210 protein-coding genes, 2 pseudogenes and 1 riboswitch (2 of these 213 running past the window's edge) are annotated in these 230,686 nt (G+C 66.2%); of the genes and pseudogenes, 118 read left to right on the forward strand and 94 right to left on the reverse strand.

Annotated elements, in window-relative coordinates; translation table 11 throughout:
- From eccCb to adhP, 7 genes are all read left to right on the forward strand, one after another.
- Positions 1 to 3,190, forward strand: partial view of a type VII secretion protein EccCb gene (gene eccCb, locus G6N38_RS17020; protein WP_163749277.1) — the 3' portion only. 362 nt of this gene lie to the left of the window's left edge; the window shows 3,190 of its 3,552 coding nt (coding positions 363-3,552); its start codon lies off the left edge, out of view; it ends in the stop codon at positions 3,188 to 3,190.
- The gene (locus tag G6N38_RS17025; protein WP_163749278.1) at positions 3,178 to 4,338 is read left to right on the forward strand and encodes a type VII secretion-associated protein; all 1,161 of its coding nucleotides are present in this window, start codon (positions 3,178 to 3,180) and stop codon (positions 4,336 to 4,338) included. Before eccCb ends, G6N38_RS17025 begins: the two co-directional genes overlap by 13 nt.
- A 33-nt stretch (positions 4,339 to 4,371) precedes the next feature.
- On the forward strand, positions 4,372 to 4,695 hold the full coding sequence (locus tag G6N38_RS17030; protein WP_163749279.1) for a WXG100 family type VII secretion target: 324 nt from the start codon (positions 4,372 to 4,374) through the stop codon (positions 4,693 to 4,695).
- A gap of 15 nt (positions 4,696 to 4,710) precedes the next feature.
- Positions 4,711 to 5,004: a WXG100 family type VII secretion target gene (locus tag G6N38_RS17035; RefSeq protein WP_163749280.1), complete on the forward strand. Its 294-nt coding sequence runs from the start codon at positions 4,711 to 4,713 to the stop codon at positions 5,002 to 5,004.
- Positions 5,005 to 5,264: 260 nt separating this feature from the next.
- Positions 5,265 to 6,560 (forward strand): GAF domain-containing protein, encoded by a 1,296-nt coding sequence (locus G6N38_RS17040; RefSeq protein WP_163749281.1) that lies wholly within the window; start codon positions 5,265 to 5,267, stop codon positions 6,558 to 6,560.
- A gap of 98 nt (positions 6,561 to 6,658) precedes the next feature.
- Positions 6,659 to 8,182 carry an aldehyde dehydrogenase gene (gene adh, locus G6N38_RS17045; RefSeq protein ID WP_163749282.1) on the forward strand — a complete coding sequence of 508 codons (1,524 nt, stop codon included), beginning with the start codon at positions 6,659 to 6,661 and terminating at the stop codon, positions 8,180 to 8,182.
- 97 nt (positions 8,183 to 8,279) lie between these two features.
- The gene (adhP, locus tag G6N38_RS17050) at positions 8,280 to 9,341 is read left to right on the forward strand and encodes an alcohol dehydrogenase AdhP (RefSeq protein WP_163749283.1); all 1,062 of its coding nucleotides are present in this window, start codon (positions 8,280 to 8,282) and stop codon (positions 9,339 to 9,341) included.
- On the opposite strand, the gene G6N38_RS30745 is transcribed toward adhP, so the two are convergent.
- Together G6N38_RS30745 and G6N38_RS30750 are read right to left on the reverse strand one after the other, a co-directional pair.
- The gene (locus G6N38_RS30745) at positions 9,332 to 9,658 is read right to left on the reverse strand and encodes a GNAT family N-acetyltransferase (RefSeq protein WP_246227266.1); all 327 of its coding nucleotides are present in this window, start codon (positions 9,656 to 9,658) and stop codon (positions 9,332 to 9,334) included. The genes adhP and G6N38_RS30745 overlap by 10 nt on opposite strands.
- On the reverse strand, positions 9,655 to 9,906 hold the full coding sequence (locus G6N38_RS30750; protein ID WP_246227268.1) for a hypothetical protein: 252 nt from the start codon (positions 9,904 to 9,906) through the stop codon (positions 9,655 to 9,657). Before G6N38_RS30750 ends, G6N38_RS30745 begins: the two co-directional genes overlap by 4 nt.
- A 92-nt stretch (positions 9,907 to 9,998) precedes the next feature.
- Here G6N38_RS30750 and G6N38_RS17060 point away from each other — a divergent pair, with 92 nt between their 5' ends.
- The 7 genes from G6N38_RS17060 (at position 9,999) to G6N38_RS17090 (ending at position 15,973) form a co-directional block, all read left to right on the forward strand.
- Positions 9,999 to 10,913 (forward strand): PaaI family thioesterase, encoded by a 915-nt coding sequence (locus G6N38_RS17060; RefSeq protein ID WP_246227270.1) that lies wholly within the window; start codon positions 9,999 to 10,001, stop codon positions 10,911 to 10,913.
- A gap of 182 nt (positions 10,914 to 11,095) precedes the next feature.
- The gene (gene rplM, locus G6N38_RS17065; protein WP_163749284.1) at positions 11,096 to 11,539 is read left to right on the forward strand and encodes a 50S ribosomal protein L13; all 444 of its coding nucleotides are present in this window, start codon (positions 11,096 to 11,098) and stop codon (positions 11,537 to 11,539) included.
- 53 nt (positions 11,540 to 11,592) lie between these two features.
- Positions 11,593 to 12,057 (forward strand): 30S ribosomal protein S9, encoded by a 465-nt coding sequence (gene rpsI, locus G6N38_RS17070; protein WP_163752071.1) that lies wholly within the window; start codon positions 11,593 to 11,595, stop codon positions 12,055 to 12,057.
- Between the two features lie 328 nt (positions 12,058 to 12,385).
- The gene (locus tag G6N38_RS17075) at positions 12,386 to 12,850 is read left to right on the forward strand and encodes a hypothetical protein (RefSeq protein ID WP_163749285.1); all 465 of its coding nucleotides are present in this window, start codon (positions 12,386 to 12,388) and stop codon (positions 12,848 to 12,850) included.
- 150 nt (positions 12,851 to 13,000) lie between these two features.
- A complete protein-coding gene (gene glmM / locus G6N38_RS17080) occupies positions 13,001 to 14,338 on the forward strand; it encodes a phosphoglucosamine mutase (RefSeq protein ID WP_163749286.1) in 1,338 nt (445 codons plus the stop codon).
- Positions 14,339 to 14,387: 49 nt separating this feature from the next.
- Complete coding sequence (locus G6N38_RS17085) at positions 14,388 to 14,666, forward strand: DUF7162 family protein (protein WP_163749287.1); 279 nt, start codon at positions 14,388 to 14,390, stop codon at positions 14,664 to 14,666.
- Positions 14,663 to 15,973, forward strand: coding sequence for a hypothetical protein (locus G6N38_RS17090; RefSeq protein WP_163749288.1), 1,311 nt, complete (start codon positions 14,663 to 14,665; stop codon positions 15,971 to 15,973). The genes G6N38_RS17085 and G6N38_RS17090 overlap by 4 nt, the downstream gene beginning before the upstream one ends.
- A gap of 90 nt (positions 15,974 to 16,063) precedes the next feature.
- Here G6N38_RS17090 and G6N38_RS17095 read toward each other — a convergent pair whose 3' ends face one another.
- Together G6N38_RS17095 and G6N38_RS17100 are read right to left on the reverse strand one after the other, a co-directional pair.
- On the reverse strand, positions 16,064 to 17,104 hold the full coding sequence (locus G6N38_RS17095) for an LLM class F420-dependent oxidoreductase (RefSeq protein ID WP_163749289.1): 1,041 nt from the start codon (positions 17,102 to 17,104) through the stop codon (positions 16,064 to 16,066).
- A 43-nt stretch (positions 17,105 to 17,147) separates the two neighbouring features.
- Positions 17,148 to 17,999, reverse strand: a complete 852-nt coding sequence (locus tag G6N38_RS17100; protein ID WP_163749290.1) for a dienelactone hydrolase family protein — start codon at positions 17,997 to 17,999, stop codon at positions 17,148 to 17,150.
- Between the two features lie 54 nt (positions 18,000 to 18,053).
- Between G6N38_RS17100 and glmS the strand changes: the two genes are divergently transcribed.
- From glmS to G6N38_RS17120, 4 genes are all read left to right on the forward strand, one after another.
- Complete coding sequence (gene glmS / locus G6N38_RS17105; RefSeq protein WP_163749291.1) at positions 18,054 to 19,922, forward strand: glutamine--fructose-6-phosphate transaminase (isomerizing); 1,869 nt, start codon at positions 18,054 to 18,056, stop codon at positions 19,920 to 19,922.
- Between the two features lie 64 nt (positions 19,923 to 19,986).
- The gene (locus tag G6N38_RS17110) at positions 19,987 to 21,438 is read left to right on the forward strand and encodes an NAD(P)H-hydrate dehydratase (RefSeq protein ID WP_163749292.1); all 1,452 of its coding nucleotides are present in this window, start codon (positions 19,987 to 19,989) and stop codon (positions 21,436 to 21,438) included.
- Between the two features lie 12 nt (positions 21,439 to 21,450).
- The gene (locus G6N38_RS17115; RefSeq protein WP_163749293.1) at positions 21,451 to 22,830 is read left to right on the forward strand and encodes a glutamate decarboxylase; all 1,380 of its coding nucleotides are present in this window, start codon (positions 21,451 to 21,453) and stop codon (positions 22,828 to 22,830) included.
- Positions 22,830 to 23,327 (forward strand): nitroreductase/quinone reductase family protein, encoded by a 498-nt coding sequence (locus tag G6N38_RS17120; RefSeq protein ID WP_163749294.1) that lies wholly within the window; start codon positions 22,830 to 22,832, stop codon positions 23,325 to 23,327. The genes G6N38_RS17115 and G6N38_RS17120 overlap by 1 nt, the downstream gene beginning before the upstream one ends.
- 21 nt (positions 23,328 to 23,348) lie before the next feature.
- On the opposite strand, the gene G6N38_RS17125 is transcribed toward G6N38_RS17120, so the two are convergent.
- Positions 23,349 to 25,805 (reverse strand): GcvT family protein, encoded by a 2,457-nt coding sequence (locus tag G6N38_RS17125; protein WP_163749295.1) that lies wholly within the window; start codon positions 25,803 to 25,805, stop codon positions 23,349 to 23,351.
- A 16-nt stretch (positions 25,806 to 25,821) separates the two neighbouring features.
- The gene (locus G6N38_RS17130; protein WP_163749296.1) at positions 25,822 to 26,742 is read right to left on the reverse strand and encodes a phosphotransferase; all 921 of its coding nucleotides are present in this window, start codon (positions 26,740 to 26,742) and stop codon (positions 25,822 to 25,824) included.
- Between the two features lie 69 nt (positions 26,743 to 26,811).
- Here G6N38_RS17130 and G6N38_RS17135 point away from each other — a divergent pair, with 69 nt between their 5' ends.
- Complete coding sequence (locus G6N38_RS17135; protein WP_163749297.1) at positions 26,812 to 27,570, forward strand: HAD family hydrolase; 759 nt, start codon at positions 26,812 to 26,814, stop codon at positions 27,568 to 27,570.
- Here G6N38_RS17135 and G6N38_RS17140 read toward each other — a convergent pair.
- Positions 27,567 to 28,382 carry a GntR family transcriptional regulator gene (locus G6N38_RS17140; RefSeq protein ID WP_163749298.1) on the reverse strand — a complete coding sequence of 272 codons (816 nt, stop codon included), beginning with the start codon at positions 28,380 to 28,382 and terminating at the stop codon, positions 27,567 to 27,569. The genes G6N38_RS17135 and G6N38_RS17140 overlap by 4 nt on opposite strands.
- A gap of 96 nt (positions 28,383 to 28,478) precedes the next feature.
- Here G6N38_RS17140 and alr point away from each other — a divergent pair, with 96 nt between their 5' ends.
- From alr to groL, 9 genes are all read left to right on the forward strand, one after another.
- Positions 28,479 to 29,666 (forward strand): alanine racemase, encoded by a 1,188-nt coding sequence (gene alr / locus G6N38_RS17145; RefSeq protein WP_163749299.1) that lies wholly within the window; start codon positions 28,479 to 28,481, stop codon positions 29,664 to 29,666.
- 133 nt (positions 29,667 to 29,799) lie between these two features.
- A complete protein-coding gene (locus tag G6N38_RS17150; protein WP_163752072.1) occupies positions 29,800 to 30,852 on the forward strand; it encodes an alpha/beta fold hydrolase in 1,053 nt (350 codons plus the stop codon).
- Positions 30,845 to 31,318, forward strand: coding sequence for a tRNA (adenosine(37)-N6)-threonylcarbamoyltransferase complex ATPase subunit type 1 TsaE (gene tsaE, locus G6N38_RS17155; RefSeq protein WP_179968404.1), 474 nt, complete (start codon positions 30,845 to 30,847; stop codon positions 31,316 to 31,318). Before G6N38_RS17150 ends, tsaE begins: the two co-directional genes overlap by 8 nt.
- The gene (gene tsaB / locus G6N38_RS17160) at positions 31,315 to 31,953 is read left to right on the forward strand and encodes a tRNA (adenosine(37)-N6)-threonylcarbamoyltransferase complex dimerization subunit type 1 TsaB (protein WP_163749300.1); all 639 of its coding nucleotides are present in this window, start codon (positions 31,315 to 31,317) and stop codon (positions 31,951 to 31,953) included. The genes tsaE and tsaB overlap by 4 nt, the downstream gene beginning before the upstream one ends.
- A complete protein-coding gene (rimI, locus tag G6N38_RS17165) occupies positions 31,950 to 32,411 on the forward strand; it encodes a ribosomal protein S18-alanine N-acetyltransferase (RefSeq protein WP_163749301.1) in 462 nt (153 codons plus the stop codon). Before tsaB ends, rimI begins: the two co-directional genes overlap by 4 nt.
- Positions 32,404 to 33,480 (forward strand): tRNA (adenosine(37)-N6)-threonylcarbamoyltransferase complex transferase subunit TsaD, encoded by a 1,077-nt coding sequence (tsaD, locus tag G6N38_RS17170; RefSeq protein ID WP_163749302.1) that lies wholly within the window; start codon positions 32,404 to 32,406, stop codon positions 33,478 to 33,480. The genes rimI and tsaD overlap by 8 nt, the downstream gene beginning before the upstream one ends.
- Positions 33,480 to 34,472, forward strand: coding sequence for an alpha/beta fold hydrolase (locus G6N38_RS17175; protein ID WP_163749303.1), 993 nt, complete (start codon positions 33,480 to 33,482; stop codon positions 34,470 to 34,472). The genes tsaD and G6N38_RS17175 overlap by 1 nt, the downstream gene beginning before the upstream one ends.
- Before the next feature lie 211 nt (positions 34,473 to 34,683).
- Entirely contained in the window at positions 34,684 to 34,986 is a 303-nt protein-coding gene (groES, locus tag G6N38_RS17180; RefSeq protein ID WP_036346100.1) for a co-chaperone GroES, read from the forward strand.
- An 85-nt stretch (positions 34,987 to 35,071) separates the two neighbouring features.
- Entirely contained in the window at positions 35,072 to 36,697 is a 1,626-nt protein-coding gene (groL, locus tag G6N38_RS17185) for a chaperonin GroEL (protein WP_163749304.1), read from the forward strand.
- A 59-nt stretch (positions 36,698 to 36,756) separates the two neighbouring features.
- Here the strand turns inward: groL and G6N38_RS17190 are convergent, their stop codons facing one another.
- Positions 36,757 to 37,107 carry a hypothetical protein gene (locus tag G6N38_RS17190; protein ID WP_163749305.1) on the reverse strand — a complete coding sequence of 117 codons (351 nt, stop codon included), beginning with the start codon at positions 37,105 to 37,107 and terminating at the stop codon, positions 36,757 to 36,759.
- 411 nt (positions 37,108 to 37,518) lie between these two features.
- Between G6N38_RS17190 and G6N38_RS17195 the strand changes: the two genes are divergently transcribed.
- Entirely contained in the window at positions 37,519 to 37,896 is a 378-nt protein-coding gene (locus G6N38_RS17195) for a hypothetical protein (RefSeq protein WP_163749306.1), read from the forward strand.
- Positions 37,897 to 38,120: 224 nt separating this feature from the next.
- Here G6N38_RS17195 and G6N38_RS31240 read toward each other — a convergent pair whose 3' ends face one another.
- From G6N38_RS31240 to G6N38_RS31105, 3 genes and pseudogenes are all read right to left on the reverse strand, one after another.
- A complete protein-coding gene (locus tag G6N38_RS31240) occupies positions 38,121 to 38,231 on the reverse strand; it encodes an OsmC family protein (protein WP_407663038.1) in 111 nt (36 codons plus the stop codon).
- A gap of 61 nt (positions 38,232 to 38,292) precedes the next feature.
- A pseudogene (locus G6N38_RS31100) lies at positions 38,293 to 38,382 on the reverse strand (OsmC family protein); the annotation flags it as partial.
- Between the two features lie 30 nt (positions 38,383 to 38,412).
- Entirely contained in the window at positions 38,413 to 38,577 is a 165-nt protein-coding gene (locus G6N38_RS31105) for a hypothetical protein (RefSeq protein ID WP_322790533.1), read from the reverse strand.
- Between the two features lie 221 nt (positions 38,578 to 38,798).
- Here G6N38_RS31105 and G6N38_RS17205 point away from each other — a divergent pair, with 221 nt between their 5' ends.
- On the forward strand, positions 38,799 to 41,138 hold the full coding sequence (locus tag G6N38_RS17205; RefSeq protein WP_197748093.1) for an FAD-dependent oxidoreductase: 2,340 nt from the start codon (positions 38,799 to 38,801) through the stop codon (positions 41,136 to 41,138).
- Between the two features lie 71 nt (positions 41,139 to 41,209).
- Here G6N38_RS17205 and G6N38_RS17210 read toward each other — a convergent pair whose 3' ends face one another.
- The gene (locus G6N38_RS17210) at positions 41,210 to 41,704 is read right to left on the reverse strand and encodes a hypothetical protein (RefSeq protein ID WP_163749308.1); all 495 of its coding nucleotides are present in this window, start codon (positions 41,702 to 41,704) and stop codon (positions 41,210 to 41,212) included.
- A gap of 14 nt (positions 41,705 to 41,718) precedes the next feature.
- On the reverse strand, positions 41,719 to 42,639 hold the full coding sequence (locus G6N38_RS30755) for a transcriptional regulator (RefSeq protein WP_407662993.1): 921 nt from the start codon (positions 42,637 to 42,639) through the stop codon (positions 41,719 to 41,721).
- Here G6N38_RS30755 and G6N38_RS31245 point away from each other — a divergent pair.
- The 4 genes from G6N38_RS31245 (at position 42,575) to G6N38_RS17235 (ending at position 45,724) form a co-directional block, all read left to right on the forward strand.
- Positions 42,575 to 42,742 carry a hypothetical protein gene (locus G6N38_RS31245; protein WP_345229399.1) on the forward strand — a complete coding sequence of 56 codons (168 nt, stop codon included), beginning with the start codon at positions 42,575 to 42,577 and terminating at the stop codon, positions 42,740 to 42,742. The genes G6N38_RS30755 and G6N38_RS31245 overlap by 65 nt on opposite strands.
- A gap of 14 nt (positions 42,743 to 42,756) precedes the next feature.
- Entirely contained in the window at positions 42,757 to 43,953 is a 1,197-nt protein-coding gene (locus G6N38_RS17225; RefSeq protein ID WP_163749310.1) for a CaiB/BaiF CoA transferase family protein, read from the forward strand.
- Between the two features lie 254 nt (positions 43,954 to 44,207).
- Positions 44,208 to 44,798, forward strand: a complete 591-nt coding sequence (locus G6N38_RS17230; RefSeq protein WP_407662994.1) for a VldE C-terminal domain-containing protein — start codon at positions 44,208 to 44,210, stop codon at positions 44,796 to 44,798.
- A 14-nt stretch (positions 44,799 to 44,812) separates the two neighbouring features.
- Complete coding sequence (locus G6N38_RS17235) at positions 44,813 to 45,724, forward strand: DUF4349 domain-containing protein (RefSeq protein ID WP_407662758.1); 912 nt, start codon at positions 44,813 to 44,815, stop codon at positions 45,722 to 45,724.
- Positions 45,725 to 45,782: 58 nt separating this feature from the next.
- Here the strand turns inward: G6N38_RS17235 and G6N38_RS17240 are convergent, their stop codons facing one another.
- The 3 genes from G6N38_RS17240 to G6N38_RS17250 form a co-directional block, all read right to left on the reverse strand.
- Positions 45,783 to 46,262 (reverse strand): GreA/GreB family elongation factor, encoded by a 480-nt coding sequence (locus tag G6N38_RS17240; RefSeq protein WP_163749313.1) that lies wholly within the window; start codon positions 46,260 to 46,262, stop codon positions 45,783 to 45,785.
- 161 nt (positions 46,263 to 46,423) lie between these two features.
- Complete coding sequence (locus G6N38_RS17245; protein WP_163749314.1) at positions 46,424 to 47,689, reverse strand: NAD(P)/FAD-dependent oxidoreductase; 1,266 nt, start codon at positions 47,687 to 47,689, stop codon at positions 46,424 to 46,426.
- Between the two features lie 150 nt (positions 47,690 to 47,839).
- The gene (locus tag G6N38_RS17250) at positions 47,840 to 49,393 is read right to left on the reverse strand and encodes a PucR family transcriptional regulator (RefSeq protein ID WP_163749315.1); all 1,554 of its coding nucleotides are present in this window, start codon (positions 49,391 to 49,393) and stop codon (positions 47,840 to 47,842) included.
- Between the two features lie 149 nt (positions 49,394 to 49,542).
- Between G6N38_RS17250 and G6N38_RS17255 the strand changes: the two genes are divergently transcribed.
- Positions 49,543 to 51,189 (forward strand): CocE/NonD family hydrolase, encoded by a 1,647-nt coding sequence (locus G6N38_RS17255; protein ID WP_407662995.1) that lies wholly within the window; start codon positions 49,543 to 49,545, stop codon positions 51,187 to 51,189.
- A 260-nt stretch (positions 51,190 to 51,449) separates the two neighbouring features.
- Here G6N38_RS17255 and G6N38_RS17265 read toward each other — a convergent pair whose 3' ends face one another.
- The gene (locus tag G6N38_RS17265; RefSeq protein WP_163749317.1) at positions 51,450 to 51,740 is read right to left on the reverse strand and encodes a WhiB family transcriptional regulator; all 291 of its coding nucleotides are present in this window, start codon (positions 51,738 to 51,740) and stop codon (positions 51,450 to 51,452) included.
- A 378-nt stretch (positions 51,741 to 52,118) separates the two neighbouring features.
- Between G6N38_RS17265 and G6N38_RS17270 the strand changes: the two genes are divergently transcribed.
- From G6N38_RS17270 to G6N38_RS30390, 3 genes are all read left to right on the forward strand, one after another.
- The gene (locus tag G6N38_RS17270; RefSeq protein ID WP_163749318.1) at positions 52,119 to 52,934 is read left to right on the forward strand and encodes a hypothetical protein; all 816 of its coding nucleotides are present in this window, start codon (positions 52,119 to 52,121) and stop codon (positions 52,932 to 52,934) included.
- Positions 52,935 to 53,021: 87 nt separating this feature from the next.
- Positions 53,022 to 53,600, forward strand: coding sequence for a sigma-70 family RNA polymerase sigma factor (locus G6N38_RS17275; RefSeq protein ID WP_163752074.1), 579 nt, complete (start codon positions 53,022 to 53,024; stop codon positions 53,598 to 53,600).
- Entirely contained in the window at positions 53,593 to 54,873 is a 1,281-nt protein-coding gene (locus G6N38_RS30390; protein WP_163749319.1) for an anti-sigma-D factor RsdA, read from the forward strand. The genes G6N38_RS17275 and G6N38_RS30390 overlap by 8 nt, the downstream gene beginning before the upstream one ends.
- A 2-nt stretch (positions 54,874 to 54,875) precedes the next feature.
- On the opposite strand, the gene G6N38_RS17285 is transcribed toward G6N38_RS30390, so the two are convergent.
- Entirely contained in the window at positions 54,876 to 55,280 is a 405-nt protein-coding gene (locus G6N38_RS17285; RefSeq protein ID WP_163749320.1) for a DUF5319 domain-containing protein, read from the reverse strand.
- A 99-nt stretch (positions 55,281 to 55,379) separates the two neighbouring features.
- Here G6N38_RS17285 and guaB point away from each other — a divergent pair, with 99 nt between their 5' ends.
- Both guaB and G6N38_RS17295 read left to right on the forward strand, forming a co-directional pair.
- On the forward strand, positions 55,380 to 56,957 hold the full coding sequence (guaB, locus tag G6N38_RS17290; protein WP_179968405.1) for an IMP dehydrogenase: 1,578 nt from the start codon (positions 55,380 to 55,382) through the stop codon (positions 56,955 to 56,957).
- A gap of 19 nt (positions 56,958 to 56,976) precedes the next feature.
- Positions 56,977 to 58,104 carry a GuaB3 family IMP dehydrogenase-related protein gene (locus tag G6N38_RS17295; protein ID WP_179968571.1) on the forward strand — a complete coding sequence of 376 codons (1,128 nt, stop codon included), beginning with the start codon at positions 56,977 to 56,979 and terminating at the stop codon, positions 58,102 to 58,104.
- Here G6N38_RS17295 and G6N38_RS17300 read toward each other — a convergent pair.
- Positions 58,088 to 60,337: an MMPL family transporter gene (locus G6N38_RS17300; protein ID WP_163749322.1), complete on the reverse strand. Its 2,250-nt coding sequence runs from the start codon at positions 60,335 to 60,337 to the stop codon at positions 58,088 to 58,090. The two genes, G6N38_RS17295 and G6N38_RS17300, sit on opposite strands and share 17 nt — an antisense overlap.
- Positions 60,338 to 60,591: 254 nt before the next feature.
- Here G6N38_RS17300 and fni point away from each other — a divergent pair, with 254 nt between their 5' ends.
- Positions 60,592 to 61,626, forward strand: a complete 1,035-nt coding sequence (gene fni, locus G6N38_RS17305; protein WP_163749323.1) for a type 2 isopentenyl-diphosphate Delta-isomerase — start codon at positions 60,592 to 60,594, stop codon at positions 61,624 to 61,626.
- A gap of 8 nt (positions 61,627 to 61,634) precedes the next feature.
- Positions 61,635 to 62,933, forward strand: a complete 1,299-nt coding sequence (locus tag G6N38_RS17310; protein WP_163749324.1) for a glycosyltransferase — start codon at positions 61,635 to 61,637, stop codon at positions 62,931 to 62,933.
- On the opposite strand, the gene G6N38_RS17315 is transcribed toward G6N38_RS17310, so the two are convergent.
- The 6 genes from G6N38_RS17315 to G6N38_RS17340 form a co-directional block, all read right to left on the reverse strand.
- Positions 62,856 to 63,395 carry a MarR family winged helix-turn-helix transcriptional regulator gene (locus G6N38_RS17315; protein WP_163752076.1) on the reverse strand — a complete coding sequence of 180 codons (540 nt, stop codon included), beginning with the start codon at positions 63,393 to 63,395 and terminating at the stop codon, positions 62,856 to 62,858. The two genes, G6N38_RS17310 and G6N38_RS17315, sit on opposite strands and share 78 nt — an antisense overlap.
- Before the next feature lie 65 nt (positions 63,396 to 63,460).
- A complete protein-coding gene (locus G6N38_RS17320) occupies positions 63,461 to 63,892 on the reverse strand; it encodes a DUF2784 domain-containing protein (RefSeq protein ID WP_163749325.1) in 432 nt (143 codons plus the stop codon).
- Positions 63,893 to 63,980: 88 nt separating this feature from the next.
- Positions 63,981 to 64,910, reverse strand: coding sequence for a phytoene/squalene synthase family protein (locus G6N38_RS17325; RefSeq protein WP_163749326.1), 930 nt, complete (start codon positions 64,908 to 64,910; stop codon positions 63,981 to 63,983).
- Complete coding sequence (crtI, locus tag G6N38_RS17330) at positions 64,907 to 66,436, reverse strand: phytoene desaturase family protein (protein WP_163749327.1); 1,530 nt, start codon at positions 66,434 to 66,436, stop codon at positions 64,907 to 64,909. The genes G6N38_RS17325 and crtI overlap by 4 nt, the downstream gene beginning before the upstream one ends.
- 19 nt (positions 66,437 to 66,455) lie before the next feature.
- A complete protein-coding gene (locus G6N38_RS17335; RefSeq protein ID WP_407662996.1) occupies positions 66,456 to 67,565 on the reverse strand; it encodes a polyprenyl synthetase family protein in 1,110 nt (369 codons plus the stop codon).
- Between the two features lie 376 nt (positions 67,566 to 67,941).
- A complete protein-coding gene (locus G6N38_RS17340) occupies positions 67,942 to 68,661 on the reverse strand; it encodes a GAP family protein (protein WP_163749328.1) in 720 nt (239 codons plus the stop codon).
- Positions 68,662 to 69,256: 595 nt separating this feature from the next.
- On the opposite strand from G6N38_RS17340, the gene G6N38_RS17345 reads away from it, so the two are divergent.
- The 3 genes from G6N38_RS17345 to G6N38_RS17355 all read left to right on the forward strand — a co-directional run bounded on the left by G6N38_RS17345 (position 69,257) and on the right by G6N38_RS17355 (position 73,090).
- Complete coding sequence (locus G6N38_RS17345) at positions 69,257 to 70,045, forward strand: glycosyltransferase family 2 protein (RefSeq protein WP_246227275.1); 789 nt, start codon at positions 69,257 to 69,259, stop codon at positions 70,043 to 70,045.
- A 152-nt stretch (positions 70,046 to 70,197) separates the two neighbouring features.
- Positions 70,198 to 71,238, forward strand: coding sequence for a polysaccharide pyruvyl transferase family protein (locus G6N38_RS17350; protein WP_163749330.1), 1,041 nt, complete (start codon positions 70,198 to 70,200; stop codon positions 71,236 to 71,238).
- A gap of 115 nt (positions 71,239 to 71,353) precedes the next feature.
- On the forward strand, positions 71,354 to 73,090 hold the full coding sequence (locus tag G6N38_RS17355) for an FAD-dependent oxidoreductase (protein ID WP_163749331.1): 1,737 nt from the start codon (positions 71,354 to 71,356) through the stop codon (positions 73,088 to 73,090).
- On the opposite strand, the gene G6N38_RS17360 is transcribed toward G6N38_RS17355, so the two are convergent.
- The 3 genes from G6N38_RS17360 to G6N38_RS17370 all read right to left on the reverse strand — a co-directional run bounded on the left by G6N38_RS17360 (position 73,087) and on the right by G6N38_RS17370 (position 76,493).
- Entirely contained in the window at positions 73,087 to 75,450 is a 2,364-nt protein-coding gene (locus tag G6N38_RS17360; RefSeq protein ID WP_163749332.1) for a glycoside hydrolase family 65 protein, read from the reverse strand. The genes G6N38_RS17355 and G6N38_RS17360 overlap by 4 nt on opposite strands.
- Positions 75,447 to 76,226 (reverse strand): beta-phosphoglucomutase family hydrolase, encoded by a 780-nt coding sequence (locus G6N38_RS17365; protein ID WP_163749333.1) that lies wholly within the window; start codon positions 76,224 to 76,226, stop codon positions 75,447 to 75,449. The genes G6N38_RS17360 and G6N38_RS17365 overlap by 4 nt, the downstream gene beginning before the upstream one ends.
- A gap of 123 nt (positions 76,227 to 76,349) precedes the next feature.
- Positions 76,350 to 76,493 (reverse strand): hypothetical protein, encoded by a 144-nt coding sequence (locus tag G6N38_RS17370; RefSeq protein WP_163749334.1) that lies wholly within the window; start codon positions 76,491 to 76,493, stop codon positions 76,350 to 76,352.
- Positions 76,494 to 76,556: 63 nt separating this feature from the next.
- Here G6N38_RS17370 and guaA point away from each other — a divergent pair, with 63 nt between their 5' ends.
- A complete protein-coding gene (gene guaA, locus G6N38_RS17375; RefSeq protein WP_163749335.1) occupies positions 76,557 to 78,125 on the forward strand; it encodes a glutamine-hydrolyzing GMP synthase in 1,569 nt (522 codons plus the stop codon).
- Positions 78,126 to 78,130: 5 nt separating this feature from the next.
- Here the strand turns inward: guaA and G6N38_RS17380 are convergent, their stop codons facing one another.
- On the reverse strand, positions 78,131 to 79,015 hold the full coding sequence (locus tag G6N38_RS17380; RefSeq protein WP_163749336.1) for a fructose bisphosphate aldolase: 885 nt from the start codon (positions 79,013 to 79,015) through the stop codon (positions 78,131 to 78,133).
- A 141-nt stretch (positions 79,016 to 79,156) separates the two neighbouring features.
- Between G6N38_RS17380 and G6N38_RS17385 the strand changes: the two genes are divergently transcribed.
- Positions 79,157 to 79,843 (forward strand): DnaE2-dependent mutagenesis accessory factor ImuA', encoded by a 687-nt coding sequence (locus G6N38_RS17385; protein ID WP_163749337.1) that lies wholly within the window; start codon positions 79,157 to 79,159, stop codon positions 79,841 to 79,843.
- 31 nt (positions 79,844 to 79,874) lie between these two features.
- Positions 79,875 to 81,431 (forward strand): DNA polymerase Y family protein, encoded by a 1,557-nt coding sequence (locus G6N38_RS17390; protein WP_163752078.1) that lies wholly within the window; start codon positions 79,875 to 79,877, stop codon positions 81,429 to 81,431.
- On the opposite strand, the gene G6N38_RS17395 is transcribed toward G6N38_RS17390, so the two are convergent.
- The 4 genes from G6N38_RS17395 to G6N38_RS17410 all read right to left on the reverse strand — a co-directional run bounded on the left by G6N38_RS17395 (position 81,422) and on the right by G6N38_RS17410 (position 86,442).
- A complete protein-coding gene (locus tag G6N38_RS17395) occupies positions 81,422 to 82,423 on the reverse strand; it encodes a nucleoside hydrolase (RefSeq protein WP_246228040.1) in 1,002 nt (333 codons plus the stop codon). The two genes, G6N38_RS17390 and G6N38_RS17395, sit on opposite strands and share 10 nt — an antisense overlap.
- A gap of 97 nt (positions 82,424 to 82,520) precedes the next feature.
- Entirely contained in the window at positions 82,521 to 85,133 is a 2,613-nt protein-coding gene (locus G6N38_RS17400) for a LuxR C-terminal-related transcriptional regulator (protein ID WP_163749338.1), read from the reverse strand.
- A gap of 192 nt (positions 85,134 to 85,325) precedes the next feature.
- On the reverse strand, positions 85,326 to 85,712 hold the full coding sequence (locus G6N38_RS17405; RefSeq protein ID WP_163749339.1) for an acyl-CoA thioesterase: 387 nt from the start codon (positions 85,710 to 85,712) through the stop codon (positions 85,326 to 85,328).
- Between the two features lie 22 nt (positions 85,713 to 85,734).
- Positions 85,735 to 86,442, reverse strand: coding sequence for a histidine phosphatase family protein (locus tag G6N38_RS17410; protein ID WP_163749340.1), 708 nt, complete (start codon positions 86,440 to 86,442; stop codon positions 85,735 to 85,737).
- 92 nt (positions 86,443 to 86,534) lie between these two features.
- On the opposite strand from G6N38_RS17410, the gene G6N38_RS17415 reads away from it, so the two are divergent.
- Positions 86,535 to 87,401, forward strand: coding sequence for a MaoC family dehydratase (locus G6N38_RS17415; protein WP_163749341.1), 867 nt, complete (start codon positions 86,535 to 86,537; stop codon positions 87,399 to 87,401).
- On the opposite strand, the gene G6N38_RS17420 is transcribed toward G6N38_RS17415, so the two are convergent.
- The 4 genes from G6N38_RS17420 to helR all read right to left on the reverse strand — a co-directional run bounded on the left by G6N38_RS17420 (position 87,398) and on the right by helR (position 92,095).
- A complete protein-coding gene (locus G6N38_RS17420) occupies positions 87,398 to 88,123 on the reverse strand; it encodes a VIT1/CCC1 transporter family protein (protein WP_179968407.1) in 726 nt (241 codons plus the stop codon). The two genes, G6N38_RS17415 and G6N38_RS17420, sit on opposite strands and share 4 nt — an antisense overlap.
- On the reverse strand, positions 88,120 to 88,815 hold the full coding sequence (locus G6N38_RS17425) for a DUF899 domain-containing protein (protein WP_163749343.1): 696 nt from the start codon (positions 88,813 to 88,815) through the stop codon (positions 88,120 to 88,122). Before G6N38_RS17425 ends, G6N38_RS17420 begins: the two co-directional genes overlap by 4 nt.
- Before the next feature lie 67 nt (positions 88,816 to 88,882).
- Positions 88,883 to 89,722, reverse strand: coding sequence for a hypothetical protein (locus tag G6N38_RS17430; protein WP_163749344.1), 840 nt, complete (start codon positions 89,720 to 89,722; stop codon positions 88,883 to 88,885).
- A gap of 168 nt (positions 89,723 to 89,890) precedes the next feature.
- Positions 89,891 to 92,095, reverse strand: a complete 2,205-nt coding sequence (gene helR / locus G6N38_RS17435) for an RNA polymerase recycling motor ATPase HelR (RefSeq protein ID WP_179968408.1) — start codon at positions 92,093 to 92,095, stop codon at positions 89,891 to 89,893.
- Positions 92,096 to 92,262: 167 nt separating this feature from the next.
- On the opposite strand from helR, the gene G6N38_RS17440 reads away from it, so the two are divergent.
- The gene (locus G6N38_RS17440) at positions 92,263 to 95,580 is read left to right on the forward strand and encodes an error-prone DNA polymerase (protein ID WP_163749345.1); all 3,318 of its coding nucleotides are present in this window, start codon (positions 92,263 to 92,265) and stop codon (positions 95,578 to 95,580) included.
- 45 nt (positions 95,581 to 95,625) lie between these two features.
- Here G6N38_RS17440 and G6N38_RS17445 read toward each other — a convergent pair whose 3' ends face one another.
- Complete coding sequence (locus tag G6N38_RS17445) at positions 95,626 to 96,036, reverse strand: TIGR03667 family PPOX class F420-dependent oxidoreductase (RefSeq protein ID WP_163749346.1); 411 nt, start codon at positions 96,034 to 96,036, stop codon at positions 95,626 to 95,628.
- Positions 96,037 to 96,059: 23 nt separating this feature from the next.
- Between G6N38_RS17445 and G6N38_RS17450 the strand changes: the two genes are divergently transcribed.
- Positions 96,060 to 96,701 (forward strand): nitroreductase family protein, encoded by a 642-nt coding sequence (locus G6N38_RS17450; RefSeq protein ID WP_163749347.1) that lies wholly within the window; start codon positions 96,060 to 96,062, stop codon positions 96,699 to 96,701.
- 10 nt (positions 96,702 to 96,711) lie between these two features.
- Here G6N38_RS17450 and G6N38_RS17455 read toward each other — a convergent pair whose 3' ends face one another.
- Entirely contained in the window at positions 96,712 to 97,176 is a 465-nt protein-coding gene (locus G6N38_RS17455) for a tRNA (cytidine(34)-2'-O)-methyltransferase (protein WP_163749348.1), read from the reverse strand.
- A 44-nt stretch (positions 97,177 to 97,220) separates the two neighbouring features.
- On the opposite strand from G6N38_RS17455, the gene G6N38_RS17460 reads away from it, so the two are divergent.
- The 6 genes from G6N38_RS17460 (at position 97,221) to G6N38_RS17485 (ending at position 102,511) form a co-directional block, all read left to right on the forward strand.
- A complete protein-coding gene (locus G6N38_RS17460; RefSeq protein WP_163749349.1) occupies positions 97,221 to 97,826 on the forward strand; it encodes a class I SAM-dependent methyltransferase in 606 nt (201 codons plus the stop codon).
- 232 nt (positions 97,827 to 98,058) lie between these two features.
- Positions 98,059 to 100,629, forward strand: coding sequence for an ATP-binding protein (locus G6N38_RS17465; protein WP_163749350.1), 2,571 nt, complete (start codon positions 98,059 to 98,061; stop codon positions 100,627 to 100,629).
- On the forward strand, positions 100,626 to 101,039 hold the full coding sequence (locus G6N38_RS17470; RefSeq protein WP_163749351.1) for a roadblock/LC7 domain-containing protein: 414 nt from the start codon (positions 100,626 to 100,628) through the stop codon (positions 101,037 to 101,039). The genes G6N38_RS17465 and G6N38_RS17470 overlap by 4 nt, the downstream gene beginning before the upstream one ends.
- On the forward strand, positions 101,036 to 101,392 hold the full coding sequence (locus G6N38_RS17475) for a DUF742 domain-containing protein (protein ID WP_163749352.1): 357 nt from the start codon (positions 101,036 to 101,038) through the stop codon (positions 101,390 to 101,392). Before G6N38_RS17470 ends, G6N38_RS17475 begins: the two co-directional genes overlap by 4 nt.
- The gene (locus tag G6N38_RS17480; protein ID WP_163749353.1) at positions 101,373 to 101,954 is read left to right on the forward strand and encodes a GTP-binding protein; all 582 of its coding nucleotides are present in this window, start codon (positions 101,373 to 101,375) and stop codon (positions 101,952 to 101,954) included. Before G6N38_RS17475 ends, G6N38_RS17480 begins: the two co-directional genes overlap by 20 nt.
- 8 nt (positions 101,955 to 101,962) lie before the next feature.
- A complete protein-coding gene (locus G6N38_RS17485; protein WP_163749354.1) occupies positions 101,963 to 102,511 on the forward strand; it encodes a pentapeptide repeat-containing protein in 549 nt (182 codons plus the stop codon).
- A gap of 118 nt (positions 102,512 to 102,629) precedes the next feature.
- On the opposite strand, the gene G6N38_RS17490 is transcribed toward G6N38_RS17485, so the two are convergent.
- On the reverse strand, positions 102,630 to 103,796 hold the full coding sequence (locus G6N38_RS17490) for a hypothetical protein (RefSeq protein WP_163749355.1): 1,167 nt from the start codon (positions 103,794 to 103,796) through the stop codon (positions 102,630 to 102,632).
- A gap of 719 nt (positions 103,797 to 104,515) precedes the next feature.
- Positions 104,516 to 105,238: a TetR/AcrR family transcriptional regulator gene (locus G6N38_RS17495; protein ID WP_407662760.1), complete on the reverse strand. Its 723-nt coding sequence runs from the start codon at positions 105,236 to 105,238 to the stop codon at positions 104,516 to 104,518.
- A gap of 201 nt (positions 105,239 to 105,439) precedes the next feature.
- Between G6N38_RS17495 and G6N38_RS17500 the strand changes: the two genes are divergently transcribed.
- From G6N38_RS17500 to G6N38_RS17515, 4 genes are read left to right on the forward strand one after another with little or no spacing between them, the layout of a single operon-like run.
- Positions 105,440 to 105,865, forward strand: a complete 426-nt coding sequence (locus tag G6N38_RS17500) for an MmpS family transport accessory protein (protein ID WP_163749357.1) — start codon at positions 105,440 to 105,442, stop codon at positions 105,863 to 105,865.
- Positions 105,862 to 108,768: an MMPL/RND family transporter gene (locus G6N38_RS17505; RefSeq protein ID WP_163749358.1), complete on the forward strand. Its 2,907-nt coding sequence runs from the start codon at positions 105,862 to 105,864 to the stop codon at positions 108,766 to 108,768. Before G6N38_RS17500 ends, G6N38_RS17505 begins: the two co-directional genes overlap by 4 nt.
- Complete coding sequence (locus G6N38_RS17510; protein WP_163749359.1) at positions 108,765 to 109,139, forward strand: DUF732 domain-containing protein; 375 nt, start codon at positions 108,765 to 108,767, stop codon at positions 109,137 to 109,139. Before G6N38_RS17505 ends, G6N38_RS17510 begins: the two co-directional genes overlap by 4 nt.
- A gap of 8 nt (positions 109,140 to 109,147) precedes the next feature.
- Complete coding sequence (locus G6N38_RS17515) at positions 109,148 to 109,630, forward strand: DUF5078 domain-containing protein (protein ID WP_163749360.1); 483 nt, start codon at positions 109,148 to 109,150, stop codon at positions 109,628 to 109,630.
- A gap of 15 nt (positions 109,631 to 109,645) precedes the next feature.
- Here the strand turns inward: G6N38_RS17515 and G6N38_RS17520 are convergent, their stop codons facing one another.
- On the reverse strand, positions 109,646 to 110,104 hold the full coding sequence (locus G6N38_RS17520; RefSeq protein ID WP_163749361.1) for an MPT63 family protein: 459 nt from the start codon (positions 110,102 to 110,104) through the stop codon (positions 109,646 to 109,648).
- Positions 110,105 to 110,314: 210 nt separating this feature from the next.
- Between G6N38_RS17520 and G6N38_RS17525 the strand changes: the two genes are divergently transcribed.
- The 3 genes from G6N38_RS17525 (at position 110,315) to G6N38_RS17540 (ending at position 114,398) form a co-directional block, all read left to right on the forward strand.
- Positions 110,315 to 111,064, forward strand: a complete 750-nt coding sequence (locus G6N38_RS17525; RefSeq protein WP_163749362.1) for a response regulator transcription factor — start codon at positions 110,315 to 110,317, stop codon at positions 111,062 to 111,064.
- A 136-nt stretch (positions 111,065 to 111,200) separates the two neighbouring features.
- Positions 111,201 to 112,790: a sensor histidine kinase gene (locus tag G6N38_RS17530; RefSeq protein ID WP_163749363.1), complete on the forward strand. Its 1,590-nt coding sequence runs from the start codon at positions 111,201 to 111,203 to the stop codon at positions 112,788 to 112,790.
- Positions 112,791 to 114,077: 1,287 nt separating this feature from the next.
- A complete protein-coding gene (locus G6N38_RS17540) occupies positions 114,078 to 114,398 on the forward strand; it encodes a hypothetical protein (protein WP_163749365.1) in 321 nt (106 codons plus the stop codon).
- Here the strand turns inward: G6N38_RS17540 and G6N38_RS17545 are convergent.
- Together G6N38_RS17545 and G6N38_RS17550 are read right to left on the reverse strand one after the other, a co-directional pair.
- Positions 114,395 to 116,980, reverse strand: a complete 2,586-nt coding sequence (locus G6N38_RS17545) for an FHA domain-containing protein (RefSeq protein WP_163749366.1) — start codon at positions 116,978 to 116,980, stop codon at positions 114,395 to 114,397. The genes G6N38_RS17540 and G6N38_RS17545 overlap by 4 nt on opposite strands.
- Positions 116,981 to 117,011: 31 nt before the next feature.
- The gene (locus G6N38_RS17550; RefSeq protein WP_163749367.1) at positions 117,012 to 118,211 is read right to left on the reverse strand and encodes an NADH:flavin oxidoreductase; all 1,200 of its coding nucleotides are present in this window, start codon (positions 118,209 to 118,211) and stop codon (positions 117,012 to 117,014) included.
- A gap of 70 nt (positions 118,212 to 118,281) precedes the next feature.
- Here G6N38_RS17550 and G6N38_RS17555 point away from each other — a divergent pair, with 70 nt between their 5' ends.
- The 4 genes from G6N38_RS17555 to G6N38_RS17570 all read left to right on the forward strand — a co-directional run bounded on the left by G6N38_RS17555 (position 118,282) and on the right by G6N38_RS17570 (position 121,656).
- Positions 118,282 to 119,130 carry a bifunctional methylenetetrahydrofolate dehydrogenase/methenyltetrahydrofolate cyclohydrolase gene (locus G6N38_RS17555; protein WP_163749368.1) on the forward strand — a complete coding sequence of 283 codons (849 nt, stop codon included), beginning with the start codon at positions 118,282 to 118,284 and terminating at the stop codon, positions 119,128 to 119,130.
- Between the two features lie 41 nt (positions 119,131 to 119,171).
- On the forward strand, positions 119,172 to 119,456 hold the full coding sequence (locus G6N38_RS17560) for a DUF3017 domain-containing protein (protein WP_163752081.1): 285 nt from the start codon (positions 119,172 to 119,174) through the stop codon (positions 119,454 to 119,456).
- A gap of 63 nt (positions 119,457 to 119,519) precedes the next feature.
- Positions 119,520 to 120,152, forward strand: coding sequence for a TetR/AcrR family transcriptional regulator (locus G6N38_RS17565; RefSeq protein ID WP_163749369.1), 633 nt, complete (start codon positions 119,520 to 119,522; stop codon positions 120,150 to 120,152).
- 40 nt (positions 120,153 to 120,192) lie between these two features.
- Complete coding sequence (locus tag G6N38_RS17570) at positions 120,193 to 121,656, forward strand: FAD-dependent monooxygenase (RefSeq protein WP_246228042.1); 1,464 nt, start codon at positions 120,193 to 120,195, stop codon at positions 121,654 to 121,656.
- 2 nt (positions 121,657 to 121,658) lie between these two features.
- Here G6N38_RS17570 and G6N38_RS17575 read toward each other — a convergent pair whose 3' ends face one another.
- The 5 genes from G6N38_RS17575 to G6N38_RS17595 are packed head-to-tail and all read right to left on the reverse strand — an operon-like array spanning position 121,659 to position 127,310.
- Complete coding sequence (locus G6N38_RS17575) at positions 121,659 to 122,819, reverse strand: GGDEF domain-containing protein (RefSeq protein ID WP_163749371.1); 1,161 nt, start codon at positions 122,817 to 122,819, stop codon at positions 121,659 to 121,661.
- A gap of 51 nt (positions 122,820 to 122,870) precedes the next feature.
- Complete coding sequence (locus G6N38_RS17580) at positions 122,871 to 124,049, reverse strand: sensor domain-containing diguanylate cyclase (RefSeq protein ID WP_163749372.1); 1,179 nt, start codon at positions 124,047 to 124,049, stop codon at positions 122,871 to 122,873.
- 11 nt (positions 124,050 to 124,060) lie between these two features.
- Positions 124,061 to 124,795, reverse strand: a complete 735-nt coding sequence (locus G6N38_RS17585) for a class I SAM-dependent methyltransferase (protein ID WP_163749373.1) — start codon at positions 124,793 to 124,795, stop codon at positions 124,061 to 124,063.
- A complete protein-coding gene (metX, locus tag G6N38_RS17590) occupies positions 124,792 to 125,946 on the reverse strand; it encodes a homoserine O-acetyltransferase MetX (RefSeq protein ID WP_163749374.1) in 1,155 nt (384 codons plus the stop codon). The genes G6N38_RS17585 and metX overlap by 4 nt, the downstream gene beginning before the upstream one ends.
- An 11-nt stretch (positions 125,947 to 125,957) precedes the next feature.
- Positions 125,958 to 127,310: a bifunctional o-acetylhomoserine/o-acetylserine sulfhydrylase gene (locus G6N38_RS17595; RefSeq protein WP_163749375.1), complete on the reverse strand. Its 1,353-nt coding sequence runs from the start codon at positions 127,308 to 127,310 to the stop codon at positions 125,958 to 125,960.
- A gap of 43 nt (positions 127,311 to 127,353) precedes the next feature.
- Positions 127,354 to 127,473: riboswitch (SAM riboswitch) on the reverse strand.
- A gap of 180 nt (positions 127,474 to 127,653) precedes the next feature.
- Between G6N38_RS17595 and G6N38_RS17600 the strand changes: the two genes are divergently transcribed.
- A complete protein-coding gene (locus G6N38_RS17600) occupies positions 127,654 to 129,879 on the forward strand; it encodes an NADP-dependent isocitrate dehydrogenase (RefSeq protein ID WP_163749376.1) in 2,226 nt (741 codons plus the stop codon).
- Between the two features lie 6 nt (positions 129,880 to 129,885).
- Here the strand turns inward: G6N38_RS17600 and G6N38_RS17605 are convergent.
- A pseudogene (locus G6N38_RS17605) lies at positions 129,886 to 130,769 on the reverse strand (alpha/beta fold hydrolase).
- Between the two features lie 15 nt (positions 130,770 to 130,784).
- Between G6N38_RS17605 and G6N38_RS17610 the strand changes: the two are divergent.
- Together G6N38_RS17610 and G6N38_RS17615 are read left to right on the forward strand one after the other, a co-directional pair.
- The gene (locus G6N38_RS17610) at positions 130,785 to 131,591 is read left to right on the forward strand and encodes an exodeoxyribonuclease III (protein ID WP_163749378.1); all 807 of its coding nucleotides are present in this window, start codon (positions 130,785 to 130,787) and stop codon (positions 131,589 to 131,591) included.
- A complete protein-coding gene (locus G6N38_RS17615; protein WP_163749379.1) occupies positions 131,588 to 132,856 on the forward strand; it encodes a metal-dependent hydrolase family protein in 1,269 nt (422 codons plus the stop codon). Before G6N38_RS17610 ends, G6N38_RS17615 begins: the two co-directional genes overlap by 4 nt.
- Here G6N38_RS17615 and G6N38_RS17620 read toward each other — a convergent pair.
- Positions 132,850 to 133,161: a hypothetical protein gene (locus tag G6N38_RS17620; protein ID WP_220101368.1), complete on the reverse strand. Its 312-nt coding sequence runs from the start codon at positions 133,159 to 133,161 to the stop codon at positions 132,850 to 132,852. The two genes, G6N38_RS17615 and G6N38_RS17620, sit on opposite strands and share 7 nt — an antisense overlap.
- A 16-nt stretch (positions 133,162 to 133,177) precedes the next feature.
- Positions 133,178 to 134,242 carry a PGAP1-like alpha/beta domain-containing protein gene (locus G6N38_RS17625; RefSeq protein ID WP_322790534.1) on the reverse strand — a complete coding sequence of 355 codons (1,065 nt, stop codon included), beginning with the start codon at positions 134,240 to 134,242 and terminating at the stop codon, positions 133,178 to 133,180.
- A gap of 48 nt (positions 134,243 to 134,290) precedes the next feature.
- On the opposite strand from G6N38_RS17625, the gene trpS reads away from it, so the two are divergent.
- Both trpS and yhjD read left to right on the forward strand, forming a co-directional pair.
- Positions 134,291 to 135,307, forward strand: coding sequence for a tryptophan--tRNA ligase (gene trpS, locus G6N38_RS17630; RefSeq protein WP_163749381.1), 1,017 nt, complete (start codon positions 134,291 to 134,293; stop codon positions 135,305 to 135,307).
- Between the two features lie 20 nt (positions 135,308 to 135,327).
- Positions 135,328 to 136,362 carry an inner membrane protein YhjD gene (gene yhjD / locus G6N38_RS17635; protein WP_163749382.1) on the forward strand — a complete coding sequence of 345 codons (1,035 nt, stop codon included), beginning with the start codon at positions 135,328 to 135,330 and terminating at the stop codon, positions 136,360 to 136,362.
- Here yhjD and G6N38_RS17640 read toward each other — a convergent pair whose 3' ends face one another.
- From G6N38_RS17640 to G6N38_RS17655, 4 genes are all read right to left on the reverse strand, one after another.
- Complete coding sequence (locus tag G6N38_RS17640; protein ID WP_163749383.1) at positions 136,363 to 137,610, reverse strand: D-alanyl-D-alanine carboxypeptidase family protein; 1,248 nt, start codon at positions 137,608 to 137,610, stop codon at positions 136,363 to 136,365.
- Positions 137,611 to 137,677: 67 nt separating this feature from the next.
- On the reverse strand, positions 137,678 to 138,637 hold the full coding sequence (locus tag G6N38_RS17645; protein WP_163749384.1) for an SMP-30/gluconolactonase/LRE family protein: 960 nt from the start codon (positions 138,635 to 138,637) through the stop codon (positions 137,678 to 137,680).
- Positions 138,638 to 138,653: 16 nt separating this feature from the next.
- Complete coding sequence (locus G6N38_RS17650; protein ID WP_163749385.1) at positions 138,654 to 140,060, reverse strand: aspartate aminotransferase family protein; 1,407 nt, start codon at positions 140,058 to 140,060, stop codon at positions 138,654 to 138,656.
- A complete protein-coding gene (locus G6N38_RS17655) occupies positions 140,057 to 140,572 on the reverse strand; it encodes an Lrp/AsnC family transcriptional regulator (protein ID WP_407662761.1) in 516 nt (171 codons plus the stop codon). Before G6N38_RS17655 ends, G6N38_RS17650 begins: the two co-directional genes overlap by 4 nt.
- A gap of 155 nt (positions 140,573 to 140,727) precedes the next feature.
- Here G6N38_RS17655 and G6N38_RS17660 point away from each other — a divergent pair, with 155 nt between their 5' ends.
- Together G6N38_RS17660 and G6N38_RS17665 are read left to right on the forward strand one after the other, a co-directional pair.
- Positions 140,728 to 142,197, forward strand: coding sequence for a gamma-aminobutyraldehyde dehydrogenase (locus tag G6N38_RS17660; protein ID WP_163752084.1), 1,470 nt, complete (start codon positions 140,728 to 140,730; stop codon positions 142,195 to 142,197).
- Complete coding sequence (locus tag G6N38_RS17665; RefSeq protein WP_163749386.1) at positions 142,198 to 143,754, forward strand: gamma-glutamyltransferase family protein; 1,557 nt, start codon at positions 142,198 to 142,200, stop codon at positions 143,752 to 143,754. It abuts the gene before it with no gap.
- A gap of 13 nt (positions 143,755 to 143,767) precedes the next feature.
- On the opposite strand, the gene G6N38_RS17670 is transcribed toward G6N38_RS17665, so the two are convergent.
- On the reverse strand, positions 143,768 to 145,510 hold the full coding sequence (locus G6N38_RS17670; protein WP_163749387.1) for an APC family permease: 1,743 nt from the start codon (positions 145,508 to 145,510) through the stop codon (positions 143,768 to 143,770).
- A 241-nt stretch (positions 145,511 to 145,751) separates the two neighbouring features.
- On the opposite strand from G6N38_RS17670, the gene G6N38_RS17675 reads away from it, so the two are divergent.
- From G6N38_RS17675 to fadD1, 7 genes are read left to right on the forward strand one after another with little or no spacing between them, the layout of a single operon-like run.
- Positions 145,752 to 146,930: an acyl-CoA dehydrogenase family protein gene (locus G6N38_RS17675; protein ID WP_163749388.1), complete on the forward strand. Its 1,179-nt coding sequence runs from the start codon at positions 145,752 to 145,754 to the stop codon at positions 146,928 to 146,930.
- Between the two features lies 1 nt (position 146,931).
- Positions 146,932 to 148,038, forward strand: a complete 1,107-nt coding sequence (locus tag G6N38_RS17680; protein ID WP_163749389.1) for an acyl-CoA dehydrogenase family protein — start codon at positions 146,932 to 146,934, stop codon at positions 148,036 to 148,038.
- Entirely contained in the window at positions 148,035 to 148,532 is a 498-nt protein-coding gene (locus tag G6N38_RS17685; protein ID WP_163749390.1) for a MaoC family dehydratase, read from the forward strand. The genes G6N38_RS17680 and G6N38_RS17685 overlap by 4 nt, the downstream gene beginning before the upstream one ends.
- Positions 148,529 to 148,966 (forward strand): MaoC family dehydratase, encoded by a 438-nt coding sequence (locus tag G6N38_RS17690; RefSeq protein WP_163749391.1) that lies wholly within the window; start codon positions 148,529 to 148,531, stop codon positions 148,964 to 148,966. The genes G6N38_RS17685 and G6N38_RS17690 overlap by 4 nt, the downstream gene beginning before the upstream one ends.
- Positions 148,963 to 150,165 (forward strand): thiolase family protein, encoded by a 1,203-nt coding sequence (locus G6N38_RS17695; RefSeq protein ID WP_407662997.1) that lies wholly within the window; start codon positions 148,963 to 148,965, stop codon positions 150,163 to 150,165. The genes G6N38_RS17690 and G6N38_RS17695 overlap by 4 nt, the downstream gene beginning before the upstream one ends.
- Positions 150,165 to 150,578, forward strand: coding sequence for a Zn-ribbon domain-containing OB-fold protein (locus G6N38_RS17700; RefSeq protein WP_163749393.1), 414 nt, complete (start codon positions 150,165 to 150,167; stop codon positions 150,576 to 150,578). The genes G6N38_RS17695 and G6N38_RS17700 overlap by 1 nt, the downstream gene beginning before the upstream one ends.
- Complete coding sequence (fadD1, locus tag G6N38_RS17705) at positions 150,575 to 152,167, forward strand: fatty-acid--CoA ligase FadD1 (RefSeq protein WP_163749394.1); 1,593 nt, start codon at positions 150,575 to 150,577, stop codon at positions 152,165 to 152,167. Before G6N38_RS17700 ends, fadD1 begins: the two co-directional genes overlap by 4 nt.
- Here fadD1 and G6N38_RS17710 read toward each other — a convergent pair.
- From G6N38_RS17710 to sdhC, 4 genes are read right to left on the reverse strand one after another with little or no spacing between them, the layout of a single operon-like run.
- The gene (locus G6N38_RS17710) at positions 152,139 to 152,909 is read right to left on the reverse strand and encodes a succinate dehydrogenase iron-sulfur subunit (RefSeq protein WP_163749395.1); all 771 of its coding nucleotides are present in this window, start codon (positions 152,907 to 152,909) and stop codon (positions 152,139 to 152,141) included. The genes fadD1 and G6N38_RS17710 overlap by 29 nt on opposite strands.
- A complete protein-coding gene (gene sdhA, locus G6N38_RS17715; RefSeq protein WP_163749396.1) occupies positions 152,909 to 154,663 on the reverse strand; it encodes a succinate dehydrogenase flavoprotein subunit in 1,755 nt (584 codons plus the stop codon). Before sdhA ends, G6N38_RS17710 begins: the two co-directional genes overlap by 1 nt.
- Before the next feature lie 37 nt (positions 154,664 to 154,700).
- Positions 154,701 to 155,162, reverse strand: a complete 462-nt coding sequence (locus G6N38_RS17720; RefSeq protein ID WP_163749397.1) for a succinate dehydrogenase hydrophobic membrane anchor subunit — start codon at positions 155,160 to 155,162, stop codon at positions 154,701 to 154,703.
- Entirely contained in the window at positions 155,159 to 155,581 is a 423-nt protein-coding gene (sdhC, locus tag G6N38_RS17725; RefSeq protein WP_163749398.1) for a succinate dehydrogenase, cytochrome b556 subunit, read from the reverse strand. The genes G6N38_RS17720 and sdhC overlap by 4 nt, the downstream gene beginning before the upstream one ends.
- Positions 155,582 to 155,761: 180 nt before the next feature.
- Between sdhC and G6N38_RS17730 the strand changes: the two genes are divergently transcribed.
- The 4 genes from G6N38_RS17730 to G6N38_RS17745 all read left to right on the forward strand — a co-directional run bounded on the left by G6N38_RS17730 (position 155,762) and on the right by G6N38_RS17745 (position 161,900).
- Complete coding sequence (locus G6N38_RS17730) at positions 155,762 to 156,175, forward strand: cytidine deaminase (RefSeq protein ID WP_163749399.1); 414 nt, start codon at positions 155,762 to 155,764, stop codon at positions 156,173 to 156,175.
- Entirely contained in the window at positions 156,172 to 157,470 is a 1,299-nt protein-coding gene (locus G6N38_RS17735) for a thymidine phosphorylase (RefSeq protein ID WP_163749400.1), read from the forward strand. Before G6N38_RS17730 ends, G6N38_RS17735 begins: the two co-directional genes overlap by 4 nt.
- On the forward strand, positions 157,470 to 158,558 hold the full coding sequence (locus G6N38_RS17740) for an adenosine deaminase (protein ID WP_163749401.1): 1,089 nt from the start codon (positions 157,470 to 157,472) through the stop codon (positions 158,556 to 158,558). Before G6N38_RS17735 ends, G6N38_RS17740 begins: the two co-directional genes overlap by 1 nt.
- Before the next feature lie 183 nt (positions 158,559 to 158,741).
- Complete coding sequence (locus G6N38_RS17745; RefSeq protein ID WP_163749402.1) at positions 158,742 to 161,900, forward strand: MMPL/RND family transporter; 3,159 nt, start codon at positions 158,742 to 158,744, stop codon at positions 161,898 to 161,900.
- Here G6N38_RS17745 and G6N38_RS17750 read toward each other — a convergent pair.
- The 3 genes from G6N38_RS17750 to G6N38_RS17760 form a co-directional block, all read right to left on the reverse strand.
- Positions 161,872 to 162,930: a Gfo/Idh/MocA family oxidoreductase gene (locus tag G6N38_RS17750; RefSeq protein WP_163749403.1), complete on the reverse strand. Its 1,059-nt coding sequence runs from the start codon at positions 162,928 to 162,930 to the stop codon at positions 161,872 to 161,874. The two genes, G6N38_RS17745 and G6N38_RS17750, sit on opposite strands and share 29 nt — an antisense overlap.
- Positions 162,927 to 163,772, reverse strand: coding sequence for a phytanoyl-CoA dioxygenase family protein (locus tag G6N38_RS17755; RefSeq protein WP_163749404.1), 846 nt, complete (start codon positions 163,770 to 163,772; stop codon positions 162,927 to 162,929). Before G6N38_RS17755 ends, G6N38_RS17750 begins: the two co-directional genes overlap by 4 nt.
- Before the next feature lie 144 nt (positions 163,773 to 163,916).
- A complete protein-coding gene (locus tag G6N38_RS17760; protein ID WP_163749405.1) occupies positions 163,917 to 164,516 on the reverse strand; it encodes a class I SAM-dependent methyltransferase in 600 nt (199 codons plus the stop codon).
- Between the two features lie 303 nt (positions 164,517 to 164,819).
- Between G6N38_RS17760 and G6N38_RS17765 the strand changes: the two genes are divergently transcribed.
- Positions 164,820 to 166,352: a PE-PPE domain-containing protein gene (locus tag G6N38_RS17765; RefSeq protein ID WP_163749406.1), complete on the forward strand. Its 1,533-nt coding sequence runs from the start codon at positions 164,820 to 164,822 to the stop codon at positions 166,350 to 166,352.
- A gap of 16 nt (positions 166,353 to 166,368) precedes the next feature.
- Here G6N38_RS17765 and satS read toward each other — a convergent pair whose 3' ends face one another.
- The gene (satS, locus tag G6N38_RS17770) at positions 166,369 to 167,646 is read right to left on the reverse strand and encodes a protein export chaperone SatS (RefSeq protein WP_163749407.1); all 1,278 of its coding nucleotides are present in this window, start codon (positions 167,644 to 167,646) and stop codon (positions 166,369 to 166,371) included.
- Between the two features lie 44 nt (positions 167,647 to 167,690).
- On the opposite strand from satS, the gene G6N38_RS17775 reads away from it, so the two are divergent.
- Both G6N38_RS17775 and upp read left to right on the forward strand, forming a co-directional pair.
- A complete protein-coding gene (locus G6N38_RS17775; protein ID WP_163749408.1) occupies positions 167,691 to 168,266 on the forward strand; it encodes a YdcF family protein in 576 nt (191 codons plus the stop codon).
- A 19-nt stretch (positions 168,267 to 168,285) separates the two neighbouring features.
- Positions 168,286 to 168,909 (forward strand): uracil phosphoribosyltransferase, encoded by a 624-nt coding sequence (gene upp / locus G6N38_RS17780; RefSeq protein WP_163749409.1) that lies wholly within the window; start codon positions 168,286 to 168,288, stop codon positions 168,907 to 168,909.
- On the opposite strand, the gene G6N38_RS17785 is transcribed toward upp, so the two are convergent.
- Together G6N38_RS17785 and G6N38_RS17790 are read right to left on the reverse strand one after the other, a co-directional pair.
- Positions 168,910 to 170,502, reverse strand: a complete 1,593-nt coding sequence (locus G6N38_RS17785) for a phospho-sugar mutase (protein WP_163749410.1) — start codon at positions 170,500 to 170,502, stop codon at positions 168,910 to 168,912.
- Positions 170,499 to 170,957, reverse strand: a complete 459-nt coding sequence (locus G6N38_RS17790) for a MarR family transcriptional regulator (RefSeq protein WP_163749411.1) — start codon at positions 170,955 to 170,957, stop codon at positions 170,499 to 170,501. The genes G6N38_RS17785 and G6N38_RS17790 overlap by 4 nt, the downstream gene beginning before the upstream one ends.
- An 86-nt stretch (positions 170,958 to 171,043) precedes the next feature.
- Here G6N38_RS17790 and G6N38_RS17795 point away from each other — a divergent pair, with 86 nt between their 5' ends.
- On the forward strand, positions 171,044 to 172,159 hold the full coding sequence (locus G6N38_RS17795; protein WP_163749412.1) for an AbrB family protein: 1,116 nt from the start codon (positions 171,044 to 171,046) through the stop codon (positions 172,157 to 172,159).
- Here the strand turns inward: G6N38_RS17795 and G6N38_RS17800 are convergent.
- Positions 172,078 to 172,863: a purine-nucleoside phosphorylase gene (locus tag G6N38_RS17800; RefSeq protein WP_163749413.1), complete on the reverse strand. Its 786-nt coding sequence runs from the start codon at positions 172,861 to 172,863 to the stop codon at positions 172,078 to 172,080. The genes G6N38_RS17795 and G6N38_RS17800 overlap by 82 nt on opposite strands.
- Before the next feature lie 37 nt (positions 172,864 to 172,900).
- On the opposite strand from G6N38_RS17800, the gene G6N38_RS17805 reads away from it, so the two are divergent.
- The 3 genes from G6N38_RS17805 to galE are packed head-to-tail and all read left to right on the forward strand — an operon-like array spanning position 172,901 to position 176,213.
- Positions 172,901 to 174,091, forward strand: a complete 1,191-nt coding sequence (locus G6N38_RS17805; protein ID WP_163749414.1) for a M20 family metallopeptidase — start codon at positions 172,901 to 172,903, stop codon at positions 174,089 to 174,091.
- The gene (locus G6N38_RS17810; protein WP_163749415.1) at positions 174,088 to 175,257 is read left to right on the forward strand and encodes an amidohydrolase; all 1,170 of its coding nucleotides are present in this window, start codon (positions 174,088 to 174,090) and stop codon (positions 175,255 to 175,257) included. Before G6N38_RS17805 ends, G6N38_RS17810 begins: the two co-directional genes overlap by 4 nt.
- Positions 175,257 to 176,213, forward strand: a complete 957-nt coding sequence (galE, locus tag G6N38_RS17815) for a UDP-glucose 4-epimerase GalE (protein ID WP_163749416.1) — start codon at positions 175,257 to 175,259, stop codon at positions 176,211 to 176,213. The genes G6N38_RS17810 and galE overlap by 1 nt, the downstream gene beginning before the upstream one ends.
- A gap of 6 nt (positions 176,214 to 176,219) precedes the next feature.
- Here the strand turns inward: galE and G6N38_RS17820 are convergent, their stop codons facing one another.
- Positions 176,220 to 176,702, reverse strand: coding sequence for a gamma-glutamylcyclotransferase family protein (locus G6N38_RS17820; RefSeq protein ID WP_163749417.1), 483 nt, complete (start codon positions 176,700 to 176,702; stop codon positions 176,220 to 176,222).
- Between the two features lie 64 nt (positions 176,703 to 176,766).
- Here G6N38_RS17820 and G6N38_RS17825 point away from each other — a divergent pair, with 64 nt between their 5' ends.
- The 4 genes from G6N38_RS17825 to G6N38_RS17840 are packed head-to-tail and all read left to right on the forward strand — an operon-like array spanning position 176,767 to position 181,374.
- Entirely contained in the window at positions 176,767 to 178,170 is a 1,404-nt protein-coding gene (locus G6N38_RS17825; protein WP_163749418.1) for an NAD(P)H-quinone dehydrogenase, read from the forward strand.
- A gap of 11 nt (positions 178,171 to 178,181) precedes the next feature.
- Positions 178,182 to 179,927 (forward strand): glycerol-3-phosphate dehydrogenase/oxidase, encoded by a 1,746-nt coding sequence (locus G6N38_RS17830; protein ID WP_163749419.1) that lies wholly within the window; start codon positions 178,182 to 178,184, stop codon positions 179,925 to 179,927.
- A complete protein-coding gene (locus tag G6N38_RS17835; protein ID WP_163749420.1) occupies positions 179,924 to 180,796 on the forward strand; it encodes a pseudouridine synthase in 873 nt (290 codons plus the stop codon). The genes G6N38_RS17830 and G6N38_RS17835 overlap by 4 nt, the downstream gene beginning before the upstream one ends.
- A 32-nt stretch (positions 180,797 to 180,828) precedes the next feature.
- Entirely contained in the window at positions 180,829 to 181,374 is a 546-nt protein-coding gene (locus G6N38_RS17840; RefSeq protein WP_163749421.1) for a DUF1269 domain-containing protein, read from the forward strand.
- Here the strand turns inward: G6N38_RS17840 and nei2 are convergent.
- The 3 genes from nei2 to G6N38_RS17855 form a co-directional block, all read right to left on the reverse strand.
- Positions 181,343 to 182,110 (reverse strand): endonuclease VIII Nei2, encoded by a 768-nt coding sequence (nei2, locus tag G6N38_RS17845; protein WP_163749422.1) that lies wholly within the window; start codon positions 182,108 to 182,110, stop codon positions 181,343 to 181,345. The two genes, G6N38_RS17840 and nei2, sit on opposite strands and share 32 nt — an antisense overlap.
- Before the next feature lie 9 nt (positions 182,111 to 182,119).
- Entirely contained in the window at positions 182,120 to 183,526 is a 1,407-nt protein-coding gene (locus G6N38_RS17850; protein ID WP_163749423.1) for an HNH endonuclease signature motif containing protein, read from the reverse strand.
- A gap of 169 nt (positions 183,527 to 183,695) precedes the next feature.
- Positions 183,696 to 188,228 (reverse strand): ATP-dependent helicase, encoded by a 4,533-nt coding sequence (locus G6N38_RS17855; protein ID WP_163749424.1) that lies wholly within the window; start codon positions 188,226 to 188,228, stop codon positions 183,696 to 183,698.
- Between the two features lie 141 nt (positions 188,229 to 188,369).
- On the opposite strand from G6N38_RS17855, the gene G6N38_RS17860 reads away from it, so the two are divergent.
- Complete coding sequence (locus G6N38_RS17860) at positions 188,370 to 191,531, forward strand: adenylate/guanylate cyclase domain-containing protein (protein WP_163752085.1); 3,162 nt, start codon at positions 188,370 to 188,372, stop codon at positions 191,529 to 191,531.
- 107 nt (positions 191,532 to 191,638) lie between these two features.
- On the opposite strand, the gene G6N38_RS17865 is transcribed toward G6N38_RS17860, so the two are convergent.
- The 5 genes from G6N38_RS17865 to G6N38_RS17885 form a co-directional block, all read right to left on the reverse strand.
- Positions 191,639 to 194,263 (reverse strand): helix-turn-helix transcriptional regulator, encoded by a 2,625-nt coding sequence (locus tag G6N38_RS17865; protein ID WP_163749425.1) that lies wholly within the window; start codon positions 194,261 to 194,263, stop codon positions 191,639 to 191,641.
- 20 nt (positions 194,264 to 194,283) lie between these two features.
- Entirely contained in the window at positions 194,284 to 195,558 is a 1,275-nt protein-coding gene (locus G6N38_RS17870; protein ID WP_179968409.1) for a cytochrome P450, read from the reverse strand.
- A 9-nt stretch (positions 195,559 to 195,567) separates the two neighbouring features.
- Positions 195,568 to 196,980: an NAD(P)/FAD-dependent oxidoreductase gene (locus G6N38_RS17875; RefSeq protein ID WP_163749427.1), complete on the reverse strand. Its 1,413-nt coding sequence runs from the start codon at positions 196,978 to 196,980 to the stop codon at positions 195,568 to 195,570.
- A complete protein-coding gene (locus G6N38_RS17880; RefSeq protein WP_163749428.1) occupies positions 196,977 to 197,192 on the reverse strand; it encodes a ferredoxin in 216 nt (71 codons plus the stop codon). The genes G6N38_RS17875 and G6N38_RS17880 overlap by 4 nt, the downstream gene beginning before the upstream one ends.
- A gap of 61 nt (positions 197,193 to 197,253) precedes the next feature.
- Entirely contained in the window at positions 197,254 to 197,622 is a 369-nt protein-coding gene (locus tag G6N38_RS17885) for a heme-binding protein (protein WP_163749429.1), read from the reverse strand.
- Positions 197,623 to 197,731: 109 nt separating this feature from the next.
- Between G6N38_RS17885 and G6N38_RS17890 the strand changes: the two genes are divergently transcribed.
- Both G6N38_RS17890 and G6N38_RS17895 read left to right on the forward strand, forming a co-directional pair.
- Positions 197,732 to 197,995: a hypothetical protein gene (locus G6N38_RS17890; protein WP_163749430.1), complete on the forward strand. Its 264-nt coding sequence runs from the start codon at positions 197,732 to 197,734 to the stop codon at positions 197,993 to 197,995.
- 5 nt (positions 197,996 to 198,000) lie between these two features.
- Entirely contained in the window at positions 198,001 to 199,092 is a 1,092-nt protein-coding gene (locus G6N38_RS17895; protein ID WP_407662998.1) for an epoxide hydrolase family protein, read from the forward strand.
- A 4-nt stretch (positions 199,093 to 199,096) separates the two neighbouring features.
- On the opposite strand, the gene G6N38_RS17900 is transcribed toward G6N38_RS17895, so the two are convergent.
- Genes G6N38_RS17900 through hglS form a run of 4 tightly spaced genes read right to left on the reverse strand, consistent with a single transcriptional unit; the run spans position 199,097 to position 202,825 of the window.
- The gene (locus G6N38_RS17900; protein ID WP_163749432.1) at positions 199,097 to 199,351 is read right to left on the reverse strand and encodes a hypothetical protein; all 255 of its coding nucleotides are present in this window, start codon (positions 199,349 to 199,351) and stop codon (positions 199,097 to 199,099) included.
- Positions 199,348 to 199,995, reverse strand: coding sequence for a TetR/AcrR family transcriptional regulator (locus G6N38_RS17905; protein WP_163749433.1), 648 nt, complete (start codon positions 199,993 to 199,995; stop codon positions 199,348 to 199,350). Before G6N38_RS17905 ends, G6N38_RS17900 begins: the two co-directional genes overlap by 4 nt.
- 41 nt (positions 199,996 to 200,036) lie before the next feature.
- Positions 200,037 to 201,584: an L-piperidine-6-carboxylate dehydrogenase gene (gene amaB / locus G6N38_RS17910; RefSeq protein WP_163749434.1), complete on the reverse strand. Its 1,548-nt coding sequence runs from the start codon at positions 201,582 to 201,584 to the stop codon at positions 200,037 to 200,039.
- Positions 201,581 to 202,825 (reverse strand): 2-oxoadipate dioxygenase/decarboxylase, encoded by a 1,245-nt coding sequence (hglS, locus tag G6N38_RS17915; protein ID WP_163749435.1) that lies wholly within the window; start codon positions 202,823 to 202,825, stop codon positions 201,581 to 201,583. Before hglS ends, amaB begins: the two co-directional genes overlap by 4 nt.
- A gap of 27 nt (positions 202,826 to 202,852) precedes the next feature.
- Between hglS and G6N38_RS17920 the strand changes: the two genes are divergently transcribed.
- From G6N38_RS17920 to G6N38_RS17930, 3 genes are read left to right on the forward strand one after another with little or no spacing between them, the layout of a single operon-like run.
- Positions 202,853 to 203,326: an Lrp/AsnC family transcriptional regulator gene (locus G6N38_RS17920; RefSeq protein ID WP_163749436.1), complete on the forward strand. Its 474-nt coding sequence runs from the start codon at positions 202,853 to 202,855 to the stop codon at positions 203,324 to 203,326.
- Between the two features lie 48 nt (positions 203,327 to 203,374).
- Positions 203,375 to 204,736, forward strand: a complete 1,362-nt coding sequence (lat, locus tag G6N38_RS17925) for an L-lysine 6-transaminase (protein WP_163749437.1) — start codon at positions 203,375 to 203,377, stop codon at positions 204,734 to 204,736.
- Between the two features lie 10 nt (positions 204,737 to 204,746).
- A complete protein-coding gene (locus tag G6N38_RS17930; RefSeq protein ID WP_163749438.1) occupies positions 204,747 to 205,430 on the forward strand; it encodes a sensor domain-containing protein in 684 nt (227 codons plus the stop codon).
- A gap of 67 nt (positions 205,431 to 205,497) precedes the next feature.
- Here the strand turns inward: G6N38_RS17930 and G6N38_RS31250 are convergent, their stop codons facing one another.
- Both G6N38_RS31250 and G6N38_RS17940 read right to left on the reverse strand, forming a co-directional pair.
- Positions 205,498 to 205,680, reverse strand: coding sequence for a Rho termination factor N-terminal domain-containing protein (locus G6N38_RS31250; RefSeq protein WP_108059995.1), 183 nt, complete (start codon positions 205,678 to 205,680; stop codon positions 205,498 to 205,500).
- 64 nt (positions 205,681 to 205,744) lie between these two features.
- Positions 205,745 to 205,882: a hypothetical protein gene (locus G6N38_RS17940; protein WP_163749439.1), complete on the reverse strand. Its 138-nt coding sequence runs from the start codon at positions 205,880 to 205,882 to the stop codon at positions 205,745 to 205,747.
- Between the two features lie 561 nt (positions 205,883 to 206,443).
- On the opposite strand from G6N38_RS17940, the gene G6N38_RS17945 reads away from it, so the two are divergent.
- Both G6N38_RS17945 and G6N38_RS17950 read left to right on the forward strand, forming a co-directional pair.
- Positions 206,444 to 206,881, forward strand: a complete 438-nt coding sequence (locus G6N38_RS17945; protein ID WP_163749440.1) for an ATP-binding protein — start codon at positions 206,444 to 206,446, stop codon at positions 206,879 to 206,881.
- Positions 206,878 to 207,669, forward strand: a complete 792-nt coding sequence (locus tag G6N38_RS17950) for an RNA polymerase sigma factor SigF (RefSeq protein WP_163749441.1) — start codon at positions 206,878 to 206,880, stop codon at positions 207,667 to 207,669. Before G6N38_RS17945 ends, G6N38_RS17950 begins: the two co-directional genes overlap by 4 nt.
- Here the strand turns inward: G6N38_RS17950 and G6N38_RS17955 are convergent.
- The gene (locus tag G6N38_RS17955) at positions 207,640 to 208,035 is read right to left on the reverse strand and encodes an STAS domain-containing protein (protein WP_163749442.1); all 396 of its coding nucleotides are present in this window, start codon (positions 208,033 to 208,035) and stop codon (positions 207,640 to 207,642) included. The two genes, G6N38_RS17950 and G6N38_RS17955, sit on opposite strands and share 30 nt — an antisense overlap.
- Before the next feature lie 234 nt (positions 208,036 to 208,269).
- On the opposite strand from G6N38_RS17955, the gene G6N38_RS17960 reads away from it, so the two are divergent.
- Positions 208,270 to 208,827 carry a nucleotidyltransferase family protein gene (locus tag G6N38_RS17960; RefSeq protein ID WP_163749443.1) on the forward strand — a complete coding sequence of 186 codons (558 nt, stop codon included), beginning with the start codon at positions 208,270 to 208,272 and terminating at the stop codon, positions 208,825 to 208,827.
- On the opposite strand, the gene G6N38_RS17965 is transcribed toward G6N38_RS17960, so the two are convergent.
- Positions 208,811 to 209,137, reverse strand: a complete 327-nt coding sequence (locus G6N38_RS17965) for a hypothetical protein (RefSeq protein WP_163749444.1) — start codon at positions 209,135 to 209,137, stop codon at positions 208,811 to 208,813. The two genes, G6N38_RS17960 and G6N38_RS17965, sit on opposite strands and share 17 nt — an antisense overlap.
- Positions 209,138 to 209,226: 89 nt before the next feature.
- On the opposite strand from G6N38_RS17965, the gene G6N38_RS17970 reads away from it, so the two are divergent.
- Entirely contained in the window at positions 209,227 to 209,949 is a 723-nt protein-coding gene (locus G6N38_RS17970; RefSeq protein WP_163749445.1) for an SDR family oxidoreductase, read from the forward strand.
- Here G6N38_RS17970 and G6N38_RS17975 read toward each other — a convergent pair.
- The 7 genes from G6N38_RS17975 to G6N38_RS18005 form a co-directional block, all read right to left on the reverse strand.
- Positions 209,942 to 211,741 (reverse strand): acetyl/propionyl/methylcrotonyl-CoA carboxylase subunit alpha, encoded by a 1,800-nt coding sequence (locus G6N38_RS17975; RefSeq protein ID WP_163749446.1) that lies wholly within the window; start codon positions 211,739 to 211,741, stop codon positions 209,942 to 209,944. The genes G6N38_RS17970 and G6N38_RS17975 overlap by 8 nt on opposite strands.
- Before the next feature lie 120 nt (positions 211,742 to 211,861).
- Positions 211,862 to 213,046, reverse strand: a complete 1,185-nt coding sequence (locus G6N38_RS17980; RefSeq protein ID WP_163749447.1) for a hypothetical protein — start codon at positions 213,044 to 213,046, stop codon at positions 211,862 to 211,864.
- Between the two features lie 50 nt (positions 213,047 to 213,096).
- The gene (locus tag G6N38_RS17985) at positions 213,097 to 213,516 is read right to left on the reverse strand and encodes a SufE family protein (RefSeq protein ID WP_163749448.1); all 420 of its coding nucleotides are present in this window, start codon (positions 213,514 to 213,516) and stop codon (positions 213,097 to 213,099) included.
- On the reverse strand, positions 213,513 to 214,409 hold the full coding sequence (locus tag G6N38_RS17990) for a sulfurtransferase (RefSeq protein ID WP_163749449.1): 897 nt from the start codon (positions 214,407 to 214,409) through the stop codon (positions 213,513 to 213,515). The genes G6N38_RS17985 and G6N38_RS17990 overlap by 4 nt, the downstream gene beginning before the upstream one ends.
- Positions 214,410 to 214,429: 20 nt before the next feature.
- On the reverse strand, positions 214,430 to 215,071 hold the full coding sequence (locus G6N38_RS17995; protein ID WP_163749450.1) for a Maf family protein: 642 nt from the start codon (positions 215,069 to 215,071) through the stop codon (positions 214,430 to 214,432).
- 59 nt (positions 215,072 to 215,130) lie between these two features.
- Entirely contained in the window at positions 215,131 to 215,409 is a 279-nt protein-coding gene (locus G6N38_RS18000) for an acyl-CoA carboxylase epsilon subunit (RefSeq protein ID WP_163749451.1), read from the reverse strand.
- Positions 215,410 to 215,425: 16 nt separating this feature from the next.
- Positions 215,426 to 217,054, reverse strand: a complete 1,629-nt coding sequence (locus G6N38_RS18005; RefSeq protein WP_163749452.1) for an acyl-CoA carboxylase subunit beta — start codon at positions 217,052 to 217,054, stop codon at positions 215,426 to 215,428.
- 527 nt (positions 217,055 to 217,581) lie between these two features.
- Here G6N38_RS18005 and G6N38_RS18010 point away from each other — a divergent pair.
- The 4 genes from G6N38_RS18010 to G6N38_RS18025 are packed head-to-tail and all read left to right on the forward strand — an operon-like array spanning position 217,582 to position 221,301.
- A complete protein-coding gene (locus tag G6N38_RS18010; RefSeq protein WP_163749453.1) occupies positions 217,582 to 218,838 on the forward strand; it encodes a class I SAM-dependent methyltransferase in 1,257 nt (418 codons plus the stop codon).
- A complete protein-coding gene (locus G6N38_RS18015; protein WP_163749454.1) occupies positions 218,835 to 219,617 on the forward strand; it encodes a glycosyltransferase family protein in 783 nt (260 codons plus the stop codon). The genes G6N38_RS18010 and G6N38_RS18015 overlap by 4 nt, the downstream gene beginning before the upstream one ends.
- Positions 219,610 to 220,260, forward strand: a complete 651-nt coding sequence (locus tag G6N38_RS18020) for a PIG-L deacetylase family protein (protein WP_163749455.1) — start codon at positions 219,610 to 219,612, stop codon at positions 220,258 to 220,260. Before G6N38_RS18015 ends, G6N38_RS18020 begins: the two co-directional genes overlap by 8 nt.
- Positions 220,261 to 221,301, forward strand: a complete 1,041-nt coding sequence (locus G6N38_RS18025) for an NAD-dependent epimerase/dehydratase family protein (protein WP_163749456.1) — start codon at positions 220,261 to 220,263, stop codon at positions 221,299 to 221,301.
- On the opposite strand, the gene G6N38_RS18030 is transcribed toward G6N38_RS18025, so the two are convergent.
- Positions 221,219 to 221,839 (reverse strand): dTDP-4-dehydrorhamnose 3,5-epimerase family protein, encoded by a 621-nt coding sequence (locus tag G6N38_RS18030; RefSeq protein ID WP_163749457.1) that lies wholly within the window; start codon positions 221,837 to 221,839, stop codon positions 221,219 to 221,221. The genes G6N38_RS18025 and G6N38_RS18030 overlap by 83 nt on opposite strands.
- Positions 221,840 to 221,853: 14 nt before the next feature.
- Here G6N38_RS18030 and G6N38_RS18035 point away from each other — a divergent pair, with 14 nt between their 5' ends.
- From G6N38_RS18035 to G6N38_RS18060, 6 genes are all read left to right on the forward strand, one after another.
- Positions 221,854 to 222,984 (forward strand): class I SAM-dependent methyltransferase, encoded by a 1,131-nt coding sequence (locus tag G6N38_RS18035; protein WP_163749458.1) that lies wholly within the window; start codon positions 221,854 to 221,856, stop codon positions 222,982 to 222,984.
- A 258-nt stretch (positions 222,985 to 223,242) separates the two neighbouring features.
- Positions 223,243 to 224,112 (forward strand): glycosyltransferase family 2 protein, encoded by an 870-nt coding sequence (locus G6N38_RS18040; RefSeq protein ID WP_163749459.1) that lies wholly within the window; start codon positions 223,243 to 223,245, stop codon positions 224,110 to 224,112.
- 19 nt (positions 224,113 to 224,131) lie between these two features.
- Entirely contained in the window at positions 224,132 to 225,034 is a 903-nt protein-coding gene (locus tag G6N38_RS18045) for a glycosyltransferase (protein ID WP_246227278.1), read from the forward strand.
- A 1-nt stretch (position 225,035) separates the two neighbouring features.
- Positions 225,036 to 226,025: a glycosyltransferase family 2 protein gene (locus G6N38_RS18050; RefSeq protein WP_163749460.1), complete on the forward strand. Its 990-nt coding sequence runs from the start codon at positions 225,036 to 225,038 to the stop codon at positions 226,023 to 226,025.
- Positions 226,022 to 227,341: a glycosyltransferase family 2 protein gene (locus G6N38_RS18055; protein ID WP_163749461.1), complete on the forward strand. Its 1,320-nt coding sequence runs from the start codon at positions 226,022 to 226,024 to the stop codon at positions 227,339 to 227,341. The genes G6N38_RS18050 and G6N38_RS18055 overlap by 4 nt, the downstream gene beginning before the upstream one ends.
- Positions 227,338 to 228,642: a lipopolysaccharide biosynthesis protein gene (locus tag G6N38_RS18060; protein ID WP_246227280.1), complete on the forward strand. Its 1,305-nt coding sequence runs from the start codon at positions 227,338 to 227,340 to the stop codon at positions 228,640 to 228,642. Before G6N38_RS18055 ends, G6N38_RS18060 begins: the two co-directional genes overlap by 4 nt.
- On the opposite strand, the gene G6N38_RS18065 is transcribed toward G6N38_RS18060, so the two are convergent.
- Positions 228,639 to 229,370, reverse strand: coding sequence for a glycoside hydrolase family 16 protein (locus G6N38_RS18065; protein WP_246227282.1), 732 nt, complete (start codon positions 229,368 to 229,370; stop codon positions 228,639 to 228,641). The genes G6N38_RS18060 and G6N38_RS18065 overlap by 4 nt on opposite strands.
- Before the next feature lie 637 nt (positions 229,371 to 230,007).
- Between G6N38_RS18065 and G6N38_RS18070 the strand changes: the two genes are divergently transcribed.
- Positions 230,008 to 230,686, forward strand: the 5' portion of a protein-coding gene (locus G6N38_RS18070; RefSeq protein WP_163749463.1) for a carbohydrate-binding domain-containing protein. The gene runs 548 nt beyond the window's last position; 679 of the gene's 1,227 nt are visible here — the first part of the coding sequence; the start codon lies at positions 230,008 to 230,010; its stop codon lies off the right edge, out of view.

The raw sequence follows: 230,686 nt of genomic DNA on the forward strand, positions 1-230,686 counted from the left end.
TCCGGCGCCATCGACGTTGTGGACGCTGATCGGCGGGCCGCGCATGTGGGAGCGCGGGCAGGCGGACTCGGACTTCTGCCACGTCCGCATCGGGCTCGGCCGGCAGAAGCTGGCACGCCGCATCGTGGTTCCACCCGTCGGACCAGTCGACGAGCTGGACCCGGTTACCGCTGATGCCTTGCGGCGCTTCGTCCACTGCCACGCCATCATCGACGATGCACCCATAGCCGTCGCCCTCGGCGAGATGCGGGTGCTTCACATCGGCGGCGACGCGCAGAGCGTCCGCGCTCTCGCCCGGGCGATGCTCTGCCAACTGGCTGTGCTGCACAGTCCCGATACCCTCATGATCGCGGCGGTGGTCGGACCGGGCCGCCGGCAGTACTGGGATTGGTTGAAATGGTTGCCGCACAACGTGTGTCCGTATCGGGGCGGACCCATGGTGTACGAATCCGTGGCCAGTGTCCAGCCCCAGCGGCGCCACGTCGTGCTGATCGTGGACGGTGCCGACCACCGAAGCCTCGTCAGGACCGGAGTGATCGTCGTCGTCCTCGGGAACGACACCGATGACGCCAACGCACTGCGGCTGCACGTCGACGGTGGCCAGCTCGCCGTGCGCACCGGTGAGCACATCGAGGAGTTCGCCTCCGCCGACGGTGTGACGATGGTGCAAACGCAGATCTGCGCCCGCCGCCTGGCCCGGCATCGGACCACCGGCACTGGGCCCGACGAACTCCAGCGCTGGGTCAGCGCACTGGCTGTGAAGGATCTCGCCCCGTTGCGGATTGCACTCGGTACCTCGGCGGACGGTGATCTCGTCCACCTCGACATCAAGGAGGCGGCCGACGGTGGGCACGGTCCGCACGGGCTGTGCATCGGCGCGACCGGGTCGGGGAAGTCCGAACTGCTGCGCACCATCGTCGTTGGGATGATCGCCCGCCATTCACCCGACGATCTCAACCTGGTGCTCATCGACTTCAAAGGTGGTGCGACGTTCCTTGGCCTGGAGGGCCTGCCGCATGTAGCCGCCGTCATCACCAATCTCGCGGACGAGGCGCACTTGGTGTCGCGGGCGAAGGAGGCGCTCGGCGGCGAGATCCAGCGTCGTCAAACGCTGTTGCGGCGTGCGGGCAATGTCGTCAATCTCGGCTCCTATCAACGCCATCGGCGGGCCGATCCTACACTTCCGGCCCTGTCGACACTGTTCATCGTCGTCGATGAGTTCGCTGAACTGCTCACTCACCAGCCGGATTTCGCCGAGTTGTTCACCATGATCGGGCGCGTTGGCCGGTCACTCGGCGTGCATCTCCTTCTGGCCAGCCAGCGACTGGATGAGGGACGCCTGCGCGGCCTGGAGTCCCACCTGTCCTACCGTGTCTGTCTGAAGATCGCGACAGCCGCGGAATCCCGAGCCGTGCTGGGCGTCGCGGACGCCGCCGAGCTCCCCGCCACCCCAGGGGCCGCCATCCTTCGCACCGGCGACGGCCGCCTGATCCGGTTCCAGGCCACCTATCTTGGCGCCCCGTTGCGTGACCACGCCACAACCATGCCCTCGAACCCGGCCGTGCGACTGTTCACCTCGGTGCCCGCCGCGCCACCGGAGATCGGTCACAGCATCAGCCGGACCGCGCTGGACGTAATCATCGACCGGTTCCGTGTCCAGGGCAGTCGGGCGCATCAAGTGTGGTTGCCGCCGCTGACGCGGTCCCCGCACCTCTCGGAACTGGACGGTGCCGGCGGGGGAGAGCTCAGCGCGGTGATCGGTCTGGTTGACCAGCCGTTCGAGCAGCGGCGGGCGCCGCTGGCCGTCGAGCTCGACGGCGCCGGCGGCAACGTCGCGGTTGTGGGTGCACCGCAGAGCGGGAAGTCCAATGCGGTGCAAACCGTGATCACCGCGCTGGCCGCGCGCCTTGATCCACAGCGGATCCAGTTCTACGGCCTGGACTTCGGCGGCGGCACACTCGAGGGGCTGCGACGTCTACCTCACGTGGGATCGGTCGCGACCCGTCGGGAGAAGGAATTGGTGCAGCGAATCGTCAGCCATGTCGGCGCGATCTTGTCTGCTCGTGAAGCCCGCTGTGACGCCGACACATATGGTGATGTCTTTCTGGTGGTGGACGGCTGGTCGACCGTTCGGGAGGAGTTTCCTGATCTCGAGGCGACGATCACTGGGCTCGCTGCCCGCGGCTTGTCGTTCGGTATCCATGTCATCCTCACCGCGGGACGGTGGGCCGACATCCGGCCGGCGCTGAAGGATCAGATCGGCACCAGAATCGAACTGCGGCTGGGTGATCCGATCGACTCCGATGTGGACCGCAAACAGGCTTCGGCGGTCCCGATCGGCAGGCCAGGGCGGGGCATCACTCGCGACGGTCAGCACTTCCTGATTGCGAAACCGGATGATGTCGAAGTGGCTCATGCAGGATCGCGGTGTGCCCCGCCCGTTCGGTTGCTGCCCGCACTGGTTGAGCATTCCGCTGTCGTCGACGAAGCCGGCGACGACACGCAGCGGGTACTGCTGGGCCTTGGCGAAGACCGGCTCGAACCGGTTGCTCTCGACTTCGGCCGACAGCAGCACCTGCTGATCCTCGGCGACCCCGACTGCGGGAAGACCGCGACGGTGCGGGCGCTGTGCGGCGAGATCGTGCGCGTCGCGACGGCCCGGCCGGCATCGTTGTTCGTCGTTGACTATCGTCGTGGTTTGCTCGGACTTGCCGAATCGCAGCAGATGCTCGGCTACGCATTCTCTCCCAGCAGCCTCGCTGATCGATTGCCCGAGCTGATTGCGTTGTTGCAGAGCAGATTACCGGCCGGAGCCACCTCGATCGAGCAACTCAAGACCAGGTCATGGTGGGCCGGGCCGGAGATCTTCGTCGTGGTCGACGACTACGACGTCGTCTCGGCGACATCGCCGGACGCACTGGGTCCGCTGCTCGCGTTGCTGCCGCATGCCACGGATATCGGACTGCACCTCATCGTGGCGCGTCGGTGCGCTGGATCCGCGCGGGCGATGTTCGAACCACTTCTTGCTCACCTTCGCGACAGTGGTTGCGCCGGGCTACTGATGAGCGGAAGCGCCGAGGAGGGCGGGCTGATCGGCCACCACCGCGCGGTGGCGCGGCCGCCGGGGCGCGGGATGCTGGTGACCCGCTCGGCGGCGCAACTGGTACAGGTGGGCTGGTGCGCACCGTGATCAGCACGGTGCTGGAGATCGGCCCAGCGGCAGTGATCCCTCTTCGCGGGTCGATCGCAGCGGAGCTGGTAGCCGCGGCACTGGCCGGCATCGACGATACGACGGTGTTGTGGCAGGAGCGGCCGGTCGGCGTCGCTGATCTGTGGCGGCAAGTCATCGCAGCGAGCGTCGAAATGGGCTGTGAATCACTAACCGTCGTGCATCCCTCATGGTGGCCGCAACATCGGGTGGAACGTATCGTTGCCGCGGCGGCGACAGTCGTCACGGATGTCCGCGCGCTGTCGCGATCGGCGGTGATCGCGGGCAGCGACCTTGCTACCGTGGTCGAGATCGCCGACGACGTCGTCGCGATCACCACCCTGGCCGAGTCGCCAGTGATAACGGCCCGTACCGACGACCCGGGCGATATCGCTCAGTCAATCGAGACCGATTCTGGCGCAAGGGTGCTCATCGACGCACCACCAGGAGTAGCCGGCGCGGCCGAGTACGCCGGTGCGGTGAGCGCAGCGCTGCGTCGGCGCGGCGTGGTCGCCCAACTGGCCGGCATCGGTGATGTGCCGCCGCCGGCGTCCGCGGTCGAGCCCGTGGCGCCGGCGACGGCTCCGCGCCGCTGGCGGGTTCCGGTACTCGCGGCGGCTTCGGCGACCTTGACACTCTGTGCAATTGGTGCCAGCGCGGCCCGGGGCCAGGCCCCGGCGCCGGACGCCGTCGATATCATCGAAGGCCGTGTCACTCTGCGGATCCCTCCGCAGTGGCCGCTCACTCGGATCACCGCGGGGCCGGGATCGCGGCGCATCCAGGCCAGCTCGCCTACTGAACCGAATGTCGCTCTGCATGTCGCTCAATCCTATGCTCCCGGTGAGACATTGGATCGGACAGCGGATGTGTTGCGGCAGGCGGTCGACGAGCAGCCTGACGGCGTGTTCGTCGATTTCAATCCCGCCGACCGCCGTGGTGGGCGCCCCGCGGTCACCTACCGGGAGGTCCGGATCGGCCGGGACATCCGGTGGGCGGTGGTGCTCGACGGCTCGACGCGGATCAGTGTTGGATGCCAGAGCGCTGCGGGCCGAGAGGACAGCATCGCCCAGGTGTGCGAGCGGGCTATTGAGTCGGCTCGCGAATCGGTGGGAACCAATGGGGGCAGCTGAACGTCGAATCTATTGTCAGCGTGTACAACTCAAATGGAAGGACGGACCGTGACGACTCTGAGTGCCGACTTTGATCTCATGCGCACCGCCGCCGCGGCTGCCGATACGCGCAACGACGAGATCCGAGTGTTGTTGCAGGGCTTCATCACCCGAATGGAGTCGGTGCCGCCGACAGTGTGGGGTGGGCTGGCGGCGGCGCGGTTCAAGACCGTGGTCGCGCACTGGAACAACGAGTCCACCAGGTTATCCAATGCCCTGGCCGCGATCGCCGACACGATCCGGAACAACGAACACGAACTGCGTGAGGCGGCGCAGCTACATGCGCGGCGCATCGCCGATGTGACCGCAGATCTCTAGCGAAGGAGCGCGACTGTGGACCCTGTCCTTTCCTACAATTTTGCCGAGATCGACGCGGCGGTACTTGCCGATATCCAGGGCACGTCAACCCGCCTCGGTGCTGCACTCGATGATCTCAGCCGGCAGATCGCACCGCTGCGGGAGGTGTGGACGGCCGATGCCGCGGCCGCCTACCAAGCCGAGCAGGCGAGTTGGCAGCAAGCCGCTTCCGCGTTGCACGACATCCTGGTGCGCCTGGGTACCGCGGTGCGCGACGGAGCGGCCGACGTCGCCGATGCCGATCGTCGCGCCGCCGGCATGTGGGGCTGATCGCCCACCCGAACTCTGTGCGGCCTCGGCGGAGGAGAGCCGTTGGGGCCGCACAGTCACTACCGCGCAGTGCCCAACTGTGCGCACGCGCCGTCCCGGCATCATGGCAACCCCCACCATGATGTCGGGGCGGTCGCGTCGGCCCTCCACGGTGGTGCAGGCCTCGGTGTTCTGCATCGGGCGCATCACCACGCCCAATGTGGCGTACCGTGACCGCACACGCGCCGGTCGGGACGACCGCGTGAGGAGTGTGATCGCCGATGGGCATATCCAGAACACCGCGGACCGGAGCCGGTGGGCCGCGGCCGTCGGCGCTATTGCGTGCGGTCCACGAGCTGTTCGTCGCCGGTGAGGTCGACGCCTCGTACCTGGAATCCAGCTCATTGCGCCCAATCGTGGCCAAGAGCTGGCAGCGCAGCCTGGCCAAGGGCGTCGACCCCGACGCTGCGGCGCAAGCCTCGCCGGTGGGGGAGGAACTGGCCCGGCTGCGTGAGGCGCATCCGCTGGCCCCGGCACTACCGGTCATCCGTCGACTGCTCGTCGATGACGCTGCCGGTTCCGGGGTAGTGGTCGCGGTGACCGGCGCCGACGGCACCCTGCTGTGGGTGGAGGGCGACCGCAACGCCCGCCGCCGCGCCGAGGCGATGAACTTCATGCCCGGCGCGGACTGGAGTGAACGCGGCGCGGGCACCAACGCGCCAGGAACCGCCCTGGCAGTCGATGCTGAGCTGCAGATTCACGGCTCCGAACACTTCTCCCGGATGGTGCAGCCGTGGAGTTGCACGGCGGTGCCCGTCCACGACCCGACCACCGGCGCACTGCTCGGCGCCCTCGACCTGACCGGCGGATCGCGGGTCGCCACCCCGCAGGCGCTGGCCCTGGTCCGCGCCACCGTCGTCGCCGTCGAAAGCCACTTGGCTCTGCTTCGGCTGACCGGAGCGGCGGTCGAGGTGGCGCCGCGGCGTCCACGGCTGGCGGTGCTCGGTTCCGAGCGGCCGCGGTGGCTGGTCACCGACGAGTTCGGGCACCTGCGTGCGACTCAGCTGACCGGCCGGCACGCCGACATCCTGGTGCTGCTCAGCCGGCACCCCGAGGGGTTGAGCGCTGATCACTTGGCGATGCTGCTCGACGACAAGGACCTCGACGTGGTGACAGTGCGCGCCGAGATGTCACGCCTGCGAAAGGTCGTCGGCGCGGAGGTCATCGACTCACGGCCCTATCGGCTGCTGGTTCCGATCACCACCGACATCGGTGAGGTGGACGAGGCGCTCGACGCCGGCGACGTGACCGCCGCCCTCGATCGCTATCCGGGACCGCTTCTGCCGCAATCGATCTCACCGGCGGTCGGCCGACTCCGTACCGAGCTGACGATGACGCTGCGCGCCGCCGTGCTGGCCACCGGGGACCCGGCGGTGCTGCGCCGCTGGCTGAACAGTCCCGACGGGCGGGACGATCGGGACGGCTGGCGAGCGCTGCATGACGGCACGCTGCCCGGCTCGGTGCAGCAGGCGCAGGCCCACGGGAAGCTCGCCGGACTGGACATCGACCTGGCCTGAAGGTTGCACGACTGCGTGCAACCGTGCTGCAACCCCGTACTGCCTAGTTTCAGTGACGACCGACACACTTCGTCGTCTTGAACAGGCAGGAGAATGCCATGACTGTATATGCGAGGCCCGGGGCGGAAGGCTCCGTGATGTCGTTCGCGGCCCGCTACGACAACTTCATCGGCGGCGACTGGGTCGCGCCGGTGGGGGGTTTGTATTTCGAGAATCGGACGCCGGTGACCGGCGAGGTGTTTTGTGAGGTGGCCCGGTCCACTGAGGCTGATGTCGAGTTGGCCCTGGATGCCGCGCACGCCGCCGCACCGGCCTGGGGCAAGACCTCGGCCGCCGAACGCGCGCTGATCCTCAACAAGATCGCCGATCGTATCGAAGCCAATCTGGAGAAGATCGCTGTCGCCGAATCCTGGGATAACGGTAAGCCGGTTCGGGAAACGCTGAATGCCGATATTCCGTTGGCGGTGGACCACTTTCGCTACTTTGCCGGGGCGATCCGCGCCCAAGAAGGTGCGTTGAGTCAGATCGATGAGGACACGGTGGCGTATCACTTCCATGAGCCGTTGGGGGTGGTGGGGCAGATCATCCCGTGGAATTTCCCGATCCTGATGGCGGTGTGGAAGTTGGCGCCGGCGTTGGCGGCCGGTAATGCGGTGGTGCTCAAGCCTGCCGAGCAGACTCCGGCGTCGGTGCTGTATTTGATGTCGTTGATCGCTGATCTGTTGCCCGCTGGTGTTCTCAACGTGGTCAATGGGTTTGGTGTGGAGGCCGGTAAGCCGTTGGCGTCCTCGAACCGGATCGCCAAGATCGCGTTCACCGGGGAGACCACCACCGGGCGGTTGATCATGCAGTACGCCTCCCAGAATCTGATCCCGGTCACGTTGGAGTTGGGTGGTAAGAGTCCCAACATCTTCTTCTCCGACGTGATGGCTGCCAACGACGACTATCAGGACAAGGCGTTGGAAGGCTTCACGATGTTCGCCCTCAACCAGGGCGAAGTGTGCACCTGCCCGTCGCGCAGCTTGATTCAAGCCGATATTTATGACGAGTTCCTGGCGATGGCCGCCATCCGCACCAAGGCCGTACGCCAGGGTGATCCGTTGGACACCGAAACGATGATCGGGGCGCAGGCCTCTAATGATCAGCTGGAAAAGATCCTGTCGTATATCGAGATCGGCAAAAGCGAAGGCGCCAAGGTGATGACCGGCGGTGAGCGCGCCGAGCTTGGTGGTGATCTCAGTGGCGGTTACTACGTGCAGCCGACGATCTTCACCGGCAACAACGCCATGCGGATCTTCCAGGAAGAGATCTTCGGCCCCGTCGTGGCGGTCACCGCGTTCACGGACTACGACGACGCCATCGGCATCGCCAACGACACCCTCTACGGGCTGGGTGCGGGGGTGTGGAGCCGCGACGGCAACACCGCCTACCGCGCCGGCCGCGATATCAAGGCCGGCCGGGTGTGGACCAACTGCTACCACCAGTACCCCGCGCACGCGGCCTTCGGTGGTTACAAGCAGTCCGGCATCGGCCGGGAGAACCACCTGATGATGCTGGATCACTACCAACAGACCAAGAACCTGCTCGTCTCCTACTCCAACAAGGCCCAAGGCTTCTTCTGATGAATGACTTCGGCGCACATCCCGCGGCTCAGCAACCGGAACCGCACCGAAATCACAAGGCACTCCACCACAACCACGTTCACGAAGGACAACAATCATGACTCAGACACTTGGCACCCCCGCCACATCAACGACCACCGACACCATGCGCGCTGCCGTCGTCACCGAATTCGGCGCGCCTCTCCAGGTCGTCGATGTCGACCTGCCCACCCCCGGCCACGGCGAAGCCTTGGTCAAGCTGGAGACCTCGGGGGTGTGCCACACCGATCTCCATGCGGCCCATGGTGATTGGCCCGTCAAGCCGGCGCCGCCGTTCATCCCGGGCCACGAGGGCTATGGCACCGTCATCGCGCTTGGCGAAGGCGTCACCGACCTGGAACTCGGCGACAAGGTCGGCAATGCGTGGCTGTGGTCGGCGTGCGGCAGCTGCGAGTACTGCCGCACCGGCTGGGAAACCCTGTGCGAGAGGCAGCAGAACGGCGGCTACAGCGTCAACGGCAGCTTCGGCACCTACATGCTGGTGAATGCGGCCTACGCCGCGCGGATTCCCGACGGTGTCGACCCGCTTGAGGTGGCACCGATCCTGTGTGCCGGCGTCACCGTGTACAAGGGTCTGAAGGTCACCGACACCCGACCTGGCCAGTGGGTGGCGATCTCCGGCATCGGCGGCCTGGGACACATCGCTGTGCAATACGCCCGTGCCATGGGCCTGCGTGTGGTGGCCGTCGACATCGACGATGCGAAGCTCGCCCTTGCCGCGCGGCTCGGCGCGGAGGTCACCGTGAACGCCAAGACCTCCGACGTTGTTGCGGAAGTCCAGAAGGCCACCGGCGGCGTGCACGGCGTGCTCGTCACCGCCGTGCATCCGCAGGCGTTCGGGCAGGCGATCGGCCTGACCCGGCGTGGTGGAACCATCGTCTTCAACGGCCTCCCGCCCGGCGATTTCCCGGCACCGATCTTCGATATCGTGTTGAAGGGCTTGACGATTCGCGGCTCGATCGTCGGCACTCGTCAGGACATGGCCGAAGCGCTGGACTTCTACGCCCGCGGCCTGATCCATCCCACCGTGGAGGCGGCCAGCCTCGACGACATCAATGAGGTGTTCGGTCGGATGGAACGCGGCCAGATCGATGGCCGCGTGGTCATCGACTATCGCTGATTCCCCAGCACCTCGCGCACGGCTTCGATACCGACCAGGCCGATATCGTCACGTCGGATCGTCGCCCACCGCCCCGGCGTCATGGCAAACCCCACCATGGTGTCGGGGCGGCCGCGTCGGTCCTCCACCGTGGTGCCGGTCTCGGCATACGGCAGCGAGCGGGTCACCCCCAAGGAGGCGGCATTGTCATGCCAGGCGCGGGTGACGGCCAGGTCGGCGTCAAAGCCGGCGAAGATCAAGTGCAGTGCGGCCTGGCGGAGCTCCTTGCCGAAGCCCTGCCCCTGATGCGCGAGACCCAGCCACGAGCCGGTGGTCAAACTCCGGTTCTGCGGAAAGTGTTCTGCGTCGTCTCGGCCCGGTTGCGCCAGTAGTACTGCAGGCTGTTGCGTTCCAATTGCGGTGACGGCACGTCGGTCCACGGTTCGCTGAACGGCATGGTCGCCGGATCGTGAATCCCGTTGGCCGCCAGGGTGGCCAGCTGCACGCCCAGCTCGTCGCTGACAGAGCGCAGCGTGACCCGCGGTGTCACCACCTGCAGATCGAATAGTGGCCAGATGTGCGCCATGCCTGCCATCGGACCACAGTTCAAACGGGTCTCGAAAGCGATTTTCGCTGCTCGCGGCGGTTGCCGGGGCTGGCCATCTGCGAAGATGCCAGATGATGAGCACACCTAACGGACCCCAGTCGGTCTTCAGCGTCGGCAACACCGGAGTCAGCGAGGCCGGCATCTCGCTGGACCAACAGGTGCACCAGACGCTGGTCGACCACCGCGGCGTGGTGGAGATGCCGGCCTACGCGGTGATGGCCGAATCGGTCACCAGCGGCGCGTACTGGTACACGTTTGCCGAGCCCGTCGCCACCGTGCAGTCCTGGCTCGCACTCACCGCCGGCGCCCGGCCCAAGGTGGGGGATCGGCTGCATGCCGTGTCGGCGATGGCCCACCGAGATGACGCCCATGGCACCGCCACCGTGACCATCACCACCGGAAACCACGACGTCGTCTGCTCGGGAGTGGCCCGCGCCGTGCGGGTCGGCCGCAGCACCGAAGCGCTGCGGGCGCTGGACAAGGACGCCATCGCGACACCGGTCGAGACACTGCCCGCACCGCCCGACGTCGACACCACCGTCTCGACCATCGACCCGGACTGGGATGGCCGGCGCATCCTGGCCGCGATCAGCAGCGGCGATATCGCTCGCGGGCCGCTGTGCGAACTGCTGGACATGACCGTCGCGATCGAGGACGAGCCGGTCATGACGGTCACGCCGCAAGCGTGGATGGCCAACCCGCTGGGCGCCATTCAGGGCGGCGTCATCGCGTCGCTGATCGGTCAGGCCTGTTCCCTGGCGGGCCAGGCCCACACCAGCCCCGGCGACCGCTACACCCTGGCTGACCTGTCCGTTTTCTACTTCCGGTCGCCTCCGGTCGACGGGCGGCCTCTCACGCTGGCCACCACCACCGAGCGCGTCGGCCGCCGGATGGGGACGGTGGCGGCGACCATGACCGACGCCGTCGGCACCCGTTATGTCCGGGCTGTCGCCAACATCGCCTACGAGCGGGCAACGGCGTTTTGACCTGCCCGGATCGTCGCAGGTAAGCTGCCACGTTGGCGTGCGGTACGCCGCGGTTTCGCACCGTGGCGTAAGCCGGGTTCTCGGGTCAGTGTTGGTCGCCGAGAAGTAACCCCCCACCGTCGCGTACCGACCGGCACCCGGGTCATACCGGGACCAACCCGAGAAGAAAAGAAGGTAGCGCTGTGTCTACGTACACGCCGAAGGCGGGTGACACCACGCGTTCGTGGTACGTCATCGACGCCACCGACGTGGTGCTCGGCCGGCTCGCCGTTGAAGCAGCTAAGTTGCTGCGCGGCAAGCACAAGCCGACATTCACGCCGAATGTCGACGGTGGCGATTTCGTCATCGTCATCAACGCCGACAAGATCGCCGTCAGCGGCGACAAGCTCCAGACCAAGATGACCTACCGTCACTCGGGTTACCCGGGTGGTCTGCGCTCCCGCACCCTTGGGGACGAGATGGTCAAGCACGCCGACCGTGTGGTCGAGAACGCCATCGTCGGGATGCTGCCGCACAACAAGCTGAGCCGTCAGGTGCAGAAGAAGCTCAAGGTTTACGCCGGCCCGGATCATCCGCATGCCGCGCAGCAGCCGATTCCGTTCGAGATCAAGCAGGTGGCGCAGTGAGCGAGACGACAGAAGACACGACTGAGGTCGAGGTGACTGAGGTCGTCGAGGTGATCGAGACCCCCGAGGACACTGAGGTCGTCGAAGTGGAGTTCGCCGCCGAGGCCACCCCGCGTGCCCCGATCATCATCGACCGTCCCATCCAGACCGTCGGCCGCCGCAAGGAGGCTGTGGTTCGGGTTCGGCTGGTGCCGGGCACTGGCCAGTTCAACCTGGACGGCCGCACCCTGGAGGCCTACTTCCCGAACAAGGTGCACCAGCAGCTGATCAAGGCCCCGCTGGTGACCGTCGACCGGGTCGACAGCTTCGACATCTACGCCCACCTCGACGGTGGCGGCCCCTCCGGTCAGGCCGGTGCGCTTCGCCTCGCGATCGCCCGTGCGCTGATCCTGGTGCAGCCCGAGGACCGGCCGGCACTGAAGAAGGCTGGCTTCCTCACGCGTGACCCGCGTGCCATCGAGCGCAAGAAGTACGGCCTCAAGAAGGCCCGCAAGGCGCCGCAGTACAGCAAGCGCTGATCTGCCGCGTATCCCTACGCAACGGCTCGCCGGGTGTCGTCCAGTTTCCACTGGAGGCGCCCGGCGATTCGTTTGTGGGCTGTGTCACAGCCCAAACGCCCAGCTCAGGGTGCCTGTGAAAGATCGATTGTTACGTTTCGGTTTGAGTACTTGGCGCTTCGGCAACGCTCCTTGAAGCCGGCGGCAACGTCGGCTGCCCCAGGTAGGAGTGACCTCTAGGGGTCGGTGTCCACCTTCGGGGCTGTGTGGTGATAGGTCCCGCAGCTCTGATTCCCTGCTCACCGCAGGAAGAAACTCCCTGCCAATCACAGGAAGAAATGGAGCGAACATGAACATCATGACGAAGATGGCCGCAGGTGCAGTTCTCGGCGGATCGCTGCTCGTCGTGGGTGGTTTTGGACTCGCGAACGCGGCTCCGGAAGCCCCCGGGATGCCCGAGGCGCCGCAGCCGGCTGCCGGCGAACTGCTCAACATCGGACTCACCGTCAACGGCGAGCAGGTCGGCACCATCGAGAACGTCTCGCTGAATAATGCGCAGACTCTGGCCTCGAGTGTGTGCCCGAGTGACGACCTGTCGTCCAAGCTGCCGCAGCTCGCCACCAACCAGATCCAGACCGTTCCGGTGTGCGCGAGCAGCACCGCGGGTGTGAGCTACACGTTCACCACCAGCGGACCGGGTAGCTCGGACGTCGCTCCCGCCCAGAGCGGCCATGGCATGTCGGGCATCGGCGCGACCGCCACGTCCCCGGCGCCGGCGGCTCCGTCCGCTCCGTCGATGGCGCAGGGCCAGTAACCCCAGTTGGCTCACGCTGCCCGCACCTAGACCTGGTGCGGGCAGCGTTTTGCTATGCCGGCGTCTCGGTGCAATGTCGGTTTGGCGGCGACATGGCGGTTAACCTCATCGGTTGTGTCTTGAGCCGGGAGTTATGAGAGGTTTGTCCGCATGGGTCGACTGTTCGGGACCGATGGGGTCCGAGGCGTCGCCAACCGGGAACTGACCCCTGAGCTGGGTCTGGCGCTGGGGGCGGCCGCGGCGCGGCGGCTCGCTGCGACGAGAAGCTCGGGGCGAAGGGTGGCGGTCATCGGTCGCGATCCGCGTGCCAGCGGGGAGATGCTCGAGGCGGCGGTGATCGCGGGCGTCACCAGTGAGGGCGTGGACGCGCTGCGCGTCGGAGTCTTGCCCACCCCGGCGGTGGCGCACCTGACGGGTGCCTACGGTGCCGACTTTGGTGTGATGATCTCCGCCTCGCACAACCCCATGCCCGACAACGGCATCAAGATCTTCGGCCCCGGCGGTCACAAGCTCGACGACGACACCGAGGACCGCATCGAGGAACTCGTCGCGCAGGGTCCGGGTTTGCGCCCGGTCGGCGCCGAGATCGGCCGCGTCGTCGACGCGAATGACGCGCTGGAGCGCTACCTGCATCACGTCCGCGCCGCCGCACCGATTCGGCTCGACGGGCTGACGGTCGTCGTCGACTGCGCTCACGGTGCCGCATTCCAAGCCGCGCCGCGGGCCTACCACGCCGCGGGTGCACGGGTTATTGCGATCAACGCCGAACCCGACGGTCTGAACATCAATGACGGCTGCGGGTCGACACACCTGGAGCAGCTGCAGGCGGCGGTGGTGGCTCACCGGGCCGATATCGGGCTGGCCCATGACGGCGACGCCGACCGCTGCCTGGCGGTGGATGCGACCGGCCGGGTCGTGGACGGCGACGCCATCATGGTGATCTTGGCCGTTGCCATGCGTGATGCCGGTGAGTTGGCCTCGGAGACGCTGGTGGCCACCGTGATGAGCAACCTCGGTCTGCACCTCGCCATGCGCGAGGCCGGTATCGCCGTGCGCACCACTGGCGTTGGAGACCGCTACGTCCTTGAGGAATTGCGGGCCGGCGAGTTCACGTTGGGCGGTGAACAGTCGGGCCACATCGTGATGCCCGCGCTGGGCACCACCGGCGACGGGATCGCCACCGGTCTGCGGCTGATGGCCCGCATGGCGCAGACCCGCTGGCCGCTGGCCGAGCTGGCCGCGCCGATGCGCACCATGCCGCAGGTCCTCATCAACGTCGAGGTCGCGGACAAGACTACGGTCGCCGAGGCGCCCGCGGTGCAGAGCGCGGTGCGCCAGGCCGAGGCCGAACTTGGACATACCGGGCGAATTCTGTTGCGGCCGTCGGGAACCGAGCAGATGGTTCGCGTCATGGTGGAAGCCGCCGACGAGGACACCGCCCGGCAGCTGGCGATCCGCATCGCCGAATCGGTCAGCGCCGAAGGCTGATTTCACAAGCCCTGGAACCAATCACCGCGTCCGTGCGTCATAGACGGACATGGGTAACACACGCGTGGACACTGCGGCGGTGCGCGCTGCCGCCCAACGCTTCGATGCCGCCGCCGACCTGCTCGGTGGCGCGTCACGGAACCGATTGCAGTTCGACGGGAGCGTGGCGGGGCGAACGCACGCCGCTCACGGTGATGCGGTGCGATCGGCATTGGACCGGCTGGTCGCCGGGGTGGCACAGTGGTCACGCGCCGCTGAGGAGGTCGCCGCCGCATTGCGAGTCACCGCTGACCGCTACGGTGATGCCGAGCTGAGGGCGGCCCGATGACAGTGAACGTCGCGGCCCAGTTGGCGACTGGGCGAGCATCGGTGTCCAACACCCAGGCCTATGTGTCGGCCTGTCATGCCGTGGGCTACCAGCATCCGGATCTGACCGCATACGCGGCGCAGATCCTCGAATGGTACGGCGGTGAGGACGGTTTGGATCTGCGTACGCTGGATGCTGACTGCGCTGTGTTGCGAGCCGCGTCGGCTGCGGCCGATGAGGCGCTACGGGTTGCGCGTGACGGCGGCGCCACGATATCGGCGGCGTGGCAGGGTGAGTCTGGTTCGGTGGCAGACGATTTCATCGAGCGGCACAACGCTGCTGGGACAGCCGTGACCCAGGCGTTGCACGCCGCGGCAGGAGCCTGCGAGGTACTACGGGACAACCTCGGTCGTCTGGTCGACGAAAAGGTCAGTGCGGCCGTGTCGATCGACGACCGGCGTGCCGGTGAGCGGCCGGTTTGGCTGGCCGCGGCGGCCGCCGTGACGGGTGGGGGAGCGGGACGTGAGGAGGCGGTCAAAGTTGTCACTCAGCAGATCACGCCCTACGTTGATGCCGATATCCGCACCGAATGGCTCTCCGCGATGCGCTCGGCAACGGCATCGGCGGCAGCAGCCTACGAAGACGCGTTGCGACAGCTGAATGGCGCTCCAACAGCATATTTCGAGGTCCCCGGACAGTTCGGTGCGCCGCGCGTCTCGCCGCAGTCGCCGCAGTCGCCGCCGTCAGCCGCTGCGGCGACCGTGCCCGCCGCGGAAGTGCCGCCGCCAGCGGCCGAATCTGTACCAGTGCCGCCACCGTCAATACCGGATGATCCAGCCGCGCAATCCCTTCCACCGGCTCCGCTGGCCGAGCAGTCGGCCCCGCCCAGCCTCGGTGGTGGGATGCCCGCGGGAGCGCCAGCCATTCCAGACGTCGCCGGCGGGCTGTCGGGTCTGGTGGGCCAGATCGCCGATGCTCTGGGCGGGTTGTTCGACGGCATACCAGACAGTGCTGCGATCGATGATCCACCTGAACTCGACGACTCCATCGAGCAGGACGAGGACGAGGACGATCCCGTCGGCGACGTCGGCGAACCGGATGCCGAAGAGACTGTGCCCGAGGATGTTCCGGTTGTTCAGGAGACCGCTGAGGACGAATCGCTGCCCGCGGATGCGCCCGAGATCACCGACGCTCAACCCGCCGACGCGGTGCCGGAGCCGGAGCCGGCCCAAGTCGACCCAGTGGACCCGCCGGACCCACCCGGGCAGCTTGATGAGCAGACGCCGTGTGAGATCGCCGCCGACGAGCTGGCGCAGGTCGGTCAGTGACCGCTGACCGGGACCGGCCCGCCATGCCCTCATCGCAACGTCGGTTATTGCGCCCGGTTGATGAGCAGCGCGCCGCGCGCCCCCCGGTGATCAGGGCAGCAGCTGCTGTAATTCCTCCACCCAGCTGAGGTATTCGCCCGTGTCGGTGGTGGCCGGTGTGGCCAACAGCGTGGTGACCCCCGCTTCGGCGAAGGCGGCGATCCGTTCCTTGACGAAGCCGCGCGGGCCGATCAGGTTCACCTGGCGCACCAACTCGTCGGGCACCGCGGCGATCGCCTCGGCTTTGCGGCCGGACAGGAACAGATCCTGGATGTGGTCGGCCACCTCGCCGTAGCCATACCGGGTGGCCAGCTTGTGGTAGAAGTTCTGGCCCTTGGCGCCCATGCCGCCGATATAGAGTGCCAGATGCGGCTTGGCCCAGTTCAGCCGCTCCTCGACGTCATCGCCGATCGCCAGCGACACGCCGACCATCACGTCGAGTTCACCGAGTTGGCTGTCGCGCTTGGCTTTTCCGGCCCGCAGTGCCTCACCCCAGACGGCGTCGGCCTTCTCCGGGTAGAAGAACACCGGCTGCCAACCCTCGGCGATCTCGGCGGTCAGTTCGACGTTCTTGGGGCCCAACGCGGCGATGGTGATCGGAATACGTTCGCGCACAGGGTGATTGATGATCTGAAGTGGTTTGCCCAAGCCGGTGCCCTGGCCGGCCGGTAGCGGGATCTGGTAGCTGCGGCCCTGGTGCTGCACACGTTCGCGACGCCAGACCTGGCGGCAGATGTCGACGACTTCCCGGGTGCGGCCCAGCGGGGCGTCGAACGGGACCCCGTGAAAACCCTCCACCACCTGCGGGCCGGACGTACCGATGCCGAGCCGGAAGCGGCCGTCGGACACGAAGTCCAGGCCGGCGGCCGTCATCGCGAGCAGCGACGGCGTCCTGGTGTAGATGGGGAAGACGCCGGAGCCCAACTCGATGGTCGAGGTCTTGGCGGCCAGATAGCCGAGCTGACTGACGGCGTCGTAGGAGTAGGCCTCGGCTACCAGGGCGATGTCCACCCCAGCCTTCTCCAACACCACGATGTGCTCGACGGCCTCGCGGAAGCCGCCCGAATAGTCCAGAAAAATCCCGGTGCGCATCAGCAGGTTATATCACCAACCAGCTGGTTGGTTGGTTGTTGGGCTACCTGAGCAGCGCGACGATCTGGTCCTCCGGCGTGACCGGCGGCGCCTCGGGGTCGAGCAGCTCGGTCTTGGGCAGCAGTGCCTCGGGGTCGGCGAACTCCCGGTAGTCCTTGTCTCCGGTCAGGTGATAGAGCAGGAAGCCGGTCAATAGCGCGCGCGCCGTCTTCTGGGTGCGCCGATCCGAACCTGGCAGTCCCAACACCCCCGCGAAGCGGCGCTTCTCGGCCAGCCCGGCGGATTCTGCCTTGCTGACGATGTGCAGCACCGATCCCTTCCAGGCGCCGGCCAGGTCCAGGGCATCGCTCCGCAGCGACTGCGGATCGTCGGGTGCACTGAGCACCAGGCCGGGCACCTTCAACGCTGCTGCGGGCTGCTGGGCGGGAGGTTTGGTGACCGACGGGAACAGTGCCGCGACCGCCTTGGGCGCGCCTGAGCCCGCCCCGGACAGGCCCGCGGCCGCGAACACCGCAGCTGAACCGCCGAAGCCATGCCCGGCCAAGCCCAGTTTGGTGGGGTGCACGCTGATCTGGCCGGGGCCCAGTCGCACACCGGTGATGATGTCGAGGGTGGTGCCCAGGTCGAACGCCAGGTTCAGCACCGACGGGGCCAGGCCACGCTCGGTGCTCGGAGCAGCGGCGACGATGCCCCATGAAGCGAGGTGTTCCAGCGTTTTCAGGTAGTGATCAGCATCTGTGAGCCAATCGTGGCCAAAGGCCACTCCGGGCAGATTGAAGCCCGACGCCGGGGTGTAAACAATGCCGGGGAGCCCGGCAAAGGCCAGGTCACCGCGTAGAACCTGATGCCGACCGCGGCGAGTCAGTGCCGCGAAGAGCTTGCGAGTCCGGGCCACCCCACGAACTTAGTCCACCAGGTCGAGCCCCCTGCTGCACTACCCTGGATCAACATGTGCGGAATCGTGGCTTATGTCGGCCATCGTCGCGCCCAGGGCGTCGTCGTGGACGCACTGCGGCGGATGGAGTACCGCGGCTACGACTCCTCCGGTATTGCCCTACTCGATGGCCACGGGGGCCTGACTGTGCGCCGCCGCGCGGGCCGACTGACCAATCTCGAGGAAGCGCTGGCCGAAACGGAACCGGCCGCGCTGACCGGCGTCGCGGGCATGGGCCACACCCGGTGGGCTACGCACGGCCGTCCCACCGACCGCAACGCCCACCCGCATCGCGACGCGGCGGGCAAGTTCGCCGTCGTCCACAACGGCATCATCGAGAACTTCGCGACGCTGCGCCAGGAGTTGGAAGCCGACGGTGTCGAGTTCGCCAGCGACACCGACTCCGAGGTGGCCGTCCACCTGGTCGCCCACGCCTACACCCACGGTCCGACTGCCGGTGACTTCGAAGGCTCGGTGCTGGCGGTCCTGCGCCGGCTGGAGGGGCACTTCACGTTGGTGTTCGCTCACGCCGATGACCCCGGCACCATCATCGCCGCCCGTCGGTCCACCCCGTTGGTGGTCGGCATCGGCGATGGCGAGATGTTCCTCGGTTCCGACGTCGCGGCCTTCATCGAGTTCACCAGGGATGCCGTCGAGCTGGGTCAGGACGAGGCGGTCGTCATCACCGCCGACGGTTACCGAATCACCGACTTCAACGGTGCCGACGACACCGCGAATGCTCGCGAGTTTCATATCGACTGGGACCTGTCGGCCGCCGAAAAGGGCGGCTACGAGTACTTCATGCTCAAGGAGATCGCCGAGCAGCCGGCCGCTGTCGCTGACACCCTGCTCGGCCACTTCGTCGACGGCCGCATCGTGCTCGACGAACAGCGCCTGTCCGACCAGGAGCTGCGTGAGATCGACAAGGTTTTCATCGTGGCCTGCGGCACCGCTTTCCATTCCGGGCTGCTGGCCAAGTATGCGATCGAGCACTGGACCCGGCTCCCGGTAGAGGTCGAGCTGGCCAGCGAGTTCCGCTATCGCGACCCGGTGCTGGACCGCGGCACCCTGGTGATTGCGATCTCCCAATCCGGCGAGACCGCCGACACGTTGGAAGCCGTCCGGCACGCCAAGAGTCAGAAGGCCAAGGTGCTGGCGATCTGCAACACCAACGGCAGCCAGATCCCGCGCGAAGCCGACGCGGTGCTCTACACCCGCGCCGGTCCCGAGATCGGGGTGGCCGCCACCAAGACATTCCTGGCCCAGATCGCCGCCAACTACCTCGTGGGCCTCGCGCTGGCTCAGGCCCGAGGCACCAAGTACCCCGATGAGGTCGAGCGGGAGTACCACGAGCTGGAGTCGATGCCCGACCTGGTGGCCGGGATGCTCGACCGCCTGGGACCCATCACCGAGTTGGCGCAGCAATTCGCGTCGTCGCCAACGGTGCTGTTTCTGGGTCGCCACGTCGGCTACCCGGTGGCCCTAGAGGGTGCGCTCAAGCTCAAGGAACTGGCTTACATGCACGCCGAGGGCTTCGCCGCCGGCGAGCTCAAGCACGGTCCGATCGCGTTGATCGAAGAAGGCCTGCCCGTCATCGTGGTGATGCCGTCGCCGAAGAACGCCGCGATCCTGCACGCCAAGCTGCTGAGCAACATCCGCGAGATTCAGGCGCGCGGGGCGATCACCATCGTGATCGCCGAGGAGGGTGACGACACGGTGCGCCCGTACGCCGATCACATCTTCGAAATACCAGCGGTGTCAACGCTTTTCCAGCCGCTGCTGTCGACGGTCCCGCTGCAGGTGTTCGCCGCCGCGGTGGCCCGGGCCCGCGGCTACGACGTCGACAAGCCGCGCAACCTGGCGAAATCCGTCACGGTCGAGTGACGATCGTTGGCAGAGTCGCCCAACGCCTGCCGGCTCACGCATCCACCACGTAACCTTGGTGCCGATGCGGCACTACTACACCGCCGACGCGATTCGCGCCGCCGAGGCGCCTTTGCTGGCCAGCCTGCCCGATGGTGTGTTGATGCGTCGTGCCGCCTATGGATTGGCCACCGCGATCACCGCTGAGCTGCGGGCCCGCGCCGGTGCGCTCGCCGGCCGGGGTGTGTGTGCGGTGGTCGGATCGGGCGACAACGGCGGTGACGCGCTGTGGGCGGCGACTCTTCTGCGCCGCCGAGGTGTCGCGGCGACCGCGGTACTGCTGAACCCCGAACACACCCATGTCAAGGCGCTGGCGGCGTTTCGTAGCGCCGGAGGACGGGTGGTGCCCACCGTGCCGCCGTCGGCGGATGTGGTGATCGACGGGGTCGTCGGCATCTCGGGCAAGGGCCCCTTGCGCAAGGAGGCCGCCGCGGTGTTCGCCGCGGTCGAGGCCGCCGAGATTCCGGTGGTGGCTGTCGACATTCCCAGCGGCGTCGACGTGCAGACCGGCGCGATCAGCGGCCCAGCCGTTCGCGCCGACGTCACCGTGACTTTCGGTGGGCTCAAACCCGTTCATGCCCTGGCTGACTGCGGTCGAGTCGAACTCGTCGACATCGGGCTGGACCTGCCGTCCACCGAGCTGCTGAGCTTTGAGGCGGCCGACGTCAAGGCCCGCTGGCCGGTGCCCGGCGTGCACGACGACAAGTACACCCAGGGGGTCACCGGCATCATGGCTGGTTCCTCCACGTATCCCGGTGCGGCGATCCTCTGCACCGGGGCCGCGGTGGCCGCGACGTCGGGGATGAAGCGCTACGCCGGCTCGGCTGCTGCCGAGGTCGTGTCGCATTGGCCCGAGGTGGTGGCCGCCCCGAACCCGCACGCCGCAGGCCGGGTGCAGGCCTGGGTCGTCGGGCCAGGGCTCGGCACCGACGAAAAAGCTTTTGGTGCTTTGACTTTCGCGCTGGGCACCGCGCTTCCGGTGGTCGTCGACGCCGACGCGCTGACTCTGCTGGCTGCTCAACCCGACCTGGTGACGGGTCGCCAGGCCCCGACGGTGCTGACTCCACACGCCGGTGAGTTCGCCCGACTGGCGCGCGGCGCCGGATGGCCGGCGACATCGGACCCAAGCCCGCCGGGAGAGGACCGAGTGGCGGCCACCCGCAGGCTGGCCGAGGCGTTCGGTGCCACGGTGCTGCTCAAGGGCAACGTCACCGTCGTCGCTGAGCCGTCCGGCAAGACCTACCTGAATCCCGCTGGGGGGTCATGGGCGGCGACCGCCGGATCCGGCGATGTGCTGTCCGGCATGATCGGGGCGCTGCTGGCCTCGGGTCTGCCAGCGATCGAGGCGGCTGCTGCTGCGGCGTTCGTGCATGCTCGCGCTGCCAATGCTTCGGCCGCCGACCCCGGTCCGACCCCGGTGCCCACATCGGCGTCGCGCATCCTTGCCCACATTCGTCAAGCCATCGCAGAACTCTAAGAAAGGACCCTTGTGCCCCACGTCAAGTACCGTTCCCCGTCGATCGCACCGGCCTACACCGGGCGACTGTCCACCGATCCCATCCCGTCGTTGCGGCTGCCCGACGAGGCCATGGAACCCTCTGCGGCATACCGGTTCATCCACGACGAGCTGATGCTCGACGGCAGCTCCCGGCTCAACCTCGCGACATTCGTTACGACGTGGATGGATCCCGAGGCCGAGAAGCTGATGGCCGAGACGTTCGACAAGAACATGATCGACAAGGACGAGTACCCGGCCACCGCCGCCATCGAGTCCCGTTGCGTGGCAATGGTTGCCGACCTCTTCCATGCCGAGAATCTGCGTGACGATGACGCCGCGACCGCGGTCGGGGTCTCCACGATCGGTTCGTCTGAGGCGGTGATGCTCGGCGGCCTGGCGTTGAAGTGGCGGTGGAAGAATCGTGTCGGCGATCAGTGGAAGACGCGCACCCCGAACCTGGTCATGGGCTCCAACGTGCAGGTGGTGTGGGAGAAGTTCTGCCGCTACTTCGAGGTCGAGCCGCGCTACTTGCCGATGGCCGAGGACCGCTACGTCATCACCCCCGAACAGGTCCTCGAGCACGTCGACGAGGACACCATCGGGGTGGTGGCGATCCTGGGCACCACCTACACCGGTGAGCTGGAGCCGGTCGCCGAGATCTGCGCGGCCCTGGACAAACTCGCACGGGACACGGGACTCGATATCCCCGTGCACGTCGACGCGGCCAGTGGCGGTTTTGTGGTGCCGTTCCTGCACCCGGACATCAAGTGGGATTTCCGGTTGCCGCGAGTGGCGTCGATCAATGTCAGCGGCCACAAGTACGGGCTGACCTATCCGGGTATCGGATTCGTGGTGTGGCGCAACGCCGATCAGTTGCCCGAGGAGCTGGTGTTCCGTGTCAACTATCTCGGCGGTGACATGCCGACCTTCACGCTGAACTTCTCCCGGCCCGGCAATCAGGTGGTCGGCCAGTACTACAACTTCCTGCGCCTGGGCCGCGCCGGCTACACCCACGTGATGCAATGCCTGTCGGGTACGGCGCGCTGGCTGTCCGACCAGCTGGAGGGTTGCGAGCACTTCGAGGTGATCTCCGATGGGTCGGCGATTCCCGTGGTGGCGTTCCGGCTGAAGGGTGATTTCGGCTACAACGAATTCGACGTGTCGACGGCGCTGCGATCCTACGGCTGGCAGGTGCCCGCCTATACGATGCCCGAAGGCGCCGAGGATATTTCGGTGCTGCGGGTTGTGGTGCGGGAGGGCTTCTCCGCCGACTTGGCCCGCTCGCTGTGGGAGGACCTCAAAGCGGTGCTCACCCATATGGACGCGATCAAGCCCGACGGGTACTTCACCCAGGAACACTTCGCGCACTGATGGCGGACGCCGACGCTGCCGCAATCCGTGCTAGCGGTGCTGATTGGACGGCTCAGCACCTCGCGACGTATCTCGAGAGTGGGGGCGCGCGGGGACACATCGTCGATATCAGCAATGTCGGTGGTCGCGAGTTCACCACCCACTGCCTGATTCGCTACACCGGCCGCAAGTCGGGGCGGCGCTTCATCAAGCCGCTGATCTACGGGAACGTGGGCGGTGAGATCGTGATTGTCGCTTCGAAGGGGGGAGCCGACAACCATCCGGAGTGGTACCTGAATATCCAGGCCTGCGAAACGCTCGACGTGCAGATCGCGACGCAGGCGTTCGAGGCCACTTGGCGCGAACCGCAGGGCGATGAACGGCATCACGTGTGGGAGTACATGTGCCACCTGTACCCGCCGTATATCGCGTATCAGCAGTCCACGAGTCGACGCATTCCGATCGTGATGTTGCATCCGTTGCGCCCCACCGCGACGTTCACCGAAGGGTCGAGCTGAGGCGCCTATGGTGCGAGTCGGCTAACGCACACGCTCATTGGCCGGGTCGTAGATCGCCTTGAGCGACACGGTGATCGGGTAGATTTCGCCGCCGACGTTGACGGCGTAGGAACCGGCGTGTACCCACTCGGGTGTGACAACCGTGTCATCGGCGGAGCGGACGTAGCCCAGCCCGACGCAGGCCCCGGTGGTGGCACCCCACGCCGCCGAACTGACCTGCCCGGCAACGGCGCCGTCCCGCAGGATCAGCTCACCGCCCCACAGCATCGGCTGTGCCGAGTTGACGGCGAAGCTGACCAACCGCCGCCGCGGACCCTCGGCCTTGGCTTTCTCCACCGCCGAACGGCCGAGAAAGTCGATGTCGGATTTGAGCTTGCAGGCGAACAACAGACCTGCCTCGACGGGATTGTCGCTGGGCGTCAGCTCCCGGCCGAACGCCCGGTAACCCTTCTCCAGTCGCATCGACTCGATGGCGTAGTAGCCACCCCGGGCGATGCCGAACCGCTCACCGGCGGCCAACAGATCCTCGTAGACGCCGACCGCGAACTCGGCGGGAACGTAAAGCTCCCAACCGAGTTCGCCGACGTAGGTGATTCGGGTGGCGCGCACCGTCGCATAGCCGAGCGAGATCACCTGGCTGGAGGCGAACGGGAATGCGGCGTCGGATAGATCCGCGTCGGTCAGGGTGCCCAGCAGCTCGCGTGACTTCGGTCCCATCACACCGAACACCGCCATCGAGGACGTGACGTCCACCAGCTCGGCGTGCGCCCCGGCGGGCAGATTCTTGCGGATGTGGTCCTTGTCCCGTTCGGTGGTGGCCGCGCTGCTGACGATCAGGAATTCCTGCGCACCGGTGCGAGTGACGGTGACGTCGGACTCGTAGGTGCCGCGCTCATTGAGCAGGCCGGTGTATACCGATTTACCCACCGGCACGGCAACATCGGCGGTGCACAGCCACTGCAGGGCCGCCTCTGCTCCCGGCCCGGCCAGCACATATTTGGAGAACGAGGTCTGGTCGAAGACGGTGACTGCGGTGCGGGTGTTCACCTGTTCGGCCGCCGACCAAGGCAGCCAGTTCTGCTTGCCCCACGAGTATTCGATGACCGGCTCACTGCCTGGCGGGGCGAAGAAGTTGGCCCGCTCCCAGCCCATCCGGCTGCCGAAGTTGGCGTTAGCGGCGACCAGCAGATGGTGCACCGGCGAGCGGCGGAACGGCCGCGCGGTCGCCAGTTCACGGTTGGGCCAGGGGATCTCGTAGTGCACGCCGAGGATCTCGGCTACCCGATCGTGCAGCCAGGCCACGTTGCCGTTGAACGGCGCGAAGCGGCGGATGTCGACACCGGTGAGATCGGTGGTGGGGGAGCCGTTGACGATCCACTCGGCCAGCGCGCGCCCAGCCCCGCCCGCCGACGCGATACCCACCGAATTGAAGCCCGCGCCAACGAAGAAGTTGGCACACTCGGGTGCTTCGCCAAGGATGAATTGGTTGTCCGGGGTGAAACTCTCCGGCCCGTTGTAGAGCTTTTTCAGCCCGGTGTGCTCGAGGGCGGGAATCCGCAACAGCGCGTTTTCCATCAGAATTTCGAAGTGCTCCCAATCCTCCTCGAGGAGCTGGAATTCGAACGGGTAAGGGATCTTGTCGGGCGCCACCCACGGCTTGGCCTCCGGCTCGAAGCCCCCGATGACCAGGCCGCCGACTTCCTCTTTGAAGTAGGTATAGCCGTCGGGATCGCGCAGGATCGGCAGGTCGGGGTGCACGCCGGCGATGGTCTCGGTGACGACGTAGAAGTGTTCGGCGGAGTACAGCGGCACGTTGACCCCGGCCATCGCACCGATCGCCTTGGCCCATTGCCCGGCGCAGTTGACCACGATCTCGGCTTCGATGTCGCCGGCGTCGGTCCGCACGCCGGTTACCCGACCGTCGTCGGTGAGCACATCGAGCACCCGGACGTGTTCGACGACCTTGCCGCCGCGCTGCCGGGCACCCTTGGCCAACGCCATCGTCAGATCGGTCGGATTGGCCTTGCCATCGGCAGGCAGCCAGATGGCGCCGACCAGATCGTCCACCCGCATCACCGGATAGCGCGCGTAAGCCTCATCGGGACTGAGCAGTTCGCAGTCGAGCTGATAGGCGGCGGCGTTGGCGGCGGTGCGCCGCAGCTGCGTCATCCGATCTTCGGTGCGGGCCACCGTCACACCGCCGCACTGCTTGTAGCCGGCGCTCAGCCCGGTCTCGGCCTCCAGTTCGGCATACAGCTGGGTTGAGTACTGCACCAGCCGGGTGCCGCTCTCGGAGGCGCGCAGCTGCCCGACCAGACCCGCTGCGTGCCAGGTTGTTCCACACGACAGCTGACCCTGCTCGAGCAGCACGACGTCGGTGTGGCCGAGTTTGGTGAGGTGGTAGGCGACGCTGGTGCCGATGACGCCGCCCCCGATGATGACGATCTGGGCGCGGTCAGGCAGGTCGTGGGTTGGCATGGGTTCCTATCGGTCGTCAGTCGGATGCTTGTGCGTCGGTGAGCAGGCGGGGAAAGTCTGGTCCGCGGAATTCGGCGACGGCAGACTCGTAGCGTTCCATCGCCCATTCCCAGAAATCGAAATCCAAAGAACTGGAACCATTCTGGATACAGCCCCAGAGCGTCCAGCCGTACTTGCCGACGATGCCCTGCAGGCGCGCCCTGGCCGTCTTGTGCCGCAGCCGGCGGCCGTAGTACTGCGTGACCAATTCGTCGAGCTGATCGGTGGAGAGCCCGCATTCGGCCCAGATATTGCCCAGCTCAAAACACGGGTCGTTGTTGCCGGAGTACTCGTAGTCGATCAGCCAGACCTTCTGTCCGTTGTCGACGAAGTTGCCCGCCAGCAGATCGTTGTTGCACGGAACGGTGGCGTGCTCGGCAGGTCCGAGAATCCTGCGCACCGCGTGGAATTCGCGGGTGTAGTACAGGTAGTCAGTTGGTATCCGGAAGCCCCGCTCTTGGGCCACCTTCAGATAGGCGGGCTGACGCTCGAACATGTCGAACCGGTCCCGGAATCGCGGTCCGGCGTGCAGGGCCCGACAGCCCGCGGCGACCCGCGCCAGCACGTCGGGACGCTGTAGGTCGGCGTTGGTCAGTGTGTTGCCCTCGAGGAAGCCCACCAGCAGGATGCCCAGATCGGGCCGGTAGTCGATCACCGGTGCACCGACACCGGCCTGCTCGGCGGCCTTGCTGTTGTAGTACTCGTTGTCGCGATCGATGCCGAGGAGGTTCGTCCGATTGACGCTGCACCGCGCGACGTACGTCGCGGCCGGCGTGGTGATCTTGATGTTGCGATTGGTCAGACCGCCGGAGAGTTCCTCGAGTTGGCGTGGTTGGTCGGCCAGTGCCGGCAGTTGGTCCAGCAGCGTATCCAGTTCCGGGTCAGACAGGAACGGCATACAAACATCCTCGCGCCGGGAGGGACCTCGCGTCTAAAAGACTAGACCATTGACTTGCGACGGCACCAAATGTTTGACTCGGCCGTGCCGTCGAACCCCGATGCCCGTCCGGCCCATGAGGTGATATCGGACTGGGGCACCACCCAGCGACCGGCGGTGATCTTCGATTTCAACGGGACGCTGTCCGATGACGAGCCGATCCTGTTCCGCATCTTCACTGAGCTGTTCGACGAGCACCTGGGCTGGGCAATGACCCAGCACGACTACGACAGCCAGCTGCTGGGCCACAGCGACCGTGAGATCGTCGAGAAGGCCCTTCAGATCGCCGGTGCCCAGCAGATCACTGGCGTCCACGGCCGCGACGTCGACTCGCTCCTGGCATTGCGCAAGAACCGCTACCGCGAATTGGTGGCCGACGACAACCCGATCCAGCCCGACACCGTGCGTCTGGTGCAACTGCTGGCCGAGCACGGCGTGCCGCTGGCCATCGTCACCGGCGCCCAGCGCGACGATGTCCGGGCCGTCCTGGCAAACAGTCCGGTCGGCGAGCTGTTCGGCGTCGTCGTCGCCGAAGAGGATGTCACCCGCGGCAAGCCGGACCCGGAAGGATTCCTTGCCGGAGCCGCTCAACTCGGTTGTGCACCAACCGATATCGTGGTCTTCGAAGACTCGGTGCCCGGGCTGCGAGGCGCGCTCGCGGCGGGCATGCGGTGCATCGCGGTGAGCGCCGCGCCCAGCGACGAACTGGCGGCGGTAGCCCCGGCACTGATCCCGCGGCTATCGGCAGACGTCGTCGAGCACGTGCTGCCGTCATTGCGCAGACGCTAGGACGCCGGCGAAGCCTCCACTTCGGCGTCGGGTCCGCGGTCCACTCCGGAGCGCACCCGGATGCGGGTGCGGTCGGAGCGGAAGTAGTCATGGGAGAACTCCACCGGAATGCCACCGCGGTCGTAGGCGGTTCGCGTCACCACCAGCAAGGGGTCTCCGACGGCCACCCCGAGCAACTCGGCCGACGACTCCGAGGCCGGCGTGGCCTCGATGTGCTCGTCGGCCGAGAACAACGGGGTGTCGAAATCGTCGGCCATCAGCGTGTAGACCGAGCCAGTGAGATCGGCGGACAGCAGGCCGGGGAATCGGGCTGCCGGCAGATAGGTCTCCTCCAGCAGCACCGGTGTGTTGTTGGCCGATCGAATGCGGATGATCTGATGCACGAGAACGCCGCGTTTGAGCTGCAAGGCGTGCCGGACATCGGCCGCCGGCTGCCGGGTCGCGGCGCGGATCACTCGCGCCCCGGCGGACATGTCCAGCCGGCGCAGTTGCTCGGTGAAGCCCGGCAACCCAATGTGGTCGAACTCCAGGCGCGGCGTCTCGACGAAATTCCCCCCGAACCGTCCCCGCCTGCGCCGAATCAGCCCCTTGGCTTCAATGGCCGCCAGCGCCTGTCGCAGCGTCATCCTGCTCACGCCCAGCGCACCAGCGATCTCGACCTCGGAGGGCAGCTTGTCGCCCGGCGTCAACCGGCCGCTGACGATCAGCTTCTCCAACCAGGCGGAAATCCTGGAGTGGGCCGGCTGCTCGGACGGGGCACCGAGGTCCGGCCGCTGGGCCAGCACGGCGTCGTCCATCGACAGCACCTGCATTCCGACGACTCTACCGTCCCCAACAGCCACGAAATGAGAGGTCAGCGCCCTATGCGAGCTTCTGCGCCGGCTTCTGGGACAATTGGCGGCGGTGACATGAACATGCACACGACTTCGTTGACCCCGTCGACGCAAACCCAGGTTTCCGGTCCAGGCGCCGAAGCGCTCGTCGATCTCGGAGCGATAGCCCACAACGTGCGCGTTCTGCGTGAGCACGCGGGATCCGCCCAGGTGATGGCGGTCGTCAAGGCCAACGCCTACGGCCACGGCGCAGTGCCGGCCGGCCGGGCCGCGGTCGCCGCCGGCGCGGCCGCACTCGGCGTCGCGACCATCGATGAGGCGGTGGCGCTACGTGACGGCGGCATCACCGCCCCCGTGCTGGCGTGGCTGCATCCGCCCGGCACCGACTTCGCCCCAGCCCTGGCGGCCGATGTCCAGGTCGCGGTGTCGTCGGCACGCCAGATTGCCGAGCTGCTCGACGCGGTCGCGCGCACCGGACGCACGGCCGAAGTCACCATCAAGGTCGACACCGGGCTCAACCGCAACGGCGTCAGCCTCGCCGACTACCCCGCGCTGCTGACCGAATTGCAGCGCGCCGTCGCCGCCGACGCGATCCGGCTGCGCGGCATCATGTCGCACCTGATCAACGGTGATGTCCCTGACGATCCGCTCAACGATCTTCAGGCGCAACGCTTTACCGGTGTGATCGCCGAAGCGCGCAGGCGGGGAATCGAATTCGAGGTTGCCCATCTGTCGAACTCGCCATCGGCGATGACACGACCAGACCTGGGTTTCGACATGGTTCGCCCCGGCATCGCGGTCTATGGGCTGAGCCCCATCCCTGAGCGCGGTGACATGGGACTGCGGCCGGCGATGACACTCAAATGTGCCGTGACAATGGTGAAGCCGGTCAAGGCCGGCGACGGGGTGTCCTACGGGCACACCTGGATCGCTCAGCGGGACACCAACCTGGCGCTGCTGCCCATCGGCTATGCAGACGGGCTCCACCGCCCACTCGGCGGCCGGATCGACGTCCTCATCAACGGCCGTCTGCGCCGCAGCGTCGGACGGGTCTGCATGGACCAGTTCGTGGTCGACCTCGGCCCCGGCGCCCCCGACGTCGTCGAGGGCGACGAGGCAATCCTTTTCGGCCCGGGAACATCCGGCGAGCCGACGGCCCAGGACTGGGCCGATCTACTTGGCACCATTCACTACGAGGTGGTCACCAGCCCGCGGGGGCGGGTGGTGCGCACGTACCGGGAGGCCGACACTGGTGGGCAGTGACGACGAGACCAACTCCAAGCGGGGGATCGACGAGCGGTTGGCGCGCCGTGCCGCCAAGAGTGCAGAACGGTTGGCGCGTAAGACCGACCATCCCGGTCTCGGTGTGGGCAAGAAGGCCGGGCTGCTGGCCGGGATGGCAGGCCTGAGCGCGGTCGGCACTGTCGCCGGGGTATCGGCGGCCCGCGCGTTCGGGCACCGGTCCCATGTCGAAGATCTGTACCAGCGTGAGGATTTCGGGCTCCTCGATGCCGACCGCGGGTGCGTGGTCACCACGCCGGACGGTATTCCGCTGGTGGTGCGCGAAGTCGGCCCGACCACCGCGCCGCTGACGGTGGTGTTCGCCCACGGGTTCTGCCTGCGGATGGGATCGTTTCACTTCCAGCGCGCGGCCCTGGCCGCGCGCTGGGGCGATCAGGTCCGGATGGTGTTCTACGACCAGCGCGGGCACGGCCAGTCCAGCCCAGCCCCGGTTGACACCTACACCGTGCCCCAGCTGGGTAAGGACCTGGAAACCATTCTGCAAGTGATGGTTCCGCGCGGACCGGTCGTGCTCGTCGGCCATTCGATGGGTGGTATGACGGTGCTGTCGCATGCCCGGCAGTTCCCCAAGCAGTACGGCAGCCGCATCGTCGGTGCGGCGTTGATCTCCTCGGCGGCCGAAGGGCTGTCCCGCTCACCGCTGGGTGAGATCTTGCAGAACCCCGCGCTGGAGGCCGTGCGGTTCGCCGCGCGTTACGCGCCCAAGCTCGTGCACCGCACCCGTGGCGCGGCCCGGTCGGTGATTCGCCCGATCCTGCGGGCCGCCTCCTACGGCGACGATCACATGAGCCCGCGCGTTGTGGCGTTCTCCGAAGAGATGATTCACGACACCCCGATCGCCACCCTGGTCGAGTTCCTGCACGCTCTGGAAGTTCACGACGAGAGCGCGGCGTTGCCGGTGCTGGCCAGAATCCCGACGTTGATCGCCTGCGGCGACCACGATGTGCTGACCCCGATCGTGCACTCCGAGGAGATGGCCGCGGTGCTGCCGAACTGCGAACTGCTGATCGTCGGCGGCGCTGGCCATCTGGTGCAGCTCGAGCAGCCCGAGCTCATCAACGACGCACTCGTGCACCTGGTCGAGCGGGCGACTCCGTCGAAGTTGGTGGCCTTCACCCGCCGGCTCAAGGACCGCGCTCGTGGATAGGACGCAGGTGCGCAGCGGCACGGCCGAGCTGCCCACCGTCGAGGACACCATCGCACTGGGCGAGCAGCTGGGCCGCCAACTGAGGGCCGGCGACGTCGTCGTCCTCTCCGGACCCCTGGGGGCCGGAAAGACCGCTTTCACCAAGGGAATCGCACTCGGCATGGATGTCGAGGGGCCAGTGACGTCGCCGACTTTCGTGCTGGCCCGGGTGCATCGGGCACGGCGGGCCGGGCAGCCGGAACTGGTTCATGTCGACGTCTATCGCTTGCTTGAGCACACCGGCGCCGATCTGCTGGCCGAACTGGATTCGCTGGACCTCGACGCCGATCTCGACGACGCCGTCGTGGTGGTCGAATGGGGAGAGGGTCTGGCCGAGCGGCTCTCCGAGAACCACCTCGACATCACGCTGGCGCGCAGCGCCGATAGCGACGTGCGCAAGGTGACATGGCGGTGGAACAACGAATGACGCGCACCATTCTGGTTATCGACACCGCCACACCGGCCGTCACCGCCGCGGTGGTGGTCCGCGACGGCGGCATCGCCGTGGCCGGGGAGCGGATCACCCTCGATGCGCGCGCCCACGCCGAGACGTTGACCCCCAACGCGGTGGCCGCCGTCGCGGAGGCCGGCCTGACGATGGCCGATCTCGATGCTGTTGTCGTTGGTTGCGGCCCAGGACCTTTCACCGGTCTGCGGGTCGGGATGGCCACCGCAGCGGCCTACGGGCACGCCCTGAACCTGCCCGTGTACGGCGTGTGCAGCCTAGACGGCATCGGGGTGCTCACCACCGGCGAGGTTCTGGTGGTCACCGATGCCCGCCGTCGCGAGGTGTACTGGGCTCGCTACCGCGACGGGCAGCGGATCGACGGCCCGGACGTTGCCGCGCCCGCCGACGTACCTGTCGACGGAGCCGAAGCGGTAGCCGGATCGCCCGAGCATGCCGCCCTCTTCGCGCTTCCCGTCGTAGGCCCCGCCTACCCAACGGCTGCGGGTCTGGTTGCCGCCGTTACCGATTGGGTCGGCGAGCCCGCCCCGCTGGTGCCGCTGTACCTGCGCCGCCCCGATGCCAAGACGCTGGCCGAGCGAGGTGTGTTGCGATGAACGTCCGGTACGGCCCGTTGGTCAAGGGTGACGCCGCCCGTTGCGCTGAACTCGAGAACATGCTGTTCGAGGGTGACGACCCATGGCCGGACTTCGCGTTCATCCGTGAGCTGGCCGCCCCGCACAACCGCTATGTAGCCGCCCGGGTCGACGACAAGCTGGTCGGCTATGCCGGCATCTCCCGGCTGGGCCGAGCCGAGCCATTCGAATACGAAATCCACACCGTCGGTGTCGATCCCGCGTATCAGGGGCACGGTATCGGCCGGCAGATGATGATCGATCTGCTCGGTGCGGTCGGCCCCGAGTCGGTGGTGTACCTGGAGGTGCGTACCGACAACGAACCGGCGATCGCGCTGTACACCAGCCTGGGCTTCACCCGAGTCGGGGTGCGCAAGCGCTACTACCGGGTCAGCGGCGCCGACGCCTACACGATGCGACGGGATCCAGTCCATGTCTAACCCCGAGTCGCTTCGCTCCTGCCCGCCGAGCATCATCCTCGCCATCGAAAGTTCTTGTGACGAAACCGGAGTCGGCATCGCCCGGCTGGACGCCGACGGCACGGTCACGCTGCTGGCCGACGAGGTGGCCTCCAGCGTCGACGAACACGCCCGGTTCGGCGGAGTGGTTCCCGAGATCGCGTCGCGGGCACACCTGGAGGCCCTCGGGCCGACCATGCGCCGTGCGCTGCAGACCGCAGGCATCGACAAGCCCGATGTCGTCGCAGCTACCATCGGACCCGGACTGGCTGGCGCGCTGCTGGTCGGGGTAGCCGCAGCCAAGGCCTATGCCGCCGCGTGGGGGGTGCCGTTCTACGCCGTCAACCACCTCGGCGGGCACTTGGCTGCCGACGTCTACGACCACGGCCCGCTGCCCGAATGCGTTGGCCTGCTGGTGTCCGGCGGACACACCCACCTGTTGCACGTGCGCTCGCTGGGTGAGCCGATCATCGAACTCGGCAGCACCGTCGACGACGCCGCGGGGGAGGCCTACGACAAGGTGGCTCGGCTGCTGGGCCTCGGCTATCCCGGTGGGCGGCCGCTCGACGAGCTCGCCCGCACCGGTGATCGCGACGCGATTGTCTTCCCACGCGGCATGAGCGGCCCGCGCGACGAACCGTTCGCCTTCTCGTTCTCCGGCCTCAAGACCGCCGTCGCCCGCTATGTCGAGAATCATCCCGACGCACCGACCGCCGACGTCGCCGCCGGATTCCAGGAAGCGGTAGCCGACGTGCTCACCGCCAAGGCGGTGCGGGCGGCCGGCGAACTCGGAGTGTCGACGCTGCTGATCGCCGGCGGGGTGGCGGCCAACTCGCGGCTGCGTGAGTTGGCCGAAGAGCGTTGTGCGGCAGCCGGTTTGACGCTACGGATTCCGCGACCGCGGTTGTGCACCGACAATGGGGCGATGATCGCCTCGTTTGCCGCGCACCTCATCGCCGCCGGAGCGGCGCCGTCGGCCCTGGATGTGCCCAGCGACCCCGGCCTACCGGTCATCGCCGGCCAGGTCGTCACCAGCCGATCCAGCCGTTGATGCACTACGACGTTGCGCTGCGTCCCGCGCAGCCGGCCACCCCGGCCCCGGACGCCTTCGCCGTCCACCGCGCTGAGGTGCCGGCCAGTCCCGGTCGCGACGGGCTGGCGCTGGCTTACCTCCACGAGGGGATCGGCGGGTATCCGCTGCTCCTGCTGCACGGCTACCCCGAGACCAAGCGGATCTGGTGGCGCAATATCGCCGCGTTGGTCGACGCCGGCTACGAAGTGATCGCCCCGGATCTGCGCGGGCACGGCGACTCCGACCTGTCGCCGGCCGGCGTCTACGACATCGCGGCCTACAGCCGGGACGTCTACCTGTTGGTCCACGACGTCCTGGGCCATGAACACTGCGGGGTGATCGGCGGCGACGTCGGTGGGGTGGTCGCGGTGGACCTGCTGCACCGGTATCCGGGTTTCGTCGACAAGCTGGTGTTCTTCGATACCGTCCCGCCGCTGGTCTTCGACGACTACGTCGCCGCCGGGATCGACCCGGCCACGATCCTGAGCGACGGACCGACTGGCGACTACCGCCACCGGCAGGGCGAAACCCCCGACGAACTCGCTGCCGAGTTGGACACGGTCGACAAACGGCGGCGCTACATCGGTGAGATGTACGGGCACCGGCTGTGGGCGTCGCCGGGCACGTTCGCCAAGGCCGACGTCGACTTCATGACCGAACCCTTCGGGACCGAGGAGCGACTGCGGGCCGGGTGGGCCGTCTACCAGTTGGCTTACGGCAGGCCGTCGAGCGAGCCGCCGATCATGGACCGCAAGGTCGACGTGCCGACTCTGATCCTCTACGGCATGGACGACCACGTCGTCGGCCCGGAGTTTGTGCACCTGTGCGAAGTGGCCTTCACCAATCGGACCGGGCCCGTCGTTCTGCCCGGCGCCGGGCACTTTCTGCAGTGGGAACGCGCGGATTTGTTCAATGCCCTGGTCATCGCGTTCTTCGGCGACCTGCGGGTGCTTCACGAGCTGCCCGTCTGAGCAGCGGCGTCCGCTCTGGGCGAATACGCAGCACGCCACCCTTGAGTGCTAGCACTCGCATGTATAGAGTGCTAGGTGGCTTGCGGACAACCCCTGCGCCGGCACCCGCGACGACGACGCGAGGGCATGGACGTATGCCGAACACCTGGTAATTCCGACTGGTCCGGGCGCACTTGCCCCCGGCCCGCAAGTTAACTAAGTGGAGGACTCCATCGTGGCCGTGAACATCAAGCCACTCGAGGACAAGATCCTCGTACAGGCCAATGAGGCCGAGACGACCACCGCGTCGGGTCTGGTCATCCCGGACACCGCCAAGGAGAAGCCGCAGGAAGGCACCGTCGTCGCAGTTGGCCCCGGCCGCTGGGACGAGGATGGCGAGAAGCGGATTCCCCTGGACGTGGCCGAGGGTGACACCGTCATCTACAGCAAGTACGGCGGCACCGAGATCAAGTACAACGGCGAGGAGTACTTGATCCTGTCGGCACGCGACGTGCTGGCGGTCGTCAACAAGTAGCAACCGTGAACCGCCCCGGAGATCCCTGTATTCGTACGGGTGGTTTCCGGGGCGGATCGCGCTTAAGCCAAGTCAGGACTGACATATGAGCAAGCAGATTGAGTTCAACGAGACTGCGCGCCGGGCCATGGAGATCGGCGTCGACAAGCTCGCCGACGCCGTGAAGGTGACGCTGGGTCCGCGTGGCCGCCACGTGGTACTCGCCAAGGCGTTCGGCGGCCCGACGGTCACCAACGACGGCGTGACCATCGCCCGCGAAATCGAGCTCGAGGATCCGTTCGAGAACCTCGGCGCTCAGCTGGTGAAGTCGGTGGCCACCAAGACCAACGACGTCGCCGGTGACGGCACCACCACGGCCACCGTGCTGGCACAGGCCATCATCAAGAACGGCCTGCGGAACGTCGCCGCGGGCGCCAACCCGATCGCACTCGGTTCGGGCATCAGCCGGGCGGCTGACGCCGTATCCGAGGCGCTGCTGGCCGCGGCCACGCCGGTGGCCGGCAAGACCGGTATCGCCCAGATTGCCACCGTCTCCTCGCGTGACGAGGAAGTCGGCGAATTGGTCGGCGAGGCGATGACCAAGGTCGGCACCGACGGTGTGGTCAGCGTCGAGGAGTCCTCGACGATGAACACCGAGCTGGAGATCACCGACGGTGTCGGCTTCGACAAGGGCTTCATCTCGGCCTACTTCGTCACCGATTTCGATTTGCAGGAGGCCGTCCTCGAGGACGCGCTGGTACTGCTGCACCGCGACAAGATCAGCTCGCTGCCCGACCTGCTGCCGCTGCTGGAGAAGGTGGCCCAGGCTGGTAAGCCGCTGCTGATCGTCGCCGAGGACGTCGAGGGTGAGGCGCTGTCGACGCTGGTCGTCAACGCCATCCGTAAGACGCTCAAGGCCGTTGCGGTCAAGGCCCCGTTCTTCGGTGACCGTCGCAAGGCGTTCCTCGATGATCTGGCGGTGGTGACCGGTGGTCAGGTAGTCAACCCCGATGTCGGCCTGCTGCTGCGGGACGTCGGCCTCGAGGTGCTGGGCTCCGCGCGTCGCGTGGTGGTCAGCAAGGATTCCACCGTGCTCGTCGATGGCGGCGGTTCGCAGGACGACATCGCGGGCCGCGTCAAGCAGCTCAAGAGCGAGATCGAGGCGAGCGAATCCGACTGGGACCGCGAGAAGCTGCAGGAGCGACTGGCCAAGCTGGCCGGCGGCGTTGCGGTGATCAAGGTCGGTGCGGCCACCGAGACCGCCCTCAAGGAGCGCAAGCACCGGGTCGAGGACGCCGTGTCGGCGGCCAAGGCCGCGGTCGAGGAGGGCATCGTCGCCGGCGGCGGCAGCGCCCTGGTGCAGGCCGGTAAGGCGCTCGATTCGCTGCGAGCATCGGTGTCCGGCGACGAGGCACTCGGCGTCGAGGTGTTCGCCTCGTCGTTGTCGGCCCCGCTGTTCTGGATCGCCACCAACGCCGGTTTCGACGGGGCTGTCGTGGTCAACAAGGTCAGCGAACTGCCTGCGGGCCACGGCTTCAACGCCGCGACGCTGACCTACGGCGACCTGATCGCCGACGGTGTGATCGATCCGGTCAAGGTAACCCGGTCCGCGGTGCTCAACGCCGCGTCGGTGGCACGCATGGTGCTCACCACCGAGACCGCGATCGTGGAGAAGCCGGTCGATGCTGTCGACGACGGTCATGGCCACGGTCACCACGGGCACGCGCACTAAGTAGTTCGTACGAAGCACCCCCGGTCCTGTTGGGCCGGGGGTGTTTTCGTTGTTGCGGGCTACAGGCAGCGGAACGGGTGCAAGATATCGCGGATCGGCCCACCGCAGGGGTTCCAGCCCACCGGGGGTCCCCAGCCGGAAGGATTGTTCCAGTCGGGCGGCGCCTCCCAGCCCTGCGGGGGAATCCAGCCCGCCGCCGGATACCCGTTGTTCCATCCGGGCCACTCGGGGTGGTACCAATCGGCAGGTCCGCGCCAGCCCGGAGGAGGAGGCGGCGGGCCGTATGGACCATAGGCTGGCACTGGCGCGAAGCCAGGCGCGGCGCTGGCGATACCGGTGCCAACGCCTATAGCGCCGGCGACCAGAGCGCCGGTAATCCCCACTGCGGCAACGATCTTTGTTGACTTCATTCCGATCAACCTTTCCCGGTCCCGACGCCATGGGATCCGCGGTTGCAGTGCTTTGCTTCACTGACGATCCGACGCCGATCGAGTTCCATCGGCGGTGGCGTCTGCTGGTTAACCTAACTAGGCAAGCTAAGAATGGGCTATGCCCACGCTCGCAGTGTGGTGTCCGAACCCTGTTAAGCCGGAGGTGTTTTCGCTTCCTTCGCCGGTCACGCCAGTCGGCATCGGCACGAGTTCCGCACGGTGGGCAACGATCGCCTGTGGGTTACCTGTGCGGGCCTGCTGCGGGGCGTGGGCTCGGGTAGCGTTTCGTTGGGGAGCGGTGGGACTGGGGGCACTATGCATGTCTCGGCCTTTGTGCCAGTAGTGAGTGCGATTGACAGTGGCTCAGGCATAAATGCCATTGGATTTCCGATGTCAACGTTCTCTGTCAACGAGTTCCCGATCGGGGTTCAGATTCCGATCGTTCTGTCGGTGTGGACCGAAAGTGGCTCCGATCATGACCCGCACTTGTACGCAGTGGCCCATGATCCGGACGGAGTGCGGCGCGGCACCATCGACATCTTCTGGCATTGGCCTGACGTCGAGGGCCAGTCGTGCAAAGTCGGGGTGCGGGTTCTGCAGTTAGCCTTCGTCGCTACGAAGCCGGGGGCGTATCGGGTGGGCCTCTACGGCGATCCGGACTCCACGGAAACCGGGCACTCATTCCCGTTGCTGGTGACGTTAGCGGTACCCAGCGAGGTTAGCAAACAGGGCTCAAAAATCTTGGTAACGAACCCTATTCGCCGTTGATCGTACCGGGTCAGCCCGCGGTCGAGTGCGCCTTGGCCGGCTTGCGTGAGTAGCTCGTACGTGGCGCCCTGGCCCTGTTGGGTCGGGGATGTTCTGTTATGTGGTCGACCACCTTCGACTGGATCGCTGCAGGGGGATGTCCTTTGTACTCGTTGCTGACCGTCTTGATGCCAGGATTGACACCGTTGAACTGTGGACGCGAGTTCCGAACGACCGAGGTCGGTTCACGTCAGCGACGTGGCGATGTCGACCTCTGATGTCAGCGCCTGGTGCACAGGGCACCGCTCGGCGATTTCCAGAAGCCGCTGCGGTTGGGCGGCGTCGAGGTCGCCCAACCAATGTGATTGTTCGATCGATATGGCTAATCTGGCCCTTGGTGGTTTCACACTCGGCGCAGTCCTCTGCGTGAACACGGCTGTGCCGCAGGGTCACCTCGACCCGCTCCAGTGGCCAGCCTTTCTTATTGGCGTATGGGCGCACCGTCATCGAGGTGCATGCGCCAAGGCCGGCCAGCAACTAGTCGTAGGGCGTCGGTCCCGCATCATCGCCGATCGGCCGTGGCTCGTCCGCGAAGAGTTGGTGCCGACCTGCCGTGATCTGCTGGGTGTTGGTCCCCGTGCCCGTCTCGGTCACGGCGACAGTGCCTTCGGATGTTTTTTCAGTGGTGTCGTGTGCAGTCATGGCCGTAATCCAATACCACCGAGACGCGGTGGTCGATAACTTCGATACCCGTGTCCGGGACCGATTGCCATGGTCGTCATCGGCGGGCGGATAGCCAAAATATAAGTCGGGTGATGATTCGCATTTACGATTCTGCCGAGCAGGACCGCGACTATCGTCTCGGCCAACCAGCCAGGTACTACCTGGGAAAACGCTGTCAGAATTTGGACCGAGGACGACTCGTGAGCGAAAAATCGATTCCAGACCAATCGCCGGCAGTGTCGAAACCCGGAGCGGGCCATTCGAATACGAAAGAAGAAAGGATCGCGATTATTGGGGGCGGCATCGCGGGCCTTTTATGTGCCTACGTGCTAAGAAAATTCGGCCATACGGTGGTGCTGTTCGAGTCGTCGGATGTCCTCGGCGGACGAATTCGATCGTTCAGGTTCAACCCCAAGATGTTGAACGAGATCGAACGTGACGACGATGTGGTCCGCGAGCCAGTAAAAAGCCAAGCGATTCTCAAAAATGCGCTCTTGCCCCGCTCACTCTCCCCATCGGGGCAGCTTCCGCTGAGGCTTGAGGACAGTGATGATGCGCCGCCTGACTTCCAAGGCGGAACGTACTCTGCGGAGGATTACGACCTGCGTGCGTGGGACCACCTTGAGTTCAACGCCGAGTTTGGGCCGATGCGAATCGAACTCGAGGTTCAGAGGATGCTCGGTTTCCTGATTGATCATCTCGGCATTAAGGGTCCGTATGAAGACCCGCCCACGATAGTCGCAGTGCCTCATGATCTCGTCCGAATGCAGGGCTTCCCGCCGTTCTCGTCGCCAGCGTCCAAAGGTGATCCGGTCTACTATCTCAGGCCTGAAGAAGAAGGCAAGACACCTCTCGATCTGCTGAAACTCGGTCTGTGCCGCGCTGTAGCGGACCTGAACTTCGGTCCCATGAAAACTGCAGCAATTGAGGTGGAGGACGCGGCCAACGTCAAGATCCCGGAGTCGATTGGAAGCCAGGATGTGAAGAGATACCTGGACTTTCAGGCCTCGCACGCCGATCTGCTCGCCAAACTCGGCAAGGCGACCGCCACCCAGCGCTCGGCGGCCCCGGTCTTCGAATCCTGGGTACGCCACCAGCTGCATGAAGACGACTACTGGATCATCCAGCGGTATGGGCGAATCCCCGTTCTCTACGGCGCCGAAGAGTACATCGATCTGCACACGATGGGGTTTTGGAACCTGATGGCGGCCTACCTTAGCCATAACGCGTTAGCCAAGGTTCGCGAACTAGGCTCGTTCTACCACTTGATCCCTGAGAACCCCAACGCAGCAGAATGGCTGACATGGTGGCTGCGCCAAATCTCCATCAGCGGCCAACTACAAGGCGTGTTCGGCGGCATGCAGTCCATTACCGAGATGCTCGTGGCGAAGATGGGCATCAACGTGGAATCGCATGACGCTGACCGACAATTATCCGAGGACGACCCACTCACCGCTGACGATGACAAACTCAAGATCTACCGCAACGCGACAGTGACTATTCTGCACAACGACAGCAAGACGATCGCTGTCGCCGTGAAGAACCGCGATGTGGCCGAAGAGTCGTTCGACCGCGTCATCATGGCGCTACCAACAGTTCCTGCAGAAAAACTGGTCCAACGATCAAACCTGTGGTCCCAGAGTGCCAAACCCGAAAAGGTCGAAGAGAAGTTCGCCGCGTATCTGCACTCGGCACTGCCATTCCCACTGCTGAAGGTGTTCTTCGTTGTTAGGGATCGATGGTGGGAAGAACCGGTGAGAGCCAACCCCGACGTCAGCCGCTATCCGACGCGCGAGGTTTATTTCTGGAAGTCTCGCTTCAAAGACAGCCGTCGGGGTCTGGTCATGCTGTACACCGACCGCCCGGCGTCCTCGTTCTGGGCCAACTACGTTCCGAACCCAACCCAAGAAGATATCGACGAACTCTGTCGCAGCTCCTCTACCGACCCCGATGCGGATGCTGTCAAAATCCTTCGTGCCAGACTTAAGAGCCGATTCGTAGAGTACGTCAACGAAGCCGAAGGCGAAGCCACCATCACCACAGATGACATCATCTGGTGCGGCATCATGGACTGGGGCCGCGAACCTTACGGCGCCGCATCTCACGCGTGGCGACCCAACCGCGAATATTGGAATACCCTTGCAGGCCTGTCTGACTGGGCACTGGGTCCTGATGGTTCGGGTCCTCACCTGCACGTATGCGGAGAGGCGTACTCCGACTACCACGCCTTCATCGAAGGTGCGCTGCGTTCAGCCGTCCACGTACTCACCCAAATCCCCAACCCGCGAGAACCCTCGGAAGAGCGAGAGCCCTCGGAAGAGAAAGAAGCTGCACTCACTTTCATCCTGAAGGGTGTGCTCGGAGTTGACGTCGACATGTCAGCTGTCCTCAAGACCGGAGACGCAACGTCCTCGGCCTTGAGGGGCGATGCCGATCCGAAGTCCGAAGACAAGCAGAAGAAAATTAAGTACATCAAAGACTTCTTCGACTGGTCATTAAACCTCGACCAAATGAAGAGTCGTGCGCAATCGGTGGACTAACCACATCTGACATGAAAGAACTGTCATGAGGATCCGTACCGTTGGGCACTTGCTCGCTTCAGCCCGCCGGTTCACCGCGCTGTCGGCTGAATCGACACCAGCCGGAACGTTCCCGGCGAGGCGTCATCGGACGTGAACCGGACCACCAACATATCCGGGGGAAACTGCGTCGCAAGGTCATTGAGCGTCCTGGGCATGAACACCCGCGACTTCGCATTGCCGTACCAACCGGGATCCGACGGGTCAACGCTGAGATTGCGCACGCTGTCGATGCTGGCGTCCCAGCGCTGAACAGGATCAGGCAAAGCATCGCCGAATCCTGCTGACCTCTGGTACGCATCCAGTTGTCCCGCAAGGGTTACCGCCGTCCCGCCACCGACAGGGGTGCCAGTGATCGTCCCGTTGATGACGTCGGCGGTCACTGACGTCAGGCGCGCCGTGCATACGTTGTCGACGACGGCAGACGGCGCGCAGAACTGAGGGAGCGGGTCAGCGTGGGCCGGGGCAACGTTGAGTGTCACCGGCAGCGCAATGCCAGCGATGGCGGCCCATGCACGCTTTCGCACAGGTATGTCCTCCCTTAGGTATCTGAAAGGTATTCGGCCCCAGGGACCCAGGAGTTACACGTCGTGCTCAACGCGACGCTCAGCCGGCGGGTCACAGCAGCAAGTTGCTCACCCGCCCGAGTGACATCGGCGCCGCTCATCGGCTCCGCGCTGGGCACCAAGCTGAGCATCAGCGAGATGCGGGAGTCCGGGCCGAGTATGGGGGAGTGGATGTGGCTCACCGTGTAGGTCTCCTTCGGCGCGAGGCTGACTGGGAACCACTCCTCCTGATGGATCAGTTCATCGGTCAACGCCTGCGCCAACTGACTCAGCCGGGTCGAGCGCACCTCGGCGCTGCGCACCACCAGCGCCAGTTCCTGCAACCGCAGATCCGGCAGGATGTGCAGGCCCACCGCATAGCCACGCTGATTGGCATTGGTGATGGCCTCGCGGTAGCGCTCGCGCACGTCCTCGGGCAGCGCGCCCAGCCAGCGCTCCCGCACATCCGGCCCCCGCCACGCGACGGTCGACGCCCCATACGGTGGCCGGTGCGGAATTTGGGTACCGATCGGCATCGGATGACCACCGCCGTGACCGCTGCGGACCTGACTGACACCGTCAATGATCACGTTGATGGCAGAGGCGTGGGATGAGATCGACACCAACCCTGATATCCGCGCCGCCATACTCACCGGGGAGGGCTCGTCGTACTGCGTCGGCGGCGACTTGGCCGACGGCTGGATGGTTCGCACATCGTCAGACAAAGGCCCCGAGCCGCAACCAGAACGGAAGACTGCCGGCAACGTCATCACCGATGGGCTGCTGCTGACCCGCTCACTAACCAAGGCCCGGGAGATCGCAGCGAAGGTCTGCGCCAATGGTCCACTGGCAGTGCGCAATGCGAAGGCATCTATCGTGGCTAGCGGGTGGCTCGATGAGGGCGACGCTCGCCAGATCGAGCAGAGGTTCGTTGCCGAGGTGATGCGTTCCGACGACGCCAAGGAGGGCCTCGCGGCCTTCCGCGACAAACGTGCGCCGCGCTTTACCGGGCGGCGCTGACCGGGAGGATGCTGATGGAACACACGGGGCCGCTGAGCGGTATTCGCGTTCTGGAATTGTCGCTTGCGCTCACCGGTCCGTATATCGGTGCCCTGTTCGCCGACCAAGGTGCTGACGTTGTGAAGATAGAGCGCCCGGATATCGGCGACATCCTGCGGTGGATTGGCCCGAGCGTCAACGGGTTAAGTGCCGTTTTCCGGGTCTGCAATCGCGGCAAGCAGTCGATCGCCGTGGACATCCGGACCGACGCAGGTCGGGACATCGCACTCGAACTGGCCGCGCAGGCCGACGTCGTCATCCAGAACTTCCGTCCCGGGGTGGCGGAGCGACTTGGCCTTGGCTATGACAACGTTGTCGCAATCAACCCCGGGGTCGTCTATCTGTCGCTGAGCGGATTCGGCGAGGTTGGGCCCTACCGTGAGCGCAGCGCTTATGACACCGTGATTCAGGCCTACGGCGGTGTCGCGTCGAGCCAGGCCGATCCGGGAGTTGGGGAACCGATATTCCTGCAGCAAGTGCTCGCCGATAAAGTCACCGCGCTTTATGCCAGTCAAGCCGTCACCGCCGCTTTGCTCGCGCGTGCGAACGGCCGCGGCGGACAGCATGTGCACGTCTCGATGGTCGACGCAGTCGTGTCGTTTCTGTGGACCGACGCGACCGGCAATGAGGTGCTGCTCGACGCCGACGGCTCGCAGCCGTCGAGTTTCACCTCCGGCTTCAAGCCATTCCACTTCGTCGACGGGTGGGGCGTGGTGACACCGATCTCGGACTCCGACTTCACCGGAATGTGCCGCGCGTTGGACGTGCCCGGTGCGGATGATCCACGACTTGCGACCGCTGACCTCCGTAACCAGCATCGTCCGTTGATGGCGCAGGTGCTGGAGTCCTGTTATGCGGGCGCAGAAAAGCTCACGGTGGAAGAGGCGACAGCGCGCTTCGAGGCCGAGGACGTGCCCTACGCGATGATCGTCCCGCCTGACGAATTGCCCAACGATCCGCACGCCATCGAGATGGGGCTGTTCGTAGAAGCCGACGATCCGGTGGTGGGGCGCACCCGTATCCCGAGGCATCCGGCTCTGTTCGATGGCACGCCCGCTCAACTGGCCGGTGCTGCACCGGCTTTGGGTGAACACACCACCGACGTGCTGGTGCGGCTGGGTCGTTGCGATCAGGAGAGCGAGCTCCGGCAATCGGGCATCATCGCGGGGTGAGCGCCGCGCCGCGCTAATTGTGCCTACCGTCATCGACTCGTCGAATGCGTTCTAGTGGTCCACTGGTGTGTGCATCTGCGGCAGCGACCCGTGGCCGTACCAGTCGATGCCGTAGAGGGCCGGGCCGGTCGCGCTGGCGAAGGTTGCCACATCGGATCGGTGACCGCAGTAAAGTGCTGCTCGTGGTCAGAGTCTTCGCCGGCGCCCGCGGTCGCTGGCTTGCGGTGGGGGCGTCGGTCGCCATCGCAACGGCGATGTTCTACGCCCAGAGCCACGAAGAGCGGTGTTGTGTTGCCGTGCCTGCTGTTTCACCCGCGGGACAGGCATTGGCATCATCCGACGCCCCTCGTGTCGCCCAGCCCACCGAAGCGGAATTGCTGGCCGCGAGCGCACCCGTCGCCGGCGCGGACTTCCAGCTCGCGTTGCCGCGCGGCCTCGCGCCCGAGGAGGGTTTGCAGGTCCATACCATCTGGGTGGCTCGCGCCATCAGCGTGATGTTCCTCGAAATCAAGACAATCGGCGGTTATCGGCAAGACCCGTTGCCGTGGCATCCGAACGGGTTGGCGATCGACGTGATGATCCCGAACTACCACTCGCAGGAGGGGATCGAGCTCGGCAACCAGATCGCTGGGTTCGCCCTGGCCAATGCGAAGCGGTGGGGAGTGCTGCATGTGATCTGGCGGCAGGGCTTCTACCCGGGCATCGGCGCGCCGAGTTGGACGGCGGACTACGGCAACGAAACCGCCAACCACTACGACCATGTGCACATCGCCACCGACGGTGGCGGCTACCCGACCGGACGCGAAACGTACTTCCTCGGGTCTATGCGCTCGGAACCGGCCTGACGACGATGAAGCACGTGCTGCGGACTTCGTGTGCTCGCTTGGCGGTGCCGTTGGTGGTGGGCGTTGCTGCGTTGACGGCCTGCGCCGGACCCGACCCGCGCCCCGCGACCGCTCCGGCGCCGTCCGTCACCTCGGTGGAGGCCGCCGGAGCGCCCATGCCCCAGGATGCGCCGGGCCAGCCCCCGTTGGTCAAACGCGACGTGGTGAAGACCGCAGCCATGACGATCTCGGTGACGGAACCCGCCGCGGCCGCGGATAAGGCCGCTGCCCTTGTCGCGACCGCGGACGGCCGCGTCGACAACCGTTCCGAGGATGCGGGATCGGGCACGGACAGGGCGCGATCGACGGTGGTCTTGCGGGTCCCCGTCGCCAAGCTCGACGACGTGTTAGGGCAACTCAAGGCATTGGGCACCGTCGAACACGTCGAAATCACCTCCGACGACGTCACCGCGCAGCGCGTCGACCTCGATGCCCGGATCAAGGCACTGCAAACGTCGGTCGACCGGCTGCTGGGGATCATGCGGGACGCCAGAGACCCCGACGCCCTGATCAAGGCCGAGGGCGCGCTCTCCGAGCGCCAGGCGGAGTTGGACAGTCTCCGGGCGCAACGGGAGGCGCTCGGCGACCGCATCGACTACAGCACCGTCAACGTCACCTTCGTCGCCCAGACCATCGGTGGCCCCGCGCTAACTGAATACCGGGGCTTCTTCGGTCAAATCGAACGAGGTTGGGACGGTTTGGTTTCCGCCGTCGGCAACCTGGTGCTGTTTTTCGGGCTGCTGCTTCCCTGGTTGGCTGTGCTCGCGGCCGTCGGTGGGATCGCGTACGGGGCGGTACGGCTGGTGCGGGGGCGGCGGCCCAAGCCGACACCCCCTGCGACCACCGCGGTGGATACTCCGGCCGAGGACCACGCCAACGGGGCATGAATCCTCGATGGGGCCCCGCCATCGGATTCCCAGCGCTGCAAGGAGATGGACTCCTCGACTACCGACATGGCTCTTCTGTCCGTGCGGTGTGCATGCCATACGGCACGGCCTTGAGCACAGTGACGGACAGTGCAGCGCCGCTGGGCAATGTGTAGGCGAGTTGCTGACCCGGGCGCGCACCCGCGATGGCCGAGCCCAGCGGTGATTGGACGGAGTAGACCTCCATGTCACCGTATTCAGCGCCACGAACCCCCAGGAGGAAGGTCTCGGTGTCGCCGGTGTCGTCGTAGCGGATGGTCACCACCATGCCAGGCTCGGCGATGCCGTCGTCGGGCGGATCCTCGCCAACGACTGCGGTCACGAGCAAGTCGTGAATCTGCTGGATTCGGCTTTGCCATCCGCGCTGGATGGCGGCTGCGTTCTCGTCGTTGTCAGCGTTGTCCACTCCGCCGGCTGACAACTGGCGCAGCGTTGCCAATTCCTGTTGCAATCGGTCGAAGGCCTGTGGTGATATCCAGACGCGCTGGGCGGTGGTCATATTTTCTGTCCTTTCGGGCTAGCGAGGCGTGTGCGAAGGTGCATCACGCGTTGATCTTTCGTGCCTTTCGAGGTTGCCGTCAGGGGCGGGCGGTACATCAGCTCCGCCCCTGACGACTCGCGAGCCCGGGTCGGGGCGTGGTTGTGATCGCGTTGCCGGGGCTAGCGGCCGACTCGGCGCAGCGGGTCGAACTCGCGCAACGCGTCGGGCTGTTTGCCGGTGGTGATGTATTCGGCCAGCAGCCGGCCGGTTACCGGGCCGTGTGCCAGTCCCCACATGCCGTGGCCGCCGGCGACGTAAACCCGTGGCGACGTCTCCCCAATCAGGGGCCGCCCGTCAGTCGTGATCGGTCGAGCGCCCACCCAGACATCGCTGCGTTCGTTCCATCGCACCCCGCTGAGTAACGAGCCGGCTGACTCGACGATCGCGGCCACGCGCTCTGGCCGCAGCGGTTCGTGCGGATCGCGAAACTCCATGGTGCCCGCCACACGTAGTGCACCGTTGTAGGGCGTGCACGCCACCCGCGCGTGCGGCAGGTAGATCGGGCCCGGAATGGGGCGGTCCACCGGCACGGTGAACGAATACCCGCGACCTGCTCGCACCGGAATCCTTACTTGACGGCCAGCGAGCCGTGACAGCCATGCTCCGGTCGCGATGACCGCGGTGTCTGCGCGCACCCGGGCACCGTTGCGCGGGTACACCGAGACACCGTCGCTGAAGCTGATCACGTCGCTGATCTCCATGGTGCGCATCGTGGCACCGCGCTGGACGACCGCGCGGCCGAGGCTGTGTACGAATCGCCCTGGGTCGACGAACCGCTGCCCGTTGATGTTGAGCCCGGCGCCGATGAGAGGCGATGCCAGCGGCACCTGCTCGCGCAGCGCCGCGCCGGTCAATTCGGTGACGAGTACTGGGTGTCCGGCCTTTTCGAACTGGCGAAGCTCGCGCACCATCGCGTCGGCCTCATCGGTGCTCTGGAACAACGCGGTGATGGGGGCGTCGGTGACCGGCGCGTCCACACCGTTGGCGACCAGCACGTCGAAAGCTTCGATGCACTCCTCGTTGAGGGGGGCGTTGGCTCGCGCCACCCGATTCCAGGACGAGCGCCGGCAGTTCGCCGCGAACCTGAGCAGGAATAGCGCCAGCGACGGATCAGCCCGCAGCGGGATGTGCAGCGGACTCGTGGGGTCGCCTAACGAACTCAGTCCGTAACGCAACACGGACGGCGAGTTCAGCGGCAGAGTCAGTCCGGGCGAGATCCAGCCGGCGTTGCCCCAGGACGCGCCGGCGGCCACGCCGGCGCGGTCCACCACCGTGACCTCGACCCCGCGCTCCTGCAGGAACCATGCCGTCGACAACCCGACGATTCCCGCACCGACAACAACCGCTGATCGCGGCCCGCCATCGATGCGCTGTACGCCGCCCACCACACACCTCCACACTCGATACCTGCTGTTAGCTCCACAGTGGCCCGTCGGTGGGGGATCCGATTGTCATGATTCGACAATCCAGCGGTCGGGTTCTGTTCGCCCGCGACAAACCATCGCGGGCGGCGGGGCTGCTGCCGCCGGACGAGGTCACGGCGGATTTTCGACAGCCAGCGGCTGGGCAGGGTCGGTGGCGGCGAGCTCGATCATCATGGCCAGCCGTTTCTTGGCGTCCCCGAGTGGCAGCGTGGTGGTCTCGTTCATCTTGCGCATCCGATAGCGCACGGTGTTCTCGTGCACCCCCAACAATCGGCCCGCCTCGGCCGGGTCACCCTGGGCTGCCAGCCACGCCCGCAGGGTCGCCACGTAGTCGCTGGCATGACTTTGGTCGTGCCTGCGGAGCTCGGCCACCGGACCACGGTCGGGCGAGCGGCCCGTTGCGGCCGCGGTGCGCAGGCGTTGCAACAGGATGTCGTCCCAGGACTCGTCGTAGGCCGGCGGCGGAATGCGTGGTGCGCCGATCTCGTTCAGCGCCAGACATTCGTCGGCTTCGTGCCGTGCGGCCACCAGGTCCGCCACCGCGGCCACCGCACTGATCCCGGCCAACATTGTCACCTGCTCGGGCAGCGCAGCGGCCAAATCCGACACCCAGCGCCGCGACGTCGTCAACTGCTCGCCGGGCAACACCGTGTAGACGGTGTTGCCGGCCAACGCGCTACGGCCCGGCCGCGACCAACCGAACCCCGTTGTGGCGCGTTCGAACGCCAACAACAGCCCAGCATCGCGTTGATCGCCGATGTATGCCTGTACCGCGATCACTCGCAACTGATTCTGCGGCAGTCCCAGCCGGCTGGCTATCGTCGCGGCGTCCGCGCTGCCCTCGAGTAATCGGATCACCAGGTCCGATTCCACCTGACGCTCGAGGTCCGCACTGGCACGGGAGCGCAGCAGATGCATTGCGACGGTGCGCGCCCCATCTGCCAACGCGATCAGCGCCGCGCCGACCAGCGGCGCCGTACACGCCACCCACACCGATCCCATGAACTCTCGGCCCGAGCGCACCGCCACCACCATGCGCCCCGTCATGCCATGGCCGGACTCCGGGGCCACGAACATCGGTTCGTCGGAAGCGGCCAGATGCGCGAACACGCCGCGGTCCTCAAAGAAACCGCGCAACTGCTCCGGTGTGCGACGGTCCATGATGGTCTGCACCCGCGCGGGGTCGGCGTGCAGTTGCCGCCTGGAATATGCCAGAACCCGGGAGAGTCGATCCTCGATCGTCACTGCCCCGCCGGTCTCCTCGGCCAAGCTGTCGGCAAGCGCAAACAGATCCGTTGGGCCCCGCCCGGACTCGGTTTCGCGACCTTCCAACACCAACCCGTAGACGACGGCGGCGAGGTCACTCCACGGCATCGACTCGTCGACCACCAGCACCGCGACCCCCTCGGACACACCTTCGAAGGTGGTGGTCCCGGCGTCCCCACGGGTGAGTACGACCAACGCGCGCGCCGCGGCCGCCCAGCGCACCGCTTCGGTCACCGATCGCGCGCCGAGGCCGAGTAGCACGTCGCCGATGACAGTGCGATCCTCGGTGTGCTCGGGCATGACGACACTGCGCAGTTGGGTCGACCGCGATATCGGACAAAACCGCAGCCGCACCCCATAGCTGCCCAGCACATTGACCAGGCGGTCCAGCGTGACCACGAGCTTCTCCCCATGCTGAGCCGATCAGTCAGCCTAGCCAGTCGCGCTCCTCACGCCGAAGCCGAGGTGCTGCGATGATCGTGGATGTCAACCTCAGTCAGATCGAGGATGCGTTCGCACTCGGCGCGCCTGAGCGCACTGGAGGTCACGTGGCGACTCGATACGACCGGCCGTGGCGGCGACCCGGCGCGGCCGCGTACGCGCGGCAACGGATCCGGGCCTTCCTGCATCCGCCGGTGACGGTGGTTCCCGTGCCGGCCGACCTGATCAAGAACGGCGACGTCGCGGTACGGATGCGCGACGGTGTTACGTTGCGCGCCAACGTCTATCGCCCACCGGGCGAGGGCCCTTTTCCGGTGATCCTGTCTGCGCACCCCTACGGCAAGGACGTGCTGCCGCGGGGCACGCGTCGAGGCTGGCGGTTGAGTTTCCAGTTCCGAATCATGAATCAGCCCCAGCCCTATCGTATTTCGAGTGAAACCGGCTGGGAGGCACCGGATCCGGTGGCATGGGTCGCGCGGGGCTACATCGTGATCAACGCCGACACGCGCGGTGCGGGGACCTCCGACGGTGTCGGCTCGCTGCTGTCCGACGACGAGGCCCGTGACGTCTACGATCTGATCGAATGGGCTGGAACGCAATCGTGGTCCAACGGCCGGGTCGGGATGCTCGGTGTGTCGTATTTGGCTCTCTCGCAATACAAAGCGGCAGCATTGCGCCCGCCGCACCTCGCGGCGATCTGCCCCTGGGAAGGGTTCACCGACGCCTATCGCGACTTCATGACGCCGGGCGGCGTCCCCGAGCGGGGCTTCTCGCTGATCTGGCAGACCATGACCCGGCGTGTCGCCCGGCTCTCCGCCGACCTCGGGGCACAGCGGCGGCAGCATCCGCTGCTTGACGCCTGGTGGCAATCGATCACCCCCGACCTCGCCCGCATCGAGGTGCCAATTCTGGCCTGCGCCAGCTTCTCTGACCACAACCTGCACAGCCAGGGCTCCTGGCGGCTGGTCGAGCGGGCGGGGTCAGCCGAGTGCAGCGCCTACACCCACCGCGGCGGCAAATGGGCTGTTTTCTACGGCGACGAGGCGCAGCAGGCGCAGACCGCCTTCTTCGATCACCATCTGCGCGGCATCGACGTGCCGGCACCCCCGCGGGTCCGCCTGGAGGTGCGTGAACGTCGCGATGTCGTGGTCGCCGTGCGCGACGAGCGGGAATGGCCGCTGGCACGCACCCGGTGGACCGCGCTGCACCTCGGTGATGACGGAACGCTCGGCGAAGGCGAGCCGACCGCGGCGGGCTCCGCCGCATTCCGGTTGCGCCGCCATGCGGTGGCGTTCTCGCACCGTTTCGCCCGCGACACCGAACTCACCGGTCCGATGAGCCTGCGGCTGCGCATCTCACTCGACGGCGCCGACGACGCTCATCTGTTCGTCGGCGTGGAGAAGTGGAGTGCCGGGCGATACGTGCCGTTCGAGGGGTCCTACGGCTATGGCCGCGACCGGATCGCCGACGGCCGGCTGCGGCTGGCACTACGGGACTCGCTGGAGGTCCTGCGCCCCTTGCGGCCGGGGGAGATCGCGGATGCCGCCATCGAGCTCAGCGCCTCGTCGACGCTGTTTCGCGCGGGCGACGAGCTTCGGCTGATCATCGCCGGCCGCTATCTCGAACCGTTCAACCCGCTGTTCGGGCACCTTCCTGCGCGCTACGCGCCGAGCCGCCGCGGTCGGGCCGTCGTGCACTGGGGGCCGGGCGCCTCGACGCTCACGGTCCCGGTGATCCCCGAACGACACCCGTGAGTATTTCGCAACAACGACGACAAACCTCCTCGAAACTGAGCAACGGCCCGGCGCAGCCATGCCCTCCTCGGTCGCTCGATCACCCTGGTGCCGACCTGGTCGGGTCCGTTAGGGCAGGAGTTGGCGGGCAATGTGTTGCTTCCTGGCGACGGCGCGCGGATCGCCCCGACGACGTTCGAACAGTGGCTGGCGGCGGGCGCTCAGTGAGAAAGAGGCCCATCCCGCGACGGGATGGGCCTCTTTAGGTATTTGCTCTCACTTCAGGCGGTGCGGCGAATTCCACGCTTGAGCAACAACTCGCGCTCGGCTTCGCTCAATCCACCCCAGATGCCGTAAGGCTCACCGACGGCCAAAGCATGCGACCGGCATTGAGTGATCACCGGGCAACTCCGGCACATTTCCTTGGCGCGCATCTCGCGCTGTGCGCGGGCGCGGCCACGCTCCCCATCGGGATGGAAGAACACTGACGAATCGACCCCTCGGCAAAGGCCTTGCATCTGCCAATCCCAGATGTCGGCGTTCGGGCCGGGTAGCTGCTGCGGCTGTGGCATTGGAAAACCCCTCTCTCCGCACATATTTCACGTGCGTGAGTTGTGGAACCGATCCGAGCACTGTCGCCGATGACTACTCGTGCCCCCAAAATTAGGGGTGCTTTGCAAAGCGCGTCAATACCCATGCCATGTGCGCAATCACATAATCGCAGCTCGAGAATTTACATCACGTTCATCATTGCGACCCACGGTCGCTGGGCGAGGTGCTAACCAGCGCGCACCGATCGTGATGATTTCGTGATTTGCGCAGGATGGCCCGTCCGGCGCCGGCGCTCGATTTCCTAGCGCTCAGTAGGTAGTAAACATGGCCGTAACATCACGACCATGAACTGTTAACTGACCTGATTCGCTCAGCTGGTTGATAGCGTGCCAGGTCAGATGAACTCCACCGCACTGGCCGCCGTCGCCTTCGGCGACACCCCGGGCTGTTGGCCGCTGCCCGCCGCGAACACGCCCGCACAACTGTGGCTGCGCGCCGTCGCCGCCGCCGGCCAGGGCCACTACAGCTGCGCCCGTGCCGACCTTGCTGATCTGCGTCGCCGCCAACCCGCCGGTGCTGTGGCGTCGCTGGCGTTCAGTACCGAAGCGTCGCTGCTGCGTCAGCTCGGTGGTCATCGCGAGGCCGCCGGCTGGGATGGCCGCGGCCTGGCGCTGGCGCCAAGCACCGGCGATGACCCGTTGGCGCTGGAGGCGCGCGTCGATGCCGTCGTCGGACTGGCGGCCGACGCCCTTGGCGTGGGCCGGCTCGCGATGTCGGCGCAACTGCTCGAGCGGGCCGAGGAGACGATGCGCCGCGCCGAGTCGCCGCCGACTCGGCTGGCCATCCGGCTGGCGTGGGTCAGCGCCGAATTGGCGATGGCCGGTGGCCGCGGTGCGGATGCCGTGATTCATGCGCGCCGCGGGGTGGAGATTGCCGAGGAGGCGCTGCCGGCGTTGCGGCGCCATCGCGTCAAAAGCAGCGTGGTGCTGGCAGCGGCGCTGTGCTGCGCGGGGTCGATGGAGAGCGCGCGGGAGGTCGCCGACGGCGCGCTGCACGACACGCAGACCCATGGCTTGGTTCCGCTGCGGTGGGCGCTGGCGTGTCTGCTGGCCGATATCAATAGCGCAACACTTACGTCACAGCAGGTCTCGGCCATCCGGGACGACTGTGCTGGCGTTATTGCACGGCGCGGCGGGCGGTGGACCCGCCGCTAACACCCGATCGGCTGTTCGGGCCGATATTGTCTAGCCCAGTGCCTGCCGGGAAGCGTCCCGTTCGTAACGTTGGAGATATCGCCGTCGATGACAATTCCAGGAGATCGTCTCGACGCGGCCGTTGCTGAAGCGCTGGCCGGCAGTCGCGATGCCCTCCGTGAAGTTGTAGAGACCATCCGCCCCATTGTGGTCCGTTATGTCCGGGCTCGCCTGGGGTCCACGGAGCGGGTTGGCCTCTCTGCCGACGACGTCGCTCAGGAGGTTTGCTTGGCCGCCATCCAGGCGCTGCCGCGCTACCAGGATCAGGGTCGCCCCTTCCTGGCCTTCGTGTACGGCATCGCTGCTCACAAGGTTGCCGACGCGCATCGCGCCGCTGGCCGTAACCGGTCCGACCCCACCGATGTGGTGCCGGAGCGGTACTCGCTGGAAGCGGGCCCCGAGCAGATGGCAGTGAATTCCGATTCCGCCGCTCGGATGAGCAAATTGTTGGAGGTTCTGCCCGAAAAGCAGCGCGAGATCCTCATGTTGCGCATCGTCGTCGGCTTGTCCGCCGAGGAGACCGCCGAGGCGGTTGGCAGCACGCCCGGAGCGGTGCGCGTCGCGCAACACCGGGCGCTGGCCAAGCTCAAAACGGAGATCACGGCGGGAGGTCATGGCTATGCCTGACTTCGGACGCAACTCCCGCAGCGAGGATCCGTCGCTGGATGCCGTCATCAACAGCGACCGCTTCATCGACGCCCTGGCCGCCGGCCGACCGGTCGCCCCGCAGGACCAGGCCGACGCCATGCTGGCCGAACTACTTGGCGGTTGGCGCGACGAAATGCGCTGGCCGCCGGCGACCGGACTGATCACCGAGCGTGACGCTGTCAACGCGTTGCGGTCCGGTCTGGCCGAGAAGCAGCGCGGTGGGCGCAGCCGGCGCGGTCTGAGCATCGTCGGCGCCGCGGCGGCCGGTGTGCTGGTGTTCGGCGGCTTCGGTGCTGTTGTGTACGGTGCCGGCCCCGGCGACGCCCTCTATGGGCTGCGAACCATGCTGTTCGGCACGCCCAAGCAGGTCCGCGATGACCAGGTCACGCTGGCAGCCGCCAAGCAGCAGCTCGAGCAGGTTCAGCAGTTGGTCGCCCAGGGCGACTGGCAGCAGGCGCAGGACAAGCTGGTCGCCGTCAGCACCCAGGTCAATAGCCTGGGTGACCAGACGCAGAAGCAGCAGCTGCTCGACCAGTGGAACCAGCTGTCGGCGAAGGTCGTGCAGAAGGACCCCGAAGCCACGGTGCCGCCGGGGATCACCTACACGGTGCCGGCCTCGGTGAGCGAGCTCGTCCCTGCCGTGATCACCCCCACCAACGGGCCGGAGGTGCCGCCCACCAGCATTCCGGGCCTGCCGTCGATCACGATCTCCACGACGCCGGATGGCACGGGCACGTTCGGCCCGTCGCCGTCGGACACCCCGACCTCTCCGGTCGAGCAGACCGAACCGCCCGCCACGACGACTATTGAGCCGGCCACGACGACGGTTGAGCCGACCACGACCACGACGGTCGCGCCGACGACCACCACGTCAGTGCTGCCGACGACCACCACGACGACGCTGCCGACCACGACCGCCGCCACATCGACAGCGACCACCACGACCACCACGGGTGCGCCGACGACCACCACGACGACGACCTCCCTGGCCGGGGCTACCACCACGAGTGCGTCTGCGCCGGCCCAGGCGCCTGCGGCAGCAACCACCACGGGCCCGGCTGCGGCCGAGTCGCCGGGGGCAGCGGCCACGTCGACGGTTGTGCAGCAGTCGTCGGCGCCCACGGCCGCGTCAATACCGTCGTCGGTCGTTCAGGCGCCGAAAACACAGTCGCCGGCTGCTGTGATCACCACCACTACGATGATGCCGATGCCGCAGCTACCGAAGCTGCCGAGTCTCGGCGGCGGTCACTGAGTTCAGCGGAAGCCGTCGTAATCCGACGTCGCTTCGTTGAGCGAGGCGTCGGCATATCCGCGGCAGTAGTCCCACGTGACGTAGGCGTCCGGCTCAGGGTCGTATGCGGGCTCGTGCGGACGGACCGTGCCGTCGACTAAAAGCTGAAGTAGGTTGGCGCGCAACATATCCCAGTCGTGATAGTGGTCCTGCTGACATTCGTCGCAGCACACCACCAGTCCGCGGATCCCGCGATGCGCCAGCAGCGCTTCGTACACGGCCAGATCAGCCAGATCGGCTTCCACCGCGGCGCGTTCCTGAGGATCCAACGGTTGTCCCGGCTCGATCGCATCCAACGCAGCCGACGGGTCGGCGGGGTCGTCGGCGAACGGATCTGGTGGCAGGCCTGGTGGAAGGTGGTCGCGCACGACACCACATTACGCAGCGCGGCGGGTATCGCGCCAGGGAACCTCACCGCGAGCCGATAGGATGGTGTCCACTTTCCACCAGCTGATGGGGGCCTCCCGATGACCATTGCCGAAGGCAGCGCCGGCCGCATCGACGGTCTGACCGCGCACCTGAACGGCCTGCTGGGGGATTGGGTTCCCACCGGCGGTGACGACCCGAACAAGATCGCGATGCTGGGCCTGACATTCGACGACGTACTGCTGCTTCCCGCGGCGTCCGATGTGGTGCCCGCCGTCGCTGACACATCCAGCCAGCTGACCAAGAAGATCCGGCTCAAGGTGCCGCTGGTGAGCTCCGCGATGGACACGGTGACCGAGGCCAGGATGGCCATCGCGATGGCCCGCCAGGGTGGCATGGGAGTGCTGCACCGGAACCTGTCGATCGCCGAGCAGGCCGGCCAGGTGGAGATGGTCAAGCGTTCGGAGGCCGGTATGGTCACCGACCCGGTGACGTGCTCACCGGAGAACACCCTGGCCGAGGTCGACGCGATGTGCGCCCGGTTCCATATCTCGGGTCTTCCGGTGGTCGACGCGCAGGGCTCGCTCGTCGGGATCATCACCAATCGGGACATGCGCTTCGAAGTCGACATGAACAAGCCGGTAGCTGAGGTGATGACCAAGGCGCCGCTGATCACCGCGCAAGAGGGTGTGACGGCCGATGCCGCGCTGGGCCTGTTGCGGCGCAACAAGATCGAAAAGCTGCCGATCGTCGACGGGCACGGCCGGCTGACCGGTCTGATCACCGTCAAGGATTTCGTCAAGACCGAGCAGCATCCGCTGGCCACCAAGGACAGCGACGGACGGTTGCTCGTCGGTGCGGCGGTCGGCGTCGGAGACGACGCCTGGGATCGCGCGATGGCGCTGGCCGATGCCGGCGTGGACGTGCTGATCGTCGACACCGCGCACGCCCACAATCGGCGGGTGCTCGACACCGTCGGCAAGCTCAAGGCCGAGGTCGGCCATCGGGTCGAGATCGTCGGCGGAAACGTCGCCACTCGTAGTGCGGCCGCCGCGCTCGTCGAGGCCGGCGCTGACGCCGTGAAGGTCGGGGTTGGACCCGGTTCCATCTGCACGACCCGCGTGGTCGCCGGCGTTGGCGCACCTCAGATCACCGCGATCCTGGAAGCCACCGCGGTGTGCGCGCCGGCCGGTGTGCCAGTGATCGCCGACGGCGGGTTGCAGTACTCCGGTGACATCGCCAAGGCGCTGGCCGCGGGCGCGTCGACGGCGATGCTGGGCTCACTGCTGGCCGGCACCGCCGAGGCACCCGGCGACCTGATCTTCGTCAACGGCAAGCAGTTCAAGAGCTACCGCGGCATGGGGTCCCTGGGCGCCATGCAGGGACGTGGGACGGCGAAGTCCTACTCCAAGGACCGCTATTTCCAGGACGATGTGCTGTCCGAAGACAAGCTGGTGCCGGAAGGCATCGAGGGCCGGGTGCCGTTCCGCGGCCCGCTGTCCACCGTGATCCACCAGCTCACCGGTGGTCTTCGCGCAGCGATGGGATATACCGGCGCGCCGACTATCGAGATGCTGCAGCACGCCCAGTTCGTGCGTATCACCGCCTCGGGGCTCAAGGAAAGCCACCCGCACGACATCACCATGACTGTCGAAGCCCCCAACTACTACGCCCGCTAGGGGTCCCGCCGTGCGTGACATGGTTGAAATCGGCATGGGCAGAACTGCCCGCCGCACTTACGAACTCGACGACATCAACATCGTTCCCTCGAGGCGCACCCGCTCGTCGCAGGACGTGTCGACCGCCTGGCAGCTCGATGCCTACCGGTTCGAAATCCCGGTCGTCGCTCACCCGACCGACGCCCTGGTCTCCCCGGAGTTCGCCATCGAACTGGGTCGCCTCGGCGGGCTCGGGGTGCTCAACGGCGAGGGTCTGATCGGCCGGCACGCCGACGTCGAGGCCAAGGTCCGCGAGGTCATCGAGGCCGCGGACAAGGAGCCCGAGCCGACGGCCGCGATCCGGCTGCTGCAGCAACTGCATGCCGCGCCGCTGAACCCCGAGCTACTAGGTGCCGCGGTCGCCCGCATCCGCGATGCCGGGGTCACCACCGCGGTTCGGGTGAGCCCCCAGAACGCTGCGGCGCTGACGCCGGCTTTGGTGGCGGCGGGTATCGACCTGCTGGTCATCCAGGGCACCATCATCTCCGCCGAGCGGGTGGACTCGCACGGCGAGCCGCTCAACCTCAAGACGTTCATCTCCGAGCTCGACATCCCGGTGGTGGCCGGTGGGGTTCTTGATCACCGCACCGCGCTGCACCTGATGCGTACCGGCGCGGCCGGCGTGATCGTCGGCTACGGCTCGACGCTCGGGGTGACGACCAGCGACGAGGTGCTGGGCATCAGTGTGCCGATGGCAACCGCGATCGCCGACGCCGCGGCGGCGCGGCGCGAGTACCTGGACGAGACCGGTGGGCGCTACGTGCACGTGCTGGCCGACGGTGACATCCACACCTCCGGTGACCTTGCCAAGGCCATCGCCTGCGGCGCCGACGCGGTGGTGCTGGGCACCCCGCTGGCCGAATCCGCTGAAGCGCTCGGTGACGGCTGGTTCTGGCCGGTAGCCGCAGCGCATCCGTCGCTGCCGCGTGGTGCGCTGCTGCAGATCGCGGCGGGGGAGCGTCCGTCCCTGGATCGGGTGCTCAACGGGCCTTCCGACGACCCGTTCGGCTCGCTCAACCTGGTCGGCGGCCTGCGCCGGTCGATGGCCAAGGCTGGGTACTGCGATCTGAAGGAGTTCCAGAAGGTCGGCCTCACCGTCGGCCGCTGAGGTCCCCCTTCGGGGCGCGATGGGCGCCTGGGCTGGATGAGAACATGTGGGCGTGCCAACGTGCCAACGGCGCGGGTGCCCACCAGTTCAGCGGCCCAAGTACATGCATGAATGCCGGTAGCAGAAGCATGCGCACCACCGTGGCATCGGCCAGGACCGCGATCGTGAGTCCGACGGCGAACATGCGCATGAACGACACGCCGGCGAACATCAGTGCGGCAAAAGTGATCGTCATCAGCAGTGCGGCGGCCGTGACAACCCGGCCGGTGCGCTCGATGCCAAGCGCAATGCTCTCGTCGTTATCCGAACTCGTTCGGGTCGAGGCGAGCCAATACTCCCGGATTCGTGATAGCAGAAAGATCTCGTAGTCCATCGATAATCCGAAAGCGATGCAGAACATGAGCACCGGGATGTTGACGACCAGCGTGCCTGTCGGCGTTGTGCCGGCCGCCCACAGGTTCCCTTCCTGAAATATCCACACCAGCGCGCCGAAGGCGGCCGTCAGGGACAGGATGTTGAGCAACACCGCCTTGATGGGCAACACGACGCTGCCGGTGAGCAGGAAGAGTAATACCAACATGACGGCGGCAATGAAGCCGAATACGACCGGAAGGCGCGACGTAATGCCCTGCACGCTATCGCGGTTCGTCTGCGCAGTCCCGGTGAACTGTGCGGAAACGTCGCGCGGCGTTGCCACCGCATGCAATCGGTCCAGCTGGGTTTCCGAGGCCCGCGTGTATGGCGATGTGGCGCTCTCGACGGTCAGAAAGGCGCTGTTGCCGTTCATGCCGGCCGGCGCAGATGGGGGCCCGTTGCGCTCACCACCGACGAACGTGCCGGTTGGCGCCGACACGGCGGTCACCTCGGGTACCCGGGAGAGCGCGGCGGCGTAGCTCGCCAGATCAGCTGGCGTCAGCGCGGTGGTGTCGGCCACGACGATCTTCACCGCGTTGTTGGAATTCAATGCGAAGTCGGTCCGGATGCGGTCGTTGACCTCGCGCGCCGACGAGGTGGCAGGCAACACCCGGTCGTCTGGATATCCCCAGCTGACCCGAAGAAACGGTGCGCCGAGCACCAGCAACACTGCAGTGAGCGTCAAACCGATTGGAATTGCATGGCGCATAACGAATTTCGCCATCCGATACCAGGCGGTGTGGCCTGCGGCCGAATCCGGTGGCTCGGCGCGGCCACGGAGGCGTCGCAGCAGTCGCCGGATGTTGAGCGCGTCGAGTCGATCGCCGGCCAGCGCGATCGCGGCCGGGGTCACGGTCACCGCCGCGAAGGCGGCGAACGCCACCACGGCCACCCCGGCGTAGGCGAAGGACTTCAGAAAATACATCGGGAAGATCGCCATCCCAACCATCGCCAGGGCCACCGTCATCGCGGAGAACAGAACAGTCCGGCCAGCTGTGGTCATGGTGCGCACCAGGGCTTGCTCGCGGGAACCGCCGTCGGCCAGTTCGTCGCGGTATCTGCTGATGATCAACAGGGTGTAGTCGATCGCCAATGCGAATCCCAAGGCCGCCGCGACATTGAGCGCGAAGATCGACACATCGGTGAACATCGCTATCGCTCGTAGTGCTGCAAGTGACCCTAGTATTGCGAATCCGCCGACAGCCACCGGCAGGGCGGCGGCTAGAAGTCCGCCGAAGACCCAGAGCAACGCGAAGAAGCTCAGGGGTATCGCGATGGCTTCCATTCGGATCAAGTCTTTTTCGGTTTGTCGGTTGATCTCCGAATACACCAGCGCAGACCCGCCGGTGTGAACATCCACCCCACCGGTGCTGCGGGGGAGTCGATCGGCGAGTGTCTGTGCCCGTGGCGGGGCGGTGTTCTCGTCGCCTTGGATCGCGGCGATGATCATTGCCGATCTTCCGTTGGCGGTGAGTGTTCCTGGTGGCGGTTGGCCGCTCCACGGGGAGATGACCTGCGATACGAACGGTGACGACGTGAGTTGTCGGGTGATATCGGTGCCCACGGCATGCGCGGTGTCCACGACTGGCCCGCTTTGCGAATCCACCACGACCACGAGGTCCATGTCACCCTGGTGAAAGGTGTTGGCAAGCATCAGCGACGCGCGCGCGGACTCGGAATCAGGATCGAGGAACCCGCCGGCGGACAGGGTTGATGCCGCCGGAATTCCGAAGACTGCGGTGCCGATCAGCAGGACCAGGGCGGCCGCGATGATCCGTCGCGGCGCCGCGATCGCGAACTTGGCCATCCAGGCGAGCATCTACGTTCCTATCGGCTGGTACGTAGCCTGGCCAATCCGCCTGGCGGCCACTCCCTTAACGAAGGTATATTCATTTGTTTAACTATTCAATACCTGAACGATATAGCGATTGGACGGTACGGTGGAACCGATCGGCATTGTTTCGACGGTCGCAGACGCGTATCAACCGCCTTGGGGTGCCGGTGTTCCGACCGATCGGAACACCGATGGTCAGATCGGGATCCAGCCCTCGGTGAGACAAGGCGGTGAGTGATATGACGTTGCTCGAACACCGCAAACGCAGGCATATCGAGGTCTGCCTGGACGGCGACGTCGGCTATCGCGGCGTGACAACCGGTCTGGAACGCTACCGGTTGCCGTACAACGCGCTCACCCAGACGCGTCTGGACGACGTCGACTTGGCCACCGAGTTCCTTGGTGCCCGATTGCGTGCGCCGGTGCTGGTGGGCGCCATGACGGGGGGAGTCGAACTCTCTGGCGTGATCAACCGGAATCTGGCGATCGCCGCCCAGCGACTCGGCATCGGGATGATGCTCGGCTCGCAGCGCGTGATGTTCAACAGCGTAGTGGGCGAACGTGCCGCGGCGAGCTTCACTGTGCGCGATGTGGCGCCGGATGTGCTCCTGGTAGGCAACATCGGGCTGGCGCAGCTGACCAGAGAGTCGGTGCCGGACATCGTCTCCGCGCTTGACAGGGTCGCAGCGAACGCACTTGCAGTGCATACGAATCCGCTGCAGGAGGCGATGCAGGCCAATGGCGACACCGACTGTGCCGGCTCGCTCGATCGTTTGCATGAGGTGGTGCCCATGCTGGATTACCCGGTACTCCTCAAGGAAGTGGGCCACGGAATCGGTCGAAGTGCCGTCGCTGAACTGCTGCGACGCAATGGCGAGTCACCGGTGGATGCGATTGATGTCGCTGGAGCTGGCGGCACATCATGGTCGCGTGTCGAGCAGTTGGTCCGCTACGGCGAACTGCGGTACCCGGATCTGGCCGATTGGGGGATCCCTACCGCCCAAGCGCTTGTGGAGGTACGTGCCGCCCTACCCCGCATCCCCCTAGTGGCCTCTGGCGGAATTCGAACCGGATCGGATGCGGCCAAAGCTCTGGCGTTGGGGGCCGACGTGGTAGCGCTCGCCCGCCCGCTGCTATCTGCGGCAATCGAGTCCGCCGGGGCGGTGGTGGACTGGCTGCAGCGGTTCGTCGATGAGCTTAGGGTGTGCCTACATGGTTGCGGCGCAACCGATCTGGCCGCGTTGCGCGGCCTTGGCGTGGTACCCGTCGGCTAGGCGGAGCGATGGCAGTGATCTTGGCGTACAGCTCGCCGGCCCTGGGGCATGTCTACCCGTTGGCGGCGCTGCTGGTGGAGCTGGCGCGACGTGGTCACCAGGTCCATGTGCGCACCATGGCCGGCCAAGTCGGTGCCATGCGGGCGGCAGGCCTGCACGCGGCTGCGGTCGATGCGCGAATTGAGGCGATCGACGGGCAAGATTGGTTGGCGCGCAATGCGTTGAGCGTTCTCAAGAGGTCCACGGACGTGCTCTGCCGCCGCGCCGAGATTGAAGTGGGGGACTATCGCGGAGCGGTCGAGCAGGTACAGCCCGACGCGGTCATCGTCGATGCGAACTGCTGGGGTGCTATCTCGGCTGCTGACGTGGGAGGCGTCCCCTGGTCGGTGTTTTCACCGTTCACGCCCTATCTGCATTCCCGGCACGCGCCGCCGTTCGGGCCAGGGTTACGGCCGCTACCCGGAATCCTCGGCGGCATCCGCGATATGACGATGCGCCCGATTGTCGGACACCTTTTCGATCGCCCAATCCGTCCACGAATCAACGAAATCCGGACGCGCCTGCACGCGCCCCCGGTCGACTCTGCGGACGGGCTAATGCGGAGAGCACCGCTGCTGCTGGCTGTGGGTGGCGAGCCCTTCGAGTACCCGCATCCCGATTGGCCGGACACGGTGCATTTCATCGGTGCCTGTGTCTTCGAGCAGAATCGCCCCGCCATGCCGCAGTGGCTGGCGGACGTCGACCGGCCGATCGTGTTGGTCGGCACATCGTCGATCGCCCAGGCTGATGGGCGGCTCGGACACATTGCGCTGCAGGCATTGGCCGATCAGCCTGTGCACGTCGTCGCCACATTCCCGGCCGGCATACCGGCGGGGCTGCCCCGCACAGCCAACTCGACAGTGTGTCGGTTCGTCTCGCATGACTCGGTGCTCGAACGTGCGATATGTGTCGTCACTCACGGGGGGATGGGAACGACCGTCAAGGCGCTCGACCGCGGCGTGCCGGTGTGCGTCGTCCCGTTCGGCCGAGATCAAGCCGAAGTGGCCCGCAGGGTCCAAATGTCCGGCTGCGGCACCCGGTTGCCTCCGAAACGGCTCACGCCGCGGCGGCTTCGCGGTGCGGTGCAGCGGGCAACGACGATGGTCGAGGGCGCTCAGCGGGTGGCGGAAGGATTCGCTGCGACCGGGGGTCTGGAGCGCGGGGCAGACCTGATCGAGGAACGACTGCTCTCAATCCGTGCCCGCGGCGGAACGGGCCTTTCCCCGGGCGCGCCGGGTAGTTGCGGTGCCTCGCCGGAGGTTCGCTGACGTTCGAGAATCGCCGGCTCCGAGCTCGTCCTCGAACATGGCCATCGCAGAGATCATCGCCGTGAAAACCTTGTGAGCGGCCGCCAGATCGCTATCGGTGATATCGGCGAGCGCCGCGCTGATCCGAGATCCGAGGGGTCTGAAGAAGTCGTGCGCCAACGCCATCCCACGATCCTCATAACGCAGTAGCCACTTACGCCGGTCGCCCGGGTCCGGCTCGCGCCGAATGTGGCCCGACTGGATCATCCGGTCGACGAGGTAGGTGATCGCAGGGGGCGAGAGGTCCATGCGCTGTCGCAGCTGTGCCGGTGTGAGCGGTGTCCCGGCGGTCTCCGCCACCATGATGTGCAGTAGGGCGTGAAAGTCGGTGTTGTTGACGTCATTCGACCGAGCGAAGTACCGGCCCACGCGGTCGGACCGGGCGGTCATTGCTCGAACGTCAGCCGAAAGCTGGCGTTCCATCTCAGCGCGACCGGGCGAGGGATCACCTGCGCGGCGTTTGCTACTCACCTACCCGGATCTCTTCATCAGGTCTTCAAGGGTACGGTGTGCCGGGCTGGAATGTCCGCAACGGATCCGCCTCGACGCGAACTTCGCGGTTGACGCCGGCTTTGAATCGCCAGCGCGATCCAGGACACCAGTGCGGCCAGGAACGCGAGCTTCTGGGCGACCCCGGTGCGGTTCGCCGGGAACAGCACACCCGCGACATAGCGGCCGACGAATCCGGATTGTGGCAGCGGGTGCATGCCGGCCAACGACCGCTCCCGCTGCTCGATCGCTGTGAGGGGACAAGGCACGTCCAGCGTCGCCACGCAGATTCCCCAGCCCACGGTCGGTAGGTGCACCCAGAACGTCCATCGCCAGCGCAACGCCAAAAAGCCACCACTCGGCAGGTAGATCAGGTAGGCGAAATGTGCCACCACGGTGGCGGCGACAGTCGCGAAATGGACTTTCTTCATGGCGAACTCAGGTTATCCCGATTCGACTTCGCAGCCGGTAGCGGCACTGGCGCACCAGCCGCACAGGATCAGAGATGGCCGCGGCGCATCAAGCGGCACCCCGACGAGCACGCCACGACTGGAACAGTGCGCCGCCCGCGACCTGAAGCCGTCGCGCAGTTCCGACGGTGGCGCGGTGGCTGAAAACCTCGAAGTTGGATTCTTCGATCCGATCCAGGATCTCTGAGTAGAGGGTCAACGCGGTCGAGACGCAGGGTCGAGAGCGAGGGGCGAGTAGCGCGACTCCTGGGCCGGCGAATCGGTAGATTTCCCGGGTGATTTCGTGCTGAGCTGCCAGGGCGTTGCGCACGCGACGGTCAGTGCGTCGGCGTTTGTGACACCACTGCAGCAGGTCTCTGTCCACACCGTGCACGGCGAGTTCGTCGGCCGGCAGGTAGACGCGGTTGCGCATCAGATCCTCGTCGACGTCACGCAGAAAATTGGTCAGCTGGAACGCCCGCCCCAACGCGGCCGCGCGCTGCTCAGCCTCCTGGCTGTCGCCGACCACTCCCAGCACCGGAAGCATTTGCAAGCCAATCACTTCCGCCGAGCCACGCATATATCGGTTGAGTGCGGCCCGATTCGGATAGTCGGTCACGGTGAGGTCCATGCGCATCGAGGCGAGAAAGTCCTCGAACAGGCCGTCGGGAATCCGGTACTGGGCCACCGTGTGAGCCACCGCCGCAAGGACCGGGTCATCGAGGCAATCCCCGTCACCGAAGAAACGCTCAGACAACCGTTGTAGCCGCTCGCCGCGCGCGGTGACGTCCAGTTCCTGGTTGAACTCGTCGAGGATGTCGTCGGCGAGGCGCGCGAAGGCATACAGGGCGTGCACGGCCGGACGCTGATCCGGGGCCAGCAGGCGGGTGGCCAAGAAATACGTGCGGCCATTCTCGGCTGCGATGCGTCGGCAGTGGCGGTATGCCTCACGCAACCGCGGGTCGTCGATTCCGGCGGCGGTCAATTCAGCCCTGATCATGGCGACCCGGCTTTCAGATCGAGGTTGATCGCCGACCGGGAGGGAACGCCGGTGATCCGGTCTGCGGCCAGTCGCCCGGAGATGAGGGTGGTCGGCACCCCTACGCCGGGTGTGGTCGACGATCCGGCCAGCACCGCGTTGGCGATGCCGCGGATCAGATTGGCTGGTCGGAACGGGCCGGTTTGGGCAAATGTGTGCGCGAGCGCGAACGGGGTGCCGGCGACCATGCCCTGACCGGCCCAGTCGGCCGGGGTGTCGACGTGCAGCAGCTCGACGTCGTCACCCAGGTCTGATTGCAGCCGCTCGGCCACGATGTCGAGCATGGATTGTGCGTACGGTGCCGACGTGCTGGACCAGTCGACGTGACCGCGAGTCAGGTTCGGTGCGGGCGCAAGCACGTAGAGCAGGTCATGACCGTGCGGCGCCAGGCTGGCGTCGCTGGCCGTGGGACGGGTCACCAGCAGCGAGGGATCCTGCATGAGCCGGCCGTCGCGGATGATGTCGGTGAAGGTTTCTTCCCACGCGCTGCCGAACAGGATGGTGTGGTGCGCCGAGGGCGGGGTGGTAGGCGCGGCCGCGCGGCAGCCCGCGTGCAACACCACCGCCGAGGGCGCCGCACGCAGCGGCAGCAGCCGCCGCGGCCGACGGCCGAGCAGCTGGTAAGTGCCGGGTAGCTCGGTGGTCAACACCACCGCGTCGCAGGGGATGTGGTCGCCCGCGTCCGTGGTCACGGCGGTGATCCGATCCGAAGTGCGCTCGAGCCCGGTGACCGTCGACCCATAGCGGAAGTCGACCCCGGCCTCCTGCGCCGCCGCGGCGAGCGCGTCGGGCAGCGCGCGCACCCCACCGCGCGGGAAGAACACTCCGGAGATCGTGTCCATGTAGGCGATCACCGCGTAGACCGCGAGGGCGTCTTGGGGCGCCACCCCGGCGTAGAGGGATTGGAAGGTGAAGACCCGCCGCAACCGAGGATCGCTGATATGCCGCTTGACCATGGTCTCCCACTTGCGGAACCCACCGAGGCCCGCCAGTCGCGCCAATTGGGGCGTCAGCATCGAGATCGGGGAGTCGAAGTTCGCCGCGATGAAGCCCTCGAATTCCGTCCGATACAACTTGTCCAGCCACGCCCTCAGCGAGCGGTATCCCGCGGCCTCCTTCGGACCTGCGAACTCGCGGATCGCGGTGGCCATCTCGTCGGAGTCGCTGTGGATGTCGATGCTGGCGTCGTCGGCGAACATTGCCCGATACGCCGGCTCGACGGGCATCAGTTCCAGTCGTCCGTCACGGCTTTTCCCGACGGCATTGAAAGCCTCGTCGATGAGCTCGGGCATCGTGATCACCGTTGGACCGGTATCGATCCGGTATCCGCCGATATCGCGTCGGCCTGCCCGCCCTCCTGGCCACGGCTCGCGCTCCACGACGATGACCTCCCGGCCACGGCCGGCCAGGTGCAGCGCCGCAGACAGCCCGGCAAAGCCCGCTCCAACGACGACCACCCGGTGGGTCGGCCCCGGCACCGTTCGCATCAGTCCAACACCTCGGTGCTCATGCGGCGCGGCGGGTGCAGATGGTTGCCATATCGGCCAGCGCGGCCGCGATCAATGGATCAATCGTGCTGGTCTCCAGCGCTTTCTGTGCGGTCTGGACACGGTCATCAATGAGCTCTTCGATCCTGTGTACCGCGCCGGTGGCCACGATGAGGCTTCGCCAGCGGTCCAAATCGGCGTTGTCGAGGTGGGTGCTGGCGATCAGTTCGTGGAACTGCCGGCGCGCCGGGGGATCGGCCATCTCCTGTGCCGCGACCAGGACGCTGGTGGCCTTGCGCTCGATGAGGTCGCAGCCGTTGGGCTTGCCGGTCGTCTCGGGTGATCCGAAGATGCCCAGAATGTCGTCGCGCAGCTGGAAAGCCTCGCCGAGTGCGGCGCCGTACTCGCCCAGCTGTTTGAGCATGAGCTCATCGCAGCCGGCCATTGCGGCGCCGATCTCCAAGGGCCGGCGCACCGTGTAATTGCCGGATTTCATCCGCGCCACATTCAGGACAGCCTTGAGGCTGGGCGAAGTACGGATGTCCAGCGCCAGGTCCGCGAACTGACCCGCTGCCAACTCGGTGCGCATGGCGTCATAGCGTGGCCAGGCCCGTTCCAGCTGGTCGGGACGCAGACCGCTGTCTCGCATCAGCTGTTCGGCCCAGATCAGACACAAATCTGCCAACAGCACGGCCGCGGACTCGCCGAACCGGCGTGACACCCCGGACAGGCCACGCTGCGCGTGCCATCCGGCCAGCTGAATGTGTGCTGACGGGCGTCCACGCCGTGACGGCGAATCGTCCATGACGTCGTCCTGTAGCAAAGCGAAGGCATGTAATAACTCCAGGCTGGCGGTTGCCGACAGAGCCGCATCGTCGGGAGGGGCTCCCGATAGCCAGCCCAGGTACATGAACGTCGACCGCAAGCACTTACCGCCGTTGACGAATTCCAGGAGGATCTCGCCGGCCGGCTCGACGCCGCATTCGCCTAGCGTGTCAGCGCAGCGGGCAGTGACGAAGTCGGTGACACGGCTGAGCACGGTTCGCCGCAGATCCGTTCGCCACGCGCCGAATTGGTCGACTTCCGGCAGGGCCGGCACGCGTGCGCGCGCCGGCTCGGCCACAGTGATTCGTGGAAATTCACGCACAGTCCCCACCAACACTCCCTCGCGATGACGGCTCGGCTGCGACTTGCAATGGCCCTAACTCACCCTTCGCCAAGAGTCGAGCCGCGAGCGCGGCGCGGCGGCAGTCGAGCCGCGACCCATTCTCATTCACATATTTAATCATTAACTTAATGAAAGATGGAGCGGTTCGCCAGTCCTGCCGGTCGTGAAGCCGTGTTCATGCTGATGGCGCCCTACGGACCACCCGGTTGTGATGCACACCTTCTGATGGCAACCCTCGCCAACAATTCACCGTTTCGGCACGGCGGCAGCGGACGGGTTGGCCGGGGCAGTGCAATTCTGGATCGGTGACTGGTCTTCTGGTCGGGCTGTGGGTAGCTCAGCCGGTGGCGAGCAGGAAGATCCCCAGCGCCCCGGCGCCAACAACGAAGATGTGGCGGCGGTAAGTCTGCAACCAGTGGTAGGTAGCAGTCACGAGCGATTGCGTCTTCGTGGGCTTTACCAGATAGCTGATGAGCAGCATTTCAACAATCGCCAGCATCGCGACGGTGAAGGCTATCGAAGCGCCAAGCTGGGCGCTGATCGAGGCTCCCGAGGCGTGGATGACGGAGATCGCCGCGAGGTACTCGACAGGCGCGGGGCCCTGGGAGAGGCCAGCGACAAACGAAACCCAAGGATTGCCGCTTTGCAGCATTCGGCGAGCGCGGAACGCCAAACCTGACATCGCAGTCGATTTAGCCGGCGACTCCGCCCAATCCGATGGATTGCCAACGCTTTTGGGCACCAACGCCGGTTGGCGTATCAGGCGCACAGCGCCCACTCCGGCGACCACAAGGGCGATGATTCCAATGACGATCTTGGTGTTGCCGTTGGTCAGATCCCCGATTGCGGCGACGATCCTGTTGATGAGTTGGGGCACGACGTCTTTCAGCAAGACGAAGGTGCCGATGGCAAAAGCAAGTCCCGCTGCCATGGCGCCGGCCCAAAACGCGACAAGATTGAGGACGGGCCGTGGCCGCGAAGTAAGTATCACCGTGATGCCGATGCGAAGTGGGTCCGCTGCCACAGAGAGGCCCAACAGCAGCACGATGCCCCACATATGGGTAAACGGTACCCAACGGGCTGCGGCACCGTCAACGGCCAGTTAACCCGCCGAAAGCGGATTCCGTCCGGCGCCGGCTCTGCTTGGGTGATGGTGGCTGGGGGGTTGGCTCGTTTGCCAGCGTGCTCGCGCCGATTGCCGCTCACTGTGCTACCGTGCCCCGGAGAACGCGATGCGCCGGACGTGATAACCATCGTCGACCGGCGCCGATGTTGGGGGTCTGCGGAGGTCTCATGGGGAGGGTGCGTGGCAATTTGGCCAGCGAGATTCTCACAGCTCGCGAGGTTTGCTCCGTCGACTCGAGCCGCAGGGCTCATCCGGCAGATTGCCGTGAATGTTTGACAGCGTTGAGCTAAGTCCGAATCGGCGTTGGCTAACGATCATGGGTCCGGCAATCGCCTTGTTTGGTGTCGGGCGCACCCCCTATACCGCTTAGCTGTTGTGGAGTAAAGCAAACGGCCTCCGATTAGGAAGAGGTACCCCAACATGGCCACAGCAAACTGTCCCTCCATCAGGTTGGCGGGGGCGGAGAGGCTTGGTTCTGTCCATGTCTAGAAGACCGCCGGTCGTTGCAGCTCTTCCGAACTACAACATGGGCGAACATCTGCGCAGACTTCTCCCGCAGGTATTGGCACAGAATTACGATGCCGTGTTTGTACTGGACGATGCTTCGACTGACCACACTGTCGATGTGGTGCGCGGCTTCGGCGACGAAGTGCGATTGGTTCGCAGCCGCGAAAACCAGGGCGCTGGAGCCAACCGAAATCAGATAATTGACCACGTGGCGGACGACGTGATCATCCATTTCGTTGACGCTGATATGGACTTGGAGACTCCCGAGACACCGCTGGTCGCCAGGGCACTCGTCGACCGTTACCGGGAGCGAGGAGTTGGCGCGATTGGCGGGCTGGTCAGCCGAAAAGACGGCACTCAGGAGCCCTTCAATTACGGCCCGGTGTTCTCGCTGTGGGGAAACACTGTTGCGGCGTCGTTGCCGGTGACGATCGATCGCTTAAGGGAGAAGCCGCGGCTCGCGGCCGCCATTGCGCGGGTAGGCGCACCAATGATGCGAGGTTGTCCCAACGTGCTCGAGCCACCCGCCGCGGAGCCGGCGTACTGGCTGCATGAAGGAAATATGCTCGTCCAGGCCAACTTCTTCAGGTTGGTGGGCGGTTATAACCCTATTCTGCGGTCACATGAAGCTCAGGATTTGGCAATACGTCTGGACAAAATTGGCGTCAAGCGACAGTTCGATCCGAGTATCAGGGTGATTCACCATCATATTGATGTTCGAGGCCGCAACCGCTCAAAATGGGAGTGGGCGGCGTTGCGCTACCTGATACGCGAGCACGGCGTATATCGCTTTCTGACCGACCACTAGCCACGCGGCGGTTCGGCACAATCCCGGCTGGTTTCAGTTTGAGCGCAACGTCTCTCGATGAGAGATCGTGTGCAACGGAGTACACGGAGAGATTGCTTGAGTCTGAACACACTAGGCCGCGATGGGATTGGCTGAACCTATATCATGTTGTCATGGTGGGAGCTGCGGAGCCTTTGGTCGGCTACCTGGGGTGGCACGGACGCGGCAACCTCGGCGATGACGCAATTTACGACGCCGTACGCGCTCAGGTTCCTGCAGCGAGATTCCTGGATGTACCGCGTTTCCCAATTGAGGTGATTGCATCGGTAGCAACGGGTTTGGATCGGACTCTGCGGCGAAGCGCACTCGTTGTGGGCGGTGGCACGCTCGTCGGAAGGCGTCCTTGGCGGAAGTGGGTCAGTCGAGCTATGGCGCTCAACCGCAATAGCGGAAGCTACGCGATTGGCGTCGGCGTTGAGGACCCGGGCTTTGTCGGACACAAGAGCGGCTCGGACAAGGACGAATTGAAGCGATGGCTACCAATACTTTCCGAGTTCAGTACCGTATCGGTGCGGGGACCCCGCAGCGCTGAACTCTTGTCTGATATCGGACTGAGCGTAGAAGTGTCCGGAGACCCGGCACTTCTCCTTCCGCGGCCCGATGTGGTTGCCGAAGATGGCCTGATCGGCGTGAATATCGGCTTCGGTGACGATCTTTGGGGCCACGATCCAGCAATGGTGGTCGAAGAGATGTCGAGGGCGGTCAGCCAACTCTCGGCACAGGGCTATCGGTTTGTTGGGATCCTCATGAATCGTGACGACAGGCGATGGACCGAAAGAGCGCTGAGGAACGTTCCGGCAGAAATTGTGCACCCGGCCGACGCGAGTGCCGCGGCGTCGGAGTTGGCTCGCTGTTCTGTGGTCATCGCGAGTCGGCTTCACGCAGGTATTTTGGCGGCGCTCTCAGAAACGCCGACCATCGTGCTGGAGTATCAACCGAAGTGTAGAGACTTTGCGCTGTCCATCGATGATGAGCGGTCGCTTATCCGCACCGACGAGGTCAACAGTGCCACCGTGGTCGACCGTGTCGGTAGCGCACTCGCGGATTCGGTGGCTATCAGAACCAAGACGCGTGCCATCGTCGCTCGGCTGCAACAACGGTTGAAAGCCGAATATGCGACCCTTGCGCGCGAGTTGGATGGGGACCGGGCCTGACCATCATGGGCCGCGTTATCCGAACCACGGGCACTCGGAAGTGGATTTCCAGGTTATTTCATGCTGCGGGGCCACCGCGCTTCCCAGGCATGGCCGGTGAGTCCATACTGTCCTGATGGAGCCGAATTTCGACGTTCTCATCATCGGTTCGGGTTTTGGCGGCAGCGTCAGCGCGCTGCGGCTCACCGAAAAGGGCTACCGAGTCGGCGTTCTGGAGGCCGGCCGCCGCTACGCCGACCACGAGTTCGCCAAGACCTCTTGGCGGTTGCGCGAGTTCCTGTGGGCGCCGCGGTTGGGGTGCTACGGCATCCAGCGGATCCACCTGTTGCGCAATGTGATGATCCTGGCCGGCGCGGGGGTGGGTGGCGGGTCGCTGAATTACGCCAACACCCTCTACGTGCCGCCCGACCCGTTCTTCAACGACAACCAGTGGAAGCACATCACCGACTGGCGCGCCGAGCTGATGCCGCACTACGACCAGGCGCAGCGGATGCTGGGTGTCGTCAAGAACCCAACCTTCACCGACGCTGACCGCATCATGAAAGAGGTTGCCGACGAGATGGGCGTTGGCGATACCTTCACGCCCACGCCGGTGGGGGTGTTCTTCGGCGTCGACGGCGAGAAGACTCCGGGCAAGACGGTGCCCGACCCGTACTTCGGCGGCGTGGGGCCGGCACGCACTGGGTGTATCGAGTGTGGCGAGTGCATGACGGGCTGTCGGCACGGCGCCAAGAACACGCTCGTCAAGAATTATCTCGGATTGGCGGAACGGGCTGGGGCACAGGTCATTCCGATGACCACCGTCACGGGTTTCGCGCAGCGTCCCGACGGAGTCTGGGAGATCCGCACGGCGCGCACCGGCCGCTGGGCCCGCAAGGATCGCCGGACGTTCACCGCGGGCCAGGTCGTACTGGCGGCGGGCACCTGGGGCACCCAACAGCTGTTGTTCAAGATGCGCGACACCGGCACCTTGCCCAAGCTGTCTGACAAGCTCGGGGTGCTGACCCGTACCAACTCGGAATCCATCGTGGGCGCCGGCCGCTTGGAAGCTCGCCCCGATCTCGACCTCACCCACGGTGTGGCGATCACGTCATCCATTCATCCCACGCCGGACACCCATGTCGAACCCTGCCGCTACGGTAAGGGATCCAACGCGATGGGACTGCTGCAGACCTTGATGACCGACGGCCCCGGCCCTGAGGGCAGCGATGTGCCGCGCTGGAAGCAGTTGTTCACCAACGCTTCGGAAGATCCGCGGGCCATGCTGCGGCTGCTGAGCCCGCGCCGCTGGAGCGAGCGCACCATGATCTCGTTGGTCATGCAGCATCTGGACAACTCGATCACCACCTACACCAAGCGTGGTGTGTTCGGGATGCGCCGGATGACCAGTAAGCAGGGTCACGGTCTGCCGAACCCGACCTGGATTCCGGCCGGTAACAAGGTGACTCGCCGCATTGCCGAGAAGATCGACGGCGTTGCCGGCGGAACCTGGGGGGAGCTGTTCAACATTCCGCTGACGGCGCACTTCCTCGGCGGCGCGGCGATCGGCGACAATCCCGAACATGGCGTCATCGACCCTTATCAGCGGGTGTACGGCTACCCGACGCTGCATGTGATGGACGGCGCGGCGGTCTCGGCCAACCTTGGCGTCAACCCGTCGCTGTCGATTACCGCCCAGGCTGAGCGGGCAACATCATTGTGGCCCAACAAAGATGAGGACGACCAACGGCCTGCTCAGGGGCAGCCCTACCGGCGGCTGGCGCCGATCGAACCGAAGAACCCGGTGGTTCCCACCGATGCACCCGGCGGGTTGCGTCGCCTGCCGATCGAACCGATCAACACCGGAGGCTAAGTCTCCGCGCGTTCGGTGCGCTGGCGTGGGGCGCGTCCGGGTGGCTGCTCAGGGCTGGGGAGCAGTGCCTTGCGGGTCCGCAGCGCAACCGTGGTGGATTCACGGGTGGTCAACTCGAGCTCGTCACCCGCATGTCGGATGGTGAGTTGGCCATTGGGCCCATCGCGCAGCGTATACGTCACGTCGCGGTGGTCTACCTCAGCGGCGAGTCGGTAGTTTCGCCAGTGCACTCCGAATTTGAGTCGTGAGATCCCTTCGGGCAGTTGCGGATCCAGCGACAGAATGTGCTCATCGTCGCGGAGGCCGCCGAAGCCGGCGACCAGCGCCGTCCACGTTCCGGCCAGCGACGCCATGTGCAGTCCGTCGCGGGTGTTGTGATGCAGGTCCCGCAGGTCGATCAGTGCCGCCTCCTGGGTGTAGGCATGAGCCAGCTCGAGGTGGCCGACCTCGGCGCACATGACGGCCTGGGTGCAGGCCGACAGCGACGAGTCGCGCACCGTGCGCCGCTCGTAATAGTCGACGTTGCGGGCCTTCTCGTCGTCGGTGAACTCGTGGCTGTGCCACTGCATCGCCAACACCAGGTCGGGCTGCTTGATCACCTGGGCGGGGTAGAGCCGGACGTAGGGCTGGTGCAGTAGCAACGGGTAGGTGGTGTCGGCGGTGAAGTCCCACTCCCGCAACCTGGTGAAACCCTCGCATTGCTGGTGCACACCCAGCTCCTGGTCGTAGGGGATGTGCACGCTGTCGGCCGCATCGCGCCAGGCGGTGGTCTCCTCGGTGCTGACGCCCATCGCGCAGGCGGCCTCCGCGTTGCGGTTACACGCGTCGACGGCCGTGCGAAGGTTGTGTGCGGCCATCAGATTGGTGAACACATTGTCGCGGACCACCGCGGTGTACTCGTCGGGTCCGGTGACGCCGTCGAGGTGCCAGACGCCGTCGCGGTCGTGGTGGCCCAGTGAGATCCACAGCCGCGCGGTTTCGACGAGAACCGCCAGCCCGCAATCATTTTCCAGCGAGTGGTCGCCGGTGACGGTCCGGTATCGTTCGAACGCCATCGCGATGTCGGCGTTGACATGCCAGGCCGCGGTGCCCGCGGGCCAGTAGGCCGAACACTCCTCGCCACGAATCGTCCGCCACGGGAAGGCGGCACCCTGCAGCTCCAGCTGCTCGGCCCGCTTCTTGGCGAGACCGAGGATCGAAGCGCGCCAACGCAGCGCGTCGGCGGCTGCCTCGGGCTTGGTGTAGGTCAGCACCGGCAGCACGAAACCTTCGGTGTCCCAGAATGCGTGGCCGTCATAACCGGGTCCGGTCAAGCCTTTGCCGGGGATCGCTCGTCGTTCGGCGCGAGCACTGGCCTGCAATACGTGGAACAGGCCGAATCGCACTGCCTGCTGACAGCCAGGGTCACCGTCGACCTCGACATCGGCACAATCCCAGTAATCGTCGAGATAGTCGCGCTGTGTCCGCAGCAGCCCCTCCCAGCCGGTGTAGCGGGCCCCGGCCAGGGCGCCGGCCACTTGGTCGTGCAGCGCGGGCCGCGACCGCAGGCTCGACCAGCCGTAGGACAGGAACTTCACGATGCGCAACTGCTGAGAAGGCCGCAGCCCGCAGATGACGGTGGTGCGGGCGAGGTTTTCGGTGGCCATGGCGTCGACTTCCACCCGGCCGGGTACCTCGACCAGATGATCCATCGCGGCGGCCATCATCAGCTTGCTCGCGCGGGTGCGGTGCACCAGCAGCGAACCGTCCTCGGTCGACTCGTGGTGGATCGGCTCCAGCGGGTGTTTCAACACGGCCGACACCCGAGGGTCATTGGACTGCTCGGGCTGATCCTCGTTGGCGACTAGTTCGGATTGCACAGTGACACGGGCGAATTCATCGACTGCCTCGACGATGTATTCGATGGCCACCACCGACCGCTGTACCAGCGATACCAACCGGGTCGAGACCAGGCTGATCTGCTTGCCCGCCGGCGAACGCCACCGCACCCGCCGGGCCAGTGTTCCTGCGCGCAGATCGAGAATCCGCTCGTGCTCGTCCAGGTCGCCGTAGCGCACGTCGAAAGGCTCGTCGTCGACCAGTAGCCGCAGAAGTTTGCCGTTGGTCACGTCGACGATCGTCTGGCCGTCTTCGGGATAGCCGAAGCCGGACTCGGCGTAGGGCAGTGGCCGGGTTTCGTAGAAGGAGTTCAGGTAGGTGCCGGGGATGCCGAAGGGTTCGCCCTCATCAAGGTTTCCGCGTAATCCGATGTGGCCGTTGGACAATGCGAACAGCGACTCCGACTGGGCCAACTGGTCGAGGTTCAGGTGGGTTTCCCGGACCTGCCACGGCTCGATCGGGAACGCGTCGCCGCTGATCATTGCTTCGCCAGTAATTGGGCGAGATCGGTGACAACGACGTCGGCGCCGTTGCGCCGCAACGCATCCGCCTGACCGAGGCGATCGAGTCCGACGACGAACCCGAAATTCCCGGCCCGGCCGGCAGCCACGCCCGCCAGGGCGTCCTCGAACACCGCCGCGTGCGCCGGCTCGACATCGAGCAACTCCGCGCCGCGCAGGTACGCGTCGGGTGCCGGCTTGCCGCGCAGGTGCTCGTCGCGGATCGTGATGCCGTCAACTCGCTGCTGTACCAGCTTGTCCAGCCCGGTGGTCTCGAGGATCTGGCGGGTATTCGCACTGGAGGACACCACCGCAGCGGGTATGCCCGCGGTGTGCACGGCCTCGAGGTAGCGCCGAGATCCCTCGAACACATCGACACCGTTCTTCTCCAAGAGCTGCTGGAACAGGGCGTTCTTGCGGTTACCCAATCCGTACACGGTTTCGGCGGTGTTCGGGTCGGACGGGTCGCCCTCGGGAAGCGCGATATCGCGGCTGGCCAGAAATGAGCGGACGCCGTCTTCGCGCGTCTTGCCGTCGATATAGGTGCGATAGTCAGCCACCCGGTCGAACGGCACGAAAGCGGTATGCGCCCGTTGCGCTCGCCACTCGAGATAGGCGTCGAACGTCCCTTTCCAGGCCCGGGTGTGCACCCGGGCGGTGTCGGTGAGCACACCGTCGAGGTCGAACAGGCAGGCCTTCACCCCGTCAGGCAGTCCCAGCACACGCCACCTCCTGTCGCTTCGTTCCTCGCTGTCCATTCCCGTTCTCGGCAGAGAACATGCCTCGGGCAGGAAGCTCTTATAGGTGGCTGCGCAGGTGATCTATCAGACCCCGGCGGGCGAGCGTTGCGGCACCCCTGATCTCCGACTGCGGGGAGCCCATCACCATGGCGCCACCGTGGATATAGCGCAGCGCAGTGCGGCGGGCACGGCGGCCAGCGCCTCGCGGGCGGACAGATAGCGGCGCAACGCCGATGCGGCCGCCGCGACGGCCGCGACTCCTGCGGCCGCTGGCAGGGCTTCCATCAGCAAAAGGCTACCTGCGGCTGCTGAGCGGGCCGGGCGATCCGGCGCACTAGACTGTGGCGCGTGACATCCCCATCGCCTCGTCCTGTATTGGTGGTCGACTTCGGCGCCCAGTACGCCCAGCTGATCGCCCGGCGAGTCCGGGAAGCCCGGGTTTTCTCCGAGGTCATCCCGCATACGGCGACCGTCGAGGAGATCAAGGCCAAAGATCCGCAGGCGATCGTGCTCTCCGGCGGCCCGTCCAGCGTGTACGCCGAAGGCGCCCCGCAGCTGGATCCGGCCGTGTTCGACCTCGACGTGCCGGTATTCGGCATCTGCTATGGCTTTCAGGCCATGGCCCAGGCGCTCGGTGGGACCGTCGCACATACGGGCACCAGCGAATACGGCCGCACCGAACTGGAACTCCTTGGCGGCGAACTGCATTCGGGCCTGCCCGGCACACAGCCGGTGTGGATGAGCCACGGTGATGCGGTGACCTCCGCGCCGGCGGGCTTCGAGGTGGTGGCCGTCAGTGCCGGCGCCCCGGTCGCCGCGTTTGAGAACCGGGCCCGTCGTCTGGCCGGGGTGCAGTATCACCCCGAGGTCATGCACACCCCGCACGGACAGCAGATCCTCAGCCGGTTCCTGCACGACTTTGCCGGGATCGGGGCCAGCTGGACGCCGGCCAACATCGCCGAGAGCCTGATCGGGCAGGTTCGCGAGCAGATCGGCGACGGCAAGGCGATCTGCGGGCTATCCGGCGGCGTGGATTCCGCGGTGGCTGCCGCGCTGGTGCAACGGGCCATCGGCGATCGCCTGACGTGTGTGTTCGTCGATCATGGACTGCTGCGTGCTGGTGAACGCGCACAGGTGCAACGAGATTTCGTGGCCGCCACCGGTGCCCGGCTGGTGACGGTGGATGCCGAGGGGCGCTTCTTGGAGGCCTTGTCCGGCGTGCACGACCCGGAAGGCAAGCGCAAGATCATCGGCCGCGAGTTCATTCGCGCCTTCGAGGGTTCGGTGCGAGACCTGTTGGCCGACGGTGACTCTGATGGTCACGCAGTGGAATTCCTGGTGCAGGGCACGCTGTATCCCGACGTTGTCGAGTCTGGGGGCGGAACCGGGACGGCAAACATCAAGAGCCACCACAATGTTGGCGGTCTGCCCGCGGATCTGAAGTTCAAGCTCGTCGAGCCGCTGCGGTCGCTGTTCAAAGATGAGGTGCGCGCAGTGGGCCGGGAGCTGGGCCTGCCGGAGGACATCGTTGCCCGCCAACCCTTCCCGGGGCCCGGGCTGGGTATCCGGATCGTCGGCGAGGTGACGGCGTCCCGGCTGGACACGCTGCGCCGTGCCGACCAGATCGCCCGCGAGGAGTTGACCTCAGCCGGTTTGGACAACCAGATCTGGCAGTGCCCGGTGGTGCTGTTGGCCGACGTCCGGTCGGTTGGTGTGCAGGGCGACGGGCGCACCTATGGCCATCCGATCGTGTTGCGGCCGGTGTCCAGTGAGGACGCGATGACCGCCGACTGGACGCGGGTGCCCTACGAGGTGCTGGAGCGCATCTCCACGCGCATCACCAACGAGGTGCCCGAGGTGAACCGGGTGGTGCTCGACATCACGAGCAAGCCACCCGGCACCATCGAGTGGGAGTGACGGCTTTAAGTCCTTGAGGCGGCGGCGATTTCGGTAATCGCCTCGTCCAGGGTCTTGTTGAATTCGTCGTCGCTCTGCTGGGCGGTCAGGCCCTCGGTCAGCGCCCGGGAGAAGCTGGCGATGACGCCGTGGTTGCGCGCCAGCCGCTCACAGGCGTCGGTGCGGTCGTAGCCGCCGGATAGCGCGACCACCCGCATCACCTTGGGATGCTCGACCAGCTCGCGGTACAGGTTGTCGGTGTCGGGCAGAGTGAGCTTGAGCATCACCTGCTGATCGTCGAGGGTATCCAGGTGGCGGAGGATCGCGGCCTTGAGCTGCTCCTCGGCCGCACCCTTTTCGGGGGAGTGGATGTCGACCTCGGGCTCGATGATCGGCACCAGTCCGGCGCCCAGGATCTGGCGGGCGACCTCGAACTGTTGGTCGACGACGGCCTCCAGACCACCGCCGGGCAGCTTGATGACCGAGCGCATCTTGGTGCCGAAGATGCCCTTGGCGACCGCACGGGACAGCAACTCGTCCAGGCCGTCGATGGGCTTCATCACCGCAGCGCCGTCCTCTTCAGCGGCTAGGCCCTTGTCGACCTTGAGGATCGGTACGACCTTCTTGACGTTCCACAGGTAGTCGGCGGTCGGACGGCCCTCGATCTCGCGGTCCATGGTCATCTCGAACAGGATCGCGGCGACGATCCGGTCGCCATCGAAACTCGGGCTGGTGATGATCCGGGTGCGCATCTGGTGCACCAGGTCGAACATCTGCTCGTCACCGGAGTACTCGTCCTCGGCGATGCCGTAGAGCTTCAGCGCCTTGGGGGTACTGCCGCCGCTCTGGTCCAGCGCGGCAATGAACCCTGCTCCGTGGGCGACCTTCTCAGCCTGTTCGGTGTTCGTCATGGCATGCATCGTGCCAGGTGCGTTTTCGGCCACATTCGGGGGAGCAACTCCCGCTTGACGGTGTCGGGGGGCAGGTGTTTACTCGTCGTGTCGAACATATATTCGAACATGGTGAACGGTGATCGCAGCTGGAGGTGGGCTATGACGGCGGCGATTGCCCTGGAAAAACGGCAGCTTGACCGCGCTGAACAGCTACAACAGCTCCGGCGCCAGATGGCTGCGGTGGCGGGGAAGGTTGGCGTAACCCGGCCTGTTACGGGTGTGTCGAATGAGGTTTTGCCGGCCTCGGAAAGTTTGCTACCGATCCCCGAATCGCTGGCCGGCCCGCTGCCGATGGGGTTGCCGCGGGGTGCGGTCGCGGTGGTGTCCGGGGCCCGCTCGCTACCGGTGAGCATGGCCGCGGCGGTGACGGCGGGCGGCGGGCATGTGGCCGTCGTCGGGCTGCCGGATTTCGGCCTGTTGGCCGCTGCGGAGATGGGCGCGGACCTGAGCCGGCTGGCGGTCATCCCTGACCCTGGCACCGATCCCGTCGAGGTGGCCGCGGTGCTGATGGATGGGATGGATCTGGTGGTGCTCGGCCTGGCCGGCCGGACGGTGACGGCTACCCGGGCGCGGGCAGTGGTGGCCAGGGCCCGGCAGAAAGGCTGCACCCTGCTGGTTGCGCGGGGGGACTGGCAGGGCGCGACGATGCGCCTGGACGCGCGGGTGAGCGGTTATGAGACCACCGCCGGTCACGGTGGCGCCCCGGTACCGGGTTCCGGGCGCCTCAGCCGGGTGCAGTTGTCCGTCCGGGTGCACGGTCGCGCGGCGCGGTCCAGGGTGAGCTGATGTGACCGGCCGGGTGCTGGCGATCTGGTGCATGGACTGGCCTGCCGTTGCCGCGGCTACGGCGGCCGGACTGCCAGCGACGGCACCGGTCGCGGTCACCCTGGCCAACCGGGTGATCGCCTGTTCGGCGGCTGCCCGGGCAGCCGGGGTGCGTCGTACGCTGCGCCGGCGCGAGGCGCAGGCCCGTTGTCCGCAGTTGCATGTGGTGACCGCTGACCCGGCTCGCGATGCCCGCTACTTCGAGGGGGTGACGGCGGCCGTCGACGAAGTGGTGCCCCGCGCCGAGGTGCTGCGGCCGGGGCTGCTGGTGTTGTCGGTCCGCGGCGCGGCCCGCTACTTCGGTTCCGAGCCTGCCGCCGCCGAGCGGTTGGTCGACGCCGTCGCCGCTGTGGGTGCCGAATGTCAGGTGGGGATTGCCGACCAGCTGCCGACGGCCGTCTTCGCCGCTCGTGCCGGCCGGATGATCGAGCCGGGTGGGGACGCCGCGTTTCTGTCGGGATTGTCCATCCGCCAGCTGTGTGGTGAACCCAGCTTGTCCGGTCCTGGCCGGGAGGAATTGGCTGATCTGTTGTGGCGCATGGGGATCCGCAACCTCGGCCAGTTCGCGGCGCTGTCCCGCAGTGATGTGACTTCCCGGTTCGGGGCTGACGCGACAGCCGCGCACCGCTTCGCTCGCGGCGAGCCGGTGCGCGGCCCGTCCGGCCGCGAGCCGGCGGCCGACCTTGATGCGGTACTGCACTGCGACCCGCCGGTCGACCGGGTCGACGCGGCCGCGTTCGCGGGCCGGACGCTGGCCAGCGCCCTGCACCGCAGCTTGGAGGCCGCAGGTGTGGGATGCACTCGACTGGCCATCCACGCCCTCACCGCGGGAGACAGTGAGCTGACCCGGGTATGGCGGTGCGCCGAGCCGCTGACCGAGGATGCCACCGCCGACCGGGTTCGCTGGCAGCTCGACGGCTGGCTCAATCGGCGCAACCCGGACGACCGGCCGAACTCGCCGGTGACGATGCTTCGGCTGCAGCCGGTGGAAGTTGTTTCCGCAGAAGCGCTTCAGCTGCCGTTGTGGGGTGGCATAGGGGAGGAGGGCCGATTGCGGGCCCGCCGTGCGCTGGTCCGGGTGCAGGGTCTACTGGGTCAGGAAGCCGTCCAGCTGCCGGTGTTGTCCGGCGGGCGCGGTCCCGCCGAACGCATCACCTTGACCCCACTTGGCGACGAGCTGGTGCCCAGGGCCGCCCCGGACCGGCCCTGGCCCGGTCAGCTGCCTGAGCCCGCCCCGGCGGTGATCCTTGATGACCCGGTGGAACTGCTTGACGCTCAGGGTAATCCGGTTCGGGTGACTGGGCGGGGGATGTTCACGGCCGAGCCGGCGCGGTTGGATGGTGCGGGTCACCACTACCGGGGTGCGTTGCGCTGGTGGGCGGGGCCGTGGTCGGTGGACGAGCGGTGGTGGGATTCCGGCGAGCAGTCCAGGGCCGGTCGGACGGCACGCGCCCAGGTGCTGGTGGACAACCAGCCCGGTGAGCTGGGATCTGCTCTGCTGCTGTGTTATCGGCAGCGGCGGTGGTACCTGGAAGGCGTCTACGAATGAGCCAGCGCGCGTGCGAACGGTCCGACCCGTTCGATGAACCGATCGAAGAACACCGCCGGGTCGACCCCGACGCCGACGTGCGCGTTGGATTCCCGGCCCCACCGCCGGCTCCAGTCGGCGATGGTCATGCCGCGGGTCAGCGTCCCGGTGAGCTCGACGCCGACCGTGGTCGCCCGGGTCTGGACCAGGCTGGGATCCAGGGCGACCGCCGCCGCCAGTGGGTCGTGCAGATGCGCCAGGAAACCCTCGCCCTGATCGAAATGGAACTCGAAGTAGAACCGCATCGCGTCCTCGAGCGCACGGATCAAGGAGTTGTCGGCGGTGGATCGCGTGCCCCGGGAATCGAGCACACTCATGGCGGTCGTGGTCGTCTCCGCCGCGCTTGCCAGGCGGCTGAGGATCGTCGGTGTCAGCATGATGTTCTCGGTCAGGTTCAGTCCACACACGATGGGAAGTTGATGTGACTGAATCACTTTGGCATCCGCGGCCCGTCCCCATGCGTCGAAGACTTCGGCCGCGGCCTCCGGGTCGACGCTGATGTTCCACTCGGCCACCGGGGTGGTGTTGCCGCGGTAGTCGAAGGAACCACCCATGATGACCAACCGTCGCAACAGCGACGGCAGGTTCGGTTCGTCGCGCACGGCCAGTGCGAGGTTGGTCAGCGGTCCGGTGACCAGCCCGATCAACTGACCGGGCTGGGCGTGGGCGGCGCGCACCCACGCCTCGGCCGAGTCGTATTCGGTGAGTTCTCGTTGGTGTGCCGGCAGTTCGGCATAACCGAGCCCGGCGGGACCGTGGGTGTCCTCCGCGGTGCGCAGTGCGGTGCTCAGCGGTTGATCGGCGCCCCGGGACACCGGAATGGGGCCGGCCTGGCACAGCTCGAGCAGCCCGAGGTTGTTGTGGCACACCTGATCCACCGCGACATTGCCACCGGTGGATGCGATTCCGACGAGGTCCGCGTCGGCGCTGGCCAACAGATACACCAGCGCCATCGCGTCGTCGACGCCGGTGTCCACATCGGCGAAAACGGGCAGCGCAATGGCTTGGTCTTCCCCGACGCTCACCGCGGTAACGATACCTGCCCCGGCATCACGATCCGCCAGGGCGCGGACCGCCCTCGCGGATGATGACGGCCAGCCCATCGCGATCAGAGACACCAAGTTTCAGGCACGCCCGGTACACGTGGCCCTCCACGGTGCGCACTGAAACGGACAGCTGCACGGCGATCTCCCGATTCGACAAGCCGGCGGCGACCAGCTCGGCGACCTCGAGTTCACGCGCGGTCACCGGCAGTGGTCGCGCGGCAGCCCGGATGGCGGGGGAGGAGGCGCCCCCGCACAATGACGCCAGACGCATTGCGCGGGTGACCGATTCGATCTCCTTACGGCGGGCATCGCGTTGCTCGTGGAATCCGGCGGCCTGCGCAGCGGCATCAGCGGCCGACAGCAGCATCCCGGCTTGTTCGAAATCGATGCTGACCGCGTCCAGCGCATCGCCGTCGGAGTCCGCCAGAGCGGTGGCGTGACGGGCGTACAGCTGCGGGAGCGGACCGTCGATACACACCGCCAGCGACTGCAGCCGGTGACTCAGCTTGCGATCGCCGAACCGGACCGCGTCGTGCAATGCCTCGGCTTCGACCGCGAATTGGCTGCTACGGTGCGCGGCGTCAGCGGCCGCGCGGGACAGCTCGACGGCCCGGCGTCCTCCGCCGCGGGCCGCGGCGATCCACGCCTTGACGACCAGCACCTGTGGGTCGAACAACGCCACAGTGGGACCGGCGTGTTCGGCGGCTTCGGCCAGCACCCGGTCGGCCTCATCGGGCTGGCCCGAGCCGGCGTAGGCGCGGGCTAGCAGGAGCCGGCCGGGTAGCCGCCATGGCAACGAGTTCTCCGCATTGAGCGCGGCCAGCGCCTGTTCGATCGTCGGGACCGCCTCGGCGAATCTGCCCCGACAAATCGCCACGACGGCCGTCATCATCTTGGCGACCGCCCACCCGAGAAACTCCCCGGACGACGAGAACTCGCCGTAGGCGACCGCCCGCTTTTCGGCCTTATCCAGCTCACCGATGGACACCAGGGCCAGCACCTCGCCGTAGCGGGCGAGCATCCGGATCAGGCCATCGGTGGATCGCTGTGTGTCGAAACAACGTTCGGCGATAGCCACGAAGTCGGCGCCACGGCCGGCCAAGGGCATGGCCATCCCGGCCGCGAATGCCGCCGCCTCCACCGCCTGTACCGGCGCCCCGGGGTTGGCCAGCACCGCCTCGGCCATCGCCAAACCCTCGGGCAGTTTGTTCTCGAAGATCGTGAAGGCAGCGTCGGCGGCGTCGACCATCGGCCGCATAATCGGGTTGCCGACTCGAGTCCGAAGCAACTGCATCACCTCATGGGCACGCTCCGCGTCGCCGAGTGACCAGAACACGATCGACGCCCGCGGGATACCCCACAGCACCAGTTGGCCCTCGTCGAGGTCGTCGGGGTCGAACCGGGCCAGGATCTCGTCGGCCTCATCGGGCCGGCCCTGCCACATCAGCGCCCTGGACAGCAGATGCGCTGCCCGCATGCCGTACTCACGCTCGAATGCGGTGCGCGCCAACCGTTCACCCAGGGGCGCATTAGCCAGTGACACAGCATCTTTGGCTGCCGCGACCAAAAGGCCCGTTTCGGCGGTCTGATCACTGTCCAGATAGAGCTCGGCCAGCCGGATCCGGCCGGCGGCCGACGTCGGCTTGTGCCGGTTGAGCACCGTGACGATCTGACCGCGCAGCATCCGCGCCGATGCGGTCCCGATCTGCCGCATCACCACATCGCCGTACAGCGGATGGCTGATCCGGGCGGCCAGCGCCGGTCCGTCGCGGTCGATCCGGATCAGCTGCGCCTTCTCCGCGGCATCGATGGCCTGTTCCCCGGCGAGTTCCACCAGCGCGTCGATGTCCAGCGGCTCGCACAGCGCCAGCAGCCGCAGCACCGTGACGGCTTCGGGGTCGGCATTTTCGAAGCGGTTTTCCAGCAGTGTGGCCAATCCCGGCGACACCGTTGTTGCCCCACGTAACTGCCAGACGCCGTTGACCTCGCCAAGGGTGCCGGCTTCCAGCGCCGCCTCGACCATGTGCCGAAGGAACAGCGGGTTGCCTCCGGACTGGGACCAAATGACGTTGGCGCTGAGCTCTTCCAGGGTGCCGTCGAGGACCGACTCGACCAGGGCGGTGCATTCTTTCTTGCTGAACGGCTCCAGATCGATGCGGCGCAGATAGCCGTCTTTCCACAGCGTCTTCACTGAGTCGGGCACCGGTTCGCCGCTGCGCACTGTCGCGACGATCGACCCGGTGCGTTCCACCGCGATCTGGTGCAGCAGTGTGGCGGATAGCTGGTCGAGCAGATGAGCGTCGTCGACGCCGATTACCGCGGGTCCGTCGGCCAGCAGGGATTGCCGTGCCGAGACCAGCAGCTCGATCGGATCGCGGGCGTCGGTGGGTTTGACCCACTGGGCGAACGCGCCGAGCGGGATGCTGCTCGACGACGTCGTGCACGCGGCCCACTTGGCGCGCCCGGGAAGGGATGCGGTCACCGCGCGGGCCAGGGTGGTCTTGCCGACCCCCGCAGGGCCGGTGATCACCACGCCTGACGTTTCGCTATCGGACAGCGCGGACGTGATGACCTCGTGCTTGGCCGGCCGCTCCAGTAGCTGCCAACCCGATGTCATGCGAGCAAGCCTAAGTGGCGACCTCGTCCACCGCTGACTCTCGCGCCGATCCGGCTCAGTCAACCGGTACACGCCAGGCACCAGCCGTACCACTCGGCTTGACCGGTCCTGGCGCGCGCAACCGCGGCATCGGCAAACGCGGGCCCGTGGACGAGGGGCACCGGACCTCTTTGATCGGCGATCGTGCCGCGGTCAACCAGTTGGGCCCAGCCGGTCCCGAAACCACTCCGGCCACGGCTGCTTGTCGAACGTCACCGCGTCGACGCAGACGTGGATCATCGCTGCCTCGGCGATCAGGTCCTCGCCGCGGCGGATCTGGTAGGTGCTGCGCAACGACGTGCGGCCCAGCGGGTCGAATGCCACCCCGACCATGAGATCGTCATCGAAATGCGCGGGCTGGCGGAACTGCAGTTCGGCCGCGGCCACCACGAGATCGATACCCGCCTCAGTCAGCGTCTGGTAGTCGCCGAAGATCTCGCGCACCGCCTCATTGAGCGCCATGTCGACCCACGTCAGGTAGTGGCCGTTGAAAACCCGGCCCTGCATATCGCATTCGACATACCGCACTCTCACCGGCATGCCGAACCGTTCGGAGCCCATCTCAGAACGCGGTGATGCCGTCCCAATCCACGAGAGTCCACCCGATCACCGGGTTGCCGGTCACCACCACTCGGCCGGTATTGGGCAGCGGGTGGTCGGTGGCCAGGCTGTTCTTGGCGTTGCGGGCGTTCATCAGGGTCCACATCATGATCGAGGCGGCGCTGGAGAAGGCGACCGGTTTGTTGTTGCCGCTTTGGTAGATGCGCTGCACCGCCTCGGTGAACTTGCCGTTGAAGTCGGTGCCACTGACCGACCCCGGGATGCTGAAGCTAGTGTCCCCGCGCAGCCAGTCAGCCGGAGCGACCATGTAGGTGATCGCGGCCTTGTCCTCTTTGCCGCCGTTGAACCAGCCCGCCGAGATCTCGTTGAGCCCGGGCAACACGGCAACCTGTTCGCCGAGCGCCTTGGCCATCGGGGCGGCGGTCTGCTGGGTGCGAACCATCTCCGAGGCGTAGATGCCGTCGTACTTGTTGCTCTGCAACCGGTTAGCCACCGCAGTGGCCTGCTGCTGCCCCGTGGGTGTCAGTGACGGCCCGGGCACCGACGTGTCGATGATGCCGTTGGCGTTGGCTTCGGACTCCCCGTGCCGGATGAAGGTCAGCGTGATCGTGCGCTCGCTCGGTGTGGAGGAACTGCACGAGGCGAGCAGAACGGCCGCCAACAGCGCAGCGAGGATCGCGACGAGGGTCCGGGTGCGGGAAACAGGCATGCTCCTAGCCTGCACTGTCCACCGCTGTGGTGGGTGAGATTTCCGCAGTGCAACTATGGAGTTTCTCCATCCACGACCCCAGGAGTGCGGCAATGCCCATCGACCCCACGGCAATCGGAGCGGTCACCGAAGCTCAGTCCTACCAGTGGACCGATCGCGACACGATGCTCTACGCGCTCGGCGTGGGCGCGGGCACCGACGACCTGCCCTTCACCACCGATAACAGCCACGACATCGCCCAACAGGTCCTGCCGACCTTCGCCGTCATCTGCTGCCCGGCATTCGGCGCCGCCACCAAGGTCGGTTCGTTCAACTGGGGCATGCTGCTGCATGGATCCCAGGAGATTCGGCTGCACGCGCCGTTGCCCCCCTCCGGTGAACTGTCGGTGGTCTCCGAGGTCGCCGACATCCAGGACAAGGGTGAGGGCAAGAACGCGATCATCGTGATGCGTGGGAAAGGCACCGATCCGGCCACCGGCGAGTTGATCGCCGAGACACTGTCGACCGCCGTCATCCGCGGTGAAGGCGGCTTCGGTGGGCAGCCCGGTCAGCGACCCGCCGCCCCGGAATTCCCCGACCGCGAGCCGGATGCACGCGTCGCCATGGAGACCCGCGGCGACCAGGCGTTGATCTACCGGCTCTCCGGTGATCGCAATCCGCTGCACAGTGATCCGTGGTTCGCCCGCGAGCTGGCCGGTTTCGACAGGCCGATCCTGCATGGGCTGTGCACCTACGGATTTGCCGGCCGCGCACTGCTTTCCGAGCTGGCCGGCAACGACGCCGCGAAGCTCACGGCGGTCAGTGCGCGGTTCTCGGCGCCGGTGTTCCCGGGTGAGACCTTGACGACCTCGATCTGGCGTACGGAGCCCGGGCGTGCGGTCTTTTCCACCGAGGCCAGCGGGCCCGACGGTTCGAACGCGCGGATCGTGCTCGACGACGGCTCGGCCGAATACAGCTAACCCACTGCGCCGCCGACAAGGTGGCCGATGCCGAACGTGATCGCCATGGCCAGTGCGCCGCCGACGAGCACCCGCACCATTGCGCGTCTGGCGTCGGCGCCACCGAGGCGGGCGCTGATCCAGCCGGTGACCGCCAGGGCGATCAGAACCGCGGCGACGGTGATCGGAATGCGCAGCGCCGGCGGCGGCAACAGGATCGCCAGCAGCGGCAGCAACGCCCCCACGGTAAACGCGATCGCCGAGGAGATCGCGGCTTGCCACGGGTTGGTCAGTTCCTCAGGATCGATGCCCAGCTCGATGTCGATGTGCGCGGCGAACGCGTCGTGGTCGGTGAGTTCCTCGGCGACGGTGCGTGCCGTTGCCGGCGACAGCCCCTTGGCTTCATAGAGCGCGGCGAGTTCGTCGAGTTCGGCCGCGGGCTGGGTGTCCAGCTCGGTGCGTTCCTTGCTCAACAGCGCCTTCTCGGTGTCGCGCTGGGTGCTGACCGATACGTACTCCCCGAGCGCCATCGACAGCGCCCCGGCCGCCAGTCCCGCCGTGCCGGCGGTGAAGATCGGCGCGCGGTCCAGGGTGGCGGCGGCCACACCGACGACGATTCCGGCGACGGAGACGATCCCATCGTTGGCTCCGAGCACCCCGGCGCGTAACCAGTTTAGTTTGCTGCCGATCGCCCCGGTGTGCGGTTCGGCGGGGTGCGCGGACGGGTCTGGAGTCGATGTCACGTGAGCAGCGTAGGGCTTTCGCCGTACGCGCGCGCAATGTCGGGCGAGCCCGCCCACCCCGAATATGTCGGCCGTTGCGGCCATCCGTCGGGGGAGTCCTGCCATTCCTCCTGGCGACCCCACGGAAGCACGTCGATGAGGGCGAATGAGTGGCTAAGTTGCTCTGTGCCACGGCCATTGGTGTGCCACGTTCGGTACACATTGCCGTCGCCGTCCCGCAAGAAAACGTTCACCCCGAATCCCTCGCCTGGGCCGGCATCAACCTCGGCGCCGAAAGTGCTGTCCGATGACGAGTACCAGTCCATCGTGTTGCCCACTTTGGCCTTGTATGCCAAGGCTTCTGCGATTGGCCCGTTGGTGACGATGACGAAGCGGGCGTCGTAGTTGTCGAGAAAATTCAACCGAGTGAACTGTGAGGTGAACCCGGTGCATCCCGGGCACTGCCACTCCTGGCCGTCGGTCCACATGTGGTTGTAGACGATCAGCTGGGAACGCCCGTCGAACATCTCGGCCAGGCTGACAGGTCCGCTGGGGCCGGTGAGGACGTACCTCGGCATCTCGACCATCGGCAGACGCCGGCGCTGCGCCGCGATTGCGTCGAGTTCACGGGTGGCGGCTTTCTCCCGCTTGCGTAGTTCGTCGAGCTGGGTGCGCCAGGTCTGCTGGTCAACTACTGGGGGCAGGGCGGACATGTCAGGCTCCTTGTCGTCGGGTTCCGTCACAAGGATTGACTCGCCCCGCCCCCGATAGTCATCGGATTTAGCCGCGCTTGCTGTGTCCGGAGCCGGCGCTGCTGTTACCCGCTTTCGCGGATGAGGTCGTGCGCTTGCCGTTGGTCGCCGGTGCATTGGGCTTCGAGCGGGCCGAGGAGGCCGCGGATGACGGTGCGCTTGCCGTCAACGCGGCGGCCGTCGGCTTCGGTGTTGACGCCGCGGCGGCAGCTTTTTTCAGCGGCAGCACGATGGTGGGCGGCGCGGCTGCGATCGCCGTGGCGAACAGATTTCGCGCGATGACCGGAAGCGCGAGCGGGCCGTTGTACCCGATGAGTCCGTATTGGCTGTTGAGGGCGACGTTGAGGAACAGCGCGGGCGCTTCGAGCAGCGCGACCAGCTTGTTGGTGGCGGTGGTGATGGAGTTGATCGCCAGCTGGGCGGCGACAAATGGGTTCTCAATCTGTTGGAGGACGATCGGCGGCACTTCGCTGACAACGAGGTCGGCGAATTTAGCGATATTCGACAGGTGGTCGGCGATCTCGGTGGGGATCTGGGCGCCCTGGCCGGTGACCAGCTGCGCGGCGTAGACCAGAGGGTTGATGACGAGCTGCGCGGCGATCGGTGCGAAGAAGATGGGATTCGGCAGGGGGTAGGTGCTATTCGATCCGATGTACGTGCCCGCGAGTTCGACAACGCTCGTGACGGTATTGGAGACCAGGTCAGACCAGGCGTCGGTGAGTTGAATTGCTTCGGTCGAGATCCGGGCCGCAGCGATGCTCGGCGCGTGCAGTTCGGGCGGTGTGATCGCAAGGGGTGTCAGGGCCAACGCCCCTGCGGTGGTCAGCGTGGCGACGGCGAGCATCGGACGACGGGCGGCGTGGTCCATAAGAGACTTTCTCCCTTGGTTAGGGCGGTGTCGACGGGGCTTCGTCGGCTTCAATTCCGCGGCTGGGAACCCGCCAAGCAATCAGCTTTACAGCAGTGCCAGCTTACCCACAAATATTTGCCATATTTGCACCTTTCTGCCGAAGTGCGACAACCGTCGAGCCGGTATTTATCTGTCGTATTCGGCCAGCCCGGTCAGCGCCGGGGGCAGTGGGTGCTGATGGACCACGCCCAACCGTTGGGTGGCGCGGGTGAGGGCGACGTAGAGTTCGGCCGCGCCGCGCGGCCCGTCCGCGAGGATGCGGTCCGGGTCCACGACCAGCACGGCGTCGAACTCCAGGCCCTTGGTGTCCGACGGCGCGACCGCGCCTGGCACGCCAGGTGGTCCGATCACGATGCTGGTGCCCTCGCGGCTGGCTTCGGCCGCCACGAACTCCGCGATGGCTGCCGGCAGCTGGTCCGCCGGGATGCGCCGCGACCAGGGCCGCACGCCGCTTGCGCGCACCGACTCTGGTGGCCGCACGTCGGGTGCGAACTCGGCGAGGAGCGCGGCGGCGACGGACATGATTTCGGTGGGGGTGCGGTAGTTCACCGATAGCGACCGGTACACCCACCGGCCGGGCACGTAGGGCTCCAGCGTCTGCGCCCACGACGTCGCCCCGGCCATCGAGCGGCGTTGCGCGAGATCGCCGACCACCGTGAAGGACCGGCTCGGGCAGCGGCGCATCAGCACCCGCCAGTCCATCTCGGAAAGCTCCTGGGCTTCGTCGACCACGACATGCCGGTAGGTCCACTCCCGGTCGGCGGCGGCGCGTTCGGCGAGATCTCGGGTGTCACGCTCGCTGAAGCGCTCGGCGAGGTCTTCGGCGCCAATCAAGTCCTGCGCCAGCAGATGATCCTCGTCGTCCATCAGGTCCTCGCGGGCCACCATGTTCTCTAACACGCCTGCGGCATAATCGGTTTCGGCGATTCGTTCCCGCTCGGCGGCAGCGTCGGAGGCCTTGTCTCGGCCCAGTAGGTCGACCAGTTCGTCAAGCAGCGGTACGTCCGACACCGTCCAGGCGGTGCCGTCTTCCCGCCACAGCGCCGGCTCGGCGCCTGCGGCGCGCAGCCGCTCGGCCGAGGTGTACAGCGTGGCCAACACGTCGTCGGGTGTCAGCACAGGCCAGAGTTCGTCAAGGGCGGCCAGGAACTGCTCGTGGTCGTCAAGCTCGTCGAGCAGGTCGGTCCGAACCTTCTCCCAGGCGTCACGATCCTCGCGAGTCAGCCAGCCGCGCCCGATCCGGGCGATCGCGCGTTCGGTCAGCACGTAGGTGATGATCTCGCGGAACACCGCGCGCGCGGCGTTGTGCGGCAGCCCGCTCGCCCGGGCCTCCTCGACGGCCCACTGGGCCGTGTCGGCGTCGATTCGCATGGTGACGTCGGCCAACTGGATCCCCAGCGGCTCTTCCGGTATCCGCTGGCGGTCGGTGATCGCGGCCGCCAGCACTTGCAGCATTGCGCGGGAGCCCTTGATGCGGGCGACGTCCGGGGTGTCCTCGGCGGTGACATGCAGTCCGGGGACCAGGTCGCCGACTGTCATGAACACCACCTCCGACTCGCCCAGCGACGGCAGCACCCGGCTGATGTGGTCCATGAATGCTTGGTTGGGTCCCACGACCAGCACTCCGTGGCGCTCGATCCGTTCCCGCTGGGTGTAGAGCAGGTAGGCGACGCGATGCAGCGCCACCACGGTCTTGCCGGTCCCTGGTCCGCCCTCGATGACCACCACGCCCGGATGATCGAGCCGGATGATCTCGTCCTGCTCGGCCTGGATGGTTGCCACGATGTCGCGCATGCCCGCGCCGCGGGGTGCGTTGACCGCCGCGAGCAGAGCCGCATCGCTGCTGAAGGGGCTCTCGTCGCCGGCGTCGGGGTCGGGGCGGCCGAAGACCTCGTCGGTGAAATCGAGCAGTCGTCGCCCGAGGGAGTGGAACTGGCGACGCCGACGCATGCCCTCCGGGCTGGCGGCGGTGGCTACGTAAAACGCACGCGCTGCCGGTGCCCGCCAGTCGAGCAGCAGCGGCTCGTGGTCGCCGCGCTCGTCGAAGATGCCGATGCGGCCGACGTAGAGCCGTTCGCCCGAGACGGCGTCCAGCCGTCCGAAACACAGACCTTGGTCGGCGACGTCCAACCGCGCCATCGATCGGGCCAGGGCCCGAACGTCGGCGTCCCGTGCCACCAGTGTTCCGCCGTCCTGCAGGTCGATCGGGCTCTGTAGCGCGGCGCGGTATTGGTCCTTGACGTGCGAACGCTTGGTGTCGAGTCGGGTGTAGAGCTCGGCCAGGTAGGCCTGCTCGGACTCCAGTTCGTGATCATGCGCCTGCGTCGTCATACCCCTCATTTCTTTGGCTCGAGCAGCGAGTTTGCATCAGCACCCCGGCCTTGCCGCAAGCCCCCCGATGCGCTATAGCTTGAAAAGGGCAGACGTTTCCCACACCATCCTCGTCTACTTTGCTCCGCAGCCCGGCCATAGAACATATGTTCGATTAAGCTGGGTGGGTGCGCTGGTTCAATGGGCCGCCCAGTTGGGGCGAGATGGAGCGGGTGCTGGGCGGCAAGCCCCGCCGGTCAGGCTTGTCGCTCGGGGAGTCGCACGCCGACGGCGGGGACAGCCCGGCCTGGTCGCGCCATCGGGAACCTTACGAGCCGCCTCGCGGGCGTCCGCTGCGCTCGGCCGTGCCCTATGCCGAGCTGCATGCGCATTCTGCCTACAGCTTCCTCGACGGAGCCAGCACTCCGGAAGAACTGGTCGAGGAGGCATCGCGGCTGGACCTGCGCGCCATCGCGCTGACCGATCACGACGGCCTCTACGGCGTGGTGCGATTCGCCGAGGCGGCCAAGGAACTCGACATGCGCACCGTCTTCGGCGCCGAACTGTCGCTGAGCAATACCGCCCGCACCGAGCTGCCCGACCCGCCCGGTCCGCACCTGCTGGTGCTGGCCCGCGGCCCGGAGGGCTACCGCCGGCTGTCTCGCCAGCTGTCCGCCGCGCATCTGGCCGGTGGCGAGAAGGGTAAGCCGCGCTACGACTACGACGCGCTCAGCGAGGCCGCGAGCGGGCATTGGCACATCCTCACGGGGTGCCGGAAAGGTCATGTCCGGCAGGCTCTTTCGCAAGGCGGTCCGCAGGCGGCGGAAGCGGCGCTGGCTGATCTGGTTGACCGCTTCGGGCGCGACCGGGTCAGCATCGAACTCACCTGTCATGGTGATCCGCTCGACGACGAGCGCAACGCCGCACTGGCCGCACTGGCGCCGAGGTTCGGGGTTGGTGTCGTCGCCACCACTGGCGCCCACTTCGCCGAGCCGGGTCGTGGCCGGCTGGCCATGGCGATGGGAGCGATCCGGGCACGCCAGTCGCTGGACGAAGCGGCCGGCTGGCTGGCCCCGCTGGGCGGCTCACATCTGCGCTCCGGTGACGAAATGGCCCAGCTGCTCGCGCGGCACCCCGAAGCCGTCAGCGCCGCAGCCGATCTGGGGGAACAGTGTGCCTTCGGGCTGGCGCTGATCGCACCGCAGCTGCCACCGTTCGACGTGCCCGACGGGCATACCGAGGACAGCTGGCTGCGGGAGCTGGTGATGGTCGGAGCCGCCCGGCGCTACGGGCCGCGCGCCAGCGCACCGGAGGCATACGCCCAGATCGAGCGGGAGCTCGACGTCATTGCCGCGCTGAAGTTCCCGGGGTATTTCCTGGTGGTCCACGACATCACCAGGTTCTGCCGGGAAAGCGACATTCTCTGTCAGGGAAGAGGATCGGCGGCCAACTCCGCGGTCTGCTACGCACTCGGTATCACCGCCGTCGACCCGGTCGCCAATGAACTGCTCTTCGAAAGGTTCCTATCCCCGGCCCGCGACGGGCCGCCCGACATCGACATCGACATCGAATCGGACCTTCGGGAAAAGGCCATCCAGTACGTCTATGACCGCTATGGCCGCGACTATGCCGCGCAGGTCGCCAACGTCATCACCTACCGGGGCAAAAGTGCGGTGCGCGATATGGCTCGTGCGCTCGGCTTCTCCCAAGGGCAGCAGGACGCCTGGAGTAAGCAGATCAGCCACTGGCGCACGCTGCGAGAGCAGCAATCGGACGGAGTGGCCGATCAACCTGATCTCGAGGGCATCCCTGCACCGGTGGTCGACTTGGCGACCCAGATCAAGAACCTGCCGCGGCACATGGGCATCCACTCCGGCGGCATGGTGATTTGCGATCGCCCGATCGCTGACGTATGCCCGGTGGAATGGGCGCGCATGGAGAACCGAAGCGTACTGCAGTGGGACAAAGATGATTGCGCAGCAATCGGTTTGGTCAAATTCGATATGCTCGGCCTCGGTATGCTCTCGGCGTTGCACTACGTCATCGACCTGGTATCCGAGCACAAGGGCATCAAGGTCGACCTGGCTCGGCTGGATCTCGCCGAACCGGCGGTCTACGAGATGCTGCAGAAGGCCGATTCCATCGGGGTGTTCCAGGTGGAGTCGCGCGCCCAGATGGCCACCCTGCCGCGGCTGAAGCCGCGGGTGTTCTACGACCTGGTGGTGGAGGTCGCGCTGATCCGCCCTGGGCCCATCCAGGGTGGCTCGGTGCATCCCTACATCAAGCGGCGCAACGGACTCGAACCCGTCACCTATGACCATCCGTCGATGGAACCTGCGCTGCGAAAGACGTTGGGGGTGCCGCTGTTCCAGGAGCAGCTCATGCAGCTGGCGGTGGACTGTGCGGGCTTTTCGGCCGCCGAGGCCGACCAGCTGCGACGAGCCATGGGGTCCAAGCGCTCCACCGAGAAGATGCGGGGGCTGCGAGACCGGTTCTACGCCGGGATGGCGCAGCGGCACGGCATCACCGGCGAGGTTGCCGAACGGATCTACGAGAAACTGGAAGCATTCGCCAATTTCGGTTTTCCAGAGAGTCATTCGCTGAGCTTCGCCTCACTGGTGTACTACTCCTCGTGGTTCAAACTGCACCACCCGGCGGCGTTCTGCGCCGCGCTGCTGCGCGCCCAGCCGATGGGTTTCTACTCACCGCAGTCGCTGGTTGCCGACGCCCGCAGACACGGGGTCGACGTGCGCGGGCCAGATATCAATGCCAGCTTGGCGTATCCCACGCTGGAGAATTCCGGGCTGGATGTGCGGCTGGGACTGGGCGCCGTGCGTCACATCGGAGACGAGCTGGCTCAGTGCATCGTCGATGAGCGTGACGCGAAAGGCCCGTACACATCGCTGCTGGATTTGACTGGACGGGTGCAGCTTTCGGTACCGCAGACCGAAGCGTTGGCCACCGCCGGGGCGCTGGGCTGCTTTTCGATCACTCGCCGCGAAGGGCTGTGGGCGGCCGGCGCGGCGGCCACTGCGCGCCCTGACCGGCTGCCCGGTGTCGGCTCGTCGTCGCACGTACCGGCGTTGCCCGGCATGACGGAGGTGGAATTGGCCGCCGCCGACGTGTGGGCCACCGGTGTCTCACCGGACAGCTATCCGACCCAGTTCCTGCGGGAAGACCTCGACGCGATGGGCGTGATCCCGGCCGACCGGCTGCTGGAGGTGCCCGACGGCAGCCGGGTGCTGATCGCCGGTGCGGTGACGCATCGGCAGCGCCCTGCCACCGCGCAAGGCGTGACGTTCATGAACATCGAGGACGAGACCGGCATGGTCAACGTGCTGTGCACGCCGGGGGTGTGGACCCGGCATCGCAAATTGGCTCAGACGGCCTCGGCGCTGCTGATCCGCGGGCAGGTGCAAAACGCCACGGGGGCGGTGACGGTGGTGGCCGAACGGATGGGCCGCATCACCTTGAAGGTGGGCTCCCGCTCGCGGGACTTCCGGTGAGCGAAGCGAGGCGGAAAATCGGGCTTGTGTCGGTGAGGAAGCAAACTACTCGGTCGGCGTGGTCCACACCTTGTCGATGCTGATCCGCAGCCGCAGATTATATCCGGCCATCGCCTCGGTCAGGCCGAATTGTGCTGCAGCATCGGCGTATTTCGCCCAGTACGGCGCATCGTCGCGCGGATCGGCATCCTCACTGTCGACGGTGGCCGGACCGCCGATGACGATGATGCCCTGCCCGTTGCCGTCGGAGTCCAGGTTCAGGCTGACGCGCGGATGCGACCTGATGTGACGCACCTTGGCCGAGTTCGGCTCTGTGTAGACGACGATGTCGTTGCCGTCGTAGAAGAACCACACCAACTTGGGCACCGGCTGCCCGGATTTGGCCACCGTGGTCAGCCAGCCGTAGTCATCACCGGTGAGCCGTTCGACCACCTCTTGACTCAGTTCAATTGCCATGCACCCGAATGTAGTCTCAGCTCATGACACTGCCACTGAGCGTTGATGAACTCCTGACCTCCACCCGATCGGTGCGCAAGCGGCTCGACTTCGACCGGCCGGTGCCGCGCGAGGTGTTGATGGAGTGTCTGGATCTCGCACTGCAGGCGCCCACCGGATCCAATGCCCAAGGCTGGCAGTGGGTGTTCGTCGAGGACCCCGCCAAGAAGAAGGCACTGGCCGACATCTACCGGGCCAACGCTACGCCGTACCTGGACCTGCCGAAGCCGGTGCGCGGTGACATCCGCGACGGCCAGATGGATGCCGTGATGGACTCGGCCAAGTACCTCAACACGAACCTCGAGAAGGCGCCGGTGTTCCTGATCCCGGTCCTGGAGGGCCGCCCGGACGGCGCCCCCGCCGGCATGCAGGCGTCGTACTGGGGCTCCCTGATTCCCGCCGTCTGGAGTTTCATGCTCGCCCTGCGCTCGCGCGGGCTGGGCTCGGCGTACACCACCCTGCACCTGATCGGCGACGGGGAGAAGCAAGCCGCCGAGATCCTCGGTATCCCCTTCGATCAGTACGCCCAAGGCGGGCTGTGGCCGATCGCCTACACCAAGGGCACCGACTTCAAGCCCGCCAAGCGGCTGCCTGCCGAGGAGCTGACTCACTGGGACACCTGGTAGTGCCGTCGAACTAGACCGCCCCGGAGAACCCCTGCTGCCGCCACGCTTCGTAGGCGGCCACCGCCGCGGCGTTGGACAGATTCAGTGACCGTCGCCCCGGCAGCATCGGAATACGCACCTGTTCGGTGATACGCGGATCGGCCAGCGTCGCGTCGTCCAAACCCGTCGGCTCCGGACCGAACAGCAACACATCACCCGGCCGGTAGGCGATATCGGCGTAAGAGCGCTGTGCATGCGCGGTGAACGCGAACACCCGCGCGCCGGGCATCCCTGCCCATGCCTCTGCCAAGCTGGCGTGCACCGTCACCGAGGCCAGGTCGTGATAGTCGAGCCCGGCGCGGCGCAGCTTCGGTTCGGAGAGGTCGAAACCCAGCGGCTCGACCAGATGCAATTCACATCCGGTTGCCGCCACCATCCGGATGGCATTGCCGGTGTTGGGTGCGATACGCGGCGAGTAGAACATCACTGCGAACACAACGCCCCACCCTCGGTGTGCGCAGGGGAGAGGATAATGACGCCATGGTCGAGACGAGTATCTGGATGCAGAAGGTCGCGGCCGATCCCGGGCATTCGCAGTGGTATATCGAGCGTTTCCGCGCGATGGCGCGCGGGGGTGACGACCTGGCCGGCGAGGCTCGCTTCGTGGACGCGATGGCTGCGCGCGGTGCCCGCATTCTCGATGCCGGCTGTGGCCCCGGCCGGGTGGGCGGTTACTTGGCTGCGGCCGGTCACCAGGTCGTCGGTGTCGATGTCGATCCCGCGCTCATCGAGGCTGCCGAACAGGACCATCCCGGACCCCAGTGGCTCGTCGGCGACCTCGCCGAGCTTGACTTGCCGGCGCGGGGCATCACCGAAGCGTTCGACATCATCATCTCGGCCGGCAATGTGATGACGTTCCTCGCCCCGAGCACCCGAGTCCGGGTGCTGTCCCGGTTGCGTTCCCATCTCACGAGCACGGGGCGAGCGGTAATCGGCTTCGGCGCGGGGCGCGACTACGAGTACCGCCAGTTTTTCGCCGACGTCGCCGACGCCGGACTCACCCCCGATCTGCTGCTGTCCACCTGGGATCTGCGGCCGTTCACCGATGACTCTGAGTTCCTCGTCGCGATCCTTCGGCCGGCGTAGTTCATTGGCTGAATAGAACATCATCCGGAACATCGGTTGATGATCTCAGTTGCGCCGCAGCGAAATTTGCTCGACACCCCATTGGGCCAAATGGCTAGGTCCCACCGGTATCTCTCTGTTCAGTAACGACTCTGGAGATGCTGGGCAATGGCTGTCATACTCGATGAATTGCCAGGGGTTATGCGCAGCTCCGTTGTCGCCAACACGGGCAGCGATGACCAGGAAAGTCCGGATGAATCAGACCCAACACCCAACAAGCGTGCCGCCGAAGCGGCCGTCGCGTTGGTCGCTGCGCAATTGGCCGGTGCGGGGCAAAGTGTTTGCGATCGTGGCCGTACCGCTGGCGCTGGCGCTGATCTTCGCCGGCGCCCGGATCTGGGACGAGGTTGATTCGGCGCGCGATCTGCAGGTGGCCGCCGATCGCGTCGAGATGATCCCGGTGATCGAAAACTATGTCGCCGCGGTGGAAGGCGTCCTGCTGGCCTACTCCTCCGGCGGGGACACCCAGGGGAAAGTAAACACATTCGACAAAGCCAAGGCCACCCTGCAGAACAAGCTCAATTCGACCGACGTCGCCCCCGATGTCCGCACCGGGGTAACCAACCTGCTCTCCGGTGGTCAGCAGCTCGTCGGCGCGTTATCGGCGAACACCATCGGACTGCGTGAGCGGATCACCACCTACGCGCCCATCTTGTTGACCGCCGAAGATGCGATCAACGGTTCGGTGCGTCTCGATGACGAGAAGCTTCGCGCCCAGACCCAGGGACTGAGCCGCGCCGTCGGTGCCCGCGGCCAGATGATGATCCAGCAGCTATTGGCCAAGCAGGGCGGCGACTTGGCCGAACCGGAGCTCCGCACGTCGATGATCACGCTGGCCGGAACCGAGCCGTCGACATTGTTCGGCATGAGTCAGGTGCTCGGCGTCGGCTCGCAGGACGCCAAGGCGCTGCAGAGCGAAATGGTCCGTCGGATGGACATCATCTCCAACCCGGACGCCGCGCTGGTCGGCAACTCTGACCTGCTTCAGTCGCTGCAGGCCACTGACGCCATCGCCGGTCAGCTCGTCAAGAACACCACCGCGCAGGTCACCACGGCCGTCGCGCAGCAGGCCGCCGACCGGCGCCAGGCGGTCATCCGCGATGCGCTGCTGGTGTCGGCGGCGTTCATCGTCGCGCTGGTGGTGGTGTTCCTGGTGGCGCGGTCGCTGGTCAGGCCGCTACGCATCCTGCGTGACGGTGCCTTACGGGTCGCGCATACCGATCTCGAGCAGGGAATCGCCCGGGTCCGGGCCGGCGACGAACGTGAGCCTGAGCCGCTGGCCGTCTACACCACCGAGGAGATCGGCCAGGTCGCACACGCGATCGACGAACTGCACACCCAGGCGCTGCTGTTGGCCGGTGACGAGGCGCGGCTGCGGCTGGTGATCAACGAGATGTTCGAGACGATGTCGCGGCGCAACCGCTCGCTGGTCGACCAGCAGCTCGCGCTCATCGATCGCCTGGAAAAGAGTGAGGACGATCCCGAACGGCTCGACAACCTCTTCCGGCTCGATCACCTCGCCACCCGGATGCGCCGCATCGGCGCCAACCTGCTGGTACTTGCGGGCGCGCAGGTGTCCCGCGACCACCGCGAGTCGCTGCCGTTGGCCAGTGCGGTCAACGCCGCCGTCTCCGAGGTCGAGGACTACAAGCGGGTGGAGGTCGGCGAAGTGGCGGACTCGGCGCTGGTCGGCCGGGTGTCCGCCGACGCCGTGCACATGCTGGCCGAACTGATCGACAACGCACTGCGCTATTCGCCGCCCATCTCACCGGTGCGAGTCAGTGCCGAACAGACCAGCAACGCCGGGCTGCTCATCGAGGTCCACGACGACGGCATCGGGATGACCGAGAGTGACCTGCGCATCGCCAACATGCGACTGCACGCCGGTGGTGAGGTCAGCCAGGACAACACCCGGCACATGGGGCTGTTCGTGGTCGGCCGGCTCGCACACATGCACGGGATGGCCGTGCGGCTGCGCAACGCCGTGGCGGGCGAGCCGTCCTCGGGGACCACTGCCGAGCTCTACGTCCCCCCGAAACTGCTCGAGCACGGCACGCCGATCGGTGTCGACGCGCGGCGCTACGACGCTCCTTCGGCGGCACCAGGCGAGGGCGACGTCTACGCCGCGCCGTTCGCGGCAGTGGTCGAGTCCGGCCCGGTCGAGGGCAGTGGCCTGCCGCGGCGCTCGCCGGGTTCCAGCGGCATCGCTGGGCGTGAACCCGAGCCGCAAGCGCAGCCATCGCAATGGTTCACCCCCGCTCGCCAGGCTGGCCCTGCGCGCGAGCACCCGTCGGACACGGCGCCGTTCTTCTCCTCCCGTGCCCGTGCCGGGGAGGCACGCCAGGAGAACATCGACATCAGCGACATGGATGTGCTTGCCGCTGGCTTGTCAGCGCCCGAACCCGAAGACACCGACACCGACTACATCTATCAAAAGATGCTGAACGAGATCATGGTCGACCCGCACACCCTGGTGGTGCCACAGGACTGGAAGTCTGTGTGGGACAACGGTTGGGAGACCGCGGCCGAGGTGGAGAACGTCCCGGTGCAGACCCATACCGAACACGGCCTGCCGGTGCGCGATCCCGGTGCTCGGCTGGTCCCCGGCGCCGCCGACGTCGGCGAGGCCGCGCCGGCCCCCGAGCTTCCGCGACGTGACCCCGACGCGGTCCGAGCCTCCTTCACCAGCCACTTCGGCGGCGTGCGGGCCGCGCGTTCAGATATCGAGACCGGATCGGTAGAGAACGGACGAGAACACCAATGACCAATCCGTCACGCCCGCCGAACAATTCGCTGGACTGGTTGATGTCCAACTTCGCCCGCGATGTGCCCGGTGTCTCCCATGCGGTGCTGGTGTCGGTCGACGGCCTGCTCATCGCGTCCAGTGAAGAACTGCCACGCGAGCGTGCCGAGCAGCTGGCGGCGGTAACCTCCGGGCTGGCCAGCCTGGCCGCCGGAGCTGCCCAGCTCTTCGAGGCGGGTCAGGTGCTGCAATCGGTGGTGGAGATGGCCGGGGGCTACCTGTTGGTGATGCGGGTCGGCGACGGCTCGCACCTGGCCACGCTGGCCGCGCCTAACTGCGACATCGGTCAAATCGGTTACGAGATGGCAGTTTTGGTTGAGCGAGTGGGCAACGTCGTCTCCTCGTCGCGGCGCGCCCCACAACCTTCGTGACCGGCGACGCGGAGGCGAACCTGGTTCGCCCATACACGCTCACCGCGGGGCGCACCGACACCACCATCGAACTCCCGGTGGAAGCCCCGATCGAGATATTGCCGTCGGCGGCGCACCACCATTGGCCATCGGGCGACGTTCGCGGGCGGATCTGCCGGCTGTGTTGCGATAGGCCGTCGGTGGCCGAGATCTCCGCGCTGTTGGATCTTCCGCTCGGAGTCGCGCGCGTCCTTGTCGGCGACCTGGTGACGGCGGGCTATCTTCGGGTACAGACGACGTTGACCGACCGCTCGACACCTGACGAGCGCCGCGACTTGATAGGAAGGACCCTTCGTGGCCTACGAGCCCTCTGAGGGGCGGGCGTCCGCCTCGACGAAGATCGTCGTCGCGGGTGGGTTCGGCGCCGGCAAAACCACGTTCGTCGGGGCGGTGTCCGAAATCATGCCGCTGCGCACCGAAGCGATGGTCACCGACGCGTCCACCGCGGTGGACGCCCTGGAAGCCACCCCGGGCAAGACCACGACGACAGTGGCGATGGACTTCGGCCGGATCACTCTCGACCGCGACTTGGTGCTTTACCTGTTCGGCACCCCGGGGCAGCGCCGGTTCTGGTTCATGTGGGACGACCTGGTGCGCGGTGCGATCGGTGCGATCATCCTGGTTGACGTGCGCCGCCTGCAGGACAGCTTTGCCGCGGTCGACTTCTTCGAGCACCGCAAGATGCCGTTCTTGATCGCGGTCAACGAATTCGACGGCGCACCAAGGTATCCCACCGACGAGGTGCGTCGCGCACTGACCTTGCCCGAGACGACACCGGTGATCGCCCTGGATGCCAGGGACCGCAAGTCGGCCACCGATGCGCTGATCGCGATCAGCGAGTACGCGCTGGCGAGCCTGGCGCCCAACCAGCCCTAGAGGAGCACGTGCAGCACTGGACCGACCGCGAATTCACTGGCCATGACTTTCGCGACGAGGATCTCTCCGGCCTGCGGACCGAGCGGGTGGTGTTCACCGAATGTGACTTTGGTGGCGCCAACCTGTCGGAGTCGATACATCTGGGGTCGGCTTTTCGCAATTGCCGGTTTGTGCGGACCACGCTGTGGCACAGCACGTTCCGTAACTGCAGCATGCTCGGCTCGAGCTTCGAGAACTGCGGGCTGCGGCCGATCGTCTGCGACGAGGTCGATTTCACCCTTGCCGTCCTGGGTGGCGCAGACCTGCGCGGGGTGGACATGTCGGGGTCTCGGCTGCGCGAAACCAGCCTGGTTCAGGCCGACTTGCGCAAGGCGGTGCTGCGGGGGGCTGACCTGACCGGAGCGCGCACCAACGGGTTGCGACTCGAGCAGGCCGACCTGCGCGGCGCACGCATCGACGCCACCTTGTGGACCACGGCGGCCTGCCGGGGCGCGCGCATTGACATCGCGCAGGCCTTGGCGTTCGCCGCCGCACACGGCCTCGACGTCAGCGGCTAACTAGTGGGTGAGGTCGGCGCCACGAGGCGCTCATGAGACATCGGACGCGAAAAGCAAGTGCCCCTCCTTTTCGGAAAAAGGAGGGGCACCCGTCAGTGCTGGATTTACTGCGCGGGATTTAGTCGCCTGAAGACTTCGCGGCCGACCTCTTAGAACCGGCAACACCGTGGCTCGCTCCGGACTTGGCCGAGCTGCTCGTGGTGTGGCGGGTGGTGGATTTCCCGTTGGTCGAAGAGACCTTGCCGCCAACGGAACTTCCGTTGCTGGCACCGCTCTCCACGGCGGCTGCCGGCTCCGGCACCGAAGCGGCGCGCAGCGCCGATGCCGCCGTGGCCGGCGGCGGAACGGGCGGTGTCGATCCGGTCTGCGACAGTGCGTTGGCAATACCGTGAACGACGGCCTGGATTTCGCCGCGGATGCTCGGAATGATCGACGTGGGTGTGACCTGGACGCCGGCACCGACAGTCAGGTTGAGGATCGTTCCCGGGATGCCCTTAGGTCCGAAGAATCCGTCCACCGCGGCGTTCCAGACCTGCTCGGCACTTCCGTGGGAGATGCCGGCGACCACGTTCTGGGCGACGGTGATGAACGCGTCGGCCAGAGTGGAAGCCTGTCCGAGAGTGCCCTTGACCACAAGGTCTACGAGGGCCGGAATCGCCTGGGACAGAGCGTTACTGCGAGCGAGCGTGTCACTAACCAGGTATTTGACGTTGGCGAGCGCCACTTGGCCGGCTTCGACGAACGGAGTCACGATCGCGCTCTGTAACGTGGCGACAGCCCCGGAAATATCGCCGGCCACTGCCTGCTGCGCTGCCGTGACGAACGCCCCCGGCAGGTTCCATACGGCCTCGCTGCCGATCAACGCGATGGTCGTCACGGCGTTCATCGTGCTCTCCAGAGTCAGCGCCCCGTTCAGACCGAGCATCGTCAGGAACGGCGCGTGGTCGTTGACCACCTGGGGAATCAGACCGACCGAGTTGAAGTTCAAGACGGTCTTCGCGAGGTCGACACCGGCTGCGTCAGTGAGGCCACCGAGGGCGGTATAGCCGGCGGTCGTGTTGTCCGCACTGAATATCCACTGATTGAAGCTGTTGAACGTGCCGATGAGCTCCGACAGCGGGCTGTCGAAGCCAGCCAATGCGACCTGTGCGACCTGCGCGGCCGAGGGCAACTGCACAGCAGGCAGGGCCTGATGGGCCTGCGTTACCGGCGTCATTGCGATGGCACCGGCGCCAACGACGGCGGCAGTCCCTGCAATGAGGTGTGAACGTACGGAAATTTGCATCTCAATCTCTCCCCGGAGTGGGCTGAACACTGACAGCGCAGGAAGATACCTGAGACAAACCTGAGTGAACATGAATATTGACGGGTTTGCGCAAAATTCATGTCGACGTCGTCGTAAATGTTCTCTAGAGTGAACCTCTAGTAAATCCAAACAGCTCGTTTTACATGCGAAAAATATCCGCTTGGGACCATTCTGGCTAATTTTGGCGTGTTCGCCATCGACACAAGTTTCGATGGCAGTGGCGCGTTGCCAGCGTGGAGCAAACACCCGCCTTTCTCAGATAAATCGACCGGCATTCTCAGGCGGAGCCTCAAGCCATGGGCTTTTAGCTGGGGTAGCGGCCGATCCGCCGACCCAACTCGGTGGCTGACAGGTTTCCAATGCAAATAATTAGCCTAACTCAGCAAACAAAAAACAAGTCTGCAGCCAATAACTCGCTAACCGCGTCGACTATCAACAGCAACCTTCGGTTCCGGGGTCGTGCGCGGATCGAGGGTGGGGGGATTGGCATTTCGGGTAGCGGTTGGGCGCATTTTGGGTAGCGGTAGTGCGCCATTGTCATTCCCGCGATTCCGGGCTGATGACTGATGCCGATTCCGCGAACTGCATTAGTGCCCCGCAGCGATTAGGCATTTGTTGGCGGCCGGGTGATGGGCCCCGCGGTACGGGTGCAGCGGTATTGTCGATGCCGGCGTTCGCGGCCGCGCACGGCCTCGACGTCAGCGGTGAGTAGCTGCCGATGAATCCCGGCTCGCGGGTGTGCCCGCCGGCTCCCATGTTTGCATCGCCATATCGAGGTCGACGTCGCTGAGCGCCTCGACCGGAAGGTGGGCCTGGCCCTCGCGACGACGGAGCCCCTCGGTGAATAGCGCCACGTAGCGGCGCCACAGATCTGCATTGACATTGCCGGCGAATTCGCTCACCGTTCCGGCAAGCAGGCTGATGATGGGCATGTCCGGGGCGGCGATTTCTGGACGTAGATAGCCGTCCGCCTGGGCTCGCTCGACGAGTCTTGTCAGCTTGGGAACGAGGCGCTCCTGCGCGGCGTTCACCCGGGTGCCCGCATAACACTTGCTGAATGCGATCTCCCGGAGCCCCCGGTCGGTCGCGGTGATCTGGCACATCTGTTCGACGAACCACACAAACCCGTCCCATGAATCGTCCTGCTGCAGTGCTCGTTCCGCGAGGCGCGTCAGCTGGTCCAGGCCGTCCTCGAAAATCGCCTCCAGCAGCTCTTCTTTAGTGCTGAAGCGCCGGTACACGGTGCCGACGCCCACACCGGCGTGGTGCGCGACCTCGTTGAGGTTGGGCTCCAAACCTTTGTGCGCGAACAGGTCACGGGCTGCGTCGATGATCCGTTGCCGGTTGCGCTGCGCATCCTTGCGCAGCGGTCGGTCCGTCGCAGAGTGGGGTCTCACCTGAGTGAGTGTAACGACCGCCACAAATAAGTGGATTGACGTTATCCACTTTCGTGGTTAACTTATCCATCGGTACTGATCAGTACTCCGGCGGCCACTGACGCTGCGGTCGTCGTCCACGCTGAAAGGGCTTCACGCCATGAAACCAGTTCGCGGCACCCCGCTCGCGACAGCCGTTGCCGCCCGACGTCAACGATCAGTCGTGGTGCCCGCGGAGGCTCTGCGATGACGCGGATACTGGGCCGGCTGTGGATCCCGGTGCTCGTAGTGGTCGTCGTCGCAGTGGGAGTGGTCGCGGTAACTAACGCCCGCACGGTCTTCGGTTCCGACCCGGTGATCGTGACGCAGAAAACCTCGGACAGCGCAGAGAAATTCGATCCCAAGGTGGTGACCTACGAGGTCTTCGGTTCGGGCGGAACGGCAGTGGTCAACTACGTCGACCTCGACGGCCGGCCCCAGCGGACCGGGAGCGTGACGCTGCCCTGGTCGGTGACGCTGACCACCACAAACCCCTCGGCGTCGCCGAATGTCCTGGTTCAGGGCGACGGGGATTCCATCGGATGCCGGATCACCGTCGATGACGTGGTCAAAGAGGAGAGGACCGCAACGGGCATGAATGCCGCGACCTACTGTCTGGTGAAGTCAGCATGAGCCTTGACGTCGACGACGCGCCGACCGACGCTATCCCCGCGGCCCGCCATCGCGCGCACCCGCGCATTCCACGGTTCATCCGCACGTTCGCAGTGCCGATCATCCTGGGCTGGATTGCACTGATCGTGGTGCTGAGCACCGTAGTGCCCTCGCTCGAAGACGTCGGAAAGCTGCGCTCGGTGTCGATGAGTCCCAACGACGCGCCGTCGCTGATCGCGACCAAACGGGTCGGCCAGGTGTTCAAGGAGTACAACACCAGCAGTTCGGTGATGGTGGTCCTCGAAGGCGATCAACCGCTCGGTGCCGATGCACACGCGTTCTACGACAAGATCGTTCAACAGCTGCGTGCCGACCCCACACACGTCCAGCACGTCCAGGACTTCTGGGGGGATTCGTTCACCGCGGCCGGCGCGCAGAGCGCCGACAACAAGGCTGCTTACGTTCAGGTGTACATCGGCGGCGATCAGGGTGAAACACTTGCCAACGAGTCGGTGGGGGCAGTCCGCAAGGTCATCGCGGACACCCCGGCCCCGCCTGGGGTGAAGGCCTATGTCACCGGACCCGCTGCCACCACCACAGACCAGAACGCGGTCGGCGACAAGAGCATGCAGGTGATCGAGCTCGTCACGTTCGCCGTCATTGCCGTCATGCTGTTGATCGTCTATCGATCGATCGTCACGACGCTCATCGTGATGGTGATGATGGGACTCGGACTGTCCGGCGCTCGGGGGGTGGTCGCATTCCTCGGCTACCACAACGTTTTCGGGCTGACGACATTCGCGACCAACATGGTCGTCACGTTGGCTATCGCTGCGGCGACGGACTACGCGATCTTCCTGATCGGCCGATATCAGGAGGCGCGCCGCGCCGGCAAAGACCGAGAGTTGGCCTACTACGACATGTTCCACGGCACCGCCCACGTGGTGCTGGCATCGGGTTTGACCATCGCCGGTGCCACCTTCTGCCTGCACTTCACCCGACTGCCGTATTTCCAGACCATGGGAGTCCCACTGGCGTCCGGCATGGTGGTCGTGGTCGCCCTGTCGCTCACTCTGGGTCCGGCGCTGATCTCGGTAGCGAGCCGCTTCGGCCGTGTCTTGGAGCCCAAAGGCGTTGGGAAGCAGAAACTGTGGCACGCAGTAGGGACTGCGACCGTCCGGTGGCCCGGCGCCATTCTGGTCTGCGCTGTGGCGGTGTCACTGGTGGGCCTTCTCACCCTGCCTGGCTACCACACCACCTACAACGACCGAATCTACTTGCCCAGCAGTGTGCCGGCCAATGTCGGTTACGAGGCGGCGGAACGGCACTTCTCCCGAGCCAAGATGAACCCCGACCTACTCATGGTGGAAGCCGACCACGATCTGCGCAATCCGGCCGACTTCCTGGTGATCGACAAGATCGCCAAGGCCCTGGCCCGGGTGCACGGGATCGCCCAGGTCCAGACCATCACCCGGCCGGATGGCAAGCCGATCGAGCACTCCACGATTCCATACTCGTTGAGCCAGAACGGCACTGGCCAGCTGATGAACAATGACTACCAGCAGACCATCATCGCCAACACGCTCAAGCAGGCCGACGACATGCAGGCCAGCATCGACTCGATGACCAAGATGGAGGGCATCACCCAGCAGCTCTCCGAGGTCACCCGGAGCATGTCCGACAAGATGACCGTGACCTCGGATGACATCGCGACGGTGCGCGACCACCTCGCCGACTTCGACGACCAATTCCGGCCGATACGCAACTATTTCTATTGGGAGCCACACTGCTTCGACATCCCGATGTGCCATTCGCTGCGCTCGGTATTCGATTCTCTGGACGGCATCGCGACGATGTCGGACGATTTCCAGCAGCTGTTGCCTGATCTGCGGCGCATGTCTGACCTGACCGGTCAGATGACGGCGGTGATGCCGGGGATGATCGCCTCGATGAAGGATCAGAAGCAGTTGATGCTCAACCAATATCAGGCGCAGAAGGCGCAGCAAGACCAGGCTATGGCCTCTATCAAAGACAACACGGCGATGGGCGAGGCCTTCGATCAAGCCAGGAACGACGATTCGTTCTACCTGCCGCCGGAAGCCTTCGACAATGACGATTTCAAGCGCGGCATCAAGCTGTTCCTGTCACCAGACGGGCACGCCGTCCGCTTCACCATCATCCACCAGGGCGATCCGCTGACCGAGGAAGGTACCTCCCGGATCGAGCCGCTCAAGATCGCTGCCGCGGACGCGATCAAAGGAACGCCGCTGGAAGGGGCCAGCATCTATCTGGGTGGCAGTGCTGCCATGTACGCCGACATGCAGCAGGGCGCCAATTGGGATCTGATCATCGCCGCGATCGCAGCGCTGATATTGATCTTCATCATCATGGTGATCCTCACCAGAGCCCTGGCCGCCGCTGCAGTCATCGTTGGCACCGTGGTGCTCAGTCTGGCTGCATCGTTTGGCCTGTCGGTTCTGCTCTGGCAACACCTCATCGGCCTGCCGTTGCACTGGATGGTGATGCCGATGTCGGTGATCGTCCTGCTGGCCGTCGGCGCGGACTACAACCTTCTGCTGGTGTCGCGCATGAAGGAAGAAATTCAGGCCGGTGTGAACACCGGGATCATCCGGGCAATGGTGGGGACCGGCTCCGTGGTCACCGCTGCGGGCTTGGTCTTCGCCTTCACCATGGCCTCGATGGCGGTGAGCAAGATGGTCGTTATCGGACAGGTGGGAACAACCATTGGGCTCGGTCTGCTCTTCGACACCCTGGTGGTCCGGTCCCTGATGACACCGTCGATCGCCGCATTGCTGGGGCGCTGGTTCTGGTGGCCGCAGCATGTCCGCCAACGCCCCCGTCCCCAGCCATGGCCTAAGCGGGAGATCGCTTCTCAGCCCGAGTCCGAGGAGGCCCTGACATGAGGATCGATGCCCTGCAGCGAAGGGGATCGGCCGCGATCACGAGCATCGCGGGAGCCGTCTTCGCCACGCTGATGCTCGCGTCAGCGGCCGTCGCCCATGCCGACCCCGACACCGATTTCGCGAATCAGCTGCATACGGTTGGTGTCTACGGGCCGAAGGACTACAACGCCTGGATCGCGAAGATCTCGTGTGAGCGGCTCGACCGCGGCGTCGATCACAACGCCTATGACTCCGCGCAGTTCGTGTCGAGGCAGCTATCGAAAAATGCGACAACAGCGCAGGCTTGGCAGTTCGTTGCCCTGGCCTATCCGCTGTACTGCCCCGACAAGCAGGACCTGTTGCAGCAGGTCGCCGACACCAGCGAACAGTGAGATACGCCATGCGTGAACGACTTCGGGGTCTGACGTGGACGGGTGCGATCGTCGTTGCCATGGTCTTGGGTGTGGCAGGGATCCCAGGAAAGGCCGTGGCAGATGCCACTGATGACTACCCGATTCCCAAGCGGATCATCGATACAGCCTGCACTGTCGATCAATACATGGCCGCGGCACGCGATACGTCGCCGATCTACTACCAGCGGTACATGATCGACTACAACAACCGCCCCGCTGACGTTGAGGACGCGGCACGCGATCGCATCTACTGGTTCTTCTCCCTTGATGCCGCCGGTCGCCGACAGTATTCCGAAGACACTGCGACCAACGTTTACTACGAGCAGATGGCCACTCACTGGGGCAATTGGGCGAAGTTGTTCTTCAACAACAAGGGCGTCGTCGCAAAGGCTACCGATGTCTGTCCGCGCTACCCGCAGGTTGACCCGACTGTGTGGAACTGGGGGCCCAACGCGCAGGCAGAGGGCTGATCTTTCGTTTGTCGGTTACTTCCAGACCAGTAGGTCCGTGACCCCGTTGTTGTAGACCACTTGGGTGGGCGCCTGGCCGGTCACGTCGAAGTAGAGCTTGCCCGAGGACGTGTCGCCCTGCTGGAGTGTCGCGCCACTGATGCCCGCCGGTGTGGCGGCCTGCCACAGCACCGGGTAGTTGGCGCCGCCCGCGGCGCGGGCGTTGAAGTCCGGGATGATCGGCGTCACGGAGCCTTTGGCGGCGCGCACCTTGGCGGTGGCCTCCCACAGCTTGCCCGCCAGCGGATAGCCTCCGATGGCGTCGGTGCTGGGCTTGAGATCACTGATCTTCCAGATCGTGATCACCTGGCCACCGTTGTCGACAAGGTGGTTCCAGCCGCCAAACTCGTCCACGCTTGGATCGGCTGCCGCGGTCGGGGCCAACACGATCGACAGGCTCAACGCTGCGGCCAGTGCCGCCGCTTTCATCCTCATGCGCCGCACGCTATGGACGCTGGATGAACGGAAGTCAAACGCGATGAGAATTCCAGTTGCGCTGCTCCTCAACGGGAGCTGGCCTGGGAACGTGCCCGTCAGCGGGAAAAGTCGGCGCACTCATATATTCACGACAGCCTATCCACAGTTCGAGCACACATCTGCCCGCCAGACTCACGCCGTGGCACCAGTTCAAGAACGGGAGCGGGGATGACAGCCGTGGCCGGCAACCGTCCGGTGAGCATCTCCCGCAAAGACGGCACGCCAATCCGTGCGTTGATAGTCGACGACGAACCGGTACTGGCCGAGATGGTGTCGATGACGTTGCGCTATGAAGGTTGGCACGTTGCCACCGCCGGGAGTGGAGCGGCGGCCATCAGATCGGCGCGCGATGACCCTCCAGACGTCGTTGTCCTCGACATCATGTTGCCCGACATCAGCGGCCTGGAAGTCCTGGCGGTACTGCGCGAGAACCGACCAGCTCTGCCGCTGCTGCTGCTGACGGCGAAGGATTCACAGGAAGAGCGCATCGCCGGTCTCAGTGCCGGTGGCGATGACTATGTCACCAAGCCCTTCAGCCTGGAAGAACTTGTGCTGCGGCTCCGGGCGTTGTTGCGCCGGGCAGGCGTGGCCGTTGCCGATGACACCGCGAGAGTAGTTGTCGGGGACCTCGTGCTCGATGAGGACACCCATGAAGTGTTTCGTGGTGACGATGTGATCAACCTGACCGCAACGGAATTCGAAGTATTGCGGATGTTGATGCGCAACGCTCGTCGTGTGGTCGGCAAGAGCGAGATACTCGACCGAGTGTGGGATTACGATTTCGGCGGTCGTTCAAACGTCGTCGAGCTCTATATTTCGTACCTGCGCAAGAAGATCGACTACGGACGTGAACCCATGATTCACACATTGCGCGGTTCGGGCTATCTGATCAAACCCGCCGGCCCGAACCAGTTGTGAGCTCGCCGAGCGAGGAGACCCCCGTCCACCAAGCCATAGGCTGTCCCCCCCGAGTGGACGGGGGTCCCCCCGCTCGGTGCAGCGCACCGTCGTCGGATGATGAATTCTGCGGCTCGCACTCCTCAAGGCGACATAGATGATCGCGCCAACTCTGTCGCCCCCCGGCGCGGCGACGGCTCGCGAACCGGAACCGGGGATCGCGTTTCGGTTGCGTCACCCCAGCGCATGGTCGCTGCAAGTTCGCCTGTTGGCGTTGCAGGTGGCGCTACTGGCGTTGGTGTGCATCGGTATTGGCGCGGGCACGTTGACAGCCATGCATCGATTTCTACTCGACCAACTCGATGCACAGGTCGTCGATGCGGCGACACGTTCCGCTCTTCTCTACGCCATGGGGCCGCCACCGCCGATGCCCGGCATGGTCCTTCCGGCTCCTTCCGGCGTCCTTCCGGCTCCTTCCGGCGCGTTTTTCCTCAACGCGCCGGGGCAGTCTGCCGGGACGCTGGGAGCGTTGTTGTCCGAAGACGGTGTGCTGGACGCGGCGGTGGTCACCGATAAGGGGTCGCTGAAACCCTTGAGCGAGCGTGCCCGTCGCGAGATCGCCGCGACATTCTTTGTGCGGCCGTCATCGATCACCATCGATGGACTCGGGGCGTACCGGGTGATCGCCTCCCCAGCCCGCAATGGCCGAACCATCGTCACGGGCCTGCCGACCAAAAGCCTTGATGAAACTCAATTGTCATTGCTGGTGATGCTGGCCGTCATGGTCGCCGGGGCATTGGCCGCTGCGATCATGATCGGCCTGCTGATCCTGCGCCGCCAATTGACTCCGCTGTCCGCGGTGGCCGCTACCGCCCAGCGGGTCGCGGACTCCGACCTCGACCATGGCGAGGTGAGAATGCCGATGCCGTCGGGGGCGAACGACTCACCGGCGCGCTATACCGAAGTGGGCCGCCTCCGCGCCGCATTCGATCGGATGCTCCAACGCATCGGCGACGCGATGACGGCCCGGCACGCCAGTGAGACGCGGGTGCGCCAGTTTGTGGCCGACGCGAGCCACGAACTGCGCACCCCGCTGGCAGCCATCCGCGGGTACACCGAACTGGTCCAACGTGAGCAGGATGATTTCTCTGACGACGTCGTCCATGCGTTGAGCCGTATCGACTCGGAAGCCAAGCGGATGTCGCGCCTGGTCGAAGACATGCTGTTGCTGGCCCGCCTCGATGCCGGCCGCTCTATCGATAACGTGCCAGTGGACCTGTCGCAGTTGACGATCAACGCGGTCAGTGACGCCCATGTCGCGGGACGGGATCATTCGTGGGACCTGCGCTTACCCGATGAGCCGGTCGTCATGATCGGCGACGGAGCACGACTGCACCAGGTGCTCGCAAATTTGCTCTCCAATGCGCGAGTCCACACTCCTGGTGGCACAACTGTCACGACCTCGCTGAGGAAAACAGAGGACGAGTGGATCATCATCGAGGTCACCGACGACGGCCCCGGCATACCGGCCGAGCAGCAACCGGAGATCTTCGGTCGCTTCGTGCGCGGTGACAGCTCACGGTCACGCCGTGCCGGCAGTACCGGCCTGGGCCTGGCGATAGTGGCTGCGGTGGTCAGCGCCCACCGCGGTCGCGTCATGGTGACCAGTAATCCCGGCGATACCACCTTTACCGTCGTCCTGCCTGCGGTGTCCGAGCTCCTTGAGCAGACCAGCGAAAGCCGCTGAGGCTGAGCAGGATTGCCGTTGGCGGCCGGGAATTGCCCGGCCGCCAACAGCGGTAGTGCGGTTGTTTCCCAGAGGTTATCGCGGCGGGCAGGGGGTCAGCGGGGGGCACGGTCCTGGCCCACCCGGACCCGGGCCCGCGGGGCCTGGTCCGACCGGACCTTGACCTGGGCCAGGACCAGGACCGCCGGGGCCGGGACCGCCGGGACCCGGGCCGCCGACACAAGGGGTGCCGGGTGCACATGGTGGCGGCGGCGCGGCAGCCGCAGTCTGCGGCCCGAAGCCGGCGACGGCGAACATCACTGTCCCGGCGACAATCGACGCACGCAGCGCGTTGCGACGCAATGACGGCTGTTTCATGGTTCGGCTCTCTCTCAATAGAGTTCTCGGGTTGGCGCAGCGCACCTTCCAGGTGCGCAACGAGTAGGTGCCTAACGAGGTGGCGGCGGGGGACAGGGCGCGTTCGGAGGGCACTGGCCCGGAGGCGGTGGGGGTGGAGCGGCGTTGGCGACAGCGCCTCCGACGCCCATCGCGCTCAGGGCGAGCCCGGTGCACACCAAGGCTGTGCCGAATAGGCCACGTTGGCGAGCTTTGGAATACAAAATGATCCCTTTCTGTGAAATCGGCTGTCCCACAACAACCATAGCCAGACTGCCTGTGATCGAGCAGGCCGTTCTTATGTCCACGCTGTGGATTTGAGTGTGTTTCTACGAGGCTGGTGACGATGGGGATACATCGCGGCGTGTCTGCTCGACGTCACGCACTGCACCTGCGTCGCACATGGGCTGCCCATGCTTACACCGCTGCTAGTTCGTTGACAGTGCGTCCATAGCGCGCGGACTTAGCATTCTGGAGTATCTGGTTCGCACTTGGACGAGCAAGTGGTGGCAGGTATTTGGTCCGGATGAGGACGCGTGGCAATCGATGTGGGCGACGGGATTGAGCTTTCGGCTCCAGGACTCCTCGGGGCCGGCCACCGCCGCATATTGACGAGCAAGGATCGGATCGAACCGTCCGAGCCTACGTTTCGGTGGCCTCGCCGTCACCGACCCATGATCTCCGCCGACACCATTTCGGCGGTGTGGTGAATCCCAGTGATCACTATCGACGAGTAACGAGGAGGGGCGATGTTCCCCAAAGCAGTAACGGCCCGGATGGGCCTGGCCGCCGTAGTGGCGATGTCCGGCGGCGGTGTGGTGCTCGCGTCAAGTGTTGCGGCTGCACCGGTCGCCCAGGCAGCCCCGCCGGGTATGTGTGCGCCTGGAATGCCCTGTGGTCCCGGTGGCCCCGGTGGGCCTGGCGGTTTCGGTGGGCCTGGTGGGCCTGGCGGTTTCGGCGGACCGGGGGGTCCCGGTGGCTTCGGCCCGGGTGGACCAGGCGGGATCGGTCCCATGGGATTCGGCTCCGGTGGTCCTGGTGGTCCTGGTGGTCCTGGTGGCCCCGGTTTCGGTGGCCCAGGCTTTGGTGGCCCGGGACTCGGCCCGCTGGGCCCGATCCCGTGCCTTCTGCCGATCGTGTGCCCGCCGCCCCGCTGACCGGAGGCTCCATCTGCACTATTTCGGCGCGGAAACCGCCGGCGGCGGTTTCCGCGCCGAAATCGCAGGGAACTAGGCGCTCTTGAGCCGGATCTTCCAGCGCACCAGGCTCAAATAGCCGATGCACAGCGCTCCGAGCATGCCCATGTCGAACCACCAGGCCGACGCGGTGTGATGCCAGTGCGCGTCTTTGGGGGTCAACGGGCCGGGCACCAGTTTGATCAGGTCGATCGTCGAGGCAGACGCCGCAAAGCCCCAGCGCGCCGGGGTGATCCACGACAACTGGTCGAGCACGAGGCGGCCGGTCACCGGGATCATGCCGCCGGAGAACACCAGCTGACTCATGACCGCGACGACCAGCAGCGGCATGATCTGTTCGTTCGACTTGGCCAACGCGGACAGGGCCAGACCCACCATCGCCGCGGTGACCGTCGTCGCGGCCATCACCACGAACAACTCCACCGTCGGGCTCAGGAACGTCAGCGAACCCTGCGTCGGCCCGCCCTTGCCCGCGACGGTGATCGCGGTGACGATCGTGGACTGCACGATCGCGAACACCGCATAGATGCACACCTTCGCCAGCAGGTACGCCGTCGTGGACAACCCGACTGCCTGTTCTCGGCGGAAGATCGGTCGCTCGCCGATCAGATCGCGAACGGTCAGCGCCGTACCCATGAAGATCGCGCCGACGTTGAGCAGCACCAGGATCTGGCCGGGCTCGTTGGGGGCGTCGCCCATCGGATCAGGCACCCCGAAACCGACGGTGCCAGGTACCGACAATGACAGCACACCCATGATGAACGGCAGCACCGCAAGAAATATGAAATAGCCCCGGTCGGAGATGATCAGCCGCATCTGGCGGCGCGCGATCGTGGAGAACTGGCGCAACAGACTGGTGTGCGTCGGCTCGCCCATATTCGACGGTGTCTCCAACGGAGGCGGCGGGGGAGCAGGCCCGGTCGCTGACAGGTAGCGGTGGTGGGCGGCGTCGGGGTCGCCGGCGACGCTGCTGAAGATGTCGGCCCAGTTGGTGGTGCCCATCGCCGGGCCGATCTGGTTGGGCGGCCCGCAGAATGCAGTCTTGCCGCCGGGCGCCAACAGCAGCACCTGGTCGCACACGTCGAGGTAGGTCAGCGAGTGGGTGACCACCAGCACCACGCGGCCGGCGTCGGCGAGCTGGCGCAACATCGTCATGACCTGACGGTCGAGCGCCGGGTCCAGGCCCGAGGTCGGCTCGTCGAGGATCAGCAGCGACGGCCCGGTCAGCAGCTCCAGGGCCACCGACGCGCGCTTGCGCTGCCCGCCGGACAGCTTGTCGACCCGAGTGTCCGCGTGCTGGGTCATCTCCAGCTCGCCGAGTACCTGGGCCACCACCTGCTGGCGGTCCTCCTTGGTGGTGTCCGGTGGCAGTCGCAGCTCGGCGGCGTACATCAACGCCTGGTTGACCGTCAGCTGGCCGTGCACCACGTCGTCCTGCGGCACCATGCCGATCCGGGATCGCAGCGAGGCGTACTCGGCGTGGATGTTATGGCCCTCGAAAGTCACCGTTCCGCTTGTCGGATGGGTGTAGCCGGCGACCAGTCGCGCGAAGGTGGACTTGCCGGCGCCGGATGGGCCGATCACCGCGGTCAGCGTGCCGGGGCGCGCTGTCAGCGAGATGTTGTCCAGCAGCGTCTTGTTGTTTTCGATCGTCCACGTCACCGCACGCACGTCCAGACCGCCGGTGGCGGTGGCCGCCTCGGTCTCGGTGCGCCGGGCCAGCGTGCCGCCCGCGAAGACCAGGTCGATGTTGCCGATCGTGACGGTGTCGCCGTCATTGAGCAACGCGGTGTCGACCCGGGTGCCGTTGACGAACGTGCCGTTGATGCTTCGGTTGTCGACGATCTCCGTCCCGCCCGGAGTCGGGATCAGAGTGGCGTGATGACGCGAGGCCAGCACGTCGGGGATGACGATGTCGTTGTCGGTCGCGCGGCCGATCTTGACGCCGCCGGGCGGTACCTCGCTGGGCGCACCCGGGCGCAGGATCTTGAGCATCGAGGTCGCGAGATTCGACGACCCGGCCGCGGGCTTGCCCACCGCCTGGCGCAGCTGGGTCGGTGCCGTCGCCGGTGGGTGCGCCACCGGGCCGGACCCGGTCGGCGGATGGTACGTCGGTTGCGCGCGTGAACCGCTCGTCGGGTAGGCAGGCGGCATCTGGTGAGTCGGCTGCGATTGTGACGGCGACTGCTGCCACGATCCGGCGGTCGCCGGACCACGGCTCGGCGCGGCCGGCCACGACGGCGAGGACACCGGGGCGGCCAGGCGCACCGATGAGGTCTGCGGCGGACGTCCCACCGAACCTTGGTCGCGGCCGAGCCCGAAGCTCATCGGAGGCCCGTCGGGATTGCCGACGTTCACGGTCATTCCGTCGGTGATGTCGACGGACGGCACCCGGCGGCCATTGATGAACATGCCGTTGAGCGAGCCATTGTCGACGGCCATCCAGCGGCCGTGGTCATAGCGCAACACCAGATGGGCACGCGAGATCAAGGGGTGGGCGATGCGCACGTCGGCGCGCAGGTCGCGGCCGACCACGACGTCGTGTCCTGCGGCGAAGGTGCGCTCCGACCCGTCATACCGAACTGTCAGAACGGGCGCGGCTGGTCGAGTCATCGACACCAACTCTATCGGTAGCGACGCCGTTCACTCGTCATGCCGGACCGCCCGTCACGACACAAAGGGTCCGCGAGTAGATCGTCGGCATGCACTTATTGCAGTGTGTGCACAGTGATTGCACAGAATGGGCGTCGCCGTCGGCCTGGATGCGATTGAGTAGATCGGGCTCGGCCAACAGGGCGCGCCCCATCGCCACGAACTCGAAGCCTGCGGCCATCGCGCGGTCCATCGAATCGCGGTTGGTGATGCCGCCGAGCAGGATCAGCGGCATCGTCAGCTCCTTGCGGAACTGCTCGGCGTCGCGCAGAAGATAGGTTTCCCGGTAGGGGTATTCACGCATGAATTTTTTGCCGGTCATGCGCATACCCCAGTTCAGCGGCCACTTCTGCGCCGCGGCGAACTCTTTCACCGGGGCATCGCCGCGGAACAGGTACATCGGGTTGAGCAGCGAGCTGCCCGCGGTCAGTTCGATGGCGTCCAGGCCACCGTCCTCCTGGAGCCACTTCGCGGTCTGCAGCGACTCCTCGATGTTGATTGCGCCGCGAACCCCGTCGGACATGTTGAGTTTGGCGGTCACCGCGATCGTCGCCGGGCCCAGCCGCTCGACCTCGCGGCGGACGGCCAGCACGATGCCCCTGGCCACCTTCGCCCGGTTCGCCAACGATCCGCCGAACTCGTCAGTGCGCCGGTTGATCATCGGTGACAGGAATGAGCTGGCCAGATAGTTGTGGCCGAGGTGGATCTCGACGGCGTCGAAACCGGAGTCGATGGCGAACCGGGCCGCCGACGCGTGGGCGGCGATGACGTCGTTGATGTCGTCGCGGCTGGCGTGCTTGGCGAACTTCATCGACAGCGGGTTGAAGAAGCGGACCGGGGCCAGCGCGGTTGCCTTGTTCGATCGCGCATTCGCCACCGGGCCGGCGTGGCCGATCTGCGCGCTGATCGCCGCGCCCTCGGCGTGCACTGCGTCGGCCAGCCGCTGCAGGCCGGGCACAGCTTCCGGGCGCATCCAGATCTGTCCACCGTTGGTACGGCCGCCCTGGCTCACCGCGGTGTAAGCGACGGTCGTCATACCGATGCCGCCGGCGGCGACGGCCCGGTGAAAGGCGATCAGGTCGTCGGAGACGACGTCGTCGGGTGTGCGCGCTTCGAAGGTCGCCGACTTGACGGTCCGGTTGCGCAGCGTGATGGGGCCGAGTTTCGCCTGGCTGAACACATCTGGCGCACTGTTCATAACCGCAGCTGACCACGCGGTACTCGATGCTGTCAACGACAGTTCCCGGTGCGGTGGAACAATGTTGCGCGTGGTCGCTATCACCCTGGACGGCAAGCTCACCCGTGACGAGATTTTCGTCGATCTCAAAGACCGTGTGGCGGCACTGACCGCCGCGGGACGCACTCCCGGGCTGGGCACGGTGCTCGTCGGCGACGACCCCGGTTCGCACGCCTACGTGAAGGGCAAACACTCGGACTGCGCCAAGGTCGGGATCACCTCGATCCGCCGCGACCTGCCCGCCGATGTCAGCCAGGCGCAACTCGACGACACCCTCGACGAGCTCAACGCCAACCCCGAGTGCACCGGATACATCGTGCAGCTGCCGTTGCCGCGACACCTCGACGAGAACGCCGCGCTGGAACGGGTCGACCCCGGCAAGGACGCTGACGGGCTGCATCCGACCAATCTGGGCCGGCTGGTGCTGGGCAAGCCGGCGCCGCTGCCGTGCACCCCGCGTGGCATCGTGCATCTGCTGCGCCGCTTCGACGTGCCGATCGCCGGTGCGCACGTGGTGGTGATCGGTCGCGGCGTCACCGTTGGCCGGCCAATGGGCCTGCTGCTCACCCGCCGCTCTGAGAACGCCACAGTCACGTTGTGCCACACCGGAACTCGCGATCTTGCCGCGCTGACCAAACAGGCCGACATCATCATTGCGGCGGTTGGTGTGCCGCACATGCTGACCGCCGACATGGTGCGGCCCGGTGCGGCCGTCGTCGACGTCGGGGTGAGCCGGGTGGACGGAAAGCTCACCGGCGATGTGCATCCCGATGTCTGGGAGGTCGCCGGACATGTGTCGCCCAACCCCGGCGGTGTGGGTCCGTTGACCCGGGCGTTCCTGCTCACCAACGTCGTCGAACTGGCCGAAGCGGGCCAGTGACCGCTCGGGCGAAGCGCCGACTGCCGACCCGCACGGAGGCGGTGGCCTTCACCGGGCGCGTGGTGCGTTCACAATGGCCGATCCTGGGCGTCGGCGTGATCTTCGCGGTCGCCTTCATTCTGGTGGCGGCGGGGTTCTGGCGCCGCGGCTCGCTGCTGATCGGTATCGCGGTGGGGGTCGCCGCCGCGCTGCGTTTGGTGCTCACCGAGGAGCGTGCGGGGCTGCTGGTGGTGCGCTCCCGCGGCGTCGACTTCGCCACGATGACCACGGTGTGTGTGGCGATGGTCTACATCGCATCGACGATCGATCCACTGGGCACGTCGTAATCCACTAGCTTTGCCTGTCGGGCAATTTTGCCTGTCGGGCAACTTTGGGCGTATGGTGGCGACATGACCGCACCGCAGGGACTGCGCGAGCGCAAGAAGGCCGACACCCGACGAGCGCTGAGCGACGCCGCACTGGCGCTGGCATTCGAGCGTGGACTCGACAACGTCACCCGGGAAGCCATCGCCGAGCGCGCCGGCGTGTCGGTGCGGACGTTCAACAACTACTTCGCCGGCAAGTACGAGGCCATCGCCTACCGTCAGCTGGCGCGAATGCGGCTCAGCCTCGCCACATTTCGAGCGTGGCCCGCGAGCGAGCCGCTGTGGACGGCGATCACCGAGTCGGTGCTCGAACCGCTGCTCGCCGAGATGGGCGAGGACTACGCGCCGACGCATAAACAGCTCGACCAGCTCGTCGAGCTCAATATGGCCATCGAAGTGCGTAACGCGTTGGCCAAAGACCTGATGGCCGAATGGATCGACGCGATCGCCGAACGCACTGGCACTGACCCGGTGCGCGATATGTACCCCCGCCTCGTCGCAGCGAGCATTCGCGCCGTCGCCGAAGCCGCCATGGACACCTACATCGCCGCCGATCCGCCCGTTCCCATCGTCGGGCTGATCCGCCGTGGTTTCGCCGATGTTGTCGCCGGGTTGCCCGCCCCCACCACTCTTCCCCAAAGGAGTAACCGTGCCTGACACCCGTGTCGCGATCTCCGGCGCAGGCCCCAACGGCCTGATGTTGGCCTGCGAACTCGCCCTGGCCGGCATCACCCCGATCGTCCTCGACGCGCTCCCCGGTCCCGGCGCTGAGCCGAAGGCCAACGGTCTTGTCGGACAGGTGATCCGGATGCTGGACATGCGCGGGCTCTATGCCGAGTTCACCGGCGATGAGCAGCCGCCGCAGCCGCTTCCCGGGTGGATGTTCTCCGGGATGCAACTGCACTACGCGGACCCGTCGGAAAGCCCGATGCACGCGCTGATGATGCCGCAGCCCAGGCTGGTCCGGCTGCTCGAAGCGCGCGCTCGCGACCTGGGTGTGGACCTGCGCTGGGGGCACGAACTGACCGGGCTGCGCAATCGGGCCGACGATGTCGAGCTGAGCATTGCCACGGCCGACGGCGTCTACACCATGACCGCCGACTACCTCATCGGCGCCGACGGCGGCCGCAGCCTGGTGCGCAAGAGCGTCGGCATCGACTTTCCGGGCACCACCTCGGCCACCGTCGCGCGGATCGCCCAGGTGCACGTCCCCGACGATTTGCGTGCGCAGGACGGCGGTCTCGTCATCCCGGGGGTCGGGCGCATCCCCTTCGGGCACAACAGATTTGATACCGGTATGGTGCTCGTCGGCACCTTCGAGCCGGATGTGGTGTTGGTCGGCACCCGCGAGGACGGAACGGCTGCCGAGGATGGGCCGATGTCGATCGCCGAACTGCGCGGCAGCCTGCAACGGATACTGGGTGTCGACGTTCCGCTTGAAGAACCCCACGGCCCTGGCCCGCACGCGCTGCGCCGCATCGACGGCCAGAACACCAGGCAGGCTGAACATTACCGGGCCGGGCGGGTCCTGCTGCTCGGCGACGCCGCCCACGTGCACTCGGCAATGGGTGGCCCTGGGCTGAACCTCGGCCTGCAAGATGCGGTGAACCTCGGCTGGAAGCTGGCCGCCACCGTCAACGGCTGGGCACCGCCCGAACTGCTCGACAGCTACGAAGGTGAGCGTCACCCGGTGGGGGAGCGGGTGATGATGCACTCGATGGCGCAGAGCGCGCTGATGGCCCCGGGCCCCGAAGTCGCCCAATTACGAGCACTTTTCGGCGAGCTGATCGCCGTGCCTGGCGTCAGCGAACATCTTGTCCGACTGCTGGCCGGCTCGGATGTCCGTTACGACGTCGGCGATGACCACCGGCTGTCCGGCTATCTGGTACCTGACTTGACACTCGGCGACGGGCGCAGGGTGGCGAGCCTGCTGCACAACGCCAGGCCGGTACTACTCGACCTGTGCGGAGGTGCGGCCACTCCTGGCGCGCACCGCTGGGCCGACCGCATTGACATCGTCGAGGCGGAACTGGCCGGTGGTCCTGCGGCGTTGCTCATCCGTCCGGATGGTTATGTCGCTTGGGCCGCAGACGATTTCGGGGCAGACGATGCGCGCAATCTCCAAGCGGCATTGCACCGCTGGTTCGGACTGCCTAGTTAGACTCACCTGGGCTTGCGGGGCTTTTCCCGGTACATCTGCAGGTCGACCCGTGTCATGAGATCGGACACCGTGTGGTCGTGCTCGCCGGCGGTGATGAGTCCGATGCTCACGCCGATTTCGCATGGACAGCGGTCACCGGCGCCAAGTCCGTTGATGCGTTGGCGGATTCGGTCGGCGGCCGCGCTTGCGTTCGCGGCGTCGGCATCGACCAGTGCGACGCAGAACTCGTCGCCGCCGAGGCGGGCGACGACATCGTCCGGCCCGGCTTCGTGCCGCAGCGCATCACCGATGGCCATCAGCACGTTGTCGCCGGCGATGTGTCCGAACCTGTCGTTGATCGACTTGAAGTCGTTGACGTCGAGAAGCAGCAGGCTCAACCGGCCCTGGCCGTCCTGTACCCGGGACAGCTCCACCTCGATGCGTTCGGAGAAACCGCGCCGGTTAAGGACCGATGTCAGCGGGTCGGTGCGGGCCAGCTCGGCCAATTGTTGCTGAAGCGACTTGAGTCGGGTGATGTCGTGTGACGTGCTGAGCACGGTGTGGACCCGGCCGTCCGCGGAGCGCTCAGGCACCACCCGGGTCAGGAATGTCCGGACTCCGTGGATCGTGGGAAGCTGCTGCTCCTCCTCGGCCGGCTCCGCGCTGAGAAACACCCGGTCGACCAGTGGCTCCCACTGCGCCACCAGCTCCGGGGGCAGGCCGAGTTCGCGCTTGCTCTTGCCGATGAACGCCTGGGCTGGGATTCCGGTCTGCCGTTCGATGCTCGGATTGATGTAGATGTGCCGATGCTCGCGGTCGAGGCGCGCGACGATGTCGGGCAATGCCTGTGCAATCGAGAAGAACGTCTCGTAATACCGCTGGCGCGGCGTCGTCAGCCGCAGAATTCCCAGCCACGAGGTGGGTGGATCGTCCAGTGCCTGCAGCGTGCACTGCCAGTCCGGTGCATCGCAGAGGTCTGCCGCCGCCGGCGAACTGTCGATGTCCGGCAAGATCGGACCGACCCCGGCCAACAAGACGGCCTCGTCGAGCTGGCCCGTACCGGGACCGACCGCGGCGACGAACTGCGGTGTTCGCGAGACGATCTCGAGGTTGTCATCATCGCGGCGGCATAGGAAGGCAGGTACCGCCGACGTGGCAAACCACTGCAGCCAGTCCTCCCCCATAGCAATCGACTCTAGACCCGTCCCAGCAACGCTGTGCGCCAGGCGAAATGCCTACGACATGCCGCCTGGGTGCCCGCCCGTCTTCACCTGGTACATCAGCACGTCCACCCGGGAGAGTAGATCCTCCGCCGTCTTATCCTGCTCGTCGGCCTCGGCGACACCGACGCTCACCGATACCCCCAGCGGCCGACCATCCTCGTCGCAGATAGCGCTGACCCGCCGGCCAATCCGCTGGGCGACGACGTGGGCGTTGCCCGCGTCGGTATCGATGAGGGCAACGCAGAACTCGTCGCCGCCCAGCCGGGCCGCGACATCCTGCGGACGTGTTTCCTCGGTCAGAACCCGGCCCACCGTCTCGAGCACCCGGTCGCCCGCGACGTGGCCGAACCGATCGTTGATGTCCTTGAAATTGTTGAGGTCCAGCAGCAACAGGGTGAAGCCGGCCTGCCCACGCTGGACCAGGTCCAGCTCGAGATCCAGGCGCGCGGTGAAGCTACGCCTGTTCAGCAGCGCCGTCAGCGGGTCGGTGCGGGCAAGTTGCTCCAGCTGGTACTGCAGCCGTCTGATCTCGCTGATATCGCGGACCACGGACAGGACGGAGTCAACCCGGCCCTCGTGATCGAATTCAGGCGTGGCTCTGCCCAGGTAGTGGCAAAGGCCCGTCGTTCCGAGGTAGTCGAATTCGAGTTCGACGGGTTCGCCGGTGTCGAAGACTTGCTGATAGGCGCGCTGGAACGCGACCGCCAGGTCAGTAGGGGCGCCGGTATCGACGTGAGTCTTACCGACGCGGCTATCCGGTGGTACACCGGTGAGCTTGGTCATCGGCGGATTGGCGTACCGACACCGAAACTCGCGGTCGAAGCGGGTGACCACGTCCGGCAGGTTCTCGATGATCGTGAAGAACGCGTCGTTGGGGGCCTCCTCAGGCAGGCGCAGGATCGCCAGACAGTCGCCCTGTTCGGCTTCGACGGCGCGAATCATGCACTGCCAGGCGGGTTCCTGAGCCGCCGCGACCGCGAACGGGTCAGCGCCGACGGTCGACGGCCACTGCTCATTGAGCCGCGCCAACAGCGACCGCTCATCGAGACGGCCGGTGACCGCTTGCATGACAGCCATGAACTCGGGTGTGCGTGACACGATCGAGAGTTCGCCGGATGCCCGCCGACAGTGAAAGGCGGGCACGCCCGCGGCTGACAGCGTGGACAGCCATTGCTCGGCCGACACCCCCATGGCCGCCAACCCTAACTGCCGAGCGTCGCTCGGATACACACCGTGATGTAGGGCAACGCCAGACCCGTCGCGTTGGCCAGCGCGGGATGGGTGGCCAGCAACTCGCGCACCTCGTCAAGTGTGCGGGTGCGCACTTCCGTCGGTGAGGTTATGCAGTAGCTGCGCGAGGCCACCAGGTCGATCAGCGCCTGTGGTGTCAGGTAACTCGTCCACTCGACGTGCTTGCGGGCCAGATCGGTGAACGGCTTGGGCAGTGTCGTGGTGTCGTTGAGCTGCGCGTTCTCGTGGCCGATGATGCGGCCCAGATCCTTGACCCAGCCCAGCCGTTCGTCACGGGCATTCCACACCAGCCCGAGCCGGCCGCCCGGCCGCAGCACCCGGGCCACCTCGGCTGCCGCCCGTTGCGGATCGAACCAATGCCAGGCCTGAGCTACCAAAACCGCATCAACGCTGTTGTCCGGCAAGGGAATCTGCTCCGCGGTGCCCAGCAGCGCCGGGGTGTCGGGCAGTGCAGAGGTGAGCAGCTCCAGCATTTCGGCCAACGGATCGACGGCCACCACATCCAGGCCACGTTCCACCAGTCGCGTGGTCAGTTTGCCGGTGCCGGCGCCCAGGTCCAGCACGTCGCGCGCTCCGGGCGGCAGCAGCCAGTCGATGGCCTCCGGCGGATACGACGGGCGCCCGCGCTCGTAGGCGGCGGCCTCGGACCCGAAGGACAGTGAACGTTCCCGCCGCGACTCGGTCACGGGGCGCGGGAACCGTCGCGGTCGGCCAGATCCAATGTCCGGCGGATCAAGTCGCCCACGGCCTCGGTTTCGACGAGGAAACCGTCGTGGCCGTAGATCGACTCGACGACATTGAGCCCCGAGCAGTTCGGCAGCAAGCCGGCCAGTTCCTGCTGCAGCCGCAGCGGGTAGAGCCGGTCCGAGGTGATCCCGCCGACCACGGTGGGTACCGGACAAGACGCCAGGGCCGCGGCCACTCCGCCGCGGCCGCGGCCGACGTCGTGGTTGGACAGCGTCTCGGTCAGCGTCACGTAGCTGCCCGCGTCGAACCGCTTGACCAGCTTGGCGCCCTGGTATTCCAGGTAGCTCTGCACCGCGTACCGGCCGCCGGACAGCGTGTCCTCGTCGTCCTGGGCGTCATTGCCGAACCGGCTGTCCAGCTCGACCTCACCGCGGTAGGTCAGATGGGCGAACCGGCGGGCCAGCTGCAACCCGACATCGGGGTTACGGCCGGTGCCGTGATAGTCGCCGTTCTGCCAGTCCGGGTCGGCCTTGATCGCCGCGATCTGGGTGCTCTGCGTCCCGATCTGGTCGGCGGTGGCGCGAGCACCGACGGCCAGCACCAGGGCGGCCCGCACATGTTCGGGATAGCCGATGATCCACTCCAGGGCCCGCGCGCCACCCATCGAACCGCCCACCAGGGCGGCGACATCGGTGATGCCGAGTGCGGCCAGCGCCGCCACATCGGCGTTGACCTGATCGCGCACCGTGATGATGGGGAACCGCGAACCCCACGGCTTGCCATCGCGGGCCAGCGAGCTGGGGCCGGTCGAGCCGCGGCAACCGCCCAGCACGTTGGTGGCCACCGCACACCAGCGGTCGGTGTCGATCGGCGCGCCGGGTCCGGCGACGCCGTCCCACCAGCCGGGGGTCGGGTGGCCGGGACCCGCAGGCCCGGTCAGATGTGAGTCACCGGTCAGGGCGTGCAGCGCCACCACCACGTTGTCTCGGTTGGGGGAGAGCTTGCCCCAGCGCTGCACCGCGATCGAGACGTCCTCGAGTACCTCGCCGCTTTCCAGGGTCAGCGGGCCGATGTCGACGACACCGATCTCACCCTCGGCCGGCAGCGTCACGATGCGTTCGTCACGCAAGCGCTCATCAGAAAGTGTCATGTCAGGCTCACTCAAAAGGCCGCCACGGCCCGCGAGTCCGACGCCTGCCCGTCCGACACTGACTTGGCGGCCGCAAAACCGCGCTCCAGGTCGGCCAGGATGTCGTCGATGCCCTCGAGGCCGACGGCCAGTCGCACCAGACCGGGGGTGACACCGGTGGCCAGCTGCTCTTCGGCGGAGAGCTGCTGGTGTGTGGTCGACGCCGGGTGAATCACCAGCGAGCGCACGTCGCCGATATTGGCGACATGGCTGTGCAGCGTCAGGGCGTTGACGAACGCCTTGCCCGCCTCGACACCACCGGCCAGTTCGAAGGCCAGCACTGCACCGGTTCCCTTGGGTGCCAGCTTCTTTGCGCGCTCGTACCACGGTGAGGTGGGTAGCCCCGCGTAATTTACCGACACCACGTCGTCGTGACCGGCCAGGTATTCGGCCACCTTCAGTGCGTTGGACACGTGCCGCTCGATGCGCAGGCTCAGCGTCTCCAGGCCTTGGGCCACCAGGAAGGCGTTGAACGGCGAGGCCGCCGAGCCAAGGTCACGCAGTAGCTGAACGCGGGCCTTGAGCGCATAGGCGGGCGGGCCGAGTTCGGCGAAGACGACGCCGTGGTAGCTCGGGTCCGGGGTGGTGAAGCCGGGGAACCGGCCCGAGGTCCAGTCGAAGTTGCCGCTGTCCACGATCACCCCGGCGATCGCGGTGCCGTGCCCGCCCAGGTACTTGGTGGCCGAGTGCACCACGATGTCGGCGCCGTGCGCGATCGGCTGGATCAGGTAGGGCGTGGCGATGGTGTTGTCCACGATCAACGGCACACCGTTGTCGTGGGCGACCTCGGCGACACCGGGGATGTCCAGGATGTCGATTTGCGGGTTGGAGATGGTCTCGGCGAAGAAGGCCTTGGTGTTCGGCCGCACCGCCTTGCGCCACGAGTCGAGGTCGTCGGGATCGTCGACGAACGTGGTCTCCACGCCCAGCTTGGGCAGCGTGTAGTGCAGCAGGTTGTAGGTGCCGCCGTAGAGCCGCGGGCTGGACACGATGTGGTCCCCCGCCCCGGCGATGTTGAGGATCGCGAAGGTTTCCGCGGCCTGCCCGGAGGACAGGAACAGGGCGGCGACGCCGCCTTCCAGGGCCGCGATGCGCTGCTCGACGGTGTCCTGGGTGGGATTCATGATCCGGGTGTAGATGTTGCCGGGCTCGGCCAGGCCGAACAGTGCGGCGGCGTGCTCGGTGTTGTCGAAGGTGTAGGACGTGGTCTGGTAGATCGGCAGCGCCCTGGCGTGCGTCGCGACGTCGGGGGTCTGCCCGGCGTGGATCTGCTTGGTCTCGAAAGACCAGGTCGCGCTGGGGTCTTTGGTTTCGGGTGTGCTCATGTAGAAACGAACCTCCATCTGTTCTGGGGGCCCGTTCATGGCGGACCCGCGCTTGCCGCGCAGCTAGGTGCAGCTGCTCAACCTGGTCTTCACCCGGAGCACCCCACCGCGGTTGGAGGGTTGCCGGCCAGCGAGCCGGGGCTTGACGCTGGCGCTCATGACCGACCCAAAGCATAGCGGACCTTCGTAACGGGAGGCCAGCGGGATATTGGGGCGATTCGGGTAAGCGCTGTGACGCAGACCTCTCCACGGATACGACGACCGCGATCACGTAGGTTCAGATGCGACGCGATACTGATAGCCGCCACAACACCTGAATTGAACGCCCAGGAGACAACAGCACATGAGCGCCGAGCAACCGTCCATCATCTACACGCTCACCGACGAGGCGCCGCTGCTGGCGACGTACGCCTTTCTGCCGATCCTGCGCACCTTCGTCGAGCCCGCGGGCGTCGACGTCAAGACCAGTGACATCTCGGTGGCCGCGCGCATCCTCGCCGAGTTCAGCGACCGGCTGACCGACGAGCAGAAGGTGCCCGACAACCTGGCCGAGCTCGGCGCGCTGACTCAGGACCCGAGCGCCAACATCATCAAGCTGCCCAACATCAGCGCCTCGGTGCCGCAGCTCGTCGCTGCCGTCAAAGAGCTGAAGGCCAAGGGTTACGACCTGCCCGACTATCCGGACGATCCCAAGACCGACGACGAGCGGGAGCTCAAGAAGCGCTACTCCAAGATCCTCGGCAGTGCGGTCAATCCGGTTCTGCGCGAAGGTAACTCGGATCGTCGCGCGCCCAAGGCGGTCAAGGAGTACGCCAAGAAGCATCCGCACAGCATGGGCAAGTGGTCGCAGGCGTCGCGCACCCATGTGGCGACCATGAAGACCGGTGACTTCTACCACGGTGAGAAGTCCTTGACGCTCGACAAGGACCGCAAGGTGCGGATGGAGCTCAAGGGCGCGAGCGGCAAGACGATCGTGCTCAAGCCCGAGGTGAAGCTGGATAACGGCGATGTCATCGACAGCATGTACATGAGCAAGACGGCGTTGATCGACTTCTACGAGGAGCAGATCGAGGACGCCTACAAGACCGGCGTCATGTTCTCCCTGCACGTCAAGGCCACCATGATGAAGGTGTCGCACCCGATCGTGTTCGGCCACGCAGTGAAGGTCTTCTACAAGGACGCGTTCGCCAAGCACGGCAAGCTGTTCGACGAGCTCGCCGTCAACGTCAACAACGGGCTGTCCGACCTGTACGACAAGATCGAGACGCTGCCGGCCTCGCAGCGCGAAGAGATCATCGAAGACCTGCACAAATGCCACGAGCATCGGCCGGAACTGGCGATGGTCGACTCGGCCAAGGGCATCTCGAACTTCCATTCGCCCAGCGATGTCATCGTCGACGCGTCGATGCCCGCGATGATCCGGCTCGGCGGCAAGATGTACGGCGCCGACGGCCGCACCAAGGACACTAAGGCCGTCAACCCGGAGTCGACGTTCTCCCGGATGTACCAGGAAGTCATCAACTTTTGTAAGACCCACGGGCAGTTCGACCCGACCACCATGGGCACCGTCCCCAACGTCGGGCTGATGGCGCAGAAGGCCGAGGAGTACGGCAGCCACGACAAGACGTTCGAAATCCCCGAGGACGGTGTCGCCGACATCGTCGACAACGACACCGGCGAGGTGCTGCTGAGCCAGAACGTCGAAGCCGGCGACATCTGGCGGATGCCGATCGTCAAGGACGCCCCCATCCGCGACTGGGTCAAGCTGGCCGTCAACCGGGCCCGGCTGTCCGGGATGCCGGTGGTGTTCTGGCTCGATGACGAGCGCCCGCACGAGAACGAGCTGCGCAAGAAGGTGAAGACCTACCTCAAGGATCACGACACCGAGGGCCTGGAGATCACGATCCTCCCGCAGGTGTGGGCCATGCGGTACACCCTCGAGCGGTTGATCCGCGGCCAGGACACCATTTCGGCAACCGGCAATATCCTGCGCGACTACCTCACCGACCTGTTCCCGATCCTGGAGTTGGGTACCAGCGCCAAGATGCTGTCGATCGTGCCGTTGATGGCCGGCGGTGGCATGTACGAGACCGGTGCCGGTGGCTCGGCGCCCAAGCATGTCAGTCAGCTGGTCGAGGAGAACCATCTGCGCTGGGATTCGCTCGGTGAATTCCTCGCGATCGGTGCCAGCCTCGAGGATCTGGGTAACAAGACCGGCAACACCAAAGCCAAGGTGCTGGCGACCACGCTGGACACTGCGGTCGGAGAACTGTTGGACGCCAACAAGAATCCCTCGCGCAAGGCCGGCGAGCTGGACAACCGGGGCAGCCAGTTCTACCTCGCGCTGTATTGGGCGCAGGCACTTGCCGAGCAGACCGAGGACAAGGAACTGGCGCAGCATTTCGCGCCGCTGGCCAAGACTCTGGCCGAGAACGAGGCCACGATCGTTGCCGAACTCAACGAGGTGCAGGGCAAGCCCGCCGATATCGGCGGTTACTACTACCCGGACCCCGCGAAGACCTATGCGGTGATGCGGCCTTCCAAGACGTTCAACTCCGCACTCAGCTAGCCCTGGTCAACTGGCTGGGTTGACCTGGCGCACCGGCGGTACGTGCGCGTCGACCCACGCCACGATCAGGTCCGTGACGCGCCCCGGCGCCTCGAACATCGGGATATGGCCGACGCCGTCGAGCTGGGTGACCTTGTCCAGTTCGGGGATGTGCTTGAGGAAGTGCTTGGTGAACCGGGGGTGCGGCAGCACGCGGTCGCGTTCGCAGACCACCAGGTGCGTCGGGACATGGGTCTCGGTCAGCTCCATCAGCCCCGGCAGTAGCAGGGCCTTGATCAGCAGCTGGTAGTAGGCGCGGCAATGCGTGACGTCATCGATGATCTCCTGCAGCGCCACCTCGGTCAGACCGGCCGGGGTGGCGCTGATCGGCACACTGGCGGCGGCTTTGGCCCCTGGCAGGCGCAGCGCTCGCTCGCCGAGCAGCACGGCAGTCAGCCACACCGGTAGCCCGGCGACGAACTTGCCGACGATCTCGTATTTCACCGGGGACCAGCGGTGCCAGCCGCCGGCGGGGGCGATCGCCGTCAGCGTTCTGGCCCGGCCGCGTCGCTCCAGTTCGAAGGCCACCCAGCCACCCAGCGAGTTGCCCACGATGTGTGCGGTATCCCAGCCCAAGTCGTCGAGCTGCCGTTCGACGTGATCGGCCAGGGTGCTGGTGTCCAGGAACCACGATCGAGTGTGTGGACCGCCGTTGTGGCCGGCCATTGACGGCGCGAACACCTCGTAACGGCCGGTATCGGCCAGCTGTGCTGCGACATCAGTCCAGACATAGGACGACATCATGAACGGGTGCAGCAAGAGGATCGGTTCGCCTGCCCCCAGATGAATCGGTTCGCGTAGCGCCACAACCCGACCGTAAAGGTGATACCGCCGGTACCGCAATACCGCACGATAGGTTCTCTACCGTGATCGTCACCACCATCAACGTCAACGGCGTGCGCGCCGCGGTGCGCCAGCGCTCCCCGGAGAACCTCGGTCTGCTGGACTGGCTGACTCAGACCACGGCAGATGTCGTGTGCCTGCAGGAGACCCGCGCCGACGACGAACAGATCGCCGACGCACTCGCTCCCGCCGTCGCCGACGGCTGGCATCTGGCATCGGCCAGCCCGCACCTCAAGGGCCGCAGCGGGGTGGCGATCCTATCCCGCACACCGTTCGCCGCTATCCGAATCGGCTTGGCAGCAACAGAATTCGAATCGCACGGCCGCTACCTTGAGGCCGACCTGGCGGGTGGCCAGACGGTCGCCAGCGTCTACGTCCACACCGGGGAGGCGGGTACCGACCGGCAGCTGGAGAAGGAACGATTCACCGCCGAGCTGGCCAAGCGGATGGCCGAACTGGCGGCCGACGGCCGTGATGCGGTGATCTGCGGCGACTGGAACATCGCCCACACCGAAAACGACATCAAGGCCTGGAAGGCCAACGTCAAGAAGGCCGGCTTCCTGCCCAGCGAGCGGCAGTGGCTGACCGATCTTCTGGACTCGGGCTGGGTCGATGTCGTGCGCCGCATGCATCCCGACGTGGCCGGCCCGTACAGCTGGTGGTCGTGGCGGGGCAAGGCGTTCGACAATGACGCCGGCTGGCGTATCGACTACCACCTGGCCAGCCAGAGCCTGGCTGCCCGGACTGTGGCTGCCCGCGTCGAGAAACCGGCCGCATACGCGTTGCGCTGGTCTGATCACGCCCCGGTGACCGTGGAGTTCAGCGCATGAGTCTCCTGATCAAGAACGTCCGGGTCTTCGACGGCCTCTCGGGGCGCCTGGTGCCCGGCCACGTCCTCATCGACGGGGCCACGATCACCGCGATCGAGACCTCGCCGATTGCGGAGCCCGCCGGCACCACCGTCATCGACGGGGCCGACCGGGTGCTGATGCCGGGGATGATCGACGCCCACGCCCACCTGGTCGGTATGGCCAACACCCTGCTCGACCTCGCGATGGCCTCCCAGACCCAGCTGGCTGCCACCACGTTGGCCCGGGCCAAGGGCACGCTGCTGCGCGGGTTCACCACCGTGCGCGACATGGCCGGTGACACCGTCGGCATCAAGAAGGTGATCGACGGCGAACCCGCGCTCGGGCCGCGGATCTACCCCAGCCAGGCAGCGATCTCGCAGACCGCGGGCCACGGCGATTTCGGCTTCGTCTACGAAACTCCGACTGCGCTGGGTGGCAACGAATCTCGTGCCGAGACCATCGGCTTCATGCGGGTGGCCGATGGCGTCGACCGGGTGTTGGCAGCCGTGCGTGAACAGCTCAAACTCGGTGCGTCGCAGATCAAGCTGATGGTCGGCGGCGGAGCGGCGTCGCTATACGACCCGCTCTATACGGTCCAGTTCACCTCACCGGAACTGGCAGCCGCGGTGCAGGCCGCGACTGACTACGGCACCTACGTCGCCACTCATGTCTACAACGTCGCCGGCATCCACCGCGCGGTGGAGGCCGGCGTGAAATCCATCGAGCACGGTCACCTGGCCGACGAGCCCACCGTCGCGATGCTCGCCGAGCGCGAGGTATGGCTGTCCACCCAGCCCTTCGCCGAACACGACCACAGCTTCCTCAACCCCGACAGCGCGCAGAAGAACCGGGAGATCTGCAGCGGCACACCGCACGTCTACGAGTGGGCGACGAAGCACGGAGTCAAGCTCGCCTGGGGCACCGATCTGCTCTTCGAACCGGAACATGTTGGGCGGCAAAGTGAAATGATGGTTCGCCTCGGCGAATACGTCAGCAACGTCGACGCGCTCAAGATGGTGACCTCGGGTAATGCCGCCCTGCTCCGCCTGTCTGGCGATCGCGATCCCTACAAGTCGGCTCGACTCGGTGAGATCACCGTCGGCGCCTGGGCCGACGTGCTGCTGGTGAACGGTGACCCGACAGCAGACCTCGGTGTGCTCGCCGACCCCGACACTGGCATCGCTGCGATCGTCAAAGACGGTGTGGTCGTCAAGAACACCCGGGACGGGGCGCCGGCTCAGTAGCTGTTGTTGATCCACGCGCCCCACGGGACGTACGTGGTGGCCGGGTCGGCATAGGTGGTGGGGGCGTTGAAGTTGCCGGAGCTGGTGCTCTGGTCGCTGTCCCACGAGTAGCTGTTCTGGGCGCTGGCAGGTCCGGCGAACGCGAGGGCAGCGCCGCCGATGACTGCGCCGGCGATGGCGGGAGCGGCGAGCAGAGCTGCGAGGCGGTTCTTGATCATGATGGCCCTTTCCGTTGCGGTGTGACTCACATCATTCGCGATCACCACCGGGCCGTCGATCGGCTGGTTGGCCGTTTCTGGTTCCACCGATTAGGGGACAGCCCTAGGCCGCCGGGCAGCCTTGCCGGTTGGGGCCGTCGAGCGCCTTGGGGGCGTTCTCGATCGCCTGATGGACGGTTTCGAGCACCTGAGGGTCCCACGTGAGCGCCGTTTTCCAGTCCAGCCCAGCCAGATTGGAGACATAGATGCTGTGCGTATCGTCGAAGGTGTAGCAACGTCGGTGCGGCAACACCGGATCGGTGATGCTCTTGGCCAGCGCGCTCTGCAGCGCCACCAAGCCGTCGTTGGGCCACACCGCGGGGTTGACCGGCCCGTCGCTGCTGGTTTTTGCTCCGGTGAACCTCTTGCCGCCGATCAGCACGACCGGGATCTTGTCCAGCACACCGGACTGGAATTCGTTCCAGCCGTCCTTGCCCATCAGGAACCCCTGGTTGACCTCGCGCCCCGAGCCGGACATCAGCCGCTTCACTTCGTCGGCCATACCCTTCATCCCGGTCTCGCACAGCTTGTCGCCCAGGCAGTCCGTCAGCGGAACCAGGCCGTTGGCGAAATCCGACAGATACGAGCCCTGCCACGGTGTGCCCAGCGTCGTCAGCGAGCGCACCTTCACCGGCGAGTTCGTGGACGTCAGAACCCGGATCGCCGCGCGCGAGTACAGCCCGCCCATCGAGTGGCCCACCAAGTCGACTTCGTTGACGCCCTTGTCGGTGTGCAGCCAGTTGAGGAAACGCGCCAGATGTTCCCCGGCGGTGTCGATGCTGCCCTGCGAGTTCACGGTCATGTTCTCCGGCAGGGTGACCGGGCAGACCCCGAACGGCCCGAAGCCGGTCTGGTCGGTGACCTGGCCGCGGCCGGCCATCGCCGGCGAGGTGTAGACCGCGTAGCCCTTGCCGAGCAGGAACTCCCGCAGCGCGGTGTCGGTGTTGCCCGCGGCCAGGCCGGTGGCGCAGGCCTGATCCGGGGCGGTGAACGGGCTGGTGGCGTCCCCGCCGGAGACGATCACCACCGCGGTCGACGCCGGGCGCTTGTCGTCGCCGGAATCGCTCTGGCAGCCGGCCAGCATGGAAATCAACGTCACCGCGGCGACGAGCGCCAGTATTCGTCGCACGAAGCAGGATGTTAGCGCTGAAACGGCCCATGACAGGATTGACAGACCATGAACAGCTCATCCCGTCGCGTCGTCTTTTCCGGCGTCCAACCGACTTCTGATTCGCTCCATCTGGGCAATGCGCTCGGCGCGATCAAGCAGTGGGTCGGTCTGCAGGACGACTACGACGCGTTCTTCTGCGTCGTGGACCTGCACGCGATCACCGTGCCGCAGGACCCGGCCACCCTGCGTCATCGCACTCTGGTGACGGCCGCCCAGTACCTCGCCCTGGGTATCGACCCGGACCGCGCGACGATCTTCGTGCAAAGCCACGTGCCCGCCCACACCCAGCTGGCGTGGGCTTTGGGCTGCTTCACCGGGTTCGGCCAGGCTTCGCGGATGACGCAGTTCAAGGACAAGTCGCAGAAACAGGGCGCCGACGCCACGACGGTCGGGCTGTTCACCTATCCGGTACTGATGGCAGCCGACGTGCTGATCTACGACACCGACCTGGTTCCGGTGGGCGAGGATCAGCGCCAGCATCTGGAGCTGGCCCGAGACGTCGCACAACGGTTCAATGCTCGCTTCCCCGACACCTTCGTCATACCCGAGCCGATGATCGGGAAGGCCACCGCCAAGATTTACGACCTGCAGGACCCGACCGCCAAGATGAGCAAGTCGGCGGCCACCGAAGCCGGTCTCATCAGCCTGCTCGACGACCCGAACGTGACGGCCAAGAAGATCCGCTCAGCCGTCACCGACAGCGAACGAGAGATCCGCTTCGACGTCGATGCCAAGCCGGGAGTGTCGAATCTGCTGTCGATCCAGTCCGCGGTGACGGGCACGGATATCGAGACCCTCGTGGCCGGCTATCAGGGCCGCGGCTATGGCGACCTGAAGAAGGACACCGCCGACGCCGTCGTCGCCTTCGTCACGCCGCTACAGCAACGCGTCGGCGAACTGTTGGCCGATCCGGCCGAGCTGCAGGCGATCCTGGCCAACGGCGCGGCACGCGCACGCGAGGTGTCTGCCAAGACCATCGGACGGGTATACGAGCGGCTAGGGTTTCTGCCGACAAGTCCGTAGACGGTGCGGGAGGCTGGGCAATGTCAGAACCGGCCGAGAAGCCGAGCCGCGTGGACCGGTTGCGGGCCCGCTATCACTGGTTCGATCACGTGATGCGCGCCCAGGGGCGCTACCAGGACACCAGGGGTGATTTCTTCGCCGCGGGCATCACCTACTTCACGATCTTCGCGTTGTTCCCCTTGCTGATGGTGGGTTTCGCGGCCGGCGGTTTCATCCTCGCCAGCCAGCCCGAGCTACTGCGCGAAGTCGAGGCCCGCATCACCGCGACCGTCTCCGGCGACTTCGGGACCCAGTTGGTCAAACTGATGGAGTCGGCGATCCAATCGCGCACCTCCGTCGGCGTCATCGGTCTGGCCACCGCGGCCTGGGCCGGACTGGGCTGGATCTCGAACCTGCGCGAGGCGCTCAGCCAGATGTGGGGTGAGCAGCGCGGCGAGCCGCCTGGCTTCGTGCGGACCAAGCTGTCGGACCTGCTGGCGCTGCTGTCGGTTTTCGTCGCCATCACCGTGACGATCGCGCTGACGGCGTTGGGCGACCCTTCAGTGATGTCGAGGGTGCTGGAATGGGTTGGCGTGCATCATGTTCCGGGGCTGAACGGCGGCCTGCGGGTGATATCGATCCTGATGTCCTTCGTCGTGTCGTGGCTGCTGTTCAGCTGGATAATCGCCCGGTTGCCGCGCGAGTCGCTCAGCTTCCGCAGCAGTGTGCGGGCGGGCGTGCTGGCCGCGGCGGCCTTCGAGATCTTCAAAATGGTCGGCTCGGTCTACTTGCGCTCGGTGGTCCATGGCCCTGCGGGTGCGACGTTCGGGCCGGTGCTGGGTCTGATGGTTTTCGCCTATATCACCGCCCGGCTGGTGCTGTTCGCCACCGCGTGGGCGGCGACATCGCGCGACAACTTGCGTCCCGAGCCGGTCGCACCGCCCGTCCCGGCGGTCATCACACCGCGGGTTGGCCCGGACGAGGGGTTGAGTGCACGGCAGACGGCCGCCGCGATGGCGGTGGGTGCGGTTGGAGCGCTTGGGCTTTCGCGGGTCTGGCGCCGCGGCCGCGAGTAGCTACCGACCTCGTACGGGCCGGCGGTTGATCGAGCGCGCCATCATGATCAGGCCGAACACAATCAGCGTGCCGATCACACCCACACCCACCCGCACCGGCACGGCGTCTGCCTCGGGCAGCACCGCTGAGGCCTTGGCGCTGACTGCGCTCTCCGGATCCGGCTTGGGTGCCTTGAGCGACGGATCGGGGTCGATCAGGTCGCCGATCTTGGTGCCCGGTGGTGTCGAGAAGCCGTAGTCGAGCAAGTGGGCTGCCTGCTGCCATGGCGGAATCGGTTGGCGGGTACCGCGCATCAGCACCGCGACCAATCGGCGGCCGTCGCGGTTGGCGGCGCCGACGAACGTCTGCCCGGCGTCGTCGGTGTAGCCGGTCTTGCCGCCGAGTGCGCCGGGATAGTTGTAGAGCAGCTGGTTGTCGTTCTCCAGCTCGTAGCCGGGATGGTCGCCGTCTTCGCCCGGCTTGGCGGGGTGCCCGGGGAAGTCATATTTTCCGGTGGCGACGATGCTGGCGAAAGTCGGGTTCTCCCAGGCATACCGGTAGAACAGCCCGATGTCGTAGGCCGACGTGCTCATGCCCGGCCCATCGAGCCCGGACGGCGTCGCCGCACGGGTGTCCTGTCCGCCGAGCTTGCGGGCCAGCCCGTTGATCTTCTGCAGGGCGGTGTCCATGCCACCGACTTGCGCGGCCAGCGCGTGGGCGGCGTCGTTGCCCGAGTGCATCAGCAGGCCGTGCAGCAGATCGTTGACGGTGTAGTGGCCGCCCACGTCGACGCCGACTCGGGTGCCCTCGGCGTTGGCGTCGTCCTGAGTGCCCTCGACGATCTTGTTCAGCGGCAGCTCGTTGATGGCCTGCATCGCGACGAGGACCTTGATGATGCTGGCGGGGCGGTGCCGGGCATGCGGATCGCGTGCGGCGATGATGTCGCCGGTGTCCAGGTCGGCGACCAGCCACGACTCGGCCGAGATGTCGTCGGGAACTGCGGGTGTACCCGCCGCGACGATCACCCCGCAGCCCGAGAGTGCGTCACCGCCCACCGGCTTAGCGGGGACGGGAAGCGGCTGTGGTGGATCGCCGGCCTGGGGCACCTCAGAGGAGTCGACCGCCGGCGGGGTGGTCACCCGGTATGGGCAGGTATTGGGGTCCGGTGCACCAGCCGGTTCGGCCCACGCGGTCGCCGGCGTGCCGACGACGCACAGCGCCGCGGCCAGTGCGGCAGCACACCGCGTGAATAGTTTCTCCCTCGCCATCGAGTCGCAGAGTAGGGGATTGGGGCCCTGAAATAGTGGAGCCGCGCTGTGACTGGAGTGGTAGTTGTTACAAATCGAGACATGCGACGGCGGACGACCCGATGCAGCCAAGCCACAGTGTGCCGTCGTGTTCCACCAGGCCAGTGGCCAATGCGAACCGCGGATCGGTGGTGCGCAGCTGCGTGGTGACCCGGCCGTCGAGGTCGATGGCGATCGCCCACACCACTGGCTTGGGATTGGGCATCCAGCGATACGGCAGCCGCCACAGCAACCGGCGCAGCGCCGGGGCGCGCGGGGCCAGCCATTCGCCGACCGCATTGCGCTCGCTGACCAACGCCACCCAGATGTGGCCGTCGGGTGCGGTCGAGATGTTGTCCGGATAGCCGGGCAGGTGCTCGATCAGCGGCACCGGTTCGCCCACCCCGGAGCCGGTGAGCGGATACCGCGAAATCCGGCATGCGGTGGTCTCGGCGACCATCAGAGCCGACTCGTCGGCGGTCAGCGCCACCCCATTGGCGAACCGCAACCCGGTCGCCAGCGTCGTCACGGTGCCGTCGACGTCCCGGCGGAACAGCGACCCACTGGCCCGAGCCTCCAGGACCGAGCCCTTGTAGTACTCGTAATGGAAACGGGACGTCGACTCGGTGAAATAGATTGTGCCGTCCGATGATTCGACGACATTGCTGCAGAACGTCAGCGGTCGCCCGGCCACCTCGCTCACCAGCGTTTCGATCGCTCCGGTGCCCGGATCCAGCCTCAGCAGCCCGCGGTGGCTGTCACAGATCAGCAGCCGCCCGTCACGGCTGACAGCTAAACCCAGCGGCCGCCCGCCGGTATTGGCCGCCGTCTCGGGCGCGGAGCCGGGGCGGATCCGCACGATCGCGCCGTCGTCGGTGCCGGTCCAGATCGCACCATCGGCGTCGACGACGACGTCCTCGGGGGCGTGGCCTGCGATGTCGACGATGCGAAGGGGTCCGGTGAGATCCGGCGGGGGCAGCGCATCGCAAGGCGGCGGCTGCCACCGCACGGGGTCGACCGGAGGCTTAATGCCAGGCGTCGCCACGGGTCTGCAGGTGATCCCAGGCCTGGGTGAACACCCGGCGCAGGATCTGCTCGATCTCGTCGAAGACGGCCTGGTCGCTGATCAGCGGCGGGGCGAGCTGCACCACCGAGTCGCCGCGGTCGTCGGCCCGGCAGTACAGGCCGGCCTCGAACAACTCGACGGACAGGAAGCTGCGCAGCAGCCACTCGGACAGCTCGTCGTCGAGGATCGCCTTGGTGGCCTTGTCCTTCACCAACTCGATGCCGTAGAAGAAGCCCTCACCGCGAACATCACCGACGATCGGCAGGTCGAGCAGTTTCTCCAGGGTGGCGCGGAACGCCGGCGCCGTCATCTTGACGTGGTCATTGAGACCTTCGCGCTCGAACACGTCGAGGTTGGCCAGCGCGACCGCCGCCGAGACGGGGTGTCCGCCCCACGTGTAGCCGTGCGCGTAGGTCGTCTGGCCGTCGTTGAACGGCTCGAACAGCCGGTCGGAGGCGATCATCGCGCCCAGTGGGGCGTACCCGGAGGTCAGGCCCTTGGCGCAAGTGATGATGTCCGGCACGTAGTTGAAGTCGTTGCAGGCGAACATCGAACCGATGCGGCCGAACGCGCAGATCGTCTCGTCGGAGACCAGCAGTACGTCGTATTCGTCGCAGATCTCCCGGACTCGCTCGAAGTAGCCGGGCGGCGGGGGGAAGCACCCGCCGGCGTTCTGCACCGGCTCGAGGAATACCGCTGCCACCGAGTCAGGACCCTCCATCTCGATGGCCTCGGCGATCCGGTTCGCCGCCCACTGCCCGAACTCCTTGATGTCGGTGTCGTGGCCTTCGGGGGCGCGGTAGAAGTTCGTGTTCGGTACCCGGAAGCCGCCCGGCGTGATCGGCTCGAAGGGCGCCTTGAAGGTCGGCAGGCCGGTGATGGCCAGCGCGCCGTGCGGCGTGCCGTGGTAGGCGATGCTTCGCGAGATCACCTTGTACTTGCCCGGTCTGCCGGTCAGCTTGTAGTACTGCTTGGCCAGCTTCCACGCCGATTCGACGGCATCGCCGCCGCCGGTGGTGAAGAACACCCGGTTCAGATCGCCGGGCGCGTAATTGGCCAGCCGCTCAGCCAGCTCGATGGCGGGCGGGGTGGCATACGACCACAGCGGGAAGAACCCAAGCGTCTCGGCCTGCTTCTTGGCGGCTTCGGCGATCTCTTCCCGGCCGTGGCCGACCTGGACCACGAACAGGCCCGACAGGCCGTCGATGTAGCGCTTGCCGTTGCTGTCCCAGATGTGGACGCCGTCGCCGCGGGTGATGATCGGCGGTGTGATGCCGGCGCCGTGGCGGGCGAAATGGCCCCACAGGTGCCGGTCTGCCTTGGCGCCGAGTTCGGCGGTCAGGTTCTGGCTGGCGGTCGTTGTCATCGGGTACCCCAATTGTATTGTTGCTTAACTAGTTTCAGATAGACGAGTGTCTCGGTGGAGGTCACTCCCGGCACGGCACGGATCTCGGTGTTGAGCAGCTCGAGCAGTTCGGCGTCGTCCTCGCAGACGACCTCGGCGATGGCGTCGAAGGTGCCCGCGGTGAGCACCACGTAGTCCACCGCCTCGATCTGCGCGAGCTTGTCGGCGACCTTGGTGGTGTCGCCCGTGCAGCGGATGCCGATCATTGCCTGCCGGGTGAACCCCAGCTGCAATGGATCGGTCACCGCGACGATCTGCATGACCCCGGAGTCGACCAGACGCTGCACTCGCTGGCGCACCGCCGCCTCCGACAGCCCGACGGATTTACCGATTGCGGCGTAGGAACGCCGCCCGTCTTGCTGCAATTTCTCGATAATGGCCTTGGACATCTCGTCCAGTTGGACAGGCCCGTTTCCACCCGCCGCAACGGCGCGGACGGGAAACCGAGTGGCCGGTACACCCGAGTCACGCATGCCCATGATTGTGCACGGAATCCGTTGTTTTAGGCAACCAGATCGATGAAATTGGTGGTCTTTGCCTACTCATACTGCGGTAATGCGTAGCAGTCGCTGAGGGGGTCGGTTACCGTGGGGCGGTGACAACTCTCGCTTCTGACAAGACCCGCATTATGCCCAGTAGCTGGATCGATGGCGCCCCGGTAGTGACCGGCGGCAGCCTGCACCAGGTGGTCAACCCGGCCGACGGCACTGTCGTCGCGGAGCTGGCGCTGGCCCAACCCGCCGACGTCGACACCGCGGTGGCCTCGGCCCGTGCCGCCTTGCGCGGCTGGTCGCGGGCCGCTCCCGTCGAGCGGGCCACCGTCCTGGCCAAGCTTGCCGAGCTGGTCGAGGCTCACGCCGAGGAGATCGTTGCCGAAGAGGTCAGTCAGACCGGCAAGCCGGTGCGGCTGGCAGGAGAGTTCGACGTGCCGGGCAGCATCGACAATATTGCGTTCTTCGCCGGAGCGGCTCGGCACCTGGAGGGCAAGGCCACCGGGGAGTACTCCAGGGATCACACCTCGTCTATTCGGCGCGAGGCCGTCGGCGTGGTCGCGACGATCACGCCGTGGAACTACCCGTTGCAGATGGCGGTGTGGAAAGTGTTGCCGGCGCTGGCCGCGGGCTGTTCGGTGGTGATCAAGCCCGCCGAGCTGACCCCGCTGACCACGCTGACGCTGGCCCGGCTGGCTACCGAGGCGGGTCTGCCCGACGGGGTGCTCAATGTCATCACCGGCGCGGGAGCCGATGTCGGAACGGCCCTGGCCGGGCACCGCGACGTCGATGTCGTGACGTTCACCGGATCCACCGCCGTCGGCCGCAGGGTCATGCTGGCCGCTGCCGCGCACGGCCATCGCACCCAGCTCGAGCTGGGTGGCAAGGCGCCGTTCGTGGTGTTCGACGACGCCGACCTCGACGCCGCGATTCACGGCGCGGTGGCGGGGTCGCTGATCAACTCCGGGCAGGACTGCACCGCAGCGACCCGTGCGATCGTCGCCCGCAATCTGTACGACGACTTCGTCGCCGGAGTGGCCGATCTGATGGCCAAAATGGTTGTCGGCGATCCGCAGGATCCCGACACCGACCTGGGCCCGCTGATCTCGGCGGCCCACCGGGACAAGGTCGCCGCGATGGTGGCCCGCGCACCGGGCCAGGGCGGTCGGGTGGTCACCGGTGGTGCCGCGCCGGACCTGCCGGGCTCCTTCTACCTGCCCACGCTGATCGCCGACGTCGCCGAGTCCTGCGAGGTGTACCGCGACGAGATCTTCGGTCCGGTGCTGACCGTGCGCGCCCATGACGGCGACGACGATGCCCTGCGTCAGGCCAACGACACCGACTACGGGCTAGCCGCCTCGGCGTGGACCCGGGACGTCTACCGCGCCCAGCGCGCCTCGCGGGAGATCAACGCCGGCTGCGTGTGGATCAACGACCACATCCCGATCATCAGTGAGATGCCGCACGGCGGTGTCGGCGCGTCCGGATTCGGCAAGGACATGAGCGACTACTCCTTCGAGGAGTACCTGACCATCAAGCATGTGATGAGCGATATCACCGGCGTCGCCGAAAAAGATTGGCACCGGACGATTTTCAAGCTGCGGTAAGTGGCGCATCCTGCGACTGTCGCGGCGCTGGCCACCCCGCACGTCCTGGCTACCGAGGCCGGGACGCGCGTGCTCCGGGATGGCGGCAACGCCATTGACGCCGCGATCGCCGCCGCCGCGGTGCTCACCGTGGTCTATCCGCACAACGTCGCGCTCGGTGGCGACCTCTTCGCGTTGATCCGGACACCCGACGGTGCGGTGCGGTGTGTCAACGCCTCCGGCTGGGCCGGTGCCGCGGTGGACGCGGCCGGTCTTGCTGCCCAGCATGGCGACTCGTTGCCACCTCGTGGCGCCGCCACTGTCACCGTCCCCGGCGGGATCAGGGGATGGGAAGCGATGCGCCGCTTCGGTTCCCGAATATCGTGGAGTGCGACTCTGCGCGACGCCGAATTGCTGGCGCGGGACGGCGTTGCGGTATCGCCGTCGCTGGCCCATCACCTCAACGATGCCGAGAACGACGATCTCATCGGCACCGAGGACTTCGATCGGGTGTTCCGCCCGGGGTCGGTTCCCCTGGGCGTCGGTGACATGTTCCGGCAGCCGGCCCTGGCCGACACCTTCGCGACTCTTCGAGCCGCGGGACCTGATGCGTTCTACGCCGGCGATCTGGCCGAGCGGGCGGTGACCTATCTGCGCTCGCGCGGATCGGTGTTGAGTCTGCGGGATTTCGCTGAATTCCACCCCGAGGTGCAGGCCCCGTTGCGTGCCGAATTCGGCGACCTCACGCTGCTGACCAGCCCACCCAACAGCCAGGGCTTCCTACTGCCCTACGCGCTCGGCGTGCTGCACGAGCGCGCCATCGATGACCCTCTCGGCAAGGGGCTCGGACAACTGCTCGGAGTCTTTCAGCGCGGCAACGAGATTCGCGACAGCCGCCTCGCCGACCCACGGTCCGCCGTCGTCGACATCGCGGCCACGCCGGTCGGCCGGCCGGTGCAACCGCGAGCCACGCCGGACCGAACCGCGCACGGCGACACCGTCGGCATCGCGGCGGCCGACGGCGAGGGATACGCGGTATCTCTGATCCAGAGCGTCTACTACGCCTTCGGCTCCGGGCTTATCGACCCTGTCACCGGTGTCCTCTTCCACAACCGAGGTTGTGGATTCTCGTTGAACGCGGCGTCACCCAACGTGATCGCGCCACGCAAGCGGCCGGCGCACACGTTGATGCCGGCAATGACGTTGCGGCACGAGCGAGTTGGTCACGTGCTGTCGACGATGGGCGGTCAGGGCCAGCCGCAGATCCTGGGTCAGATCCTCTTGCGCGCGCTCGGCGGCGCGAGTGCGATCGATGCGGTCGCCGCCCCGCGCGCCATTGTCGGCAACCAGATCGGCGGCGGCGCAGATGCCGTCACGGTCGAGGCCGACCTGTCGACCACCGCACTCGCCTCGATCCGCCGGGCTGGTTTCACCCCGGTGGAAGTGCCGGCACACACCGAGTCGCTCGGGCAGGCCAATGTGGTGTTCGTCGATGCTTCCGGGCTCATGACGGCGGCGTCGGACCCACGTTCGGACGGTGCGGCGGTGGTGGTGCACTATCCGCGCCCGCTCCGGTAGTGCACCACCACGGTCACGCTTGCGGGCCCTTGGTGAACTCCTCGCCGGTCAGAGGGTCGAGCGCCGTCTCTCCCGGCGGCAGGTTCGACAGGTCCGGTGCGATCACCGTCGGCATGTCTCCCGAGTCGGGCAGACCGAAATGCGCCTCCACCGCGGTGGCCGGTTGCAGAACCAGGTCGCGGCTCGAGCGCCGCGACAGCGTGCGGCCGCGGAAGAAGTCCGGTGCGGCCAGCCAATACACCACCATCAGAATCACGCCGAGCACCAGTGCTCCGATGCCGACCACCGCGACCGCGCCGAAGCCGAAGATCGTGACGTTGTTGCCGTCCGCGTCGGTCAGCCAGTCCGGCTTGGCGTACTGGACCAGTCCGTAGGCGAACACGACCAGCAGGATCACGCCGCCCAGTAGCGGCACCACTCCCCGCATCATGAAGTCGCGCAGGTTCTTGGTGAGGTCCTTGCGGTAGAACCACGCGCACGCGAAGCCGGTCAGGCCGTAGTAGAACGCGATCATCAGGCCCACCGAACCGATCAGCGCCGACAACAGGTTCGAGCTGATCAGGGTGAACAGGACGTAGAACACGATCGACACAGCGCCCATCACGATGGTCGAGGTGGTGGGGGTCAGGTAGGTGCGGTGGATCTTGGCGAACGATCCGGGCAGCGCCTTGTAGACCCCCATCGACAGCGTCGTCCGCGCGGTCGGCAGGATCGTCGTCTGAGTGGAAGCCGACGCCGAGGTCAGGATCGACGCGGCCAGCAACAGCAGGCCGATCTTGCCCAGGACGCTGTCGCCGAACAAGGCCGGCCCGATCGCAGCAAAGGCGTCCGCGGCGTTATCCGGGTTGCCAAGGCCGATGCCTTCGGTTCCGGTGCCGGCGAAGGCGATTGCCGAGACGCTGACCAGTGCGTAGGTGGCCAGCAGCAGGAACGTCGAGATGACGGCGGCACGGCCCGGGGTGGTGCCGGGGTCCTCGGACTCCTCGTTGCAAGCAACGGCGGTGTCCCAGCCCCAGTAGATGAAGATCGCGGTGAGGATGGCAGGCGCGATGACGGTGCCGAAATCCAGCCCGCCAGGCCAGAACCAGGACAGCGACGGCAGCAGCGAATAGCCCTCGGCCTGGTGGGTGTAGACCTTGACCAGCGCGACGATCGAGAACACCACCAGCACGACCAGCTCGATACCGAGCAGTCCGTACTGGATTCGCGCCGACACTTCGATGCCGCGATAACAGATGTAGGTCATCACGACGATCCAGATGACGCCGGCCACCGTCGACCACAAGGTGCTGCTGGCCAGCGTGGCCGCCGACGTCCAACCCAATTCACCGACGAACGTGAACGAGTAGGACCCGGCGATCTGAGCCAGGTTGGCCATCACGATGACGTCCGCGGCGATGATTCCCCAGCCGCCCAGCCAGCCGACCAGCGGCCCGAATGCCCGCGAAGCCCAGGTGAACGTGGTGCCGCAGTCCGGTTCGGCCTTGTTCAGCTCCTGATAGGCGACGGCGATCATGTACATCGGGATGAAGGCGATGAGCACGATGGCCGGAGCCTTCTCACCCGCCAGCAGCGAGCCACCACTGGCGACGATCAGACCCAGCGTCGCCGCCAGCGAGTAGGCCGGGGCGGTCGAGGCCATGCCGACGACAATGCTGGACAACAGTCCCAGCGCGCCGCCCTTGAGTCCTTTGCTCTCGACGGAATTGGACGGCACGGGCGCACTCGGCTCGAGGGTCAGTTCGCCTTTACTCATGGCATCTCCTGCGTGGGACGTGAAAGCAACCGACGCGAGACTACGGTTTCAGTGGCAGATTCGAGTGAAATCTGCGGAATTGTTTTCACACACGTAATCCAGCGATGGAATTCGTTGCTCAGATGCCCGGGGTGGGTAGTTCAGTCGCGGGGCCTCTTCGGCTCGGCGGGTTGGAATGTGACACCCCGAAGCGCACCAATATTGGGTTGATGGACTAACTATTCGACTAGGGTGCTCACTTGTGGATTTCGACCTTGACGCCGAACAGCGCGCCTGGTTGGACGAGGTTCGGGAGTTCCTGCGCGAGAACGTCACTGATGCCCTGCGCGCCGAGATCGCCGAACACAATCTGGAACACCCCGGCGGGGAGGTTGCCGCGTTCCGTGCCAAGCTCGGCGCCAAGGGCTGGTTCGGCCTGAACTGGCCGGCGGAGTACGGCGGCCTTGGGCTCGGTCCGGTGTACCTGCACCTGCTGATGACCGAGTTCGAGTACTGGGGCGCACCCGGCCCCGATCTGACCGTCACCTCGATCGCGCCGATGATCATGCGGCACGGCTCCGAGCAGAACAAGCGCGAATTCCTCCCGCTCATCGCCCGTGGCGAGATGACCTGTGCCCTGGGCTATTCGGAGCCCGACGCGGGTACCGACCTGGCCTCGCTGCGGACCAAGGCGGTGCGCGACGGCGACGAGTGGGTGATCAACGGCTCCAAGATCTGGAACAGCGGGGCCCAGCGGTCCACCCACGAATGGTTGTGTGTGCGGACCGATCCGCAGGCCCAGCGGCACCGGGGTATCTCGGTGATCGTCGTCCCCGTCGACAGCCCCGGCGTCCGGATCCGCCCGTTGATCGCCTGGTCGGGCTACCGCACCAACGAAGTGTTCTTCGACGACGTGCGGGTGCCGGTGACCAACCTCATCGGCGAGGAGAACCGCGGCTGGTCCTATATCACCGGCGCTCTTGACCTCGAGCGGGGCGCGCTGACCAACGCCGGCGACCTGCGTCGCGCGCTCGACGAGTTGCAGGTGCTGGCGCGCATGCCACGGCGCGACGGCACCGTCCCGATCGACAACGCGGGGTTCCGGCGCCGGCTGGCCCAAGCCGAGGCCGACGTCGAGGTGGCCGGACTGATGGGCTACGAGGCTTCCTCGCTGTTGTCCGACGGGGTGATCCCCACCGTCGAAGTGAGCGTAGAAAAGGTGTTCAGCAGCGAACTGCGGCAGCGGATCGCCGATTTGGGCATCGACCTGCTGGGTGCCGAAGGCATACTGGCACACCGAAATCCCGAAGCCCCGGCTGGCGGGCGGTTCGAGAAGCTTTACCGGTTCGCGCCGCTGATGCGTTTCGGCGGTGGTACCAACGAGGTACTCCGAGACGTCATCGCCCAGCGGGGCAACGGCATGCCCCCTTACGGACGATGATATGAAACTCGTTGCCTCTCAAGATGAGCGGGATCTGGCGTCCAGCCTGCGCGGACTGCTGGGTGCTGGCCGTGCCGACCTGTGGGGTGACCTGGCCGCCGCTGGTGTGATGGGGCTTGGTCTGCCGGAATGCTATGGCGGGTCCGGCGGGACGTTGTCAGATCTCGGGATCTTCGCCCGCGAGGCCGGCCGCGCACTAGGCCCGGTGCGGGTGCACAGTACTGCCATCGCCGGGTACGCGCTGTACGTCCTCGGCGGTGAAAAATCTTGGGCCAGATGGCTACCCGAGCTCACGGCAGGCCGGATCGCGGGCACCACCGCGCTGTGGAACCCCAACGACGCATCCGACGTCACCGCCACCATGCGCGCCGACCAAGCCAAAGACGGCAGCTGGCGACTCACCGGCACCGCCGATTTCGTCGCCGACGCCGATACCGCCGACGTGATCGTGGTGACCGGGTTCGACAAGCACGGAAGCACGGTGGGCTTTGTCGTTCGGTTAGGCAACGAGGGCGTGACATTGCGGCCGCTCGCGCTGATGGGTGGCCACCACGCGTCGGTGGTGCGCTTTGACGACGTACCGGTCGATGACGTACTGGGCGACGGGTCGCCTCTTGGCCGGGACGAACTGCGACGGGTCGCCAACGCCGCGGTGACATTGGCGTCGCTGGACCTGGTCGGTATCGGCGAGGCCGTCATGGAGCGGACGGTGCGCTACACCACGCTGCGGCACCAGTTCGGCCGGCCGATCGCCTCCTTCCAGGCTGCCCAGCACATCGTGGCCGATATGCACATCGCGCTGTCGGCGGCGCGGCTGGCCGCACAGTCGGCGGTGCATGCGATCGCTCAGGGGCGCACCGCGATCCGCGAAACCGCCGTCGCCAGAATCCAGTCCGCCACCGCGGCCAAATGGGCCACCCTCGACGCCCACCAGCTGCACGGTGGCATGGGATACGTCGTGGATACCGATCTGTACCTGTGGTCAGAACGGGCCAGGGTGCTCTCCACGCTCGGTGGGGGCGCCGACATCGCCGCCGCGTGGCTCGACGACGACGTGGTCAGCCGTGCCGCGGTCGGCGATCGGTTGCGGCGCAAGGATGGCCAATGACCTCTCACCTCATCGACCCGGAAACAGCGGCGCGCGTTGGCACCGTCGCCGCCACCGCCACCGGCGAGGTGATCCGCCGAGATTGGCAGCGCTGGGCCGCGGCGGTCGGTGACGACAACCCGCTGTGGTTCGACCCGGACTATGCCCGCGCCAACGGCTACCGCGACGCCATCTGCCCGCCGCTGTATCTGCAATACGCCATCCTCGGTGTCAGTGCGCTTGCTGATCTGCGCCCAGACGGTTCCTCCGGTGCCGTCTCGGGCAGCCTCGCCTTCCCGAAAGCACCGCGCCGGATGGCAGGCGGCGAGAGCACCACCTTCCACCTGCCGGCCTACCACCGCGACGAGATCGAGATGGTGCGTACCATCGAATCGGTTGTCGAAAAGGAAGGTCGGTCAGGACGATTCGTTCTGGTCACCTGGCGTACCGTCTATCGCAACCAGCATGACGAACTGGTGGCCGAGGCCGCCACGTCGATGATCGCCCGGCCATGACCCAGTTGTTTTTCGATGACGTCACGCCGGGCGACGAGCTGCCCGAGTTGGTGGTTGCCGTCGACGAGACTCAGATGTTCTTCTTCAGCGCGGCGACCTACAACGGCCATCGTATCCACTACGACAAGGACTGGGCCCGGGGCACGGAAGGCTACGACGACGTTCTGGTGCAGGGTCCGTTGCAGGCCGCGCTGCTGGCTCGAGCGGTCACCGACTGGATCGGCGGCCGCGGCCGGCTGGTCGAGTACTCGGTGCAGAACCGCGCAGTGGCGTTTCCCGGTCAGCCGCTGACGTTCGGCGGCACCGTCACCGGTAAGCGGGTGGATGCCGGCCGGGGCCTGGTCGATCTGGACATCGTCGGGCGGCGGGGTTCCGACATCCTGATGCCTGGCACGGCGACCGTGGAACTACCGCGGCGCCTTGGGGATTCCTGATGCGACTGGCCGGCGAAGCGGCGATCGTCGGGATCGCCGAGCTGCCTGCCGAGCGCAAGCCGACCCGCCCCGAACTGTTCACTCTCGACCAGTACGCCGCGCTGACGAAGCTGGTGCTCGACGACGCCGGGCTCGACGGGAGTGTGGTCAACGGGTTGATTTCGCACGGGCTGGCCGAATCGGACATGTTCGTGCCGGCAACGTTGTCCGAATACCTGGGACTGCCCATCGATTTCGGGGAGCGGGTCGACCTGGGCGGGGCGACCTCGGCTGCCATGGTGTGGCGCGCGGCCGTCGCGGTCGAGCTCGGGCTGTGCGACGCGGTGCTGGCCGTGCTGCCCGGTTCGCGTGCCCTGCCGCGTTCGGCCCGCCGGGCGCCGGTGGCGCCGAGTTGGTACGGGGCGTCGAGCAACAACTATGGTTCCCCGCAAGCCGAGTACGAGATCCCGTACGGCAACGTCGGGCAGAACGCCCCTTTCGCGCAGATCGCGCAACGCTATGGCGCACAGTATGGCTACGACCCGTCAGCCCTGGCGAAGATCGTAGTGGACCAGCGCACCAACGCCTGCGCACATCCGGGTGCGGTATTCCATGGCAAGCCGATCACCGAAGCCGATGTACTGGGCAGTCCGTTGATCGCCGATCCCATCCGCATGTTGGAGATCGTCATGCCCGTCCACGGCGGCACCGGGGTGCTGGTCGCCAATGCCGACCTGGCGCGCAAGGCCCGCCACCGGCCGGTGTGGATCAAGGGATTCGGTGAGCACATCTCCTTCAAGACCACGACCTACGCCAAGGATCCGATGGTCACCCCGATCGCTCGTTCGGCTCAGCGGGCGTTCGCGATGGCGGGACTGCACCCGGCCGATATCGACATCGCCTCGATCTACGACTGTTACACGATCACCGTGCTGATGACCCTGGAGGACGCCGGGTTCTGCCCGAAGGGCCAGGGCATGACGTGGATCAAGGAGCGGGACCTGACCTTCCGCGGTGACTTCCCGCTCAACACCGCCGGCGGCCAGCTGTCCTACGGGCAGGCCGGGATGTCCGGGGGTATGCACCACGTCGTCGACGCCACCCGCCAGCTGATGGGGCGCTCCGCGGCCGCGCAGGTGCCCGACGCCAACATCGCATTCGTCGCCGGCACCGGCGGCATCATGAGCGAGCAGGTGGCCCTGGTGCTGGGAGGCGACTGATGACCGAACCGATGCCGGTACCCGAACCCACCCCGGTATCCCAGCCGTTCTGGGATGGGTTGGCTGCGCACCGGATCTTGATTCAGTACTCGCCGTCGGCCGGCCGCTATGTGTTCTATCCCCGCACGCTGGCCCCCGGCACGCTGGCCGATGATCTCCAGTGGCGCGAGATCGACGGCGCCGCAACGTTGTACACCTATACCGTCGCTCGCCGACCCACCGGGCCACCGTGGGCCGAGGCGCTGCCGCAGCTGCCCGCGGTGGTGCAGTGGGACGTCGGTCCGCGGTTTTCCACCGAGCTGGTGGACGTCGAAGCCGCCGATGTCCGGATCGGAATGCGAGTCGCACCGGTGTTCTGCGACCTCCCCGGCGGCGGTATGACCCTGCTGCGCTACCGCCCCGCCGACGCATGATCGACACCGTCCAGAAGCTGCTGCGCGGTCGGCTCGACGACGACTCCGTCGCGGTGATCTCAGCGGACCGCAGCTGGACCTGGCGCGAGTATCTGACCGAGGCGAGCGTGGAAGCCGCCGCGCTGCTGGCGATGACCGATCCGGACCGTCCGCTGCATATTGGTGCGCTGCTGACGAATTCACCGGCTTACGTGCGGTCGATGGCCGCCGCCGCACTCGGCGGCTACGTATTGTGCGGTATCAACACGACTCGCCGCGGTGCGAGCCTGGTCTCCGACATCCGCCGGTCGGACTGTCAACTGCTGCTCGTCGACACCGACCACGCTGCGTTGCTCGACGGACTGGATCTCTCGGGGATCACTGTGCTGGACGTGACAGGCCCGCGATACGCCCAGGCGATCGCGGCCGCGGAACCCCTTGTCCCGCATGAGGTCAGCGGCACCGACCCGTTCATGATGATCTTCACCTCTGGCACCAGCGGCAACCCCAAGGCTGTGCCGTTCGTCCACGCGATGAGCGTCATGTGCGGCCTGAGCCTGGTTGCGCAGATGGACATCACCGCAGGCGACGTGTGCTACCTCGCGATGCCGCTGTTTCACTCCAACGGGGTGGCCGTTGGCTTTTCGGTTGCGGTGACCGCAGGAGCGGCGATGGTGCCGGTGAAGTTTTCGGTGTCGCGGCTGCTGGGCGACGTGCGCCGGTACGGCGTTACGTTCATGAATTACGTCGGAAAGCCGCTGGCCCTGGTGCTGGCCACCCCCGAGCAGCCCGACGACGCCGACAACCCGCTGCGCGTCATGTACGGCAACGAGGCCACCGAGCGCGACATCGCCGAATTCTCACGGCGGTTCGGTTGCCGCATCATCGACGGGTTCGGCTCCAGCGAGTTCGCCGTCGTGGTCGTCCGGGAGGACGGTACCCCGTCGGGTTCGATCGGCAAGGGCTGGGGCGGGGTGGCGATCTACCACCCCGATTCGGTAACCGAATGTGCCACAGCTGTTTTCGACGGGAACGGTGCACTGCTCAACACCGACGAGGCGATCGGGGAGCTGGTCAATACCACCGGATCTGGACCGTTCACCGGCTACTACAACGACCCAGCGGCGACGTCGGAACGTCTGCGCCATGGCATGTACTGGACCGGTGACCTCGCCTACCGCGACGCCGACGGCTGGATCTATCTGGCGGGCCGGACCTCGGACTGGATGCGGGTGGACGGCGAGAACATGGCCGCGGCCCCGATCGAACGGATCCTGCTGCGACTGCCGCAGCTCAATCAGGTGGCCGTCTACGCCGTGCCCGACGAACGGGTGGGCGACCAGGTCATGGCGGCAGTCGTTCTGCGCCAAGGACAATCGTTGACGCCGAGGCAGTTCGAGGCGTTCCTGGCCGAGCAGGCCGATCTGTCGCCGAAGGCCTGGCCGCGGTTCGTCCGCATCAACGACGACCTGCCACAGACCGCGACCAACAAGATCCTCAAGCGGGAACTGAGCGCTGCCGGGGTGACCGCCCAGGGCGGGGTTCTGTGGGAGCGGCCGGCTCGTTCCACCAGCTATCAGGTCAGCGCGCGAACATCAGCGCGCGCTTGACCTCCTGGATCGCCTTGGTGACCTCGATACCGCGCGGGCAGGCATCGGTGCAGTTGAACGTCGTGCGGCAGCGCCACACCCCGTCGACCTCGTTGAGGATGTCGAGGCGCTCAGCGGCACCCTCGTCGCGACTGTCGAAGATGAACCGGTGGGCATTGACGATCGCGGCAGGCCCGAAGTACGACCCCTCGCTCCAATACACCGGGCAGCTGGTGGTGCAGCAGGCGCACAGAATGCACTTGGTGGTGTCGTCGTAGCGGGCCCGGTCGGTCGGGCTCTGGATGCGCTCGCGGGTGGGCGGGTTGCCCGAGGTCATCAGGTAGGGCTTGACCGCGCGGTAGGCGTCGAAGAACGGCTCCATGTTGACCACCAGATCCTTCTCGACGGCCAGGCCGCGGATCGGCTCGATGGTGATGGTGAGCGGTTTGTCCTTCTTGGGTAATAGGTCGCGCATCAGGACCTTGCAGGCCAGCCGGTTCACGCCGTTGATCCGCATCGCGTCCGAGCCGCACACCCCGTGTGCGCACGAGCGGCGGAACGTCAGCGTGCCGTCCAGGTAGCTCTTCACGTAGATCAGCAGGTTGAGCAGCCGGTCGCTTGGCAGGCACGGCACCCGGAAGCTCTGGAAGCCGGCGGCATCGGGATCTTCGGGGTTGAACCGCGCGATCTTCAGCGTCACCATCACCGCCCCGTCCGGGATCGGCGGCAGCGCGGGATCTTTGCGCTCAGGTGCGATCGTCATTAATACTTGCGCTCCATCGGCTCGTAGCGGGTCTGCACGACGGGTTTGTAGTCCAGCCGGATGTCACTGAGAAGGTCAGCGCCTTCCTTGTACGCCATGGTGTGCCGCATGTAGTTGGTGTCGTCGCGGTTGGGGTAGTCCTCGCGGGCGTGCCCGCCGCGGGACTCCTTGCGGTTCAGTGCGCCGACGACGGTGACCTCGGCCAGCTCCAGCAGGAAGCCCAGCTCGATCGCTTCGAGCAGATCACTGTTGTAGCGCTTGCCCTTGTCATGCACCGAGATTCGGGCATAGCGCTCTTTGAGTGCGTGGATATCGGTCAACGCCTGCTTGAGGGTCTCCTCGGTGCGGAACACCGCGGCGTTGTTGTCCATCGACTGCTGCAGCTCGCTGCGGATGTCGGCGACGCGCTCGTTGCCGTGCTCGCTCAGAATGTCGGCGACCCAGTTCACCACCATGCCGGCCGGCGCATCCGGCAGGTCGACGAAGTCGTGGGCAAGAGCGTAGTTGGCGGCGGAGATGCCGGCACGGCGGCCGAACACGTTGATGTCCAGCAGCGAGTTCGTGCCCAGCCGGTTGGCGCCGTGCACCGACACACACGCGCATTCGCCTGCTGCGTAGAGCCCCGGCACCGTTGTGGTGTTGTCGCGCAACACCTGTCCGGTGATGGTGGTCGGGATGCCACCCATCACGTAGTGGCAGGTGGGGTAGACCGGCACCAGTTCCTTGACCGGGTCCACGCCGAGATACGTGCGGGCGAACTCGGTGATATCGGGCAGCTTGGCCTCGAGCACGTCCGCGCCGAGGTGACGCACGTCGATGTAGACGTAGTCCTTATGCGGTCCGGCGCCGCGGCCCTCCAACACCTCCAGCACCATCGAGCGGGCGACGATATCGCGCGGGGCCAGGTCGACGATGGTGGGGGCGTAGCGCTCCATGAACCGCTCGCCCTCGCCGTTGAGCAGCCTGCCACCCTCGCCGCGGACGGCCTCGGAGATGAGGATTCCCAGGCCGGCCAGACCGGTCGGGTGGAACTGGTGAAACTCCATGTCCTCCAGGGGAAGTCCCTTGCGGAAGACGATGCCCAGGCCGTCGCCGGTCAGCGTGTGGGCGTTGGAGGTGGTCTTGTACATCCGGCCCGACCCGCCGGTGGCGAACACGACGGCCTTGGCGTGGAAGATGTGGATGTCACCGGTCGCCAGCTCGTAGGCGATGACGCCGGTGGCCACCGGACCGCTCGGGGTCTGCGTCAAAGCCAGATCGAGGGCATAGAACTCGTTGAAGAACTCCACGTCATGTTTGACGCAGTTTTGGTAGAGCGTCTGCAGGATCATGTGGCCGGTGCGGTCGGCGGCGTAACACGCCCGGCGTACCGGGGCCTTGCCGTGGTCGCGGGTGTGCCCGCCGAAGCGCCGTTGGTCGATGCGGCCCTCGGGGGTGCGGTTGAACGGCATTCCCATCTTTTCCAGGTCGAGGACCGCGTCGATGGCTTCCTTGCACATGATCTCGACCGCGTCCTGGTCGGCGAGGTAGTCGCCGCCCTTGACGGTGTCGAAGGTGTGCCACTCCCAGTTGTCTTCTTCGACATTGGCCAGTGCCGCGCACATGCCGCCCTGAGCGGCGCCGGTGTGCGACCGCGTCGGGTAAAGCTTGGTCAGCACCGCGGTGCGCACCCTTGGGCCCGCCTCGACGGCGGCGCGCATACCAGCTCCGCCTGCGCCGACGATGACCACGTCGTAGCGATGTTCGGTAATCATTTTCGCCTCTAACAGTGTCGTCCGGTAGGCATGTCGTCTAGGAGATGTTCGGATCGAAGGTCAGCAGCACGTAGGTCCCCACCACCAGCACGATCAGCAGCGAGACCGCCAGCAGCGAGTTGAGCCAGAACTTGGTGGAGTCCTTGCGGGCGTAGTCGTTGATGATCGTGCGGATCCCATTGCCACCGTGCAGCTGAGCCAGCCACAACAGCAGCAGGTCCCAGGTCTGCCAGAACGGCGAGGCCCAGCGCTGGGCGACGTAGTTGAAGTCGATGCGGTAGACGCCGCCGTCCCACATCAGCCCGATGAACAGGTGTCCCAGCGCCAGGAAGATCAAGACGACGCCGGAGAACCGCATGAACAGCCAGGCGTACTTCTCGAAGTTGGGCATGCCGCCGCGGCGGCGCGGGGTGCGCGGATTGTCCAGCCCGGCCGGACGGTCGTGGCTGCGCTCCAGGATCGGGGCCGGCGGGCCGAGCCGGTTCTCGGGCGCGCTCACAGGAACCGCTCCGCCATGTGCATGCCGATGATCACCAGCGAAGGCACCATCACCAGCAGCCAGACGCCGGCCACCGCCCACAGCATCTGGCGCTGATAGCGAGGTCCCTGCCACCAGAAGTCGATCAGGATGATCCGTACGCCGTTGAGTGCGTGATAGAGCAGCGCGGCCACCAGGCCGATCTCCATCAGCCCGACGATCGGCGCCTTATAGGTCTCGACCACTTCGTTGTAGGCCTGCGGGCTGACCCGGACCAGAGCGGTGTCCAGGACATGGACGAAGAGGAAGAAGAAGATCGTCGCGCCGGTGATGCGGTGCAGCACCCACGACCACATACCGGGGTCGCCGCGGTAGAGAGTGCGCCGTCGTCGAGTCGACTTATCGCGCGGGCCCGGCACGACCGGTGCCGCTGTACTCATCAGCGCCTCCAACACCATCGTTGCTTTTGGGTGGACTCTAACGCCGTTTGTCCGGTGCAAAGAACTACCGTGCAGAGACAAGGGGCGGCTATGCGGCCGATTTGGGCCGGGTAACCACCGCGGGGCAACTCCGGTGAGGCGGTTGGTGAATGCATTCAGTATGGGTGTGGTGAGCGACACATGACAGCGGAAAGTGAATGGAAATCATTGCGTGCCAAGGCGATTGAGGCGTCCGCTCACGCATACGCGCCATATTCGGGGTTCCCGGTCGGGGCTGCCGCCGTGGTCGACGACGGCCGCGTCGTCACCGGCTGCAATGTGGAAAATGTCTCATATGGCCTAGGTCTCTGTGCCGAGTGCGCGGTGGTCTGCGCCCTGATGTCCGGCGGCGGTGGCCGGCTGGTCGCGGTGGCGGTGGTGGATGCCACCGGGGTGGCGTTGATGCCGTGCGGACGGTGCCGGCAGCTGCTTCTCGAACACGGCGGGCCCGAGCTGCTCGTTGATCACCCACATGGCCCGCGCCGACTGGCCGAGCTGTTGCCCGATGCCTTCGGTCCCGATGATCTGGCCCGGGTGGAGCGGGAAAAGCCGTGACGGAGTTCACATTCGATGCCCCGACGATCATCCGGGTCAAACGTGACGGCTTCCGGTTGACCGACGACGCCATCGACTGGGTGATCGACGCCTATACCCACGGACGGGTGGCCGATGAGCAGATGTCGGCGCTGCTCATGGCGATCTTCCTGCGCGGGATGGATCGCGGTGAGATCTCCCGGTGGACGACGGCGATGATCGCCTCCGGCGAGAAGCTGGACTTCAGCGATCTACGTCGCGACGGGCGCCCGCTGCAGACGGTGGACAAACACTCCACCGGCGGGGTGGGCGACAAGATCACCATTCCCTTGGTCGCCGTCGTCGCCGCGTGCGGTGCGGCAGTTCCGCAGGCCGCCGGCCGCGGTCTTGGGCACACCGGCGGCACCCTGGACAAGCTCGAGTCGATTCCCGGATTCACCGCCGAGATCACCAAAGCGCAAGTCCGTCAGCAGTTATCGCAGATCGGCGCGGCTATCTTCGCCGCCGGCGAGTTGGCGCCCGCCGACCGCAAGATCTATGCGTTGCGTGATGTCACGGGCACGGTGGAATCTCTGCCGTTGATTGCCAGCTCGGTGATGAGTAAAAAGCTGGCCGAGGGCGCCGATGCCCTGGTGCTCGATGTGAAGGTCGGCCGCGGGGCGTTCCTGAAGACCGAAGCCGAATCCCGGGAGCTGGCCGCCACGATGGTCGAGCTGGGGCTGGCCCAAGGGGTGCCGACGCGGGCGCTGTTGACCGATATGGACATTCCGCTGGGCCGCACCATAGGTAACGCCCTGGAAGTCGCCGAGTCCCTCGAGGTGCTGGCCGGTGGCGGGCCCGACGACGTGGTGGAACTGACGGTCCGATTAGCCGTCGAGATGCTGGATCTCGCCGGGATCGACGGCTGTGACCCGGCGCAGACATTGCGCGACGGCACCGCGATGGACCGCTTCCGCGCACTGGTCGCCGCCCAGGGCGGGGATGTTCACGCGCAGCTTCCGATCGGTGTCCATTCTGAGACCGTGACGGCACCGCGAGGCGGCACAATGGGGGACATCGACGCGATGGCAATTGGGCTGACGGTGTGGCGGCTCGGCGCTGGCCGGGCCTCCCCGGGCGAGCGCGTGCAATCCGGTGCCGGGGTGCGTATCCACCGTCGTCCCGGTGAACCGGTTTGCGCTGGTGAGCCACTATTCACCCTGTACACCGACACGCCAGAGCGGATTCCCGCCGCCATGGGCGAGCTCGACGGTGCCTGGACCATCGTCGACACATTTCAGGAGCGCGGGCCACTGATCATCGATCGGATCGCCTGATGCCCACCCCGCTGACGCTCGCGATGATCGGCCAGGCGCCCAAGGCGCTGCTGCACGATCACCTCGACGGCGGGTTGCGCCCGGCCACCGTCCTCGACATCGCCGAGCAGATCGGCTACGACGGGCTGCCCGCCACCGACGAGGCCGACCTGGCCGCGTGGTTTCGCACCGCGGCGCACAGCGGGTCGCTGGTGCGCTACCTCGAACCGTTCGCCCACACCGTCGCGGTCATGCAGACCGCCGAGTCGTTGCACCGGGTCGCCTTCGAATGTGTCGAGGACCTGGCCGCCGATAACGTCGTGTATGCCGAGGTCCGGTTTGCCCCCGAACTGCACATCGACCGCGGGCTGTCCCTCGACGACGTTGTGGACGCGGTGCTGGCCGGTTTCGCTGAGGGGGAGAAGGCCGCCGCGGCGGCCGGGCGCCCTATCGTGGTGCGCTGCCTGGTGACCGCGATGCGCCATGCGGCCCGGTCCCGGGGGATCGCCGAGCTGGCGATCCGGTTTCGGGACAAGGGTGTGGTGGGATTCGACATCGCCGGCGCCGAGGCCGGTTATCCACCGACGCGTCACCTCGACGCGTTCGAGTACATGCGAACCAACAACGCGCGTTTCACCATCCACGCCGGTGAGGCATTCGGTCTGCCGTCCATTCACGAAGCCCTGGCCTATTGCGGTGCCGATCGTCTCGGCCACGGTGTTCGGATCGTCGACGACATCGAGGTGCTGCCGGACGGGACGGCCCGATTGGGTCCGCTGGCCGCGATCCTGCGCGACAAACGGATTCCGTTGGAGATGTGCCCGAGCTCCAATGTGCAGACCGGCGCGGTGGACAGTATCGCCAGCCATCCGTTCGACTTGCTGGCCCGGCTGCGATTCCGGGTCACGGTCAACACCGACAACCGCCTGATGAGCGACACCACGATGAGCCAGGAGATGCTGCGCCTGGTCGAGGCGTTCGGCTACGGGTGGAGTGATCTCGAGCGGTTCACCATCAACGCGATGAAGTCGGCGTTCATCCACTTCGACGAGCGTCTGGCCATCATCGACGAGGTGATCAAGCCCCGCTACGCCGTGCTGATCGGCTGACACCCGCCTGGGGGCCGCCCTGTCACTGCCAATGTGTTTGCTCCGGCGCGGCATGGGGCGGTTCCCGCCGCGCTTATTTGTCGGTGTGGGCGTACGCTCCGATTCGCGGGCCTGCGCTCGCCACGAATTGCGTCGCCACCTCGTGATACATGTCCGGGTGTTCGCGCGATGTAACTTGGTGTGATGTCCAAGCGCGCCATTTTGAGGGGCGTGTCCGCGCATAGGCTCCTCACGGGCTTGGGTCGGATGATCGTTCGCCATCCTCTGCTGGTGATCGCTGCTTGGCTCGTTCTGGCTGGGGCCATGATGGCCCTGATCACCCCGTTGTCGGTCGTTTCGGCCCGCAACCCGCCGTCTTTCCTGCCCCAAGACGCTCCGGTGCTGCTCTCGGTCAAGAAAATGCAGACCGCATTTCACGAAGCCGACGCCGGTAATTTCGCGGCGATCATCCTCAGTAACGAGAACGGGCTGACGCCTGCCGACGAGGTTGCCTACCGAAAGATCGTCGACAAGCTCAAGGACGAGACCAAGAACGTCACGTCGATGCAGGATTTCGTGCGCACTCCGGAGCTGAAAGAGGTGATGACCAGCAAGGACGGGAAGGCATGGAATCTGCCGGTCAGCATGGCGGGCACCATGGGCGCGCCGGACGGCCAGGAGGCGTACCGCAACGTCATCAAGGCGGTCCAGGAGGCGGCGAAGGGGACATCGCTCGAGGTCAACGTGGTCGGTGGTGCCTCGACCATGGAGGATATGAACGCGATCGGTGCGCGCGATCAGCACATGATCGAGATCGCCACGGTTGGCCTCGTGTTCACGATTCTGCTGCTGGTGTATCGCAGCCTGATCGCGATGATGATGCCGTTGATCACCATCGGCATTTCGCTGGTGGTTGCTCAACAGGCCGTCGCCGGCCTCGGTGAACTCGGGCTGGGGCTCGGCCCGCAGACCATGATGTTGATGACCGGAATGATCATGGGCGCCGGCATCGACTACGGCGTGTTCCTCTATAGCCGCTATCAGGAACTCACCAAGGCCGGGCTGGCGTCGGACGACGCCCTGGTCGAAGCGCTGGCCACGATCGGCGAGGTGATCGCCGGTTCGGCGGGCACCGTCGCCATCACGTTCTTGGGGATGTCCTTCACCAAACTGGCGATCTTCTCCACCGTCGGCCCTGCCCTGTCGGTGACGATCTTCGTGGGCTTCCTGGCGTCGATCACCCTGCTCCCGGCGTTCATCGTGCTCGCCGGCCGGCGCGGATGGATCAAACAGCGACGTGACATAACCGGCCGATTCTGGCGGCGGTCGGGCGTGATGATCGTGCGCCGCCCCGTCCTGCTGTTGACCACCAGTGTGCTGATCCTGGGCGGGTTGGCGGCGACCACCATCAAGATGAACTTCAACTACGACGACCGCAAGAACCTGCCACAGGACTCCGCAAGCAACCACGCCTACGAGGTGATGGACAAGCACTTCCCGATCAGCAGCACGCTGCAGCAGTTCCTGTTCATCCAGTCGCCGAACGACCTGCGCAGCCCCAAGGCGCTGGCCGATATGGAGCAGATGGCCGCACGGGTCGCGCAGCTGCCCGATATCGACATGGTCCGCGGGATCACCAGGCCCACCGGGCACGTGCTCGAGCAAGCCAAGACCACTTATCAGGCCGGTGAGGTCGGCACCAAGCTGGGCGACGCCTCCAACCTCATCCACGCCAATGACGACAACCTCAGTTTGCTCTCGGGTGGCGCCGGAAAGATGGCCGACGTCCTCGGCCAGATCCGCAACCAAGTGGTGGGATCGATCGCCAGCGTTCGAGGGTTGACGAGTGCGCTGGACGCCATGTCGCAGAAATACGGCGGGTCCACGACGCTCGACCAGATCGACAAGACCGCCACGCTGGTGACCAGCATGCGGACCCTGGGCGACTCGTTGGGGGTCAGCATTCTGCGGGTTACGAGTATCAGCGACTGGGCCACTCCGATGGTCAACGCGCTGAATGTCAGCCCGCAGTGTGATGCGGATCCGGCCTGCGTCAACTCGCGATCAGACCTGCAGAAGATCGTCGACGTCAGTAACACCGATGCCGTCCACTCCATCGAGGCATTTGCCCGCGACTTGTCGGCGACCGACGGATCGCAGAAGCTCGACGATTCGGTTCACATGCTGAGCCAGAACGTGCAGAAGGCCACCGCGGCCGCTCGTGCGCTGGGTGTGGGTCAGCCGGGCGGGGTCGAGAAGAAGCTCAACGAGGCGGTTACGGGCGCCAACCAGCTTGCCGACGCGAGCCGCCAACTCGCGGTGGGTGTGCAGACCCTTGTCGACCAGACAAGGACTATGGGCTCGGGCCTGGATCAGGCCTCGTCGTTCCTGTTGGCGATGAAGCGGGAGGCGTCGGATCCGCCGATGTCGGGTTTCTACATCCCGCCCGAGGTCCTGACCATGGACGAGTTCAAGAAGGCCGCCAAGCTGTTCGTGTCCGAGGACGGCCATTCCGCGCGCTACCTGGTCCAGACGGCGCTCAATCCGTTCAGCACCGCGGCGATGGATCAGACCAAGACGATTGTCGACACCGCGATCGCGGCGACGCCCAATACGCAGCTGGCCGGTTCCGAGATCTCGATGCTGGGGTTCTCGTCGATCAACGCCAACGTCCGGGATTTCTATGACGCCGACTTCGTCTACATCCTCTGCATGACGTTGGTCGTGGTCTTTCTGATCCTTTTCTTGCTGCTGCGCGCGGTCGTCGCACCCCTGTATCTCGTGCTGTCGGTGGTGCTGTCGTACGGCGCCGCACTGGGCATTGGCGTCGTGCTGTTCCAGTTCATCCTTGGCCAGGAATTGGCTTGGGGTGTACCGGGAATCGCGTTCATGGTGCTCGTCGCCGTCGGCGCCGACTACAACCTCCTGCTGATCTCGCGGATTCGCGATGAGGCGAAATACGGTGTGCGCTCGGCAGTTATCCGCACTGTCGGTGCCACCGGCGGGGTGATCACCTCGGCGGGCCTGATCTTCGCGGCATCGATGATGGCGCTGACCGTCAGTAGCGTCCTCACGGCGGCGCAGATCGGCTTCGTGATCGGGGTCGGCCTGCTCCTGGACACCTTCCTGGTGCGCACCCTCACGGTGCCGGCAGCGGCCGTGCTGGTCGGCGACGCCAACTGGTGGCCCTCCAAACCGCCACGCGTCAAGCTCAAGGCCGCTCGGATGGCTGCCGCGACGGCCACGGCCTCAGCTGCGGCGACCGTGGCGGTACTCGACGAAGACCTCGAAGAAATGGCCGAAGACTTCGATGACGCGGAAGAGGACGAGCCTCTTACCGACCTCCACCCCGAAGTCGAATAGCTGAAGCCGGCAGCCACGGGGTGGCGCGGGCAGCCCAGCTGACCAGGTTGTCCGCCACGGCGTCCTCGAGCCGGTACCGGGTATTCACCGGGTCGGATCCAATCCCCGGGTCGCTGCGCTCCTGCCCGCCCGGCTTCCACAGCGACGAGATCACCTGGCTCAGCCCGTCGATGCGGAGCACGTTGAACTCGGAATCGTCTTCGAGCTCCATCGCGTTGATCGCCGCGTGGTGCGGAAGGTCGATCTTCATCAGCGTACCGAGCCCGTCGATGGCGAACCCGGTCAGTCCGGTGTCGTCTTGCAGGCGAACAAGCTTGGCGCCCTGAGCATTTGGGATCTCGTAGCCCATGGGGTGTCCGGTCAGGATGGCCTTGCTGCCGGTGACGACGAACGATCCTTCGCCCTGGCGGTACGGCTCGCGAACCTCGCCGGTAATTCCGCCGCGGAAGCGGTAGTTGATGTTGACGCCGCCTGGAACACGCTGACTGCGGGCCGAACTCGGCGGCAGGAGGCCCAGCCAGGATCGCAGGAGTGCCAATGCGTGGTAGCGATAGCCCATCTCGGACATCGAGATTCGGCTGACCTCGCCGAGCGCACCCGAGGAGATGGCGTCGCCGACCAGGCGGTACTGCGGCATGTTCATGAAGTCTTCGCCGATCCGGATCTGCGACCACTTCCGGAACTGAGTCAGTCGCGCAAGATCTTGGAGGCGCCCGACTCCTGGGGTATCGATCACCAACGCGGCCCCGGGTGCCAGGTGGGCGATGGACTTCAGCACGGCAACGTTGTTGGTCAGCGTCACCGACACCAGTGCGAGGTCGATGTCTCCCGGGCGCAAGACCCGTGGGTCCTCGATGGCCTCCACGCCCCATCGCTGTGCGGCGCGTCGTGCATTCTCATTCGTCCGAGAGTGGATTCCGACGACCTCGACGTGGGAACTCAACAGATTCAACGCCGGAAGGAAGGCGTTGCGAACTCGGTATCCGGACCCGACGACGAGCGCCCGCAGCCGGTTACTGGGCTGGGTCACACAACGCCCGCGGCGGCCAGCACTCGAAACCCGACGGTCTGGGCGCGGATATAAGTCGCCTGCGCCCGCGACAACTCGTTCTTCGTGGTCGGCGGCAGCGGGGTGCCAGCCGGAATCTCGCCGCGGTCCTGCAGCGGGGCAGTGCTTCCCACCCGGCGCTCGTCGATCAGGGCGAGCAGGGCCGGATCAGTCAGGTGCGCGCGGGCATCCTGAAACTCGGGCAACCCGATCCGGTCGTTCGGCAAGCCGGCGGGCTGGAACGAGACCTTCAGGACGCGCCGGCGCAGTGCACCGCGGTTGGGTGACGCACGGTGGAAGTAGGAGCGATTCCACATCGCTGCGGTGCCGATCGGGCCGACCAACTGCACCGCATCGCCGCCCGCGCGCATGCCGTTGTTGGGCCGGTGCGGGTAGAACTCGAACGCACCATCCCCCTCGCCGACCGGCGACAGCAGGATGAAGATGCTGATGAAGGAAGGGAAATCGGGGGTGTAGGCGCCGATCGTCTCGGTATCGCGGTGCCAGCCCAGCGGCTTGTCGCGGTGAATGTGCGGCCTGCCCTGATTGGCGGCGACCTCGTAGCTGTGGCAGTGGTAGAGCAGGGCTGACGGGTGGATGCCGGCGATCACCCGGCGGACGGGCTCGCTGAACAGCTCGGCGAATATGCCGGTCTCGGCCAGCGCATCGGCATTCGCATACGACCGTCGCTCACCGTCGGCTCCAGCGAAGATCGGATCGAGCCGGCGGTTCCAGTCTTCGACCATCTCAACTGGCCAGAGCCCGGTCAAATCGGCGATGCCCTGGTTTGCCAGCAGGTCAGGCAAAGTCAGTGTCGACGTCACCAGTGATACCTCCCTCAGGCCATGACGATCGGCCGCGGCCAGCGTGGAATTGAAATCCGCGATGCAACGCTACAGGCTATCGGCGCTGGCTGCGAGGGCCGGAAGTCACCTGCAACCGGAAAGTGACGCGGCGCCGGGCGTGGACTACTTGGCGAAGACGAACAGCCGGTGCTGGTACCCGTCGGCGTTTGCCCAGTTCTCTTCGTGCAGGCTCGAGTAGCCCCGCTCCCGGAAGAGTGACCGAACTTCCTCTTCCTGGTAGCTGTTCAACCAGCCTCGGCTGATCCGGTCGACGGCACCGAGCTTGGTGCGCCGGAACTGATCGTTGGTGTCGGGGCAGCCGTAGGAGATCACGCAGCGCGGTACGAATGTCGATAGCCAGTCGATCACCGCCGGCACGTCACGAAGGTACTCCAGGACCCCCATGGTCACGGCAACGTCGTAGGTGTCCTCGCGCAGCTCGGGCAGTGGGCGCTCGTTGAGGTCGCAGACGATCGTTCCCGGGCCCCGGTCGACGAGATCTGACGGTGTGTAGGTGCACGACGGGTCGAGGTGCTTTTCGAGGGTGCGGGTGCCCGCACCGAACTCGATTACCCGGCTGCCGGCCGGGATCAGCTCGGCGGCCCGTTGTGTCCGCGGCTCCCAGTCGGAGTACAGATTGCGGGTATCGGCCCAGCGCTTGTAGTCGGTCTTTTGGCGCAGTGCCGCGATGACCCCCAACTTAGGGATATGGACTCGGCTCACTGAATATTCACCCCAAGGCTCGTCGTTTTCAGAAGGCTAGCATTCTGCACTCTGGCGAAAGGAGGCGGTTTGCGGGAGAAGCTACGCCGGTGTCAATTCGTGACCTGCTGATTCGGGCCGGTGAACCGTTGGTTTACCCCGATTGTCCTCGGCGGTTGCTTCCCGGCCGGCCGTCTGGGTGCTGCGGTGGCCTCTGACGGACACGTGGCTGGGTGCGTTTGCTGATAGAGTCTTGCAGGCCTGGTCGGGGCAGGCGTGTTCTCTCGTCGTGCGTGGTTCTGACCGAGATGGGGAGTGGCCGACATGCGCCAAGCAGCTCGCAGCTCTGCAGTGGGAATCGCTGCACTGGCAGTCTTCCTGTCCGTGGCCCTGGTGTCGACTACGACGGCGGCCTTCAAGCTTCTACTCACGGGCACAACGGTTCTCGCGATGGGCGGCACGGGCCATTCGCTGTCCCCGGCGGAGGACACGAGCGAGTTCGTCCAGAACTACATCGCCACGGCGATCGGCAATTACGTCGCCCCCGCATCGACCCTGGCCACCGGTATCCCGTCGGGTCCCTACAACGGGGTCGGTGTTGTCACCCCTGAACAGTTCGCGCCGGACACCGGCACGTTGACCTTCGACCAGTCGGTGGCGCTGGGCCGGCAGAATCTGGATAACTGCATCAAGGGCACGTCGTGCAACTACAACACCGAGGTGGGTTCCGTCGCGCCGGCCCCCGGGGACGCGTTCGTGGTGTACGGCTTCTCGCAGAGCGCGACTATCGCAACGCTTGAAAAGCGGTCATTGGCGGCGGATTACGCCTACGGCGACGGTCCGGACGTCAGCTTCGTGCTGATCGCGAACGGCAACCGGCCGAATGGCGGCTTCCTGTCACGCGGGCCGGCCGGTGTCACCATCCCGTGGTTCCTGCAGTTTGGCGGGGCGACGTTCAGCGGCCCGACCCCGACCAATACCCAGTACGCCACCGTCGACATCGCGGCGCAGTACGACGGCTGGTCGGATTTCCCGATCAACCCGCTGAACCTGCTGGCGGTTCTGAACGCGAAGATGGGCATCGATTATCTACATCTCGGCGGTACCTACGACGACACCACTCTGACCGACTCGGGCGTCATCGACCAGGGCCAGTACGGGGACACCCACTACTACCTAATCTCGACCCCGGTGCTGCCCCTGCTCATGCCGCTGAACAACCTCGGGTCGCTCGGCCATGCGCTGGCCGACACCCTGGACGCTCCGCTGCGGGTGATCATCGAATCGGCCTACGACCGCAGCACAAGCCCGGGCAAGCCGACATCGTGGAACATCTTCTACTTCGAGAATCCGGTCAAGTTCGCCACTGATCTGGCCATCTCGATCCCGACCGGCTTGGACAACGGGATCGAGGACCTCTTCGGTGTCCGTCCGTTCCGAACGACGCGGCCAGGGCCCTATGGCGTCGGCGGCGCCGACGTCACCTACACCGACACGGAAACGACTGATACCGCCAGCGCCAGCTCGACGGAGACGACGTCGACGAGCACGTCGACCGGGGCCAGCACCGAATCGACATCCAAGGACTCGTCTTCGTCTTCGGCGTCGGCGTCGGCGTCGGCGTCGGCCACAGATTCCACGACATCGACGAGCACGAGCAACGGTGTTGGCCACTTCAAGCCGCACACGTCGACGACGTCATCGAAGACCGCCAGTGCGGCAGCGTCGACTACAAGCAGCTCCAGCTCGAGTTCAAGTACTTCCAGTTCGGGCTCGGGCTCGAGCTCGACTAAATCAACCCACAGCGGCGTCGGTTCCTCCAAGCGGGCCAAGGCCAGCGCGGGCGCGAGTTCCTAGCCGGTTAGCCGCGCGGCTATTCGCGACGCAGCCGCGACTCCACAAACCGCTCGATCTGTTCCCACTCCTTCACCGCTGCCGCGTACGGCCCGGCGGGGCGGGAGTTCTCCTCGGGATCGAGCACGTAATCGACCAGCTTGCCCAGCGGATGGTCCTGCGCCAGCAGCCGGTCGACGAGGTCCTCCTCGGAGTACTCGCCGACGTCGCGGACGAACTCGATGGCCAGCTCCAGCTGGTCGCGGTCGATTGCGTCAGGCCCGTCGGAGATGTCGTCGGACAGCCCGGTCAGTATGTAGATGTTGTCGTCGGTGACGTCGACCCGCAGTGAGCCGTCGGTGGCCGCGGTGTGGATGTCGTCGTAGGTGCTCAGGTCCGCCAGATCGTGGTCGCGCTGGTCGGCCAGCGAGCGGGCCAGCGCACGCTCCGATCCGAACACGCTGATCCTGCCGTTACGGCCGAGGAAGATCGGCCGGTCGTCGAAGTAGCAGCGCAGCGTGTACACCGTTCCCAAGCTGAGGGTGATGCGTACCGGGTCGATCCCGACCTCGGCCCAGAAGTCCGCGTCGCTGCCGAGCACCACGGCGTCCTGCGGGGCCCGCGCGGTGACGGTCTCCTCGGCGTCCGACTCGACTTCTGCGTCGTCGGTGGCGTCCTCGTCGGCCTCGGAGTCCACCGGCTCGTCGGTCTCGTCCTCGTACGGCTCGTCGAGCTCGTCGGCGGCCACCTTGGCGGCCCGCTCGTCGACCTCGGGGACGGTGATGACCTCGTCGATCGCGGACAGCACGCCGTCCCACCCGCGGCCGACGATCTCACCGACCACGCTCCAGCGCTTGAGGCCCGGCTTGCCGCTGAACTGCTCGATGCCACCGGAGAGCAGGCCCAGGTTGGGGTTGCCGTTGAAGAACCGGGTCACGGCCGGCAGCTCACACACCGAACCGATCGAGGAGACGACGGCCATGGTGTTGGCCAGCGCGGTCACCGACTCTTCGGTGGGCTTCTCGGACAGCAGTTCCTCGACGGAGATCAGGTCGACCTCGCGGTCTTCCTTCGGCTCCAGTTTGTGGGCGTTGGCCGCGGTCAGGTCCTCCCACGCCGGGTGATCGGCTAGGTCGTTGTCGGTGTTCGTGCGTACGAACGCGGCCAGGTCGGCCACCGACTCGAAGGCGAAGAGGTCCTCGTCCTTGCCGAGGAACGCCTCCCACTCGTCGCCGCCGTCGCGCCACCGGGGCGCCCACAATGTGTACAGGTCACCAGCAGTCACGCCGATGCGGACCGGAACGAGCTCAGCAGCCATGCCGCACAGCCTAACGACGCTTGCTGACGGGTAACCTGCCCCCCGTGGGGAGATGGGGTCGGGCACTGTCGATTGTGGCGGTGATCTGCCTGGCGATCGTCGCCACCCTGGGCGTCACCGGATTCGTCCTCTTCACCCGCCCACACGCCGATCCGCTGACCAAAGCCGACGCGGTCATCGTGCTCGGCGGCGACAATGACGGTCGTCTTCAGTACGGTCTGAGCCTGGCCGAGCAGGGCTACGCCGACACGGTTGTGCTGTCCAATGCCTATGGCGACAAACCGGCGGACCTTCATGATTTCGAGCAGGCGTGTGCATCCGGCACAGCGATGATCACCGTGCTCTGCTTCACCCCATCGCCGTACACCACCCGCGGTGAGGCAATGCACCTGGCTCGGCTTGCCAAGCAGCACAACTGGACTCATGTGATCGTGGTGTCCTGGAACTACCACATGGTGCGGGCTCGCTACATCTTCCACCAGTGCTTCGACGGCGACGTCACGATGCGGCCGGTGCCGCGCTCATATGACTTCACCCTGGTGCGCTGGGCATGGGAGTACGCCTACCAGTACACCGCTTTGATCAAGGCATTCGCGCTGGGCTGCGATCGGGCCGGATAGCTCACTACAGTTTCTGCGCATGGATGTGTGCGTGATCGACCACCCGCTGGCCAAGGCACGGCTGACCACCCTGCGCGACAAGCGCACCGAGAATCCCGCCTTCCGGTCCGCACTTGCCGACCTGACGCACATGCTGGTGTACGAAGCCACCCGGGATGCGCGCTGCGAGGACGTCACCATTGACACCCCGATCACCGAAACCACCGGCTCACGCCTGGCGGCGCCGCCGCTGCTGGTTCCGGTCCTGCGCGCCGGGCTCGGGATGGTGGACAAGGCGAGCGCGCTGATTCCCGAGGCCCAGGTGGGTTTCGTCGGTGTCGCCCGTGACGAGACCACCCACCTGCCGACGCCCTACCTGGAGTCACTGCCCGACGACCTGAGCACCCAGCCAGTCATGGTGCTCGACCCGATGCTGGCCACCGGCGGCTCGATGGCCTACACGATCGGACTGCTGCACGATCGCGGTGCGCGCGACATCACTGTGGTGTGCGTGGTGTGCGCACCGGAAGGCATCGCCGCGCTGGCGGAAGTCGCCCCGAACGCCCGCCTGTTCACCGCCACCATCGACGACGGCCTCAACGACATCGCCTACATCGTGCCCGGTCTGGGCGACGCCGGTGACCGCCAGTTCGGTCCGCGCTGACTACCAGTTCCGCACGGACTCCAGCAGCCTGTCCTGAACGGCCGCTGCGCGGCTGCGCGCGTCGGCTAGATCCGTGCTGACCGCCTGGCCAACCTCGGTGTAGCACTTGACTTTCGGCTCGGTTCCCGACGGGCGTACCACCACCCGCACCGAGGTCTGCTGATTGCCACCGGTGAGGAACACGGCATCGGCCTGCTCGGTGACCTGCACCGGAAAGCCCGCGAGCTCGGCTGGTGGAGCGGTGCGCAGCCGGGCCATCATCGCCGCGGCCTCGCTGGGGTCGGCGACCCGCCGGGAGACGGCGGCCGTGGTATGAACGCCGTGCCGTACTGCCAGTCGGTCGAGCGCGGCCGGGATCGAACTGCCCTGTGCGGCATGATGTGTCATCAGATCACAGACGAGTACAGCTGCGCTGATGCCGTCCTTGTCGCGGACGGCCGCCGGGTCGACGCAGTGGCCGATGGCTTCCTCGTAGGCGTAGACCAGGCGGTACCCGGGTAGTCCGGCGTCGGCGCGGGCGAGCCATTTGAACCCGGTGAGAGTCTCGACGTGCCGAGCGCCATAGTCGGCGGCGATCAACCCCAGCAGCTGCGAGGAGACCACGCTGCTGGCCACCACACTCGTGGCGGCCTGTTCGGGCGGCAGTGTGGACAGGATGTAATCACCTAGCAGCCAACCGGTTTCGTCGCCAGAGAGCATCCGCCAGCCGTCGCCGACAGGAATGCCGACGGCGCAGCGGTCGGCATCGGGGTCCAGCGCGATCGCGACGTCCGCTTCAACCTGCTCGGCCAGCTCCAGCAGCGCGTCGGCGGCGCCGGGTTCCTCCGGGTTGGGGAAGCTCACCGTCGGGAAATCGGGGTCCGGGGCGAATTGGCTTGCCACTGTGTGCACATCGTCGAACCCGGCGGCCTGCAGCGTGTGTACCGCGAGTTCGCCGCCGACCCCGTGCATTGCCGTCAGCGCCACCCGCGGTCGTCCCTGGGAGGTCCGCCGCAGCGTTACCGCGCGGGCGATGTAGGCGGCGATCAGGGTGTCATCGCTGGGCTGCGCCGGCATGCGGGCTATCTGGTCGGCAAGCGGTGCACTGGCGATTGCGGCCTCGATATCCCGGTCGGCGGGCGAGATGATCTGCAGGCCGCCGTCGAGGTACACCTTGTAACCGTTGTCGCCCGGTGGGTTGTGTGAGGCGGTGATCTGCACTCCGGCGGCGGCACCGGTGCTCCGGACCGCGAACGCGACGACCGGAGTCGGCACCGGATGCTCCCAGGTGATCACCGAAAAGCCCTGGGCAGCAAACACTTCGGCTGCCGCGACGGCGAACTGTGCCGACCCGTGCCTGGCGTCACGGCCCACCACGACGGTCGAGCCGCCCAGGTGCCGGTCGGTCAGCACCCGGGCCAGCGCCCAGCTGACCCGCAGCACCACCGCGAGGTTCATCGCGTCCGGGCCGCCGCGCACCGGCCCGCGCAGGCCGGCGGTGCCGAACGTCAACGGCCGGGCGAAGCGGGCGGCGAGCTCGGCGGGATCCAAGGCGGCCAATTCGGCGGCGGTGACCGGATCCGGGTCGTGGGCGATCCAGTCCTCGGGGGTCACGGCACCGATTGTGCCCCGCGCTCGGCGTCGGCGAGCTTGCGCAGTACCGGCGCCGTGAGCATCAGCAGATTGAGTTCCAGCTCGCAGAGGTGATCGCGCATGGACTCATACAACCAGGCGTCGCGCTGAGCCCGGTCGTGCAGCAGCAGGTCCAGCCCGCCACCGGTGAGCTCGATGAGCTGGCGGCGGCGGTCGGCGTCGTCGGGCCGGCGGGAGATCAGCCCGCGGGACTCGAGCTCGTTGATGCTGTCGGTCAGCGACTGGGCCCGAACCTGCAGCCGGGCGGCGATCTCGGCCGGTGTGGTCACCCCGGCCCGGCTCACGTCACCGAGGACCTCGAGCTGGCTGAGTGTCAGCCCGTTGTCCGGGCGGTGCCGGCGTAGCTGACGAGCCAGCGCCATCATGGCTTCCCGCAGCTCGGTGGCTGCGGCCGCTGGCGCGATACTTACAGTCATATTAGAAGTTATACCTTGTTAGTCAGTGATCAAGTTCGCGTGAATCGTAGGTAACGCCCGAGAGAAAGCAAGGGCATACTTGATATATGCGTTGGGCCTTGTTGGTGATCGTCACGATCGGGGTCACCGTGCCGCTGGACCGGCTCGATGTCCCGTCGGCGGCCTTGTTTGCTGCTCTGCTGGTCGGCATCGTGCTGGCGATTGCCCGGCTGGCGCCCGCCGGTGTGCCGCGCGTCGCGGGGCTGGCGGCCCAGGGGGTGCTCGGGGTCTACATCGGCACCATGGTGCATTCCGACGCGCTGTCCGCCCTGGGCCCGCACTGGCCGGTGGTGATCGGCGTCGGCGTGGTCACGCTACTGCTCAGCATCGGCGCCGGGGCACTGCTCGGATTGCACCGGAGCATCACTGCGCTCACCGGCGCGCTGGCGCTGGTGGCCGGTGGGGCGTCTGGTCTGGTGGCCATCGCGCGAGAACTCGGTGGTGACGATCGCGTCGTCGCCGTCGTGCAATACCTGCGAGTGGCGGTGATCACCGCGACGATGCCCGTCGTCGTCACCCTCGTCTACCACGCCGACAGGTCCTCGCATGCGGCCGCTGCGTCGCCCCAATCTCATTCGGCTCCTTGGTATCTGAGCCTGATGTTGATGATCGCACTCGTGGTCGCCGGATCCGTGGTGGGCCGGCTGGCGCGACTGCCCGGCTCCGGTCTGCTCGGCCCGATGGCGCTGACCATCATGGCCGAACTCGGCGGGTGGTCGTTCGGTGTGACCGTGCCCGCATTGCTGGTCTCGGCGTCCTACATGCTGATCGGCTGGCAGGCCGGGGTGGCCTTCACCCGCGAATCGCTGCGCGCGATCGAACGGTTGCTGCCTGCTGCGCTCGGGCTGATCGTGCTGCTCAACGTCGCCACCGCCGGCCTGGGCGTGGCGCTGTCGAAGATCGCAGGGATCAGCATGCTCGACGGATACCTGGCCACCAGCCCGGGCGGCATCTATGCCGTGCTGGCCACTGCGGTAGAAACCGGCTCGAACGTCACGTTCATCATCGCTACCCAGGTGCTGCGGGTGCTGCTGATGTTGTTCGCCGCACCTCTACTGGCCCGCGGTTTCGTGCGGCTGGCCTACAGGCGCGCCAGCACTGAGGCCAGCAGTGATCCCATTGCGGTGGCCGACGCCCGACCTGCGGCCAGCACCTCGTCGTGACTGAGCGGCTGGCCGGTCATCCCGGCTGCCAGGTTTGTCACCAGCGAGAACCCAAGGACTTCGGCGCCGGCAGCCCGCGCCGCGATGGTTTCGTGCACCGTCGACATGCCCACCAGGTCGGCCCCGAGCGTGCGGAGCATCCTGATCTCCGCGGGCGTCTCGTAATGCGGGCCCGGCACGCCCGCGTACACACCCTCGGTCAGGCTCGGGTCGACGGAGCGGGCCAGTTCCCGCAGCCGGGGTGAGTACGCGTCGACAAGATCGACGAACTGTGCCCCGATCAGCGGCGAGCGGGCCGTCAGGTTGAGGTGGTCGCTGATCAGCACCGGCTGTCCGACCTGGTACTCGGGTCGCAGGCCGCCCGCTGCATTGGTCAACACCACGATCTTGGCGCCGGCCGCCCGTGCGGTCCGTACCGGATGGACGACGGCCCGCAGGTCATGGCCCTCGTAGGCATGGATCCGGCCGAGCAGTACCAGCACGTTGTGCGACCCGAGCGGCACCGAAAGCACGCGTCCCCGATGCCCGAGTGCCGACGGGGGAGTGAAGCCGGGGATCGCCGACATCGGGATCTCGGCCACCGGCGTTCCCAGCGCCGCGGCCGCCGGCGCCCAACCCGACCCGAGGACCACGGCGACGTCGTGTCGCTCGACGCCGGTGTGCTCGGCGATCACCGCTGCGGCGTGCTCGGCGTCTGGACTCACAGCCTGCGAGCCTATCTGGCAATGCGATACTTCGTGGATGCCTACCGCCACCGCGTCGAGCCGCGTCGAGGACGTGGTGGCGGCGCGTCGGGGCGACTTGATCGAACTCTCCCACGCCATTCATGCCGAGCCGGAACTCGCGTTCGACGAGCACCGCAGCTGTGCCAAGACCCAAGCGCTGGTGGCTGAGCGTGGATTCGAGATCAGCGCGGCGCCCGGTGGTTTGGACACCGCGTTCCGGGCCGACTTCGGTTCGGGTCCGCTGGTGATCGGGATCTGCGCGGAGTACGACGCGCTGCCAGGTATCGGCCACGCGTGTGGGCACAACATCATTGCGGCCTCAGCGGTCGGCACCGCGCTGGCGCTGGCCGAGGTGGCCGACGAACTCGGGCTCACGGTGGCCCTGATCGGCACGCCCGCCGAGGAATCCGGCGGCGGCAAGGCCCTGCTGATCGAGGCGGGGGTGTTCGATGACGTCGCGGCCGCCGTCATGCTGCACCCCGGGCCGGTCGACATCGCCGCGGCACGTTCGCTGGCGCTCTCCGAGGTGATCGTGACCTACACCGGCCGCGAATCGCATGCGGCCGTCGCCCCGTATCTGGGTGTCAACGCCGCCGACGCGGTGACCGTCGCGCAAGTGGCGGTCGGGTTGCTGCGCCAGCAGATGGCACCCGGCCAGCTGGCCCACGGCATCGTCACCGAGGGTGGCTCGGCGACCAACATCATCCCCGGCCGGGCGCGGCTGCAGTACACGATGCGGGCCGTCGATACCGGCTCGCTGCGGGGGCTGGAAGCCAAGATGCGCGGCTGCTTCGCGGCCGGGGCGATCGCGACCGGATGCGAGCACGAAATCGCCGAAGCCGCACCGCCCTACGCCGAGCTGACCCCCGATGCGTGGTTGGCTGAGGTGTTCCGCGATGAGATGACGAAGATGGGCCGCAACCCGGTTCCGGCCGAGGTGGAAGTCGCAATGCCGTTGGGGAGTACGGATATGGGCAATGTCACGCAGCTGCTGCCGGGCATTCACCCGGTGGTCGGCATCGAATCCCACGGCGCGGTGATCCACCAGCCCGGTTTCACTGTCGCTGCGGCGGGGCCCAGCGGCGACCGCGCGGTCACTGAAGGTGCAATCATGTTGGCCCGCACGGTTGTTCAGTTAGCGCAGACGGCCATCGAACGGGACCGCGTGCTGGAGTTGAGGGACCGACGGGGGGAGGATCGCCGATGAGCATCGCCGACGCGTGCGAGTCCTGGCTGGCCGCGCATTTCGACGATCTTGTGCAGTGGCGCCGCCACATTCACCGCTATCCAGAGCTGGGCCGCCAAGAGTTCGCCACCACCCAGTTCGTCGCCGACCGATTGGTGGAGGCCGGGCTCAACCCCAAGGTGATGCCCGGCGGCACCGGGCTGACGTGCGACCTCGGCCCCGAGCACGCGCCGCGGATCGCGTTGCGCGCCGATATGGATGCGCTGCCGATGGCCGAGCGCACCGGTGCCCCGTACAGCTCGACGATGCCGAACGTCGCACACGCGTGCGGCCACGACGCCCACACCGCGATGCTGATCGGGGCCGCGACAGCGCTGGCGTCGGCGCCCGAACTGCCGGTCGGCGTCCGGCTGATCTTCCAGGCCGCCGAGGAATTGATGCCAGGCGGAGCGATCGACGCGATCGCGGCCGGCGCGCTGGTCGGGGTATCGCGGATCTTCGCGCTGCACTGTGATCCTCGGCTGGCAGTCGGCCAGGTCGCGATCATCCCAGGCCCGATCACCTCGGCGGCGGACTCGATCGAAATCGCGCTCCACTCGCCTGGCGGCCACACGTCGAGGCCGCACTTGACGTCGGATCTGGTGTACGGGATGGGCACCCTGATCACCGGGCTGCCCGGTGTGCTGTCCCGCCGGATCGACCCGCGGCACAGCACCGTGATGGTGTGGGGAGCGGCCAACGCCGGTGTAGCGGCCAATGCGATCCCGCAGACCGGGACCCTGGCGGGCACCGTGCGAACAGCCAGCCGGGATGCTTGGGTCGGCATGGAAAGCCTTGTACGAGAGACGGTCTCAGGACTGCTCGCCCCCCTCGGTATCGAGCACACCCTGCAGTACCATCGCGGTGTGCCGCCGGTGGTCAACGAGGAACGCTCGACGCAGATCATGACGCACGCCATTGAAGCGGTCGCTCCCGACGCGCTGGCCGACACTCATCAGTCTGGTGGCGGCGAAGACTTCTCCTGGTATCTGGAAGAAGTGCCCGGCGCGATGGGGCGCCTCGGGGTGTGGAGCGGTCGCGGGCCGCAGCTCGACCTGCACCAGCCGACATTCGACCTCGACGAGCGGGCGCTCGCGGTCGGGGTTCGCGTTCTGGTCAATATCGTCGAGCAGTCGGCGGGGTACTGATGAAGCTTCTGGTGACCGGCGGCGCCGGGTACGTCGGCAGTGTCTGCGCCACGGTGCTGTTGGAGCAGGGGCACGAGGTTGTCGTCGTCGACGATCTGTCGACGGGCAACGCCGACGCTGTCCCGGCCGGGGCGCAGTTCGTTGAGGCGGACATGGTCGAGGTCGCACCGAAACTGCTCGGCGACGGATCGTTTGATGGCGTGCTGCACTTCGCCGCGAAATCGCTGGTGGGGGAGTCGGTGGCGGAGCCGGAGAAGTACTGGCACGGCAACGTGGTCAAGACGCTGGCACTGCTGGAGGCGATGCGCGCGGCCGGCACATCGCGGTTGGTGTTCTCCTCGACCGCGGCGACCTACGGTGAGCCGGAATCGGTGCCCATCACCGAGGACGCGCCGACCAGGCCGACGAATGCCTATGGTGCCAGCAAGCTCGCGATCGACCATGCGATCACCTCGTACGCCACCGCGCATGGCCTGGCGGCGACCAGCCTGCGCTACTTCAACGTCGCCGGTGCCTACGCCGACTGCGGTGAGCGTCACGCGACTGAGACGCATCTGATTCCGCTGGTGTTGCAGGTGGCCACCGGCCAGCGACGCGAGATCCTGGTGTTCGGCACCGACTGGCCCACCCCGGATGGCACGTGCATCCGCGACTACATCCACGTGCGTGATCTGGCCGATGCCCACCTGCTCGCACTGCAGACTTCGAAGCCGGGCGAACATCGAATCTACAACCTGGGCAACGGAACCGGCTTTTCGGTCCGCGAGGTGATCGCCTGCTGCGAGCGGATCACCGGCGGGCCGATCGCGGTGCGTGATGTCGAGCGCCGGGCCGGTGATCCGGCTGTGCTGATCGCGTCGAGTGAGAAGGCCGTCACCGAACTCGGCTGGAAGCCGCAGCGCACAACCATCGACGAGATCGTCAGCGACGCTTGGGAGTTCACCCGCTCGCGTTGACAGGTACTAGCCGCCGCTGGTCCCAGGGCCGACGTTGCTGGCTGGGCGGGTGCGCAGGTCGTGTACGTACTCCGCTGGGGCGCCGGCGATCTCGGCGGCATCGGCCATCACGCCGATGTAGCGCGCCGAGGGTAGTCCACCCTCCCAGGCGTCCAGTACGTAGAGCCAGGCGAGCACGGGATCGGTTGTGGTGTCAGTGGATTCACATTCGATGCGGCACCTGATCTTCTTGTGGAAGCCCAGCTCCGAACCTTCCCAGCGGTCCAGGTTCTGCTCGTCGGCAGGCGTCATGTCGTAGAGCACCACGAACACCTTTTCGTCGGGATCCTCGACCAGGGTCGCCAGTGCGCCCTCCCAGCCGATGTCCTCACCGGCGAAGGTCAGCCGCCAACCGTGCAACCAGCCGGTTCCGGCCATCGGGGAATGCGGCGCGCGCTCCAGCATCTGTTCGGGATGCATGTTGGACCCGTAGGCGGCATAGAGCGGCACGGAGGAAAGCCTAGAGCGTCCCCACAGCGGGAGCGCAGCGAGTCGGGCGATTAGATTGGTCGCTGTGGCGACGCGGATCGTGATCATCGGTGGGGGGCCGGCCGGCTACGAGGCCGCGCTGGTCGCAGCGGGGCGGGCCGAGGTGACCGTGGTGGACTCCGATGGCATCGGCGGTGCTTGCGTTCTCTTCGACTGCGTGCCGTCCAAGACGTTCATCGCCTCGACCGGGGTACGCACCGAGCTGCGCCGGGCCTCCGGCCTGGGCTTCGACATCGGCATCGATGACGCCAAGATCTCGTTGCCCCAGATCAACAACCGGGTGAAGACCCTGGCTCGCTCACAATCCGCCGACATCGGCACGCAGCTGCTGCGCGAGAAGGTCAACGTCGTCGCGGGCCGCGGCGAGCTCATCGACGCCGTCCCAGGAATGGCGCACCACCGCGTGAAGGTCACCACGCCCAACGGCCAGGTCGGCGTCCTCAAGGCCGATGTGGTGCTGATCGCCACCGGCGCGAGTCCCCGCGTCTTGCCGAACGCGGCACCCGACGGCGAGCGGATCTTGACCTGGCGGCAGCTCTACGACCTTCCTGAGCTGCCCGAACACCTGGTGATCGTCGGGTCCGGGGTCACCGGAGCCGAGTTCTGCAACGCCTATACCGAGCTCGGCGTCACCGTCACCGTGGTGGCCAGCCGCGACCAGATCCTGCCGCATGAGGACAGCGACGCCGCCGCCGTCCTGGAAGAGGTCTTCGCCGAGCGCGGGGTGACGCTGGTCAAGAACGCCAGGGCTTCCTCGGTGCTCCGCACCGATGACGGGGTCAAGGTCACGATGGCCGACGGCCGCGTCGTCGAGGGCAGCCACGCGCTGATGACCGTTGGCTCGGTACCCAACACCGCTGGTCTGGGGCTTGAACGCGTCGGCGTCGAGCTCGGCGGAGGTAACTACATCCCGGTCGACCGGGTCTCCCGGACGGCGGCCTCTGGCATCTACGCCGCCGGCGACTGCACGGGGCTGCTGCCGCTGGCGTCGGTAGCAGCGATGCAGGGCCGTATCGCGATGTACCACGCACTTGGCGAGGGGGTGGCCCCGATTCGGCTGCGTACGGTGGCCTCAGCCACCTTCACCAGGCCCGAGATCGCCGCCGTCGGTGTCCCGCAAACTGCCATCGACGATGGTTCGGTGCCTGCCCGCACGATCATGTTGCCGCTGAACACCAACGCCCGGGCCAAGATGTCGCTGCTGACGCGTGGTTTCGTCAAGATCTTCTGCCGGCCGGCTACCGGTGTGGTCATCGGCGGCGTGGTGGTGGCCCCGATCGCCTCCGAGCTGATCCTGCCGATCGCTTTGGCGGTCCAAAACCGCATTTCGGTGACTGATCTGGCCCAGACGCTGTCGGTCTACCCGTCGTTGTCGGGGTCGATCGTCGAGGCTGCGCGCCGTCTGATGGCCCACGACGATCTCGACTAGCCTGGGGCGTTATGAGCGACCCGATCTCTAGACCGGGCACCGGTCAGACCTTTCTCGGACCCTTCGAACGTGCGCGCGCCTGGGAGCGACTGGGCAGCGAACAGTTCGACGTCGTCGTCGTGGGCGGCGGTGTGGTCGGTGCGGGCTGCGCACTGGATGCCGCGACCCGCGGGCTCAAAGTGGCCCTCGTCGAGGCACGAGACTTCGCATCGGGAACGTCGAGCCGTAGCTCGAAGATGTTCCACGGTGGGTTGCGCTACCTCGAGCAGCTGGAGTTCGGTCTGGTACGTGAGGCACTGCACGAACGCGAGCTGTCCCTGACCACCCTGGCGCCGCACCTGGTCAAACCGCTGCCGTTTCTGTTCCCGCTGACCAAGCGGGTGTGGGAGCGGCCGTACGTCGCGGCGGGCATTTTCCTCTACGACCAGCTCGGTGGCGCGAAATCCGTTCCAGCGCAAAAGCATTTGACGAAATCCGGTGCACTCCGGCTGGCGCCTGGTCTCAAGCGCAGTTCGCTGGTCGGCGGTATCCGCTACTACGACACCGTCGTCGACGACGCCCGGCACACCATGACCGTCGCACGAACCGCCGCCCATTATGGCGCGGTGGTGCGCACGTCGACTCAGGTGGTGAAGCTGCTACGCGAGGGCGACCGGGTCATTGGGGTGACGATCCGGGATTCCGAAGACGGCTCGATCACCGACGTTCGCGGCCACGTGGTGATCAACGCCACCGGGGTGTGGACCGACGAGATCCAGGCGCTGTCCAAGGAGCGCGGCCGGTTTCGGGTGCGGGCGTCCAAGGGTGTGCATGTCGTGGTGCCGCGGGATCGCATCGTGTCCGAGGTGGCGATCATCCTGCGTACCGAGAAGTCGGTGCTGTTCATCATCCCGTGGGGTACGCACTGGATCATCGGCACCACCGACACCGACTGGAACCTCGATCTGGCGCACCCGGCTGCGACCAAGGCAGACATCGAGTACATCTTGAGCCACGTCAACACCGTGCTGGCCACGCCGCTGACCCACGATGACATCGACGGTGTGTACGCCGGGCTGCGGCCGCTGCTCGCGGGGGAGAGCGAGGAGACCTCCAAGCTGTCGCGCGAGCACGCGGTGGCGGTGCCCTCGCCGGGGCTGGTCGCGATCGCGGGTGGCAAGTACACGACATATCGGGTGATGGCCGAGGACGCGGTCGACGCGGCGGCGGAGTACATCCCGGCCCGGGTGGCACCATCGATCACCGAGAAGGTGCCGCTGATGGGCGCGGACGGATACTTCGCGCTGATCAACCAGACCCAGAGCGTGGGGGCGGGGTATGGCCTGCATCCCTACCGGGTGCGGCACCTGCTGGACCGGTATGGCTCGCTGATCGGCGAGGTGCTGGCGCTGGCCGCCGACAAGCCAGAACTGCTCGAGCCGATCACCGATGCGCCGGTGTATCTCAAGGTGGAGGCCGCCTACGCCGCCGCCGCCGAAGGGGCGCTGCATCTCGAGGACATCCTGGCCCGACGGATGCGGATCTCGATCGAATATCCACACCGCGGGGTGGACTGCGCTGCCGAGGTCGCAGGCGTGGTCGCGCCGATCCTGGGCTGGAGTGAGGCTGACTGTGCCCGCGAGGTCGCGACGTACATCGCGAGGGTGGAGGCCGAGGTGCTATCGCAGACCCAGCCCGACGACGAGTCGGCCGACGCATTGCGAGCGGCCGCACCGGAGGCGCGGGCCGAGATTCTCGAGCCGGTGCCGCTGAATTGAGGCGACGGCGCCCGGCACCACTCCCGGATCGCGACGGTGTGGGCCCGGCGCGGGTGCGTCTGCGCGGCGGGGCGGTGCTGGTGGAGCTGGCTGACCGGTTCGGTGATGGTGCCGCCGAAAAGGTGTTCGCCGGCGAGGTGGTCGACGCCGACGGGGCGGTGATCACCCCTTCCACCGTGCTACCGCCCGGCGCGCACGTCTACCTGTACCGAGAGCTGCCCGACGAGGTGGTGGTGCCGTATCCCATCCCGGTGCTCTGCCGAGACGACAACATCGTTGTGGTGGACAAGCCGCATTTCTTGGCGACTATGCCGCGCGGCGGGCATGTCGCCCAGACGGCCTTGGTGCGGTTGCGTCGCTCGCTCGACCTACCGGAGCTCAGCCCGGCGCATCGGCTGGACCGGCTGACCGCAGGGGTGCTGCTGTTCACGGTTCGCCGAGAGGTTCGGGGTGCCTACCAGACGCTGTTTGCCCGCGGGCTAGCGCGCAAGACGTACTTGGCTCGGTCGTCTGGTGTGACTTCGGTGGCGTTGCCGACTGTCGTGCATAGTCGAATCATCAAGCAGCGCGGCCAGTTACAGGCCATTGAAGAGCCGGGTGAGCCGAACGCAGAGACATTGGTGGAGGCGCTGGGCGACGGGTGTTATCGGCTGAGTCCGCGGACGGGACGTACGCATCAGCTGCGGGTGCACATGGCGTCGCTAGGTCTGCCGATCGACAACGACCCGCTGTATCCGCGGGTGCTCGACGTCGCTGCTGACGATTTCTCCGCGCCGCTGCGGTTGGTGGCGCACCGGCTGGAGTTCGAGGATCCGTTCACCGGGGAGCTGCGGTCGTTTGTCAGTCGGTCAGGTGCCATCGGGCCCTAGTCGTCGTGTGTGAACTGCGTCACGCTGTTGGTATGGACGATGATCATGAACTGGTGTTGGTGGCCGCCTACACCGATCTCGACCGAGCCCGCGCCGATTTCCATGATCTCGGCAAGCGGATCAAGCACGGTATGGAGTTGCGCGCCGCCGCACTGGTCACCAAGGATGCCGACGGGCACCCAGAGGTCGTTGAGGCCGAGAATCGGCACGGCCGGGTCGCACTGGGGGTCGGCGCGAGCCTGGGACTGCTGGTTGGCATGTTGATCCCGCCGATCGGGCTGTCGGTACTGGTCGGCGGTGCTGCGGCAGCGTTGGTCGCGGCGGTCGCCGAGCACGAGCTGCGGATCGGGCTGCGGCACGAGGTCGGGGAGGCTCTGGAAGCTGGCACCGGTGTGGTCATCGCCGTCGTCTATCCGAACGGGCGGATCCCGGTTGAGATCACTCTGTCGCACGCGGCGAAGATCGCGGCGCTTCGGATGGACAAGTCCACGATCAACAGCATCGAGAAGACGGTCGCCGAGGCGATGGCCGGTGCCGACCATCCGATCACCGCTGGCACGACGGGCACCAATACGTGACGCGCTCTGAGTCGGAGGACTCGGCGCGAAGGATCGCTGTGCCGCAGCGGTGGCACGGCTCGCCGGCTCGGCCGTAGACCCAGAGTTCTTGCCCGCGTCGGCGGTTGCCGGTGGTGGTGCGGTCGAAGCGGGCACGATTGGCCCACAACATTTTTTGCGCCTGGTTCACGACCCGCAGCGGATCGGTGAGGCTGCTGACCGGGCTGATCGGCAGCCGGCCGAACACGAAACACAGCTCGTTGGCGTAGACGTTCCCGACACCGGCCAGGTTCCGTTGATCGAGCAGTGCGGCGGCGATCTGCCGGTCGGGATCCTTGGTCAGATTGGCCGCAGCCAGCTCCGGATCCCAGTCGTCGCCGAGAAGGTCGGGCCCCAGGTGTGCGACGACGTCCATATCGTTGTCCCGGTCGAGTACCTCCAACACGCCCAGGTCGATACCGAGTGCCTGAATCATGGCGGTTTCCAAGATGATTCGGATCTTGTGAGCCTGCCGCGCCGGTTTGCCCCGGGGTCCCACGCGCCAGGCGCCATCCATCTTCAGGTGTGAGTGGATGCTGGCCGGGCCCACCCGGATGAACAGGTGTTTGCCGCGACTGACTACCTCGTCGACGGTGTTGCCGCTGAGATCCACGGTGGCGTAACGCGGTACGCGGATATCGCAGCGGGTCAGCGCTTTACCGACCAGCGCGTCGCGCAGGTTGGCGGCGGTGTGGAAGACGGTGTCGCCCTCGGGCATGGTTCCAGCCTAGAAGGGCGGTGGATGGGCAGCGGCTCTGGCTTCGTTGAGCCCACGTTCCCACCGGATTCGATACTCCCGCTCTTGGGTTCGAGTTCTCCGGCGGGCCGGCATCATCAATCCGCGCCCGGGCCCGCGTGCCTGGGGTGGCGGGTCCGGCAGGTTCAATTCTTCGCTGCGCGCGAAGAGCTGCGGAAAGAACAGTGCGCCGCCGGGTTTGGCGGTGTACGTACGACCCGATGGGGACGTCCAGATGACCGTGCCGTCGGGCAGTTGACGGTCAGCCCAGCCACCCTGGCCTGCATAGAAGGTCTTCAAGAGATGATGCGCCCGGCAGAGCAGCTTGAGGTTCGATGGGTGCGTCGGTCCAACCGGGTAGGGCACCGTGTGGTCGATGTCGGCAATATCGGCCGGGCGGTCACACCCGGGGAACCGGCACGTCAGGTCGCGACAACGGATGAACTCCGCTAAGGCGGTCGACGGCCGGTAGTGCGGTTCGGCGCTCAACTCCTTGCCGCCGATCACGGGTCGCAACGTGGCTCGTGCGGCCAAGGCTCGCACGGTTTCGGCGGGAATCGCGCCGTAGCCGGGCAAGAGTGCTGGGGCGTTGCCCTCGCCGGTGACAGTCTTCGCTTCGGCGACAAGGTGGATGACGATCTGTGCCGGCTCACATTGCGCACCCGATTGGGCGGGGCATTCGCCGGAGCCGCAATCACAGGTCATCGTCGAAGTGCCAGTTATCAACGAGCCCAGCGCATCGGCCCGGCGCTGGCGGGCAGTTCGGGAGTCGTCCCGGCACACCGTCGCAGCAAGTTGGTCTAGCCGCTGGTCGAATGCTGCGCCGTCGGCCGCGCGAACCCGGGCCCAAATCTCGGCCATTCCGTCATTGCCGGGCATGACCTCGACATGCCGGTCTTCGTCGGCGTTGCGCGCGGTGCGCACGGCATGGGGATCGAGCTCGATGATGAACCAGTCGATGATCTCGGCGATTTTCTTCCGCGAGAACGCGTTCCACTGTTCGGCATTCCCTGTAATTCGCTCGTCGATGGCGCCGAGAATGGCTGGGTCGCGAACCAGTCCGGTACGAAACGTAGCGGCCACCACGATGCGGAACTCAATCGCACCCGAGGCGAACAGTGCGCCCAACTTCGGTAGCCGCTCAATGAGCTGCAGCCCATAGTCCATTTCATTTGATGCGCGGCCGCGGCTGACTCCCAGCTCGGCGGCCACTTCAGCGGCGACCGCCTCCCAATTGTCGATACACCACTGGGCACGCTCGGCCGCGTCGACTCGACTCATCCTGCGCTGACACAGCCGGCCTGCCGCCAGCACCCGATGGGCGATCCCCAACCGTTCAGTGCGCTGCCCCTGGCGCATGGCGTCCAGGAGGTCGGCATCGTTCGATCGTTCGAACATGTGTTCTACACTACGCGTCGGGGGTGACAAGTTTCGACGACGTTTCTGGGTGCGTCACCTGTTGCAGTCCCGCAGGTCGATCATCGATCCCGGCGGGGCGCCGGCAATCTGACGGCGATCCGGGCGGTCAACCTGGGGCCTAGTTCGGCCGGCTACCGATCCCAATATCTCAGCGCAGCCGGAGTCCCCGGGGCGTGCGGGAGAAACCGGCGTCGACCAGCGCGTCGGCTGTCGTCTTACGGCCGGGATGCGCGGCGGCCTCCAACACCGACACTCCATCGAGCTTTTCGACCAGCACGCCGCCAATGCGGCCGCTACTGACCAGCTCGGCCAGCGTTCCCGCCGCGGCACGCTGCGCCTGGCCATCGGCACTGAAGTTCACCAGCGATCGCCCACCCCGCTCCAGGAACCACACCAGCTCACCATCCACCAACACCACCAGCGCACCCGCCTTGCGCCCGGGCCGATGGCTGGCATCGGTATCGGCGCGAGCGGGCCACGGCAATGCCGCGCCATACGGATTGGCCGGGTCGGCCGCGGCCAGCACAACCGCGTGATAGTCCGGGCGTTCGGGATCCACCCCGTCGAGGTAGGTCCGCAGCCGGTCCACCGTCGATGCCACGGCGAACTGCGCCCCACCAAGAGATTCCACGAAATAGCCGCGCTGGCAGCGCCCCGCCTCTTCGAACCCGGTGAGTACCTTGTACAACGTCGCGAATCCCCCCGGCACACCTTCGGCGGCCGTCGCGCCCTTGGTCAGCACACCGTGGCGGTTGAGTAAAAGATCAGCGGAGAAGTGCGCTCGCAGAGTCGAATCCGGCTCGCGGATCGGAAGTGCCGACCATCGGCCGGCGACGGTCGAATCCACCGCTCGAGTCTGCGGATGCGCCACCGAATACCGGCTCAGTCGCGGCGCGCGCCGCTGCCGATGCGCAGGCGCGGCCGGACGACGGGTGCCCGGCTTACGCCCACCGGCCAGCATCGCGCGCACTGGGGCGAACGTGTCACCGGTGACCCAGCCGGCCCAGATCAGATCCCACAGTGCAGCTTTGAATGCCTCTTCGGATCCGCCGACCAGCTGCCGGAAGAAGAACGCGCCACGGGCTTCGCCGGGCTCCCCGAGAACCTCGAGTATCGCCCGGTGGACATCAGTGAAATCGATTTCGGCCGGCGCCGCGAGCGTCAGCGGTGCGGTCTCTGCGTGATGGAACGCGATCCAACCGTCGCTGCCCGAGATCGAGCCGGCCCCCGACCAGGTGACCTCACCAGAGGCCAGCAGCTCGTCGAGCATTGCCGGCTGGTAGTCGCGCACCCGCGGCCCGAACACCAGCGGTTCGACCGCGGAGGCCGGCAATGGCACCCCGGCCAACTGGTCGATCACCGCGGCCAACCCGTCGACCCCCGACGTAGCCGAGCTGCCGACCTGCTGCCACGCCGGCAGGAAGCGGGCATAGGCGGCCGTGCTCACCGGTTCTACCTGCGCACGCAGCGCGGCCAACGAGCGACGACGCAGGATGCGCAGCACCTCGACGTCGCACCACTGATCTGCGTCCGGACCGGCGACGAATTCGCCTCGAATAAGCTTGCCATCCACCGCCATTCGTCCCAGGACGTCGGCGGCGATCCGTAGCCCGAGCCCGAACCGGGTGGCGGCCTCGGTGGTGGTGAACGGTCCATGGGTACGGGCGAACCGGCCCATCAGCTCGCCGAGCGGATCGGCCACCGCCTCGGTGAAACTCGCCGGCACCCCGACCGGCACCGCGACGCCGACCGCGTCACGCAGCCGCCCGATGTCCTCGATGCTGGCCCACCACGACTGGCCGGCATAGGTCAGCGGTAGCGCGCGTTTGGCCGCGTACAGGCCCTCGAGCCACCCGCCGATATCGCTGGCGGTGCAACGCTGTGCGATCTCGGCTTCGGTCAGTGGGCCGAGCAGACGTAGCAGGTCGGCCACCCCCTCGGCGTCGCGGGCTTTGCGATCCTCGGAAAGGTGTTGCAGCTGGCGCGATGTGGCCGCGATGACGTCGGGGTCGAGCAGTTCCCGCAGCTCGACGCGGCCCAACAGCTCGGCCAGCAGCGTGCTGTCCAGGGATAGCGCGGCCGCGCGCCGTTCGGCCAGCGGGCTGTCGCCCTCATACATGAAGGCCCCGACGTAGCCGAACATCAGCGACGCGGCGAATGGCGACGGCGTCGGCGTCTCGACTTCCACCAGCCGCACCCGTCGCTGCGCGATCCGGCCCATCAGCTCGGTCAGCGTCGGAACGTCATATACGTCCTGCAGGCATTCGCGCACCGCTTCCAGCACGATCGGGAAATCGGGGTATTTGCGTGCAACGTCGAGCAATTGGGCCGCCCGTTGACGCTGATGCCATAGCGGCGAGCGCTTACCGGGATTGCGCTTGGGCAGCAGCAGCGCGCGCGCCGCGCACTCCCGGAACCGCGACGCGAACAATGCCGAACCACCGACTTCGGTGGTGACCAGCGGCTCGATCTCGTCGGGGGAGAACACGAACAGGTCCGCCCCGGGCGGAGCGTCCTCGGTGTCGGGCAACCGCACCACGATTCCGTCGTCGGAAGCCGTCGGTTTCTCGTCGATTCCGTAGCGCTCCAACAGGCGGCGGCTCACCGCCAGAGCCAGCGGCCCGTGCACCTTCAAGCCGTACGGCGAGTGCAGCACCACCCGCCAGTCGCCCAGCTCGTCACGGAACCGTTCCACCAGCAGGGTGGTGTCGCTGGGCACCGTGGCGGTGGCGGTGCGCTGATCGTCGAGCAGCTTCCAGAGATTCTCAGTGGCATAGTCGGCGAAACCCAGATCACTGCAGCGCTTTTCGAAGTCATCGCGGCCCAGGCCGGCCAGCTCGCCGGTGAACTTGCCGATCGCCTGGCCCAGCTCGGCGGGCCGGCCGCTGTCATCACCGCGCCAGAACGGTAGCCGGGCCGGTTGCCCGGGCGCGGGGATGACCAACACCCGATCGTGGGTGATCTCGGTGATCCGCCAGCTGGTGGCGCCGAGCGAGATGACATCGCCGGGCCGCGACTCGTACACCATCTCCTCATCGAGTTCACCCACCCGCGAGGGCTTTTCGGAATCAGTGGCCAGGTACACAGTGAACATGCCACGGTCCGGGATCGCCCCGCCGGACGTCACGGCCAGCCGCTGCGCACCCGGGCGGGCGGTCAGCGTGCCGGTGTCCCGGTCGTAAATCAGCCGCGGGCGCAGCTCGGCGAAGTCGGTGGAGGGGTACTTGCCCGACAGCAGGTCCAGCGTCGCCTCGAACGCGCTGCGCGGCAACGTCGCAAACGGTGCGCTACGCCGGACCACATCGAACCATTGCTCGGCGTTGATCGGCTCCAGGGCGCACGCGGCGACGGTGTGCTGGGCCAGAATATCGAGCGGATTGGTGGGCACCCGCATGGTCTCGATCTGTCCGGCAAGCATGCGTTGCACGCTGACCGCGCATCCGATCAAGTCGGTGCGGTGTTTGGGAAACAACACGCCACGCGATATTTCGCCGACCTGGTGTCCGGCGCGGCCGATGCGCTGCAATCCGCTGGCCACCGACGGCGGAGCCTCCACTTGGATCACCAGGTCGACGGCACCCATATCGATGCCGAGTTCCAGGCTCGACGTCGCCACCACCGATTTGAGCCGCCCGCTCTTGAGATCGTCCTCGACGAGAGCGCGCTGCTCCTTGGACACCGAGCCGTGGTGGGCGCGGGCCAACAGCGGCTCGGCGCCGTAGGTTTGGCCGCTGCCCATGATGTGGGCCGGCGGCCCGCCTGGCACCTGGCGGTTGGGTGGTGCGTCCAGTTCGATACCCGAGCGCTCGGCGTGAATCTCGTTGATACGGGCAGTGAGTCGCTCGGCGAGCCGCCGGGAATTGGCGAACACGATGGTCGAGTTGTGGGCCTCGATGAGGTCGACGATGCGGGCTTCGACATCGGGCCAGATGGAATTGTTGTTCGGCGCGGCCATATCGGGTACGGGCACCTGCACGGCCAGCTCGAATGTCTTGGCCGCCGGCGGGGCGACGATGGTGGTCGGCCTGGTCGCGCCGGACAAGAACCGGGCCACCTCCTCGGGTGGGCGGACCGTCGCCGAGAGCCCGATGCGCTGGGCCGGGGTCTCCAGCAGCGCGTCGAGCCGCTCGAGCGACAGCGCCAGGTGTGCGCCGCGCTTGGTGCCCGCCACGGCATGCACCTCATCGACGATCACGGTCTGCACGCCGGTCAGCGTTTCGCGGGCTGCCGAGGTCAGCATCAGAAACAGTGACTCCGGCGTGGTGATCAGGATGTCGGGTGGCTTGGCGATCAACTCGCGGCGACGGGCCGGCGGGGTATCGCCGGAGCGCACCCCGACGCTGATCTGCGGGGCCGGCACACCGTCCCGTTCGGCGATGCGGGTGATACCGGTCAGCGGGGTGCGCAGGTTGCGCTCGACGTCGACGGCCAGCGCCTTGAGTGGGGAGATGTAGAGCACCCGGGTGCCCTTCACGTCGGGTTCGTGGGCTAGCCGGTCGATCGCCCACAGAAACGCCGCCAACGTCTTGCCGGACCCGGTCGGGGCGACGACCAGCGTGTTGTCGCCGTCAGCGATAGCCGACCAGGCGTTGGCCTGCGCCGCCGTCGGCTCAGCGAAGGTGCCCGTGAACCAGCGCCGGGTCAGCGGACTGAACCGGCCCATCGGATCGGCGGGGCTCATGTCTCCAGACTGCCAGGGGGCACCGACAACCAGGTCTGTGCTGCCTTCTTTTCCCGCAAAAGTCCTTGACCAGCCCTACCCTTTAGCTGATCGGGCCGCGAGGGCTGTGGGTTCGGGGGTGAAGTGACGTCGGCGACGGCAATGTGTCGGTCCTGCGGGACGAAGGCACCGGCAGGTGCCCGGTTCTGCGGTGCCTGCGGGGTGCGGCTGGCGACTGACACCGATGCCGCGGAGTACAAGCACGTGACGGTGCTGTTCGCCGACGTCGAGCGGTCGATGGATATCGCGGCCGCCCTGGACATCGAGCGGTTGCGCGAGGTCATGACCGAGCTGGTGGAACGGTCGACGACGGTGCTGCGCCGCTACGGCGGGACCGTGGAGTTCAACGGCGACGGGGTCATGGCGCTGTTCGGCGCCCCGGTGGCGTTGGAGGACCATGCGTTCCGGGCCTGCATGGCCGCCCTGGAGGTCCAGGGCGAGGCGGCCCGGCTGGCGGCCGAGGTGAAGCAGCGGGACGATATCGACTTCCGCGTGCGGGTGGGTCTGAATTCCGGGCGCGTGATCGCCGGGGAGATCGGGTCGGGGGCGTTCGGATACCGCGCGATCGGCGAGACGGTCGGGTTCGCGCAGCGGATGGAATCCGTGGCGCCGCCGGGTGGGGTGATGCTGTCAGAATCGACCGCCCGCCTCGTCGAGGACCTGGTGATGCTGGGCGGACTCGATCAGGTGCGGATCAAGGGAGCCGATCAGCCTGTTGCGGTGCGGCAGCTGCTGGGCATCAGGCCACGCAGTGGTGGGATTGGCCGCGTCCAATCGAGCCTGGTCGGTCGCAGCGACGAGATGGCCGCCATCGAGGCGGCACTCGATTCCGCAACCGACGGGCGCGGCGGCGTCCTCAACGTCGTGGCGCCGCCCGGAATCGGAAAGTCCCGGTCGGCCCGAGAGGCAGCAGCACTGGCGACGGCGCGTGGATTCGAGGTGATCTGGGTCTTCTGCGAATCACATGCACGCGACATCTCGTTCGGGGTGATCGCGCGGTTGTTGCGGGCAGCCACCGGCGTCGCGGACCTCGACGGTCAAGACGCGCGTGCCCGAACACGGAGTGTCGTGCCCGAGGCCGACCCGCAGGATGTGCAGTTGCTCGACGACCTGCTCGGTATCGCTGATCCCGAAGCCGTGCTGCCGGTCATTGAGCCAGATGCCCGGCGGCGGCGTCTTACCGCACTGGTCCACAGTGCGTCGTTGACGCGTACTCGACCCGCGCTCGTGATCGTCGAGGACGTCCAGTGGATCGATGCGGTCAGCGAGTCGATGCTGTGCGACTTCCTCGCCGTCATCGACCAGTCACCCACGTTGGTGCTGATCACCTCCCGCCCCGAATATGCTGGAGCGCTGGTGGAAGCTCCCGGCTCTCGGGTGATACAGCTTGCCCCCCTGGGTGATTCGGATATTGCAGCGCTGCTGGACGAGCTGCTCGGACCGGATCCAGCGATGTCCGATCTGACGGCCATCATCGCGGATCGGGCGGCCGGCAACCCGTTCTTCGCCGAGGAGATAGTGCGCGAACTGGCGCAGCGCGGGGTTTTGGCCGGCGAACGCGGCGACTACCGCTGTCGTGGAGACGTTTCCGAGGTCACCGTGCCCGCGACGGTACAGGCGGCCATCGCCGCACGAATCGATCGGTTGGGCCCAGCGGCGCGATACACATTGAACGCGGCATCGGTGATCGGGGAGCGCTTCGGCGCAGACCTACTGGCCGCGCTCGACGTCGACGCTGAGTTCGCCGAACTGCTGAACACCGAGCTGATCGACCAGGTGCAGTTCACCCCGGCCGCTGAATACGCCTTCCACCATCCCCTGATCCGCGCCGTGGCCTACGAAGCGCAGCTGAAATCCGGTCGCAGCGAATGGCATCGGCGCTTGGCCGCTGCGATCGAGCGGTCTGCGCCAGACTCGGTGGACGAAAACGCGGCTCTGATCGCCGAACATCTTGACTCAGCAGGCGATCTGCACGCGGCCTACGGCTGGCAGATGCGGGCGGCCGCATGGTCAGTCAAGCGTGACATCACCGCCGCCCGGCTGCGCTGGGACCGGGCATACCGCATTGGCAAACGACTCCCCGAAGACCGACCGACAGAGCTGTCCATGCGCATCGCACCGCTCACAATGCTGTGCGCCACCGATTTTCACGCCAAAGCCGCTCACGAGAGTCGAGGGCGGTTCGCCGAGCTGAGGCAGTTGTGCGCTATCGCGGGAGACAAGGTCTCGCTGGCGATCGGTATGACGGGGCTGGTCACCGAGCACCTCTACGTTGGTCGTGGCGGCGAGGCCGCGAGGCTGGCATCCGAGCAGATGGCGCTGCTCGAGTCGATCGGTGATGCCAACCTGACGGTCGGCCTGGGATTTGTCGCATTCGCCACTTGGTTCGATCAGGGCGAATTCGATGAGATGTTGCGGTGGACGCAGACGGTCATCGACCTGGCGGCCGGTGATGCCACCAAGGGCAACGAATTCGGATTCGGGTCACCACTGGCGGCCGCGATAACCTTCCGCGGCGTGGCCCGGTGGTGGCTGGGCCGTGCGGGATGGCGCGAGGACCTCGACGTTGCCCGTGCGATGGCGCGGAACTCCGATCCGGCGACCTTTGGCTATGTTCTCGCCTGGACTTACTGCATCGAGATCGCCTACGGGGTACTCCTTGCCGACGACGTCGCCGTACAGGCAAGCGACGACGCGGTGCAGACCGCAGAACGACTTGGCAACGACTACGTGCTGCTTCTCGCCGAGTACGGGTTGGGTGTCACCTTGGCGCATCGCGACGACCTGCCCGACCGGCAGCGTGGCCTGGAGCTGATGGAGAAGGCTCTCGCCCTGTTGCGGGTGCGCATCCCATCGTTGGTTCCCGTCACCGCGTTGTGGGTTGCCCGGGATCGCGCCAGGGTCGGCGACCGTGACACCGCCATCACGGTGATGCGAGAAGCCGTGGACGAGCTGTATCGGGAGTCTCGGCTCGGGTATTTCGTTGCCGGCGTTGCGAATCTAGTCGAGACATTGATCGACCGTGGAGCCGACGGAGACTTGGCTGATGCCGAACTGGCGATCGATCAGATCGCTGGCATGAAGCCGGACGACGTGTCGGCGATCCGTGAAGTCACGCTGCTGCGGTTGCGGGCACTGCTGGCCCGGGCACGCGCCGACCCGTCATACCGCGACTGGGTGCGTCGTTATCGTGCCATGGCCGAATCCCTCGGCTATGACGGTCATATCGCTTGGGCCACGGCAATGGACGTGGGTGAGCGCTAACTCCAGCCGGTCCCCCCAGCGGGCCGGAGTCAGCGCTCACCGGCTCTCCCGATGCAGCTCTGAGATACATCATTGCCCGGACCGGTGCGGATGCGTGCAGTAGTGCACTACTGCAATTTACGGGGTGAGCGGCCCACCAATGCGGCGAGCTCCTCGCGGCTGCTGGTTCCGGTCTTGGCCATGGCCCGCAGGACGTGACTTTCGACGGTGCGCACCGACAGCGTCAGCCGCTCGGCGATCGCGCGGTTGGACAACCCTTGACCGATCAGCATCGCGATCTCTCGCTCCCGGTCGGTCAGCGGCAGCGGTTCGGCGGCCTGGCGCAGCGCCGGAGTGACCAACCCACCGCAGCGCTCGGCCACCGCCGCAGCGCGGGTCGAACACCCAAGAGCTGACCCGCGCTGGTCGTGACGACGGTATGCCAGCGCGGCGTGCGCAGCGGCGTCGACGGCGGTGACCAGATCGCCCAGCTCTTCGAAACCCTCTGAAACCGAGGATAGTTCGCTGCCATCGCCATCTCGTAGAGCCGCAGCGAAGCGGGCGGCCAGTCCGGCCCTCGGACCGGAGACAATCGACTCCAATTCCGCCAGCCGCGAGGCGCTGGTCCGATCCCCGAACTGGGTGGCTGTTTGCAGACAGAGCACCTCGGCGCCGAATTGACCATTCTGCGAAGCCCTTTCGGCCGCCGACAAGCAGTTGCCGATCGCTTCGCTGACCGCGCCCTGGCTCGCCACCACCCACGCCCGGGCCAGGCTCCGCTCATAGTCCAGCGACCTGAACGGGCGCCGAATGTGGTCGAGGTCGGCGAGCCGTGCGGCCGCCTCGTCGGTGTCGCCGTGCATCGCGAGTGCGGTCACGAGTACGACGCTGTAGCGGAACCCCCAGCCCATCACATGGCCGGCGGCGGACAGCCCGACGGTTCCCTGCTTCAGCAGTCGGCACGCGGAGTCGAGCTGTCCCGCGCCGAGCGCCGCCCGGCCGGCCACCGCGGCGCCCAATAAGTGAGCGTCGCCGGGAAGGTCGTCGCCTTGCCGGCGCACGCCGTCGGCCACCGCAACGGCCTCGCGCACACGACCGGCCAGCAACAGTGCGGTCAGGTGTGCGTCGGCGATGTTGAACCGCATCTGGGGGGCGTCGAACCGGCGCGTGGCGGCTTGGTATCCGGCCTCCGCGTGGGCCTCGGCCTCGGCGGTCTGTCCTGCCTCGCCCGAGATGACGGTGAGTGCCCAGCCGATCTCCGCACCCACAACCGGGGGCAAGTCGGCGAGCGCAAGCTTGTTCGCCGCCCGCTTGGCGGCCTGCGGGTTGTCGGTGGCGAACCAGTGCACCATGCGAAAGGCGTCCAGGTAGCTGTGTGCTTGCGGTGTCGTGATGCCGGATGCCTGGTCGACGATCTCGATCGCCCGTCCCGAGTTGCCGAGTGCCCACAGCATGTTGCTGGCGCGCAGGAAGGTGAGGCGGGCCTGGTCGACGTCGGTGAGCTCGCCGGTGGTCACAGCGTCGAGTACGGCGTCGGCTTCTTCGCCGCGGGATAGCCAGGAAAGTGCGTGTGCTCGAACGAAATTGGGCTCGGGTCCGGCTCCGACGGCAACTGCTGCCTCGGCAAGTCGATCGGCGAGTCGTAGGTCCGCCATCCACACCGCGCCGTGAGCCGCCCGAACGAGAAGGCTTGGGTCGGGGGCCAGATCGGACTCCATGCCCAACGCCGCCCGCTTCACTACGGACCGAATATCATCGGCGTCAACAGCTTTGGATAGTTCGGTGGCGACGAGACCGCGAAGTCGCCGTAGCCGGTACAGCGAGGCACGCCGCCGCCGCACCTCGCTGTAGATCGGGTGGGCCACCCGAACCTGGACTCTGCCGCCGCTAGGCTCGAGTGTGACGAGGTTGCGGATCTCGGCCTCTTCGATCGCTGCCGGGTCGGTGATTCCCATGAGCGTGTCCAGATCCATCGGTTCGGCAACGGCCAGTACGTCGATCACGTCGCCGACGGGGGCAGGTAGCGTGCCGATCCGGGACTCTACCAACCCGATCAGGTCGGCGGGCAGCGCAGGATCGCCGCTCCAATGCCAGGTGTCGCGCTGCAGTGCGAGTCGACCGTCTGCCACCTCCTGCTCGACGATATTGCGCAGGTATAGGGCGTTGCCGCCCGTCAACTTCCAAAGTCGTTGCGATGAAATGGTTTCCACTGGTCCGGTAAGAGCCGCGGTGAGAACCGCCGTGGTCTCGTCAAGTGACAGCGGCTGGACGTCGAGGCGATCGAACTGGGCTGACGTCCACAGCTCCTGGAGTGGGGAGGGGACCGGCTCACCATCCCGCACGGTCAAGACCACCGTGGCGGCGTTGCGCTGTACCAGCTGATGGACGACGAAAATGGACAGATCGTCCAGCAGATGCGCGTCATCGACCGCCAGCACTACGCGAGCGTTCTTCCCCGGGGAGACCAACGAATCGATGACCCCGCGCACCAACTGGACGGTCTCAGTTGCACCGGGCTTGGTCCAGGCCGTGAAGGCGCCTAACGGAATCGACCGGGCTGAGGACGCGCCGACGACCCATCTGACCTCGAATCCCCGCGACTGAGCAAAACCCAGTGCCTCCCGGGCGATCCGGGTCTTTCCGACCCCGGCGGCACCCGACACGACGACACCCGCAACGTCGGGGGTCGCGATCGCGGACTCGATGGTTCTCATCTGCCCGGTGCGGCCGATCAGTGGCCACGACAAGCGCATTCGAGAAGGGTATCTCTCTGCTACGGGTCGATCGACGCGAAATCCACCCATAGATGCTGCGGCCCCCGGAACACCTGATTGTGCCGATAGGGCGGCGGGTCGACGACCAGTCGTGGGGAGCGCACCCGGCGCAGGAAGATCTCTAGAGCGACGTTGATCTCCAGCCTGGCCAGCGGTCCGCCAAAGCAGGTGTGGATTCCGCTGCCGAAGCCGAGGTGCTCGTTGTCCTCCCGGGTCGGGTCGAAACGGTCTGGGTTCTCGAACCGGCGCGGGTCGCGGTTGGCCGCCGCCCAGACCAGGAATACCGCCGACCCGGCCGGGATCCGCGTCCCGCCAATCTCGATGTCCGCGGTCGCCCACCGGCTCGGGAAGAACTGCACCGCGCCCTGGAGACGCTGTACCTCCTCGATGGTGCGCGGGATCAATTCGGGGTTGTTTGCCACCAGCTCCCACGAACCCTGATTGCGCAGCAACGTCATCACGCAGTTGCTGATGGTGTTGACCGTCGAATCGTGCCCGGCGATCAGGAGCAGCGACGCGTTGGCTTCCGCCACCGACTTCGACACCGGACCGTCGGGTCCGTCGTCATGCAGGGCGGCCGATAGCAAGCCTGGGGCCGGCTCACGGCTCAGACGCTCGACGAGATCATGAAGGTAGGAACTCAATTCGGCCATGCTCGCGGCGGCCTTCGCCGCCGCGGCCCGGCCGACTTCGGTGTCGCGCTCCGGTCCCAGGTCGGCGCCTTGCATGAAATCCGTCACGAGTGTGTGGAACATCGCTTCGTCGGCCATTGGCGCCCCGAGCACCCGGAATATCACCGAGACCGGGATCGGGTAGGAAAAGTCCTCCACGACATCCATCCGGTTGCCGCCGCCGACTCTGGCCCTTTCAGCGACCTTGTCCAGCAGGCCGTTGGCCAGGTCGGCGACCATACCTTCCATGCTCGGGATCAGGTCGGGGGAGTGCGGCGGACCGAAGTGACGCATGAACTGCCGGCGCATGCGGTCGTGGTCGGGCGGGTCGGACACGAGCATGCTCATGTCGCGGGCCTGGACGGCTTCCTCAGGCTCGAGTTGGGCCGGCTTCTCACCGAACAGACCCGATGGGCTGCGGCTGATGTCGGAGCTGATCCGCGGATCATGGGACAGCGCAACCGCTTCCGGATAGCCGGTCACGACGTAGGTCCTGTCCGAGACCTTGGCCACCGGTGTCTTGCGCAACTCCTCGAAGTACGGGTAGGGGTTCGGCCGGTTCTCGAACTTCATCGCCTCGGCCCAGGCGGTTGCGGCATCCATGCGCACTCCTTAAACGCGCGGCCGGTATTCGGCGCCACGCGAGGTCGGGTCGTGTCCGGTCAGCACGACATCGGGATTGCCCGCGGGCTCTCGCGGATCGGGGAAACGCGCCGGCATCACCTCGGTATCCGCGGGCCGGTCGTAGCCGGGGGGCGGGGGAGGGAACGGTGCGGACTTCTCGATCAGCGAGGCGTAGTAGGGCAACCACTTTCCGTGGTTGAACGTGACCGCGCCGACGATGCGGCCGCGTCTGCCGTATGCGGCGGCAAAGCGGCGCTCCGACGGCGACCCCTGGGTGAAGACGATCTCATCACCGTAGGAGCACACCCCGACACTCTTGATGTTGACGCCGAACTGGCCGGACCAGAACGACGGTAGCGGCAGGTGCGGCACCCGGCCGACTTCGAGGTTGATCATGTTGTTGGCGGCCACTTGGGCGCCGAAAACAGCATTGTCCCAATGCTCTTGGCACATGAATTCGTAGTCGTAGAGCACGTGCGGGGCGCGCGCGACATCGCCGGCGACGAAGATGTGATCGGTGACGACGCCGTTGATGTCGAACGCCCGGCAACCGGCGTCGCAGCCGACACCCCACTGGCCGGCGGCAAGCCCGGCACCGTCGAGCCACTCGACGTTGCGGATGGAGCCGAGTGAGGCCACCACGACGTCGACGTCGATGGCGGTGCCATCAGACAAATGGGCCTGACGCACGTGTCCGGCGTTGTCGCCCGAGAGACTTTCCACCGCCACGCCCGTGCGCAGATCGACTCCCGCGTCGCGCATCATGCCCGCGGCGATCTCGCTGATCACCCCGCCCAGCGCTCCCATCAGCGGGCCCCTGCCGCGCTCGGCCACGGTCACCGCAAGGTCGAGGTCGCGGCACACCGAGGCGATCTCCGAGCCGACGAACCCGGAGCCCACGATCAGCACCCGCTTGGGGCGGGCCTTGAGCGCCGCGGCAAGACCCGCGGCGTCCTCCACGGTGCGCACGGTGAAGACGCCCTGTAATGCACCCTCCGCGGGGTTGGGCCAGGGCCGCGCACGGGTTCCGGTGGCGATCAACAGCCGGTCGTACTCGACGTTCTCCCCGTTGGCCAGCTTGACGACGTGGTTGATCCGGTCCAGGCCGACCGCAGCCACCCCCAGTTTCCAGTCGGCGTCCACCGGCCGCAGTCGGGGCAGCTTGGTGTGGTTGGCGGGGACCCAGCCCTTGAGTACCTGTTTGGACAGCGGGGGGCGATCGTAGGGTTCGTGCGGTTCGTCGCCGACAATGGTGAGCGAACCGTTGAAACCCTTCTCCCGCAAGGCCTCCGCCGCACGCAGGCCGGTCAGAGATGCGCCTACGATGGCGATTCGACCTTCGGCCCGGAACTTCGTGACGATCTCGTCGAAGGAATAGGTGCCCCGCGCCCCGGGATTCATTTCGCGTCCCGATCCGACGGCGGCTCCACCTCGACGATGATGGCCTGCACGGGGCAGGACGCCGCCGCCCGCAGAACGCGCTGACGTTGCGAGTCGTCGGGGTTGGGGTCGTAGGCCAGGGCCTCCTCGCCGACCAGCTCGAGGACTTCTGGCGCCAGCGGGACGCACTGGGCATACCCCTGGCACTTGTTGAGATCGACCACCAACCGCATGAGCGCAGACACTAGCCGCGCTCGAAGCGTCGAAGTGACGCTTTGGATCGACGCGCGGTAGTTAGATAACCCCGGCGATGTCGGCCTTCAACGGAATGTTGCACCGGTTGCGCAGATCGACACCGGGCTGGCGAATCGCGGTGAGCTCATCCCGCACCTGTGGGTTGGCGGCAAGGTAGTCGTGGGTCTGCTGCTTGGCAGCGGATTTCGACAGTCCCTGCAGGCCGGTGAAGAAGTCGTTGACGTCGGGATGCGTGAACAGATACGTCGTCATCGAGGCCGAAACGCCGGTCATCACTGCCGTCACATCACCAGCGCTGCAGCCCGGGATCGGGTCTGCGGCCGCGGTTCCCGCCGTGCCGAAGAAGAGCCCGCCGGAGCCCGCAACCGCTACGGCGGCGTGAACAAGAGAACGAGTAGCAGACTTCATGCGGCTCCTATGTTGTGACTTTCGGATAGGTGGCAGTGTAGACAACTCACAGCTGTCACCATGCGGTAGCGACTGGGTACGATCAGCGAAACGACGATAAGGACATCTCATGCCACAGCTACGTCAGCTTCTGCTTCTGCCCGTCGCCGGCATCGGCGCCGCGGCCGCGATCCTGTCTGCCCCGGTCGCTGCAGCGGACGTGACGGGCACCAACTCGCAGCTTCCGCAGTGCGAAACGGTCAACGGTGACTCCATCAGCGGCGGCCAGACCACGGAATGTGCCACGCCGGGCAACACCGAGTTGAACGCGACGCCTCAGCAGTTCCCGGGTGAGGACGAGTTCTACGGGTTCCCCGCATTCGGCTTTTGGTGACCGATATCCGCCCGTTCCGGATCGCGGTCTCCGATGAGGTGCTTGCCGATCTGCATGACCGGCTCGCCCGCACCCGGTGGCCCGAGCGGGAATGCGTGGACGACTGGTCTCAGGGCATCCCGTTGGACTACACCCGCGAGCTGGCCACCTACTGGGCCGATGGATACGACTGGCGCCAGCGCGAGGCCGCGCTCAACCGGTTCGATCAGTTCGTCACCGAAATCGACGGACTGGACCTCCATTTCATTCACCAACGCTCCTCGAACCCCGATGCGCTGCCGCTGATCATCACCCACGGCTGGCCCGGTTCGGTGGTCGAATTCAGCAAGGTGATCGAACCGCTGACCGCGGACTTCCATGTGGTGTGCCCGTCGCTGCCGGGCTACGGATTCTCCGGCAAGCCGAGCTCGACCGGCTGGGGGATCGAGAAGATCGCGCACGCGTGGGACACCCTGATGACGCGGTTGGGCTATCAGCGCTACGGCGCCCAGGGCGGTGACTGGGGTGCGGCGGTGACCACGCAGATCGGCCGCAACGGTGGTAACTGCATCGGCATCCACACCAACATGCCGGTGGCTTTTCCGAGCGGCGGTCTGGACAATCCCACGCCGGAAGAGCAAGACGCGCTTGCGGCGGGGCAGTACTACGCCAACTGGGATTCCGGATACTCCAAACAGCAGTCCACTCGTCCGCAGACCCTTGGCTATGGATTGGCCGACTCCCCGGTGGGCCAGCTGGCCTGGATCATCGAGAAGTTCTGGGCGTGGACGGACTGCGACGGGCATCCCGAGAACGCGCTCACCCGGGACGAACTGCTCGACAATGTGATGATCTATTGGGTCACCAATGCCGCGACCTCCTCGGCCCGCCTGTACTGGGAGAGCTTCCGGTTCTTCGGCGCCCAGGGCAAGGTCGAGCTGCCCACCGGGATAGCGCGATTCCCGAAGGAGATCATGCGTCCCCCGCGGAGCTGGTGCGAGAACAGTTACAACGTGACCCGCTGGACGGACATGCCGCGCGGCGGGCACTTCGGCGCGTTCGAACAGCCGGAGTTGTACGTCGAGGACGTTCGGGCCTTCTTCGCCACGCTGCGCTGACCAATCAGGCCGTGTCGACCAGCTCGAATTCCTGCTCGAAGCGCACGTGGGCAAGTCCGCCGCGGGCTCGTCGGCCCGAGGGCAGCGACGGGTGTTCCAACCAGATGGAGACACCAGGCGAATTCCCGTCCTCGCGGCGCTCGATCCGAACCATCTTGGCCGCGTAGACGTAGCCCGACTCGGGGTCGTGGATGCTCACGAACTTCCCGACGTGTTCCTGGGTCAGGTCGCCGGCTTTGATCCTGGTGTTCGCGGTCATGCGTTGACGGCCTCGACGAGTGCGGCCGGGATGCTCGGCACCCGTTTGATCGCGTCGAGCAGGGCGTGGGCGCCGGAGTCGGCCAGGTGGTCGGCGTCGACCGACGGATCGAGTACCCGCTGGCGACACAGTTCGAAGGTGAACGCCAGCCAGGCGTACACGACCACCCGCAGGTCGCGTTCGACCTTGGAGTCCAGATCCCCGTGTACCACGCCGGTGATCGCGGCCATGATGCGCTGCATCTGGCGCTCGTTGTCGACGTCGTCGATACCGCGCAGCACCGGGTCGGTGCGGCCCATCCCGATGTAGGCCGCCCACGCGCCGTGCGGATGCTCCTCGTCGTAGCGGATATAGGCCAGCACGCCGGTACGCAGCCGATCGAACAAGGTCTGGCCCGCGGTCGCCGGGGTGTTGGTGGCCTGGAACAGGCGCTCACTTTCGGCCCGGACGACGGCGGCGAAGAACGCCCGTTTCTCGGGGAAGTAGTGGTACATCAGCGCCCGCGAGACCCCGGCGCGCTCGGCAATTTCGTCGATGCGGACCTCGTCGTACGGGCGCTGGCCGAACACCTCAGCGCCCAGGGCGAGCAGCTCGTTGCGCCGGTCATCCGGCGACAGGCGGCGACGGGCGGGTGGTTCCGACATGCGGACATTTTGACACATGTACAACAGCGTCGCTGCCACGATCAGCCGAAGTGCACGCCCTGAGCCAGCGGTAGCTCCGAGGAGTAGTTGACCGTGTTCGTGGCGCGGCGCATGTAGGCCTTCCACGAATCCGAGCCGGATTCGCGGCCGCCGCCGGTCTGCTTCTCGCCACCGAATGCCCCGCCGATCTCCGCGCCGGACGTGCCGATGTTGACGTTGGCGATCCCGCAGTCCGAGCCGTCGGCGGCCAGGAACCGCTCAGCCTCCCGAACGTCGGTGGTGAAGATCGCCGATGAGAGACCCTGCGGCACAGCATTGTTCAGTGCGATCGCCTCGTCGAGCGTATCGTAGGTCAGCACGTAGAGGATGGGTGCGAACGTCTCGTGGTGCACGATGTCGGTCTGGGCGGGCATCCGCACCACGGCGGGTTCGACGTAGAAGGCCTCGCTTGCCCCGTCGACGTGATGGCGCTGGCCGCCGATGACCTCACCGCCGTCGGCCTCGGCCTGCTCCAGGGCGCCGACCATGTCGCGGTAGGCGGTCTCGTGAATGAGCGGTCCGACGAGCGTTCCGTCGGCCGCCGGATCGCCGATCGGCAGCGTGCGGTACGCGGCGGCGATCCGCTCGACCAGCGCATCGGCCACCGAGGAGTGCGCAATCAGCCGCCGCAGTGTGGTGCAGCGCTGGCCAGCGGTGCCTGCTGCCGAGAACACGATGGCGCGCACAGCCAAATCCAAGTCGGCAGAAGGTGTTACGACGGCAGCGTTGTTGCCACCGAGCTCCAGCAGCACCCGGCCGAACCGCTCGGCGACACGGGGACCGACCTGCCGGCCCATCCGCACCGAACCGGTCGCCGACACCAACGCCACCCGCGGATCGTCGACCAGGGCCTCGCCCACCTCGCGGCCGCCGAGCACCAGCCGGCTCACGTGCGCCGGCGCCCCGACATCAGTTGCGGCCCGCTCGATAAGCGCCTGGCAAGCGATCGCGGTCAGCGGGGTGAGCTCGGAGGGTTTCCACACCACCGTGTCCCCGCATACCAGCGCCACCGCGGTGTTCCACGCCCACACCGCGACCGGGAAGTTGAACGCCGTTACCACCCCGACCACCCCGAGCGGATGCCAGGTTTCCATCAGCCGGTGCCCGGGGCGTTCCGATGCGATGGTGCGCCCGTACAGCTGACGCGACAATCCGACCGCGAACTCGCAGATGTCGATCATCTCCTGGACTTCGCCGAGGGCCTCCGAGGTGATCTTGCCGGCCTCGACGGTCACCGGGGTGGCCAGGTCGGCCTTGTGCTCGCGCAGTAATTCACCCAGTCGCGCGACCAGCTGGCCCCGAACCGGGGCGGGGGTGGTGCGCCAGGTTGAAAATGCCTGTGCAGCTTCGGCGATCGCACCCCTCGTCTGCTCGGGTGTGGTCTCGGCGACGGTGAACAGGATGTCACCGGTCACCGGTGTACTCGCCTGCAGGCCGTGCCCGCCGGGCTCGGCGAGGTCGGTGCGGGCACCGATCGCCTCGAATGCGGCGCGCACGGCGGCGCGCAGGTCCGCGGCGGTGGGCAGCGAGGTGGCGGTGGTGGTGCTCATGCGGGGGCCTCCTGGGCGGTCGCGTCGTAGAGGTCGTACGGGTCGTGGATTCGGCGGCCGATCGTGCCGGCCATCCAGTCGATGTCATAGCCGGAATCGTCTGCCACGGCGGCGGCTTCGGTGTCGGCGTCGAGATTGGACCGGAAGATCCCGGCCGCCGACGCGGGCAGGAAGTCCTCGTAGACCACCGGTGCGTTCGCGTCGCCGCGATGGTAGTAGGCCAGCCCTGCCGAAGCCATCTCGTCGTCGGAAGCGGGGAAGTAGTCGCCCCACTCGGCGGCCGGATCGGCGCTCGCCATCGCGGCGTCGTAGCGCTCGCGGCCCTTGCGGGTCAGTGCGACACCGCGGGCCTCCACCTCCCCGAAACGGACTCGCAGGGTGCCGTCGACGACGGTGCCGTCGGCTTCGCGGAAGCGGCGCGGCTCGGCAAGCGCGCGAAACGACGTCTGACGCAACAAGACAGCGGGGCCCTCGCAGGGCGGCGGTCCCTGAATCGCCTCGATCATCGTGACCCCGCGTTCGCTCATCCGCCGGTACAGGCCATCGATGTCGAGCACCCGCGGGGTGAGGTGGTTGATGTGGGTGGTGGGCACCCCGGCGATATCCGCGGCGACGGCAGAAACCGCGGTCAGTTCGGCATACCAGGCCCGGTCGACCGGTTCTGTGGACAAGGCGAACGCGGCTACCGCCCGTGGTACAAAGTCCGCCGCGGCATCGGCGTTGCAGCCGCCGTCGGCCGCGATCCGGCGGGCGTCAGCGATCAGGCCGGGGTCGAACAGTGTTCGGCTGCGCAAGCATTCGTCGACTCGTCGGCGCAAGTCGGTGTCGAAGAACCGGCCGTCTCTGGTGGCCAGCATCGAGGTGAACACCCGGAACGGGTTGCGTGCCAACTCCGCGGCGTCCACCGGCCGGAACGCGGTGGATACCACCGGTACTGGCGATGCGGCCTCGCGCAGGTCGTAGTAGCCCACCGGGTACATGCCGAACGCCGCGAAAAGGTCTGCGACGTCGGTCAATTCGCCCGGTGTGCCGACCCGGATCGCCCCGTGGCGTTCCGCGGTGACCCGCTCGATCGATCCGAGTCGCTGCGCCTGCGGGTGGCAAGCCACATAGTCGCGGTTGACGGCCTCGGCGACCTCGACGAGCGTGGTGTATGCCGGAACCTCGATGCCGTACATCGTCGATAACGCCGCGGCGAAGCGGGCCCGCAGTTGCCAGATCGCCACGTCAGGTGCGTTCATGAAATGCCGCCGGGATAGTCTGCGGCGATGGCGGACAGCACAGAGCCGGCGCACGATCTCGACGAGATCGATCGCACGCTGGTACGTGAACTCGTCGCTGATGGCAGGGCCACACTCGCCGAGCTGGCCGCCGCAACCGGGCTATCGGTCTCGGCGGTGCAATCGAGGGTGCGTCGGCTGGAGTCCCGGGGGGTGGTGACCGGGTACAGCGCCCGGGTGGACCCCGAGGCATTCGGGCACCTGCTGTCGGCGTTCGTGGCGATCACCCCTCTCGATCCTTCCCAACCCGATGATGCCCCCGCCCGACTGGAACACATCGCCGAAATCGAGGCGTGTTATTCGGTGGCCGGCGAGGAGAGCTACGTCCTGTTCGTGCGTGTGACGTCGCCGCGGGCGCTGGAGGGCCTGCTGCAACAGATCCGGACCGCCGCGAACGTGCGTACCCGAAGCACCATCATTCTCAATACATTTTACAGTGAGAGGGTCTCACTGCTGGAATAATTCAACCACAGCGCTAGGATATCGTAAAAATTACGATACGATCGCCTCATGACGGAACTCTTGTCGCGAGACGACGTGGTGTCGGTGTCCACTGCCGGCCGGCACAGCGCCGTCGAACCTGCGAATGTGCGTACCGTTCTGGCCCGCAGCATCCTGGCCGACGGGTTTGATCTGGTCCTCGATCTGGAGCGGTCGTCGGGCTCGTGTCTGGTCGACGCCCGCGACGGCGCGCGATACCTCGACATGTTCACCTTCTTCGCTTCCTCGGCGCTGGGCATGAACCATCCCGCGCTGGCAGACGATGTGGCGTTCCGCGCCGAGCTGGCCCAAGCCGCGATCAACAAGCCGTCGAACTCCGACGTCTACACCGTGCCGATGGCACGCTTCGTCGACACGTTCGCCCGGGTGCTCGGCGATCCCGACCTGCCGCACCTGTTCTTCGTCGACGGCGGCGCACTGGCGGTGGAGAACGCCCTCAAGGTGGCGTTCGACTGGAAGAGCAGGCACAACGAGGTCCGCGGGATCGACCCCGCGCTCGGCACCAGAGTCCTGCACCTGCACGGCGCCTTCCACGGGCGCAGCGGCTACACCCTGTCGCTGACCAACACCGACCCGGTCAAGGTTGCGCGGTTCCCCAAGTTCGACTGGCCGCGCATCGACGCCCCGTACCTGCGTCCGGACGCGAACATGGCTGCGCTGGAGGCCGACTCGCTGCGCCAGGCCCGTGCGGCGTTCGATGCTCACCCGCACGACATCGCCTGCTTCCTCGTCGAACCCATCCAGGGCGAGGGCGGCGACCGGCACTTCCGACCGCAGTTCTTCGCGGCGATGCGCGCGCTGTGCGACGAGCACGACGCACTGATGATCGCCGACGAGGTGCAGACCGGGTGCGGCATCACCGGCACCGCGTGGGCCTACCAACAGCTCGGCTTCGCCCCGGACGTCGTCGCATTCGGGAAGAAGACGCAGGTGTGCGGCGTCATGGCCGGCCGGCGCGTCGACGACGTCGCCGACAACGTCTTCGCGGTCAGTTCCCGGATCAACTCGACCTGGGGCGGCAACCTCGTCGACATGGTGCGCTCGCGCCGGATCCTCGAGGTGATCGAGGCCGATGGGCTGCTCGCCAACGCCACCGAGATGGGCGCCCACCTGCTCGCCGGACTCGGCGACCTCGCCCGCCGGCTACCCGATGAGGTCCGCGACGTGCGGGGCCGGGGACTGATGTGCGCTTTCAGCCTGCCCAGCACGAAGCGGCGCGACGCCGTGCTGAGCGCGCTGTGGGAGCGCGGTGTGATCATGCTCGGCAGCGGTCCGGACAGCGTGCGATTCCGGCCCGCGCTCACTGTGACACGTGCGGAGATCGACCGCGCGCTGGCCGCCTTGAGAGAGGTATTGCTCGCAGCGGTCTAGCATTCGGGGAATGCGGCTGCCCCCGGTCCTCGGTGTCCTCGGCGCGGCGGCGGTGGTGCTCGCCGGATGCGCGCAGACCGTCGCCGGAACGGCGGTGTCCAACCCCGCCCAGGGCATCAAGCCGTTGCGTGCCGACGACACCGACCAGGTGATGATCGGCCCCGCGCAGCTCCATGACATTGTCGGGGTCAAACTTCAGATCGATGCCGACCAGACCCGGCCCATCCCCGGATCCTCTGCGGTACCCGCCTGTTCGGCGCTCGACGCCGCCGGTATGGCCGCGTTCCTCGGCGACAAGTGGCTGGGGCTACACGTCCTGTTGTTCACCGATGGCGACCGGCACGACCACGTCGTGGCCGAGGCGGTCGCGGTCTATCCCGACACGAAGTCGGCGGCAGCACAGTTCGCGACCGGCACCAAGAACGCCAAGGCCTGTGACGGTCAACGGGCCTTGAGCACCGGCGGGGATGCCGCGTGGAAGTTCACTGTTCCCGAGATCAGCTCAGACACCGTGCGCTGGAACAAGCAGCAAATCGGCATTCCACTCGACTGGACCTGCTACGCCGAAGCCAGGCTGCGCAACAATGCCATCGTGCAAGCAATGGCCTGCCAGGGCGACGATGGCGGCCAGGTCACCGTGACGAGGATGACCGACCAGATGTCGGCGAGCGTGTGGGAGCTATCCGGCCGCTGACCCGTTGCCCTTGGTCCTCTGCCGATCCGCTGTTCCCATGGTCGTCGGACATGAAATGTCCCTTCCGTCAATAACTTCGGATCAGTGAGATCAGATTTTCCTTGCTCAGTCCGGAATAGCCCGAAATTCCAAGCTGCTTAGCTCTCTTCTTGAGCTCAGCGACGGTCCAGCCCTCGTAGGCGCAGGACCGACTGGGCCGAAAGAACCGAATGTCATCGACATCGGATCTTGCCGCAGTGGCACTCGACATCTCCTACCCCCTTTGCTGAGGTTCCGTTTCCCCGGTGGGGTTTGTACCCAGGGGAGCCATCGGGTCAAACATTGGCTAATTCCCGGAATTCATTCTGATCGCGGTCGGCACTGTCCGGGTCGGCTGCCTCGGCCGCCGGCAGATGTTGCTCGATGGCATCGGTGACGGGCACGTCGTCCAAGAATGATTGGCGATCGGTCATTCCCGCCAATTTACTCGGGGGCACAACCCGATTCTGATTCGGCGAGGTTCGCCAAAACCGAAATTTACGGTGGCGCAAGCTTTGACGCCCGCTGACCAAGATCGCCAACGGGGTAGGCGTTGTCCCACAGGGACATTGACGATTCGAGATCTGTCGATACGGAGCCGCTCCGCCAGTGCCCGGGCGTGGACCGTCCATTCGCGCCAACCGCGGGCGGTCGCCACTCGAGCGCCGCACGTCGGAGGCACTCGAGCGCGGCAGGTGTGGCGTCAGCTACCTGTGATCTGCCGCACCGCGTTCCCGTCGGCGAGCATGCGCAGGGTGGGGCGGGACGACTTCGAGCCCTGCGAATCACGGGCTCGCCGGTCGGGTCGTGAGCACCCTCACAACTCGGCCGAACGAGAATTTGCGACCGGCAGGTTTGGCGTATGCCGTTGGCTGGGTATGAGGTGGCCACCATGACGACGACTTCCTGGGCAGTGCTGTGCACGCCAACCCGGTCAGTACACGACCGTGGCTAGCACCTGGAGTAATGTCGGGTCGACATTGCCGGGAGGCCACATGAACGATGCCGAAAGCCGAGGTAGCGCGACACAACGGGGTGTCGGCGCTGTCGAATTGAGGGTTGCTGCCAGGTTGGAAAACCTTGCCGTACTGCGCACCGTGGTCGGTGCAGTCGGCACGTTTGAAGACCTGGATTTCGACGCCGTCGCAGATTTGCGGCTGGCCGTCGACGAGGCCTGCACCAGGCTGATCCGCTCAGCGTCGCCCAAGGCGACGCTGGTGGTGATAGTCGATGCGCACGACGACGTGGTCGTCGTGGAGGCCTCGACCACCTGCGACACCTCTGACGTTGTCACCCCCGGCAGCTTCAGCTGGCACGTGCTGAGCTCGCTGACCGATGATGTGCAGACGTTCCACAACGGTCACGAGCCCGGCGGCGAGGGGCAGGTTTTCGGCATCACCCTGACCACGAGGCGGGCGGGCTCCGGGCGGTGACTTCCCGAGCCACGGACAGTTCGTCGAGACGGACGAACTCGGAGTACGCCGACGTCCCGGACATGTTCCGGGACTTGGCGAAACTCGATCCTGACTCCCCAGAGCGCCAGCGCCACCGTGACCGCATCGTGGAGCGCTGCCTTCCGCTGGCTGACCACATCGCGCGTCGATTCGACGGCCGCGGTGAACCCCGTGACGATCTGGTGCAGGTGGCCCGCGTCGGTCTGGTCAACGCCGTCATTCGCTACGACGTCGAGACCGGTTCGGACTTCGTGTCGTTCGCGGTGCCCACGATCATGGGCGAAGTGCGCCGTCACTTCCGTGACAACAGCTGGTCGGTGAAGGTGCCGCGCCGGCTCAAGGAGTTACACCTGCGGCTGGGTGCGGCGACCTCGGAGCTGTCCCAGCGGCTGGGGCGGGCACCGACCGCATCCGAACTCGCCGAGGAACTGGAGATGGAGCGCGAAGAGGTCATCGAGGGCCTGGTCGCCGGCAGTTCCTACAACACGCTGTCAATCGACAGCGGTGGTAGCGGTAGCGACGAGGACGCGCCGGCAATCATGGACACCCTCGGTGATGTCGACCTGAGCCTGGACCAGATCGAAAACCGCGAAGCGTTGCGCCCGCTGCTCGAACAATTGCCAGAGCGGGAACGCACCGTACTTCTGCTGCGGTTCTTCGAGTCACTCACCCAGACCCAGATCGCCGAGCGCGTGGGCATCTCACAAATGCACGTCTCCCGCCTGCTGGCCAAGTCGCTAGCTCGGCTCCGCGACCAACTGGAGTAGGCGACGGGGTTCGCCGTCGAGGAGTTCGATCGCCTCGGGGATCGAATCGACGACCGGCAACGTGTGGTCTGGATCGCAGACCCGCATCAGCCGCGACACGGCTTCGCCGGTCACCATCGCCCATCGTGCCGAGGCATTGGCGCACCGGACGTTGATGGTGTGCAACGCGGAGAACCCCGCTGTTCCAAAGAACTCCAGTGAGCTCAGGTCCACGACCAGTTGCGTGCCGGCGGCGGCGGATTCGTCGACACGGTCGGCGAAGGCGGCGGAGTTGGATGCATCGAGCTCACCGTGAACTGTGATGATTCCGACGGTGTCGTCGATCCAGCGGGTGTGCAAGCGTGCGGTGGTATGAGTGACAGACATAGTGACTCCATCAGTGAACGAGTATTCGTACTGTGGATCACGCCAAGCAGGGTCAAGTGGGAAGGCCCGTGATGTGTGGGAGCTCGCGCGCCTCACACGTCTTTGACGTAGTTCCGGGCGGCTGTGAACTCAACCTGTTGTGAACAGTACGCCCTGGCGTGCTGGTGTGACAGCGGTAGCTGCGGGTTCTAATGATCCTTACAGACTCGCAGGCGCAGCAGTCACACTGGTTGTATGTCCACCCGCGACCAGATAGCCGGCGTACTGCTGGCTGCCGGCGCAGGTGTCCGCTATGGGATGCCGAAAGTCCTTGCTGCCCAGGGTCAATGGCTGCGATCGGCGGTGGAGGCCCTGTCTGAGGGGGGTTGCGGCGAGGTAGTGGTCGTGCTCGGCGCGGCAGTCGTGAACGTCCCGGCGCCGGCACGCGCGGTGGTCGCCGAAGATTGGCAACAGGGGATGGGCGCCTCGCTGCGGGCCGGCCTGGCGGCAATACCCGATGTCGACTACGCCGTTGTCCTCACCGTGGACACCCCCGACATCCGAGCTGACGTGGTCGGCCGACTGGTCGATGCGGGTTGCTCATCGCAATCCGGCATTGCCCGCGCCACCTACGCCGGGCGGCCCGGCCACCCGGTCGTTCTCGCTCGACGGCACTGGCCCGCGTTACTCGAAACGCTGCATGGCGACGAGGGTGCGCGCCGATTCCTGGCCGGCCGGTCGGACGTGCTGGCGATCGACTGCGCCGACCTGGCCACCGGCCTGGATATCGATACGCCTATACCGTCAGATTGAGCGCCGCTGCGGCAAAGCGGCGCACGGCGGTGGCGGCCACAGCAGCCGCCTCGTCATGCCCCGGCCGGGCCCGCGTCGACAGCGTGGCAGTGCGCGGGTCGATCGTGACCTCGGCCAGCAGTTCGCCGGTGGTCGGCTCGCACACCGCCCACGAATATCCGGATTCGGCTGCCCACTGCGCTGTACATCTGGTCACGTAGTCGGGATCGCTCTCGCCGAGGTCGGCCAGCGCCGGGCGGTCATCGATGCGTTCGTCGGCCCGCAGCGCACGCAGATACCAAGTGCCAGCGTTGATTTCGACGGGATCCATGTCAGCGGCTCCGATGGCCCTCGGAGAACTGCCGGCGGAGCTTCGTCATCGCCTCGTCATCAGTCACGGCATCCATCATGCTGGATGGCGTGAAGATCACGGTCTTTGGAGCCAGTGGGCAAATCGGGCGGCGGGTCGTCGACCTGTTGACGGCAGAGGGGCACGAGGTGGTGGCCGCGTCGCGCGCAACGGGCGTCAACGTGCTGACCGCAGCGGGGGTCGCCGACGCGCTGCGCGGCACCCAGGTGATTGTCGACGTTCTCAACTCGCCTTCGGATGAGGACGGACCGGCGTTGGAGTTCTTCAGCACCGCCACCCGCACCCTCGTCGAGGCCGCTGCAGCCGCTGGGGTGGCGCACTACGTCGCACTGTCGATCGTCGGAGTGACCCGGTTGCCCGGCAGCGGGTACATGCGGGCCAAGGTGGCCCAGGAGACGCTGATCGAAGCGTCCGGCCTGCCCTACACGATCGTGCGCGCCACCCAATTCGACGAGTTCGCGGACGGGATTGTGGCCACGCTGACCGAGGGCGACATTGTGCGGGTGCCCGACGCCCGGATCCAGCCGATCGCGGCTGCCGAAGTCGCCGCCCATGTGGCCCGTGCGGCCGTCGGATCGCCGGCCGGTGTCGTCGAACTCGGCGGGCCTGACAAGATCACCTTCGCCGAACTGGCTCGGGTGGTACTGGCGCGGCGCGGCGAACAGCTCGCCGTCGTCATCGACCCGTCCGCAACGTATTTCGGTGCGAAGGTAGACGACAACAGTCTGGTCACCGGCGCCGGCGCCGTACTGGGAGTAGCTCGCTTTACTTGATCTCGGCCAGGACTGTGCCCTGGGTGATCGCAGCACCGGCCTCGACAGCCAGCCCGGTGATGACACCGTCCTTGTGGGCGGTCACCGGGTTCTCCATCTTCATGGCCTCGAGCACCACGACGAGATCACCGGTGGCCACCGTCTGACCTTCTTCGACGGCGACCTTCACCACGGTGCCCTGCATCGGTGCGGTCACCGCGTCACCCGAGGCGGCGGCACCGGCGTGGGCGCCGCGCTTGCGGGCCTTCGGCTTCTTGCGGATGGCGCCGGACTCGGCCGGGCCGGAACCGTTGCCGAGCGCCAGATCACCGGGCAGCGACACCTCGACGCGGCGGCCACCGACCTCGACGACCACCTTCTGGCGCGGCTGAGCTTCTTCTTCGTCGACCGGGCCACCGCCGGTGAACGGCTCGATGGTGTTGTTCCACTCGGTCTCGATCCAGCGGGTGTGCACCGTGAAGCCCTCGTCGTCACCGATGAACGCCGGATCGCTGACCACGGCGCGGTGGAACGGGATGACGGTGGCCAGACCTTCGACGGTGAACTCATCAAGGGCACGGCGAGCCCGCTGCAACGCCTCGGCGCGCGTGGCGCCGGTGACGATCAGCTTGGCCAGCATCGAGTCGAACTGCCCGCCGATCACCGAACCGCTCTCCACACCGGAGTCCAGGCGTACGCCCGGGCCGGTCGGCGGATCGAACTTGCTCACCGGGCCGGGCGCAGGCAGGAAGCCGCGGCCGGCGTCCTCGCCGTTGATGCGGAACTCGATGGAGTGCCCGCGCGGCGTGGGATCCTCAGTGATGTCCAGCTTTTCGCCGTTGGCGATGCGGAACTGCTCGCGCACCAGGTCGATACCCGAGGTCTCCTCGGTCACCGGGTGTTCCACCTGCAGGCGGGTGTTCACTTCGAGGAACGAGATCAGGCCGTCCTGGCCGACCAGGTACTCGACGGTGCCGGCACCGTAGTAACCGGCCTCCTTGCAGATGCGCTTGGCCGACTCGTGGATCTCCTTGCGCTGCGCGTCGGTCAGGAACGGCGCTGGGGCCTCCTCGACCAGCTTCTGGAATCGGCGCTGCAGCGAGCAGTCGCGAGTGCCGGCGACCACCACGTTGCCGTGCTGGTCGGCGATCACCTGCGCCTCGACGTGGCGCGGCTTGTCCAAATAACGCTCGACGAAGCACTCGCCGCGGCCGAACGCGGAAACCGCTTCGCGGGTCGCCGATTCGAACAGCTCGGGGATCTCCTCGATGGTGCGGGCCACCTTCATACCGCGGCCGCCGCCACCGAACGCCGCCTTGATCGCGACCGGCACGCCGTACTCCTTGGCGAAGGCCACCACCTCGTCGGCGTCCTTGACCGGGTCGGGGGTACCGGGCACCAGCGGCGCCTGGGCGCGGGCGGCGATATGGCGGGCGGTGACCTTGTCACCCAGGTCGCGGATGGACTGCGGGCTCGGCCCGATCCAGATCAGCCCGGCGTCGAGGACAGCCTGGGCGAAGTCACCGTTCTCGGACAGGAAGCCGTAGCCGGGGTGGATGGCATTGGCGCCCGATTTGGCCGCGGCGTCGAGGATCTTGCCGAAGTCCAAGTAGGACTCCGCAGAGGTTTGACCGCCCAGCGCGAATGCCTCGTCAGCCAGCCGGACGTGCGGTGCGTCGGCGTCAGGCTCGGCGTAAACCGCCACGCTGGCCAGTCCGGCATCCCTGGCCGCCCGGATCACCCGGACCGCGATCTCTCCGCGGTTGGCGACGAGGACCTTGGAGATGGTCTGACTTGGCGTCTGAGTGGGCACCGCGCCTCCTGCTTCATTGATCTTAAGAACGTTCTTTAAAAATAGGTTCGCACGGCAGTGTAAGCGGCGCTCGTTCGACACGAACCAGCTGGTACCCCTACCAATGAGTAAGTTCAGTCTCTAGCGGAGTAATCGAAGCGGGTCGGTGCGGATTGCCTCGGCCGCTTCCTGCAGTAGCCGCCGGTCGTGCACGTCGTCGTGGTAGCTGAGGGTCACGCTGCGTTCGTGGCCGATCGTGCCGCTGAACACCGAAATATCCGCCGGTGCCCACGGCTGCAACGCCGCGTTGATCGACCGCGGACGGTCCGGGACCCACGGCAGGTTCTCGAACGGGGACAACCGGCCGACATCGGAATAGGCGAGCTCCACGGGGGTATCCGCAGGCGCCTGGTGTGCGCGTGTCGCGCTGAGCGGGCCGGCCAGGTTGCGCGCTGATGCCGACGTGAGGGCAAGCAGGGGCAGGGCCGCATCCAGGCGCGCTTTCACCGCGGCGTCGAGCGCTCCAACGGGCGTCTCCAGCGCGGCCTGGACGCTCAAACCTGAGATGAAGTTGGCGTTGACGCGATCACCGGGTGGCAGGTAGCGACGGCAGTCGACGACGAGTCGGAGGGCCTCGGTCAGGGGCAGGCCGGCCTGGGCCAGCGCGGTGCGGATGATGACCAGCCAGGTGACCGCTCTGCTGACACCGGGGGCGTCGGCAGAGCGCCAGCTGTCGACTTCGCGTTCGATGGCCGCGTCGATGTGGATCACCTCCACCGCGGCCGAGGGCAGGGTGGTCGCCGGTGCGCGCGAGGAGGACCGGTGCCGGCCGGGTGCGCGGTGTCGCCTGGCTTCGCTCCAGGTGCTGCGCAGTCGGGCCGGGTTGGCGAAGGTGTGGGTGAGAGCGTGAACGACCGGGATCGAGGTGTCCGGGTCCCGCAACCAGTTCGAGCTTTTCCCCTGGATGAGATCGAAAAGCGTTGTTATGCAATCGATGTAGAGGCGCGCGTCGCCGAGCCCATGATCGATGTCGAATGCGATGTGACGATCGGAGAGGTAGACGTCGACCGGGCTGCGCGGGACGGCAAGGGTGCGGATGTAGTCGAGCACCGCGGTGGTGCCGCGGTCGGCGACCTCGGAGGGCACCTCACGAATCGTGGGTGTGGACTCGGCTTTCCAGCTCCACAGCCACGCCCGCGAGTCGGGGGTCAGCCCAAGGCGGGTGTGCGGACCAGATCGGGTGATCGTGTCCAGCGCGTCGACCACCTGCTCGCGGGGCGGAACGATGACGTTTTCCAGGCAGCCCACATACCGCGTTCCCGCCATCAGCCGATTCAGGCCACTGGTGTTACTACGGCGAAGCAATCCGACCCCCGCTACGTCGTGGCCCGCAGACGGCGCTTGATCCGCGCCAGCATCGCCGACATACCGCGCAGCCGCAGTGGACTGATCAGCGCCGCAAGGCCCAACTCGGAGTAGAAGTCGTCGGGCACGGCCAGGATGTCGGCGGCCGACTGGCCGTCGAGCCCGGCCGCCAGAATCGAGGCGAAGCCACGGGTGGTCGGCGCCTCGGCGGGTGCGCTGAAGAACAGCCGCACATGGTCGGTATCGGAGGCGTCGACATGCAGGAACAGTGGCGACTGGCATTCCGGTACCGGTTCCATGGCCGCCTCTTCCAATGTGGGCGGCAGCGCCGGTAACTCGTCGGCGAACTCCAGCAGCAGCTTGAGCTTGTCCTGGCCCTGCACCTCGCCGAAGTCGGACACGACCTCAGCCAGCGGCGCGGGCATCGTCATGACGCTCCGGGCACGGATCCCGGGTCGCTGCCGGCGACGACGGGCACGCGCACGGTATTACCCCATTCCGTCCAGGAGCCGTCGTAGTTGCGCACGCCGGGGATGCCGAGCAGATAAGTGAGCACGAACCAGGTATGGCTGGACCGCTCACCGATGCGGCAGTAGGCGATGATGTCGTCACCGGGCTCGACGAACGAGTAGACCTCTTCCAGCTCGGCGCGGTTGCGGAACCGGCCGCTGTCGTCGGCGGCCTTGGCCCACGGCACCGATACCGCGGTGGGAATGTGGCCGCCGCGCAGTGCCCCCTCTTCGGGGTAGTCCGGCATGTGGGTGCGCTCGCCGGTGTACTCCTGGGGTGAGCGCACGTCGATCAGCGTCGAATGGCCAAGCGAGCCAAGCACATCGTCCTTGTAGGCCCGGATGGCGGCATCGTTGCGCTCGACGACCGGGTAACCGGAACCGGTCTTGCTCGGTACGTCGAGTGTGGTGTCGCGGCCGTCGGAGATCCACAGATCCCGTCCGCCGTTGAGTAGCCGGACATCCTGGTGGCCGAACAGTGTGAACACCCACAGCGCGTAGGCGGCCCACCAGTTGCTCTTGTCGCCGTAGATCACGACGGTGTCGTCGCGGGAGATGCCCTTGCGGTTCATCAGTTCGGCGAACTGCGCGCCGTTGATGTAGTCACGCACATGCGGGTCGTTGAGGTCGGTATGCCAGTCGACCTTGACCGCGCCGGGGATGTGGCCGATGTCGTAGAGCAACACGTCTTCGTCGGACTCCACGATGGCCAGTCCGGGGGTGCCCAGGTGCGCCGACAGCCAGTCGGCGGTGACCAGGCGCTCCGGGTGGGCGTAGTCCTTGAGGACAGGGCTGGGATCTGCGGGAAGCGGCACGATGATGAGCCTACCGTCGATCAGCGGACCGGATTAGCCCCCCACAGATCCCCGATCGCCAGCCCGACGTCGTTGAACAGCCGATGCGTCACCGACAGGCCCAACCCCACCACGTTGGCCGGGTCGCCGTCGACACCGTCGACGAACCAGCCGCCGAACCCGTCGAGGGTGAACGCACCGGCGACCTGCAGCGGCTCACCAGTTGCGAGGTAGGCCGCGAGATCGGCGGGTGTGGGCGCGGCGAACCGCACCCGGGTGACCGCCGCCTGGGTAGCGGTGTGCACGGCGGCTCCGCGCAGCACCCGGATCACGCAGTGCCCGGTGTAGAGCAGTCCGTCCCGGCCGGCCATCGAATCCCATTGCAGCGCAGCCTGTTCGGGAGTTCCCGGTTTTCCAGACAGCCGACCGTCGACGTAGAGCATCGAATCACAGCCGATCACAACGCAATCCGCGGCGACATCGCGGTCCAGGACCTGACAGACGGCGTCGGCCTTGGCCTGCGCCAACGCGGTCACGACGGTATCGGGTTCGGAGTCCGACCCGAGCTGCGTGACGATCGCGTCTTCGTCCACTCCCGACACGACGACCAGCGGGTCGATCCCGGCGTTACGCAGTACGCGTAGCCGGCCCGACGACGCCGAGCCCAGAACGACCCTCGTCATAGTCGATGTTCTTCGCGCAAGCGGCTCATCAGGCAGATGTTCTTCGCGCAAGCGGCTCATCAACGCCGCAGATGCAGCCGTTCCTGCAACGTCACCCGCTGCCAGCTGGAGATGCCGTAGCGCAGTTTGTCGACCGGGTGGCCCCACAGGTTGAGCTCCTGCGGACCCGGCGCCGGGGTGCCACCGCTTGCGGCGGCCAGCACGGTGACCAGAGCGGCGATGTCCACGTCGCTCGGGTTGCCCTTCTCGATGCGGATCTCCGGCGTCGGCGGTTCCGGGTTGTCCAGCGTGATGTCCCGGGGGTCGCTGAGCTCGGTGATGTCCTCGTGCTTGCTCACAGGCGGAAGCCTTTCATCAGAGCGGGATGTTCCCGTGCTTCTTCGGCGGAACCTGAGCGATCTTGCGCTCAAGCAGCCGCAGTGCGGTCGAGATGTAGCCGCGGGTGTGCGACGGCGGGATCACCGCGTCGACGTAACCGCGCTCGGCGGCGATGTACGGGTTCACCAAGGTGTCCTCGTAGGTCTGCTGCAACTCAAGGCGCAAGGCATCAACGTCCTTGCCCTCGCTGGCCGCGTCCTTGAGGTCCTTGCGGTAGACGAATCCGACCGCACCCGAGGCGCCCATGACCGCGATCTGGGCCGTCGGCCAGGCGATGTTGACATCGCAGCCCATGTCCTTGGACCCCATGACGCAGTAGGCGCCGCCGTAGGCCTTGCGGGTGATGACGGTGACCTTGGCAACGGTGGCCTCGCCGTAGGCGTAGAGCAGCTTGGCGCCGCGCCTGATGATGCCGTTGTACTCCTGCTCGGTGCCCGGCAGGAAGCCCGGCACGTCGACCAGCATCACGATCGGGATGTTGAAGCAGTCGCAGGTGCGCACGAACCGGGCGGCCTTCTCGGAGGCGTTGATGTCCAGGCAGCCGGCGAACTGGGTGGGCTGGTTGGCGACGATCCCGACCGGGCGGCCGTCGATCCGTCCGAAGCCGACGATGATGTTCTGCGCGTAACCCGCCTGAACCTCGAGGAACTCGTCGTCGTCGAGGATGCGGGTGATTACCTCGTGCATGTCGTACGGCTGGTTCGGGGAATCCGGGATCAGCGTGTCCAGTTCGAGGTCCTCGTCGGTGAGGTTGTCCTCGATGGCGCCCGGGTGCGGCGGCGCCGGGTAGCGCGGCGGCTCGGCGTAATTGTTGGGCGGCAGGTAGCTCAGCAGGTCGCGGACGTAGTCGAGGGCATCTTGCTCACCGGAGGCAACATAGTGAACGGTGCCGGACTTGGCCATGTGGGTATGGGCGCCGCCCAGATCCTCCATGGTGACGTCCTCACCGGTCACGGTCTTGATGACGTCGGGGCCGGTGATGAACATCTGGCTGGTCTGGTCGACCATGATCACGAAGTCGGTCAGCGCGGGGGAGTAGACGTGACCGCCCGCCGCCGCACCCATGATCAGCGAGATCTGCGGGATCACGCCGGAAGCCTTGATGTTGTTGTGGAAGATCCGGCTGTAGAGGCCGAGCGAGACCACGCCCTCCTGGATACGGGCGCCCGCGCCGTCATTGATGCCGACCAGAGGGCGGCCGGTCTTGATGGCCAGTTCCTGGACCTTGACAATCTTCTCGCCGTAGACCTCGCCGAGGCTGCCGCCGAACACCGTGGCGTCCTGGCTGAAGATGCAGACCTCGCGGCCGTCGATCGTGCCGTAGCCGGTCACCACACCGTCGCCGACGGGCCGGTTCTCGGCCAGCCCGAAGTTGGTGCTGCGGTGCCGCGCCAGCGCGTCGAGTTCGACGAAGGAGCCTTCGTCGAGCAGCGCCAGGATGCGTTCGCGAGCGGTGAGCTTGCCCTTGGCGTGGACCTTTTCCACGGCGGTCTCGCCGACCGGATGCAGCGACTCCTCAGCGCGCTGACGCAGATCAGCCAGCTTGCCCGCAGTGGTGTGGATGTCGATCGTGTGGCCAGCGGCCGGTTCGGTAACGCTCGTCATGGGTGACGATGCTATCGGCCGGGCTTGGATCTCTGTTGATTGGCCTTCGGCGAGGTTGGCTTCCCGCCGCCGGGGTGCCGCACCAGACTGACGTTCGGCAAATCCGTGCGGAGCTTCCGCTAACTCCCTGAAGAGATGCTGTACTCCCAAATCTGGGACACAACACTCCGGGTGGATTACTGAACAACTGTCGAAAATCTACGCCATGCTGCAATGATGGCAAATTCATAGAAGGCGATGTGAATCTCTGTGAACTGCATTGATGGCCATCAAACGGACCAATAAACGTAACCACAGTTACTTTCGCCAGGGTAAGTTTATGTTTTGGGTCACATCGGGCTGTTAAGGAGCTGTTATCTGTTGCCGTAGTTGCATGAAAGTAGCTACAGTACGTCTGGGCGAACAGATCCTGATTTCTATGACGCGGTACGAGCCGTCATTACCGCGGAATCCGAAGGTGCGTTCACCAACTCGATGCGTTCTCGCCGTGGGGAGCGGGGGTGACGAGTGAAGAGAATCGAGGGTGCGTGCGTTGTCGTTTGTGCGGTTCATCTCGCCTGGTCAGCGTTCTCGATCTGGGGGCGACACCCCCGTGTGAGCGGTTCCTTCGCGGGGATGAACTCGATGCTCCTGAGCCGACTTTCCCATTGCACCTGCGGCTCTGTGAAACATGCCTGCTGCTGCAAATCCCGGCGTTGATCACGCCCGAGGACACCTTCACCGAATACGCGTACTTCTCCTCCTACTCCGATAGTTGGGTTCAGCACGCCAAGACGTTCGTAGACGACGCCGTTACGCGGTTTGGCCTCGGACCAGACTCGTTCGTCGTCGAAGTGGCCAGCAATGACGGATACCTACTCCAGCACGTGGTGGCCGCAGGTATCCCATGCTTGGGAATCGAGCCGTCCCACAACGTAGGGGCTGCGGCCCGCGACCGTGCTGTGCCGACCCGGACGGATTTCCTCGACCCAGGTGTGGCGCAGGCCGTGGTGGCCGAGCATGGGCCGGCCGATCTGGTGATCGCGAACAATGTGTACGCACATGTTCCCGACATCATCGGTTTCGGTCTGGCCCTGCGGGCCCTCCTCGCCGACGACGGCTGGCTGAGCATCGAGGTTCACCACGCACTCAACCTGGTGACGCTCGGTCAGTTCGACACCATCTATCACGAGCACTTCCAGTACTACACGGTGCTCGCGGCGACCAGAGCGCTGTCGGTCGCCGGGCTCAGCGTGGTCGACGCCGAGCTGATCCCGACCCACGGCGGGTCGATCCGATTGTGGGCTCAGCCCGAAGAGGTTGGGGCCCAGCCGAGTTCGCGGCTCCGCGAGATCTTGCACGCGGAGCAACTCGCAGGTTTACACGAGGTCGCGGGGTATCTCAATCTGCGGACTCACACCGAGTCGCTGCGACACGAACTCCTGAGATTCCTCCTCGACTGCAAGGCGAACAACCAGCGGGTGGTTGCCTACGGCGCGCCGGGCAAGGGCAACACCCTGCTGAACTACTGCGGGATTCGCAGCGACCTTGTCGAGTACGCCGTTGATCGCAATCCCTATAAGCACGGCCGGTTCACCCCGGGCACGCGCATTCCCATCCGGGAACCGGCGGCGATCGCGCAGGACCGCCCCGACGTCGTACTCGTCCTGCCGTGGAATCTCGAAACCGAGCTGACCAGTCAGCTTTCGTATGTCGCGGACTGGGGCGGGCGGCTGGTCTACCCGCTACCGACGTTGCATGAGGTCAGCTGGCAACCCGAAGTCGTAAGGAGTCACGCCGGATGAAGGTGGTCTTGTTCTGCGGCGGCTACGGCATGAGGATGCGCAACTCCGTCCACGACGACATCCCCAAACCGATGCAGATGGTCGGTCCCCGACCGTTGTTGTGGCATGTGATGCGCTACTACGCGCACTTCGGGCACAAGGAGTTCATCTTGTGCCTCGGCTACGGCGCCTCCCACATCAAGGACTTCTTCCTGGAGTATCGGGAGACCGCGTCGAACGATTTTGTTATGCGCGACGGCCAAGTTCAGTTGCTGGACAACGACATCAGCGACTGGAAGATCACATTCGTCGACACCGGGCTGGAGTCGCCGCTCGGTGAGCGGCTCCGCCGAGTGCGCGATTACCTCGACGGGGACGAGTACTTCCTGGCCAACTACGCCGACGTCCTGACCGATGCGCGGCTTGATGACGTCATCGACCGATTCCACGCGTCCGGAGCGGTGGCTTCGATGATGCTGGTGCCGCCGCAGCAGTCGTTCCACTGTGTTGAAGTGAAAGACTCCGGCGAGGTCAAGGAGATCATCCCGGTCGCCGACTTGCCGATCTGGGTCAATGGTGGCTTCTTCGTCCTCTCCCAGGAGATCTTCGACTACCTGCCGCCGGGCGGGGATCTGGTCGGCGACGCATGTCAGACGCTGGCGGGTCAGGGTCGGCTGTTCGGCTACCAGCACACAGGATTCTGGAAGCCGGCCGACACCTTCAAAGAGCGAGCCGAACTCGATGACGGCTACCGCCATGGCAACCGCCCGTGGGCGCTGTGGGAGTTATCGGATGCGTGAACTGTCGACCGGCGCCGTGGGTGAGATCGCGGTCGTCGGTGCCCACTGCGACGACATCGCCATCGGGATGGGCGGCACCCTGCTCTCGCTGTGCGCTGACGAGCCCGGCCTTGTTGTTCATGCGCTGGTGTTGTCTGGTGGTGGTACCGAGCGCGGGGCGGAGGAGCGCGCGGCGCTCGACGCATTCTGCCCGGGGGCCACAACGCACGTGACCGTGCTGAACATCCCGGATGGCCGGACGCCGGCACACTGGCAGGCGGTGAAGACCGCGTTGCACGACTTTCGCCAAACATGCCATCCGACAATCGTGTTCGGCCCTCAACGGCACGATGCGCACCAGGACCATCGGCTGATCGCCGAGCTGCTGCCCACGGAATTTCGTGACCACCTGACCCTCGGTTACGAGATCGTGAAGTGGGAGACCGACACTCCCCAGCCGAATGTGTTCGTCCCGCTGACCGTCGAGACCGCCGAGGAGAAGGCGCGGTTGCTGTGCAAGCACTACCCGTCACAGGTGATGCACGACTGGTTCGATGAAGAGGTTTTCTTGGGCTTGTCGCGGTTGCGTGGGGTGCAGTGCCGGAGTCGGTATGCGGAAGCCTTCGCGGTAGAAAAGCTCTCCCTCAAACTCGGAGGCTGCTGAATGCGCGTACTCGTCACCGGCCATCAGGGCTACCTCGGCACCGTGATGGTCCCGGTTCTGCGCGAAGCAGGGCACGAGGTAATCGGCTTGGACACAGGGTATTTCGCCGATTGCGTGCTCGGCCCGGCGCCGGCGGATCCACCACAGTTGGGCGACGGCCGACCTGTGGACCTGCGCGACGTCACTGCTGAGCAACTGAACGGGGTGGAGGCCATCGTCCACCTGGCGGCATTGTCCAACGACCCGCTCGGCGATCTCGCCCCCGACGTGACCTACGAGATCAACCACCGCGCATCGGTGCAGCTGGCCCGGGCCGCCAAGGCGGCCGGGGTGTCCCGCTTTCTCTACGCATCGACGTGCTCGGTATATGGATCGGCCGGCGATGGTCTCGTTGACGAGGACGCGCCGCTGCGGCCGTTGACGCCATACGCGGAAAGCAAGGTCTGGGTGGAAGACGATCTTGCAGCGATCGCCGATTCGGGTTTCGTGCCGGTATTCCTGCGGAATGCAACGGCTTTCGGGTTCTCGCCACGGCTGCGGGCGGACATCGTGCTGAACAACCTGGTGGGGCATGCCGTGCTCAGTGGCGTGGTCAAGGTGTTGTCCGACGGGACGCCGTGGCGGCCCCTGGTGCACGCCGAGGACATCGCCCGAGCATTCGCCCTGTGCCTGACCGCGCCCGCCGAGGCGATTCAGTGTCAGGCATTCAACGTCGGAACCGAGGCCAACAACGTCACGGTGGCCGAGATCGCCCGCGCGGTGGCCGAGGTTGTCCCGGGTGCCGAGTTGCGCATTACCGGTGAAACCGGCGCTGATCCACGGTCCTACCGGGTCGACTTCGCCAAGGCGCGTGAGCGCCTGGGATATCAGGCGCAGTGGTCGGTGGCCGACGGTGCCGCGGAACTGTACGCCAAGTACACCGGCTATGGGCTGACCGAAGCGGCGTTCAGCGGTCAGTTCACTCGGCTGGCGCGTCTGAAGGCCCTGCGCCAATCAGGCGTGCTGGACGAGGCGATGTCTCGGGGAGACCGAGTTGGTTGACCAGCTGACGCCAGTTTCCGGCGGAACGGTCGCGTGCCGAGACCGTCGTCGGCGGCAGCGGCCACGCGATGGCGAGATCGGTGTCATCGAATGCGACGGCCAGATCTTCACTCGGGTCGTGTGCGCGGTCGATGCGGTAACAAACATCGGCGGTCGGCGTGATGGCTTGAAAGCCATGCAGAAACCCCTGCGGCACATAGAGGTGCAGGAAATCGGTGTCATCGAGCCGGATGCACAGCTGATGGCCGAAGGTCGGGGAGTCAGGCCGGATGTCGACGATGACATCGTGTACCGCTCCGTTCGCGCATCGGACGAGTTTGGCTTCGCCCGGTCCCGACCGGCCGTGCATTCCGCGGATGGTTCCCTGCACCGACCGGGACTGCGAATCCTGCACAAACGACGCGCTGAGACCGGGCGTGCCGAAGTAGTCATCGAAGATGTCGGCATCGAAGGTTCGGGTGAACAGGCCGCGGTCGTCGGTGAACGGCTGGGGAACGAGAACGACGACGCCGGGAACTCCGGTTTGTCTGATCCGCACGGAGCCATGCTGCCATGAGTGGCTGCCGAGGATGCCGAAGCCGCGCCTTGGCCCGAGTGTTGGACTTGGGTTGCGTGCCCGCGCAGGATTTCTTCCCCGCTGCCGGTGACCCCGTAGTGCCGGCGGAGTCGTCGCACCCGCTCGCGATGGATCTGTGTGGTGATTGCGGTTTGGCGCAGTTGGCAGAGGACGACACGGTGACCGACGAGCCCCGGGCCGTCGAACCGCAGGCGCTGCAACGCCAGGCGGCCGACGCGGTCGGCCGGGTGGCGGCGGCGCAGTTGTTGCGCGGATCTACGGTGCGCGAGTTCGGTAGTCCGCACGGGGGCAGCTGGCTACCTTTGCTCGCCGCCCGCGGATTCACCGAGGCCGAGGTGGCCGATGTCGTCCTGGACTGCTTCGGGGTGATGCACGAGCCCGACCAGCAAACCGCGTTCGAGAGGCGTGCCGCCGTGACGGCCACCGGTGGAGTGCTGCTCGTCCAATACCACTCGTTGGCGACGATCGTCGCCAAGAAGCAGTGGAACTGCCTGCGGCACGGCCACTACGCCTACTACTCGACAGCCGCGATACTCGGTCTGCTGGAACGGGCGGGAATGAGTGCGGTCGATGCGTGGGAATTCGACCTGTACGGCGGCACGGTGTTGCTGGCCGCGGCGCACGGGCAAATGCGTCCGCCCAACTCGGTGCGCCGGATACTGGCCAACGAGGAAGGGATCACCCAACCGGCCGTCGTCGGGACGCTGCAGCAAGCCGCCGACAGCCACTGTCGGGCGCTGCGGGAGTGGCTCGAGCGGCAAGCCGATGCTGGGCATCGGGTCTATGGCTACGGCGCCGCATCCCGTGCAGTCGCCTTGTTCGCGCTCGCAGGTATCGACCGCAGGCTCCTGGCCGCGGTCGCAGATGCATCCACCTCGAAGCAAGGCCGTCGGATGCCCGGCACCGATATCCCGATCATCACACCGGACGAGCTGATCGCGGCCGATCCTGACCGGGTTCTTCTGACCCTGCCCGACTTGCTCCCGGAGGTTTCGGTTACCTACCCCCAACTCGCCGGACGATGGATCACCGACGAGGGCATGTCTGCGGAGTGCGGGCCAGGTAACTCATTCTCCTGCGTCGCCACAGCAAAGTTTCATGCGTAGCGATCCGTCATCCGGCGAAGTCTGGATTGGCTCCCTGTTGCCGGTGCGTCGCAGCCGCACAGAAAACCTTCCTGTCTGGAGTGATGCGGTTTGGAGTGCTCCGCCGAGAGGTCGTGAGGTACACGTGTTGGATATTTCACTGTCCGCCGTCGTGCAAATTTGGCGAATTTTTGTTAGTTTGCCAATAGTCTTCCAAGCGGATGGTGCGACGACGTTGCGTCTCGTGGGAGCGCTGCAGCGTTTTGATGATGAGGAGAGATGGTCGTGAGCAACGTCATCGGCATATGGGATGCGATGTCACACGCGGTGCGCCGGCCGAAGATTTCGGTCGTCATACCCGCACTGAACGAGGAGCGCAATCTCTCCTATATCGCCTCGCGTCTGCCCCACGATGTCGACGAGGTCGTGTTCGTCGACGGGGGCTCGCTGGACAACACCGTGGCGGTCGCCCGCGAACTGTGGCCCGCCGGTGTCCACCTCGTGCAGACCCGCAAGGGCAAAGGCAATGCCTTGGCGTGCGGCTTCGCCGCTGCCTCCGGCGACATCATCGTGATGATCGACGCCGATGGCAGCACCGACCCCGCGGAGATTCCCCGTTTCGTTGGGGCGCTGATTTCGGGCAAGGACTTCGCCAAGGGGTCACGCTTCGTCCAGGGTGGCGGGAGCAGCGACATCACCCGCACCCGGCGCCTCGGCAACTGGGGACTGAACACGTTGGTCAACGTGCTGTTCGCGACCAAATACACGGACCTGTGCTACGGGTACAACGCCTTCTGGAGCGATTGCCTCGACGTGATGGACTTGCCAGATCCGGGGATCGAACGTCCGCAGTGGGGCGACGGGTTCGAGATCGAGTCACTGATCAACGTTCGCGTCGCGGCCAGCGGAATGCAGATCGCCGAAGTCAGCAGCTACGAGCTCGACCGGATCCACGGCGCCAGCAACTTGAACGCGGTCAGCGACGGCCTGCGGATCTTGTGGACCATCTTGCAAGAGTTCAAGCAGGCGCGTCGGCGTGGGTGGAAGCGCGGCGTGGGCGGACGCAGCCTGAACGTGACCGCAGCCGGGCGGTACCGATTCGACGCCGACCTGCAGGCTCAATCCCTGCCTGATGTGCGGCATGCCTGAAAACCGGGGGTAATCAGCTGTGGGGCAAACAATCTCGCCAGCGGCAGAAGTCACGCAAGGGGTGGAGGTCAAAGGGCCTAAAGTCTCCCTGTGCATCCCGGCCTTTCAGGCGGGCCAGTTCTTGCGCGCCACGCTGGACAGCGTGCTGGCGCAGGATTTCCCCGACATGGAGATCGTCGTCGTCGATAACAACAGCACTGACGAAACGCGAACGATCCTCGACGCCGTCACCGATGACCGCGTTCGCGTGATCACCAATCGCACCACCCTGTCGGCCGAGGACAACCACAACCTCGTGGTCAAGCTCAGCCGCGGCGAATTCGTCAAAGTCGTCAGCGCCGACGACACACTCAGACGCAATTGCGTGACTGCGCAGGCAGCAGTCCTCGACAGCAACCCGGACATCGCTTTGGTTGCCAGCCGAACCGATTTCATCGATGACGCCGGCGCGCTGCTGTTCGCGGGCAGGGGTCTGCGGGGCATCCTGGGCCGTCAAACCGGCGAGCAGGTGATCCGCAAGATTGTGCGCAGCGCCAAGAACCCCGTCGGTGCTCCCGTGTCAGTGATGTTCCGGCGGGCCGATTTTGACCGCTGTGGCGGCTTCCGCGGGCCCTCGCTCTTCACGCTTGACATGGACCTGTGGGCCCGGTTGTTGCGACAGGGCCACTTCTACGGCATGCCGGAGACGTTGGCGGCGTATCGAATCCAGGGTGGCTCACTGACGGCGTCGATATCTGCGCGATCACAATTGGCGCAGCAGGACAAACTCACCCGCAGGATCGTCGATGATCCCCACTGGAAAGTTCCCCACATTGATCGCCTCGTGGGCAAGATCAACCGCTACGACGTTCTTGTGAAGCGGACGGTGCTGTTCAAACTGAGCAGCCTGCGTTCGTTCATGCGACAGCCGCGAATTGGCTGAAATGGCACACGAACTGAGTCTCACTTCAGATGAGCACAACCCGGTCGCCGCGCCGACCGATGTGCTCTCGGTGGTCATTTGTGCATACACGCAGGCCCGATGGACATGGCTGTGCGAAGCCGTGGAATCGGTGCTGGCCGGCAGCAATGCCCCCGTGGAAGTGATCGTCGTGATCGATCATTGCGACGAGCTCCTCGAGTCCGCCGCCCACCATTTTGCCGCTGATCGACGGGTGCAGGTGATAGCGAACCGCGATGTGCGCGGGTTGTCCGGGGCACGTAATACCGGAGTTCGCAACGCACGCGGCGATGTGGTCGCATTCCTCGACGACGACGCCGCGGCACAGCCCGGCTGGGCGGACAAACTGATGGACCACTATCGAGACGACACGGTGGCGGGGGTGGGCGGATATGCCCGTCCGGTGTGGCCGGGTAGCCGGCCAGCCTGGCTGCCCGCTGAATTCGATTGGGTGGTCGGCTGCAGCTACATCGGGCAACCGACGCGACTTGCGCAGGTACGTAACCCTATTGGGTGCAATATGTCGCTACGCCGGTCGGTTGTCGAAAAAGTCGGTGGATTCAGATCGGAAGTAGGCCGGGTGGGAACCACTCCGGTCGGCTGTGAAGAGACCGAATTGTTCATCCGGGTCCGGGCCGACAGGGCAGCCAACCGGGTGCTGTTTGATCCAGACATCCGCGTCGAACACCACGTCTCCGAAGACCGCACGACCCTCAAGTACTTCGTTCGCCGGTGCTACCACGAGGGCTTGTCGAAGGCTGTTGTGACCGAGCTTGCCGGTGCTGCAGACGGATTGAGCAGCGAACGCTCCTACGTCGGTCGTGTGCTCCCGATTGCGATCGCGCGCGAGTTGGCGTCGATGACATCCGATGGGCTGGCCCGCGCCGCCGTGATCTGCCTCGGCCTCGCCGCCACGACGATTGGCTTCGTTCGGGCCAAGGTCGGCCGCCGATTGTCCGGGAGGGCAACGTGAGCGGCAATGACTTCCCTTGCCTGACGCTGGCTCCGGTCTTGCACAACCCGCTGCGGCCGAGTTGGAGTGGGGCTATCTGGATCGGCGAAGTGTGGCTTGACGCCGTCGATTCCGCGACTCAGGCTAGCGTCAACTCTGGGGTGCCCGCGGTGTGCCGACTCCAGAACGCCGAGGGATTCTCCCGGGCGCGCCTGCTGGTTCGTGACCGTGAGCGGGCGGTGGGATTTGTCGATCTTGCGGTCAACGACGGCGAAGTCGCGTTCAGTGATCTGCGGGATCAGGTTGTTGCCCAGCAATATTCGCTACCACAGGCGGTGCCGGCCCGAGCCGAGAGAGGTCCTAACGAGACGACGCATATCACGGTGATCGTGTGCACCCGCGATCGCACCGAAATGCTCGAATCGGCGTTGACGTCGATTCTCGCCTCCGACCATCCTGATTTCGGGGTGTTGGTCGTCGACAATGCGCCAAGCAGCGACACCACCCACCAGTTCGTCACCGGACTTGCTGACCCACGGGTGCGATTGATCACCGAACCCTTGCCGGGTCTCTCGCGGGCAAGGAATGCGGGACTGCTGGCAGCAGACGGGGACATCGTCGCCTTCGTCGACGATGACGTGATCGTTGACCGGGACTGGTTGAACATCCTGGTAAGGGGCTTTGGCTACGGCAATGCCGTCGCGTGTGTGTCCGGGATGGTTCCCGCCGGTGAACTGAGGACACCGGCGCAGGCCTACTTCGAAAATCGGGTTGGCTGGTCGGAGTCTGCCCACGTGCGGGTCTTCGAGTGGTCGCAGGTACCCAAGGACGTTCCGCTGTTTCCCTTCGAGGTTCGGCACTATGGAACCGGCGCTAACTTTGCTGTCGATCGTCGAGTCGCGTTGAGCATCGGAGGATTTGACGAACGTCTCGGTGCCGGCACCCCCGCCAGTGGTGGTGAGGACATCGACATGTTCTTCCGGATCTTGCGTTCCGGACGGCAGCTCGTTCACGAGCCTGCGGCGATCGCCTGGCATCGGCATCGTTCCACCGCCGACGACCTGCGCGCGCAAACTCGGGGCTACGGGCTGGGTTTGGGTGCGTGGCTGGCGAAGATCGCCTCTGATCCGGCAATGGCGATGCTTGCGGCCAAGACTGTCGTCCGACGCGGAGCGGCGCTCGTTCGCCACGTGCGATCGGCATCGCGAAGCGCCTCGCCGTCGCCCTCAGTAGAAGCTGACTTGCCGTCGGACATCGGCAGTGGAACGTGGCGTTTCGTGGCCAAGGGCGCTTGGGCGTACCTCATCGCGTCGGGCGCTCGAGGCGCCGCGCGGTGACCGCCAATCTTGCCTCCCCCGAGCAGGCTGGAGCACCTACATCGCCCGCCGCCGGCCGCAACATGACGGTCAACTCCATCTCGCTCATCATCTCGAGTCTGCTGACCGGCGTCCTGGGTCTGGTTTTCTGGGGCGCGGCCGGCCGGCTATATCCCGCAAGCGAAGTCGGCGTGGCCGCCGCGTTGATCACCTCGGCCCTGATGTTGTCGATGTTGTCGATGTTGTCGATCGACACGATCTACGAACGCTTCCTGCCGCTGGCCGGCGAGCGGACCGGCTCGCTGATCAAGTGGGGCTATCTGACCGTTGCCGGCACCGCTTTGCTCGCGGGAGCCGCGTTGGTGGCGTTCGGCCCACGTGAAGAACTCTTCGAGTCCAAGTGGGCGATGTTCTGCTACCCGCTGCTGGTGATGGTGCTGGCGGTGTTCACCCTGCTGGACAAGACCGCGGTTGGCCTCGGGGTGACGAAGTGGTCGGCGGTGAAGAACCTCGTCCACGCTGTCGTGAAACTGGGGATCCTGTTCTGCCTGGTATGGACGGGCAGCGGGGCCTCGATCGTGCTGGCCTGGGGAGCGACCGCGGCAGTCGGAACCCTGTTCGTGCTGGCCGCAATGCGACGGCGCTGGCGCACCCACGAGCAGTTCCGTCAGAGTGCTGCCCTGCCCGTCCGGTCGGAACTGTTGTCGTATGTCGGGTCGTCTTTCGGGATCACCAGCCTCTGGATTATCGGACCGCTGGTCGTACCGCTGATCATCGTCAGCCGGTTCGGTGCCGCGGCCAACGCGCATTTCGCGGTGACGTGGGCGATCATCAACGCACTTTATTTCGCGGTGCACCTGGTGATGAGTCCGTTCGTTGCTGAGGTGGCGGCCCATCCCGACAAGGTCGGGTCGCTATCGGTCCGGATGGTCCAGATGATGGTGGTGGTATCCATCGCCGGCGCGCTCGGGCTGGTTCTGGTGGGGCCGTTTGTGCTCGGCATCATCGGACCCGACTACCAGGCGCAGGGCAGCGGATTGCTCACCTTGGCGGCGGTCTTCGTGCCGCTGTCGGCGATCAGCGCGATCTACGAAGGCTTCGCGCGGGTGCGTCGCAAGCTCACGCTGATGGTCGTCACCCGTTGCATTGCCGCGGTGGCCATCGTCGCCGGGACATTGTTGATCACACCGCATCTGGGCTTGATCGGTGTCGGCTGGGCGTACCTGGCGGCGGAGGCGATTCCGGCGGCCATCCTGCTACCCCTGGTGATCAGCTGGCTTCGACACGTCCGAGTCGACGCTGCAGCAGCTGCAGTCGGCTAGAGGGAATACTCGCGCACCCAGTTAACCGCCATATCGGCGCCACCGCCCAGGTCGCCGCCGAAGTTGTCCAGCTGGATGCACAAATGCATCGGCCCCGGCGGTAGATGCGCAGGATCGGTGCTCTCCCACCATTGGACGCCATCGACGAACATTGCGATCCGCTCGGGTGTCCACTCGACTGCCCAGCTGTGCCACTGGGTCGAATCTATTTGGACCACCCCTGATTCGCGGTCGTCATTGGGGCCGAAGTGCAGCCAGCCTTCGACGGACTGGCGGGTGGGATCGGCAATCTCCATGAAGTCGACCTCGCCACCGACAGGCCAATTCTCGGCGTCCGGCCACAACAGTAGGAGGGCGTGATACCCCGGACCCGACGGCGACGACTTCACACACGCCTCCCACCGGCCGTGCATTTGTCCGGGTAACCAGGCCATGCCGCCCGAGTTCCCCTCGGCGTCTGCGGTGATGATCAGGTTCCCGTTAACGATGGAAACCGCGGCGGGCGTACGACGACCGTTGTCATTGTGACCTGGACCGTCATAGATCGACCATTGGTTCAGCGCCGCGGGGTCAGTGAATTCGTCGGTGCGACTGGGTTCGCCCCAGCCGTGCGCGGCGGCGGCGGTGTGCGGGCAGTTGCCGTCCCCGGTGGCGGCGGCGGCGATCGGGTGGATGTGGGTGGCTGAGGCCACGGTCAGCCCCAGCGTCACCGAAACGACACTCGTCAACGAGGTTAGAACGTGAGCGGCGCGTGGCATGGGGAGTGGCATCTGCTTTCTTGGTCACTCGAACCGCGGTACTCGACCAAGGCCTGGGGCACATCCCGTCGCGGTGTCGAACGGGTTCAGTCTACCCAAACGCCCGCGCGGTCCAGGCGGGCTACTACTTGGGCTTCCCACCGCGTCGCAGCACAGTGATCCATTGCTGCAAGAGGCCGGTTGGGCGTTCTCGTCGGTAGCGGTTGCACTGGCACAAGCCGCAGTCCGTCCCGCGTCGGTAATGTTCATGCGCCGGACGGCCGTGGCCACACCTGCAGTTCCGGTTTTGCATACCACTCGAACCATACGCGGCCACCGGAATCAAACCCCCCGTTCGATCTTCAGAACCGGCCATCTTACGCGGCGCCGCGACGGCTGAATTCGACGTCATAATTCCGGTCCCTTGTTTGTGCCCAGTCTGCTCGCAGCGCAATTGCCGAGAAATTGTGGTGTGTACATCGTCCGGCCTCGCAGCGATCGTGTAGCCCCTCACCATGGAGTTGTTACCAAAGTGATAGATGAGCTCTATGTGATAAATGAGGTCCTTGGGAATATTGTGACTTCGCCCGGCCTCGACTAAAAGGTGCCTTTATCGCGATGGAGAGACATGTTCCGGTCCTGCTCGGCAATTGTTTCAGCCGTCGCAGTGGTCTGGGGTGCGGTCCTGGTCGTGGTGGCGCCGTCGGCCCACGCCGCCGAAGCCACGGCGATCGATGCCGACTCGATGACCCTCACGGCAGGCAAGGGGACCACGGTCTACTCCGACGCCAAGGCATCAGGGGGCAGAGCGATCGCTCTGACCGGTGCGGTGACAATTGCCAGCACCCTGACCATTCCGGACTCAGTCCGAGTGGTGGTTCGGGCCAAGGGGAGACCGTGTTTTGGCGCACCGGTTGGGCGAGTGTCAGTGGACGGAGTGAACATCGGCACCAGCCCCGTGACGGCATCCACCTGGACGGATTACACCGCCACCGCCCCGATCGCGGCGGGGTCTCACACGATCGGGGTCTCATTCATCAACCCGTTGTGGTTCGGCTGCTCACGGGTGCTCTACGTCGACACCATCAGTATCGTTGCGGCCACGGTGAGCACCAGCCCGGACACCCTGACCACAGCTCCCGTCGGCAACCTTCCCGGGTGGACACACATCTTCGCCGACGACTTCACTCGCGATGCAGCACTTGGCAGTTGGGCCAATCCGTCGGATCCGACCAAGGTGGTCTACGTCGGTTCCGGCGGGCAGCGGTGGCTCACCTATCCGCAGACCTTTACCGACACCTATCAGC

Source organism: Mycolicibacterium helvum, assembly GCF_010731895.1.
GTDB classification, from domain to species: domain Bacteria; phylum Actinomycetota; class Actinomycetes; order Mycobacteriales; family Mycobacteriaceae; genus Mycobacterium; species Mycobacterium helvum.

Coding starts and splice junctions, on each gene's coding strand:
- G6N38_RS17885 (WP_163749429.1), bottom strand. CDS start 197,622: ATGAAGTCTGCTACTCGTTCTCTTGTTCACGCCGCCGTAGCGGTTGCG.
- G6N38_RS17930 (WP_163749438.1), top strand. CDS start 204,747: ATGCGGCTGCCCCCGGTCCTCGGTGTCCTCGGCGCGGCGGCGGTGGTG.
- guaB (WP_179968405.1), top strand. CDS start 55,380: ATGACCATTGCCGAAGGCAGCGCCGGCCGCATCGACGGTCTGACCGCG.
- crtI (WP_163749327.1), bottom strand. CDS start 66,436: ATGCGAACGGTGCCGGGGCCGACCCACCGGGTGGTCGTCGTTGGAGCG.
- G6N38_RS17985 (WP_163749448.1), bottom strand. CDS start 213,516: ATGACGATGCCCGCGCCGCTGGCTGAGGTCGTGTCCGACTTCGGCGAG.
- G6N38_RS17110 (WP_163749292.1), top strand. CDS start 19,987: ATGCGGCACTACTACACCGCCGACGCGATTCGCGCCGCCGAGGCGCCT.
- G6N38_RS18020 (WP_163749455.1), top strand. CDS start 219,610: ATGCGTGAACTGTCGACCGGCGCCGTGGGTGAGATCGCGGTCGTCGGT.
- G6N38_RS31105 (WP_322790533.1), bottom strand. CDS start 38,577: ATGACTGCACACGACACCACTGAAAAAACATCCGAAGGCACTGTCGCC.
- G6N38_RS17430 (WP_163749344.1), bottom strand. CDS start 89,722: ATGGACCACGCCGCCCGTCGTCCGATGCTCGCCGTCGCCACGCTGACC.
- G6N38_RS17640 (WP_163749383.1), bottom strand. CDS start 137,610: ATGGCGAGGGAGAAACTATTCACGCGGTGTGCTGCCGCACTGGCCGCG.
- trpS (WP_163749381.1), top strand. CDS start 134,291: ATGAACAGCTCATCCCGTCGCGTCGTCTTTTCCGGCGTCCAACCGACT.
- G6N38_RS17740 (WP_163749401.1), top strand. CDS start 157,470: ATGCCCACCCCGCTGACGCTCGCGATGATCGGCCAGGCGCCCAAGGCG.
- yhjD (WP_163749382.1), top strand. CDS start 135,328: ATGTCAGAACCGGCCGAGAAGCCGAGCCGCGTGGACCGGTTGCGGGCC.
- G6N38_RS17190 (WP_163749305.1), bottom strand. CDS start 37,107: ATGAAGTCAACAAAGATCGTTGCCGCAGTGGGGATTACCGGCGCTCTG.
- galE (WP_163749416.1), top strand. CDS start 175,257: ATGAAGCTTCTGGTGACCGGCGGCGCCGGGTACGTCGGCAGTGTCTGC.
- helR (WP_179968408.1), bottom strand. CDS start 92,095: ATGACGACGCAGGCGCATGATCACGAACTGGAGTCCGAGCAGGCCTAC.
- nei2 (WP_163749422.1), bottom strand. CDS start 182,110: ATGCCCGAGGGCGACACCGTCTTCCACACCGCCGCCAACCTGCGCGAC.
- G6N38_RS17125 (WP_163749295.1), bottom strand. CDS start 25,805: ATGCCAACCCACGACCTGCCTGACCGCGCCCAGATCGTCATCATCGGG.
- G6N38_RS17710 (WP_163749395.1), bottom strand. CDS start 152,909: ATGACGATCGCACCTGAGCGCAAAGATCCCGCGCTGCCGCCGATCCCG.
- G6N38_RS17175 (WP_163749303.1), top strand. CDS start 33,480: ATGCACTACGACGTTGCGCTGCGTCCCGCGCAGCCGGCCACCCCGGCC.
- G6N38_RS17425 (WP_163749343.1), bottom strand. CDS start 88,815: ATGTCCGCCCTGCCCCCAGTAGTTGACCAGCAGACCTGGCGCACCCAG.
- G6N38_RS17515 (WP_163749360.1), top strand. CDS start 109,148: ATGCGTGAACGACTTCGGGGTCTGACGTGGACGGGTGCGATCGTCGTT.
- glmS (WP_163749291.1), top strand. CDS start 18,054: ATGTGCGGAATCGTGGCTTATGTCGGCCATCGTCGCGCCCAGGGCGTC.
- G6N38_RS17470 (WP_163749351.1), top strand. CDS start 100,626: ATGACCAATCCGTCACGCCCGCCGAACAATTCGCTGGACTGGTTGATG.
- G6N38_RS17040 (WP_163749281.1), top strand. CDS start 5,265: ATGGGCATATCCAGAACACCGCGGACCGGAGCCGGTGGGCCGCGGCCG.
- G6N38_RS17525 (WP_163749362.1), top strand. CDS start 110,315: ATGACAGCCGTGGCCGGCAACCGTCCGGTGAGCATCTCCCGCAAAGAC.
- G6N38_RS17450 (WP_163749347.1), top strand. CDS start 96,060: ATGACACTGCCACTGAGCGTTGATGAACTCCTGACCTCCACCCGATCG.
- G6N38_RS17580 (WP_163749372.1), bottom strand. CDS start 124,049: ATGGGGGTGTCGGCCGAGCAATGGCTGTCCACGCTGTCAGCCGCGGGC.
- G6N38_RS17400 (WP_163749338.1), bottom strand. CDS start 85,133: ATGACATCGGGTTGGCAGCTACTGGAGCGGCCGGCCAAGCACGAGGTC.
- sdhC (WP_163749398.1), bottom strand. CDS start 155,581: ATGAGTACAGCGGCACCGGTCGTGCCGGGCCCGCGCGATAAGTCGACT.
- G6N38_RS17030 (WP_163749279.1), top strand. CDS start 4,372: ATGGAAGGACGGACCGTGACGACTCTGAGTGCCGACTTTGATCTCATG.
- G6N38_RS17465 (WP_163749350.1), top strand. CDS start 98,059: ATGAATCAGACCCAACACCCAACAAGCGTGCCGCCGAAGCGGCCGTCG.
- hglS (WP_163749435.1), bottom strand. CDS start 202,825: ATGAACGCACCTGACGTGGCGATCTGGCAACTGCGGGCCCGCTTCGCC.
- G6N38_RS17310 (WP_163749324.1), top strand. CDS start 61,635: ATGGCAGTGATCTTGGCGTACAGCTCGCCGGCCCTGGGGCATGTCTAC.
- G6N38_RS17850 (WP_163749423.1), bottom strand. CDS start 183,526: ATGTTCGAACGATCGAACGATGCCGACCTCCTGGACGCCATGCGCCAG.
- G6N38_RS17860 (WP_163752085.1), top strand. CDS start 188,370: ATGTGTCGGTCCTGCGGGACGAAGGCACCGGCAGGTGCCCGGTTCTGC.
- G6N38_RS17730 (WP_163749399.1), top strand. CDS start 155,762: ATGACAGCGGAAAGTGAATGGAAATCATTGCGTGCCAAGGCGATTGAG.
- G6N38_RS17365 (WP_163749333.1), bottom strand. CDS start 76,226: ATGGACAGCGAGGAACGAAGCGACAGGAGGTGGCGTGTGCTGGGACTG.
- G6N38_RS17795 (WP_163749412.1), top strand. CDS start 171,044: ATGCGTTGGGCCTTGTTGGTGATCGTCACGATCGGGGTCACCGTGCCG.
- G6N38_RS17270 (WP_163749318.1), top strand. CDS start 52,119: ATGAACTCCACCGCACTGGCCGCCGTCGCCTTCGGCGACACCCCGGGC.
- G6N38_RS17875 (WP_163749427.1), bottom strand. CDS start 196,980: ATGAATCCCGGGGCGCGGGGCACCTATTCCTTCGACGAGATCGTCACG.
- G6N38_RS17680 (WP_163749389.1), top strand. CDS start 146,932: ATGAAACTCGTTGCCTCTCAAGATGAGCGGGATCTGGCGTCCAGCCTG.
- G6N38_RS17505 (WP_163749358.1), top strand. CDS start 105,862: ATGAGCCTTGACGTCGACGACGCGCCGACCGACGCTATCCCCGCGGCC.
- G6N38_RS17790 (WP_163749411.1), bottom strand. CDS start 170,957: ATGACTGTAAGTATCGCGCCAGCGGCCGCAGCCACCGAGCTGCGGGAA.
- G6N38_RS17140 (WP_163749298.1), bottom strand. CDS start 28,382: ATGCAGGTGCTGTCGATGGACGACGCCGTGCTGGCCCAGCGGCCGGAC.
- G6N38_RS17345 (WP_246227275.1), top strand. CDS start 69,257: ATGGGCGAACATCTGCGCAGACTTCTCCCGCAGGTATTGGCACAGAAT.
- G6N38_RS17575 (WP_163749371.1), bottom strand. CDS start 122,819: ATGGGGGAGGACTGGCTGCAGTGGTTTGCCACGTCGGCGGTACCTGCC.
- G6N38_RS31250 (WP_108059995.1), bottom strand. CDS start 205,680: ATGTCGAGTGCCACTGCGGCAAGATCCGATGTCGATGACATTCGGTTC.
- G6N38_RS17360 (WP_163749332.1), bottom strand. CDS start 75,450: ATGATCAGCGGCGACGCGTTCCCGATCGAGCCGTGGCAGGTCCGGGAA.
- G6N38_RS17940 (WP_163749439.1), bottom strand. CDS start 205,882: ATGACCGATCGCCAATCATTCTTGGACGACGTGCCCGTCACCGATGCC.
- G6N38_RS17655 (WP_407662761.1), bottom strand. CDS start 140,572: ATGCGTGACTCGGGTGTACCGGCCACTCGGTTTCCCGTCCGCGCCGTT.
- G6N38_RS17900 (WP_163749432.1), bottom strand. CDS start 199,351: ATGACCGCGAACACCAGGATCAAAGCCGGCGACCTGACCCAGGAACAC.
- G6N38_RS17195 (WP_163749306.1), top strand. CDS start 37,519: ATGTCAACGTTCTCTGTCAACGAGTTCCCGATCGGGGTTCAGATTCCG.
- G6N38_RS17840 (WP_163749421.1), top strand. CDS start 180,829: ATGGACGATGATCATGAACTGGTGTTGGTGGCCGCCTACACCGATCTC.
- G6N38_RS17650 (WP_163749385.1), bottom strand. CDS start 140,060: ATGACAACGACCGCCAGCCAGAACCTGACCGCCGAACTCGGCGCCAAG.
- G6N38_RS17960 (WP_163749443.1), top strand. CDS start 208,270: ATGTCCACCCGCGACCAGATAGCCGGCGTACTGCTGGCTGCCGGCGCA.
- G6N38_RS17510 (WP_163749359.1), top strand. CDS start 108,765: ATGAGGATCGATGCCCTGCAGCGAAGGGGATCGGCCGCGATCACGAGC.
- G6N38_RS17370 (WP_163749334.1), bottom strand. CDS start 76,493: ATGGAAGCCCTGCCAGCGGCCGCAGGAGTCGCGGCCGTCGCGGCGGCC.
- G6N38_RS17385 (WP_163749337.1), top strand. CDS start 79,157: ATGACGGCGGCGATTGCCCTGGAAAAACGGCAGCTTGACCGCGCTGAA.
- G6N38_RS17615 (WP_163749379.1), top strand. CDS start 131,588: ATGAGTCTCCTGATCAAGAACGTCCGGGTCTTCGACGGCCTCTCGGGG.
- G6N38_RS17150 (WP_163752072.1), top strand. CDS start 29,800: ATGGCAGGCCTGAGCGCGGTCGGCACTGTCGCCGGGGTATCGGCGGCC.
- G6N38_RS17700 (WP_163749393.1), top strand. CDS start 150,165: ATGACCGAACCGATGCCGGTACCCGAACCCACCCCGGTATCCCAGCCG.
- rimI (WP_163749301.1), top strand. CDS start 31,950: ATGAACGTCCGGTACGGCCCGTTGGTCAAGGGTGACGCCGCCCGTTGC.
- G6N38_RS17085 (WP_163749287.1), top strand. CDS start 14,388: ATGGGTAACACACGCGTGGACACTGCGGCGGTGCGCGCTGCCGCCCAA.
- G6N38_RS17415 (WP_163749341.1), top strand. CDS start 86,535: ATGCCCATCGACCCCACGGCAATCGGAGCGGTCACCGAAGCTCAGTCC.
- G6N38_RS17520 (WP_163749361.1), bottom strand. CDS start 110,104: ATGAGGATGAAAGCGGCGGCACTGGCCGCAGCGTTGAGCCTGTCGATC.
- alr (WP_163749299.1), top strand. CDS start 28,479: ATGAACATGCACACGACTTCGTTGACCCCGTCGACGCAAACCCAGGTT.
- G6N38_RS17405 (WP_163749339.1), bottom strand. CDS start 85,712: ATGCCGGTGAGAGTGCGGTATGTCGAATGCGATATGCAGGGCCGGGTT.
- G6N38_RS17600 (WP_163749376.1), top strand. CDS start 127,654: ATGAGCGCCGAGCAACCGTCCATCATCTACACGCTCACCGACGAGGCG.
- G6N38_RS17275 (WP_163752074.1), top strand. CDS start 53,022: ATGACAATTCCAGGAGATCGTCTCGACGCGGCCGTTGCTGAAGCGCTG.
- fni (WP_163749323.1), top strand. CDS start 60,592: ATGACGTTGCTCGAACACCGCAAACGCAGGCATATCGAGGTCTGCCTG.
- G6N38_RS17225 (WP_163749310.1), top strand. CDS start 42,757: ATGGAACACACGGGGCCGCTGAGCGGTATTCGCGTTCTGGAATTGTCG.
- glmM (WP_163749286.1), top strand. CDS start 13,001: ATGGGTCGACTGTTCGGGACCGATGGGGTCCGAGGCGTCGCCAACCGG.
- G6N38_RS17980 (WP_163749447.1), bottom strand. CDS start 213,046: ATGGCGGGAACGCGGTATGTGGGCTGCCTGGAAAACGTCATCGTTCCG.
- G6N38_RS17295 (WP_179968571.1), top strand. CDS start 56,977: ATGGTTGAAATCGGCATGGGCAGAACTGCCCGCCGCACTTACGAACTC.
- G6N38_RS17905 (WP_163749433.1), bottom strand. CDS start 199,995: ATGTCGGAACCACCCGCCCGTCGCCGCCTGTCGCCGGATGACCGGCGC.
- G6N38_RS17870 (WP_179968409.1), bottom strand. CDS start 195,558: ATGGATGCCGCAACCGCCTGGGCCGAGGCGATGAAGTTCGAGAACCGG.
- G6N38_RS17355 (WP_163749331.1), top strand. CDS start 71,354: ATGGAGCCGAATTTCGACGTTCTCATCATCGGTTCGGGTTTTGGCGGC.
- groL (WP_163749304.1), top strand. CDS start 35,072: ATGAGCAAGCAGATTGAGTTCAACGAGACTGCGCGCCGGGCCATGGAG.
- G6N38_RS18040 (WP_163749459.1), top strand. CDS start 223,243: ATGGTCGTGAGCAACGTCATCGGCATATGGGATGCGATGTCACACGCG.
- G6N38_RS17765 (WP_163749406.1), top strand. CDS start 164,820: ATGCGCCAAGCAGCTCGCAGCTCTGCAGTGGGAATCGCTGCACTGGCA.
- G6N38_RS18005 (WP_163749452.1), bottom strand. CDS start 217,054: ATGACGAGCGTTACCGAACCGGCCGCTGGCCACACGATCGACATCCAC.
- G6N38_RS17395 (WP_246228040.1), bottom strand. CDS start 82,423: ATGGCGCTGGTGTATCTGTTGGCCAGCGCCGACGCGGACCTCGTCGGA.
- G6N38_RS17075 (WP_163749285.1), top strand. CDS start 12,386: ATGAACATCATGACGAAGATGGCCGCAGGTGCAGTTCTCGGCGGATCG.
- G6N38_RS17965 (WP_163749444.1), bottom strand. CDS start 209,137: ATGGATCCCGTCGAAATCAACGCTGGCACTTGGTATCTGCGTGCGCTG.
- G6N38_RS17460 (WP_163749349.1), top strand. CDS start 97,221: ATGGTCGAGACGAGTATCTGGATGCAGAAGGTCGCGGCCGATCCCGGG.
- adh (WP_163749282.1), top strand. CDS start 6,659: ATGACTGTATATGCGAGGCCCGGGGCGGAAGGCTCCGTGATGTCGTTC.
- G6N38_RS18050 (WP_163749460.1), top strand. CDS start 225,036: ATGGCACACGAACTGAGTCTCACTTCAGATGAGCACAACCCGGTCGCC.
- G6N38_RS17805 (WP_163749414.1), top strand. CDS start 172,901: ATGCCTACCGCCACCGCGTCGAGCCGCGTCGAGGACGTGGTGGCGGCG.
- G6N38_RS17240 (WP_163749313.1), bottom strand. CDS start 46,262: ATGACCACCGCCCAGCGCGTCTGGATATCACCACAGGCCTTCGACCGA.
- G6N38_RS17865 (WP_163749425.1), bottom strand. CDS start 194,263: ATGCGCTTGTCGTGGCCACTGATCGGCCGCACCGGGCAGATGAGAACC.
- G6N38_RS17660 (WP_163752084.1), top strand. CDS start 140,728: ATGCCCAGTAGCTGGATCGATGGCGCCCCGGTAGTGACCGGCGGCAGC.
- G6N38_RS17855 (WP_163749424.1), bottom strand. CDS start 188,228: ATGAGCCCCGCCGATCCGATGGGCCGGTTCAGTCCGCTGACCCGGCGC.
- G6N38_RS17530 (WP_163749363.1), top strand. CDS start 111,201: ATGATCGCGCCAACTCTGTCGCCCCCCGGCGCGGCGACGGCTCGCGAA.
- tsaD (WP_163749302.1), top strand. CDS start 32,404: ATGTCTAACCCCGAGTCGCTTCGCTCCTGCCCGCCGAGCATCATCCTC.
- fadD1 (WP_163749394.1), top strand. CDS start 150,575: ATGATCGACACCGTCCAGAAGCTGCTGCGCGGTCGGCTCGACGACGAC.
- G6N38_RS17570 (WP_246228042.1), top strand. CDS start 120,193: ATGTTGGCCTGCGAACTCGCCCTGGCCGGCATCACCCCGATCGTCCTC.
- G6N38_RS17135 (WP_163749297.1), top strand. CDS start 26,812: ATGTTTGACTCGGCCGTGCCGTCGAACCCCGATGCCCGTCCGGCCCAT.
- G6N38_RS17090 (WP_163749288.1), top strand. CDS start 14,663: ATGACAGTGAACGTCGCGGCCCAGTTGGCGACTGGGCGAGCATCGGTG.
- G6N38_RS17095 (WP_163749289.1), bottom strand. CDS start 17,104: ATGCGCACCGGGATTTTTCTGGACTATTCGGGCGGCTTCCGCGAGGCC.
- G6N38_RS17880 (WP_163749428.1), bottom strand. CDS start 197,192: ATGCGGTTGGTGGTCGATCTCAACAAGTGCCAGGGGTATGCCCAGTGC.
- G6N38_RS17350 (WP_163749330.1), top strand. CDS start 70,198: ATGGTGGGAGCTGCGGAGCCTTTGGTCGGCTACCTGGGGTGGCACGGA.
- lat (WP_163749437.1), top strand. CDS start 203,375: ATGACGGAACTCTTGTCGCGAGACGACGTGGTGTCGGTGTCCACTGCC.
- G6N38_RS17300 (WP_163749322.1), bottom strand. CDS start 60,337: ATGCTCGCCTGGATGGCCAAGTTCGCGATCGCGGCGCCGCGACGGATC.
- satS (WP_163749407.1), bottom strand. CDS start 167,646: ATGGCTGCTGAGCTCGTTCCGGTCCGCATCGGCGTGACTGCTGGTGAC.
- G6N38_RS17340 (WP_163749328.1), bottom strand. CDS start 68,661: ATGTGGGGCATCGTGCTGCTGTTGGGCCTCTCTGTGGCAGCGGACCCA.
- tsaB (WP_163749300.1), top strand. CDS start 31,315: ATGACGCGCACCATTCTGGTTATCGACACCGCCACACCGGCCGTCACC.
- amaB (WP_163749434.1), bottom strand. CDS start 201,584: ATGAGCACCACCACCGCCACCTCGCTGCCCACCGCCGCGGACCTGCGC.
- G6N38_RS30390 (WP_163749319.1), top strand. CDS start 53,593: ATGCCTGACTTCGGACGCAACTCCCGCAGCGAGGATCCGTCGCTGGAT.
- G6N38_RS17945 (WP_163749440.1), top strand. CDS start 206,444: ATGAACGATGCCGAAAGCCGAGGTAGCGCGACACAACGGGGTGTCGGC.
- G6N38_RS17955 (WP_163749442.1), bottom strand. CDS start 208,035: ATGTCTGTCACTCATACCACCGCACGCTTGCACACCCGCTGGATCGAC.
- G6N38_RS17230 (WP_407662994.1), top strand. CDS start 44,208: ATGTTCTACGCCCAGAGCCACGAAGAGCGGTGTTGTGTTGCCGTGCCT.
- G6N38_RS17690 (WP_163749391.1), top strand. CDS start 148,529: ATGACCCAGTTGTTTTTCGATGACGTCACGCCGGGCGACGAGCTGCCC.
- G6N38_RS18015 (WP_163749454.1), top strand. CDS start 218,835: ATGAAGGTGGTCTTGTTCTGCGGCGGCTACGGCATGAGGATGCGCAAC.
- G6N38_RS17745 (WP_163749402.1), top strand. CDS start 158,742: ATGTCCAAGCGCGCCATTTTGAGGGGCGTGTCCGCGCATAGGCTCCTC.
- G6N38_RS17120 (WP_163749294.1), top strand. CDS start 22,830: ATGGCGGACGCCGACGCTGCCGCAATCCGTGCTAGCGGTGCTGATTGG.
- G6N38_RS17920 (WP_163749436.1), top strand. CDS start 202,853: ATGGCGGACAGCACAGAGCCGGCGCACGATCTCGACGAGATCGATCGC.
- G6N38_RS17830 (WP_163749419.1), top strand. CDS start 178,182: ATGAGCGACCCGATCTCTAGACCGGGCACCGGTCAGACCTTTCTCGGA.
- adhP (WP_163749283.1), top strand. CDS start 8,280: ATGACTCAGACACTTGGCACCCCCGCCACATCAACGACCACCGACACC.
- G6N38_RS17410 (WP_163749340.1), bottom strand. CDS start 86,442: ATGCCTGTTTCCCGCACCCGGACCCTCGTCGCGATCCTCGCTGCGCTG.
- G6N38_RS17670 (WP_163749387.1), bottom strand. CDS start 145,510: ATGAGTAAAGGCGAACTGACCCTCGAGCCGAGTGCGCCCGTGCCGTCC.
- G6N38_RS17265 (WP_163749317.1), bottom strand. CDS start 51,740: ATGCCACAGCCGCAGCAGCTACCCGGCCCGAACGCCGACATCTGGGAT.
- G6N38_RS17315 (WP_163752076.1), bottom strand. CDS start 63,395: ATGGAACGCCAGCTTTCGGCTGACGTTCGAGCAATGACCGCCCGGTCC.
- G6N38_RS17325 (WP_163749326.1), bottom strand. CDS start 64,910: ATGATCAGGGCTGAATTGACCGCCGCCGGAATCGACGACCCGCGGTTG.
- sdhA (WP_163749396.1), bottom strand. CDS start 154,663: ATGATTACCGAACATCGCTACGACGTGGTCATCGTCGGCGCAGGCGGA.
- G6N38_RS17500 (WP_163749357.1), top strand. CDS start 105,440: ATGACGCGGATACTGGGCCGGCTGTGGATCCCGGTGCTCGTAGTGGTC.
- G6N38_RS17320 (WP_163749325.1), bottom strand. CDS start 63,892: ATGAAGAAAGTCCATTTCGCGACTGTCGCCGCCACCGTGGTGGCACAT.
- G6N38_RS17130 (WP_163749296.1), bottom strand. CDS start 26,742: ATGCCGTTCCTGTCTGACCCGGAACTGGATACGCTGCTGGACCAACTG.
- G6N38_RS17565 (WP_163749369.1), top strand. CDS start 119,520: ATGACCGCACCGCAGGGACTGCGCGAGCGCAAGAAGGCCGACACCCGA.
- G6N38_RS17380 (WP_163749336.1), bottom strand. CDS start 79,015: ATGACGAACACCGAACAGGCTGAGAAGGTCGCCCACGGAGCAGGGTTC.
- metX (WP_163749374.1), bottom strand. CDS start 125,946: ATGACACTTTCTGATGAGCGCTTGCGTGACGAACGCATCGTGACGCTG.
- G6N38_RS18025 (WP_163749456.1), top strand. CDS start 220,261: ATGCGCGTACTCGTCACCGGCCATCAGGGCTACCTCGGCACCGTGATG.
- G6N38_RS17995 (WP_163749450.1), bottom strand. CDS start 215,071: ATGACGAGGGTCGTTCTGGGCTCGGCGTCGTCGGGCCGGCTACGCGTA.
- G6N38_RS18035 (WP_163749458.1), top strand. CDS start 221,854: ATGAGTGGCTGCCGAGGATGCCGAAGCCGCGCCTTGGCCCGAGTGTTG.
- G6N38_RS17810 (WP_163749415.1), top strand. CDS start 174,088: ATGAGCATCGCCGACGCGTGCGAGTCCTGGCTGGCCGCGCATTTCGAC.
- G6N38_RS17550 (WP_163749367.1), bottom strand. CDS start 118,211: ATGAACAGTGCGCCAGATGTGTTCAGCCAGGCGAAACTCGGCCCCATC.
- G6N38_RS17445 (WP_163749346.1), bottom strand. CDS start 96,036: ATGGCAATTGAACTGAGTCAAGAGGTGGTCGAACGGCTCACCGGTGAT.
- G6N38_RS17685 (WP_163749390.1), top strand. CDS start 148,035: ATGACCTCTCACCTCATCGACCCGGAAACAGCGGCGCGCGTTGGCACC.
- G6N38_RS30750 (WP_246227268.1), bottom strand. CDS start 9,906: ATGGCGCACATCTGGCCACTATTCGATCTGCAGGTGGTGACACCGCGG.
- G6N38_RS17595 (WP_163749375.1), bottom strand. CDS start 127,310: ATGAGCACACCCGAAACCAAAGACCCCAGCGCGACCTGGTCTTTCGAG.
- G6N38_RS17060 (WP_246227270.1), top strand. CDS start 9,999: ATGATGAGCACACCTAACGGACCCCAGTCGGTCTTCAGCGTCGGCAAC.
- G6N38_RS17490 (WP_163749355.1), bottom strand. CDS start 103,796: ATGCAAATTTCCGTACGTTCACACCTCATTGCAGGGACTGCCGCCGTC.
- upp (WP_163749409.1), top strand. CDS start 168,286: ATGGATGTGTGCGTGATCGACCACCCGCTGGCCAAGGCACGGCTGACC.
- G6N38_RS17390 (WP_163752078.1), top strand. CDS start 79,875: ATGGACTGGCCTGCCGTTGCCGCGGCTACGGCGGCCGGACTGCCAGCG.
- G6N38_RS17890 (WP_163749430.1), top strand. CDS start 197,732: ATGCCACAGCTACGTCAGCTTCTGCTTCTGCCCGTCGCCGGCATCGGC.